At 67.2% G+C, this 171,377-nt stretch carries 158 protein-coding genes and 5 pseudogenes (1 of these 163 running past the window's edge); 91 read left to right on the top strand and 72 right to left on the bottom strand.

The genetic code is table 11. The features are described 5' to 3' along the window. From BT264_RS23800 to phaR, 3 genes and pseudogenes are all read left to right on the top strand, one after another. Nucleotides 1-294: pseudogene (locus BT264_RS23800) on the top strand (acetyl-CoA C-acetyltransferase); the annotation flags it as partial. Nucleotides 295-414: 120 nt separating this feature from the next. Further along, nucleotides 415-1,155 carry a 3-ketoacyl-ACP reductase gene (locus tag BT264_RS23795; RefSeq protein ID WP_072441360.1) on the top strand — a complete coding sequence of 247 codons (741 nt, stop codon included), beginning with the start codon at nt 415-417 and terminating at the stop codon, nt 1,153-1,155. Nucleotides 1,156-1,274: 119 nt separating this feature from the next. Then, nucleotides 1,275-1,841: a polyhydroxyalkanoate synthesis repressor PhaR gene (gene phaR, locus BT264_RS23790; protein WP_034181302.1), complete on the top strand. Its 567-nt coding sequence runs from the start codon at nt 1,275-1,277 to the stop codon at nt 1,839-1,841. A 289-nt stretch (nt 1,842-2,130) separates the two neighbouring features. Here the strand turns inward: phaR and BT264_RS23785 are convergent, their stop codons facing one another. The 5 genes and pseudogenes from BT264_RS23785 to BT264_RS39630 form a co-directional block, all read right to left on the bottom strand. Then, nucleotides 2,131-2,385: a hypothetical protein gene (locus BT264_RS23785; RefSeq protein ID WP_072441356.1), complete on the bottom strand. Its 255-nt coding sequence runs from the start codon at nt 2,383-2,385 to the stop codon at nt 2,131-2,133. 541 nt (nt 2,386-2,926) lie between these two features. Continuing rightward, on the bottom strand, nt 2,927-3,865 hold the full coding sequence (locus tag BT264_RS38535) for a sialidase family protein (protein WP_072441354.1): 939 nt from the start codon (nt 3,863-3,865) through the stop codon (nt 2,927-2,929). Nucleotides 3,866-4,119: 254 nt separating this feature from the next. Continuing rightward, on the bottom strand, nt 4,120-4,401 hold the full coding sequence (locus BT264_RS23775; RefSeq protein ID WP_072441351.1) for a hypothetical protein: 282 nt from the start codon (nt 4,399-4,401) through the stop codon (nt 4,120-4,122). After that, nucleotides 4,398-4,682, bottom strand: a pseudogene (locus BT264_RS39635) (DUF5131 family protein); the annotation flags it as partial. The pseudogene BT264_RS39635 and the gene BT264_RS23775, both read right to left, overlap by 4 nt. 17 nt (nt 4,683-4,699) lie before the next feature. After that, nucleotides 4,700-4,900: pseudogene (locus BT264_RS39630) on the bottom strand (recombinase family protein); the annotation flags it as partial. 131 nt (nt 4,901-5,031) lie between these two features. On the opposite strand from BT264_RS39630, the gene rimO reads away from it, so the two are divergent. The 5 genes from rimO to BT264_RS23740 all read left to right on the top strand — a co-directional run bounded on the left by rimO (nt 5,032) and on the right by BT264_RS23740 (nt 10,439). Beyond that, nucleotides 5,032-6,393, top strand: a complete 1,362-nt coding sequence (rimO, locus tag BT264_RS23760) for a 30S ribosomal protein S12 methylthiotransferase RimO (RefSeq protein WP_034181306.1) — start codon at nt 5,032-5,034, stop codon at nt 6,391-6,393. Nucleotides 6,394-6,396: 3 nt separating this feature from the next. Next, entirely contained in the window at nt 6,397-7,323 is a 927-nt protein-coding gene (locus BT264_RS23755; protein WP_072441348.1) for a sugar kinase, read from the top strand. A gap of 69 nt (nt 7,324-7,392) precedes the next feature. Beyond that, on the top strand, nt 7,393-8,583 hold the full coding sequence (gene bktB / locus BT264_RS23750; protein WP_072441345.1) for a beta-ketothiolase BktB: 1,191 nt from the start codon (nt 7,393-7,395) through the stop codon (nt 8,581-8,583). Between the two features lie 18 nt (nt 8,584-8,601). Beyond that, nucleotides 8,602-9,144 carry a hypothetical protein gene (locus BT264_RS23745; protein WP_072441342.1) on the top strand — a complete coding sequence of 181 codons (543 nt, stop codon included), beginning with the start codon at nt 8,602-8,604 and terminating at the stop codon, nt 9,142-9,144. Between the two features lie 113 nt (nt 9,145-9,257). Next, nucleotides 9,258-10,439: a cystathionine beta-lyase gene (locus BT264_RS23740; protein ID WP_072441339.1), complete on the top strand. Its 1,182-nt coding sequence runs from the start codon at nt 9,258-9,260 to the stop codon at nt 10,437-10,439. 87 nt (nt 10,440-10,526) lie between these two features. On the opposite strand, the gene serB is transcribed toward BT264_RS23740, so the two are convergent. Both serB and BT264_RS23730 read right to left on the bottom strand, forming a co-directional pair. Continuing rightward, complete coding sequence (gene serB / locus BT264_RS23735) at nt 10,527-11,372, bottom strand: phosphoserine phosphatase SerB (RefSeq protein ID WP_072441336.1); 846 nt, start codon at nt 11,370-11,372, stop codon at nt 10,527-10,529. A gap of 202 nt (nt 11,373-11,574) precedes the next feature. Next, on the bottom strand, nt 11,575-12,516 hold the full coding sequence (locus BT264_RS23730) for a LysR family transcriptional regulator (RefSeq protein ID WP_072441333.1): 942 nt from the start codon (nt 12,514-12,516) through the stop codon (nt 11,575-11,577). Nucleotides 12,517-12,639: 123 nt separating this feature from the next. Here BT264_RS23730 and BT264_RS23725 point away from each other — a divergent pair, with 123 nt between their 5' ends. The 3 genes from BT264_RS23725 (at nt 12,640) to BT264_RS23715 (ending at nt 15,196) form a co-directional block, all read left to right on the top strand. Next, nucleotides 12,640-13,656, top strand: a complete 1,017-nt coding sequence (locus BT264_RS23725; protein WP_072441331.1) for a zinc-binding alcohol dehydrogenase family protein — start codon at nt 12,640-12,642, stop codon at nt 13,654-13,656. Between the two features lie 264 nt (nt 13,657-13,920). Next, complete coding sequence (locus BT264_RS23720; RefSeq protein ID WP_072441420.1) at nt 13,921-14,472, top strand: DUF6013 family protein; 552 nt, start codon at nt 13,921-13,923, stop codon at nt 14,470-14,472. Nucleotides 14,473-14,722: 250 nt separating this feature from the next. Further along, a complete protein-coding gene (locus BT264_RS23715; protein ID WP_072441328.1) occupies nt 14,723-15,196 on the top strand; it encodes a PliI family lysozyme inhibitor of I-type lysozyme in 474 nt (157 codons plus the stop codon). A gap of 48 nt (nt 15,197-15,244) precedes the next feature. On the opposite strand, the gene fetB is transcribed toward BT264_RS23715, so the two are convergent. Beyond that, complete coding sequence (fetB, locus tag BT264_RS23710; RefSeq protein ID WP_034181315.1) at nt 15,245-16,048, bottom strand: ABC transporter permease; 804 nt, start codon at nt 16,046-16,048, stop codon at nt 15,245-15,247. Beyond that, nucleotides 16,045-16,746, bottom strand: a complete 702-nt coding sequence (locus BT264_RS23705; RefSeq protein WP_072441325.1) for an ABC transporter ATP-binding protein — start codon at nt 16,744-16,746, stop codon at nt 16,045-16,047. The genes fetB and BT264_RS23705 overlap by 4 nt, the downstream gene beginning before the upstream one ends. Nucleotides 16,747-16,898: 152 nt before the next feature. On the opposite strand from BT264_RS23705, the gene BT264_RS23700 reads away from it, so the two are divergent. The 7 genes from BT264_RS23700 to BT264_RS23670 all read left to right on the top strand — a co-directional run bounded on the left by BT264_RS23700 (nt 16,899) and on the right by BT264_RS23670 (nt 26,082). Then, complete coding sequence (locus BT264_RS23700) at nt 16,899-19,178, top strand: AsmA family protein (protein ID WP_072441322.1); 2,280 nt, start codon at nt 16,899-16,901, stop codon at nt 19,176-19,178. A 140-nt stretch (nt 19,179-19,318) separates the two neighbouring features. Continuing rightward, complete coding sequence (locus BT264_RS23695) at nt 19,319-20,911, top strand: ABC-F family ATPase (RefSeq protein WP_072441319.1); 1,593 nt, start codon at nt 19,319-19,321, stop codon at nt 20,909-20,911. A 268-nt stretch (nt 20,912-21,179) separates the two neighbouring features. Beyond that, complete coding sequence (locus BT264_RS23690; RefSeq protein WP_072441316.1) at nt 21,180-21,929, top strand: FkbM family methyltransferase; 750 nt, start codon at nt 21,180-21,182, stop codon at nt 21,927-21,929. Then, on the top strand, nt 21,930-22,925 hold the full coding sequence (locus tag BT264_RS23685) for a phosphotransferase enzyme family protein (RefSeq protein WP_072441313.1): 996 nt from the start codon (nt 21,930-21,932) through the stop codon (nt 22,923-22,925). Between the two features lies 1 nt (nt 22,926). Beyond that, nucleotides 22,927-23,805 (top strand): GTP 3',8-cyclase MoaA family protein, encoded by an 879-nt coding sequence (locus tag BT264_RS23680; RefSeq protein WP_072441310.1) that lies wholly within the window; start codon nt 22,927-22,929, stop codon nt 23,803-23,805. Then, nucleotides 23,802-24,869, top strand: coding sequence for an asparagine synthase-related protein (locus BT264_RS23675; RefSeq protein ID WP_072441307.1), 1,068 nt, complete (start codon nt 23,802-23,804; stop codon nt 24,867-24,869). Before BT264_RS23680 ends, BT264_RS23675 begins: the two co-directional genes overlap by 4 nt. A 7-nt stretch (nt 24,870-24,876) precedes the next feature. Then, nucleotides 24,877-26,082 carry a glycosyltransferase gene (locus tag BT264_RS23670; protein ID WP_072441304.1) on the top strand — a complete coding sequence of 402 codons (1,206 nt, stop codon included), beginning with the start codon at nt 24,877-24,879 and terminating at the stop codon, nt 26,080-26,082. Here BT264_RS23670 and BT264_RS23665 read toward each other — a convergent pair. Continuing rightward, nucleotides 26,039-26,728 (bottom strand): cephalosporin hydroxylase family protein, encoded by a 690-nt coding sequence (locus tag BT264_RS23665; protein ID WP_072441301.1) that lies wholly within the window; start codon nt 26,726-26,728, stop codon nt 26,039-26,041. The two genes, BT264_RS23670 and BT264_RS23665, sit on opposite strands and share 44 nt — an antisense overlap. Nucleotides 26,729-26,753: 25 nt before the next feature. On the opposite strand from BT264_RS23665, the gene BT264_RS23660 reads away from it, so the two are divergent. Then, nucleotides 26,754-27,713 carry a phosphotransferase gene (locus tag BT264_RS23660; RefSeq protein ID WP_072441298.1) on the top strand — a complete coding sequence of 320 codons (960 nt, stop codon included), beginning with the start codon at nt 26,754-26,756 and terminating at the stop codon, nt 27,711-27,713. A gap of 14 nt (nt 27,714-27,727) precedes the next feature. On the opposite strand, the gene BT264_RS23655 is transcribed toward BT264_RS23660, so the two are convergent. Together BT264_RS23655 and BT264_RS23650 are read right to left on the bottom strand one after the other, a co-directional pair. Beyond that, nucleotides 27,728-28,303 carry a polysaccharide deacetylase family protein gene (locus BT264_RS23655; RefSeq protein ID WP_072441295.1) on the bottom strand — a complete coding sequence of 192 codons (576 nt, stop codon included), beginning with the start codon at nt 28,301-28,303 and terminating at the stop codon, nt 27,728-27,730. A 203-nt stretch (nt 28,304-28,506) separates the two neighbouring features. After that, the gene (locus tag BT264_RS23650; protein WP_034181339.1) at nt 28,507-28,872 is read right to left on the bottom strand and encodes a hypothetical protein; all 366 of its coding nucleotides are present in this window, start codon (nt 28,870-28,872) and stop codon (nt 28,507-28,509) included. A 335-nt stretch (nt 28,873-29,207) separates the two neighbouring features. Here BT264_RS23650 and BT264_RS23645 point away from each other — a divergent pair, with 335 nt between their 5' ends. The 3 genes from BT264_RS23645 (at nt 29,208) to BT264_RS23635 (ending at nt 32,664) form a co-directional block, all read left to right on the top strand. Continuing rightward, nucleotides 29,208-30,644: an aldehyde dehydrogenase family protein gene (locus tag BT264_RS23645; protein WP_072441292.1), complete on the top strand. Its 1,437-nt coding sequence runs from the start codon at nt 29,208-29,210 to the stop codon at nt 30,642-30,644. Between the two features lie 122 nt (nt 30,645-30,766). Then, nucleotides 30,767-31,957, top strand: coding sequence for an NAD(P)H-dependent flavin oxidoreductase (locus BT264_RS23640; protein ID WP_072441289.1), 1,191 nt, complete (start codon nt 30,767-30,769; stop codon nt 31,955-31,957). 65 nt (nt 31,958-32,022) lie between these two features. Then, nucleotides 32,023-32,664, top strand: a complete 642-nt coding sequence (locus tag BT264_RS23635) for an OmpW/AlkL family protein (RefSeq protein ID WP_072441287.1) — start codon at nt 32,023-32,025, stop codon at nt 32,662-32,664. A 75-nt stretch (nt 32,665-32,739) separates the two neighbouring features. Here BT264_RS23635 and BT264_RS23630 read toward each other — a convergent pair whose 3' ends face one another. Further along, on the bottom strand, nt 32,740-32,943 hold the full coding sequence (locus tag BT264_RS23630) for a DUF1289 domain-containing protein (protein WP_006493160.1): 204 nt from the start codon (nt 32,941-32,943) through the stop codon (nt 32,740-32,742). Nucleotides 32,944-33,462: 519 nt separating this feature from the next. On the opposite strand from BT264_RS23630, the gene BT264_RS23625 reads away from it, so the two are divergent. From BT264_RS23625 to BT264_RS23610, 4 genes are all read left to right on the top strand, one after another. Beyond that, entirely contained in the window at nt 33,463-34,557 is a 1,095-nt protein-coding gene (locus BT264_RS23625; RefSeq protein ID WP_072441284.1) for a polyamine ABC transporter substrate-binding protein, read from the top strand. A gap of 87 nt (nt 34,558-34,644) precedes the next feature. Then, a complete protein-coding gene (locus tag BT264_RS23620) occupies nt 34,645-35,805 on the top strand; it encodes an ABC transporter ATP-binding protein (RefSeq protein WP_072441282.1) in 1,161 nt (386 codons plus the stop codon). Continuing rightward, nucleotides 35,802-36,728 (top strand): ABC transporter permease subunit, encoded by a 927-nt coding sequence (locus tag BT264_RS23615; RefSeq protein WP_072441279.1) that lies wholly within the window; start codon nt 35,802-35,804, stop codon nt 36,726-36,728. The genes BT264_RS23620 and BT264_RS23615 overlap by 4 nt, the downstream gene beginning before the upstream one ends. Continuing rightward, entirely contained in the window at nt 36,725-37,546 is an 822-nt protein-coding gene (locus BT264_RS23610; RefSeq protein WP_072441276.1) for an ABC transporter permease subunit, read from the top strand. The genes BT264_RS23615 and BT264_RS23610 overlap by 4 nt, the downstream gene beginning before the upstream one ends. A 96-nt stretch (nt 37,547-37,642) precedes the next feature. Here the strand turns inward: BT264_RS23610 and BT264_RS23605 are convergent, their stop codons facing one another. The 3 genes from BT264_RS23605 to BT264_RS23595 are packed head-to-tail and all read right to left on the bottom strand — an operon-like array spanning nt 37,643 to nt 41,056. Further along, nucleotides 37,643-38,449, bottom strand: a complete 807-nt coding sequence (locus BT264_RS23605) for a sulfite exporter TauE/SafE family protein (protein ID WP_072441273.1) — start codon at nt 38,447-38,449, stop codon at nt 37,643-37,645. 18 nt (nt 38,450-38,467) lie between these two features. Continuing rightward, nucleotides 38,468-40,138, bottom strand: a complete 1,671-nt coding sequence (locus tag BT264_RS23600; RefSeq protein ID WP_072441270.1) for a bifunctional protein tyrosine phosphatase family protein/NAD(P)/FAD-dependent oxidoreductase — start codon at nt 40,136-40,138, stop codon at nt 38,468-38,470. A 33-nt stretch (nt 40,139-40,171) separates the two neighbouring features. Then, complete coding sequence (locus tag BT264_RS23595) at nt 40,172-41,056, bottom strand: MBL fold metallo-hydrolase (RefSeq protein ID WP_072441266.1); 885 nt, start codon at nt 41,054-41,056, stop codon at nt 40,172-40,174. A gap of 249 nt (nt 41,057-41,305) precedes the next feature. Here BT264_RS23595 and BT264_RS23590 point away from each other — a divergent pair, with 249 nt between their 5' ends. Then, entirely contained in the window at nt 41,306-42,703 is a 1,398-nt protein-coding gene (locus BT264_RS23590; RefSeq protein WP_072441263.1) for a sigma-54 interaction domain-containing protein, read from the top strand. Between the two features lie 31 nt (nt 42,704-42,734). After that, a pseudogene (locus BT264_RS23585) lies at nt 42,735-42,859 on the top strand (helix-turn-helix domain-containing protein); the annotation flags it as partial. Between the two features lie 102 nt (nt 42,860-42,961). On the opposite strand, the gene BT264_RS23580 reads toward BT264_RS23585, so the two are convergent. From BT264_RS23580 to BT264_RS23565, 4 genes are all read right to left on the bottom strand, one after another. Continuing rightward, entirely contained in the window at nt 42,962-43,990 is a 1,029-nt protein-coding gene (locus tag BT264_RS23580; protein ID WP_072441262.1) for a MerR family transcriptional regulator, read from the bottom strand. A 121-nt stretch (nt 43,991-44,111) separates the two neighbouring features. Then, nucleotides 44,112-45,677: an efflux transporter outer membrane subunit gene (locus tag BT264_RS23575; RefSeq protein WP_072441259.1), complete on the bottom strand. Its 1,566-nt coding sequence runs from the start codon at nt 45,675-45,677 to the stop codon at nt 44,112-44,114. 2 nt (nt 45,678-45,679) lie between these two features. Beyond that, the gene (locus BT264_RS23570; protein WP_072441256.1) at nt 45,680-48,829 is read right to left on the bottom strand and encodes an efflux RND transporter permease subunit; all 3,150 of its coding nucleotides are present in this window, start codon (nt 48,827-48,829) and stop codon (nt 45,680-45,682) included. Beyond that, on the bottom strand, nt 48,826-49,935 hold the full coding sequence (locus tag BT264_RS23565; RefSeq protein WP_072441253.1) for an efflux RND transporter periplasmic adaptor subunit: 1,110 nt from the start codon (nt 49,933-49,935) through the stop codon (nt 48,826-48,828). Before BT264_RS23565 ends, BT264_RS23570 begins: the two co-directional genes overlap by 4 nt. Nucleotides 49,936-50,113: 178 nt before the next feature. Between BT264_RS23565 and BT264_RS23560 the strand changes: the two genes are divergently transcribed. Then, entirely contained in the window at nt 50,114-50,734 is a 621-nt protein-coding gene (locus BT264_RS23560) for a TetR/AcrR family transcriptional regulator (RefSeq protein WP_034181360.1), read from the top strand. A 91-nt stretch (nt 50,735-50,825) separates the two neighbouring features. Here the strand turns inward: BT264_RS23560 and BT264_RS23555 are convergent, their stop codons facing one another. Then, complete coding sequence (locus tag BT264_RS23555) at nt 50,826-52,559, bottom strand: ClcB-like voltage-gated chloride channel protein (protein ID WP_204426370.1); 1,734 nt, start codon at nt 52,557-52,559, stop codon at nt 50,826-50,828. A gap of 103 nt (nt 52,560-52,662) precedes the next feature. After that, nucleotides 52,663-53,730 (bottom strand): YeiH family protein, encoded by a 1,068-nt coding sequence (locus BT264_RS23545; protein ID WP_051983720.1) that lies wholly within the window; start codon nt 53,728-53,730, stop codon nt 52,663-52,665. A 111-nt stretch (nt 53,731-53,841) separates the two neighbouring features. Here BT264_RS23545 and BT264_RS23540 point away from each other — a divergent pair, with 111 nt between their 5' ends. From BT264_RS23540 to BT264_RS23505, 8 genes are all read left to right on the top strand, one after another. Then, a complete protein-coding gene (locus tag BT264_RS23540) occupies nt 53,842-54,735 on the top strand; it encodes a LysR family transcriptional regulator (RefSeq protein ID WP_072441244.1) in 894 nt (297 codons plus the stop codon). A 159-nt stretch (nt 54,736-54,894) separates the two neighbouring features. Further along, the gene (locus tag BT264_RS23535; RefSeq protein WP_072441241.1) at nt 54,895-55,659 is read left to right on the top strand and encodes a xylose isomerase; all 765 of its coding nucleotides are present in this window, start codon (nt 54,895-54,897) and stop codon (nt 55,657-55,659) included. Between the two features lie 28 nt (nt 55,660-55,687). Next, a complete protein-coding gene (locus tag BT264_RS23530; RefSeq protein WP_072441238.1) occupies nt 55,688-56,680 on the top strand; it encodes a sugar kinase in 993 nt (330 codons plus the stop codon). Between the two features lie 158 nt (nt 56,681-56,838). Next, nucleotides 56,839-58,119 carry an MFS transporter gene (locus tag BT264_RS23525; RefSeq protein ID WP_072441234.1) on the top strand — a complete coding sequence of 427 codons (1,281 nt, stop codon included), beginning with the start codon at nt 56,839-56,841 and terminating at the stop codon, nt 58,117-58,119. Between the two features lie 5 nt (nt 58,120-58,124). After that, nucleotides 58,125-59,090, top strand: a complete 966-nt coding sequence (locus tag BT264_RS23520) for an NAD(P)-dependent oxidoreductase (RefSeq protein WP_072441417.1) — start codon at nt 58,125-58,127, stop codon at nt 59,088-59,090. A 464-nt stretch (nt 59,091-59,554) separates the two neighbouring features. After that, nucleotides 59,555-60,598, top strand: coding sequence for a LacI family DNA-binding transcriptional regulator (locus tag BT264_RS23515; protein ID WP_072441232.1), 1,044 nt, complete (start codon nt 59,555-59,557; stop codon nt 60,596-60,598). Nucleotides 60,599-60,652: 54 nt separating this feature from the next. Beyond that, nucleotides 60,653-61,441, top strand: coding sequence for a YhfC family intramembrane metalloprotease (locus tag BT264_RS23510; protein WP_072441229.1), 789 nt, complete (start codon nt 60,653-60,655; stop codon nt 61,439-61,441). Between the two features lie 13 nt (nt 61,442-61,454). Continuing rightward, entirely contained in the window at nt 61,455-61,817 is a 363-nt protein-coding gene (locus tag BT264_RS23505; RefSeq protein ID WP_034181369.1) for a DUF3022 domain-containing protein, read from the top strand. 32 nt (nt 61,818-61,849) lie between these two features. Here BT264_RS23505 and BT264_RS23500 read toward each other — a convergent pair whose 3' ends face one another. Further along, entirely contained in the window at nt 61,850-62,281 is a 432-nt protein-coding gene (locus tag BT264_RS23500) for a PGDYG domain-containing protein (RefSeq protein ID WP_072441226.1), read from the bottom strand. Between the two features lie 131 nt (nt 62,282-62,412). After that, entirely contained in the window at nt 62,413-62,964 is a 552-nt protein-coding gene (locus tag BT264_RS23495) for a Spy/CpxP family protein refolding chaperone (protein ID WP_072441223.1), read from the bottom strand. A 370-nt stretch (nt 62,965-63,334) separates the two neighbouring features. Between BT264_RS23495 and BT264_RS23490 the strand changes: the two genes are divergently transcribed. Both BT264_RS23490 and BT264_RS23485 read left to right on the top strand, forming a co-directional pair. Continuing rightward, complete coding sequence (locus BT264_RS23490) at nt 63,335-63,799, top strand: Lrp/AsnC family transcriptional regulator (protein WP_006481526.1); 465 nt, start codon at nt 63,335-63,337, stop codon at nt 63,797-63,799. A 458-nt stretch (nt 63,800-64,257) separates the two neighbouring features. Continuing rightward, entirely contained in the window at nt 64,258-65,358 is a 1,101-nt protein-coding gene (locus BT264_RS23485; RefSeq protein ID WP_034181371.1) for a saccharopine dehydrogenase family protein, read from the top strand. A gap of 97 nt (nt 65,359-65,455) precedes the next feature. On the opposite strand, the gene BT264_RS23480 is transcribed toward BT264_RS23485, so the two are convergent. Together BT264_RS23480 and cydX are read right to left on the bottom strand one after the other, a co-directional pair. Then, nucleotides 65,456-66,073 carry a P-loop nucleotide/nucleoside kinase family protein gene (locus BT264_RS23480; RefSeq protein ID WP_034181372.1) on the bottom strand — a complete coding sequence of 206 codons (618 nt, stop codon included), beginning with the start codon at nt 66,071-66,073 and terminating at the stop codon, nt 65,456-65,458. After that, the gene (gene cydX, locus BT264_RS23475) at nt 66,070-66,204 is read right to left on the bottom strand and encodes a cytochrome bd-I oxidase subunit CydX (protein WP_072441221.1); all 135 of its coding nucleotides are present in this window, start codon (nt 66,202-66,204) and stop codon (nt 66,070-66,072) included. Before cydX ends, BT264_RS23480 begins: the two co-directional genes overlap by 4 nt. Before the next feature lie 179 nt (nt 66,205-66,383). Here cydX and corA point away from each other — a divergent pair, with 179 nt between their 5' ends. Continuing rightward, the gene (gene corA, locus BT264_RS23470) at nt 66,384-67,361 is read left to right on the top strand and encodes a magnesium/cobalt transporter CorA (RefSeq protein ID WP_072441218.1); all 978 of its coding nucleotides are present in this window, start codon (nt 66,384-66,386) and stop codon (nt 67,359-67,361) included. 10 nt (nt 67,362-67,371) lie between these two features. On the opposite strand, the gene BT264_RS23465 is transcribed toward corA, so the two are convergent. Beyond that, complete coding sequence (locus BT264_RS23465; RefSeq protein WP_072441215.1) at nt 67,372-67,659, bottom strand: YciI-like protein; 288 nt, start codon at nt 67,657-67,659, stop codon at nt 67,372-67,374. Between the two features lie 323 nt (nt 67,660-67,982). Next, the gene (locus tag BT264_RS23460) at nt 67,983-68,471 is read right to left on the bottom strand and encodes an adenosine-specific kinase (RefSeq protein WP_110281371.1); all 489 of its coding nucleotides are present in this window, start codon (nt 68,469-68,471) and stop codon (nt 67,983-67,985) included. A gap of 141 nt (nt 68,472-68,612) precedes the next feature. Between BT264_RS23460 and BT264_RS23455 the strand changes: the two genes are divergently transcribed. The 16 genes from BT264_RS23455 to BT264_RS23380 all read left to right on the top strand — a co-directional run bounded on the left by BT264_RS23455 (nt 68,613) and on the right by BT264_RS23380 (nt 91,189). Continuing rightward, the gene (locus tag BT264_RS23455; RefSeq protein WP_072441212.1) at nt 68,613-69,599 is read left to right on the top strand and encodes a cysteine synthase A; all 987 of its coding nucleotides are present in this window, start codon (nt 68,613-68,615) and stop codon (nt 69,597-69,599) included. A gap of 101 nt (nt 69,600-69,700) precedes the next feature. Then, complete coding sequence (locus tag BT264_RS23450; protein ID WP_072441209.1) at nt 69,701-70,186, top strand: aminoacyl-tRNA deacylase; 486 nt, start codon at nt 69,701-69,703, stop codon at nt 70,184-70,186. A gap of 854 nt (nt 70,187-71,040) precedes the next feature. Continuing rightward, entirely contained in the window at nt 71,041-71,742 is a 702-nt protein-coding gene (locus tag BT264_RS23445; protein WP_072441411.1) for an energy transducer TonB, read from the top strand. 86 nt (nt 71,743-71,828) lie between these two features. Continuing rightward, the gene (locus BT264_RS23440) at nt 71,829-72,743 is read left to right on the top strand and encodes a MotA/TolQ/ExbB proton channel family protein (protein ID WP_072441206.1); all 915 of its coding nucleotides are present in this window, start codon (nt 71,829-71,831) and stop codon (nt 72,741-72,743) included. 20 nt (nt 72,744-72,763) lie between these two features. Further along, on the top strand, nt 72,764-73,186 hold the full coding sequence (locus tag BT264_RS23435; RefSeq protein ID WP_072441203.1) for an ExbD/TolR family protein: 423 nt from the start codon (nt 72,764-72,766) through the stop codon (nt 73,184-73,186). Nucleotides 73,187-73,360: 174 nt separating this feature from the next. Beyond that, entirely contained in the window at nt 73,361-73,792 is a 432-nt protein-coding gene (locus tag BT264_RS23430; RefSeq protein WP_072441201.1) for an ExbD/TolR family protein, read from the top strand. 16 nt (nt 73,793-73,808) lie between these two features. After that, the gene (locus BT264_RS23425; protein ID WP_072441198.1) at nt 73,809-74,999 is read left to right on the top strand and encodes a tetratricopeptide repeat protein; all 1,191 of its coding nucleotides are present in this window, start codon (nt 73,809-73,811) and stop codon (nt 74,997-74,999) included. 310 nt (nt 75,000-75,309) lie between these two features. After that, nucleotides 75,310-75,885: a helix-turn-helix domain-containing protein gene (locus tag BT264_RS23420; RefSeq protein WP_072441194.1), complete on the top strand. Its 576-nt coding sequence runs from the start codon at nt 75,310-75,312 to the stop codon at nt 75,883-75,885. A 352-nt stretch (nt 75,886-76,237) separates the two neighbouring features. Next, on the top strand, nt 76,238-79,018 hold the full coding sequence (locus BT264_RS23415; RefSeq protein ID WP_072441193.1) for a TonB-dependent receptor: 2,781 nt from the start codon (nt 76,238-76,240) through the stop codon (nt 79,016-79,018). Between the two features lie 241 nt (nt 79,019-79,259). Next, a complete protein-coding gene (locus BT264_RS23410; RefSeq protein ID WP_072441192.1) occupies nt 79,260-81,164 on the top strand; it encodes an extracellular solute-binding protein in 1,905 nt (634 codons plus the stop codon). 12 nt (nt 81,165-81,176) lie between these two features. Next, a complete protein-coding gene (locus tag BT264_RS23405; protein WP_072441191.1) occupies nt 81,177-82,229 on the top strand; it encodes a microcin C ABC transporter permease YejB in 1,053 nt (350 codons plus the stop codon). Then, complete coding sequence (locus BT264_RS23400) at nt 82,183-83,286, top strand: ABC transporter permease (RefSeq protein ID WP_072441189.1); 1,104 nt, start codon at nt 82,183-82,185, stop codon at nt 83,284-83,286. Before BT264_RS23405 ends, BT264_RS23400 begins: the two co-directional genes overlap by 47 nt. Next, complete coding sequence (locus BT264_RS23395; protein WP_072441187.1) at nt 83,286-84,920, top strand: ABC transporter ATP-binding protein; 1,635 nt, start codon at nt 83,286-83,288, stop codon at nt 84,918-84,920. The genes BT264_RS23400 and BT264_RS23395 overlap by 1 nt, the downstream gene beginning before the upstream one ends. Nucleotides 84,921-85,032: 112 nt before the next feature. Next, nucleotides 85,033-88,206 carry a multidrug efflux RND transporter permease subunit gene (locus BT264_RS23390; RefSeq protein ID WP_072441408.1) on the top strand — a complete coding sequence of 1,058 codons (3,174 nt, stop codon included), beginning with the start codon at nt 85,033-85,035 and terminating at the stop codon, nt 88,204-88,206. Nucleotides 88,207-88,680: 474 nt separating this feature from the next. Next, nucleotides 88,681-90,426, top strand: a complete 1,746-nt coding sequence (locus tag BT264_RS23385; protein WP_072467050.1) for a bifunctional aminoglycoside phosphotransferase/ATP-binding protein — start codon at nt 88,681-88,683, stop codon at nt 90,424-90,426. A gap of 388 nt (nt 90,427-90,814) precedes the next feature. Next, on the top strand, nt 90,815-91,189 hold the full coding sequence (locus BT264_RS23380; RefSeq protein ID WP_072441183.1) for a DUF3564 family protein: 375 nt from the start codon (nt 90,815-90,817) through the stop codon (nt 91,187-91,189). A 140-nt stretch (nt 91,190-91,329) separates the two neighbouring features. On the opposite strand, the gene BT264_RS23375 is transcribed toward BT264_RS23380, so the two are convergent. From BT264_RS23375 to BT264_RS23355, 5 genes are all read right to left on the bottom strand, one after another. Next, nucleotides 91,330-91,641, bottom strand: coding sequence for a hypothetical protein (locus BT264_RS23375; protein ID WP_072441405.1), 312 nt, complete (start codon nt 91,639-91,641; stop codon nt 91,330-91,332). A 626-nt stretch (nt 91,642-92,267) separates the two neighbouring features. Then, entirely contained in the window at nt 92,268-93,200 is a 933-nt protein-coding gene (locus BT264_RS23370; protein ID WP_072441182.1) for a carbamate kinase, read from the bottom strand. 14 nt (nt 93,201-93,214) lie between these two features. Beyond that, nucleotides 93,215-94,216, bottom strand: a complete 1,002-nt coding sequence (locus BT264_RS23365; RefSeq protein WP_072441181.1) for an ornithine carbamoyltransferase — start codon at nt 94,214-94,216, stop codon at nt 93,215-93,217. A 38-nt stretch (nt 94,217-94,254) separates the two neighbouring features. Then, the gene (locus tag BT264_RS23360) at nt 94,255-95,478 is read right to left on the bottom strand and encodes an arginine deiminase (protein WP_072441402.1); all 1,224 of its coding nucleotides are present in this window, start codon (nt 95,476-95,478) and stop codon (nt 94,255-94,257) included. A 137-nt stretch (nt 95,479-95,615) separates the two neighbouring features. Further along, nucleotides 95,616-97,109, bottom strand: coding sequence for a basic amino acid/polyamine antiporter (locus BT264_RS23355; RefSeq protein ID WP_083534176.1), 1,494 nt, complete (start codon nt 97,107-97,109; stop codon nt 95,616-95,618). Between the two features lie 616 nt (nt 97,110-97,725). On the opposite strand from BT264_RS23355, the gene BT264_RS23350 reads away from it, so the two are divergent. Genes BT264_RS23350 through BT264_RS23335 form a run of 4 tightly spaced genes read left to right on the top strand, consistent with a single transcriptional unit; the run spans nt 97,726 to nt 104,223 of the window. Further along, entirely contained in the window at nt 97,726-99,225 is a 1,500-nt protein-coding gene (locus BT264_RS23350) for an efflux transporter outer membrane subunit (protein WP_072441180.1), read from the top strand. After that, nucleotides 99,222-100,295, top strand: coding sequence for an HlyD family secretion protein (locus BT264_RS23345; protein ID WP_072441179.1), 1,074 nt, complete (start codon nt 99,222-99,224; stop codon nt 100,293-100,295). The genes BT264_RS23350 and BT264_RS23345 overlap by 4 nt, the downstream gene beginning before the upstream one ends. Continuing rightward, entirely contained in the window at nt 100,292-103,096 is a 2,805-nt protein-coding gene (rbbA, locus tag BT264_RS23340; protein WP_072441178.1) for a ribosome-associated ATPase/putative transporter RbbA, read from the top strand. The genes BT264_RS23345 and rbbA overlap by 4 nt, the downstream gene beginning before the upstream one ends. Nucleotides 103,097-103,098: 2 nt before the next feature. After that, nucleotides 103,099-104,223 (top strand): ABC transporter permease, encoded by a 1,125-nt coding sequence (locus BT264_RS23335; protein ID WP_072441174.1) that lies wholly within the window; start codon nt 103,099-103,101, stop codon nt 104,221-104,223. Between the two features lie 40 nt (nt 104,224-104,263). On the opposite strand, the gene BT264_RS23330 is transcribed toward BT264_RS23335, so the two are convergent. Continuing rightward, a complete protein-coding gene (locus tag BT264_RS23330; protein WP_256260698.1) occupies nt 104,264-104,785 on the bottom strand; it encodes a hypothetical protein in 522 nt (173 codons plus the stop codon). Nucleotides 104,786-105,070: 285 nt separating this feature from the next. On the opposite strand from BT264_RS23330, the gene BT264_RS23325 reads away from it, so the two are divergent. Further along, a complete protein-coding gene (locus tag BT264_RS23325; protein WP_072441171.1) occupies nt 105,071-106,474 on the top strand; it encodes an MBL fold metallo-hydrolase RNA specificity domain-containing protein in 1,404 nt (467 codons plus the stop codon). Nucleotides 106,475-106,555: 81 nt separating this feature from the next. Here the strand turns inward: BT264_RS23325 and BT264_RS23320 are convergent, their stop codons facing one another. Genes BT264_RS23320 through BT264_RS23305 form a run of 5 tightly spaced genes read right to left on the bottom strand, consistent with a single transcriptional unit; the run spans nt 106,556 to nt 110,798 of the window. Beyond that, a complete protein-coding gene (locus BT264_RS23320; RefSeq protein WP_072441170.1) occupies nt 106,556-107,596 on the bottom strand; it encodes a zinc-dependent alcohol dehydrogenase family protein in 1,041 nt (346 codons plus the stop codon). After that, entirely contained in the window at nt 107,593-107,757 is a 165-nt protein-coding gene (locus tag BT264_RS39305; protein ID WP_177318398.1) for a hypothetical protein, read from the bottom strand. Before BT264_RS39305 ends, BT264_RS23320 begins: the two co-directional genes overlap by 4 nt. After that, nucleotides 107,754-109,568: a PHA/PHB synthase family protein gene (locus BT264_RS23315; protein WP_072441169.1), complete on the bottom strand. Its 1,815-nt coding sequence runs from the start codon at nt 109,566-109,568 to the stop codon at nt 107,754-107,756. Before BT264_RS23315 ends, BT264_RS39305 begins: the two co-directional genes overlap by 4 nt. Continuing rightward, complete coding sequence (gene phbB, locus BT264_RS23310; protein WP_072441168.1) at nt 109,565-110,311, bottom strand: acetoacetyl-CoA reductase; 747 nt, start codon at nt 110,309-110,311, stop codon at nt 109,565-109,567. The genes BT264_RS23315 and phbB overlap by 4 nt, the downstream gene beginning before the upstream one ends. Further along, complete coding sequence (locus BT264_RS23305; protein ID WP_072441166.1) at nt 110,301-110,798, bottom strand: hypothetical protein; 498 nt, start codon at nt 110,796-110,798, stop codon at nt 110,301-110,303. The genes phbB and BT264_RS23305 overlap by 11 nt, the downstream gene beginning before the upstream one ends. A gap of 211 nt (nt 110,799-111,009) precedes the next feature. On the opposite strand from BT264_RS23305, the gene BT264_RS23300 reads away from it, so the two are divergent. The 3 genes from BT264_RS23300 (at nt 111,010) to BT264_RS23290 (ending at nt 113,363) form a co-directional block, all read left to right on the top strand. Continuing rightward, a complete protein-coding gene (locus BT264_RS23300) occupies nt 111,010-111,849 on the top strand; it encodes a universal stress protein (RefSeq protein ID WP_072441163.1) in 840 nt (279 codons plus the stop codon). 180 nt (nt 111,850-112,029) lie between these two features. Continuing rightward, nucleotides 112,030-112,533 carry a universal stress protein gene (locus tag BT264_RS23295; RefSeq protein WP_072441161.1) on the top strand — a complete coding sequence of 168 codons (504 nt, stop codon included), beginning with the start codon at nt 112,030-112,032 and terminating at the stop codon, nt 112,531-112,533. Further along, entirely contained in the window at nt 112,530-113,363 is an 834-nt protein-coding gene (locus tag BT264_RS23290) for a universal stress protein (protein WP_072441152.1), read from the top strand. Before BT264_RS23295 ends, BT264_RS23290 begins: the two co-directional genes overlap by 4 nt. Nucleotides 113,364-113,415: 52 nt before the next feature. Here the strand turns inward: BT264_RS23290 and BT264_RS23285 are convergent, their stop codons facing one another. After that, nucleotides 113,416-113,874, bottom strand: coding sequence for a universal stress protein (locus BT264_RS23285; RefSeq protein ID WP_072441150.1), 459 nt, complete (start codon nt 113,872-113,874; stop codon nt 113,416-113,418). A gap of 141 nt (nt 113,875-114,015) precedes the next feature. On the opposite strand from BT264_RS23285, the pseudogene BT264_RS38520 reads away from it, so the two are divergent. Both BT264_RS38520 and fnr read left to right on the top strand, forming a co-directional pair. Then, nucleotides 114,016-114,120, top strand: a pseudogene (locus tag BT264_RS38520) (DNA-binding response regulator); the annotation flags it as partial. A gap of 302 nt (nt 114,121-114,422) precedes the next feature. Then, nucleotides 114,423-115,196, top strand: coding sequence for a fumarate/nitrate reduction transcriptional regulator Fnr (fnr, locus tag BT264_RS23280; RefSeq protein WP_072441148.1), 774 nt, complete (start codon nt 114,423-114,425; stop codon nt 115,194-115,196). Between the two features lie 34 nt (nt 115,197-115,230). Here the strand turns inward: fnr and BT264_RS23275 are convergent, their stop codons facing one another. Beyond that, nucleotides 115,231-116,220, bottom strand: coding sequence for a zinc-dependent alcohol dehydrogenase family protein (locus tag BT264_RS23275; RefSeq protein WP_072441146.1), 990 nt, complete (start codon nt 116,218-116,220; stop codon nt 115,231-115,233). Between the two features lie 176 nt (nt 116,221-116,396). On the opposite strand from BT264_RS23275, the gene BT264_RS23270 reads away from it, so the two are divergent. The 5 genes from BT264_RS23270 (at nt 116,397) to BT264_RS23250 (ending at nt 121,051) form a co-directional block, all read left to right on the top strand. Further along, on the top strand, nt 116,397-117,398 hold the full coding sequence (locus tag BT264_RS23270) for an Acg family FMN-binding oxidoreductase (RefSeq protein WP_072441144.1): 1,002 nt from the start codon (nt 116,397-116,399) through the stop codon (nt 117,396-117,398). 41 nt (nt 117,399-117,439) lie between these two features. Further along, nucleotides 117,440-117,775 (top strand): c-type cytochrome, encoded by a 336-nt coding sequence (locus BT264_RS23265; RefSeq protein WP_072441142.1) that lies wholly within the window; start codon nt 117,440-117,442, stop codon nt 117,773-117,775. 27 nt (nt 117,776-117,802) lie between these two features. Beyond that, a complete protein-coding gene (locus BT264_RS23260) occupies nt 117,803-118,720 on the top strand; it encodes an LOG family protein (protein ID WP_072441140.1) in 918 nt (305 codons plus the stop codon). A gap of 144 nt (nt 118,721-118,864) precedes the next feature. Further along, nucleotides 118,865-119,116 carry a hypothetical protein gene (locus tag BT264_RS23255; protein WP_072441138.1) on the top strand — a complete coding sequence of 84 codons (252 nt, stop codon included), beginning with the start codon at nt 118,865-118,867 and terminating at the stop codon, nt 119,114-119,116. 186 nt (nt 119,117-119,302) lie between these two features. Further along, nucleotides 119,303-121,051: a SulP family inorganic anion transporter gene (locus BT264_RS23250; protein ID WP_072441136.1), complete on the top strand. Its 1,749-nt coding sequence runs from the start codon at nt 119,303-119,305 to the stop codon at nt 121,049-121,051. An 86-nt stretch (nt 121,052-121,137) separates the two neighbouring features. Here the strand turns inward: BT264_RS23250 and BT264_RS23245 are convergent, their stop codons facing one another. The 12 genes from BT264_RS23245 to BT264_RS23190 form a co-directional block, all read right to left on the bottom strand. Continuing rightward, on the bottom strand, nt 121,138-121,377 hold the full coding sequence (locus tag BT264_RS23245; protein WP_072441134.1) for a hypothetical protein: 240 nt from the start codon (nt 121,375-121,377) through the stop codon (nt 121,138-121,140). Between the two features lie 55 nt (nt 121,378-121,432). Beyond that, nucleotides 121,433-122,083 (bottom strand): BON domain-containing protein, encoded by a 651-nt coding sequence (locus BT264_RS23240; RefSeq protein WP_072441396.1) that lies wholly within the window; start codon nt 122,081-122,083, stop codon nt 121,433-121,435. 111 nt (nt 122,084-122,194) lie between these two features. Continuing rightward, nucleotides 122,195-122,629 carry an Hsp20/alpha crystallin family protein gene (locus BT264_RS23235; RefSeq protein ID WP_072441132.1) on the bottom strand — a complete coding sequence of 145 codons (435 nt, stop codon included), beginning with the start codon at nt 122,627-122,629 and terminating at the stop codon, nt 122,195-122,197. Nucleotides 122,630-122,811: 182 nt separating this feature from the next. Next, on the bottom strand, nt 122,812-123,087 hold the full coding sequence (locus tag BT264_RS23230) for a DUF1488 family protein (RefSeq protein ID WP_072441130.1): 276 nt from the start codon (nt 123,085-123,087) through the stop codon (nt 122,812-122,814). Nucleotides 123,088-123,136: 49 nt separating this feature from the next. Continuing rightward, a complete protein-coding gene (locus tag BT264_RS23225) occupies nt 123,137-123,610 on the bottom strand; it encodes a universal stress protein (RefSeq protein WP_072441128.1) in 474 nt (157 codons plus the stop codon). Nucleotides 123,611-124,577: 967 nt separating this feature from the next. Further along, on the bottom strand, nt 124,578-125,396 hold the full coding sequence (hutG, locus tag BT264_RS23220; protein WP_072441126.1) for an N-formylglutamate deformylase: 819 nt from the start codon (nt 125,394-125,396) through the stop codon (nt 124,578-124,580). Between the two features lie 28 nt (nt 125,397-125,424). Beyond that, nucleotides 125,425-126,825 carry a formimidoylglutamate deiminase gene (locus tag BT264_RS23215; protein WP_072441124.1) on the bottom strand — a complete coding sequence of 467 codons (1,401 nt, stop codon included), beginning with the start codon at nt 126,823-126,825 and terminating at the stop codon, nt 125,425-125,427. Then, on the bottom strand, nt 126,822-127,367 hold the full coding sequence (locus BT264_RS23210) for a HutD/Ves family protein (protein ID WP_072441121.1): 546 nt from the start codon (nt 127,365-127,367) through the stop codon (nt 126,822-126,824). Before BT264_RS23210 ends, BT264_RS23215 begins: the two co-directional genes overlap by 4 nt. Beyond that, nucleotides 127,364-128,128, bottom strand: coding sequence for an amino acid ABC transporter ATP-binding protein (locus BT264_RS23205; RefSeq protein WP_006752176.1), 765 nt, complete (start codon nt 128,126-128,128; stop codon nt 127,364-127,366). Before BT264_RS23205 ends, BT264_RS23210 begins: the two co-directional genes overlap by 4 nt. Further along, nucleotides 128,125-128,793 carry an amino acid ABC transporter permease gene (locus tag BT264_RS23200; protein WP_006752177.1) on the bottom strand — a complete coding sequence of 223 codons (669 nt, stop codon included), beginning with the start codon at nt 128,791-128,793 and terminating at the stop codon, nt 128,125-128,127. The genes BT264_RS23205 and BT264_RS23200 overlap by 4 nt, the downstream gene beginning before the upstream one ends. A gap of 17 nt (nt 128,794-128,810) precedes the next feature. After that, nucleotides 128,811-129,584 (bottom strand): transporter substrate-binding domain-containing protein, encoded by a 774-nt coding sequence (locus BT264_RS23195; protein ID WP_006752178.1) that lies wholly within the window; start codon nt 129,582-129,584, stop codon nt 128,811-128,813. Between the two features lie 40 nt (nt 129,585-129,624). Next, nucleotides 129,625-130,374, bottom strand: coding sequence for an IclR family transcriptional regulator (locus tag BT264_RS23190; protein ID WP_043173670.1), 750 nt, complete (start codon nt 130,372-130,374; stop codon nt 129,625-129,627). A gap of 1,260 nt (nt 130,375-131,634) precedes the next feature. Between BT264_RS23190 and BT264_RS23185 the strand changes: the two genes are divergently transcribed. From BT264_RS23185 to BT264_RS23155, 7 genes are all read left to right on the top strand, one after another. Further along, entirely contained in the window at nt 131,635-132,510 is an 876-nt protein-coding gene (locus BT264_RS23185) for a lipid A biosynthesis lauroyl acyltransferase (protein ID WP_072441393.1), read from the top strand. A 417-nt stretch (nt 132,511-132,927) separates the two neighbouring features. Continuing rightward, the gene (locus BT264_RS23180; protein ID WP_072441119.1) at nt 132,928-134,070 is read left to right on the top strand and encodes an acyl-CoA dehydrogenase family protein; all 1,143 of its coding nucleotides are present in this window, start codon (nt 132,928-132,930) and stop codon (nt 134,068-134,070) included. A gap of 49 nt (nt 134,071-134,119) precedes the next feature. Further along, nucleotides 134,120-135,022: an HpcH/HpaI aldolase/citrate lyase family protein gene (locus BT264_RS23175; protein WP_072441117.1), complete on the top strand. Its 903-nt coding sequence runs from the start codon at nt 134,120-134,122 to the stop codon at nt 135,020-135,022. Between the two features lie 8 nt (nt 135,023-135,030). Next, nucleotides 135,031-135,684, top strand: coding sequence for a pyridoxine/pyridoxamine 5'-phosphate oxidase (locus BT264_RS23170; RefSeq protein ID WP_083534174.1), 654 nt, complete (start codon nt 135,031-135,033; stop codon nt 135,682-135,684). A gap of 38 nt (nt 135,685-135,722) precedes the next feature. Beyond that, a complete protein-coding gene (gene metC, locus BT264_RS23165; RefSeq protein ID WP_072441390.1) occupies nt 135,723-136,916 on the top strand; it encodes a cystathionine beta-lyase in 1,194 nt (397 codons plus the stop codon). Continuing rightward, on the top strand, nt 136,910-137,554 hold the full coding sequence (locus tag BT264_RS23160) for a glutathione S-transferase family protein (protein ID WP_072441112.1): 645 nt from the start codon (nt 136,910-136,912) through the stop codon (nt 137,552-137,554). Before metC ends, BT264_RS23160 begins: the two co-directional genes overlap by 7 nt. Nucleotides 137,555-137,575: 21 nt before the next feature. Next, nucleotides 137,576-138,358, top strand: coding sequence for a glutamine amidotransferase (locus BT264_RS23155; protein WP_072441110.1), 783 nt, complete (start codon nt 137,576-137,578; stop codon nt 138,356-138,358). Here the strand turns inward: BT264_RS23155 and BT264_RS23150 are convergent. The 5 genes from BT264_RS23150 to BT264_RS23130 all read right to left on the bottom strand — a co-directional run bounded on the left by BT264_RS23150 (nt 138,281) and on the right by BT264_RS23130 (nt 144,001). Then, nucleotides 138,281-139,015 (bottom strand): helix-turn-helix transcriptional regulator, encoded by a 735-nt coding sequence (locus tag BT264_RS23150; RefSeq protein ID WP_083534171.1) that lies wholly within the window; start codon nt 139,013-139,015, stop codon nt 138,281-138,283. The genes BT264_RS23155 and BT264_RS23150 overlap by 78 nt on opposite strands. Before the next feature lie 86 nt (nt 139,016-139,101). Beyond that, nucleotides 139,102-139,530: a hypothetical protein gene (locus BT264_RS23145; protein ID WP_072441384.1), complete on the bottom strand. Its 429-nt coding sequence runs from the start codon at nt 139,528-139,530 to the stop codon at nt 139,102-139,104. A gap of 59 nt (nt 139,531-139,589) precedes the next feature. After that, nucleotides 139,590-141,128, bottom strand: a complete 1,539-nt coding sequence (locus BT264_RS23140; RefSeq protein ID WP_072441108.1) for a DHA2 family efflux MFS transporter permease subunit — start codon at nt 141,126-141,128, stop codon at nt 139,590-139,592. Then, nucleotides 141,125-142,492 carry an HlyD/EmrA/EmrK family protein gene (locus BT264_RS23135; protein WP_072441106.1) on the bottom strand — a complete coding sequence of 456 codons (1,368 nt, stop codon included), beginning with the start codon at nt 142,490-142,492 and terminating at the stop codon, nt 141,125-141,127. The genes BT264_RS23140 and BT264_RS23135 overlap by 4 nt, the downstream gene beginning before the upstream one ends. Nucleotides 142,493-142,501: 9 nt before the next feature. Further along, nucleotides 142,502-144,001, bottom strand: a complete 1,500-nt coding sequence (locus tag BT264_RS23130) for an efflux transporter outer membrane subunit (RefSeq protein WP_072441104.1) — start codon at nt 143,999-144,001, stop codon at nt 142,502-142,504. Nucleotides 144,002-144,104: 103 nt separating this feature from the next. On the opposite strand from BT264_RS23130, the gene BT264_RS23125 reads away from it, so the two are divergent. Both BT264_RS23125 and BT264_RS23120 read left to right on the top strand, forming a co-directional pair. After that, entirely contained in the window at nt 144,105-144,941 is an 837-nt protein-coding gene (locus tag BT264_RS23125) for an AraC family transcriptional regulator (RefSeq protein WP_072441102.1), read from the top strand. Nucleotides 144,942-145,061: 120 nt separating this feature from the next. Then, a complete protein-coding gene (locus BT264_RS23120) occupies nt 145,062-146,432 on the top strand; it encodes a glutamate--cysteine ligase (RefSeq protein WP_072441100.1) in 1,371 nt (456 codons plus the stop codon). 16 nt (nt 146,433-146,448) lie between these two features. On the opposite strand, the gene BT264_RS23115 is transcribed toward BT264_RS23120, so the two are convergent. Beyond that, entirely contained in the window at nt 146,449-147,561 is a 1,113-nt protein-coding gene (locus BT264_RS23115) for a 3-deoxy-7-phosphoheptulonate synthase (RefSeq protein ID WP_072441098.1), read from the bottom strand. Nucleotides 147,562-147,943: 382 nt separating this feature from the next. Between BT264_RS23115 and BT264_RS23110 the strand changes: the two genes are divergently transcribed. The 4 genes from BT264_RS23110 to BT264_RS23095 all read left to right on the top strand — a co-directional run bounded on the left by BT264_RS23110 (nt 147,944) and on the right by BT264_RS23095 (nt 150,819). Continuing rightward, entirely contained in the window at nt 147,944-148,354 is a 411-nt protein-coding gene (locus tag BT264_RS23110) for an acyl-CoA thioesterase (RefSeq protein ID WP_034184218.1), read from the top strand. A 28-nt stretch (nt 148,355-148,382) separates the two neighbouring features. Continuing rightward, nucleotides 148,383-149,030: a hypothetical protein gene (locus tag BT264_RS23105; RefSeq protein WP_072441096.1), complete on the top strand. Its 648-nt coding sequence runs from the start codon at nt 148,383-148,385 to the stop codon at nt 149,028-149,030. Next, a complete protein-coding gene (locus tag BT264_RS23100) occupies nt 149,027-149,590 on the top strand; it encodes a shikimate kinase (protein ID WP_072441095.1) in 564 nt (187 codons plus the stop codon). The genes BT264_RS23105 and BT264_RS23100 overlap by 4 nt, the downstream gene beginning before the upstream one ends. A 521-nt stretch (nt 149,591-150,111) precedes the next feature. Beyond that, entirely contained in the window at nt 150,112-150,819 is a 708-nt protein-coding gene (locus tag BT264_RS23095; protein ID WP_072441381.1) for an SDR family NAD(P)-dependent oxidoreductase, read from the top strand. A 31-nt stretch (nt 150,820-150,850) separates the two neighbouring features. On the opposite strand, the gene BT264_RS23090 is transcribed toward BT264_RS23095, so the two are convergent. Beyond that, nucleotides 150,851-151,816, bottom strand: coding sequence for a LysR family transcriptional regulator (locus BT264_RS23090; protein WP_072441093.1), 966 nt, complete (start codon nt 151,814-151,816; stop codon nt 150,851-150,853). Nucleotides 151,817-152,029: 213 nt separating this feature from the next. Here BT264_RS23090 and BT264_RS23085 point away from each other — a divergent pair, with 213 nt between their 5' ends. The 5 genes from BT264_RS23085 (at nt 152,030) to BT264_RS23065 (ending at nt 154,930) form a co-directional block, all read left to right on the top strand. Further along, nucleotides 152,030-152,494 (top strand): RidA family protein, encoded by a 465-nt coding sequence (locus BT264_RS23085; protein ID WP_072441091.1) that lies wholly within the window; start codon nt 152,030-152,032, stop codon nt 152,492-152,494. Nucleotides 152,495-152,769: 275 nt separating this feature from the next. After that, entirely contained in the window at nt 152,770-153,189 is a 420-nt protein-coding gene (locus BT264_RS23080) for an organic hydroperoxide resistance protein (protein ID WP_072441379.1), read from the top strand. Nucleotides 153,190-153,255: 66 nt separating this feature from the next. After that, nucleotides 153,256-153,582 (top strand): DUF4148 domain-containing protein, encoded by a 327-nt coding sequence (locus BT264_RS23075; protein ID WP_083534187.1) that lies wholly within the window; start codon nt 153,256-153,258, stop codon nt 153,580-153,582. A gap of 55 nt (nt 153,583-153,637) precedes the next feature. Next, nucleotides 153,638-153,967, top strand: coding sequence for a DUF4148 domain-containing protein (locus BT264_RS23070; RefSeq protein ID WP_072441087.1), 330 nt, complete (start codon nt 153,638-153,640; stop codon nt 153,965-153,967). 246 nt (nt 153,968-154,213) lie between these two features. After that, nucleotides 154,214-154,930 carry a GNAT family N-acetyltransferase gene (locus BT264_RS23065; protein ID WP_072441086.1) on the top strand — a complete coding sequence of 239 codons (717 nt, stop codon included), beginning with the start codon at nt 154,214-154,216 and terminating at the stop codon, nt 154,928-154,930. 48 nt (nt 154,931-154,978) lie between these two features. On the opposite strand, the gene BT264_RS23060 is transcribed toward BT264_RS23065, so the two are convergent. The 4 genes from BT264_RS23060 to BT264_RS23050 all read right to left on the bottom strand — a co-directional run bounded on the left by BT264_RS23060 (nt 154,979) and on the right by BT264_RS23050 (nt 157,345). Next, nucleotides 154,979-155,434: a MarR family winged helix-turn-helix transcriptional regulator gene (locus tag BT264_RS23060; RefSeq protein ID WP_072441084.1), complete on the bottom strand. Its 456-nt coding sequence runs from the start codon at nt 155,432-155,434 to the stop codon at nt 154,979-154,981. Nucleotides 155,435-155,562: 128 nt separating this feature from the next. Beyond that, entirely contained in the window at nt 155,563-155,691 is a 129-nt protein-coding gene (locus BT264_RS40105) for a hypothetical protein (protein ID WP_256260697.1), read from the bottom strand. Further along, complete coding sequence (locus BT264_RS23055) at nt 155,688-156,059, bottom strand: GFA family protein (RefSeq protein WP_072441082.1); 372 nt, start codon at nt 156,057-156,059, stop codon at nt 155,688-155,690. Before BT264_RS23055 ends, BT264_RS40105 begins: the two co-directional genes overlap by 4 nt. 185 nt (nt 156,060-156,244) lie before the next feature. Beyond that, a complete protein-coding gene (locus BT264_RS23050) occupies nt 156,245-157,345 on the bottom strand; it encodes an NAD(P)H-dependent flavin oxidoreductase (protein WP_072441080.1) in 1,101 nt (366 codons plus the stop codon). Nucleotides 157,346-157,789: 444 nt separating this feature from the next. Here BT264_RS23050 and BT264_RS23045 point away from each other — a divergent pair, with 444 nt between their 5' ends. Continuing rightward, the gene (locus tag BT264_RS23045; protein ID WP_072441079.1) at nt 157,790-159,253 is read left to right on the top strand and encodes an MFS transporter; all 1,464 of its coding nucleotides are present in this window, start codon (nt 157,790-157,792) and stop codon (nt 159,251-159,253) included. Nucleotides 159,254-159,325: 72 nt separating this feature from the next. On the opposite strand, the gene BT264_RS23040 is transcribed toward BT264_RS23045, so the two are convergent. The 5 genes from BT264_RS23040 to BT264_RS23020 form a co-directional block, all read right to left on the bottom strand. After that, complete coding sequence (locus tag BT264_RS23040; protein ID WP_072441077.1) at nt 159,326-160,219, bottom strand: LysR family transcriptional regulator; 894 nt, start codon at nt 160,217-160,219, stop codon at nt 159,326-159,328. A 95-nt stretch (nt 160,220-160,314) separates the two neighbouring features. Then, a complete protein-coding gene (locus BT264_RS23035; protein WP_072441075.1) occupies nt 160,315-161,142 on the bottom strand; it encodes an alpha/beta hydrolase in 828 nt (275 codons plus the stop codon). A 255-nt stretch (nt 161,143-161,397) separates the two neighbouring features. After that, on the bottom strand, nt 161,398-161,781 hold the full coding sequence (locus BT264_RS23030; protein ID WP_034184203.1) for a VOC family protein: 384 nt from the start codon (nt 161,779-161,781) through the stop codon (nt 161,398-161,400). A 23-nt stretch (nt 161,782-161,804) separates the two neighbouring features. Then, nucleotides 161,805-162,767 (bottom strand): hydroxymethylglutaryl-CoA lyase, encoded by a 963-nt coding sequence (locus tag BT264_RS23025; protein WP_072441073.1) that lies wholly within the window; start codon nt 162,765-162,767, stop codon nt 161,805-161,807. A gap of 29 nt (nt 162,768-162,796) precedes the next feature. Next, nucleotides 162,797-163,987: a CaiB/BaiF CoA transferase family protein gene (locus BT264_RS23020; RefSeq protein ID WP_072441377.1), complete on the bottom strand. Its 1,191-nt coding sequence runs from the start codon at nt 163,985-163,987 to the stop codon at nt 162,797-162,799. Nucleotides 163,988-164,256: 269 nt separating this feature from the next. On the opposite strand from BT264_RS23020, the gene BT264_RS23015 reads away from it, so the two are divergent. Next, nucleotides 164,257-165,231: a D-2-hydroxyacid dehydrogenase gene (locus tag BT264_RS23015; protein ID WP_072441071.1), complete on the top strand. Its 975-nt coding sequence runs from the start codon at nt 164,257-164,259 to the stop codon at nt 165,229-165,231. Nucleotides 165,232-165,468: 237 nt separating this feature from the next. On the opposite strand, the gene BT264_RS23010 is transcribed toward BT264_RS23015, so the two are convergent. From BT264_RS23010 to BT264_RS23000, 3 genes are all read right to left on the bottom strand, one after another. Further along, nucleotides 165,469-165,681 carry a hypothetical protein gene (locus tag BT264_RS23010; protein WP_006497261.1) on the bottom strand — a complete coding sequence of 71 codons (213 nt, stop codon included), beginning with the start codon at nt 165,679-165,681 and terminating at the stop codon, nt 165,469-165,471. Between the two features lie 167 nt (nt 165,682-165,848). Next, nucleotides 165,849-168,431, bottom strand: coding sequence for an EAL domain-containing protein (locus BT264_RS23005; RefSeq protein WP_072441069.1), 2,583 nt, complete (start codon nt 168,429-168,431; stop codon nt 165,849-165,851). A gap of 58 nt (nt 168,432-168,489) precedes the next feature. Beyond that, nucleotides 168,490-171,377, bottom strand: the 3' portion of a protein-coding gene (locus BT264_RS23000) for a response regulator (protein WP_072441067.1). 805 nt of this gene lie beyond the right edge of the window; the window shows 2,888 of its 3,693 coding nt (coding positions 806-3,693); the start codon falls outside the window, past its right edge — the gene reads right to left on this strand; the stop codon is at nt 168,490-168,492.

Genomic DNA, 171,377 nt, shown 5'->3' with positions numbered 1-171,377 from the left:
TCGCGCCGGTGCCTGGAGCGCGCGGGCTGGACGCCGGGCGACCTGGACCTGATGGAGATCAACGAGGCGTTCGCGGCGCAGGCGCTGGCGGTGCACAAGCAGATGGGCTGGGACACGTCGAAGGTGAACGTGAACGGCGGGGCGATCGCGATCGGCCACCCGATCGGCGCGTCGGGCTGCCGGATCCTGGTGACGCTGCTGCACGAGATGGCCAAGCGCGATGCGAAGCGCGGGCTGGCGTCGCTGTGCATCGGCGGCGGGATGGGCGTCGCGCTCGCGGTCGAGCGTCCGTAACCGGTCGTCCATTACCGGCGAACCGAATCCGGGCGCCGGCCGATTGCGGCTTCGGCCGGCGCCACGTGAAGTCAGAGGGGGCCTTGGCAGCTCTCGAAACCAAAAAATGGAGTGAGATTTATGTCTCAGCGAATTGCGTACGTAACGGGCGGGATGGGCGGCATCGGCACCAGCATTTGCCAGCGTCTGTTGAAGGACGGCTTCAAGGTCGTCGCGGGCTGCGGCCCGAACTCGCCGCGCCGTGTGAAATGGCTCGAGGACCAGAAGGCGCTCGGGTACGATTTCATCGCGTCGGAAGGCAATGTCGGCGACTGGGACTCGACCAAGGAAGCGTTCGACAAGGTCAAGGCCGAAGTCGGCGAGATCGACGTGCTGGTCAACAACGCGGGCATCACGCGCGACGTCGTGTTCCGCAAGATGACGCACGAAGACTGGACCGCCGTGATCGACACCAACCTGACGAGCCTGTTCAACGTGACGAAGCAGGTGATCGACGGGATGGTCGAGCGCGGCTGGGGCCGGATCATCAACATTTCGTCGGTGAACGGCCAGAAGGGGCAATTCGGCCAGACCAACTATTCGACCGCGAAGGCCGGCATCCACGGCTTCACGATGTCGCTCGCGCAGGAAGTCGCGACGAAGGGCGTGACGGTCAACACCGTGTCGCCGGGCTACATCGGCACCGACATGGTGAAGGCGATCCGCCCCGACGTGCTGGAGAAGATCGTCGCGACGATCCCGGTGCGGCGTCTCGGTGCGCCGGAGGAAATCGGCTCGATCGTCGCGTGGCTTGCGTCGAACGATTCCGGCTTCGCGACGGGCGCCGACTTCTCGCTGAACGGCGGCCTGCACATGGGCTGAACGCCCGGGCTGCGCGGGCCGGGTGGCCGCGCAGCCGGGTGTGTTCCGAAGGCCCCCGCCTCCCGGGTTCGGGCGGCGGGGATTCGTCACTTGCGCTACGCTGCACTGAAAGGCGTTACATGACTACTACAAAGAAGACGGCCGAACGGCTCATCAAGAAGTACCCGAACCGCCGGCTCTACGATACCGAGACAAGCACGTACATTACGCTCACCGACGTGAAGCAGCTCGTACTGGAGCAGGAGGACTTCAAGGTCGTCGATGCGAAATCCAACGAAGACCTGACGCGCAGCATCCTGCTGCAGATCATCCTCGAAGAGGAAAGCGGCGGCGTGCCGATGTTCTCGTCGTCGATGCTGTCGCAGATCATCCGTTTCTACGGTCACGCGATGCAGGGCATGATGGGCACGTACCTGGAAAAGAACATCCAGGCGTTCATCGACATCCAGAACAAGCTCGCGGATCAGTCGAAGAACATGTACGACACCAATGCGATGAATCCGGAAGTCTGGTCGCAGTTCATGAACATGCAGGCGCCGATGATGCAAGGGATGATGACGAGCTACATCGAGCAGTCGAAGAACATGTTCGTGCAGATGCAGGAACAGATGCAGAACCAGGCGAAGTCGATGTTCAGCACGTTTCCTTTCAAGCAGCCGGGTTCCACGGAGCCGGAGAAGAAGTAGCGATTTTGCGGCAGGCCGGCCGCGGCGGCGCGAGCCGTCGAATGGCCGACGCCGTGAAGCGTGGTGCGCTGCGGCCGATCGTGTGCTCGGGCACGACGGACTGGCTGCCGCCTGCCGGAAGGGCGCCGCCGACGGTCGTTCATGATCGTCGGCACCGCATGCCCGTGCCCGGGATGCCGGGTCTGGCGTTGGGTGAGGCCGTTTCCGGAAATGCTGGCTGAGTACAGGCCGAAGGCTCCGTCAGGACTGCCGGACAGACACCCGGCCCGGTGTGTTCGCCCGCCTTCGCTCACAGCTCCGAACTGAAATCCTGGTGATCGTCCGACGGAGGAAGGTCGAGAACGAGCTTGACCGCGCTGTAGTTGGCCTTCAGCGAAAACACGCGACCGATCACGAGAAACGTCTGCCGCGAATTCTCGATCTCGACGAAGTCGCCGGGTTGCGGCACGTGGGCACCCTGGTCGTAGGAAAAGCTGGTGCTGGTTTGCTCGCCGATGGTTTCGGCAGCGTGCTCGGTGAATTCGATAGTGATGTGGGTGGTCATGCGAGTCCCGTTGGGTAATTGAAGAAAGCGGACGCTGCGATTTTCGCATAGTGGCGGGGCGATTCCGGCGCGGCGGCGTTTGCCGATCGCGCCCGTCATCTTGTCGCATCGCCCTGAAAGGGATGTGTCGGTTTCCCAAGTCGAGCGCCCGCGCGAGGCGCACATTGAGGTTGTGGTCCGTTGCGTCGCAACCGCCGGCTTTGGCTCGCTGACCGAAAAATAGCTTAACCCCACGCTTTTGCTGCCACGCTCCCACATGCCAGATGTTCCAATCCCCCAAAGTAGGGTACGTATCCCTCGGGTGCCCGAAAGTTTGCAAATATAACCTTGGTCCTGTGTGGCGGTTTAGATTGCGCAGAGACTTGCTCGTGGCCGCGTGGGCGGGCAGATGGCCGGCAACTGCCTGCGCTGGTCGCGTCGGCCGATAGCCAAGCTGCAGCTATCGGCCGTATGCATGCCTGACTACCTGTGCGAACTCGCAAGGAGGCAGGCAGATAGGAGAAGATTTTTCTAATCACCACGCATACCTTGATTAGCGCAATTACTCAGTCGTTGACGCATTGGGGACTGTTTGTTCCGTTCCCCAAGACGCTCCGTCGAATAACTTGTAATGAATGCTGGAATTTTTTGCATCTTTATATGCCAAATACAGATTCTTATTGAATACCACTAATGTGACCGGTTCAGAGGTTATTGAACCCGAAACTCCTCTGTCGATCCCCCAACTTGTTCCATCGTACGAGTTGTAATAAATTTGATTGTCGGGGCCGCCACCTTTGTGTGCCATATATAACTTCCCATTGAATGGCGATAATGCAACCGCCTGACTGGTCCAGTCCCGATCGTTGATTTTTTTCGGTTGATCCCAGCTATTTCCGGTGAGATTGTACGAGGTGTAGTAAATGCTGTTATCGTCGACACCCTTGAATGCTAGGTACATCCTGTCATTGAACGTCGTCAATGCAACCGGCTGGGTGGTTTCGGCACCTTGGACGCCGACATAGCCTCCCGATTTCCAGTTCACCCCATCGAAACTATGGAAGTAAATGTGTGTGTCGTTTGGGCCCTTGTGTGCCATGTATAATCTTCCATTATAGGACGCCATGGCGACGGGTTGGCAAGTACTGTCTTGCGGCACGGTATGTTCCTTGGGATCCCAGTTCGTCCCATCGAACGATGCGCAATAAACACCGTTGTTGTTGAGGCCGCCTTTGTGTGCCATATACAGCTTCCCGCTGAATGCCGCTAGTGCAACTGCCTGGGTTGTCCAGAATGCACCGTTTTTGACTGCCGTCGGTTTATCCCACTCTTTTCCATCGAAAGATGTGAGATAAATGTTATTGTTACTGTCGGCGCCTTTGTATGCCAAGTATAGCTTCCCATTGAAGACCGCCAGTGAAGGATAATTTAGTGCCTGAGCGGGGTCTGAGGAGGTGTCTTGGTTGCTTTCTTCGTCAACAAGCCGATTTTCGTCATTCATGATGCGCCTCTCTCGATTGTTAAGAGCTTTTGGATCGCCGACGTCTTTAAGTCAGTGATGTTTGGTCCAGCAGCGTGGTATTTCAAAGCTCACGCGCAATAAACGTAGTCTCTCTCATGCGGTAGATCCATTACACTCGATTACGCGCCTACGCCATCTGGACGTAGCGCGATTCGATGGAACTGTTGACGCTCGATCATTTCGACACGCTAAGCGGAAGGCATAACGAAAACGGCGCCGAAGCGCCGTTGTTCTCATGCAGAAGCCGGCTTCGACAACACGCGAAGGTGCCCGCTTCCGATCAGGAAGTTTCGATACGACCTGATCGCGACCTCCCACACTGCACGCATCACGTTCGGGCCCGAGTCGATGATTCTGCCTTGCATATCGATCACCGCGAGCGTTGCCGGCTCGCCGTCAGGCGTCGTGATGCTCAATCCCTGAAAGCGGACCGCGTTGATCGTGCTGATGATCGGCGTGACGACCTGCACGTCGTCCACCCAGGCGACGCCGGTCGGTTGCTTTTTCTTCGTCATGCTTCGCCTCCCGGAAATTCGTTATGTATGCGGCTGTCGAGCAGTCGGCCGGCGGCGCGCTTGCCGACGCGTTGCATCCATGCACCGTCGTCGAATTGATGGAAGAGGTTGCCGGAAGCCTCGATGACGTTCGGCGTCGGCGCAAATTCTCCCCATTGCTTGAACAGGAAGGGCACGCCGACGGCTTCACACTGGTCGCGAAGGTCGCGCAACCAATCGGGATGCATTGGCCGCGCGTCGGCGCCGCTTTCGCCGCCGACGATCACCCAATCCAACTCTTCAAGCGCATTGGTGCCGTCTGCGCGAGCTGCGCCTGAGCCTGCAGCAGTTCGGCGCGGCTCAATCGATCCAGACCCTCTACGATCAATACGGAACCGGCCGGCACCTGGCTGTCCTCGACTGCGCGCAGGAACACGCCGAGCGCACCTTGCCGGACGTGGCGCTGGTGGTAGGCCGACAGCCCCTCGTCTCGGAGTGATAGGGACGCATCAAGCTCCATTTCGTGGTCGGCCGCCCGTCGTGCGGCGTATTCGAACTGGCGGTCTATGTTGCCGCCAGCCGTTCATTTTGGCTCGCCGCCCCTAAATCGCTGTAAACTCACGCTTTTGCCGCCACGCCCCCACATTCCAGATGTCTCAGTCCCCCAAAGTAGGCTTCGTATCGCTCGGGTGCCCGAAAGCCCTCGTCGACTCCGAACAAATCATCACGCAGCTGCGTGCCGAAGGTTATGAAATCTCCGGCACCTACGACGGCGCCGACCTCGTCGTCGTGAACACCTGCGGTTTCATCGACGAAGCGGTGCAGGAAAGCCTCGATGCGATCGGCGAGGCGCTGACCGAGAACGGCAAGGTGATCGTCACCGGCTGCCTCGGCGCGAAGTCGAGCGCGAGCGGCTCGAACCTGATCGAGGAAGTCCATCCGAAGGTGCTCGCCGTCACCGGCCCGCACGCCGTGGGCGAAGTGATGCAGGCCGTGCATTCGCACCTGCCGAAGCCGCACGACCCGTTCGTCGACCTCGTGCCCGCGGCCGGCATCAAGCTCACGCCGCGCCACTACGCATACCTGAAGATTTCCGAAGGCTGCAACCACCGCTGCACGTTCTGCATCATCCCGTCGATGCGCGGCGATCTCGTGTCGCGTCCGGTCGCCGAAGTGATGCTCGAGGCCGAGAACCTGTTCAAGTCGGGCGTGAAGGAACTGCTCGTGATCTCGCAGGACACGAGCGCTTACGGCGTCGACGTGAAGTACCGCACGGGCTTCTGGAACGGCAAGCCGATCAAGACGCGCATGACCGACCTGGTCGCCGCGCTCGGCGAACTCGCCGCGCAGTACGGCGCATGGGTGCGCCTGCACTACGTATATCCGTATCCGAGCGTCGACGAAGTGATTCCGCTGATGGCCGAAGGCCCGTTCAAGGGCCACGTGCTGCCGTATCTCGACGTGCCGTTCCAGCACGCGCACCCAGAAGTGCTGAAGCGCATGAAGCGTCCGGCGAACGCCGAGAAGGTGCTCGAGCGCGTGCAGAAGTGGCGCGAGATCTGCCCGGACCTGACGATCCGCAGCACGTTCATCGCGGGCTTCCCCGGCGAGACGGAAGAGCAGTTCGAAACGCTGCTCGACTTCATCCGCGAGGCGGAGCTCGATCGCGTCGGCTGCTTCGCGTACTCGCCGGTCGAAGGTGCGACCGCGAACGAACTCGACGGCGCGCTGCCGGACGATGTCCGTGAAGAACGCCGCGCGCGCTTCATGGAAGTCGCCGAGGAAGTGTCGGCGAACCGCATTCAGCGCAAGGTCGGCAAGACCCTCAAGGTGCTGATCGACGAAGTCGGCGAAGAAGGCGGGATCGGCCGCACGGCAGCCGATGCGCCGGAGATCGACGGCGTTGTTTATGTCGAGCCGGCGACGAAGGCGTCGAAGCGCTACAAGGTCGGCGATTTCGTGTCCGTGAAGATCACGGGCGCCGACGGCCACGATCTGTGGGGCGAGGTGTAAGCGATGACCGCCGCATTTCCGGAGATCCTCGCGCTCGGCGAGGCGATGATCGAATTCAACCAGTCGCAGCCGGGCCGTCCGGAATTCCTGCAGGGCTTCGGCGGCGACACGTCGAACTTCTGCATCGCGGCGGCGCGCCAGGGCGCGTCGACGGGCTTCGTGTCGGCGATCGGCGACGATCCGTTCGGCCGCCTGCTGACCGACATGTGGCGCGCCGAGCACGTCGACACGACGTACGTGCGGATCGATCGCACGGCGCCGACCGGCGTGTATTTCGTCACGCACGGCGCCGACGGCCACCAGTTCGACTATCTGCGCGCGGGCTCCGCGGCGAGCCGCTATGCGACGGGCGACCTGCCGCTCGACGCGCTGGCCGCGGCGAAGGCCGTGCACCTGTCGGGCATCAGCCTCGCGATCAGCACCGCAGCGTGCGACGCCGCGTTCGCAGGGATCGACCATGCGCGCCGCAACGGCGCGAAGGTCAGCTTCGACACGAACCTGCGTCTGAAGCTCTGGCCGCTGCCGCGCGCCCGCGCGGTGATACGCGAGGCGCTTCGCCAGACGGACATCTGCCTGCCGAGCTGGGACGACGTCACCGCGCTTACGGGCGCGAACGATCGCGACGCGATCGTCGATGCGATGCTCGAACACGGGCCGCAGGTGGTCGCGTTGAAGCTCGGCAAGGACGGCGCGTATGTCGCGACGCCGAACGAGCGGCGCGTCGTGCCGGGCTTCGCGGTCGAAGCCGTGGACGCGACGGGCGCGGGCGACTGCTTCGGCGGCGCCTTCGTCGCGCGGATCGTCGCGGGCGACGATCCGTTCGCGGCGGCGCGCTATGCGAACGCGGCGGCGGCGTTGTCGACGACGGGCTACGGCGCGGTCGCGCCGATTCCGCACCGCGATGCGGTGGAGCGCCTGATGCAAGGCTGACGCGGCACGCGCACGCCGGCCACGGCCCCGCACGATCGATTCATTCGAACAGAAGGATGAGGAGGCAACATGCAACGTGAAGTGGTGGTGGTGAGCGGCGTGCGTACCGCGATCGGCGATTTCGGCGGCAGCCTGAAAGACATCGCGCCGACCGAGCTCGGCGCACAAGTCGTGCGCGAAGTGTTGCAGCGTGCGCAGGTGTCGGGCGACGAGGTCGGCCACGTGGTGTTCGGCAACGTGGTGCACACGGAGCCGAAAGATATGTACCTCGCACGCGTTGCCGCGATCAACGGCGGCGTCGCGCAGCATGCGCCGGCGCTCACGGTCAACCGGCTGTGCGGTTCCGGGCTGCAGGCGATCGTGTCGGCCGCGCAGGGCGTGCTGCTCGGTGATGCGGACATCGCGATCGCGGGCGGCGCGGAGAACATGAGCCGCGCGCCGTATTCGATCCCGGCCGCGCGCTTCGGGCAGCGCATGGGCGACATGCGCGCGGTCGACATGATGATCGGCGCGCTGAACGATCCGTTCCAGACGATCCACATGGGCGTGACGGCCGAGAACGTCGCCGCGAAGTACGGCATTTCACGCGACGCGCAGGACGCGCTCGCGCTCGAATCACACCGCCGCGCGTCGCACGCGGCGAGGGCCGGCTACTTCAAGGACCAGATCCTGCCGGTCGAGCTGATCGGCTCGAAGAAGGGCACGCCGGTCGTGTTCGATCGCGACGAGCACGTGCGCCACGACGCGAGCCTGGACGACTTCTCGAAGCTGCGGCCCGCGTTCGTGAAGGAGAACGGCACGGTGACGGCCGGCAACGCGTCGGGCATCAACGACGCGGCCGCCGCGGTGCTGCTGATGGAGCGCAGCGTTGCCGAGAAGCGCGGCGCAAAGCCGCTCGCGCGCCTCGTCGCGTATGCGCATGCGGGCGTCGATCCGGCCTACATGGGGATCGGTCCCGTGCCGGCCACGCAAAAGGTGCTCGAGCGCGCGGGGCTGACGGTCGCCGATCTCGACGTGATCGAGGCGAACGAGGCATTTGCCGCGCAGGCATGCGCGGTGACGAAGGAGCTGGGTCTCGACCCGGCAAAGGTGAATCCGAACGGGTCCGGCATTTCGCTCGGCCACCCGATCGGCGCGACGGGTGCGCTGATCACCGTCAAGGCGCTGTACGAGTTGCAGCGCATCGGCGGCCGATACGCGCTCGTGACGATGTGCATCGGCGGCGGGCAGGGCATCGCCGCGATTTTCGAGCGAATCTGAAGCAAGGAGCAACGCAAGGTGGGTCGATATTCGGAATGGCAACGGGCGCTTGTCGTCGCATGTGCGCTGGCGGCGGGCATCGCGCTGCCGGGCGCGGTCGCGGCGCAGGCCGTCGCGCCGGGCGCGCAACAGGATGAGGCGGCACCCGCGCGGCCGCTGCGGCCGAATCCCGAATTCGCCCGGCTGCCTCGCTACGAAGGCACGCTCGGCGACCGGCCGATCGTCGTGCATCTCGGCCCGAAGACGGACGAGGAAGGCGTGCACGGCGAATACCAGTTCGCCGATACGGGCGAGGTGGTCCTGCTCGCGGGCGATCGCGATGGCGATACGCTCGAGATCGAGGAATCGAACGACGGCACGAACATCTCCGGCGTATGGATCGGCCGCTTCGACGCGACGGGCGACCTGAAGGCCGACCGGATGAACTCGGACGAATCGGACCCGCAGCCCGTCGTGCTGCGCCTGGCGCCGGGCAAGCGCGCGGCGCTGCAGGTGCGCGACGGCCACGTGCAGGAAATCGAGACGGTGGGCTCGGTCGTCGATCTGCGCACCGACGACTGAGCCCGCGCTGGCTCGGCGTGCGCGGCGCGCATTGTACCGGGCCAAATGCGCCGATTTTGGCTAATCTAGCGACATATTCCGCAACCGAACGGCCTTGTGCCCGGCTTCCTGTCATGACTGCATCCACTCCCAAGCGCGCGCTGCAAACCCGCATCGTTCAACCCGACGACGTCATTCCGGAAGGCTTCCGTTCGTTCGTGCCGCCGGTCGCGCGCGCATCGACGGTCGTGTTCCCCGATCTCGCGACGATGCGCGCGCTCGTCTGGCACAACGACAACCAGTGGCGCTACGGGCTGCATGCGACGCCGACGTCGCTCGCGCTCGCGCAGCGGCTCGCCGAGATCGAGGGCGGCACGCACGCGCTGCTGCAGCCGTCTGGCCTCGCGGCGATCATGAACGTCTATTTCGGGATCGTGAAAGCCGGCGACGACGTGCTGATTCCACACAACGTGTATGGGCCGAACGCCGATTTCGGCAACTGGCTCGCGAAGGATTTCGGCATAGCCGTGCGCTTCTACGATCCGCTCGTCGGCGCGGGCATCGCCGAGCTGATCCAGCCGAACACGCGGCTGATCTGGATCGAGGCGCCCGGCTCGGTGACGATGGAAGTGCCCGACGTGCAGGCGATCGCGGCGGCCGCGAAGGCGCGCGGCATCGTCACCGCGATCGACAACACCTATTCGGCCGGGCTCGCATTCAAGCCGTTCGAGCACGGCGTCGACATCTCGGTGCAGGCGCTGACCAAGTATCAGTCGGGCGGCAGCGATGTGCTGATGGGCGCGACGATCACCGCGGACGCCGAACTGCACGCGAAGCTGAAGCTCGCGCGGATGCGCTGCGGGATCGGCGTATCGGTCGACGATTGCTCGCTCGTGCTGCGCAGCCTGCCGAGCATGCAGGTGCGTTTCGACGCGCACAGCAAGAGCGCGCTCGCGCTCGCGCAATGGCTGAAGACGCGGCCGGAGATCGCGTCGGTGCTGCACCCGCAAATTGCGGACTGCCCGGGGCACGCGTCGTTCGTGCGCGACTTCACGGGCGCGGGCGGGCTGTTCTCGGTGGTGTTCGACGAGCGCTACAGCGCCGAGCAGGTCGACCGCTTCGTCGAGTCGCTCGAACTGTTCGCGATCGGCTGGAGCTGGGGCGGCGCGTGCAGCCTCGCGATGCCTTACGACGTCGCGTCGATGCGCCCGGACTGGCCGCACCGCGGCACGCTGGTGCGTTTCTATGTCGGTCTCGAGGACGAAGCCGACCTGCGCGCGGATATCGAGCGCGCGATGCAGGCCGCACTCGGCTGATCGCAGGCCGAGTACGTCCCGCGGAAAAACGAAACGCCGGCGCGATGCAAGATCGCGCCGGCGTTTTTCATTCGAGGTCGCGCGGGATCAGAACAGCCGCAGCAGCCCGTCGAGGCCGACGTGATCGAACGCGACCGTCGCCGCGTCGCGCACGACGGGCTTCGCGTGGAACGCGACCGACAGGCCGGCTTCGGCCATCATCTTCAGGTCGTTCGACCCGTCGCCCATCGCGATCGCGCGGCTTGGCTCGAGGCCGAGCGACGCGCACGTGTCGCGCAGCAGGCGCGCCTTCACGTCGGCGTTGACGATCTCGCCGAGGACCTTGCCGGTCAGCTTGCCGTCGACGATCTCGAGCGTGTTCGCATGCGCGTAGTCGAGGCCGAGGCGTGCCTTCAGCCGCTCGGTGAAGAACGTGAAGCCGCCCGACACGAGCAGGGTCTTCATGCCGGCGGCCTTCACGCCGGCAAGCATCGTCTCGGCGCCCGGCGACAGTTGCAGCCGTTCCTCGTACACGCGCTCGAGCGCCTGCGCATCGAGCCCGGCCAGCAGCGCGACGCGGCGCGTGAGGCTTTCGTTGAAGTCGCGGATCTCGCCGCGCATCGACGCTTCGGTGATCTCGGCGACCTGCGTCTTGAGCCCGCAGAAATCGGCGATTTCGTCGATGCATTCGATCGTGATCAGCGTCGAATCCATGTCCATCACGACGAGCCCGAAATCGCCGAGCGTGCGGCCTGCCTCGACGAACGCGAAGTCGAGCGCGTGCGTGCCGCAGTACGCGTCGATGTCGAGGCGCTGCGCCGGGTTCACGTTTTCGATGCGCAGCGCGTGATCGTCGGTCTGCACGATGCGGGTGCCGCGCGACAGCGCGAGCAGCGGTTTGTGATGGGCGTCCGACAGCGGCGCAAGACTCTGGATGACGAGGTTGTGGGTCATGGCGGGATGGTTGCGAGGCGAATGAAATGCATGCGCGGCCAACGGACGGCCGCCTGCGGACGCGGGCCCCGTTCGGCTGCGGGCCATGGCGTCGCGAACGCGCCATTGTAGCCGGTTGGCCGGGCCGGGCGATCGCGGCAGGTACGAATCCTGAGGCCGGACTCGCAACGGCACGCCCGCCGCGCGGGCCGAACGTCAACGCTTATTGCCCGTCCACGCGATCCCAGTACGGCGGATCGCCGAAATGTTCGGCCAGAAAGGAGATGAGCGCGAGCGTCTTCAGCGGCACGTGTGCGCGGCTCGGATAGACGGCCCAGATCGCGACGTCGTCGGCGAACGGATAGTCGTCGAGCACCGTGACGAGCGCGCCGCTCGCGAGCAGCGGGCCGACGTCCCAGGTCGACTTGATCGCGATCCCGAAGCCGTCGACGAGCGCTTCGCGGATCGCCTCGCCGTTGCTGGCGACGAGCCGGCCGGCGACCCGCACGGTCAGCGGGCCTTGCGGCGTCGCGAACGACCAGTCGCGCTGGTTGCCGAGGATCACGCACTCGTGCTGCGCGAGGTCGGCCGGATGGCGCGGCGTGCCGCGTTCGGCGAGATACGCGGGCGAGCAGCACAGCACGCGGCGGTTCACCGCGAGCTTGCGCGCGACGAGCGTCGAATCCTTCAGCGCGCCGAGGCGGATCGCGACGTCGTAGCCGTCGTCGACGAGATCGACGATCTCGTCGGACAGCCGCAGGTCGAGCGACACCGACGGATAGCGGCGCAGGAACGCGGGAATCACCGGCGCGACATGCTGGCGGCCGAACGACGACGACATCGATACCTTCAGCCGCCCGTACGGCTCGCTGCGGCCGCGGCCGACCGACGCGCGCGCGGCGTCGGCGGCCGACAGCAGCGCGTCGGCGCGCGCCATGAAGACCTCACCGTCCTGCGTGAGGCTGATGCGGCGCGTGGTGCGGTGCAGCAGCCGCGCGCCGAGCTGGCGCTCGAGCTGCGCGATGCGCGCGCTCGCGACCGCGGCCGACACGCCGAATTCGCGCCCGGCCGCGGTGACGTTCGCGAGCAGCGCCGCGCGCACGAACAGCGCGACGTCGAGCAGGTCGAGCGGCTTGTCGGGTGCGGGAATCGGATCGGACGCCATTATTCTGAAATTCCTGAAAATGTTTCAGGAAATATAGCGGTTTTCTCGAATGATCGGGTTGCCTACGATGACGTTCATGGGGCTGCGCCGCGGCCCGCCCGTTTCCCTGAAAGGAGTTTCGTGATGAAAGCCGTTGGACTGACCCGCTATCTGCCGATCGACGACCCGCAGGCCTTGCTCGACGTGGAGCTGCCGCAGCCCGTGCCGGGCCCGCGCGACCTGCTCGTGAAGGTCGAGTCGATTTCCGTGAACCCGGTGGACACCAAGGTGCGCGCGCCGAAGTCGCAGGTCGAGGACACGCCGCGCGTGCTCGGCTGGGATGCCGCCGGTACGGTCGTCGCGGTCGGCGCGGACGTCACGCTGTTCCGGCCCGGCGACGAAGTGTTCTACGCGGGCAGCATCACGCGACCCGGCGCGAACAGCGAATTCCATGCGGTCGACGAACGGATCGCCGCGTTGAAGCCGCGCACGCTCGACTTCGCCGCGGCCGCGGCACTGCCGCTCACTGCGCTGACCGCGTGGGAAGCGCTGTTCGACCGGCTGCGCGTGTCGCCGCAGGGCGCGGACGCCGGCAAGTCGGTGCTGATCATCGGCGGCGCGGGCGGCGTGGGCTCGATCGCGATCCAGCTCGCGAAGGTGCTCGGCAAGCTGCACGTGATCGCGACCGCGTCGCGGCCGGCGTCGGCCGAATGGGTGCGCTCGCTCGGCGCGGATGCGGTGGTCGACCATTTCGGCGACCTGCCTGCACAGTTGCGCGAAGCCGGGCATCCGAATGTCGACTACGTGCTGATCTTCAACGACACGGACCGCCATTTCCCCGCCGCGGCGGAAGTAATCCGGCCGCAGGGCGGCATTTGCACGATCGTCGAGAACGGGAAGCCGGTGCCGGTCGAACTGCTGAAGGCGAAGAGCGCCGCGTTTCACTGGGAGTTCATGTTCACGCGCGCGATGTTCGAGACGCCGGACATGATCGAGCAGCACCGGATCCTCGGCGAAGTCGCGCGGCTCGTCGACGGCGGCGCGCTGCGCACGACGCTCGGCGAACAGCTCGGCGCGATCAATGCGGCGAACGTGCGGCGCGCGCACCAGTTGCTCGAAGCCGGGCGCACGATCGGCAAGCTCGTGCTGAGCGGCTTCTGAGTGCCTGCAAACCCGTCGCGTCGTGCGAGGTCCTTCGAGGAGGCATCCCCCACTGTGACTTCCTTCGGGGCGGAAAGCCTGCGGTGGCCCGGCGTTTTCTCGAGAGCCGGCATCGCGCGTAAGGTTGCAACGCCGCGAACGCAAGCGGGGTAACACCCGATGCGTTTGCGGCGCATTGCATGCCGCTTGGCGGTAGACTGGCAACGCATCATGCATCGAAAACCGCGCGGCACGCGCGTGCCGCCGCATTACAAGGAGGTCAGCATGAGCCAACGCAGCTTGTCAGTCGCCGCATCGTGGTCGGCCGTGTTCGCGGCGGCGTGCGTCAGCGCGAGCGTATTCGCGGCGCCGCCGGTCAAGGGCAGCCTGAAGGGCGGCGGTACGGGACAGCTCGAATACACCGTCAAGGTCGACTCGAAGACCTTCGGCAATACGCAGGAGACCCGCAAGATCCGCTCGGGCGAAACGGACGACTTCAACTGGAAGTCGGTGCCGCCGAGCGGCGCGGTCGCGTTGCCGGACGGCTGCCCGAATGCGGACAACCTGCCGCGCGACGAGAACGGCGCGATGGTGCGCCAGACCCAGGTGCGGCTCGCGCCGTCGGTCGACGCGAAGGGGACTGCGAACGTGCAGATGAGTTTCCAGGCGGCCGCCCCGAAGGGCACGCGCAACGTGACGGCGGGCGGCAAGTCGCTGCAGTGCCCGGACGTCGTGTCGGTGAGCCAGGTGAAGTGGGTGTCGATTCCGACCAACGGCGGATCGAAGTCCGTGACGATGAGCGACGGCACGAAGGTGACGGTGTCGATCAAACGTTGAGCGGCGCGCGCGAGCCGGCGTTTCGTCCGGTGCGCGCGCAACGGATTCGACTGGCGGGACGAGCAGGGCGGCACGTGAACGTTTCGTGTCGCCGTCACGATGCTTTCCCGCGACCTGCTTCGCGCTATGTTGCCGCGGCAACGGCATTGCACTGTTTGCGCGCGTCCGCTCAGCGTGCCAACCTGCGTGACGTCATGCGGATGTCACGTTATGCTCCGCCACATCATCACCTTCCTGTAACGATATCCCGATGAAATTCCGAATGTGCATGCTGCTGTCGGCCGCAGCGTTCGTCTCCGCGCACGCGCAGGCGGCCGACGATTGCAGTTTCGTGAAGAAGGTCGAGCTGCCGGCGCGGCAGCAGGTGGCGGTCGTGTCGAGCGGCGCACTCGAACCGTGCTCGACCGGCAGCTATGCGGTGCGCGTGTATTCGACCGCGCATGCCGCACCCGGCTTCGATACGGACGATTACGTGACGGGGGCGCTGCATGCGCGCGATGGCACGGTCACCGATGCGTTCACGGCCGACCTCGGCGCACGCGCGCCGCAGGCGCTCGTCGTGACGACGCGCTCGGCCGGCAGCGGCGGTTATGTCGGCGCGCAGGCCTATGTGACGACACCGCGTGCGGTGCGGCTCGTCGCGTCGGTCGACGGGCTCGCGCCCGACGCGGACATCGCGGCCGCGTTGCGGCAGGCGATCGGCAAGCGCCGCGCCGCGCGCTGACGCGCTGGTCGCGCAGCGCGCGTACGCATCGCGCGGCGCCGCCGCGTGTCAGTGCGCACGCTCTTCGAGCCGCGCTGCGAGAAAGCGGTGATCGGCCGAGAACAGCCGGCGATAGGTCATCAGCACTGCGCCGACGGTGCCGAGCGCGGACGCCGCGGCGATCAGGAACATGATCACGATCTGGTAGCGCACGGCCTGCAGCGGCGACTGGCCGGCCAGCACCTGGCCCGTCATCATCCCCGGCAGGCTCACGACGCCGACGACGGCCATCTGGTTCAGCGTCGGCAGCATGCCCGCGCGCACGGCCTGGCGCGCGGCGTCCTGCGCGGCTTCCCAGCGCGTCGCGCCGAGCGCGAGCGCGGTCTCGACGCGGTCGCGGCGTGCGGTGAGCTCTTCCATCATCCGCTCGACGCCGAGCGACACGCCCGTCAGCGTATTGCCGAGAATCATCCCGAGGATCGGAATCGCGTATTGCGGCGCGTACCACGGATGGATGCGGATCACGACGAACAGGCCGACCGCCGCGACGAACCAGCTGCTGAACCAGATCGACGCGATGCTGTCGATGCGCTGGCCGCGGTACGTGCGCTTGCCGCGCCCCGCGCCGGCGAAACCGGCGATCAGTGTCATCAGCGCGGTGAGCGGCAGCACGACATACCAGTGCGGATGGCCGAACACCCAGCCGAGCACATAACCGATCGCGAGCAACTGCACGACGGTGCGCACGGCCGCGAGCGCGAGCTTGCGGCCGAGGCCGAGCGACAGCGCCGCCGAGATCGCGCCGTTGATTGCGACGAGCGCGGCGGCGATGCCGACGTCGACGAGGCTCAGGTCCTGCAGTGCCGGGCTCATCGCGCAGCCTCCATCTGGTTTGCAGCGTGCAGCACGCCGGCCTGCATCACGAGCCGCGTCGTGCCGATCCGTGCGGCCTGGGCCGGATCGTGCGAGATCCACATATACGCGCGAGCGTCGGGCGCCGCGTCGAACCACGCACCGACGAGCGCTTCGATCGCGCGCGCCGATTCGGGATCGAGCGCGGAGGTCGGCTCGTCGAGCAGCAGCACGTCGGGGTCGAGCTGCAGTACGCGCAGCAGCGCGGCGATCTGCGCTTCGCCGCCCGACAGGTCGCTCGCGCGCTTGTCGAGAAAGTCGGGGCCGCGGCCGGCACGTGCGGCGAGCGCTTCGGCGCGCGCGCGATCGAACGCGACGTCGCGATAGATCGCCAGCGAATACGGATAGCGCAATTGCGATTCGACGGTGCCGTCCATCTGCGCGGGGCGCTGGCGCACATATGCGACGCTGCGCCGGTAGCGCGGGATCGCGCTGCGCCGGATCCGGCGGCCGCGCCACAGGATGTGGCCGTCGTCGAGCGGATCGAGCAGCGCGAGCGCGCGCAGCAGCACGCTCTTGCCCGACCCGGACGGTCCCGTGATAGCAATGCGCGATCCCGCTGCGAGGCTGAAATCGGTCGAGGCGAGCAGGGTCTTGCCGCTGCTGGCGTCGCGCCGCGTGATGCGCTGTGCCTCGATGAGGCCGGTGGGGGCTGTCATGTCACAAATGAAAAAAAGCGTTAATGGCACCGAAAGGTCGCCGTGCCGTGCGTCATAATACCGATTGAAAAGCCGCGCGTGTCGTGCGCCGTTCGTCCACGCAAGCGGCCCGGCATGGTGCGGCAACATGTCAGAACAACAACGGAACCGCCATGACGCTAACCCGAGCCATCGGCAAATCGGCTGCATGGATCGTCGGTATCGTCGCGGTGCTCATCGCGGCGGCCGGCGTCTTTCTCTTCACATTCGACTGGAACCGCGCGAAACCGTGGGTCAACGAGCAGGTGAGTGCCGCGCTCGGCCGCCCGTTCGCGATCAACGGCGACCTGAAGGTCGGCTGGCGTCGCCCCGACGGCGAGACCGGCTGGCGCGCCTGGGTGCCCTGGCCGAGCTTTTCGGCCACGCAGCTCGAGATCGGCAACCCAGACTGGGCGAAGGCGCCCAAATTCGTCACGCTCGATGCCGCGCACTTCGATCTCGCGATCCTGCCGTTGCTCGCGCATGAAATCGTCATTCCGTCGATCGACGTCGTGAATCCCGCCGTCGACCTCGAGCGGCTCGCCGACGGCCGCAACACGTGGACTTTCCAGTTCAAGCAATCGGCGCAGCCGTCGCCGTGGAAGGTACGGCTCGACAGCTTTGGCTTCGCGAAGGGCACCGTCACGTATCGCGACGCGATCACGAAGGCCGACCTGAGCGTCGCGATCGATACGCTCGGGCAGCCGATTCCGCTCGGCGACGTGCTGAAGGAACAGGAGCAGACGTCGCGCGCGGCGTCCGCGCAGCGTGTCGGCAAGCACGGCGCCGCGCAACTGAGCGCGAAGGCGAACGCGGAAGCCGCGTCGAGCGCGTCGGCGGCGCAGGCTGCGGGGGCGTCGTCGTCCATGGCGGTTGCGGCAGCGTCTGCGGTTGCGCCTGCGTCGGCGGCAGCTCCCGCGTCCGGTGCGTCCGCCGCATCCGGCGCAAGCGGCACCGCGGCACCCGCGAAGCCGTCCGGCCCGACCTATGCGTTCGGGCTGAAGGTCGGCGGCCGCTACAAGAACGTGCCGATCAGCGGCACCGGCAAGCTCGGCGGCGTGCTCGCGGTCGAGGACACGTCGCGGCCGTTCCCGCTGCAGGCCGACGTGAAGGCCGGCGACACGCGGCTCGCAATCGTCGGCACGCTGACCGACCCGCGGAATCTCGCGGCGCTCGACCTGCGCCTGTGGCTGCAGGGTCCGTCGATGTCGCACCTCTATCAGCTCACCGGCATCACGCTGCCCGACACGCCGCCTTATGCGACCGAGGGGCGGCTGATCGGCAACTTCAAGCGGCGCGCGAGCACGTTCCGCTACGAGAACTTCAACGGCCGCGTCGGCGGCAGCGATCTCGGCGGCACGCTGTTGTACGAGCAGCGCGAGCCGCGACCGAAGCTGTCGGGCGAACTCGTGTCGAACCTCCTGCAGTTCTCCGATCTCGCGCCGGTGATCGGCGCGGACACGGCCGCGAGCAAGGCCAAGCGCGGCGACACGACACGCCAGCCGCCGGGCCGCGTGCTGCCGGTCGAGACGTTCCGTACCGACCGCTGGCGCGCGCTTGACGCGGACGTGAAGTTCACCGGCCGCAAGCTGATCAAGAGCGCGAACCTGCCGATCACCAACCTGTACACGCACATCGTGATGCAGGACGGCGTGCTGTCGCTCGAACCGCTGCAGTTCGGCGTCGCGGGCGGCACGCTCGCGACGACCGCGCATCTCGACGGCAGCGGCGCGCCGCTGAAGGGCCGCTTCACGGTGGCCGCGCGGCACCTGAAGCTCAAGCAGTTGTTCCCGACGCAGAAGGTGATGCAGTCGGCGCTCGGCGAGATCAACGGTGACGCGTCGCTGTCGGCGACCGGCAACTCGCCGGCCGCACTGGCTGCGACGTCGACCGGCGAAGTGAAGGCGCTCATCACCGACGGCCGTATCAGCCGCCTGCTGATGGAAGCCGCGGGGCTGAACGTCGCGAACGTCGTCTACGAGAAGCTGTTCGGCAATCGCGACGTGAACATCAATTGTGCGGCGATCGACTTCGTCGCGACCAACGGGATCCTCGACCCGAAGGTGTTCGCGCTCGATACCGACGACGCGCTGATCAACGTCGACGGCCCGATCAGCCTGCGCGACGAAACGCTCGACCTGAAGATCCATCCGCACACGAAGGGTTTCCGGATCTTCTCGCTGCGCTCGCCGCTGTACGCGAAGGGCACGTTCAAGAACCCGGACGTCGGCGTCGATGCGGGTGCGCTCGCGCTGCGTGCCGGCGCGATGATCGGGCTCGGTCTGATCAACCCGTTCGCGGCGCTGATTCCGTTGATCGCGCCGAGCAACAACAAGGACGTGCCGTGCTCGCAGCTGTTCGGGCAGATGAAGGAGAAGGCAGCGCAGAAGGAGGCGGCGAAGGCCGGCAAGTGACATTGGCCTGATGCGGACGCGGGCGCCGGCGCCGCACGTGGCGGCCCGGCTGGCGGGGCCGGAACAGTGCGGTCGGCAGTTTCTCCGACACCTGCTAAAATACACGGTTTTCCGTCGATTTCTCTCTTACGGGACCTGCCGTGCTTTCTACTGCCAACATCACGATGCAATTCGGGCCGAAGCCCTTGTTCGAGAATATCTCGGTCAAATTCGGCGAGGGCAACCGCTATGGTCTGATCGGCGCGAACGGCTGTGGCAAGTCGACCTTCATGAAGATCCTCGGCAGCGACCTCGAGCCGAGCGCCGGCAACGTCGCGCTGGAGCCGAACGTGCGTCTCGGCAAGCTGCGCCAGGACCAGTTCGCGTACGAAGACGTGCGCGTGCTCGACGTCGTGATGATGGGCCACACCGAGATGTGGGCCGCGATGACCGAGCGTGACGCGATCTACGCGAACCCGGAAGCCACCGACGACGACTACATGCACGCGGCCGAGCTCGAGGGCAAGTTCGCCGAATACGGCGGCTACGACGCCGAGGCGCGCGCGGGCGCGCTGCTGCTCGGCATCGGCATCGAGGAGAAGTTCCACAACGGCACGATGAGCGACGTCGCGCCGGGCTGGAAGCTGCGCGTGCTGCTCGCGCAGGCGCTGTTCTCGAAGCCCGACGTGCTGCTGCTCGACGAACCGACCAACAACCTCGACATCAACTCGATCCGTTGGCTCGAGCACACGCTCAACGAGTACAACTCGACGATGATCATCATCTCGCACGATCGTCACTTCCTGAACTCGGTGTGCACGCACATGGCCGACATGGACTACGGCACGCTGAAGGTCTGGCCGGGCAACTACGACGACTACATGCTCGCATCGGCACAGGCGCGCGAGCGTCAGGCCGCGGCGAACGCGCGCGCGAAGGAGCGCGTGGCCGAACTGCAGGACTTCGTGCGCCGCTTCTCGGCGAACAAGTCGAAGGCCCGCCAGGCAACGAGCCGCGCGAAGCAGATCGACAAGATCAAGATCGAGGAATTCAAGCCGTCGTCGCGCCAGAACCCGTTCATCCGCTTCGAGTTCGAGAAGAAGCTGCACAACGTCGCGGTGGTCGCCGAAGACATCACGAAGAAGTACGAGCGCACGATCTTCCAGAACTTCAACCTGTCGGTGCAGCCGGGCGAGCGGATCGCGATCATCGGCGAGAACGGCGCGGGCAAGACGACGCTGCTGCGTTCGCTGCTCGGCGCGCTCGAGCTCGATCACGGTACGGTGAAATGGTCCGAGAACGCGAATGTCGGCTACATGCCGCAGGACACGTACGAGGAGTTCCCGAACGACATCACGCTGATGGACTGGATCGACCAGTACCGCAAGGACGGCGACGACGAAACGATGGTGCGTGGCACGCTCGGCCGCCTGCTGTTCTCGTCGGACGACATCAAGAAGTCGGTGAAGGTGCTGTCGGGCGGTGAGAAGGGCCGCATGATCTGGGGCAAGCTGATGCTCGGCCGCCACAACGTGCTGCTGATGGACGAGCCGACCAACCACATGGACATGGAATCGATCGAGTCGCTGCAGATCGCGCTCGAGCAGTTCGAAGGCACGCTGATCTTCGTGTCGCACGACCGCGAATTCGTGAGCGGACTGGCGAACCGGATCATCGAAGTGCGCACGGACGGCACGCTGTTCGACTTCGGCGGCAATTACGAGGAGTTTCTGACGAGTCAGGGGCAGGAGTAATTGTCCTTTGCGCGTTGCGCAACGGCGGACGCTTCCGTTCATGTGCCGTGGTTAGACAGCAGGAAGCGCGGCGCATGGAGGGAAACCGCCAAAAACGCATCAGGCCCGCATCGACAGCATTGTCGATGCGGGCTTTTTCATTTCCGCCGCCGGCAAAGCCGGACAGCATCGTGCATTCCAGTTTCCTCCGATCAATCGACTTCGGGTAAATTACACTCCGAACGCCAATCCCCATTCCCCCCCACCCCCGACCCGGAGCCGCCCCTCGATGCAGGACCATCCTCTGCCGCTCGACCTGTCCGGCCTTGCGCCAAGCCTGTACGCGCAGGGCACCGAGGAAAGCATCCTGGCGCGGCTGATGGAGCGGATCGCGCCGACGAATCGCTTCTGCGTCGATATCGGCGCGAGCGACGGCCTGCGCAACAGCAACACCGCGCGGCTGCTGCGCGAACAGGACTGGGCTGGCGTGCTGGTGGAAGGCAGCGCGTACCGGTTCGGCAAGCTTGCCGCCCAATACGCGGGCGCGGAGCGCGTGCGTTTGCACCACGACCGCGTCCAGCCCGACACGGTCGACCTGTTGCTCGCCGATGCGAACGTGCCCGCCGACTTCGACCTGCTGTCGATCGATATCGACGGCAACGACTACTGGGTATGGCGCGGCCTGCAAGCGTTTCAGCCGCGCATCGTGGTGATCGAATACAACCCGTACTACACGCCGCCCGAACGCTGGGTCATGTGCTTCAATCCGGACCACGAATGGGACGGGTCGACCTATTACGGCGCGAGCCTCGAATCACTCGTTCATCTCGGCAGGCAGAAGGGCTATGAGCTCGTCTGCTGCGACGACATGGGCAACAACGCATTCTTCGTGCGGCAGGACCTGTACCCGCTGCTCGGCATCGCGAACAACGCTCCTTCGGTACTGTTCCGCCCGGCGATGTACAAGCTGCGCTACGTCGGGCACAACACGTTCCTGAGCGGGCATCCGTATCGGCACGGGCCGGCCGAGCACATCTGAATGGATCAGCCCGCCGTCATCTTCGACGAAATCCGCGACGCCTACGCGCTCGGCCAAAGCGGGCCGCCGCGGCAGGTCGGCGAACGCGTATGGCACCTGCCGACCGACGGCGGCGGCGTGGCGGTCAAGCTCTATGCGCCGGAGCATCATGCGCGCGCGGCCAAGGAAGCCGCCGTCCTCGCGCATTTCGAGACGCATGGCGATGTCCGCTTCCGTGTCCAGACGCTGAACCGCACGACGGCCGGCGAACCGCTGTGGACGGGCACCGGCGCGCGCGCGATGCTGACGCACTGGGTAGCGGGGCAGTTCAGAACCTACGATACGTTTTCGCCTGCCGAATGGGATGCGCTCGGCGCGAGTCTGGCGGCGTTGCATTTGAGCCTCGAACGGCTTCATCTGCCGTCGCTCGACACGATCCGCGCGCGGCTGGCCGCGATCGACGCGGACGCGGTGCGCCGCAGCCTGCTGGACGCGCTGGATCGCGCGCGCTCGAACGACGGCGCCGCGAACCTGCACCGCTATGTCGAACTCGCGCTGCGCATGATCGACCGCTACTATCCGGGCAGCGTCGAAGCGTTTCCCGCCGACGATCCGCAGCACCCGATCCACAACGATTACAACCAGTTCAACTACCTGTTCACGGACGCGGGCACGCCGCCGCTCATCCTAGACTGGGAAGCGTCGATCGGCGCGCCGCGCGAATACGAGCTGGTGCGTTGCCTGAATCATCTGCCGCTGGAGGCGCCGCACCTGGCGGAAGCCTTCGTGCGCGCGTACCGGCGGGTCCGGCCAGTGGATCCCGCGCGCATCGCATGGGCCGTCGATGCCGCGTGTCTGCAGCACGCGCTCAAGCTGTGGGTCGTGCAAGGCTGGCTCGACGATCCCGTGCGCTTCGCCGCGCACCTGAACGGGGCGGTGACGATGGCGTCCGCGATGGTGGACGCGCGCGGCCGTCTCGTCGATTTCTTTTCCCGTTGCATGGAAGCAGGAAGCTGAAGTGAATGCGAATCCGAACCGGGCCACGAACCCGCTGCCGTCCGGCGAACGGCAACATGTCTTCCCGCCGCCGCTGGATCGCGATTACCGCGTCGAAGACGGGCGCGTCCGGACGCGCTCGCTGGAAGCGCATATCGTCGATCACTGCAACCTGACCTGCGCGGAATGCTGCTCGCTGTCGCCGCTCCTGCCCGAGTGGCATGCGAACCCCGATTCGCTCGAGGTCGATCTGCGCATGGCCGCGAAGGTCTTGAGCCCGCGCATGTTCAAGCTGGTCGGCGGCGAACCGCTGCTGCATCCGGCACTCGTCGAGCTGATCGAACGCGTGCGCGCCACGGGCATCGCGCCCGTGATCTCGGTCACGACGAACGGCCTGAAGCTCGGCGAGATGCCGGACGCGTTCTGGCAGTCGGTGGATGCGCTGACGATCTCGCGCTACCCGAAGCCGTCGCTGTCGCCCGACCTGATTGCGTATGTCGAGCATCAGGCCGCACGCTTCGACGTACGTCTGAACTGGAAGGTGCAGGACGTGTTCACGACGATGAATCGCGCACAGCCCGGCACGGATCGCGACGACGCGCAGCGCCTCTATCGCGATTGCTGGATTCGCGAGCGGTGCCATATGATTCGCGACGGCATGTTCTACACGTGCACGCGTCCCGCGCATTTCCATACGCTGTACAAGGGCGAGAAGGATTTTCAATCCGACGGCCTGCCGTTGCGCGACGATGCAGGCATGCTCGACGCGATGCTCGCCTATCTGCAACGCGAGGCGCCGCTCGAAGCGTGCCTGCATTGCCAGGGCGGCAGCGCGCCGGTGGCGCCGCATCGCATCCTCAAACGTATTGAAGTGGACACCCTGAAGGCTCGTTATCCATGATCGTCGGCACGCGCGACCTGTTCGGTTTCGATCGTCTGCACTACCATCCGCGCAGCGGCGTATCGGCGTCCGGCATCCGGGCCGTCCTGCATGCTTCGGGGCAACCGGCCGGCGCGCCGGACACGGCCGCCATCGCGGGCTACCTGAGCGGCGAGCGTCCCATCAGTCGCACCGTGCTGCGCGACGTGCTGGCGGTGCCGCCCGGCCATGCGCTGATCCGTTCGCCGCAAGGGCTGGCGGTGCAGCCGTCGCCCGAGCGGCTGCAGCGCGGCGATCTGGAAACCGTGCTGCGCGCATCGCTGCAACGCGCGCTCGACAGCGGCAAGCGCGTCGCGCTGGCGCTGAGCGGCGGGCTCGATTCGGCGCTGCTGCTCGCGTTGCTGCGCGAACTCGGCGCGCAGCGGCACGTGACGTCCTACATCCTCGCGACCGACATGCCGGACTATTGCGAACGGGATGCCGCACTCGAACTGGCCGCGCAGATGCAGGCGACGGTGAAGATCGTGCGCGCGAACGAGGCCGATTTCGTGGCCGCGCTGCCGAGAACGACCCATGCGGTCGAGGAGCCGATGTTCAACCTGCATCCGGTCGCGAAGCTGCTGCTGGCCGAGGCGATGGCCGCGGACGGCATCGAGGTGGCCATCACCGGCGACGGTGCGGACCAGGTGCTGCGCCGCGACCGGTCGGCCAACTATCTGCCGCTGTGTCATGCGTTGTTCGATGCGGCGTCGGTCGACCTGCATCCGCCGTTTGTCGACGCCGCCGTCGTCGCGCATCTGACGAGCATCGCGCCCGATCCGGACAAGCAGTGCCTGCGCGATCTCGGTGCGCGCCTGAACCTGCCGGACCGGCTCGCGCACGGCCCCAAGCGCGGGCGGCTCGCACCGGCGATGGACCTCACGAAATTGCTCGATCGCGACCGCACGCGCGCGCTCGCCGATACGCTCGGTCTTACCGCGCCCACATTGCAGGCGGATACCGAACGCGTACTGTGGACGACGCTGACGCTGATCCTCGATCATCTCGACCACTTCCACTTCGATGCCGCGCATCGCCCAACCTGAGCCGCTCATGAAACGCATCCTGTTCTGCGTGGTGCCCGAAAAAGGGCACGTCAATCCGTGCATCGGCCCGGCCCAGCATCTGCGCGCCGCCGGCTGCGACGTCGCGTTCTACGCGCCGGCCGACATCAGCGCGCAGCTCGACGGCGCAGGCGACTTCACGTTCGTCGGGCCGCGCGAGACGCCAGAACGCCACGACCTGTCGCGCGGCGCGAGCTTCGCCGCGAACATTCGCGATTCCGACTGGCTGCGGCACTGGATCCGCACGCTGCTGATCGACCTTGCACCCGCGCAGGTGGACGGCATCCGCGCGGTGCTGCGCGAATGGCAACCCGACGTGGTCGTGATCGATCCGCTGCTCTATGCGGCGGCGATCGCCGCGGAGCTGGAAGGGCTGCCGTGGGTCTCGATGTCCAATTCGCTGAATCCAGTGCTGCCGGACGATCTCGATTCGGAACTGTTGCGCACGGTGCGCTGGCTCGCGCCGGAGCGCACGCGCCTGTTCGCGCGCTACGGTCTCGACGCGCGCTTTCGCGGTTGCGACATCCTGTCGCCGCATCTGACGCTCGCGTTCACGACCGACGCACTGGTCGGCGCGCCGCCGCCGGGTGTCGATCTGGTCGGGCCCGCGCTGCCGTCCGGCCCGCGCGGCGACGAGACGCCGTTCCCGTGGGAACGCCTCGACGCGGATCGCCCGCTCGTCTACATGTCGCTCGGCAGCCAGCTTTATTACCACCCGGACGTGTTCGCGAAGGTCATCGAAGCGACGCGCGCGACGTCGGCGCAGCTGGTGCTGTCGGTGGGCGAACTGGTCGATTCGGATCTGCTGCCGGCCGGCGACGAGCGCGTCGTCGCGGTGCGTTATGTGCCGCAACTGGCGCTGCTGCGGTGCACGCACGCGTTCGTCAGCCACGGCGGCGCGAATTCGGTGATGGAGTCGCTCGCGTGCGGCGTGCCGATGCTGCTGTCGCCGTTCTGCAACGACCAGTTCCATTCGGCGCACTTCGTCGAGCGGGCCGGCGCTGGGTGCGTGCTGGATCTGCAGCAGGCCGGTGTCGCGGACATTACCGATGCGCTCGAACGCCTGTTGCGTCCCGGCCCGCTGCGCGAGCACGCGGCGCGCATCCGTGCGAGCTACGCGCGCGACGGCTCGGCGCAGGCCGCCCGCCTGATCAACGCACTCGCTTCAGGAAGCCGCCTGGCGACAGCGTCATGAGCACGCGGTCCTCGATGTCCTCGTCGACTTCGAACCGGTCGTCGCGGGCGAGAAATTCACGTACGGCCGTCGCCGGGTTGTTGCCCTTGCCGTACGGCTTGCCGTCGAACATCGATGCCGGCAGATACTCCATGATGGTGTCCATCACGATCGCGTAGCTGCCGGGCGTTACGAGGGATGCATAGCATTCGAGTTCGCGCAGCACGTGCGCGTGCGTATGCGTGAGATCGAGGATTGCCATCACGCGCGCGCCGTCGCCGATCTGCGCGCGCACCGACGCGAGCGTGTCGGCCGCGCACGATTCGCCTTCGATCAGCACCATGCGATGGGCGAGCCGGTGCGATTGCAGGCGCTGCCTGACCTCGTCGCGCAGGCGCGGTTCGATCGCGACGACGCGGCCGCGATCGCCCGTCAGTTCCAGCATCGATGCGGAGAACACGACGCCGCCGCCCGCCGCGATGCCGGTCTGCACGATGCAGTCGGGGCGCTCGCGCCAGATCAGTTCCTGGAGCGCGAGCATGTCGCCGGGCAGATGGAAGAAGCGCTCGCCGAGCCAGCGCGTCTGGAACAGATGGTCGAATTCGGCAGCGCGCGTCAGCCATTCGATGTTGATGTCCCGCATGCGGGCCGAAGGACGCTCTGACATGGTCAATGCAACGAGTAGGAGTGACGTGAAAACGCTGGAACCCTGGCTTCACCGGCACTGGAACCTCGGGCCGGCGCGCCTGCAGGCGCTGTCGTCGGGCCATACTAACAAAACGTACCTCGTCGAGTGCGATTCGGAGCGCGTGGTGCTGCGCGTGTCGTGGTCCGGCAAGCCGGTCGAGCAGGTGCATCGCGAGGCGTCGATACTCGGCGATCTCGGCCGTTCGCGCACGGCGCCGATGCTGCCCGCGCTGCCGCGACTGCGGCCGACCGTGGACGCGCAGTCCGGAGTGCAGGCTCCCGATGGAAGCTGGCTGCATGTGTTCGAGCATATCGACGGCAGCCCCGGCCTGCCTGACGATGCGCAAGCGGGCGCGATCGATGCGATGCGCGCGCTCGCGCATCTGCATGCGGCGCTGGCATCGATACCCGCGAGCGCATCGGCGCCGCTGGCGTGGCTGTCGGCGCGCCATGCGCGCGTATCGGCACGTGCGATGCCGTCCTTGTCGGCCGACTTGAGCCGCCACTACGAGACGATGATCCGGCGCATCGGCGCGCATCTCGAAGTCGCTGCACGCTGGCTGACGGGGCCGGTGCATTGGCTGCACGGCGACTATCATGCGGGCAACCTGTTGTATGTGGGGCATACGGTGAATGGCGTGCTCGATTTCGACGACGTCGGGCAGGGCGCACAGTGGCTCGAGGCGGCCTTTGCGCTGTTCGCGCTGTCGCGCGATGCGGGCAGGGACGATCGCTTCGTGTTCGATGCGCAGCGATGGGAGGCCGGCCTGCAAGCCTATACGGCGATGCGGCCCGATGCTGCGCCGGACTGGATGCGCGCGAACCGCGAGGCGTTGATATCCCTGTTCTGCGTGGACCAGACGCTGATTCATCTGGAAGCCGCGCAGCGCGGCCTGTGGATGCCGGGGCCCGGCATCGGGTTTCTCGGCGGCTGGCGGCAGTTGCTGGACGGCGCGGCGCCCTGAAGCCGGCCGCCGCGTCAGGTTTGTCGATTCAGGAACAGGCGCACGGCTTCGACCGTGTTGGGCCGCGCTTCGCCATGCCGCGATCCGTCGTGCATGCAGAACAGCACGTCGCGATGCCGTGCCGCGCTGTCGGCGACATGCGCGCGCATTGCGTCGAACAGCGCCTCGGGCGACGGCGCCGGGCGCTGCCAATCGTCGAGGATTGCGGTCCAGCCTGTGTGTTCGCGTTGAAGGCGTGCAAGTACGCCGGCGCGATTGTCCTGCGGTACCAGCCCATAAGGCAGGCGCAGCGGGATCGTATCCGGCGCGGGCATACCGGCCCGGCGATACGCGTCGCGAATCAGCGAGTCGGTCGCATCGATTTCGGCGATCAGCACGTCGTCCGCCAGCGCGCCCGGCTTCGCGTGGGAATGGGTGTGGTTGCCGAGCCGATGGCCTTCACGCGCCATTCTCGCCGCGATGTCGAGCGCGCCTGCGAGGTTCTTGCCGAGCAGGAAGAAGGTCGCGTTGCACGACACGGCGCGCAGGACGTCGAGCAAGGGCGGTGTCGACGGGCCTGGGCCGTCGTCGAAACTGAGGTGAATGGACATCGCGGATGGACGCGCCGTTTGAGGTGGACAGGACAGAAGAAACGATAGCGCAAGTTCCGCGGGCTGGCGGCGGCCAGCCAATCGATTCGACGCGAGATCGGCCGGATGGCCGGAACGGCCGGCGACGACCCGTGACGCTACGCGTGTGCCCGTGATACGGATCGGCGTTCGCGCGGTCTGCCGGGTATCGCCCGCCGCGCGACTCAATCGGCCAGCCGCTTGTCCGCGAGCGCCTTGCAGCAGTCGTCGTACACCCATTGCACGAGTTTCGCCCGATAGTCGAGATCGTCGGTATCGACGATTTCCTCGACCGCGTCGCGCGCCCACGGCGCGTCGACGAACCCGGCGTGCCGCTTCGCGATGTCCTGCGCGAGCGCCGCGAGCTTGGCGATCGCGAGCCAGTCGGCCTGACGGTGATGGCGGTCGAGCCAGCGGTGCGCGGCCTGGACCTGGAACGTGGCGTCCGGCCACGATTCGTTGAGGTAAAACGCGCCGAGATTGCCGCAGGTGAGCCAGCAAAGCAGCTCCAGGCGGTCTTGCGAGCCGAGGGTATGGGATGCGTCGGACATGGCAGCGCTCACGAAATGCGTCGATTCCGGGCGGCGCCGGTCGCAATGGGCCGGTGCCGATAATAAAAACATAGCACGATGCGGGCCCGGCCGCGTACCCGGGCGGATGCTGGCACGACGGCGGCATGGCGGACGCCGGGCCGGCGTTCACGCCGACGGCGCAGCGAGGGTGCGGCAGAGGCCGGAGTCCTTTCGAATGGCTGTCAATCGTCACACCAGTCGACCGCAACGCTCGCTAGAATGTCGGCTTCCCCGCGAAGCATGGGGCTGGAGTACCTGCTCCCGCCGCCATAAGCGCTAAAGCGCCAACTCTGCCCGACAGGAGACGGAACACGATGAAAATCTACGACCAGTTCTATATCGACGGCGCATGGCGCAAACCGGCCGGAACCGGCACGATCGACGTGATCGACTCGGGCACCGAAGCCGTGATCGGCCGGATTCCGGAGGGCATCGCCTCCGACGCGCAGGACGCGATCCGCGCGGCGCGCGCGGCCTTCGACGCGTGGGCGGCGACGCCGGCCGCGACGCGCGCGGGCTATCTGCGCAAGATCGTCGAGCGTCTGCAGGCGCGCAGCGAGGAACTCGCGCAGTCGATCACCGGCGAAGTCGGGATGCCGATCAAGCTGTCGCGCGCGATCCAGGTCGGCGGCCCGATCTACAACTGGAAGGCGTATGCGAAGCTCGCCGAGTCGTTCGAATTCGAGGCACGGATCGGCAACTCGCTCGTGGTGCGCGAGCCGGTCGGCGTGGTCGCGGCGATCACGCCGTGGAACTACCCGCTCAACCAGGTCACGCTGAAGGTCGCGCCGGCGCTCGCGGCCGGCTGCACGGTCGTCCTGAAGCCGTCCGAAGTCGCGCCGCTCAACGCATTCATGCTCGCCGAAGCGATTCACGAAGCCGGCCTGCCGGCCGGCGTGTTCAACCTCGTGTGCGGCTACGGTCCGGTCGTCGGCGAAGTGCTGGCTACCGACCCGGACGTCGACATGGTGTCGTTCACGGGCTCGACGCGCGCCGGCAAGCGCGTGGCCGAGCTGGCGGCCGCGGGCGTCAAGCGCGTCGCGCTCGAACTGGGCGGCAAGTCGGCGTCGGTGATCCTCGACGATGCCGATTTCGCGACGGCGGTGAAGGGCACGGTCAACGCGTGCTACCTGAACGCGGGGCAGACCTGCTCGGCGCACACGCGGATGCTGGTGCCGGAAGCGCGCTACGAAGAGGCGCGCGAGATCGCGAAGGCCGCGGCCGAAACGTATGTCGCGGGCGACCCGCGGCAGGACGCGACGCGCCTCGGCGCGCTCGCGTCGGCCGTGCAGCAGCAGCGCGTGCAGGCGTACATCCAGCGCGGGATCGATGAAGGCGCGGAACTCGTGACGGGCGGCACGGGCCTGCCGGAGGGGCTCGCGAAAGGTTTCTTCGTGAAGCCGACCGTGTTCGGCCGCGTCGATCCGAAATCGACGATCGCGCAGGAGGAGATCTTCGGGCCGGTGCTGTCGATCATCACGTATCGCGACGAAGACGAAGCCGTGCGGATCGCGAACGATTCGCCGTACGGGCTCGGCGGCGCGGTATGGGCCGGCAGCGACGAACGTGCGATGGGCATCGCGCGGCGCATCCGCACGGGGCAGGTCGACATCAACGGCGGCGCGTGGAACGGCGCCGCGCCGTTCGGCGGCTACAAGCAGTCGGGGCACGGCCGCGAGAACGGCGTGTATGGGCTCGAAGAGTATCTCGAGTACAAGTCGATGCAGTTGAAGCCAGCGAAGCCGGCCTGAGCGTTTCGCACCGCATGAACCGGAAACGGCACGCTCGCGTGCCGTTTTTTATTGACGGCCGTCAAGGTGCGCTGCAGTGAATCGTCGATCATCGCGGTTCCGATGTTCCGACGAGGTATCCGATGACCGTACGCACTTCCTTTCCGCCGCTGACGATACGCGGCCGCACCTTGCTGCCCGTCGTGCAGGGTGGCATGGGCGTCGGCATCTCCGCGCACCGGCTGGCGGGCAGCGTCGCCCGCGAAGGCGCGGTCGGCACGATCGCGAGCATCGACCTGCGCCACCATCATGCGGACCTGCTCGCGCGTTGTCGTGCGCAGCCCGATCGCGCGACGCTCGAGGCCGCGAACCTCGACGCATTGGCGCGCGAGATCCGTCTCGCGAAGACCTACGGCGAAGGGCGCGGGATGATCGCGGTCAACGTGATGAAGGCGGTGAGCGCGCATGCGGACTACGTGCGAGTCGCGTGCGACGAAGGCGCCGATGCGATCGTGATGGGCGCGGGCCTGCCGCTCGATCTGCCCGATCTCACACAAGGACACGACGTCGCGCTGATCCCGATCCTGTCGGACAGCCGTGGAATCGCGCTCGTGCTGAAGAAGTGGATGAAGAAGGGGCGCCTGCCCGATGCGATCGTGATCGAGCATCCGGCGCACGCGGGCGGCCACCTCGGCGTCACGCAGATCGACGACATGCATGACGCGCGCTTCGATTTCGCGCGTGTGCTTGACGAGACCGCGCAGGTGATGGCGTCGCTGGGCCTCGCGCGCGACACGATCCCGCTGATCGTTGCGGGCGGGATCAACAGTCACGAGATGGTGCGTGCGGCGCTCGCGGCCGGTGCGAACGGCGTGCAGGTCGGGACGCCGTTCGCGGTGACGGAAGAGGGCGACGCGCATCCGGATTTCAAGCGCGTGCTCGCCGATGCGGCACCCGACGACATCGTCGAATTCGTCAGCGTGACGGGGCTGCCCGCGCGCGCGGTGAAGACGCCGTGGCTCGATCGTTACTTGCGCAACGAGACGCGGATCCGCAACAAGCTCGGCGCATTCAAGCAGCGCTGTCCGACCGCGCTCGAATGCCTGAGCGTATGCGGCTTGCGCGACGGCATCGAGAAGTTCGGCCATTTCTGCATCGACACGCGGCTGGCGGCCGCGCTGCGCGGCGACGTCGCGAACGGGCTGTTCTTCCGCGGCCGCGAAGCGCTGCCGTTCGGCCGCGCGATCCGCAGCGTGCGCGATTTGCTCGACCTGCTGCTGACGGGCCGTGCGACCGAGCCTGCGGCAAACCGTCCCACGTTTACGCTGGCTTGACGAATATCAAGATAAGGAAAAGACCCTACGAGGAGAATGGAAACCATTCTTTGGGGGTCCGTACCATGCATAAAACGATTCGAACTTTTGTCACCGCTGCCGCCGTCGCGGCAAGCTTCGTCGCGATGCCGTCGGTGTCGCACGCGGCGTCGCCGGGCGACGGCATCAACCAGGGTGACGTACTGGTCCGGCTGCGCGCGATCAGCATCCAGCCGAACGAGCGCGCGAGCGACACGCTCGGCTCGCTCAACGTCGGCGTGAACAACGCGATCGTGCCCGAGCTCGACTTCACGTACATGATCCGCGACTACCTCGGCGTCGAGCTGATCCTCGGCACGTCGCGGCACCAGGTGACGTCGAGCCTCGGCAACCTTGGCGGCGTGGGCGTGCTGCCGCCGACGCTGCTGCTGCAGTACCACTTCAACCATGCCGGCAAGGTGCGTCCGTACGTCGGCGCCGGGTTGAACTACACGTACTTCTACAACAACGGGCTCAACGTCGGCGGGGAGGGCGTGTCGATCAACAAGAGCAGCTTCGGCCCCGCACTGCAGTTCGGCGTCGACGTGCAGTTGACGAAGAAGGTATTCATGAACGTCGACGTGAAGAAGATCTGGATGAGCACCGATGCGACGCTCGGCGACAAGGGCATCGGCACGCTGCATATCGATCCGTTGATCGTCGGCGTGGGCGTCGGGATGAAGTTCTAGACGCGGCGGGAAAAGAACAGAGTTGGGGTTGGCGGCATGTCAGTCGGCATGCCGCTTTTTTTATGCGCGGCGGATTTACAGCTTGTCGTACTGGAAGCGCATCGCGGTGCCTTCGCGCGTGATGCGCTCCCACACCGCGCGCTTCTCGTCGTCGCTCAGGAAGACCCAGTTCGACACTTCGGCGGCCGTGCGGCCGCAGCCCTTGCAGACTTCGTCGAAGAGGGTCGAGCACACGCCGATGCAGGGGCTGTCGGGCAGGTCGTGGAGATTGGAGGCCATCGGGAGGGTTCGCGCGGTTGAGTCGTCAGCCGCCATTTTAATGCATCGCGGCCGGTCGGCCCGGCGGGAGCGGCCGGCATGCCGTGCCGGCGCATCGTCACGACAGTGCGGCCGGTCGGTCCGGCGCGGAAGCTCGGCAACGGCTGGCCGACAAGGCCGCCCGCCAGGCGCCGGGGCCGCAGCGCGCCGAGATTTTCACCGGTGAAACGGCGGCGCGCACAAGCCGTTGGGCGCGCGACCCGAGCAGCCGGCGAACGCGGTTGCGCCGCTGCCCGTTTTTCCCGGTGGACAGCCGTCGATTACCCGATAGAATTCCCCTCGGAATGCCCGACCGCACGAGCGGCCTGACTGGCCGGCGGCGGTAATCTGTTCCGTTTGCGCGACACCGGCATGATTTTTTTGTGACGGAGCGCGAATGGTGGTAGTTTTCGGGGTTTTCGAGGGGCGGAGCACCAGAATGCGCCGCCGTGACGAGGCAGACGGCAGCCGGACAAACGGTCCGGCCGGAGGGAGAACGGGATGAAAGCAAAGGTAGTGGGCCGGTTCGCAGCGCTCGCGCTGTGCGTGGGTGCATCGGCGGCAGCGGCGAAGGATACGCAGCTCAATGTCTATAACTGGTCGGACTACATTGCGAAGGATACGATCCCGAACTTCGAGAAGCAGGCGGGCGTCAAGGTCCGCTACGACAACTACGACAGCGACGACACGCTGCAGGCGAAGCTGCTGACGGGCAGCTCGGGCTACGACATCGTCGTGCCGACCAGCAACTACGCGGGCAAGCAGATCGCCGCCGGCATCTTCGCACCGCTCGACAAGTCGAAGCTGCCGAACCTCAAGTACCTCGATCCGCAACTGATGGCGCTCGTCGCGGGCGCGGACCCGGGCAACAAGTACTCGGTGCCCTGGGCGTACGGCACGACGGGTCTCGCGTACAACATGACCAAGGCGCAGCAGGCGCTCGGCAAGGCCCCGCTCGACAACTGGGACATCCTGTTCAAGCCGGAAAACATCTCGAAGCTGAAGACCTGCGGCGTGTCGGTGCTCGACGCGCCCGACCAGATGTTCGCGGCAACGCTGCACTACATCGGCAAGGATCCGATGAGCACGAACCCGGCCGACTACAAGGCCGCGATGGAAGTGCTGAAGAAGATCCGCCCGTACATCACGCAATTCAACTCGTCGGGCTACATCAACGATCTGGTCGGCGGCGACATCTGCTTCGCGTTCGGCTGGTCGGGCGACGTCGTGATCGCGAAGCATCGCGCGATCGAGGCGAAGAAGCCGTACAAGGTCGAGTACTACATTCCGAAGGGCGGCGCGCCGGTGTGGTTCGACGTGATGGCGATCCCGAAGGATGCGAAGAACAAGGATGCCGCGCTGCAGTGGATCAACTACATCGAGGATCCGAAGGTGCACGCGGCGATCACGAACGCGGTGTACTACCCGAGCGCCAACGCCGAGGCACGCAAGTACGTGCGGCCCGACGTCGCGAACGATCCGGCCGTCTACCCGCCGGCCGACGTCGTGAAGACGCTGTTCCTGCTCAAGCCGCTGCCGCCTGAAATCCAGCGCCTGCAGACGCGTCTGTGGACCGAGCTGAAGTCGGGCCGCTGACGCGAGCCGGCGTTCCCCCAGCAGTCATGAAGCCCCTGGTGCCCCCGGGGGCTTTGTTCGTTAAACGCAGGAGAGAAGCAGCACATCATGAATAGCCAGTCGGGTGCGCCGGTCGCGGGCGCACCGTCCTCCGTTTCCTCCTCCGGCGCCGATGCGCGCGCCGAGAACTTTGTCCAGATCGTCGACGTCGTGAAGAAATTCGGCGACACCGAGGCCGTACGCAGCGTCAACCTGACCGTGCGCCGGGGCGAGCTGTTCGCGCTGCTCGGCAGCTCGGGCTGCGGCAAGTCGACGTTGTTGCGGATGCTCGCGGGCCTCGAGACGGTCACGTCGGGCAAGATCCTGATCGACGGCGAGGACCTCGCGCAGATGCCGCCGTACAAGCGGCCCGTGAACATGATGTTCCAGTCGTATGCGCTGTTCCCGCACATGTCGGTCGAGTCGAACGTCGCGTTCGGCCTGAAGCAGGAAGGCGTGCCGAAGGCCGAGCTGAAGGAGCGCGTGCATGCGGCGCTCGAACTCGTGCAGATGAGCAAGTACGCGAAGCGCAAGCCGCATCAGCTCTCCGGCGGCCAGCAGCAGCGCGTCGCGCTCGCGCGTTCGCTGGTCAAGCGCCCGAAGCTGCTGCTGCTCGACGAGCCGATGTCCGCGCTCGACAAGCAGATCCGCCAGCGCACGCAGATCGAGCTCGTCAACATCCTGAACAAGGTCGGCGTCACCTGCATCATGGTCACGCACGACCAGGAAGAAGCGATGACGATGGCGAACCGCCTCGCGGTGATGAGCGAAGGGCAGATCGTGCAGATCGGTTCGCCGAACGAGGTCTACGAATATCCGAACAGCCGCTTCTCGGCCGAGTTCATCGGCTCGACGAACCTGTTCGACGGCATGACCGTCGAGGACGAACCCGATCACGTGTACATCGAATCGCCGGAGCTGCCGAGCCGGCTGTACGTGAGCCACGGGATCTCGGGCCCGCTCGGGATGCCGGTCACGGTGTCGGTGCGCCCCGAGCGGATCGCGCTCACGCGCAAGCCGCCCGAAGGCGCGTTCAACTGGGCGCGCGGCAGGATCGGCAATGTCGCGTACATGGGCGGTTATTCGCTGTATCACGTTAAGCTCGACGCGGGCAAGACGGTGATCGCGAACGTATCGAGCCTCGCGATTTCGGAGCTCGACACGCCGTCGCTCGGCGACGAGATCTACGTGCGCTGGAGCGCGACCGCAGGCGTGGTGCTGACGTCATGAGCGCCTTCAAGTCCCTGCTCGAGTGGCCGGTGCGGCGCTTCAACCTGACGGGCGCCACGGCGGTCGTCGCCGGACCGTTCACGTGGCTCGTGCTGTTCTTCCTCGTGCCGTTCGTGCTGGTCGTCAAGATCAGCTTCGCGGAGCTGCAGCTCGGCATCCCGCCGTACACGGAACTCGCGTCGTACGCGGACGGCGTCGTGCACGTCGCGCTGAACCTGTCGCACTACGCGTTCCTGTTCACGGACAGCCTGTATTTCGCGACCTACGTGAACTCGGTGTGGGTGGCCGCGGTCACGACGCTGTTGTGTCTGCTGATCGGCTATCCGATGGCGTACTACATCGCGCGCTCGAACCCGGCGACCCGCAACCTGCTGATGATGGGCGTGATGCTGCCGTTCTGGACGTCGTTCCTGATCCGCGTGTATGCATGGATCGGCATCCTGAAGAACAACGGGCTGCTGAACAACTTCCTGATGTGGATCGGCCTGACCCATACGCCGATCGAGCTGTACCGCACGAACTACGCGGTGTACATCGGGATGGTGTATTCGTACCTGCCGTTCCTCGTGATGCCGCTCTACGCGCACCTCGTGAAGATGGACCTGCGCCTGCTCGAAGCCGCATACGACCTCGGCGCGAAACCGTGGAAGGCGTTCGTGCAGATCACGCTGCCGCTGTCGAAGAACGGGATCATCGCGGGTTGCCTGCTGGTGTTCATCCCGGCGGTCGGCGAGTACGTGATTCCGGAACTGCTCGGCGGCGCGAACACGCTGATGATCGGCCGCGTGATGTGGAATGAGTTCTTCAACAACGCGGACTGGCCGATGGCGTCGGCCGTGACCTGCGCGATGGTGCTGCTGCTGCTCGTGCCGATGGCGATGTTCCAGCACTTCCAGGCGAAGGAGCAGGAGGCCCGTCGATGAAGCCGAATCGTTACCTGCAGTTCGCGGTGCTGTTTGCCGGCTTCGCGTTCCTGTACATCCCGATCCTCAGCCTGATCGTCTATTCGTTCAACGAGTCGAAGCTCGTCACCGTGTGGTCGGGTTTTTCGTTCCGCTGGTACTCGGCGCTCGTCGAGGACGACGAGCTGCTGACGGCCGCGTGGCTGTCGCTGAAGATCGGCGTGCTGACCGCGTTCGCGTCGGTGTTCATCGGCACGTGGGCCGGCTTCGTGCTCGCGCGGATGGGGCGCTTTCGCGGCTTCGCGCTCTTCAGCGGGATGATCAACGCGCCGCTCGTGATTCCCGAGGTGATCCAGGGGATCTCGCTGCTGCTGCTGTTCATCGAGCTCTCGAAGTGGATCGGCTGGCCGGCCGAGCGCGGCATCTTCACGATCTGGCTCGGCCACGTGATGCTGTGCATCTCGTATGTCGCGATCATCGTGCAGTCGCGCGTGCGCGAGCTGAATCCGTCGCTGGAAGAAGCCGCGCTCGATCTCGGCGCGACGCCGCTGAAGGTGTTCTTCACGATCACGCTGCCGCTGATCTCGCAGGCGCTGATCGCGGGCTGGCTGCTGTCGTTCACGCTGTCGATCGACGACCTCGTGCTGTCGGCGTTCCTGTCGGGCCCCGGTTCGACGACGCTACCGCTCGTCGTGTTCTCGCGCGTGCGCCTCGGGCTGAACCCGGAGATGAACGCGCTCGCGACGCTGTTCATCGTCGCGGTGACGGCCGGCGTCGTGATCGCGAACTTCGTGATGCTGCGGCAAGAGCGCAAGCGGATGGCGGGATTCGCGACCTGACGCGCAGGTTGCGGCCGCAACGAAAAACGCCCGGTGCCGACGACGAGTCGGGCCGGGCGTTTTGTTTGGCGGCGCTGACCTGCAGCCGCCGGAGGTTCACGCGCCGAACGCCGCCTTCGCCAGCATTCCGAGCGCGACGCACACGAGCACGGCCGCGAAGCCGGCCTGCACGTGTCGCGCGGCAAGGTGCCGCGACGCACCGCGTCCGGCGGCCATGCCGAGCGCGGTCGCGACGGTGAACCACAGCGTCACGTCGAGCGGCGCGCGCGTGCCCGACACGAGCGTCGCGAACACGCCGCCGGTGCCGACCAGCGCGATCACCATCAGCGACGTCGCGACGATGCCGTGCATCGACACGTTCGTGAACTTGCGCAGCATCGGCACGATCACGAAGCCGCCGCCGACGCCGAGCAGCCCCGTCATCAGGCCGGTTACCGCGCCGGTCGACGCGAGCGCGAAGCCGACCGGCCAGGACCACACGAGACGGCCCGTATCGGGATTCACGCGACCGACGCACAGCGGCGACGCGTCCGTGTCGACGCTCGCGTGTCGCAGCGCCTGCCGCAGCAGGCGGCCGGCGACGATCAGCATCGTCAGCGCGAACAGCGCGAGCAGCAGGCGCTGCGGCAGCACGTGCGCGAGCCGCACGCCGAGCGTGGTCAGCGGCACGCCGGCCACGGCCATCAGCAGCGCAGCACGATAGCGCACGAGCCCGCGGCGGAAGCCTTCGAGCGCGCCGAGCGCGGCACTGCCGGCCACCGCGACAAGCGCGACGGGCGTGGCCTGCTGCATCGGCCAGCTCATGCCGACGACGAGTGCGGGCACCGCGAGAATGCCGCCGCCGGCGCCGGTCAGGCCGAGCACGGCGCCGACGAAGCCGCCCAGTACGAGGGAAATCAGCATGACGTCATCGGGCTCCGCTCAACGTGCGATCGCGGGCTTCGCGAGCCATTCGCGGCCCTTGAGCATCGCCTTCCAGTAGAGCGGCGGCAGCACGCGTTCCTTGAGCAGCCACGCGAGCCGCGACGGGTGGCGGCCGTCGATCAGCCATGCGGGGAAGGTCGGCGCGACCTTGCCGCCGTACAGGAATTCGGCGAGCACGATCTTGCCGCGCTCGACGGTGAGCGGGCACGAGCCATAGCCGTCGTACGCGGCGTCGCCGTGCGCGCGGCCGAGCGATGCGAGCAGGTTGTGCGCGACGACGGGCGCCTGCTTGCGGGCGGCCGCGGCCGTCTTCGCATTGGTCGTGTTGGTGGCGTCGCCGAGCGCGTAGATGTCCGGAAAGTGCTTGTGCCGCAGTGTCGCCGGATCGACGTCGATCCAGCCGGCCGCGTCGGCGAGCGGGCTCGAACGCACGAAGTCGGGCGCCTTCTGCGGCGGCACGACGTGGATCATGTCGAACGAACGCACGACGGTTTCCTTGCCGCCGTCCGGCAGCGCACGCACGAACGTCGCGCGGCGCGCGGGCCCGTCGATCGCGACGAGGTTGTGGCCGAACGACAGCGCGATGTCATAGCTTTTCACGTACTCCATCAGCGCTGGCACGTAGTCGGCGACGCCGAACAGCGCGCCGCCTGCATTCAGGAACTCGACGTTCGCGGCCTCGAGGCGCCCCGCGCGCCGCCAGTGGTCGCACGACAGGTACATCGCCTTCTGCGGCGCGCCCGCGCACTTGATCGGCATCGGCGGCTGCGTGAAGAGTGCGTTGCCGCCGCGGAACGTACGAACGAGCTCCCACGTGTACGGCGCGAGATCGTAGCGGTAGTTCGACGTGACGCCGTTGCGGCCGAGCGTGTCGGCGAGGCCTTCGATCGCGTGCCAGTCCAGCTTGAGGCCCGGGCACACGACGAGCTTGCGGTAGCCGATGCGCCGGCAGCCGTCGAGCACGACGGTGTGCGCGTCGGGCTCGAAGCCGGCGACGGCGGCCTGGATCCGGTGCACGCCGCGCGGCAGCAAGTCGGTCATCCGGCGCGCGGTGGTCTCGGGCCGGAACACACCCGCGCCGACCATCGTCCAGCCCGGCTGGTAGTAATGGACGTCGGCCGGATCGATCACCGCGATGTCGAGCGACGCGTCGCGCGCGAGCAGGCTCGATGCGACGGCGATACCGGCCGCGCCCGCGCCGACGATCACGATGTCGTGCCGCGCATCGACGGCCGGCGCCGCCTGCCTGCCGCCTTGCGCGACGCGCGACGCGAGCGCGCGCAGGTCGTAACCGGCCGCATCGGCCGTCGCGACGATGTCGTTCAGCGGGCGCAGGCCCGCTTGCGACAGCGCCCACAGCGTGGCCGAGCGTGTGCCGCTGCGGCAGTATGCGAGCACCGGGCCATCGAGCGACGCGACGAGCGCGCCGAACTGCGCGGCCTGGTCGTCGGTCACCTTGCCCGTATCGACCGGCAGGTAATGCACGTCGATGCCGAGCGGCGCGGCGGCCGCGCGGATCTCGGTGACGGTCGGCTGGTCGGGGCCTTCGCCGTCGGGCCGGTTGCAGACGATCGCGCGGATGCCCGCCGCATGCAGCGCGGGCAGGTCGGCCGCCGCGATCTGCGGCGAGACCGACAGCGCGTCGGTCAGCTTGCGGATGGTGGTCATGTCGGGGTTCTCGGTTGGAGGGGGCGGCGGCGCTCAGATCGCGTCGAGCGGGATCTTCAGGTAGCGCACGCCATTGTTTTCGGGCTCCGGCAGATGGCCGGCGCGCATGTTGACCTGCACGGACGGCAGCATCAGCACCGGCATGTCGAGCGTCGCATCGCGCGCGGTGCGCATCGCGACGAAATCGTCCTCGGTCACGCCGTCTTTCACGTGCACGTTCGCGCGGCGCTGCTCGGCGACGGTCGTCACGAACTGCACGTCGCGGCCGCCCGGCTGGTAGTCGTGGCACAGGTACAGGCGCGTGTCGGGCGGCAGCGCGAGCACGCGGGAGATCGATCGGTACAGCGTACGCGCGTCGCCGCCGGGGAAGTCGCAGCGGGCCGTGCCGTAGTCGGGCATGAACAGCGTGTCGCCGACGAACGCCGCGCGCTGCGTCGCGTCGTCGACGCAGTAGGTCATGCATGCGGGCGTGTGGCCCGGCGTGTGCAGCGCGCGGATCGTCAGCGTGCCGAGCGCGAGCGTGTCGCCGTCGTCGACGAGCCGGTCGAACTGGCGGCCGTCCTCGGCGAAGCCGGGGCCCGCGTTGAACAGCGTGCCGAAGACGTGCTGCACGCGGCGCACGTGCGAACCGATCGCGATCCGGCCGCCAACCCGTGCCTTCAGGTACGGCGCGGCCGACAGGTGGTCGGCATGCACGTGCGTCTCCAGCAGCCAGTGCACGGTCGCGCCGAGTTCGGCGACGCGGGCGATCAACTGGTCGGCGCTGGCGGTGCGCGTGCGGCCGGATTTCGGGTCGTAGTCGAGCACGCTGTCGATCAGCGCGCACGCGCGGCTCGCCGTATCGAGCAGGAGATAGCTGACGGTGTGGGTCGCCGGGTCGAAAAAGCCTTCGACCGACAGCGTGGTGGCGTTGCTCACGGGGTGTCCTCGATCGGGTTCTGCATTTGCAATCGGGATCTCTAACTCAAGAACCGTGCCAACCGGTACCGCGGCGCCGGTCGATGGGCCAGTGACTTGATTCGGCTCGGGTTTTCGGCGCGGCCATGGCGCTGCGCGGGCGTGGGCGCCAGCCGGTCGAACATGTTGGCTGCCATATCTGGCAGTGTCGTGGCAGAATCGGCAGTCAGCCTGGCAGTCCGTCCGGCAGAACCGTCACCGAGCGTCCGCATGAATCCGCACGACACCATCCCGATCGTTCCCGCGCCGCGCCGCGATGTCACGCCCGACGTCCGCGCGCTCGTCGCCTATCTGGAGCAGGACCCGCAGCCGATGATCGTCGTCGATCCCGACTACCGCATCCTCGCGGCGAACGATGCGTACCGGCGCCAGTTCGGCGTGGCGGGCGTCGAGCACGTGGGCCGCCACTGCTTCCAGGTCTCGCATCACTACGACGTGCCGTGCGACCAGGCCGGCGAGCATTGCCCGATGAAGCAGGCGCTCGAATCGCGCGGGCTGAACCGCGTGCTGCACATCCACCACACGCCGCGCGGCCCCGAGCATGTCGACGTCGAGCTGCGGCCGATCTTCGATGCGGACGGCAACGTGATCGCGTATGTCGAGCGGCTGACGACGGTACGCAGCGCGTCCGCGCAGCCGAGCGCGGAAGGGCTCGTCGGCGGCGCCGACGCGTTCAACGCGGCGCTCGGTGCGCTGCAACGCGTCGCGCCGTCGCTGTTGCCGGTGCTGTTGCTCGGCGAGTCGGGCACCGGCAAGGAGCTGTTCGCCCGCGCGCTGCACGAGGCGAGCGATCGCGCGATGGGGCCGTTCGTCGTCGTCGATTGCTCGGGGATCGCCGAGACGCTGTTCGAGAGCGAACTGTTCGGCTATGAGAAGGGCGCGTTCACGGGCGCGAACCAGCGCAAGCCGGGCCTCGTCGAGACCGCGCAGGGCGGCACGCTGTTTCTCGACGAGATCGGCGACGTGCCGCTGCCGATGCAGGTGAAGCTGCTGCGGCTGATCGAGTCGGGCACGTTCCGGCGCGTCGGCGGCGTCGAGGCGCTGCGCGCGGATTTCCGGCTCGTCGCAGCCACGCACAAGCCGCTGCGCGAGATGATCGACGACGGCCGGTTCCGGCAGGACCTCTACTACCGGATCAGCGCGTTTCCGATTCCGCTGCCGGCACTGCGCGAACGGCAGGGCGACGTCGCGCTGCTCGCCGAATCGATCCTGCGGCGGATCGCAAACGCGCGCGCGAACGCGGGCGATGCGGGCGCGCGGCCGTTCGCGGCCCGGCCCTTCGTGCTGACCGAGCGCGCGCGTGCGTGCCTCGACGCGTATGCGTGGCCGGGCAACATCCGCGAACTGCGCAACGTGCTCGAACGCGCATGCCTGTTCGCGGACGACGGGACGATCCGGGTCGAGCATCTGCCGGCCGAGCTCGTGGCGGCATCGGCGGCGCAGCAGGATGGCGCGGGCGCGGCGGGTGCGCTGACGGATGCCGAACTGGTGCGGATCGCCGGCGAATTCACTGGCACGCGCAAGGCGCTCGCCGAGCGCACGGGGATGAGCGAGCGCACGTTGTACCGGCGGTTGAAGGCGCTCGGGCTGGGCACGCGCGGCGGGTGAGCGGGTGTTCCTACGTATCGATGACGAACATGCGCTGCTCAAGCAGGGGAAGGTCAAGGGCATCCGCGTTGCGTCGAGGCGATCTGCCGCTATCTCGATTGCCAGCCCGGCGACCTGCCCGCGTTCAGCGATGACGGGATGGGTGTACCGGAGTGACGTGTCGCGACGGCGGCTCGGCGTCTTGCGGGAAGGAGGCGCCTGCGCGGTCCGTGGCGGGCGGCATGCTGCCCGCACACGGACCGCCCGCGTCCGATTCGATCAGCGCGCCGGCACCAACTGCGCCATCGCCTCGCGGATGAAGCCGAGCAGCGTGTCGTCGACCCACGAGTCCTTCGTCAGCGCCGGCTCGTTCATCATCGCGTGACGGAATTTCGCGTGCGTGGCCGGATCGTGGCCCGCATAGCTGCAGAACAGGTCGAACCAGCGCTGCGCGAGCGCGCGGCCTTCCGGCGAATCGGGCGTCGCGCCCGCGTCGATCGCGTCGCGCACGTCGGCCATCAGTTGCGGCCATTCCATCGCGCGTTCGCCGTAGTGCGCCCGCATGAAGCGGATCTCGTCCGGCGCGAGATACTTCTCGAAGATCCGCATCTTCGTTTCGGCTGTCGCGCGCAGCACATAGTCGCGCAGCGTGGTCGAAATGCCGATCTTCGACTGCATCGCCGGTTCGCGCTCGTGCATCAGGTTCAACTTCGCCAGCAGCCGAGGGTCGTTGTTCGTGTCGCGCACGAGCAGCGCCATCCAGCGGCCGGCGAGCGCACGGGCGTGCTCGTCCTCGGGCGGCACGCCCGCGTCGTGCAGCGCGCGGACCTCGCCGACGAGCGCGATCCATTCCGCGTCGCCCGCCTGGCTCTTTCGGTACATCGGCATGCGCGCGAGTTCTTCCTCGGAAAAATATTTGTCGTACACGGTCATCAACTCCAGTGTGGTGAGCCAATCGGCCAGCTCCGGCTCCGTGCCGGCGGCGAGCTGCGCGTGCAGGCTCACGAGCCGCTCGCGCAGCTGCGCGGTTTGCGCAAGCTGACGGTCGAGCAGCGCGATCTGCTTCGCGACGAGATCGACGAGCGGGGTGCCGGGCTGGTTCAGGTAGTCGCCGATTTCGGTGAGCGACAGTCCGAAGCGACGCAGCGCCTGGATCTGGTGGAGTCGGGCGATGTCGTGGCGGTCGTACAGCCGGTAGCCGTTGTCGGCACGTGCCGAAGGCGTCAGCAGGCCGATCGCGTGATAGTGATGAAGCGTGCGGACGGTCAGCCCGCTGCGTTTCGCCAGTTCTCCCACTTTCAGCTGCATTCGTTCCTCCGTTCGGTACGCACACTGGAGTCTCGAACGTTACGCTACGTGAGGGTCAAGCGGAAGATCGGAAATCGGGCGTGCGACGGGTTGACCGCGCGCGCCCGATCGAAGGGCCGGCTTATTGCGGCGAAGGCGCGGTGTCGGGCTCGGCGGCGCGCGCTTCCTTGCCGGTTGTGTCGTCGCCGGCCGCCTTGCCGGATTTGCCGGACTGATCGGCCTTGTCGGCCGGCGGCGTGCCCATCGCCTGATAGAGTCGCGCGGTATCCGCGAACCGCGCGCCGGTCGCGCGGATCTCGTCGAGCCGCGCGTTGCGGTACTGTAGCTCGCTGGCGCGCGCGGCCGACGGCGGCAGCGCGCCGAGCCGCACGCGGGCGGCCGCGTCGTCGTACGCGCCGCGCGCGGACAGCGCGGCGCGCGACGACGCGTCGAGCGCCTCCGCATCGTGCTCGAGCGCCGCGAGCGAATCGGCGACGTTCTGGAACGCGCCGAGCACGGCCTGCTTGTACTGGTCGACCGCGGCCTCGTAGGTGGCCTTCGCCGCGCGGCGCTGCGCGAGCAGCGCGCCGCCGTGGAAGATCGGCTGGCTCAGCGACGCGCCGACGTTCCAGATCGCGCCGGCGCCCGACAGCATGGCCGGCCAGCTGAAGCCGCCTTTGCCCATCGCCGCCGACAGCGAAAGTTGCGGGAACAACTGTGCGGTCGCGACGCCCACTTCGGCAGCGGCCGCCTTCAGCCCCGCGTCGGCCGCCTGGATGTCCGGGCGGCTTTGCAGCAGGTCCGACGGCACGACGACGGGCACCTGTTCGGGCAGGTGCAGATCGGCGAGCGTGAGATCGGCCGGCGGCCGGTCGGGCGTGCGGCCGACCAGCACCGCGAGCGCATGGCGCGCCGAGTCGCGCTGCTGGCGCAGCGCGGGAAGGCTTGCCGCGAACGTATCGGCGCTTTGCCGCGCGTTCAGCGCGTCGCTGCGCGACGCCGAGCCGAGCGCGTAGCGGCGTTCGGCGTCGTGCGCCTGGTCGTTCGCGAGCGCGACGAGCCGCTCGGTCGTGTCGATCTGCGCGTTGAGCACCGATACCGTGATCGACGCGGTGACGATGTTCGCGGCCAGCGCGCGCCGCGCGGATTCGAGCTGGAACGCACTGACGTCGACGCGTTTCGCGAGCGCGCGGTTCGCGAAGCGCGAGACACCGAACAGGTCGACCGTGTAGCTCGCCTGAAGTTGCCCGACGAATGTGTCGTACAGCAGCGTCGGTGCGCCGAGCGCCGGAATCGGCACGCCGAGCGCACGCTGGCGCGTGGCTTGGCCGACCGCGTCGATCGACGGCAGCATCGAGCTGCCGATCTGCCCGCGCAACTGCTCGCGCGCGGCATCCAGCGAGTGCGACGCCGCACTGAGCGTCGGGCTGTTGCGCAGCCCTTCGTCGACGAGCGCGTTCAGCGCATCGGAACGGTACTGCTTCCACCAGTCGGGCACCGGCTGTGCGCCGACTTCGAACTGCTGCGCGACGCCTTGCGCGGACACGGTCTGCTCGACTTGCGGCGCGGCGCCGTAATGCGCGGGCGACGGCATCGCGGGCGGCTCGCCGCTCGGCGCGAACCACGCGCAGCCGGCCAGGGGCCCGACGAGGCTCGCGGCCGCGAGTGCGCGCACGGCTTGGGTTTTCAGGTTCATCGACACATCCATGGTCAGGCTCCCGACGGCGCGGACGGCGTGCTGCCGTCATGCGGCGGGCCGTCCTGCGGGTCGCGTTCGTCGCGCTTCACGCGGAACCACGTCGCGTACAGCGCAGGCAGGTAGAACAGCGTCAGCACGGTTGCGCTCGTGATGCCGCCCATCAGCGCGGTCGCCATCGGCCCGAAGAAGTTCGAGCGCAGCAGCGGGATCAGCGCGAGCACGGCGGCCGCGGCCGTCAGCGTGATCGGGCGGAAGCGCCGCACCGTCGCGCCGATGATCGCGTCGACGCGGCCGTGGCCGATCGCGATGTCCTGTTCGATCTGGTCGACGAGGATCACCGAGTTGCGCATGATGATCCCGAACATCGCGATCACGCCGAGCATCGCGACGAAGCCGAACGGCTGCCCGAACAGCAGCAGCGTGGCGACCACGCCGATCAGCCCGAGCGGCGCGGTCAGCACGACCATCAGCACGCGCGAGAAGCTCTGCAACTGGATCATCAGCAGCGTGAACACGGCGATCGCCATCAGCGGCATCTGCGCGTTGATCGAGTTCTGCGCCTTCGCGCTTTCCTCGACCGAGCCGCCGATGTTGATCTGATAGCCGACCGGCAACTGCGCGCGCAGCGCGTTCAGCTTCGCGTCGACCGCGTGCGTGACGTCGATGCCCTGTGCGCCGGCGCGCACGTCCGACTGCACGGTGATGGTCGGCTGGCGGTCGCGTTCCCACACGACGCCGTATTCGAGCGTCGGCTCGAAGCGGCCGAGCGAGCCGAGCGGCACCGGGCCGTTCGGCGTCGGCAGCCCGAGGCCCGCGAGCTTGGCCGGATCGACGCGGTCGGCCTGCGGTGCGCGCAGGTCGACCGCGATCAGCTTGTCGCGCTCGCGGTACTGCGTGACGGTTGTGCCGGACAGCGTCATCGCGAGGAAGCTCGACACGTCCTGCGACGTCACGTTCAGCTCGCGCGCCTTCTTCTGGTCGATCTCGAAGCGCACCGAGCGCTCGGCCGGCTCGTCCCAGTCGAACTGCACGTTGACCGTGCGCGCATCGCCGCGCATCGTCGCCGCGACCTTCTCGGCGATCGAGCGGACCGTCGCGATGCTGTCGCCGCTCACACGGAACTGCACCGGATAGCCGACCGGCGGCCCGTTCTCGAGCCGCGACAGACGCCAGCGCACGGCCGGGAACCGGTCGCGCAACGTGGTTTCGAGCCAGGTCGCGAGCTTCTCGCGATCCTCGACCGATTTCGCGGTGATCACGAACTGCGCGAAGTTCGGCAGTTGCAGCTGCTGGTCGAGCGGCAGGTAGAAGCGCGGCGCGCCGCTGCCGACGAAGTTCACCGAATGATCGATCTCGGGGCGCTTGTCGATCGCCTTCTCGAGGCGTTCGGTTTCGCGCAGCGTCGCCGCGAACGACGCGCCCTCGGGCAGCCGCAGGTCGACCAGCAGCTCGGGCCGGTCGGAACTCGGGAAGAACTGCTGCGGCACCAGCGAGAAACCCATCAGCGACACGACGAAGAGGGCGCCCGTGATCAGCAGCACGACGAAGCGCCGCTCGATGCACCAGTCGACCCAGCCGCGCAGCCGCCGATAGAAGCGCGTGTCGTAGATGTCGTGCTCGTGGTCGTCGGGCAGGTGCGCCTCGTGCGCCTGCCGCTTGCGCTCGGGCAGCATGTGGTAGCCGAGCAGCGGGATCAGCACGACGGCCGCGAACCACGACGCGATCAGCGCGATCGCCGACACCTCGAAGATCGAGCGCGTGTATTCGCCGGTGCTCGATTTCGCGAGCGCGATCGGCAGGAAGCCCGACACCGTGACGAGCGTGCCCGTCAGCATCGGGAACGCGGTGCTGGTGTACGCGAACGCGGCGGCGCGCGCGCGGCTGTAGCCCTGTTCGAGCTTCACGGCCATCATCTCGACCGCGATGATCGCGTCGTCGACGAGCAGCCCGAGCGCGAGCACGAGCGTGCCGAGCGACACCTTGTGCAGCCCGATGTCGAACAGGTACATGAACAGGGCCGTGACCGCGAGCACGACCGGAATCGAGATCACGACGACCATCCCGGTGCGCAGGCCGAGCGACACGAGGCTCACGACCAGCACGATCGCGACGGCTTCGGCGACCGCCTCGAGGAAGTCGTCGACCGAATGCGCGACCGCATGCGGCATGCTCGACACCTCGACCAGCTTGAGGCCGGCCGGCAAGCGCGCCTGCAGGCCCTTCGATTCGGCGTCGAGCGCCTTGCCTAGCCGGATCACGTCGCCGCCCGGCTGCATCGTCACGCCGATGCCGAGCACGGCTTTTCCGCCCGCGCGCATCTGGGTGACGACCGGATCGTCGTAGCCGCGCTTGACCGTCGCGAGATCGCCGAGCCGGAACGTGCGGCCGTTGATGCGGATCAGCGTATCGGCGATCGCGTCGACGTTGTCGAACTGGCCGCTCGGCCGCACGAACACGCGATCGTCGGCGGTCGTCAGCACGCCGGCCGACGAGATGTCGTTCTGCGCGTTGATCGCCTGCCCGAGCTGCTGCGGCGAGATGCCGAGGCGCGTGAGCTGCGCGTTGTTCACCTCGATGAAGATCCGCTGGTCGGGGTCGCCGAAATAGTCGACCTTGCCGACGCCCGGCACGCGCAGCAGCACGGTGCGCAGCTGGTCCGCGTAGTCGTGCAGCTGCGCGGGAGAGAAGCCGTCGCCTTCGAGCGTCCAGATGTTGGTGTAGACGTCGCCGAATTCGTCGTTGAAGAACGGGCCCTGCACGCCGGGCGGCAGCGTATAGCCGATGTCGCCGACTTTCTTGCGGATCTGGTACCAGGTCTCGGGCACGTCCTTCACGGGCGCCGAATCCTTCATCGTGAAGAAGATCAGCGATTCGCCGGGGCGCGAATAGCTGCGCAGGAAATCGATGGCCGGCGTTTCCTGCAGCTTGCGGCCGATCCGGTCGGTCACCTGTTCCTGCACCTGCCGCGCGCTCGCGCCGGGCCAGAACGTGCGGACCACCATCACGCGGAACGTGAACGGCGGGTCTTCGGACTGCGCGAGCCGCGTGTACGCGAGGATGCCCGCGAGCGTCGCGAGCGCGATCAGGTAGACGACGAGCGCCTGATGGCGCAGTGCCCACGCCGACAGGTTGAACCGGCCTTCTTCGCGGGGGGCGCTCACGATGCGAAGTCCTCCGGATGCAGCGGCGCGATCGGGCGCACCTTCTCGCCCGCGCTGACCGTATGCACGCCCTGCAGCACGACGCGCTCGCCCGGCTGCAGCCCGTGCGACACGGTGACGGTGCGCTCGTTGAAGCGCGCGACGTCGACGCGGCGCAATTCGAGCGTGTCGTCCTTCGTGCGCACGACCCACACGGCCGGCTGCGCGCCGTCGTGGAACAGCGCGGTCGCGGGCAGCGTGATCGGCTGCGCGTCGCCGGCGGCCGGCGCGCCGGCGAATGCGACGTTCGCGGTCATCCCGAGGCGGATCGCCGGATCGGGCGCGGCGAGCGTGAGCTTCACGCGATACGTGCGGCTTTGCGGATCGGCGGCCGGCGCGACTTCGCGCACCTTCGCCGCGAACTGGCGGCCCGGCAGCGACGGCAGCATGACGGTCGCCGCATGGCCGGGTGCGAGCGACGCGAGCGCGGCTTCGGGCACGTCGCTGACGACGTCCACGTCGCCGGACCACGCGAGCTGGTAGACGGCCTGGCCGGCCGACACGTTCTGGCCGGTGTCGGCCTGTTCGGCGGTGATGTAGCCGGCATGATCGGCGACGAGCGTCGCGTAGCGGAGCTGGTTCTTCGCGAGCGCGAGCTGCTGCTGTGCCTGGTCGCGCTGCGCGAGCGCCGACGTGTAGCTGTTCTGGGTCTGCTCGAGCTGCGCGGTCGCGATCAGGTTTTCGTGCGCCTGCGCGCGGTCGCGGTCGAGCTGCTGCTTCGCGAACGCGAGGGTGTGCGTCGCGGCATCGAGCTGCGCCTGCGCGCTTGCGGCGTTTTTCTCGACGTCGGACGGATCGAGCAGCGCGACGACCTGGCCGACCTTGACCGTATCGCCGAGCCGCACCTTGCGCTCGACGATCTTGCCGGCGATGCGGAACGACAGCGGCGTCGCGTAGCGCGGCTGGATTTCGCCGGGCAGCGTGCGCGCGACCGCGGCGGCATCGGCATGCGCGGGCAGCGCGACGGCGGGGCGCGGCGCGGGCGGCGCGGATTCTTTCGGATGACAGGCGGCGACGAAGAGCGCGACGCCGATCAGCAGCGCGGCGCGGGAACCGGAGCGATTCACGAAACCCCCAGGGGAGATGGAGCGGAACGAAGCCGGCAAGCGCGACGGGCGCTTGCCCCAAGCGGCGCCGGCAGCGGCGCGCGGACAACAATTTCAGAAACTGTGGCGGATTCTAATACACACCTGTATCTGAGTGCAAAGATGAATCCGAAAGGGGAATGGTGCTAGACTGCGCGCCATGAAACCACAGCGCTTAACTCGCGAGCAGAGCAGGGACCAGACGCGCGAACGTCTGCTGAAAGCCGCGCATCGCATTTTTCTGAAGAAAGGCTATGTGGCTGCGAGCGTCGAGGACATCGCGGCCGCGGCCGGCTATACGCGCGGCGCGTTCTACTCGAATTTCCGCAGCAAGTCGGACCTGCTGCTGGAGTTGCTGGAGCGCAACCATGAGGCGGTGCGGGCCGATTTCGAGGCGATCTTCGACGAGGGCGGGACGCGCGAACAGATGGAGTCGATGACGCTCGCGCATTACCGGACGCTGTTCCGCGACGACGAATTCTCGCTGCTGTGGGGCGAGGCGAAGCTGCAGGCCGCGCGCGACGCGAAATTCCGGGTGCGCTTCAACCAGTTCCTGCATGGCAAGCGGCTGCAGATGGCCGAATTCATCCAGCGCTTCGCCGAGCGCTCGGGCACGCCGCTGCTGCTGCCGGCCGAGACGCTCGCGTTCGGGCTGATGTGCCTGTGCGACGGCGTGCAGTCGTACTACACGGCCGATCCGCAGCACGTGCCGGCCGACGTGGCCGAATCGGTGCTCGCGGGGTTCTTCGCGCGGGTCGTGCTGGGGCGCGCGCCGGACTGAGCGGGGAAGCGGGTTCGCGGGCGCCGTGTTCGTCCGCGGCAGGCCGGATGTGATGAAGCGGTGCGGTGCGACGCGAGCCGCGTCGTGCGCGTCAGCGCTCGCCGGTCATCCGCCGGTACGCGTCGAGCAGCGACGTCTTGTAGACGACGCCCGCGAGCGTCGGCTCGGCTTCGCTTTCGATCACCGGCAGCCGTTCGCCCTGGAACGCCATGAAGCGTTCGAGCGCCGTCGCGAGCGGCATGTCGGGCGTGAGGAGCGGAAACGGCGTATGCGCGTAATGCGCGGCCGTCTTGTCGGACGTGTCGCGCTTGTCGAGCAGGTCGGACGTGATGTCCTTCAGCGCGACCGCGCCGCGGAAGCGCCCGGCGTCGTCGGTCACGTACAGATACTTCACCGGATATTCGAGAAACACGCGCGTCATGTCGGCGACGCTCGCGGTGAGCGGCACGACCGTCTGCGCGGGCTGGATCAGCTCGCGCATCTGCGTGGTGCGCAGCCGCAGCCGTTCCTGCGCGTCCTGGTAGTGGTGCAGCGTGATCTCGTACATCGACGTCGTGCCCGTCGCGCGTGCGACGAAATACGCGAACACGCACGACACCAGCAGCGGCAGCACGACCTGATAGCTCAACGTCATCTCGAAGATCATCAGGATCGCCATCAGCGGCGCCTGCGTGGCGCCCGCCATGAACGCGCCCATCCCGACGATCGCATACGCGAAATACGCCGACGTATGGCCGGGCCACAGCGCTTGCATCGCGAGCCCGAACAGCGAGCCGAACACCGCGCCGACGAACAGCGTCGGCGTGAAGACGCCGCCGATCGCGCCCGAGCCGGCGGTCGCGGCGGTCGCGATCACCTTGAACACGAGTACCGCGACGAGCGCCTGCCAGGTCCACGGCGAATGAAGGATGTGGTTCACGACGCTGTAGCCGTTGCCCCATACGTCCGGAATCCACACCGAGATCACGCCGACGACGAGGCCGCCGAGCGCGAGCCGCAGGGGCAGCGGCACGGGCAGCCGCTTGAACTGGTTCTTCGACGCGTCGAGCAGGTGCAGGAACTGCGGCGCGAGCACGCCGCACAGCGCGCCGAGCACGACGAACAGCAGCACCTCGGCGCCCGTGACGGCCGGAAACACCGGCATTTCGTACGGCGGCCGGTAGCCGGCGAATTCGCGCATCACGATGTTCGCGACGACCGACGCGACGACCATCGGCCCGAAGCTCTCCATCGCGATCGTGCCGAGCACGATCTCCGACACGAAGAACGCGCCTGCGATCGGCGCGTTGTACGCGGACGTGATGCCGGCCGCTGCCCCGCACGCGACCAGCAGGCGCAGGCGCGGCGGGTCGAAGTGCACGAAGCGGCCGACGAGCGACGCGGCAAGCGCCGCGAGCTGCACCATCGGGCCTTCGCGGCCGATCGAGCCGCCGCTGCCGATCGTCAACAGCGACGACACGCTGCGCCACAGGCTCTGCCGCACGGGCACGATGCCGTTGCCGAGCGCGACGGATTCCATATAGTCGGTCTTGCCGGACGGCTTGTCGCCGCGCGTCGCGAGCAGCAGCACGCAGCCGGCCAGGAAGCCGCCCGCGGCCGGCATCCAGAACCGCACGTACCACGGCAGGCTCTTCGCCATCTGGACGAAGCTGCCGCTGTGCCCGGAGATCAGGCGCTGCATCAGGTCGATGCCTTCGCGGAACGCCATGGTGGCGAAGGCGCCGCCGACGCCGACGATGGCCGACCAGATCAGCATCGTATGGGCGTCCGACAGGCGGAACAGCGTTTCGGCGCGAGTGCGCAGCTTCAGCAGGAACGAGAGCACGGCTGAAAGGGGGCGATGGAAAACGACGCGAAGCATAGCACCGCGCCGCGCCCGCGGGACCATCCCGTCGGGCGCGGCGCGCGAAGTGTTGCGGACGGGCGGCTCAGCCAAGCCAGTGCTGCACGGCCCAGGTGATCCCGTAGCCGCCGGCGATCAGCCACACGTACAGGATCAGGCCGGTTACCAGTGCACGGGGGCCGGCTGCGCGGATCTGCGATACGCGCGTCTCGATGCCGAGCGCAGTCATCGCCATCGTCAGCGCGAAGGTGTCGAGCACGTTCAGCGTATGCGTGACGTCGGTGGGCAGCACGTTCAGCGAATTGACGATCACGAAGCCGAGGAAGCCGAGCGCGAACCAGGGCACGGCCACCTTGCGCTTGCCTTGCGCACCGCCGGCCGTCGCGCGGGCCGAGCGGGCGAGCCACCAGCCGAGCACGAGCAGCACCGGGACCAGCAGCATCACGCGCGTCATCTTGACGATCGTCGCGATGTGCGCGACCTGCGGGCTGATGTCGCTGGCTGCGCCGACCACCTGCGCGACCTCGTGGATCGTGCCGCCGAAGAACAGGCCGAGGCCGGCCGGATCGAGGTTCAGCAGCCCGGCGTGATACGCGATCGGGTACAGGAACATCGACAGCGTGCCGAACAGCACGACGCTGCCCACGGCCATCGCGCTCTGGTGCGGCTTCGACTGCAGCGTCGACTCGAACGCGAGCACGGCGGCCGCGCCGCAGATCGCGCTGCCGGCGGCGGTCAGCAGCGCCGCGTCGCGGTCGAGCTTCATCAGCTTCATGCCGGCCCAGGTGCCGATCACGAGCGTGCTGACGACGACCAGCACCGAGACCGTCAGGCCCGGCAGGCCGACCTGCGCGATTTCCTGCAGGCTCACGCGCAACCCGAAGAACGCGACCGCGATGCGCAGCAGCTTGCGCGCGGAGAAATTGACGCCGGCTGCCCAGCTGGCCGGCATGCCGTCGCGCAGCGCATTGCCGTACAGCGCGCCGGCGACGATGCCGACGATCAGCGGCGACAGGCCGAGCCCCGCGATCGCGGGGAGCTCGGACAGGCTCGTGACGGCGGCGGCGAACAGCGCGACGAACAGCACGCCGTTCAACTGGCCGCGCATCGACGGCGCGGCGTGGCTGAGATGGGGAGTCGGGGCAGTGGACATGGAGCACCGTAATTGAGCGTGTTGCGATGCTGTAATCCTAATTTTGTTATATCGATATGAAAAATTGTGATTTGTGACGTAAACTATCCGGAAAGCCGATAATTCATCCCCATGACCCCGGATCAACTGATAACGTTCGCGGCCGTCGCCGAGCACCTGAACATCAGCCGTGCCGCCGTGGCGCTGCATCTGTCGCAGCCGGCCGTGTCGGGCCAGTTGCGGCTGCTGCAGGACGAATTCGGCGAGCCGCTGTACCAGCGCGACGGCCGCGGCATCCGGCTGACGCCGGTCGGCGAACAGCTCGCGCAATACGCGAAGGCGCAGCGCGACACGTTCGCGCAGGCGCGCGCGTTTCGCGACGCGGTGCGCGGCCTCGAGGCCGGCACGCTGCGGATCGGCGCGAGCACGACGCCGGCGAGCTATCTGCTGCCGTACCTGATCGCGGCGTTCCAGTCGCGTGCGCCGCGCGTGACGATCCAGACGATGAGCGGCAATACGGCCGACGTGGTCGCCGCGCTGCCGTCGCTCGACATCGCGATGATCGAAGGGCCGCCCGGCGAGGCGCTGCCGCCCGGCACGGCCGTGCATGCGTGGCACGAGGACGAGATCGTCGCGATCGTGCCGGCCGGCCATCCGCTGGCCGAGCCCGGCTACGATGCGGGCGTGACGCTTGACGCGCTCGCCGCGCATCCGCTCGTGCTGCGCGAGGAGGGCTCCGGCGTGCGGCAGCTCGTCGAGCGTGCGTTCGCGCATGGCGGCGCGCCGATGCGCGTGGCGTTCGAGATCGCGGGCGTCGAGGCGGTGAAGGAGGCCGTGCGTGCCGGGATGGGCGTCGGGTTCGTGTCCGCGATGTCGCTGCGTCACCAGGATGCGGCGCTCGTGTTGCGCTCGCTCGCGCCCGCGCCGCTCACGCGTCATTTCTCGATTCTCGTGCCGCATGGCGGCGCGCCGTCGCGGGTCGCCGCGCAGTTCCTCGAAATGAGTCTCGCGCAGGATCTCGCATAGGCGGCCGAAGCCGATCCGGGGCCACACGCTGCACGCCGTCGGGCGCGCGTTAACGTGACATCCGGTCTTAGGGATTTCCTCTATGGCGTGTGTCCGAAGCGAAGCGCACCATCCGTCTCAAGCAAATGGAACCGGTTCCATTCCGGTAAAAAGGGCAAAATGGCAGACATCGTGATCGTGGCGAGCGCATTCGGGATGGACCGTGTGCGCCAGGAGGGCCACGGCGCATTCGTCGCGACTGCGGCGGCATCCGGTGCGACGGGCTTCGAGGTGAGGCGCGAGCTGTTCGCGTCGGACGACGACGCGACGCCCGGCGCGCTGGCCGCGCTCGGCGCGCAACTGGCCGGCCACGGGCTGTGGTCGGTCTATTCGACGCCGGCCACGCTGTACACGGAAACGGGCGCGCTCGACGCCGACGCATTGCGCGACGCGCTCGCGGAAGCCGACGCGCTCGGCGCGCGTTTCGTGAAATTCCAGCTCGGCGGCTTCGCCGGCGATGCGCATGCGGCCGACATCGTCGCGCTGTCGCGCGGCGCGCGTGCCCGTGTGGTGGTCGAGAACGGCCAGCTTCCGGTCGGCGGCGCGCTCGCGCAGTTCCGCGGGCTGTTCGATGCGCTGGCCGCGGCGGGCATGCCCGATGCGCTCGGGATGACGTTCGACATCGGCAACTGGCAGTGGCCGGGCGAAGCGCCGCTCGACTGCGCGCAGATGCTCGCGCCGCATGTGGAATACATTCATTGCAAGGCGGTCGCCGGCGAGGGCGCGCGCCGTTTCGCGGCCGCGCCGGCGCCGAACGACCCGCTCGTGACCGGCGTGCTCGCGGCGCTGCCGCTGCATGCGCCGCGCGGCATCGAGTTTCCGTTCGACGCGGCCGACCTGGCGGGCGATGCACGCCGGCGCGTCGCGTGGCTTGCAACGGCGTGACGGCAGAAGAATCCTGAGGAGTTCACTCATGAAAGCAGCACTCGATGTCGTGACCTACGGTGAGGCGATGGCGATGTTCGTCGCGACCGAGCCCGGCCATCTCGCGCATGCGGCGCAATTCACGAAGCGGATCGCGGGCGCCGACCTGAACGTCGCGATCGGCCTGTCGCGGCTCGGCTTCCGGGTCGGCTGGATGAGCCGCATCGGCCGCGATTCGTTCGGCGGCTACGTGCTCGACACACTCGCACGCGAAGGCATCGACGCATCATGCGTGACCGTCGATCCGCGTTACCCGACCGGTTTCCAGCTGAAGTCGCGCAACGACGACGGCAGCGACCCGACCGTCGAATATTTCCGCAAGGGCTCGGCCGCAAGCCACCTGTCGTGCGACGACTACGTGGCCGACTATGTGCTCGGTGCGCGCCACCTGCATCTGACGGGTGTCGCGCCGGCGATCTCCGCGACGTCGTGCGAGCTCGCGTTCCGGCTCGCGCGCGAGATGCGCGCGGCCGGCAAGACGATCTCGTTCGACCCGAACCTGCGCCCGACGCTGTGGCCGTCCGCGGACGTGATGGCGAAGACGCTGAATGCGCTCGCGACGCTCGCCGACTGGGTGCTGCCGGGCCTCGCCGAAGGGCGGCAGCTCACCGGGCACGACACGCCGGCCGACATCGCGGGCTTCTATCTCGCGCAGGGCGCGCGCGGTGTCGTGATCAAGCTCGGCGAGCAAGGCGCGTACTTCCGGACGGCCGACGGCCGCGAAGGCACGGTCGCGGGCGAGCGCGTCGAACGCGTCGTCGACACGGTAGGCGCCGGCGACGGCTTCGCGGTCGGTGTGGTCAGCGCGCTGCTGGAAGGCCGCAGCGTCGAACAGGCCGTCGCGCGCGGCAACCGGATCGGCGCGCTCGCGATCCAGGTGATTGGCGATTCGGAAGGCTTGCCGACGCGCGAAGCACTCGACCGGCTCGAAAATGTCAGCAATCGCGCCGATCGCTTAGAGGAAACCGTCACCGCGCAATGAGAGGCCGGACACGGCACAATCCGCGGATCCATTTCGTGCGTCAAGCACCGCTTTGCGTGAGACCGGACGGCAAAGCAGGCGACCGGAGCGGTGCGGAAGCACCGGCTTCGGCCGCGAAGCGCTGAAGCGTCAGCCCGGTCAACAAAGGAGACATTCTGATGGCAACCAATCTCGCAGCCCGACGCTGGTGGACGATCATGCCGATCGTGTTCATCACGTACAGCCTCGCCTACCTCGACCGCGCGAACTACGGGTTCGCGGCGGCGGCCGGCATCAACCAGGATCTCGCGATCGGCAAGGGCCTGTCGTCGCTGATCGGCGCGCTGTTCTTCCTCGGCTATTTCTTCTTCCAGATCCCCGGTGCGATCTATGCGGAGCGCCGCAGCGTGAAGAAGCTCGTGTTCGTCAGCCTCGTGCTGTGGGGCGGCTGCGCGGCGCTCACCGGCGTGGTCAGCAACATCCCGTCGCTGATGGCGATCCGCTTCGTGCTCGGCGTCGTCGAGGCGGCCGTGATGCCGGCGATGCTGATCTACATCAGCAACTGGTTCACGAAGAACGAACGCTCGCGCGCGAACACGTTCCTGATCCTCGGCAATCCGGTCACCGTGCTGTGGATGTCGATCGTGTCGGGCTATCTCGTGCACGAATTCGGCTGGCGCCACATGTTCATCGCCGAAGGCGTGCCGGCCGTCCTCTGGGCCGTGTGCTGGTGGTTCCTCGTGCAGGACAAGCCGGCCGATTCGCCGTGGCTCACCGCGCAGGAAAAGCGCGACCTCGACGCAGCGCTCGCAGCCGAGCAGGCGGCGATCAAACCCGTGCGCAACTATGGCGAGGCGTTCCGCTCGCCGGCCGTGATCAAGCTGTGCGCACAGTATTTCTGCTGGAGCATCGGCGTGTACGGCTTCGTGCTGTGGCTGCCGTCGATCGTCAAGAACGGCTCCGAGCTCGGGATGGTCGCGACCGGCTGGCTGTCCGCGCTGCCGTATCTCGCGGCGACGATCGCGATGCTTGCCGCATCGTGGGCGTCCGACAAGGTCGGCTCGCGCCGCGGCTTCGTATGGCCGTTCCTGCTGATCGGCGCGGCCGCGTTCGCCGCGTCGTACGCGCTCGGCTCGTCGCATTTCTGGATCTCGTATGCGCTGCTGGTCGTCGCGGGCGCCGCAATGTACGCGCCGTACGGCCCGTTCTTCGCGATCGTGCCGGAGCTGCTGCCGAAGAACGTGGCCGGCGGCGCGATGGCGCTGATCAACAGCATGGGCGCGCTCGGTTCGTTCGTCGGTTCGTACTTCGTCGGCTACCTGAACGGCGCGACCGGCTCGCCCGTCGCGTCGTACGCGTTCATGAGCGCCGCGCTCGTCGCCGCGGTGATCCTCACGCTGTCCGTCAAACCCCAGGCGCGCGATGCGCATCCGCTCGCGGCGCCGCTGCAAGGAAAATGAAACCGATGAAGCCTCGTATCGTCGCCTACAAGCCGCTGCCCGATGACGTTCTCGCGTACCTGCGCGAGCATGCGGACGTCGTGCAGGCCGACGGCGCCGACGCGCTCGCCGATGCGCTCGGCAGCGCGGACGGCGCGATCGGCGCGAGCCTGAAGGTCACGCCGCAGATGCTCGATCGCGCACCGCGGCTGAAGGCCTGGTCGACGATCTCGGTCGGCTACGACAACTTCGACGTCGCGGATCTCACGCGGCGCGGGATCGTGCTCGCACATACGCCGGACGTGCTGACCGAGTCGACCGCCGATACGGTGTTTTCGCTGATCCTGGCGTCCGCGCGGCGCGTGGTCGAGCTGGCCGAGTGGGTGAAGGCCGGCCACTGGCATCGCAGCATCGGCCCGGACCTGTACGGCACCGACGTGCAGGGCAAGACGCTCGGCGTCGTCGGGCTCGGACGGATCGGCGGCGCGGTCGCGCGCCGCGCGGCGCTCGGCTTCCGGATGCAGGTGCTGTACGCGAACCGGTCCGCGCATGCCGAAGCCGAGACGCAGTACGGCGCGCGGCGCGTGACGCTCGACGAACTGCTCGCGCAGTCGGATTTCGTGTGCGTGCAGGTGCCGCTGTCGCCGGAAACGCACCACCTGATCGGCGCGGCCGAATTCGCGAAGATGAAACGCAGCGCGATCCTGATCAATGCGTCACGCGGGCCCGTCGTCGACGAAGCCGCGCTGGTCGACGCGCTGCGCGCGGGCACGATCCATGGCGCGGGGCTCGACGTATTCGAGAAGGAGCCGCTGCCGGCGGATTCGCCGCTGTTGCAGATGAAGAATGTCGTCGCGCTGCCGCATATCGGCTCGGCGACGCACGAGACGCGCCACGCAATGGCGCGCTGCGCCGCGGAAAACCTGGTCGGCGCGCTGGCCGGCACGCTGCGCGCGAATCTCGTCAATCCGGACGCGCTCGCGCGAGCCTGAGCCGCGCCGGGTAACGGGAAGACAGCCGGCCGGCGGGGCGCCGGCGCCGTTAGAGTCGACGGTCTTGGTGCCGGAGGGCTGGCTGCGTTATGATCGCCCGCTTGTCGCATCGACGGCCCGGCAACGCTGCCGGCGGCGTTCGGCGACGGGCATCCGCGCCAGGTCCGGTGCGGCCGACTGCTTTTGCACGTGACTGGAGCGGGCGCCGATGCGCCGGCGCCGATCGACCGCGACGCATGGGATCAACGTAAGCGCTGAAGGGCTGACGCTGGTCGACCGCGAAGCATGGGACGAGCGTAAGCGCTGAAGGGCTGACGCTGGTCGACCGCGAAGCATGGGACCAGCGTAAGCGCTAAAGCGCTAACGCTGGTCGACAGAGGAGTCCGCCGGGTGGCTTACGTTTCCAACAACAAAGGTCCGTCTGCCCACGAAGCGGCGCGGATCATACGTCGTGAGGCACGACAGTGACCGATTCGCAACCTTCCACGCCGCGTCCGGCGACGATCAGCGATGTCGCACGCGAGGCCGGCACGGGCAAGACCAGCGTTTCGCGCTACCTGAACGGCGAGACGCACGTGCTGTCCGTCGATCTGCGTCAGCGGATCGAGGCCGCGATCGCGCGCCTCAACTACCGGCCGAACCAGATGGCGCGCGGGCTCAAGCGCGGCCGCAACCGGCTGCTCGGCATGCTCGCGGCCGACCTGACCAATCCTTATACCGTCGAAGTGCTGCAGGGCGTCGAGGCTGCGTGCCATGCGCTCGGCTACATGCCGCTCATCTGTCACGCGGCGAACGAGGTCGAGATGGAGCGCCGCTTCCTGCAGCTGCTCACGACCTACCGTGTCGAAGGGCTGATCGTCAACGCACTCGGCGCCGAAGAGGACGTGCTGCGCCCGCTGCGCGGCGCCGGCATCCCGGCCGTGCTCGTCGACCGGACCGTCGAGGGTTTCGAGGCCGACCTGATCGGCCTCGACAACGCCGATGCGATCGAGACGGCGGTCGCGCACCTGATCGAGCACGGCTTCGACGCGATCCATTTCGTCGTGCAGCCGTTCGAGCACGTCAGCTCGCGGCGCCTGCGCGAGGCAGCGTTCCGCGCGGCGCTGGGCGCGCGCGGGCTGCCGGTGCCGTCGACGGTCGTGCTCGACCTGAACGAGCCCGACGCGGCCGCGGCGGCACTCGCCGACCTCGATACGCGCATCGACGACGCAACGCGGCGCGGCGTGCGCGCGGCGCTGTTCGCCGCGAACGCGCCGGTCGCGCTCGCGATCGCGCGCCACCTGCGCGCGCGTTTCGGCGCCGCGTGGCAGCAGAAGGCCGCGCTGCTGTCGATCGACGATCCGGAATGGGCCGAGCTGATCGGCATCACGACGATCCGTCAGCCGACCTACGAAATCGGCTACAAGGCCGTCGAATTCGTGCACGAGCGGATCGACGGCGCAGCGGGCGACGTGCGCGTCGCGATGCTGCCGGGCGAGCTGATTGCGCGCGCGTCGACCGCAAGCTGAGTATCATGCGGGGCACGCAGCGCGTCAGGTGCGCTGCCCCGAACAAGGAAATACATGACTGTCGCTCCCGTCACGCTGGCGGTGCTGATCGCCGCCACGCTGATCATCGCGCTGCTGCCGCTCGTCCTCTTCCGTATCCTGCGCAAGCCGCTTGCGCTCAACCGCCGCGACACGATCGTCGGCGTCGCCGTCTTCACGCTGTTCGCGATGATCGTCGAACGCGCGTTCCACGGGCTCGTGCTGAGCCAGACGCCGGCGGATGGCTGGCTGACGCAGCCGCTCGCGTTCGTCGCGTACAGCGCGCTCGCGACCGCCGTATTCGAGGAAGTCGGCCGTTATCTCGGGATGCGTTTCCTGAACCGGCGCTACGGCACGTCGACCGGCGACGGTCGCGCGATCGGCTACGGGATCGGCCACGGCGGCGCCGAAGCGTGGTTCGTCGGCGTGCTCGTATGGGGCCAGTGGTCGTATCTCGCGTGGCTGGCAAGCCGCGGCCAGCTCGAGACGCAGCTTTCCGACCTGCCGGGCGATACCGTCGTGCGGCTGCACGTGATGCTCGCGACGCTGTCGGTGCAGTCGATCCTGCTGTTGCTGCTCGAACGCTGCGCGGCGTTCGTGCTGCAGCTTGCGCTGTCGGTGCTGGTCTGGCGCGGCGTGCGCGCCGGCCGTGCGGGCGTGTTGCCGCTCGCGATCGTGCTGCATGCGCTCGCCGCGGCGCCGGCGCTGCTGTACCAGGTGCGCGTGCTGCCGGCCGCATGGGTCGAGGCCGCGTATTTCGTGCTGGCGGCGATCCTGGTCGTCGTGATGGTGAAGACGTGCCGGCCGCCGCGTACGGCTGCCTGACGGGAGAGACGGGATGGACGACTATCTGATCGAATGCCGGAGCGCCGAATTCGACGCGCTCGCGCGCGTGATCTGCGATCTCTTTCCGGAGCAGACGCGCTTCGCCGAAAGCAGCGACGAGCGCGGGCGGTTCCTGTCCGTGCACTGGCTCGCGATGCGTTTCGGCGCGACGCCGAAGCGGATGACGCTCGATATCCGCATCGTGCCGGCCGCGCTCGCGCGTTATCTCGCGCTCAAGCCGATGCAGCGCGCGCGCAGCCATGCGGTGCTGCATGCCTATACGGAAGCGATGCTCGGGTCGCTCGAGGAGCGCCACGCGGCCGGCGAGGCCGTCGAGCGCAGCGCGGAACTCGAACTCGACGAAGACTTTGCGTGAGCGTGCAGCCGGCTTCATGCCGGCGCGGCGGATTACGCGTCGCGGTAGACCTGCGCGAAGCGCTGCGCCTGCACGACGCCGTAATCGCCGGGTGCATACTGCATGACCCAGTCGCCGGCGACGCCGCGCAGCGTGTCGCCGTTTTCCGAGCGGGCGATCGTAAACGGCTCGTCCATCCTGCGTGCGAGCACGACGGCCGGCCGGTTCCGGTAGGCGCCCGGCGCGCCGTGCGCGAGTGCCGGATCGGCGGGCAGGTATTTGGCGTCGAAGCGCGCGCGCGATACGACCCAGCGGTCGCCGGTCGAGCCCGTGATCAGCGCGTCGCCCGCGACATAGCGGTTCGGGCCTTCGAGGCTCATCAGTTCGCCGTCGGCGTGTGCGAATGAAACGGCGACGGTTTCGTCCTTGACGACGCGACGGGCCTGCGGGTCGGTACGCAGATCGATGTGCTTGAGTTCGAGCATGGCGAGGAAGTGCGGGAAAAGCCGGGAGCTTATCCCGAATTTGGCGCGCCGTGTGGCGCGCGCCGATCGCCGGCAGGACGCGCGGCGCCGTTCGGCCCGTAACGGGCAGCGCGGCGCCGGCAGGGAGGACGTCAGGGTTGCGCGGGTGCGCTTGCGGCCGGCGCGGCTGCCGCCTTGCCTTCCTTGCCCTTCGTCTTGCCCTTGCCGCGGTGCTCGCCGCCGTGGTTCAGCCAGCTGCGGAACGTCGTGTCGGCCAGCGCCTTCTGCTCGGCCGGGAAGCTCGCGTAGAGCGGCGCGAATGCGTCGGAGAGCTTCTTCGCGCCGTCGGCGTTCGCCTGCGACAATTCCGCATACTGCTTCATGTCGTCGAGCGCGGAGACGTCGTGCTTGGCCATCCGGTCGCGATAGAGGCGGCCCATCGTTTCGCCGTTGTCACGCATCGTGTCGGCGAACGTCTTCCATTGCGGTTCCTGCGCCGACGTGATCTTCAACTGGTCGTGCAGATACTTGATGCGCTGCTCGACGCGCGCTTCGTGGCGTGCCGCGCGCTGCTCGGCGCTCGGGGCCGATGCTGCGGCCGCAGCCGTCGTGGCCGGAGCGGGCGCTTGAGGCTGCGCCGGGGTTTGCGCGAACGCGCTGGCTGCAACGGCGAGCGTAGCGAGGGTGAGCGAGATCTTCTTCATGGTTGGCTCTCCGGGGTGGTGTCTTGCGAGCGGGCGCGGCGGCAATTGCCGCAAGCACGCATCTCGCGTCGCACATTATTAGTAGCACGTTGTGTGCAGCGCGGCAGCGAAAGCGACACTTGCTTACATCCGATACGAATCGAAATTGAAAGGGACATAGCGGGTCGGTGCGGGGCTGGCGATGGTCCGGCACGTACCGGCGACGGGCTCGGCAAGTGAGCGGCAAGCGCGATCCGGATGCGGTCGTTGTGCACGAACAAGGCAGCGAGACCGCATGACGGCGCGCGATGCCGTTTGGGCGCACCGGCGTTCGGCGCTATCATCGCGTCACCTTCCACTTAGCCGGCGCGTCGCACGCCGGCCCGGCCTCATGCGTCCACCCCGTCTCGACCAACTCGACGATCTCGACCGGCAGCTCGTCGCGCTGCTGCAAGCCGATGCGCGCGCAAGTGTCGCGGATCTCGCGCGCCAGCTCGACGTCGCGCGCACGACGGTCGTCGCACGCATCGCACGGCTCGAACGCACCAACGTGATCGCCGGCTATAGCGTCCGGCTCGGGCAGGACGTGCTCGACGCGAGCATTTACGCGTATGTCGGCATCATCCTCACGCCGAAGTTCGGCAAGGATGTGTTGCGCAAGCTCGACCGGATGCCCGAAGTGCAGTTGCTGTGCGCGGTGAGCGGCGAGTACGACTACGTCGCGTGGCTGCGCGCCGATTCGCCCGAACGCCTCAACGACCTGCTCGACCAGATCGGCACGCTCGAAGGCGTCGAACGCACGACGACGTCGATCATTCTTTCGCGCAAGATCGATCGCGGGACGATCGGCGGCTGATGCACACCTCGCGACATCGCATTTGATGTCGCAGTCGAGTATTCCGCACGGATATCTGCCTGATCCGCGAGCGCATTCGTGCGCGCCGAGGGCACGAGCCTCCACATAGTTGAACCGCCGTGCCCGATGTTCCGCAGGGGCACGGACGGCCGTTTCCACGCGTCGTTCGACGCATCCATGCCGCATTCTCTTGCGCACTTCCGCACATGACGAGCGCGCGCGTCGTTCCTCCTTCTTTTCCGCCTTCGAGAACGCAGGCCGTAACGGTCCGCTTGCGGCACGAGCTATACGCGATTTTTAGATGATTTGGTCGTTTAGACGAAATGACTCGTTATTTCGTCGAAATAATCGGTCGTTTCGCATCATTCTTCGTCTTGGAACTGATTTTGCGCGTCCCTAAACTGTGTTCATGGCTCAACGCCGTCCACAACACCAACCCATCATCAGGAGATAAGCGCATGAAAATCGCCATCGTCGGCGCAGGTCTGATCGGCCACACCATTGCTCACATGCTGCGTGAAACGGGCGACTACGAAGTCGTCGCGTTCGACCGCGATGCGGATGCGCTCGCAAAGCTGTCGCGCGAAGGCATCGCGACGCAACGGGTCGATTCAGCCGACGCGAACGCGATTCGCGAAGCAGTGAAGGGCTTCGATGCGCTCGTCAACGCGCTGCCTTATTACCTCGCGGTCAACGTCGCCGCCGCCGCGAAGGCTGCCGGCGTCCATTACTTCGACCTGACCGAAGACGTGCGCGCGACCCACGCGATCCGCGAACTGGCCGACGGTTCGGACCGTGCGTTCATGCCGCAATGCGGCCTCGCGCCGGGCTTCATCGGCATCGCCGCGCATGAACTCGTGAACGGCTTCAGCGAAGTGCGCGACGTGAAGATGCGCGTCGGCGCGCTGCCCGAGTATCCGACCAACGCGCTGAAGTACAACCTGACGTGGAGCGTCGACGGCCTGATCAACGAGTACTGCCAGCCGTGCGAAGCGATCCGCGACGGCCGCAAGCAGTGGGTGCAGCCGCTCGAAGGCCTCGAGCACTTCTCGCTCGACGGCACCGAATACGAAGCGTTCAACACGTCGGGCGGCCTGGGCACGCTGTGCGAGACGCTGTCGGGCAAGGTCGAGACGCTCGACTACAAGTCGGTGCGCTACCCGGGCCACCGCGAGCTCGTCCAGTTCCTGCTCGAGGACCTGCGCCTGTCGACCGACCGCGACACGCTGAAGTCGATCATGCGCCGCGCGGTGCCGTCGACGAAGCAGGACGTCGTGCTCGTGTTCGTCACGGTGACGGGCGTGAAGGACGGCCAGCTCGTGCAGGACGTGTTCACGCGCAAGATCTTCGCAAAGGACGTGTGCGGGATGCACATGAGCGCGATCCAGATCACGACGGCCGGCGCGATGTGCGCGGTGCTGGATCTGTTCCGCGAGAAGAAGCTGCCGCAGAGCGGTTTCATCCCGCAGGAAAAGGTGTCGCTGAAGGCGTTCCTGTCGAACCGCTTCGGCAAGCTGTACGAAGGCGGCACGATGGAGCGCGTGCACGCGGTGGCCTGACCACCCGCCAGTTTCAGGCACGAGGGCCGTACGACGCCGGGAGCGCAGCAGCGCTTCCGGCGTTGTTTTTTGGGGGAGAGAAGGGCGTAGGTGCCGGTCAGGCCGGCAGCGGCGGGACGATCGTCGCGGCGGGCGCGGGCGGCACGATGCGGTACAGCAATGCGTCGACGTCTGCGTCGGACGGTGCGGTGTTGTCGAACATCACGATGCCGTCGCATTCGTGGCCGGTCGGTACGAAGCGGCGCTGCCGGTATTCGTCCCAGTGCGCGAGCTTGTACGCGTCGTTCGGGTTGCCGCGCGCAACGATCCGCGCGTGCGCGACGTCTTCCGACGTGTGGACCCAGACGACCGTCAGCGTGACGTCGGGCGCGATGCCGAGCCATGCGCGGTCGAGGATGCGCCGGTCGCGCACTTCGCGCGACAGCGGGCCGACGACGATCGCGCTGATGCCGAGCGCAAGATTTTCACGGGCCGTGTCGAGCAGGCCGTGGTATTCGGGATCGCGCAGATGTTTCAGGTAGAGCGGGCTGTCGCGGTCGTTCGGATCGTCGGTGAGCGCGCCCATCGCGGCCGAGCTGTAGCGGCCGTACAGCGTGTCCTTGTCGAGCAGGCAGAAAGCTTCGCCGGTCGCGCGCATCAGCGGCCCGATGAGCCGCTTCGCGAGCGTGGTCTTGCCGGTGCCGGCGTGACCGCAGAAGAACACCAGGTGCGTCACGAATATTTGCTCCCCGCCCCCTGGCTCGACGTGTCGCTGCGCGAGAACACTTCCGCTTCCAGCCACATCGCGTTGATGATGCCGAAGCCGAGTGCCACGCCGATGCCGAGTATCCACGAGAAATACCACATGGGTCTGTCTCCTTGACGGTTGGGCCGCACGGCCGTGCGGCGTACGTGCCGAAGTGCGTTGGTGCGCGTGCTGCGGTGCACGCAGCACGATCATGACCAATATCGGTGTGCCGCGCAAGCCGGGCCGACCGTGCAGCAAACCGGTAAACTGATGTGCAAACCGCAACATCACGGACAACATGCTGATCAACTGTGCTGCATACCAGGACGGCCGCAAGCTGGCCGACATCGATATCGACGCCATCAGCGACTACGTGTCGAAGCCCGAATGCTTCGTGTGGGTCGCGCTGAAGGATCCGACGCCCGACGAAATCGACCTGATGGGCGAGGAGTTCGGGCTGCACGAGCTCGCGCTCGAGGATGCCCGCAAGGGGCATCAGCGGCCGAAGATCGAGGAGTACGGCGATTCGCTGTTCGCGGTGCTGCATATGGTCGAGCTCGACGGCGACGGCGAACTCAAGGTCGGCGAGCTGAACGTGTTCGTCGGCCCGAACTATGTGCTGTCGATCCGCAACCACACCGAGCAGGACTTCCGCGACGTGCGCAAGCGCTGCGAGCGCGAGCCGCATCTGCTGCAGGAAGGCTCGGCGTTCGTGTTCTACGCGCTGATGGACCAGGTCGTCGACCGCTATTTTCCGATCCTCGAAACGCTCGGCGCCGAGCTCGAGGAACTCGAAGACCGCATCTTCACGAAGGCCACGCCCGCGTCGTCGCGCGCGATCATCGAGGATCTCTATTCGCTGAAGCGTCGCCTCGTGATGCTGCACCAGCACACGGCGCCGCTGATCGAGCCGCTCGCGAAGCTCACGGGCGGACGCATTCCGCAGATATGCAGCGGGATGGAGCACTACTTCCGCGACGTGTACGACCATCTGCAGCGGATCGTGAAGACGATCGAAGGGCGGCGCGAGATGGTCGTGACGGCGATCCAGGTCAACCTCGGAATGATCTCGCTCGCCGAGAACGAGGTGACCAAGCGGCTCGGCTCGTTCGCCGCGCTGTTCGCGATTCCGACGATGATCGCCGGCATCTACGGGATGAACTTCGCGAACATGCCGGAGCTGCACCTGAAATACGGCTTCTACGGCTGCATTGCGGTGATGGTCGTGGCCGATCTCGCGCTGTGGTGGCGCTTCAAGCGGGCAGGGTGGCTGTAGCCCCGCGCGTCTAGCGCGGCGCGTGCTTGCCGACCACGACGCGCCACGGGCGCACGCGCCAGGATTTCACGAGGCCGTTCTGCACGTACGGATCGGCGCGCGCGAACGACTCGGCCGCTTCCGGCGAATCGCCTTCGAACACGAGCACGGCCTGGTCGGCCGGGTCCGACAGTGCGCCGGCGAGCACGAGTTCGCCGCGCTCGGTCGCGGCCTGCGCGAGCGCGAGATGCTCGGCGCGGAACGGTTCGCGACGGGACAGGTAATCGTCGACGAGTTCGTAGATCAGCTGGTAATGCATGCGTTGCTCCGGGAAGGGGCGGCGGCTGTGGCCGGTGTGTCGGCGCGGCCGTCGGTCGGTCTGCTGCGGCCAGTATAGGACAGCCGGGCGGCGGCGGCGCGACGCAAGCGGAAGCGTATTCTCGCTCTCTAGAATGCAACTAACGGTCTGGCTGTCCTACGCCCTGAGATTGCCGCCGCGAACGCGCCGCTGATGCATGGGCTTTTGCATCTCGTTCCACAAAGCCGAGACACGAAGGTCCGTCCAATGATGCTGCAGCGTCTGCAGGGCAGGCCCCGGCAGAGGCGACGCGATCATGAACTGTCCGCGTCGGCGGCCCGCGTCTACGCCTTGTATCCGATCGTGCGCAGCAGATCCTTGCGCCAGCGCACGTCGTCGTCGTTCTCGATGCCGAGCGGCGGAAAGCCGTCGACGACGCCGACGATCCCGCGTCCTTGCGCGGTTTCCGCGACGATCACGTCGGTCGGGTTCGCGGTCGCGCAGTAGATCCGGCAGACCTCCGGCACGGCCTTGATCGCATTGAGCACGTTGACCGGATAGAAACCGTCGCCGAGGAACACGATGAAAGCGTGCCCGGCGCCGATTGCGCTCGCGTTGCGGCACGCGAGTTCGACGAGATCCGCATCGGTGCCGGAACGGCGCACGAGCCGCTTGCCCGATGCCTCGCAGAACGCGAGCCCGAAACGGATGCCGGGCACGGTGCCGACCAGCGTCTCGTGGATGTCCTCGACGGACTTGATGAAATGCGACTGGCCGAGGATGAAATTCATGGCCTCGGGCTTGTCGACGGCGACGGTTTGCAATTGCAGCATGGCGGACCTCGTCTGGCGATGCGGCGCGCGCCGCAATGGGCTCTCCAAGCTTAGTACGCGGCGGCCGGCGCCGAAAGCGGCGGGCGCGTCCTATCCTTCGTTGTGTATGGTGCCGCGAGCGCGAATGCAAAGGAGGGGGACATGGACGTGCGACAGGGCTTCGTCGACTGTGTGGGTCGCACACCGTTGATCCGGCTGGCGAAGCTCAGCGCGGAAACGGGCTGCGAGATCCTCGGCAAGGCGGAATTCATGAATCCGGGCGGCTCGGTGAAGGATCGCGCGGCGCTCTACATCATCCGCGACGCCGAGCAGCGTGGCGCGCTGAAGCCGGGCGGCACCGTCGTCGAGGGCACGGCGGGCAACACGGGCATCGGTCTTGCGCATATCTGCGCGGCGCGCGGTTATCGCTGCGTGATCGTGATTCCCGACACGCAATCGCCGGACAAGATGGCGATCCTGCGCACGCTCGGCGCCGACGTGCGCCCGGTGCCGGCGGCGCCGTACCGCGACCCGAACAACTATCAGAAGATTGCCGGGCGGCTCGCGGACGAACTCGACAACGCGGTATGGGCCAACCAGTTCGACAACGTGGTCAACCGGCAGGCGCACTACGAGACGACCGGGCCGGAAATCTGGCGCGACACGGCGGGCACGGTCGATGCATTCGTCTGCGCGACCGGCACGGGCGGCACGCTGGCGGGTGTGAGCCGCTACCTGAAGGAGCAGAATCCGGAGGTCCGGATCGTGCTGGCCGATCCCCACGGCAGCGGGCTCTATGGTTACGTAAAAACGGGCGATCTCGGCGCCGAAGGCAACTCGATCACCGAAGGCATCGGCTCGACGCGTGTCACCGCGAATCTCGCCGGCGCGCCGATCGATGACGCGGTGCGGATCGACGATACGCAGTGCGTGAAGATGGTCTACCGGCTGCTGCGCGAGGAAGGGCTGTACGTTGGCGGATCGAGCGGCATCAACGTCGCGGCGGCGGTCTGGCTAGCGCGCCGGATGGGCCCGGGACACACGATCGTGACCTTGCTGTGCGATCGCGGCGACATCTATCGCGCGCGGCTTTTCAACCGCGAATGGCTGCGCGAAAAGGGGTTGGAACCGGAGGGGGAGCCTGAATGAAGAAGGGGCGAAGCGGCGATTTCCATCGGCCCAAATGCGACCTATGCTGAACAAATCCGGAGCGAACTCCGTTCGCCCGATTCGCCCAGACGAGGTGTGCCATGCCTGTATCTGCCACCCTGCAGGATTGCCTGCGCCAGAAGTCATCGCGGTACGAAGTCGTGTACCACCCCTATAGCCATACGAGCATGGAGACGGCCGCCGCCGCGCATATTCCCGGCGATCGCCTCGCGAAAACCGTGCTCCTCGAGGACGACGAGGGCTACGTCGCCGCCGTGTTACCGACGACGCACGCCGTGCGCCTGTCGGATCTCTGGGTGAAGACGGGCCGCCATCTCGTGCTCGCCCGGGAGGTCGAACTGCGCGAACTGTTCAAGGATTGCGACATGGGCGCGCTGCCGCCGGTCTGCATGGCGTACGGGATGAAAACGTTCCTCGAGGAACGCCTCGCGCAGCAGCCGGATGTTTATTTCGAGGCCGGCGACCACGAAGCGCTGATCCACATGACCCAGGACGAGTTCCTGGCGCTGATGGAGACGGCCGAGCGCGCGCATTTTTCGCACAAGATGCAGGGTATGCAGTCGTGATTGCGCGGCGCGTGCGGTGACGCGCGGGGCTGGCGCGCACGTATGCGTGCCGAAGTGTGGGCGACATGTTCGTGCGCCGGGACTTCGCGTGTCATCCTCCACGGTTAATTCGATATACGAAATGGTTTGGAGGGCTTTCACGTTGTGAAGGTCCTTCTTATGTTTGTATCGGATTGCAGATCAATTGTGACGCGGGCCATTCGTGCTCTCGATGTGTCCCGGGAGCGGTGTCGGCGACTAGAGGCGGGGGAGCGCAGGCACTGGACGACCGATGTCGGCATTGGCGACATGAAGGGATAAGCCTTGCACGTCGCTTCAGGGGTGAACCATTTTGGTGCGGCGTGGGAAATATGCGGATATTTATGTCGAAATGATTCAACATTCGATTTCGAATATACCCATACAAATCAATTACCATTTCAATAATAAAAGATGGATTTATGCTTACCAAAATATTACTTGAATAAATCCTCCAAACTTTGTATTCGGGCATCAAATAAAGTTTGACGGCAAAATTTTTTCCTTGCTATCTTCTGCACCCAAGTGAACGGCGCCACTGACATCACCGCGTAACGAACGGTGAATCGTCATACGAAACACGAAGTCGCGCCAGCACAGCTGACAATTGCCTGACCGTGCAGGCGCGTGGATTTCCGGCGTGACACCGGGCCGCGCCGGCCGGAACGATTCCTTGAAAAAGAATGAATTTGAATTCGAATGTGATTCTTTCAATTCGGATTGCTAATTGAATTTGAAATGAAATGTTCGGGTTGATGCGGTGGCGATGCCGACCTGGCTCCGTCTCCGGCAGCAACCCGAAACTGGGCGAATCGCTTGGGGGATGCATGGTGGGCATGAAAGTCGAAGAAGGTTTGACTACTTCGAACAGCGGACTGGCTACGCTGGGGCGTCCGCGAGAGTTCGGCAAGAAACAGCAGAATCCGGTGCGCCGGTTCGGCGGCATCGGAATCGTCCTGGTACTGCATGCAGTGCTGATCTACGCATTGCTCAACGGCCTCGCGACGAAAGTCGTGCAGGTGATCCAGCATCCGATCGAAACCCGCATCATCGAGCCGGTCAAGCCGCCGCCGCCGCCGCCGATGCCCGTCGTCAAGCTCCCGCCGCCGAAATTCGCGCCGCCGCCACCGCCGTTCGTCCCGCCGCCGGAAGTGCCGGTGCAGGCGCCGCCGCAGGCGACGATCACGCACCAGTCGGCCCCGGTTCCTTCCGCGCCGGCCGTGCAGGCGCCGGTCGTGGCGCCCGCTCCGGCGCCGGCCAAGCCGGTCAGCCATGACGTAGGCGTCGTCTGCCCGAATTCCGACACGCTGCGCGCGGCGATCCAGTACCCGAAGGAAGCGCAGGAAAACAACATCACGGGCGACGTGACGATCGAATTCGTCGTGGATGCGGAAGGGAACATCACGAACGAGCGCGTGGCGCAGTCCGCCGATCCGATCCTCGATCGCGCCGCCTACAACACCGTGAAACGGTTCAAGTGCGTCGCGCAGGGCCAGCCGGTACGGGTCCAGGTGCCGTTCTCGTTCAATCTGAATTGATGCAGTGGGCGGCCCGGCACGCGCCGGGTCGAGGAAAACCATATCGAACTTAAGTATTAAGTTCACCGAAAGAACTGGAGTGGGGTATGACGAAGCGTTCACTGGCCGCGCTGGCGGCAAGCATGTTGATGTCCGTCGCGGCAGTCGACGGGTTCGTTGCACCGCAGCTCGCTCATGCGCAGGCAAGCGGGGCGGCCGGCACGTCGGCGCAGGCCGCGGCACCGTCGGCCACGCCGGCACCGGCACCGGCACCGGCCGCCGCCGAGCCGGCGCCGCCGCCCGCGCCGGCCACGACGGAAGCGGTCGAGAATCCGTACGGCCTCGGCGCGCTATGGAAGAACGGCGACTTCGTCGCGCGTTTCGTGCTGATCCTGCTGGTGATCATGTCGATGGGAAGCTGGTACATCATGATCACCAAGTTCCTGGAACAGTTGCGCGCGAATCGTCGCGCGAAGCTGGCGGACGCCCAGCTCTGGACCGCGCCGTCGCTGGCGGAGGGCGCCAGGCTGCTCGACGAGGCGTCGCCGTTCCGCTTCATCGCCGAAACGGCGATCGAGGCCGGCGAGCATCACGAAGACGCACTGCTGGAAGCGGTGGACCGCAACACGTGGATCGACGTATCGGTCGAGCGCTCGATCACGAACGTGTCGAACCGGATGCAGGACGGGCTCGCTTTTCTGGCCACGGTAGGCTCGACGGCCCCGTTCGTGGGGCTGTTCGGCACGGTCTGGGGGATTTATCACGCGCTGACGGCGATCGGCATCGCGGGCCAGGCGTCGATCGACAAGGTCGCGGGCCCGGTGGGCGAGGCGCTCATCATGACCGCAATCGGCCTTGCCGTCGCGGTGCCGGCGGTGCTCGGCTACAACTTCCTGGTCCGGCGCAACAAGTCCGTGATGGAACGCGTCCGCAACTTCGGCGCGCAACTGCACACGGTGCTGCTGGCCGGCAACCGGCGCCCGGTGCGCGCGTCGGCGCCGGCGGCATCGCTCGCGAACTGATCGGCTGACGGAGACGCGCGATGGCCATGAACGTCGGGCAGGACGATAGCGACGAGGTGATCGCCAACATCAACACGACGCCGCTCGTCGACGTGATGCTGGTGTTGCTGATCATCTTTCTGATCACGATTCCGGTCGTGACGCACACGATCCAGCTTCAGCTTCCGAAAGAGACGGTGCAGCCGCTGCAGACGACGCCGAAAAGCATCGAGATCGCGGTGAACCGCGATGGCGATTTCTTCTGGGGCGAGCAACTGGTGGATGCGTCGACGCTGCTCGCGAAGCTGAAGGGCGTGTCGCAGCAGCAGCCGCAGCCGAGCGTCCACGTGCGGGGCGACCAGAACACGCGCTACGAGTTCATCGGCCGGGTGGTCACGATGTGCGAGCGTGCGGGGATCGCGAAGCTGTCATTCATTACGGAGCCGCCGGCGCGCGGTGGCTAGCGTCGCACGGGAATTGCTGCGAAGCATGGGGCCGGAGTAAGTGCCGAAGCACCCACTCCAGCCGACATAACCGCTAAAGCGCTAACGCTGATCGACCGCGAAGCATGGGATCAGATGCGAAGCATGGGGCAGAGTAAGTGCTGAAGCACTTACTCGGATCGACAGGAGTCGACGATGGGAATGAACGTGCCTTCGGGCGGAGGCAATGCGGAACCGGACGTGATGGTCGACATCAACACCACGCCGCTGATCGACGTGATGCTGGTGTTGCTGATCATGCTGATCATCACGATCCCGATTCAGATGCATTCGGTGAAGATGGATTTGCCGGTGGGCAATCCGCCGCCGCCGGCGACACCGCCGGAAATCGTGCAGATCGACATCGACTTCGACGGCACGACGACGTGGAACGGCGCGCCGGTGCCGGACCGCGCGGCGCTCGAGGCGAAGCTGACCCAGGTGGCGGCGGAACCCGTGCAGGCGGAGATCCATCTGCGGCCCAACAAGCTGGTGCCATACAAGGACGTGGCGGCCGTGCTGGCATCCGCGCAGCGCGTGGGTGCGACCAAGATCGGCCTGATCGGCAACGAGCAGTTCATGCAATGACGAAACGGACGAGCCGATGAACCAGCGACGATGGAAACGGATGATGGCGGTGACCGCGCTCGGCGCGGCATGCATGCTCGGCCGGCCGGCGCTGCCGGCGGACGCGCTGCGGCCGGACGTGGCGAAACCGTTGGCGGCGGCGCAGGAGCTGTACCGGGCGCACAAGTATCGCGAGGCGCTCGGCAGGATCGCACAGGCCGCCGCCGTGCCCAGCCGGACGCCGTACGAAACGTACATGGTGGAAGAGATGCGCGGTGCGGCGGCGATGGCGGCCGGCGAGTCCGGCACGGCCGCGCAGGCGTATGAGACCGTGCTGAACTCGGGGCGGCTGTCGGGCGAGGACGAGCAGCGGACGACGGCGGCGCTCGCCGGCATCTACTTCCAGCAGAAGAACTACCCGCTGGCGATCCGGACCGCGCAGCGCTACCTGAAGGTGGGCGGGACGGATCCGGAAATGCGCACGCTGCTCACGCAGTCGTATTACCTGTCGAACGATTGCGCGCCGGTCGTGAGCCAGTTGAAGGCGAGCACGGACGCGCAGGCGAATGGCGGACACGCACCGGATGAAGGGCAGTTGCAGATGCTCGCGACGTGCGCGCAGAAAATGAAGGACGGCAGCGCATACCGCGGTGCGCTCGGGCTGCTGGTGGCCTACCACCCAAGCCCCGCGTACTGGGACGAAATGGTCACGGCCATTCGCGGCAACCCCGGGTATCTGTCGTCGCTCGACCTCGACATCTACCGGTTGCGCCGGGCGACGGGGTCGCTCGCGACGGCCGACGCGTATATGGAGATGACGCAGCTCGCGCTGGTTGCGGGGTCTCCCGCCGAAGGCAAGCAAGTGATCGACCAGGGGTTCGCGTCCGGCGTACTCGGCAAGGACGCGCAGGCGGACCGCGAGAAGCGGCTGCAGGCGCTCGCCGCCAAGCGCGCGCAACCGGGCGGGGACGCCGCCGCGCCGGCGGCGCCGATCGACGCGGGCATGAACCTCGTGTTTGCGGGCCACCCGCAGCAGGGCTTGCCGATGATGGAGCAGGCGATCGCGAAGGGCGGGCTCGAGCATCCCGACGCGGCTCGGCTGCGGCTCGGCGAGGCGTACTACGTGGCCGGTCAGAAGGCGCGCGCGGTCCAGGTGCTGCGCACGGTCAAGGGAGCCGACGGTTCCGGCGACCTGGCAAAACTCTGGACGGCGGTGGCGTCCCGGTAACGCAACGGAAGGGCGCGACGGCGCGCAACACGGGCGCGGTCGAAAAGCGGCGGGCCGCCGCGGCAGTATGGCAGCACGAGTGCCTGACGGTCAGGTTAAACGAAGAAAAGGGGCAGCCTTGTTAGTTAGTAAACCGAATGAAATATCCGAAGGCTGCGCGACCGTGCGGCGACGGTGCCGTGCTGCGCCGTGCGCCGCCTGCACGCAACGGCAGCGCGCAGCCGGGTATCGCACCGGGCCGATCGCGTCATCGCATCGGTCAAGGATCGCCGACATCAAATCGATTTCGACTGCGAGGCTCCGACTTTCCATGGTTTTGCCCCCTGATGAGTCGGTGCTCGTCGCCGTGTCGCTCGGCAACAAGATCCGGGCGCTGCGCCAGCGCCTGAAACTCACGCTCGACGAAACGTCCACGATCGCCGGCATTTCGAAGCCGTTCCTGTCGCAGGTCGAGCGCGGGCGGGCAACGCCGTCGATCACGTCGCTGGTCCGGATCGCGAAGGCGCTGGGCGTGACGATGCAGTATTTCATCGACACGCCGACGGAGGCGCGCTCGGTGTGCCGCAGGGACGCGCTGCAGTATTTCCAGTTCGCGAACTCGGCCAGCCAGTTCGCCAGGCTGACGAATCTGGTGGATGGCCGCAAGCTCGAAGCGATTCTCGTCCGGATGCCGGCAGGGCAGTCGCCGTCCGAGATGACGACGCATGCGGGTGAGGAGTTCGTCTATGTGATGCGCGGGCAGGTCGCGCTGACCCTCGAGGATTGCACGCTCACGCTGAACGAGGGCGATACCGCGCATTACGAATCGACGATGCCGCATGCGTGGCGCAACACGGCCGATGAAGAGGCGGTAATCGTCTGGGTCGGCACGCCGAGGTTGTTCTAGCCGGGGGCGGCCGGCGCTGCGCGCCGCGATGAAGGAGAAGTACCCGATCGACAGTGGATGGCATGCGGTACGGCGCGCGAGTCATGCTCGTCGCCAGCAGGATTCGCCGTCCATCGAATCGGGAGGTAGCAGGGAAGTGCGCTCAATGTAGGTAATAAGTATGACGAATCAAAATCATAAAAGACGGTGGTGCTGACTGGCACGGGTGCCCCGAGGCCGATCCGTTGGAGTCATGGCAGTCGGAAGAGTGGCAATCGCGGGTTCCGATACACCGGCGCCCAGGACGCGCAAGGAATTCACAAGGTTCCGGCGCACTGCAGGTGGGGTCTTACTACGAGCGAGAGGGAACAAGATGAAGCAGAGAGTTTTGGCGTTGGCCATCAAGAGGATAGTCTGGGCGGAACTGGCGCTGACGGCCGCACTGGTGCCGCCGGCGTTCGCCCAGAGCCAGCCGGCGCCGGGCGCCGTCGCGATCGCGGATGCGGTCGCGAACGGCGCGCCCGTGACCGTCGCACAGGAGGCGGGCAGCACGCCGGATGCCGCCGCTGCAACGGGTGCCGCGGCGTCCGGTGCGGCAACCGAGGCGATGCCTGCCACACCCGGCGCGAACGGGCAGGGCAAGGTCGCGCAGATCAAGCGTTTCGAGGTGACGGGCTCGCTGATCCGGCAATCCGACAAGACCGGTTTTCAGCAGGTGCAGACGATCACGCCGAAGGAGATTCAGGCCAGCGGCGCGGTGACGGTGACCGACTTCCTGCGCAATGCGACGGCCAACTCGGCGAACAGCTGGAATGAAGGGCAGTCGGGCAACTTCGCGGCCGGCGCGGCCGGCATCGCGCTGCGCGGCCTGTCCGAGAAATACACGCTCGTGTTGATCGACGGCCAGCGCGTGGCACCGTATGCGTTCTTCTCGAACAGCGTCGATTCGTTCTTCGACCTCAACACGCTGCCGCTCAACGACATCGAGCGCATCGAAATCGTGAAGACGGGTGCGGTGTCGCAATACGGGTCGGACGCGATCGGCGGCGTCGTCAACATCATCACGAAACACAATTTCCGCGGGCTGCAGCTCGACGGCAGCATCGGCAGCGCGATCAACGCCGGCAACGGCGACGGCACGACGAAGTTCGGCGTGCTCGGCGGCTTCGGCGACCTGAACGCCGACCGCTTCAACGTGACGGCGGCGCTCAGCTACTACAAGTCGAACGGTTTTACCCTTGCTGATCGCGATTCGACCCGCAACCAGGACTTCACGGGCAAGCCGGGCGGCTTTTCGCTGCTCGCGCCGTCCTACTGGAACATGCCCGACGGCAGTGCGCAGGCGCTGAGCGGCTGCCCGTTCGGCGGGGCGGTCCGACCGGCCGCGCCGAACTCGCTGTCGGCCGGCCTGCCGGGCACGATCTGCTCGTACAACACGGCCGAAAGCACGTCGATCCTGCCGATGACCGAACGTCTGAATGCGAAGCTGCATGGCGACTTCAAGATCAACGACACGACGACGGCCTTCGCGGACTTCCTCGAGAGCTACAACACCACCACGACCAACAACGGTCTGTGGAACAACGTGATCGGCAACCCGCAGAACCCGGCGCTGGTGTGGAATCCGCAGACGCAGTTGCTGTCGCCGTTCAACACGGTCGTACCGGTGACCAACCCGTACAACACGACGGGCGCGGCGACGCCGTTGACCTACGCGTTCCCGAACACGGTCGCGCAGAAGACCTGGGCCAACTACTGGCGCGCGTCGGCCGGTATCAAGGGTTCGTTTACGCTGCCGTACGGCGACTGGGACTGGGCGACCTCGGTCAGCCATTCGCAGAGCACCGTATCGAACGTGTTCACGAACCAGCTGAACGTGAACGCGTTGAACAACATCTACCAGAACGGCACGCTGAATTTCGCGAATCCGGCGGCGACACCGAACGCGTTCAACGGCCTGTACCAGGAAGCGAACAATCTCGGCATCTCGAAGCTCGACACGATCGACGCGACGCTGTCGACGCCGAACCTGTTCCACCTGCCGACCGGTGACGTCGGCATCGGCTTCGGCGCGCAGTTCACGCACCAGAGCGAAACGCTGACACCGGGCTCCGAATACCTGAGCGGCGCGGTGATCTCGCCCGATCTGCAGACAGTGAACGGCGCGCGCAACGTCGCGGCCGTCTATTACCAGATCAACGTGCCGATCCTGGAGAACCTGACGTTCAGCCAGGCAGGCCGCTACGACCACTACACGGACGTGGGCGGTGCGTTCTCGCCGCGCTTCGCGCTGCGCTACCAGCCGATCAAGGCGCTCACGCTGTATACGTCGTACAACCGCGGGTTCCGTGCGCCGACCTTCGTCGAGGACAGCAAGTCGCAGACGCTCGGCATCCAGGTCGACCCGGCCACCGGCCAGAACTACACGTCGATCACGGTCGGCAACCCGAATCTCGCGCCGGAGCGCACGCGCAACTTCAACATCGGCTTCCAGGTCTCGCCGGCCCGCTACACGGATATCGGCTTCGACTGGTACAAGATCCGCATCGACAACGTGATCGGCCAGGGCAAGCCGTCGCAGGTCGTGACCGACCCGACGACCGGCCAGCTGCTGTACAAGGTGATTCCGTACCAGAACCTCGGCTACCTCGACACGAACGGCTTCGAAGGCACGTTCCGCCAGGGGCTGCCGCTCAAGGGCTGGGGCATGCTCACGCTGTCGGGCGACTGGGCGTACATCAACAGCTACAAGATCGGCTTCCCGGGCGGCACACCGGTGAACGGCGCGGGCAACAACTTCACGATCACGCAGCCGTTCGGCGGCAGCTTCCCGCGCTGGCGCGGCAACACGACGCTGGACTGGAACTATCGCAAGTTCGATGCGGCGCTGACGTGGCAGTTCACGGGCCCATACGCGCAGAACCTGCTGCCGGAGCCGCCGAAGGTCGGTTCGTACAGCCAGTTCAACCTGATGCTGACGTACACGGGCTTCAAGAACTGGACGATCTACGGTGGCATCGACAACATCTTCAACCGCACGCCGCCGTACGATCCGATCTTCGCGAACGGCACGCTGAGCCAGAGCGGGTACGACACGTCGGTGTATTCGTACATCGGCCGCTTCGCGCAGATCGGCGCGACGTACAAGTTCTGACGGCGATCGCGATGCACTGACAGGCTTTAGACCGGCCGCTCCACGTCCACACCCCCCCTTTCTCTGGAGCGGCCTTTTTTCGCCTGGCGCCACGACGGTCTGCGAACGGGACCGCGACGGCGCAGCTTGTCGGATCGTTTGCAGCACGAATTACCAGCAGGACGCGGGCGGCATGCCGTGTCCGGCACAGGCATCGACCGCGCGCAGGCATTGCGCCCGCACGCTTCCGGACAGACTGACCATGACACTGTTGAAATGGCGAGGGGCACATGTGCCGCGCCATGCATACCTGATGGGCAACGGCACGCGCGCCGTGCTGCTCGCATGCGCGGTGCTGCTCGCGTCGGCCGGCGCCATGCCGCGGGCCGCGTTCGCGGTGTCGGCGATTTCGCAATACGACCAGCCGAAATATCCGCCGGACTTCACACATTTCGATTACGCGGATGCGGATGCGCCGGACACCGGCACGCTGAATTTCGAAAACTACGACGAAGCGCAAAGCTACGATTCGCTGAATCCGTTCCTCGTGCGTGGCTCGCCCGCGCCGGACATCAAGAACCTGATGTTCGACACGCTGATGCAGCGCAGCTGGGACGAACTCGCGTCCGAATACGCGCTGATCGCCGACGATGTCGAGGTCGCACCGGATCGGCTGTCGGCGACGTTCCACATCAACCCGGCCGCGCGTTTCTCGAACGGCGACGCGATCACCGCGGCAGACGTCAAGTATTCGTTCGACACGCTGACGAGCCCGCAGGCGTCGCCGATCTACAACGCGCAGTTCTCGATCATCAAGCGCGCGGTGGTGGTCGACAGCCATGCGATCCGCTTCGAATTCAAGCACGCGGAGCGCGACGCGGCGCTGATCGCGGGCGACTTGCCGGTGTTCTCGCCGAAATGGGGGCAACGCGTGGACGGCACGCGGCCGCCGTTCGACCAGCTCGCGACCGTGCCGCCCATCGCGAGCGGCGCGTACCTGATCGAGCAGCGCAAGAACGACAAGCAGATCCGATACGTGCGCAACCCGCACTACTGGGCCGCGAACCTGCCGTCGCGGCGCGGGATGTTTCGTTTCGCCCACGTGTCGTTCAAGCTGTACCTGGACCAGTACACGGCGCTCGAGGCGTTCAAGGCCGGCGATGTCGACGCGCGCATGGAGTACAGCTCGACGCAATGGGCCCGCAAGTACGTCGGCAAGAATTTCCGCAACGGCATGCTGAAGAAGGGGGAATTCCCGGACGGCCCCGCGCAGATGCAGGGTTTCCTGATGAACATGCGCAAGCCGATGTTCCAGGACGTGCGTGTACGGCATGCGCTCGCGCTGGCGTTCGACTTCGACTGGATGAGCCGGATGATGTTCTACGGGCAGTATCGCCGCACCAGCAGCTTCTGGGAGGCGAGCCCGTTCGCGGCGTCCGGCGTGCCGAGCGCCAGGGAGCTCGCGCTGCTCGAACCCTTCCGGTCGACGCTGCCGCCGGCGGTGTTCGGGCCGATGGTCGGCCAGCCGTCGACGCTGCCGCCGGGCTCGCTGCGCGCGAACCTGAAGGAAGCGCGCGACCTGCTCGCGCAGGCCGGCTGGCACTACCGCGACGGCGCGCTGCGCGACGCGAACGGCACGCCGATGACGATCGAGATCATCGACGACCAGCCCGGCATGGACCGCCTGATCCTGCCGTACACGCAGGCGCTCGCGACGCTCGGCATCCATGCGTACCTGCACGAGATCGACAGCGCGCTCTACCAGAAGCGGCTCGACAATTTCGAGTACGACATGACGACGTACATCTACTTGCCCGTGACGATCCCGGGCGCGGAGCTGACGCGCCGTTTCGGCAGCGCGGCCGCGTCGCAGCCGGGCTCGGAGAACTATCCGGGCGTGAAGTCGAAGGCCGTCGATGCGCTGATTCGGGCGGCGCTCGCGGCCGACACGCTCGACGATCTCGAAACGGCCACGCACGCGCTCGACCGCGTGCTGATCAACCTGTACGCGCTGATCCCGCAGTACTACCTGCCGAACGCGCGGATCGCGTACAAGGCGACGCTCGGCCACCCGGCGATCGTGCCGGACTCCTATCAGTACGAGGACTGGATCATCGACTACTGGTACGTGAAGAAGCCGGCGGCACGACCCGCTCCGGCGGCCTGACGGGGAGCAACGATGCTGGCATACATATTCAGGCGGCTGCTGCTGATGATCCCGACGCTGATCGGGGTGGTGACGATCACGTTCGCGGTCACGCAGTTCGTGCCGGGCGGCCCGGTGGAGCAGGTGCTCGCGCAGCTGCGCCACGGCAGCGCGCACGGGGGCGAGGCGGGCGGAGGCGGGGGCGGCTACCACGGCAGCCAGGGCGTCGATCCGCAGCAGATCGAGCAGATCCGCAAACAGTTCGGCTTCGACAAGCCGCCGCTCGAGCGCTATCTGCTGATGCTGAAAAGCTATGCGACGTTCGACCTCGGCCAGTCGTACTTCGCGCACCGCAGCGTGTGGGCGGTGATCCGGTCGAAGCTGCCGGTGTCGATCACGCTCGGGCTGTGGACGGTGATCCTCACCTATCTCGTGTCGGTACCGCTCGGCATCGCGAAGGCGGTGCGCAACGGCTCGCGGTTCGACACCGTGACGAGCGTGCTGGTGCTGACCGGCTACGCGGTGCCGGGTTTCGTGCTCGGCGTGCTGCTGCTGATGCTGTTCGGCGGCGGCACGTTCTGGCAGGTGTTTCCGATGCGCGGGCTCACGTCGGACAACTTCGACGACCTGACGCTGATCGGCAGGACGCTCGACTATCTGTGGCACATCGCGATGCCGGTGACCGCGGCGGTGATCGGCAATTTCGCGATCGTCACGATCCTGACGAAGAACACGTTCCTCGAGGAAATCGGCCGGCAGTACGTGCTGACCGCGCGCGCGAAGGGAGCGCCGGAGCGCGACGTGCTGTGGAAGCACGTGCTGCGCAATGCGGCAATCCCGCTGCTCACCGGGCTGCCGGCGGCATTCGTCGGCGCGTTCCTGAACGGCAACCTGCTGATCGAGACGCTGTTCTCGCTCGACGGGATGGGGCAACTGTCGTACGACTCGGTGATCCGCCGCGACTATCCCGTCGTGCTCGGCTCGCTGTTCCTGTTCACCCTGATCGGTCTGCTGACCAAGCTCATCGCGGATATCTGCTATGTCGTCGTCGACCCCCGTATCCAGTTCAGCCGCCTGGACCACTGATCCCGCGTGCGCGCCGTCGCCGTCGCCGTGGCGGCGCACGTGGCAGCGCTTTCGCGCGCAGCCGCTCGGCTATGCAAGCCTCGTGATCTTCGCGGCGCTGTTCGTGCTCAGCCTGTGTGCCGACGGCCTGTCGAACGACCGGCCGCTGCTCGTGCGCTACGACGGGCACTATTACTTTCCGATCGTGAGGGACTATCCGGAGACCGCGTTCGGCGGCGACTTTCCCGCGAAGACGAACTATCTCGATCCCTACATGCGCGCGAAGCTCGAGTCGCACGGCAATTTCGCGGTCTATCCGCCGAACCGCTACCGCTACGACACGATCGACTACTTCGCATCGCAGCCGTATCCGGCGCCGCCGTCGGCGAGCAACTGGCTCGGCACCGACCAGTTCGGGCGCGACGTGCTCGCGCGGCTGCTGTACGGGTTCCGGCTGTCGGTGCTGATGGCGTTCGCGCTGACCGTGTCGGGGGGGCTGGTCGGCGTGCTGACGGGCGCGCTGCAGGGCTTCTACGGCGGCCGCGCCGACCTGGTCGGGCAGCGCCTGATCGAGATCTGGAGCGCGTTGCCGGACCTGTACCTGCTGATCATCTTCGCGTCGATCTTCACGCCGTCGCTGTGGCTGCTGTTCATCCTGCTGTCGATGTTCGGCTGGCTCGTGCTGTCCGATTACGTGCGCGCGGAGTTCCTGCGCAACCGCGCGCTCGACTACGTGAAGGCCGCGCGCACGATGGGGCTATCGAACTGGCAGATCATGTGGCGGCACGTGCTGCCGAACAGCCTGACGCCGGTGATCACGTTCCTGCCGTTCCGGATGAGCGCGGCGATCCTGTCGCTGACGAGCCTCGACTTCCTCGGCCTCGGCGTGCAGCCGCCGACGCCGAGCCTCGGCGAGCTGCTGCAGGAAGGCAAGAACTACCTCGACGCGTGGTGGATCTCGATCTCCGCGTTCGCGGCGCTGGTCGTCACGCTGCTGCTGCTCACGTTCATGGGCGACGCACTGCGCAACGCGCTCGATACGCGCTCGCGCGGCTCGGCGTTCGGCGGGGGGCGATGATGGCGAACGCGTTGCTGCAGATCGACGGGTTTTCGGCACGTTTCGGCGCGAAGGCGGCCGTGCAGGACCTGAGCCTGTCGATCGGGCGCGGCGAGCGCGTGGCGCTCGTCGGCGAATCGGGGTCGGGCAAGAGCGTGACGGCGCTGTCGATACTGCGCCTCGCGCAGCACGCGACACTGTCGGGACGGATGCTGTTCGACGGCGAGGACTTGCTCGCGAAGTCCGAACAGCAGATGCGCGGGATTCGCGGCGCCGACATCGCGATGGTGTTCCAGGAACCGATGACCGCGCTGAATCCGCTGTATACGATCGGCAAGCAGATCGCCGAGAGCCTGAGGCTGCACGAGGGGCTGCGGCCGGGCGACGCGCGCGAGCGGGGGATCGCGCTGCTGCGGCGCACCGGTATCCCGGAGCCGGAGCGGCGTATCGACAGCTTTCCGCATCAGTTGTCGGGCGGGCAGCGGCAGCGCGCGATGATCGCGATGGCGCTGGCGTGCCGCCCGCGGCTGTTGCTGGCGGACGAGCCGACGACGGCGCTCGACGTGACGGTGCGCCAGCAGATCGTCGATCTGCTGATCGAACTGCAGGAGCAGGAGGCGGCCGCGCGCGGGATGGCCGTGCTGCTGATCACGCACGACCTGAATCTCGTGCGGCGCTTTGCACAGCGCGTGGCCGTGATGGAGCAGGGCGTGGTCGTGGAGACGAACACGACCGACGCGCTGTTCGCCGCGCCGCAGCACGCCTATACGCGCCGGCTGCTCGACAGCGCGCCGCAGCGGGACGTCGAGCCGGTCGCGGCCGGCGCACCGACGATCCTCGACGTGCAGGACCTCGCCGTCGATTACCGCATCGCGGCGAAGGGCTGGCGCGCGGTGCTCGGCAAGACGACGTTCCGGGCCGTGCACGACGTGAAGCTGAACCTGAGGCGCGGCGAAACGCTCGGGATCGTCGGCGAGTCGGGGTCGGGGAAATCGACGCTTGCGGCGACGGTGCTCGGCCTGCAGCGACCGGCGGCCGGCTCGATCGAGATCGACGGCATGCCGCTGGAAGCGCTGCGGACGACGGGTGGCAGGCGTGCGCTGTACGGCAGGATGCAGGTCGTGTTCCAGGACCCGTTCGGCTCGCTGTCGCCGCGGATGACGGTCGAGCAGATCGTCGGCGAGGGGCTCGCCGTGCACCGGCCGCAGGTGGCCGGGGACGCGCGCCGCGCGCGAATCGCCGTGCTGCTTCAGGAGGTCGGCCTGGCGGCCGAGTCGATGCTGCGTTATCCGCACGAATTCTCCGGCGGCCAGCGGCAGCGGATCGCGATCGCACGTGCGCTGGCGGTGGAGCCCGAATTGCTGGTGCTGGACGAACCGACGAGCGCGCTCGATGTGTCGATCCAGAAGCAGGTGCTGAATCTGCTGACGAATCTGCAAAAGAAGTACAAATTGAGCTACCTGTTCATCACGCACGATCTCGCGGTGATGCGTGCGATGGCCCACCGGGTCGTCGTGATGAAGGCGGGGCGCGTGGTCGAGGAGGGCGATACGCTCGACGTGCTGCATGCGCCGTCCCATCCGTATACACGCGCGCTGCTTGCGTCGTCGATGCTGGCTCCGGTGCGCGGCCCGCAAGAGGGAACCGATGATTGACATGAACCGGGCGAAGCGCGCCCAGGCCACCCACGCGCCGTGCGGCGGTGCCGACGGTGATACGGTCCCGCGGTCCCGCGCCGGAACGCCGGCGGTTCGCTGACGCATGCCGATGCCGTCGTTCTTCATCGATCGTCCCGTCTTTGCGTGGATCGTTGCGCTCGCAATCGTCGTCGCGGGCGTGCTCGCGATTCCGCAGCTTCCGATCGCGCAATATCCGCGCCTTGCGCCGCCGCGGGTCGTGATCACGGCCGCGTATCCGGGCGCGTCGACCGAGACGGTCGACGGCGACGTCGGCAGCATCATCGAGGAAAGCCTCGACGGCGCCGACGGGCTTCTGTACTACGAGACGAGCAGCGACGGTCACGGCAACCTCGAGATCGACGTGACGTTTTCGCCCGGCACCGATCCGGACATCGCGCTCGTCGACGTGAACAACCGGCTGAAGCAGGTCGAGTCACGGTTGCCGCAGCAGGTCGTCCAGCAAGGGATCGGCGTATTCAAGGCGGCGAACACGTTCCTGATGCTCGTCACACTGACGTCGACCGACGGCACGCGCGATTCCGCGCAACTCGGCGATTACCTGAACCGCTACGTGCTGCGCGAACTGAAGCGTGCGCCGGGCGTCGGCGCGGCCGAACTGTGGGACGCCGACGAGGCGCTGCGCGTCTGGCTCGATCCGCACAAGCTGCGCGAATACGGTGTCGGCGCCGACGACGTGATCGCGGCGATCGGCACGCAGAACGCGACGGTGACGGCCGGCGCGATCGGCGATGCGCCGTTCCCGGGCGGCCAGCAACTCACCGCGTCGATCGTCGTCAAGGGGCAGCTCGCGTCGCCGGACGAGTTCGGCCGGATCGTGCTGAAGTCGAAGGCGGACGGTTCGGCGGTGCGCGTCGCCGACGTCGCGCGTGTCGAAATCGGCCGCGACGACTACTCGTTCTATTCGCGGCTGAACGGCCGGCCGGCGGCCACGGTCGGCATCCAGCTCGGCCCGCGCGGCAACGCGCTCGAAACGTCGAACGCGATCCGTGCGCGGCTCGCCGAGTTGTCGAGGGTGTTGCCGCCGGGCGTGGCGATCGAGATTCCGTTCGACGGTGCGCATTTCGTGACGATCGCGATCCGGGAGGTCGTGCTGACGCTCGTCGAGGCGGTCGTGCTGGTGTTCTGCGTGATGTGGCTGTTCCTGCGCGACCTGCGCTACACGCTGGTGCCGACCGTCGTGATTCCCGTCACGCTGATGGGCGCGTTCGTCGCGATGTGGGCGTTCGGACTGTCGATCAACGTGTTCACGATGTTCGGTCTCGTGCTGGCGATCGGCATCCTCGTCGACGATGCGATCGTCGTCGTCGAGAGCGTGCACCGGGTGATGGAGGAGGGCGTGTCGCCGCGCGACGCCACGCGCCGTGCAATGAAGCGGATCGGCGGTGCGATCGTCGGCGTGACCGCGGTGCTGACCGCCGTATTCGTGCCGATGGCGTTTTTTCCGGGCACCGTCGGCGGCATCTACCGGCAGTTCGCGGTGGCGATGATCGCATCGATGCTGGTGTCGTCGTTCATGGCGCTGTCGCTCACGCCCGCGCTGTGCGCGAACCTGCTGAAGCCGGTCGCGCGACACGAGGGCGGAACCGGCCGCGCGCGGCGACGCGGCATCGGCGCGCGTCTGGCCGACCGGTTTGGTGCGGCGTTCACACGCGTCGAAACGGGCTATCGCCGCATCGCCGTGTTCGCCGTGCGCCGCACCGGCATGGTCGTGGCAGTGTACGCGGCGCTCGTGATCGCATGCGGGCTGCTGTACTGGATGATGCCGGGCGGCTTCCTGCCGACCGAGGACCAGGGGCAACTGCAGGTGATGATCCAGTTGCCGGCGGGGGCCACGCAGGCGCGCACGCTTGCGGTCGTCGAGCGTGTCGAGGCGATCCTGCGCGCGGAGCCGGCGATCGCGAACGTGACGAGCGTGATCGGCTGGAGTTTCGCGGGCAGCGGACAGAACGTCGGGATGGCGTTCGTGGAGCTGAAGGACTGGGCGCAGCGCGACGTCGACGCGATCGCGTTGCGCGACCGGCTCAACGGGCGTTTCGGCACGATCCTCGACGGCGACGTCGAGGCGTCGCTGCCGCCGTCGGTGCGCGGCATCGGGCATTCCGACGGATTCACGTTCCGGCTCGAGGATCGGGGCGGCGTCGGGCTCGACGCGTTGAAGGCGGCTCGCGAGCAGCTGTCCGAACGCGCGAAGGCGGATCCGTTGCTGGCCACCGTGCATTTCGAAGACCTGCCGGACGCGCCGCGTGTCGAACTCGATGTCGATCGCGCGAAGGCGTATGCGCTCGGCGTACCGTTCGAGCGGATCGCGGGCCTCCTGGGCGGCACGTTCGGCTCGAACTACATCAACGATTTTCCGGCGTCGGGGCGGATGCGGCGGGTGATCGTCGAGGCCGACCCGGTCGCACGCGCGACCGATGCGCAACTGATGGCGCTGACGGTGCCGAACCGCACCGGGGACATGGTTCCGCTATCGGCCATCGCCGCGCCGCACTGGACGATCGGGCCGGCGATGCTGAATCGTTACAACGGCTATCCGTCGCTCGACATCAGCGGCCGGGCGGCGACCGGCACGAGTTCGGGCGCGGCGATGGCGGAGATGGAGCGGCTCGCCGGCGCGCTGCCGGCCGGGATCGGCTTCGACTGGGTCGATGCGGCGCGCGAGGAGCAGGTAGCCGCGCGGCAAACGCCGTTGCTCGTCGGACTGTCCGTGCTGGCGGTTTTCATGGCGCTTGCCGCGTTGTACGAGAGCTGGTCGATTCCGCTGTCCGTGCTGACGATCGTGCCGCTCGGCATGATCGGCGCGATCGCGGCGGCGCTCGCGCGCGGCATGCCGAACGACGTGTACTTCAAGGTCGGGATGATCACCGTGGTCGGGCTGGCGGCGAAGAACGCGATCCTGATCGTGCAGTACGCGCGCGATCTCGCCGGGCGCGGCGTGCCGCTGCGGCAGGCGGTGATCGATGCGGCCGCCGCGCGATTCCGGCCGATCGTGATGACGTCGATGGCGTTTTTGCTCGGGGTCGTGCCGCTCGTGCTGGCGACGGGCGCCGGCGCGGAAAGCCGGCGTTCGATCGGCACGGGCGCGTTCGGGGGCGTGCTCGCGGCGACGATGTTCGGGCTCGTGTTCGCGCCGGTGGCGTTTCGCGTGGTGGTGTCCGTCGGCCGGCGTGGACGGCACGCTGCGATGACGAGGCGCGACGCGCGGCGGGCGGAAACGGTTGGGGATCTGGAGGTGGATTGAGGGCCGCGGGCGGGTTGTTGGCGGTGGGATCAGGGGTTTTCGGATGTGAGTATCTCATTTGACATAATCATAATTAGCACACGAAAATTTTGTGGCAGCCGTATCCTAATGTCGTGTTCTGGCTATTTACAGATGTCGTGTTTTTGACTGCTGGCATGCTGGACGGCTCGTTGAGCATGCGCGGAGCCGACCATGCAACCAGCCGGATCGGTTGACGCATCTCAATCGCCGTGTCCGGAACGCGGATATCGTGGTGCGGGCGCTCGCGAATTGCGGCAGCGCGATTCGGCGCGTCCGTGGACGTCGACAGCGGTTTCATTCAATCTGAACAGGGGCTTTTCCATGCAACGCCGCACACGGGATTCGGATCGAGCCGCTCGTCGACGCGCGGCGGGCATCGCATCGGTGGCGCCAGCCGCATCTGGCGGCCGGACGCCCGCCATGCGCGATTCATTGTCGAATCCCAGGGAAATCATGTCGCTTGCCGTGATCCCCCGGCGTTTGGGCCCGGCGCGAAAGCAGAACCAGTTGCGGGCCGCCCGCCGTCACGCGCGGCGGCTCGACACGGCGCTGCGGCGCGCGTCCTCCTACCCGCACCCTGCCGGCCGGATCGAACGAATCGAGACGCATCTCTCGGTGATCTACCTGGCCGGGCGTTTCGCGTACAAGCGGCTCAAGCCGCTCGACCTGGGCTTTGCCGACTTCAGACCCCTCGCCGCCCGGCGCCGCAGCTGCGCCGCCGAGCTGGTCCTGAACCGGCCGCTGGCGCGCGAGCTCTATCTGGCCGTCATGCCGCTCGAACGCACGCGACGCGGTTGCCGGCTTGCCGGCTGCGATACGCGTGCGGTGGCGGCCATCGACTATCTGGTGAAGATGCGCCGTTTCGACCAGGCAGCGCTGTTTTCCCGCCTGCTTGCGGCGGGAGCGCTCACGAACGCGGATATCGACCGCGTCGCGGCCCGGCTCGCGAGCTTTCATGCGCGCGCCAGCAAGGACGTACCGTCCGCCGCGTTCGGCAGCGCGGCCTTGCTGCACGCGCAACTCGATGCCGTGCTCGCCTCGCTCGCGGTCGGGCCCATGGCCCTGCCGGCCACGCTGCGGGACTGCTACCGACGCAACTGCGCGGCACTGTCCCGTCATCTCGACGCGCGCCGGGCGGGCGGCTTCGTGCGCGCCTGCCATGGCGACCTGCACCTCGGCAATCTGGTCCGCCGGGGCACCGACGTGTTGATGTTCGACTGCATCGAATTCAGCGACGCACTTCGCTGGATCGACGTCGTCAACGACCTGGCATTCCTGGCGATGGATCTGTATGCGCACGGCCGCGCCGACCTTGCCTATCGCCTGCTCAATCGCTGGCTGGAGGCGACCGGCGATTTCGCCGGCCTCGCGGCGCTGCCGCTGTACGTCGGCTATCGCGCGCTGGTGCGCGCGCAGGTGGCCGTGCTGCGCGCCGGCTCGGGCGGCCCGCGACTCACATCGGCGCAAAGCGACGACCTGCGCGCGGCCGGACGTTACATTGCGCTCGCCGCGCGCGTCGCACACAGGCCGCCGCCGTATCTGTTGCTATGCCACGGCGCGTCCGGCTCCGGCAAATCCGTCGCAAGCCGCGCGCTCGCCGATCTGATCGGCGCGGTTCGCGTGTCGAGCGACAGCGAGCGCAAACGCACGCATCCGCTCGCCCCCGTCGGGCGCGGCGCATTGTCCGACAGCGCCTATGCGGCGCACGCGATCGATGCCCAATACGATCGGCTGCGCGAGATCGCGGAGACCACGCTGCGGGCTGGCTACCCGACGATTGTCGACGCCACCTTCCTGGCCCATGCCCGCCGTACGCGCTTCGTCGCGCTGGCCGGGGCGCTTGGCGTACCCGTGTTCATCCTCGATTTCCGCGCCGGCCGGACCTGCATGGCCGAACGCGTCAAGCGGCGCTGGCTGGCCGGAAACGACGTGTCCGATGCCGGGCCCGCGGTGCTGGACGCGCAGTGGCGCGACGCCGAGCCGTTGACGCCGGACGAAGCGGCGATCTCGCTTCCCTTCGACACCGAGGTGCCGATCGAACGGTTCCGGTCGGCGGGATACTGGCGGCCGCTGCTGGCCGCGTTGCGCGCGGAACGGGGGCGCGCCGCCGCAGACGCGACGAAGCATCCGCGCGTCGGTTCGTTTCCAGGGACGGCGCCGGCGAGACGATTGCCGAGATCGCTCAGGCCCTATGCGTGAGCACAAAGACCGTTGGCATACCCCTACGGCCGTTCTCCAAACCCCGGCTGACTTTCGATCCCTGCCGATTCCGGTCCGGCCGCGGGCCGGCTCGACAGGAACCGGTCGGCGAGCGCGTTCCGGCGTTTGACCTGCATCAATCGCCGGCTCGGGGCCGCGCATAAACTGAGTCGGACTACTTGCCGGACACCGCGCGATGACTACCGCTCCAATGACACGCCGAGACCGGGCGGTCGCGCGCACCGGGGCGATACCGCGATGCCGCTGTCCGCCGAGCACGGCGGCCCGCTGTGCTCCGAGCATGCGCTGATTCGCCGGGTCATGAGCCAGTAAATGCCGCGACCGCCGGTGACGGCGGCCGCCCTCCTTCGTCGATTCGGAGCCCATCGTGCGAATCACCCTGCATCTCGATACTTTCGCCTGCGACACCCCTTCGGCCTATGCCATTCTCTGGATCGACACGGCCATGCGTCGCTGGTCGCGCGAAGGTCATGCAGGGATGGACCTGCCCGTGTGGGGGACGCTCGTCCGCGAAGACGGCGCCACCGTGATGACGGGCCCCGGCAACGCGGGCGCCCTGTGCTGGCTCGACGATTTCGATCTCGACGCACCGTCCGGGCCGTTCGAAGGCCAGGCCGGCATCGCGCGCTGGTTGCGCGATGCCCGGCAGGCGCCAGTGCCTGGCGCATGGCGGGTGCAGTGTGTCGACGATACGGCGGAGATGCCGGAACACGAGGTCTTCACGGGCGACGAAGAAAGCTAGCCGGACCAGGACTGCCGACCGCACCGTCTCCCTTGCTGCGGCGGACCGGCACACGCGTCGCGAACCGCCGGGAACTGCAGTGAACCGCGGCGGGCCGGCGCAGCGGGCCATGGCGAATCCCGCTCGATGGGCAGGACGTGTCAGCGCGGGTTCTCATGGGTTCCAGTGGCCGCGGTCGTGGCGAGTTGCCGCTCGGCAAGGTCGAATGCCCGCTCCAGCGCGTCCATGGGGTCCACGCCCGTCATATGCGGAACCGGACGGAATTCCCCGTTGCGCATGATCAGATCGAGTCGCACGTCATACTTCGGCTGGCGAGTCGACGCACCCATGGCCTCGATCGCGAGATGGCAGCCGGCCAGTTGCGCACCGAACGGCTCGAGACGCATCAGCTGGATGCTCGCTTCCGCCTCCAGCTGAGTCGACCCGGCGAAGCCGAAGTAGGCGATTTGCATCCAGATTCCCATGTTCCGCTCCTGTTGATTGCGCCGATTGATGGCCAGAGCCGGTTCATCAGTGTGGTGCGCTCGCAATACTTGATTTCGTACTCGTACGTCCATCTTCCCCGGCGGCGGCACAGCCTCGTTGATGTGCGTCAACCGACGGACATCGCCGACGCCGCCCGACAACCGGCGCCGGTCGCGTGACGAACCGGCGGTTCGCGTCGACCGTGGTCAAGCAGCGGATCGCACGCTTTCACCGTGAAACCGGGCAGGCCGGAGTGCCGCGGGAGCCGCGACGAAGCAACCCTCACCGACCGCTGCGTCGCAACCGCTCCGCTCCGGCGGCACCAGGCGGGCCGGGGCGCTCAAGCGCAGGCCGGCCCGCTCGGTGCGCGTGAGACGGGCAACTGGATCTTCGGCGACACGCAGGAATGGATCCGCACGAACGTCAGGGCGTCACGATGAAGCACGGACGAACTTCACCTGATGCAGGCATTTGTCCGTGCGATCGAATGAACGCGCGTACCGGTGTTCGGATGCTTCACGATACGCGCCCGACGGAATCGGCGAGCCGGTTCTTCACTCCGTCGTCAGCAATGCTCGGAGCCGCACCTTGGCAACCCGCGTCGCGCGAGGCCTCATCGCTCCACGAACATGCTTGCCTGACTGACCAGAACCGATGTGCCCGCCGTATCGTCGACGAGCCGCGCGATATCCGGGAGCGCGCCGATTGCCGCGCGTCGCCCGGTTGTCCGCGCAAAGTCGCAGGCTGCCTCGACCTTCGGCCCCATGGATCCGGCCGCGAACTGCAGCGCCGCGAGCGCTTCCGGCGACGTGCGCCGGACCAGGCGTGCGTCGGGCGTGCCCCAGTCGAGGTAGACGCCAGCCACGTCGGTTGCGATCACGAACAGGTCCGCGTCGAGTTCGCGAGCGAGGAGCGCCGCACTGCGGTCCTTGTCGATCACCGCCTCGATTCCCCGGTGCCGACCGTCGTCCGCTTTCACGACGGGAATGCCGCCTCCCCCCGCGCAGATCACGATAGCCTGGGTCGCGAGCAGCGCGCGCACCGGTTCGATCTCCAGAAAGCTCAGCGGTCGAGGGCTCGGCACGGCACGACGATAACCGCTGCCGTCGGCGACGATCGTCCACCCGTTCGAACGCGCCGCTTCGGTCGCAGCCGTCTGCGTCAGCACCGGGCCGACCGGCTTGTCGGGCCGGTCGAACGCGGCATCGGACGCGCTGACCTCGACCATCGTCAGCAGCGTCGCGCACGGGCGCGATGCAGACAGCCGGTTGCGCAACTCGAGTTCGATCAGGTAGCCGATCATGCCTTCGGTCTCGGCGTCGAGCACGTCGAGCGGGAAACGTTCGGCAACCGGCACCTGCCCGGACAATGCAGCGAGCATGCCGACCTGCGGGCCGTTGCCGTGCACGATCACGAGTTCGTTGCCATGCGCGATGCCCGCGAGCTGGGCGGCGGCCAGTCTCACGTTTTCCTGTTGTGCGGCGGCGGTCATCGCCTCGCCGCGCCGCAGCAGCGCGTTGCCACCCAGAGCGACCACGATACGCATCGGTTGACCCTCCCCTAGCTCGCCAGCGTCGCGACCAGCACGGCCTTGATCGTATGCAGCCGGTTCTCGGCCTGCTCGAAGACGATGGACGCGTCCGACTCGAATACCTCGTCGGTGACCTCCACGCCGTCGGTCAATCCGAAGCGATCCGCGAGCTGCTTGCCCACTACCGTATGAGCGTCATGAAAAGCCGGCAGGCAATGCATGAACTTCGCGCGCGGGTTGCCGGTTGCCGCCAGGAGCGCGGCGTTCACCTGGTAGGGCAGCAGCGTGCGGATGCGTTCGACCCAGGCCTCCTCGGGCTCGCCCATCGACACCCACACGTCCGTATAAATGAAGTCCGCGCCCTTCACGGCCTCCGCGGGCTGCTCGGTCAGCGTGAGTCGGGCGCCGGTTTTCGCGGCGATCTCGCGGCATTGCGCGATCAGCTCGTCGTGCGGCCACAGATGCCGCGGCGCGCACAGACGCACGTCCATGCCGAGCTTCGCGCCGACGATCATCAGCGAATTGCCGGTATTGTTGTGCGCGTCGCCGATGTAGCAATACGCGATCTCGTGCAGCGGCTTGTCGCTGTGCTCGTGCATGGTCAGCACGTCGGCCAGCATCTGGGTCGGATGGAATTCGTCGGTCAGCCCGTTGTAGACCGGCACGCCCGCATACTGCGCGAGTTCCTCGACGATTGCCTGGCCGAAGCCCCGATACTCGATCGCATCGTACATGCGGCCCAGCACGCGCGCCGTGTCCTTCATCGATTCCTTGTGGCCGATCTGCGAGCCGGTCGGGTCGATATAGGTGACGTGCGCGCCCTGGTCGTGCGCGGCGACCTCGAACGCGCAGCGCGTGCGCGTGGAGGTCTTCTCGAAGATCAGCGCGATGTTCTTGCCGGTCAGGCGCGGCTGCTCGGTGCCCGCATATTTCGCCCGCTTCAGGTCGCGGGACAGGTCGAGGAGATAGCGGATCTGGCGCGGCGTGTAGTCGATCAGCGTCAGGTAGCTGCGGTTGTGTACGTTGAACATGGTGAGATTCCGTCTGTCGATATCGGTCGAATGCGCGGTCAGAGCGCGATCGGATCGCGCGCCACCGGGCAGCTGAGGCAATGGCTGCCGCCGCGCCCGCGGCCGAGTTCGCCGCCCGGCAGCTCGATGACTTCGACGCCGGCCTGGCGCATCTTGCGATTCGTGTAGGTGTTGCGGTCGTAGGCGAGCACGACGCGGCGATCCAGCGCGAGCACGTTATTGCCGTCGTCCCATTGCTCGCGTTCGCTCTCGTAGCGGTCTCCCCCCGTCGTCAGCACGCGCAGCGAGCCGACGCCGAGCGCATTGGCCACGACTTCCAGGAACCGGCCGTCGTGGCGCTCGTAGCGCACCTGCCCGAGCGCGTCGCCCGGGTACAGGCTCGTGCAGCGGATCTCGTCGGCCACGTCCGGATAAATGCTGACGAAGTCCGCGTCGAGGAAGGAGAACACCGTGTCCAGATGCATCGACGCGCGCGACTTCGGCAACTGGCAGGCGATCACGCGCTTCGCGCCGTGGCCGGCGAACAGCGCGCGCGCCACCTGCGTCACGGCTTGCGGGCTCGAACGCTCGCCCATGCCGATCAGCACCACGCCGTTACCGATCGCCATCACGTCGCCGCCTTCGAGCGTCTGTGCGCCGTGGTCGACGTCGGGATTGCCCCACCAGGTGCGAACCTGGCCTGCAAAACGCGGATGGAATGCATAGACCGCCGCGAGCAGCAGCGTTTCCTTGCGTCGCGCCGGCCAGAACATCGGATGCAACGTCACGCCGCCGTAGATCCAGGCGCTCGGATCGCGCTGAAAGATCAGGTTCACGAGCGGCGGAATCACGAAGTCGGACCGCTCCAGATAGCCGCCGAACAGGCCGTGCGCGTCGAACGGCAGCTCCGATTTCGCGACGCCGCCGATCAGTGCGTCGGCAAGCCGCTGCGCCGGCATCGATTCGAGCCACAACCGCAGCTCGCGCAACATGCCGGTGCCGACCTCCTCCTCGGTGATGCGGCGATCGAGGATCCAGTCTCGCGCGTTGGTATCGAGGCAGACTTCGGCCAGCAGGTGCTGGAATTCCAGCACTTCCACGTCCCGTTCGCGCAGCACGCGCACGAAGGTCTGGTGATCCTCGATCGCCTTGTCGACCCACAGCACGTCGTCGAACAGCAAGGCGCCGCAGTTGGCCGGCGTGAGCCGCCGATGAGCAAGGCCCGGCGCGCACACCATCACGGTGCGCAGCTTGCCGGCTTCGGAGTGAACGCCCAATGTCATGGTTTGATTGTCCTTGATCCTGAAGTAGTGGTTCGATCGCGACGGCGGTCGGGAGTCGCCTGCGGCCGTCGCGTCCATGCCCGCCGTCGAGGTTCCGGATCACGCTGTCGAAACCCGGAAGCCGGCGGGCGCGCGCGTCAGCCGACCGACACGATGCCCTTCGCGAACAGCACGACCGCGCTCGCCGCGACCGCAAGCAGCACGGCGGCCGCGACGCGTTCGCGAGCGGTAAAGACGTTCGACTGCGGGTCCTTCTCGCGCTGCGCATACCAGAACACCGGGATGCCGACCACGAAGAAAATGGTGGACATCAGCAGATAGGTCGGGCCGGCCGCATAGAGCAGCCAGGCCGCATAGACGGTTCCCAGCACGCCGGTCCAGATCGACGCGCGCTTGCCCTCGCCCGCCCGCTCGTGAAAGCTCTTTTGCGTGGCGCACTTCCACAGAAAGCCGGTGCTCGCGAGATACGGCGGCAGGATCATGACCCCGGCCACGCTGATGAGCCATATCCACGCGTCATGCGCGAACAGCACGACGAACATCATGACCTGCATCACCGCGCTCGACAGCCATAACGACGGCGCGGCCGCGTGATGCCGGTTCTCGCGGGACAGAAAGCGCGGGAAAATGTTGTCCTTGGCAGCCGCATAAGGCAGTTCGGCGACGAGCACCGTCCACGCGAGCCAGCAGCTCAGTACCGAAAACAGCAACGCGACGACGATGAAGATCGCGCCCCAGTGCCCGACGAGCTGCTCCAGCACATACGCGGAGGACGGATTCTGCAGGCCGGCCAACTGGTGCTGGGACATGACGCCGAACGGCAGCGCCGAAAGCAGGAAGTAGAGCGTCGTGCAGACCGCGAGCCCGATGAACGTCGCGGTACCCACCTCGTGCTGGTTGCGCGCGCGATCGGACACGACCACGGCGCCCTCGATGCCGATGAACACCCACAGCGTGACCAGCATCGTGCTCTTGATCTGCGCGAGCGTGCCGCCCAGGTGTTGCTGCTGCCCCCAGACGTCGAACGTGAAGTGCCCTTTCTGGAAGAACAGCGCGATCACGACGATCGCGATCGACAGCGTGACGATGTTGACGACGCTCGCCATCGTGTTGAGGATCGCCACCCGCTTCACGCCGGAGAGCACCATGAAGTGCAATGCCCAGATCAACAGCGAACCGCCCACGATCGACTGCCAGTTCTTGCCGTCGAGCACCGGAAAGAAATATCCCAGCGTCTGCATGATCAGCACCGCGAACGCGACGTTGCCGAATGCGGAACTGAGCCAATACCCCCACGCCATCTCGAAACCGGCGAACTTGCCGAAACCTTCTCGTGCATAGGAATAGATACCGGCGGTCAGGTCGGGACGCTGGTCCGCCAGCGTGCGGAACGCGTTGGCCATGAAGAACATGCCGACGAGCGTGATGGCCCATGCGATCGCAATGGCGCCCAGGCCGGCGCCCGCTGCCATGTTCTGTGGAAGGTTGAAAGCACCGCCGCCGATCATCGAGCCGACGACGATGCCGCTCAGCAGCAGCAGGCCGAGCTTGCGCGTTTCCGGGCCGCCTGCCGCCGGCTTCGACGGCTGCTTGCCGTCGACCGGCGGTTTTTCGACTACAGGTTGGCTCATACCAGTTCTCCGAATGCGTTGACTTGGCCTGGCCACGGCATGCGACTGGATCGCTGCGACGTCGCACCGTGACGGGCACTCTTCCCGGCTGCCGGCAGCGCAACCGGCCGATGCGTTTTTCGTCAATGCGAACGGGAAACGCGTCGGTAACAAACCGTGGTCCAATCGGGAAAAATTGGAGTCCTGCTTATATCGATCGATGTGGTTCGGATCGAAGAAAACCGGATATCGCGCGATCGGATCGTGGCGCCCGTCGATTCCAATGACGATAGTAGGTACCGAATCGCCGGTATCGGTTGACTCATGTCAAGCGGAAACCAGGGGGCTGCAACGGACAAGAGCGGGGAGCCTGCAAGCGGTCGGCGGTGGATGGGCGCAGGCGTCGACGCTTTGCACTTCTCCCCCCGGCGGCTTGCTCAAGCCCGGCGTACGACGCAACCCGTGGGTTTGATACATGCTTGGCGCAGATGTCAAGCGAAGCACCGCTCGAAACGCATCTCCGCCGAAGTGACACAGATCAAGGGGGGGAACCGCACTCGTCGGATATAAGTGAACCCGAAGCGGCGACGCCATGAGGCGGCGCCATCCCATGTTCCCGTATTTACCGAGGCATTCCATGCGCGCCATCGCGCTTCCCGCTGACTTCCACATCGCCGTTGCGCGGTGCGTGCGTTTCGTTGCGATGACAACGGGCGCGGGACTGCTTTCGGGATGCCTGTCGCTTGCGCCGCCCGACGAGCGTCCCGCCGCGCCGATCCCTGCCGCATTTCCGGATCCATCCGTCAACGCCAACGCCCCGGCGGCGGCTCAGGTGCCGGCGTGGCAGCAGTACTTCGTCGATGCGCGGCTTCGCGCGTTGATCGCGCGGGCGCTCACCGACAATCGCGATCTGCGCGCGGCCGTCGCGCGCGTCGAGCAGGCACGCGCCGTTTATGGCATCCGCCGCTCGGACCAGTGGCCGTCGATCGATGCGGGCGCGGCCTACGCACGGTTTCGTACACCGGGCGGCTTCCTGTCCCCGACGCCCATGATCGGCCAGGTCTACGAGGTTCGGCTGGCCGAGACGCAATGGGAGATCGATTTCTGGGGCCGTGTGCGCAACCTGAAAGACGCGGCGCTCCAGCGCTACCTGGCGAGCGATGCGGCCCGGCGGGCCGCGACGCTGAGCGTGATCACCGCGGTCGCGGACGCGTACCTGACCCTGTGCGAACTCGACGAACGCATCGCGCTGACCCGCGCGACGATCGACACGCGGCGCGAATCGCTGCGGATTTTCAGGCTTCGCCATGCGGCCGGCGCGATCTCGCGACTCGACCTGACGCAATCGGAGATCCTGCTGCAGCAGGCGGAATCCCTAGGGGTTCAGTTGCAGCAGGCACGCGCGTCGGCTGCCGATGCGCTGGCGTTGCTCGTCGGTGGGGCACCGGATCTGCCCGACGCGCCGCTCGCGCTCGACGACGGCGCCGTGACGCCGTCGCTCGCACCCGGCCTGCCCTCCTCGCTGCTCGCCAATCGTCCTGACGTGATTGCGGCCGAGCACGAGTTGCAGGCGACGCGCGCGAACATCGGCGCGGCGCGCGCCGCATTCTTTCCCCGCATCGCATTGACGAGCTCGATCGGCTCGGGCAGCAGCGCGCTGCATGATCTGCTGTCGTCCGGCGCCGGCGTATGGTCGATCGCTCCCACCGTGACGCTGCCGCTTTTCGACGGCGGCCGAAATCGCTCGAATCTCGACCTTGCGCATGCGCAGCGCGACGAGGCGCTCGCGAAGTACGAAAAGACGCTGCAAGGCGCCTTCCGCGACGTGTCCGACGCGCTCGCGTCCCGCTACTGGCTGGCCGACCAGGTACGCATCGAGCGCGCCACGCTGGCCTCCCAAACCGAACGGGCGCGCCTGGCGAAGCTGCGCTACGACAGCGGTGCCACACGGTTTCTCGAAGTGCTCGATGCGCAACGGGACCTGATGAACGCCGAGCAGCAATGGGTAATGGCGCGCCGTGCGCTGCTGTCGAGCCGCGTCGCGCTGTACGGCGCGCTCGGCGGCGCAACGCACGAGGACGACGAGGCCGCCGCGTCGCCGATCAACACTTCGACCGATCCGGATTCCAGACGATGAAAACCATCAAGCGCCCTCTTCTGATCGGTGCAGGCGCCGCCGTGCTCGCGATCGGCCTGATCTACTACGGGTGGACACGCTGGCGTGACGGACACGCGGATGCCGGCCTGGTGAGCGGCAACGGCCGGATCGAGGCGACCGAGATCGACGTCGCGACCAAGCTGCCGGGGCGCGTCGCCGCGATGCTCGTCGACGAAGGCGACTTCGTGAAGGCCGGGCAGCCGCTCGCGCACATGGACGTCGTCGTCCTGCAGGCGCAGCTCGACGAAGCGCGCGCCAGGGAGCAGCAGGCGGTGAACACCGCGGCGAGCATCGACGCGCAGGTCGCGCAGCGTCGCAGCGACAAGGCAGCGGCGACGGCTGTCGTCGTGCAGCGGGAAAGCGAACTCGATGCGGCGACGCGGCGGCTCGCGCGTTCCGAGACGCTGTCGCGCGACGGGGCGTCGTCGCTGCAGGAGCTCGACGACGATCGCGCGCGCGCGGGCAGCCTGCGGGCAACCGTGAGCGCCGCGCGCGCGCAGGCGGAAGCCGCCCAGGCCGCGATCGACGCCACGAAGGCCCAGCTGGTTGCGGCGCGCTCCGCCGTGACGGCCGCGCAGGCGACCGTCGCGCGCGTGCAGGCCGACATCTCGGACAGCGATCTGACGTCGCCGCGCGACGGGCGCGTCCAGTATCGCGTGGCCGAATCGGGCGAGGTGCTGCCGGCAGGCGGCAAGGTGCTCAATGTCGTCGACCTGTCGGACGTCTACATGACGTTCTTCCTGCCCGAAACGGTCGTCGGTCGAGTGCCGCTCGGCGCCGACGTGCGGATCGTGCTCGACGCGGCGCCGGAATACGTGATTCCGGCACGCGTGTCGTACGTGTCGAGCACCGCGCAGTTCACGCCGAAGACGGTCGAGACGGCCACCGAGCGGCAGAAGCTGATGTTTCGCGTGAAGGCGCGCATCGACCGCGATCTGCTGCAGCGCCATCTGAAGCTCGTCAAGACCGGGCTGCCGGGTGTCGCGTGGCTGAAGGTCGATCCGAGCATGGCGTGGCCCGAGCGCCTCGCGATCAGGGTGCCGCAATGAAATCGATGTCGCCGGCCGGCGCCGACGCCGGATCGACCGAAGGCCCGCCTGTTGCGGGTGCACCCGGCACGGTCGTCCGGCTGTCGGGCGTCTCGTTGCGATACGGCGGCAAGTACGCGCTCGACGATGTGACGCTCGAGATTCCGGCCGGCCGCATGGTCGGGCTGATCGGGCCGGACGGGGTCGGCAAGTCGAGCCTGCTCGCGCTCGCTTCCGGCGCGCGCGAGGTCCAGCAGGGTCAGGTCTGGACCCTCGACGGGGATCTGTCGTCACGGCGCCACCGCGAACGCGTCTGCCGGCGGATCGCGTACATGCCGCAAGGCCTGGGCCGGAACCTGTATGCGACGCTGTCGGTCGAGGAAAACCTGCAGTTCTTCGCGAGACTGTTCGGCCACGATGCGGCGGAGCGCCGCCGCCGGATCGACACGCTTACGCGCAGCACCGGCCTCCACCCGTTCCTCGACCGTCCCGCCGGCAAACTGTCCGGCGGCATGAAGCAGAAGCTCGGCCTGTGCTGCGCGTTGATCCACGATCCCGACCTGCTGATCCTCGACGAGCCGACGACCGGCGTGGATCCGCTCTCGCGCGCGCAGTTCTGGGATCTGATCGGACGCATTCGCGCCGCTCGCCCGGCGATGAGCGTACTGGTCGCCACCGCGTACATGGACGAGGCCCGGCGTTTCGACTGGCTGATCGCGATGGACGCCGGCCGCGTGCTGGCGACGGGCAGCCCCGGCGAACTGCTCGCCCATACCGGTTGCGACACGCTGGAAGCCGCGTTCGTCGCGTTGCTCCCGGACGCACGCCGGCGCGGGCACCAGCCGATCCGGATCGAGCCTTTTCAGCCCGATGCTTCCGCCGGTTATGCGATCGAGGCCGATGCGCTGACGATGCGGTTCGGCGATTTCGTCGCGGTCGATCACGTGAGCCTGCAGATCCGCCGGGGCGAAATCTTCGGTTTTCTCGGCTCCAACGGCTGCGGCAAATCGACGACCATGAAGATGCTCACGGGGCTGCTCCCCGCATCCGAAGGCACCGCGACGCTGTTCGGTCGACCGGTCGCCGCGGACGACATCGACACCCGCCGGCGAGTCGGCTACATGTCGCAAGGTTTTTCGCTGTACGGCGAACTGACCGTCCGGCAGAACCTCGTGCTGCATGCGCGCCTGTTCGGCGTACCGGAGCCGGAGGTATCCGGACGGGTTGCCGAAATGGTCGAGCGCTTCGGGCTCGCCGACGCGCTCGACGCGCTGCCCGAGCGCCTGCCGCTCGGCATGCGGCAGCGGCTGTCCCTCGCGGTGGCGATGGTGCACAAGCCCGAACTGCTGATCCTCGACGAGCCGACGTCGGGCGTGGATCCCGTCGCCCGGGACGATTTCTGGCGACTGATGATCGAGCTCGCGCGGCACGATCGCGTGACGATCTTCATTTCGACGCACTTCATGAACGAGGCCGAGCGCTGCGATCGCATCTCGCTGATGCACGCGGGCCGCGTGCTCGCGAGCGCCGCGCCCGCGGAACTGGTTCGCATGCGCGGCGCCGGCACGCTCGAGGAGGCGTTCATCGGATACCTGACCGATGCGCAGCAAGCGGACGGCGCGTTGACGGAGACACCGTCCGACGCCGGCTGGCTTGCCGCGCCGCCTGAGGCGGCCGGCACGAGCCACGGGGCCGCGTGGTTCAGCCCGGCGCGCGCCGGCAGTTATCTGTGGCGCGAGGTGCTTGAACTGCGACGCGACCCGCTGCGCGCGACGCTGGCGCTGTTCGGTTCGCTCGTGTTGATGTGCGTGATCAGTATCGGCATCAGTCTCGACGTCGACAACCTGACGTTCGCGGTGCTCGACCGCGACCAGTCGATCCTGAGCCAGGACTATGCGCAGAACCTCGCCGGCTCGCGCTACTTCGTGCCGCGCGCGCCGCTCGTGGACGATCGCGACATCGATCGCCGCATGCGCAACGGCCACCTGTCGCTCGCGATCGAGATCCCGCCCGGGTTCGCACGCGATGTCGCGCGCGGCCGGCGCGTCGAGATCGGCGCATGGGTCGACGGTGCGATGCCGATGCGCGCGGAGACGATCCGCGGCTATGTCGCCGGCATGCACGAGAACTGGCTGCGCGATCAGGCGAAGCGCCGGCTCGGCGCGTCGCTCACCCCCGCGGTCGACGTCGCCGTCCGCTATCGCTACAACCCGGACGTCAAGAGCCTGCCGGCGATGATTCCGGCGATCATGCCGATGCTGCTGCTGATGCTGCCCGCGATGCTCACGGCGCTCGCCGTGGTGCGGGAGCGGGAGCTCGGGTCGATCGTCAACCTGTACGTGACGCCGGTCACGCGGGCGGAATTCCTGCTCGGCAAGCAGGCGCCCTACGTGATGCTGGCGATGCTGAATTTCCTGCTGATGGTCGTGCTGGCCGACGTCGTGTTCGGCGTGCGGATCAAGGGAAGTTTCGCGACGCTGACGGCCGCGGTGCTGATATTCAACGTCGTGGCCACGGGCATCGGGCTGTTCGCGTCGACGTTCACCCGCAGCCAGATCGCCGCGATCTTCATGACGATCATCGGCACGCTGATCCCCGTCGTGCAGTTCTCGGGCCTGCTCACGCCGCTGTCGTCGCTCGAAGGCAGCGGCAAGTGGGTCGGGACGGTCTACCCGGCCACCTACATGCTCGCGATCAGCCGCGGCGTCTACAACAAGGCGCTCGGGCTGGCCGACCTGTCGTCACAGTTCTGGCCGCTGCTCGCGGCGGTACCGGTCATCCTGATCATGACCGGTCTCCTGCTGCGCAAACAGGAGCGCTGACCATGTCGCGCCTGCTCGCCATTTACCGGCTCGGGGTCAAGGAACTCTGGAGCCTCGCCCGCGACCCGATCCTGCTCGCGCTCATCGTCTACACGTTCAGCGCGTCGATCTACGTCGCCGCCACCGCTCGCCCGGAAACGCTGCACAAAGTGCCGATCGCGATCGTCGACGAGGACGCGTCGCCGCTGTCGGCGCGCATCGTCGCGGCGTTCTTCCCGCCGCAGTTCGCGGCGCCGCCGATAATCGACGCCGTCGCGGCCGATCGCGGTCTCGACAACGGCGACTACACGTTCTCGCTCGATATTCCGCCGGACTTCCAGCGCGACGTGCTGGCCGGCCGCCATGCGACGATTCAGCTCAACGTCGATGCGACGCGCATGACCCAGGCATTCACCGGCAGCGGTTACGTCCAGCAGATCGTGTCCGGCGAGATCGACGCGTTCGTGCGGCGCTATCGCGGCACGCCGCGGCCGCCCGTCGATCTCGCGATGCGGATGCGCTTCAACCCGAATCTCGACGAGGTATGGTTCGGCGCGCTGATGGAGCTGATCAACAACGTGACGATGCTGTCGATGATCCTGACCGGGGCGGCACTGATCCGCGAGCGCGAGCACGGCACGATCGAGCATCTGCTGGTCATGCCGGTGACCGCGGCGGAAATCATGCTCGCGAAGGTCTGGTCGATGGGGCTCGTCGTCACGGTGGCGGCCGTCGCATCGCTGACGTTCGTGGTGGGCGGCGCATTGCACGTGCCGATTCCGGGCTCCGTGCCGCTGTTCGTCGCCGGGATGGCGTTGCACCTGTTCGCGACGACGTCGATGGGGATCTTTCTCGCGACGCTCGTGCGCAGCATGCCGCAGTTCGGGATGCTGCTCGTGCTCGTGTTGCTGCCGCTGCAGTTGCTCTCAGGCGGGCTGACGCCGCGAGAAAGCATGCCGCTGGCCGTGCAGGACGTCATGCTGGCCGCGCCGACCACCCATTTCGTCGAGCTGGCGCAGCGCATCCTGTATCGCGGCGCCGGCTTCGATGCGGTATGGCTACAGTTCGCGGTGCTGTTCGCGATCGGATGCGCGCTGTTCCTGCTGTCGCTGATGCGGTTCCGCAAGACGATCGGCCAGATGACGTGACCGACCCGGCGAGCGGCACTGCGCCGCGCGCGCTGTCGCACTATCTTGGAGGCGTTCCCTGTGCAGACGACGGATCCTGGAGCGAGCGGAAGCCTTCCTGTATCTCGAGGATCTGCGTCGCGCAACCGTCGTATTGCCAGCCCGGGCCGCCATTGCTGTCGTACATGCCTTTGCACATCGCCTTGAGCCGGATCGTCGAGCTCCCGTCTGCCGATGCCGTACGGGACGCCCAGAGATAGACGTTTCCGGCCAGACTCGGCTGCGCGGTTTCGATCAGGTCCGGGCCGAATCGCGTGATCCGGGTCGACGAATGTCTTTCGATGAAGTCCCGAGTGCGATTCCACGCACGGTCGCATTCGGATTGCGTCGCACACCGCAGCAATGCCGTCTGGCGCGTCTCGAGCAGTTGCGTTTCCTTCTTCCTGAATGCGGCGGTATGCTCCTCTCCCGCGCAAGCGCTCAACGCGAGCAGCACGCTAATCGCCAACCATCGTCGTTTCATCGCCAACGCCTCGCACCGCCGTGAGTTCCATACGCAAACGCGCGGCATCGGCTGGGTCATCCGGCTTCCGAACGTGCCGCGCTGGTCGGCTCCGCGCACCACGTGCGCAAGCCTTGGTGTCGACTGTATGTGGGTGCCGACGGGCGCGGTTGACGCACATCAAGCCCGCGAAACGGAGCGCCCCGCATGCCGGACGGCCGCTCGCCGCCATTCTCCTGTCGAATCGCCACGGTCGCGCGCTCCCTCGCACGCGGACACGGCAATCCCTGACTTCCGTCAAAGCGATTGCACGCACACGCGATGTAATCGGAACACCGAACTCCTCAACTCCCGGCGGGGCAAGCCATGAAACTGACTTTTCTCGGTGCGACCGAAACCGTGACCGGATCGAAGTATCTGGTCGAGCATCGCGACCGGCTCATCCTGGTCGACTGCGGCCTGTTCCAGGGCACGAAGAACCTGCGGCTGCGCAACTGGAACCCGCTGCCGATCGCGCCCGACACGCTGGATGCGGTGGTCCTCACGCATGCGCATCTCGACCACACCGGCTACCTGCCGGTGCTCGCGCGCGACGGGTTTCGCGGCCCGGTGTACTGCACGCAGGCCACGGCCGAACTCTGCGACATCATGCTGCGCGACAGCGCGCGGCTGCAGGAGGAAGAAGCCGATTTCGCGAACCGGCACGGTTATTCGAAGCACCACCCGGCCCGGCCGCTCTACACGACCGACGATGCGCAGCGCGCGCTGCACCTGATGAAACCCGCCGCATTCGACGAATGCGTCGCACTGGGCGGCAGCCTGTCGTTCCGGCTGCTGCCCGCCGGTCATATCCTCGGCGCGGCCAGCGTCGTCATGCACTGGGATCACAAGGTACTGGCGTTCTCCGGCGATCTCGGCCGCTATCACGACCCGATCATGCAGCCGCCGACGCCGCCGGCGCATGCGGATTACCTGGTCGTCGAATCGACGTACGGCGACCGGCTGCATCCGGCATCGGACCCCGAGACCGAGCTGGCGGCACTGTTCGAAAACACCTTCTCGCGCGGCGGCGTGGTCGTGATCCCCTGCTTTACCGTCGGCCGCGCGCAGGAGATCCTGCACTACATCGCGCGCCTGAAAGCGGCCGGCCGCATGGCGCGCGTGCCGGTGTTTCTCGACAGCCCGATGGCGACGGACGTGACGGAGATCTATCGCCACCACGTCCTCGAGCACCGGCTGACCTTGTCGGAAGCGAACGCGCTCGGCCACGCGGCGACGATGATCCGCACGGTCGACCAGTCGAAGGCGATCGCCGACCACCAGGGGCCGATGGTCATCATTGCGGGAAGCGGCATGGCGACGGGCGGGCGCGTGCTGCATCACCTGAGCCGCTATGCGCCCGATCCGCGCAACACGATCGCGCTGGTGGGCTACCAGGCCGCGGGCACGCGCGGCGCGGCGCTGGCGGCTCATGAGCCGACGCTGAAGATTCACGGGGAGTACGTGCGCGTGCGTGCGCGGGTCGAGTCGATCGCGTCGTTGTCCGCGCATGCCGACTACGAGGAAATCCTGCGATGGCTCGGCACGATGCAGCGCGCGCCGTTCCGGACCTTCGTCACGCACGGCGAGCCGGCGGCGGCCGATGCGCTGCGGCGGCGCATCGCCGAGACGCTGCATTGGCCGTGCGAGGTGCCGACCTACGGGCAGACCGTCGATCTCGACGAAGCCGAGCGCGACGATACGCGCGAACCGGCAACGCCGTCATCCTGACGACGTGCGGCACACGAATGCCGCACGTGTCCCGTCATCCTGCGCGACGGGCGCCCGCTCCCGCCGCGCCGCGCGCCGCCATCACGCCACTTCGATGATGACCTTCAGTGCATGCGTTTCCGCGGCGCGGCCGAACGTGTCGTACGCGCGCTCGACGTCGTCGAGCGAAAAACGGTGCGTGATCAAACGCTTCGGATCGAGCCGCCCCGCGCGCACGGTCTTCAGCAGCATCGGCGTGCTGACCGTATCGACGAGCCGGGTCGTGATCGCGATGTTGCGATCCCACAGCTTCTCGAGATGCAGGTCGGCCTTCACGCCATGCACGCCGACGTTCGCGACGACGCCGCCCGGCGCGACGAGCGACGTGCACATCTCGAACGTCGCCGGAATCCCGACCGCCTCGATCGCGCAATCGACGCCTACGCCGTCGGTCAGCTTCATCACGTCCGCGACAGGGTCGCCATTGGCGCCGTCGAAGCAGTCGGTCGCGCCGAAGCGCCGCGCGACGTCGAGCCGGTTGCGGTCCGGGTCGATCATGATGATCTGCGCGGGCGAGTAAAACTGCGCGGTCAGCAGCGCCGCCAGCCCGATCGGCCCCGCGCCGACGATCGCGACCGAACAGCCCGGCTGCACCTTGCCGTTCAGCACGCCGCATTCGAATCCGGTGGGCAGGATGTCGGACAGCATCACGAGCGCATCCTCGTCCGCGCCGGGCGGAAGCCGGTACAGGCTGGTCTGCGCGTGCGGAATGCGCACGTACTCGGCCTGCGTGCCGTCGATCCGGTTGCCGAGGATCCAGCCGCCCGTCGTGCAATGCGAGTACAGGCCGCGCCGGCAGTATTCGCACCGGCCGCACGATGTGATGCACGAGATCAGCACGTGATCGCCCGGCTGCAGCGAGTCGACCGCCGCGCCGACCTGCTCGACGATCCCGACGCCCTCGTGGCCGAGGACGCGGCCGGGTTCGCACGACGGCACGTCGCCCTTCAGGATGTGCAGGTCGGTGCCGCAGATCGTCGTGCGCGTCACGCGGACGATCGCGTCGGTCGGCGCCTGCAACTCCGGCATCGGCCGCCGTTCGAGCGCCTTGCGCCGCGGCCCCTGGTATACGAGTGCTTTCATTGCGTCATCTCCGTCGAAAGGGAGGTTCGTTCGTTGATCGGGCCCGGCGTGCGCGTTGCGGGCCGGCGTCGCATGCGCCGGCAGCGCTGCCGATGCGCAGGCCCGATGCCGCCGCGACGACGAGCGGCGCGATCGAAAACGCCGCCGGTCAGGTTCTTCATGTTTCCAGCACGTAAGCGCCGGGCGCCGCCCCCAGGCCGGCGTCCGGCGTGCGTGCCGGCACGTCGCCCGACCCGTGCGCGCGCAGCCAGTCGCGCCAGCACGTCCACCACGACCCGTCGACGGCGCGCGTTTCGTTCACGAAGTCGTGCTGGCTGCGGTAAGGCGCGCCCGGTTCGCGGGTGGCGTGGCGATAGTGGCGGCCCGGATGGCCGGGTTCCGACACGATGCCTGCGTTATGGCCGCCCGAGGTCAGCACGAAAGTCAGCGCGTTGTGCGTGAGCAGGTGGAGCTTGTAGACGGAGTGCCACGGCGACACGTGATCGCGCTCGGTTCCGACCACGAACATCGGCACGTCGATATCCGACAGCGCGACCGGCCGGCCGTCGACGCAATAGCGGCCTGCCGCGAGGTCGTTGTCGAGGAACAGCCGCTTCAGGTATTCCGTGTGCATCCGGTACGGCATGCGCGTGACGTCCGCATTCCACGACATCAGGTCGTTCGGCTTCGTGCGCTTGCCGAGCAGATACTCGCTCATCATGCGCGACCAGATCAGGTCGCGCGCATTCAGCAGCTCGAACGTGGCGGACATCTGCGAGCCGTCCAGGTAGCCTTGCCGCCACATCAGCGCGTCGAGCGCGGACAGCTCGCTCGCGTCGACGAACAGGCCGAGTTCGCCGGGTTCGCTGAAATCGGTCTGGGCCGCGAGCAGCGTGACGGAACGCAACGCGTCGTGCTGCCGCCCGTCGCGCGCGAGCGCCGCCGCGCCGATGGCCAGCAGCGTGCCGCCGAGGCAGTAGCCGACCGCGTGGACGGCTTCTCCGCACCGCTCGCGAACGGCGTCGAGCGCGGCGAGGCAGCCGTCGCGCAGGTAATCGTCGAGCCCGAGATCGCGCGACTCCGCGCCCGGATTGCGCCACGAGATCGCGAACACGGTGTAGCCCGCGTCGACCAGGAAGCGGATCAGCGAATTGTGCGGCTGCAGGTCGAGGATGTAGTACTTCATGATCCACGACGGCACGATCAGGATCGGCTCGCGTGCGACGCCGGCCGTCGTCGGTTCGTACTGCAGCAATTCGCACAGTGCGTTGCGCCACACGACCCGGCCCGGCGTGATCGCGACGTCGCGCCCGGGCAGATAGGCCCGGCCATCGCGCGGACGGGCGCCGCCGGCGCGATCGACCTGCGCGCCGAGATCGTCCAGCCAGTGCCGCGCACCGGCCGCGAAATTGGCGCCGCCGCTGCGTATCGTCGCGTCGAGCACGACCGGATTGGTCGCGATGAAATTACCCGGCGAGCATGCGTCGAGCCATTGCCGCGCGGCGAACCCGACGAGTGCCTCGTGATGCCGCTCGACGCCCCGCACGCCGCGCGTCGCATCGTGCCACCAGTGCTGGATCGACAGGAAGCCGTCGCGATACGTGCAAAACGGCCAGTTCGACCATGCCGGTGCGGCGAAACGCGGATCGGCCTGCCCGGCATGCACCGTCAGCCCGGCCTCGTCCGGGTCGTCGGACGCGCCGTTCGCCGCCGGCAACGGACCGGCCGCGCGCCATGCCTGCCACGCCAGTTCGAAGCACTTTCCGGGCGACACGGCGAGATGCGCGCCCCAGTCGATCACGGCCAGCGCCAGCGACACCGGCGACAAGCCGAGTGTCATCGCGGCCAGGCTCGCCCGCGCCGCGCGATCCCATTGTTCGGACGGCGACACGTCGGGCCGCTCGCCCGCGCACGGACGCGGGGCCTGCGCGAGCTCACCGGCGTCGGCAGCCGGACGGCGCGTGACCTGCACGCGGATGACGGAATCGTTCATCGCATGTGCATGCCGCCGTTGACGTCGAATTCCGCGCCGGTCGCGAATGCGCCCGTGTCCGAGCACAGCCACGCGACGAGCGCCGCGATTTCGTCGGGGTTGCCGAGGCGCCCCAGCGGAATCTGCGGCAGGATTTTCGTGTCGAGCACGTCCTTCGGCACCGACTCGACCATCGCGGTCGCGAGGTAGCCCGGCGACACCGTGTTGACCGTCACGCCGTGTCGCGCGAGTTCGAGCGCGAGCGCCTTCGTGAAACCGTGAATGCCCGCCTTGGCGGCCGCATAGTTGGCCTGCCCGTACGCGCCTCTCGAGCCGTTCACCGAGCCGACGTTGACGATGCGGCCGAAGCCGGCTTCGATCATGCCGGGCACGAACGGCTTCGTCATGTTGAACATGCTGTCGAGATTGGTGCGCAGCACCGCGTCCCACATGCTCTTGGTCATCTTCACGAAGCTGGCGTCGCGCGTGATGCCGGCGTTGTTGACGAGCACGTCGACATGTCCGAATTGCGCGAGCACGCGCGCCGCGCAGTGCTGGCACGAGTCGTAGTCGGCGACGTCGACCTCGAACGCATGGAAGGTGCGCCCTGCTTCGCGTTCTTGTACCAGCCAGGTCGCGATATGGTCGTTGTGCTCCGTGTGCGACACGGCGACGGTCATGCCAGCGGCGTGCAGACGACGGCTGATCGCGGCGCCCAGGCCGCCCGTGCCGCCCGTCACGAATGCGACACGGTCAGCGCACATGATCGTGCTCCTGCGTCGCATTCGCGCCGGCCATGTCCGTCATGCCGCGTCCGAACGCCGCCATCCATTCGTGCCACGGCATGCTCGCTTCGTTGACCACGGCCAGCCGGCTCACGTCGGGCAGCCAGTCGGTCTGGTAGCGCGACAGCATGTCCGCGCCATACTCGCGCAGCCAGGTGCGCCAGACCCCCGCCTCCTCGTATTGCGTGCGCATGCCCCATTCGACGGCGTCCTGCCAGATCGCGGCACTCGCGATCGCATAATCGCGCATCACGCGCTGTGCCGCCGCGCCGAACTCGGTCCATTCCCGCGTTTGCGCGAGCGCCTGCTGCAACTGCCGCGCCGCGTCGCGATCCCGCTCGATGCGCCGTCCCGTCAGCGCATGCCATTCGTGCTGCCAGTCGCGATTCAGCGCGAACAGGCGCAGCGCGATGTCGCAGGCTGCCCGGCACGCGCCGTTCGGTGTCGTCAAAGCGTCGGTGGTCATCGTCTTCCCTCTGTCGATTCGGTCGAAGGGTCGGCCCCCCCGGCTGCACCCCGGGCGGCACCCGTCTTGCGCCGCCTGCCCGGTACCGGCCGCGACCGCCTCACTGTGCGGCTGTGCGGCACGGCGGCCGTTGATCTGCGTCAAGCGCGCGGGAAGCCCGCTTCGTAGACTGAATTGCAATGGCGGATACACCGTCGATGGAGCGATCCCGATGAGCTACAAGAGCATGGTCGTGCATCTCGATACGAGCGTTCGCGCGCATTCGCGCCTCGAGCTCGCGTTGCGTCTCGCGCGGCGCTTCAAGGCGCACCTGACCGGGGTGTTCGCGATCTACACACCGGAGCCGACTTCGTTTTACGTGATGGCCGGTTCCGCCGATTACTTTCGCGAACAGCGCGACCAGCGCGACGAGCGTCTCGCCGCGCTCGAACGCCTGTTTCATGCCGAAACGGCACGGGCCGGCGTATCGTCGGCCTGGATTCGCGCCGACGAGCGCGCCAACGTCGCGGTGCCGCGTCTCGCGCGTCTCGCGGATCTCGTGATCGCGGGCCAGAGCGACCCGAACGATCCCGAAACCCATATCGACGACCAGTTTCCGGAAACGCTCGTGCTGTCGGCGGGGCGTCCGGTGCTGTTCGTGCCGTATGCCGGGGAATTCCCGTCGCTCGGCGAACGCGCGCTGGTGGCGTGGGACGGCAGCCGCGAGGCCACGCGCGCCGCGCACGACGCGCTGCCCTTTCTCGAGCACGCGAAACGCACGACGGTCGTCGCGGTGGTCGACGGCGATTCCGAAGCGGCGACCACCCGCATTCCGGCCGCGGATGCCGCGCTGATGCTTGCGCGCCACGCGCCGGACGTCAACGTGCTCGACATCGATAGCGGCGCCGGCACGTCCGTCGGCGACACGCTGCTGTCGCGCGCGTACGAAACGGGCAGCGATCTGCTCGTGATGGGCGCGTACGGCCATCCGCGCTGGCGCGAACTGCTGATGGGCGGCGCCACGCGCACGGTGCTGGCGTCGATGACGCTGCCGGTACTGATGTCTCACTGAGGATGGTCGCACTGAGCGCGCCGATGCGTACGCTCGCGCTGCTCGTCGTCGAGCCGACCGACGCAGCGTGGATTGCGGTGCGGCGGCTGCGACGCGACGGCGCCGCTTGATCCAGATCAGCGCGATCGGCGCGCGTGCGCCGATGATGAAATCGTTGACACGCGTTCAGAGGGAACCTCCATGTACTCGAACATTCTGGTCGCGCTCGACGGCAGCGAACCGTCGTCCCGCGCGCTCGACGCCGCACTGACGCTTGCGTCGGAATCGGGCGCGCGGCTCACGCCGGTCTACGTCGTCGATTTCCTGGTGCCGGCCTACGACATGTACGGCTACGATCCGTCGATCCTGATCGACGCGTTCCGCGAGGAAGGGCTGCGCGTCACCGACGACGCGGCGAAGCGCATGGCTGCGCGCGGCGTAACCGGCACGCCGCGGATCGCCAATGTCGATCCGGGCGGCGAAGACGTCGCGCAGCGGCTCCTGATCGTCGCGAAGGAAGCCGGCGCCGACCTGATCGTGATGGGCACCCACGGCCGGCGCGGCTTCAGCCGCCTCGTCCTGGGCAGCGTCGCCGAGCGCTTGTTGCGGCGCGCCGCGTGCCCCGTGCTGATGATTCCGGCGAGTTGCGCGCCGGTACCCGCTGCGGCGCCCGCCGCCGCATCGACCGAAAAGGAGCCGTCATGAGCTACAAGACCCTGCTCGTCCATCTCGACGATAGCGATCGTTGCGCGACGCGCGTCGAACTGGCGCTCGAACTCGCAGGACGCTGGAACGCGCACCTGATCGGCCTGTACGTGGTCTGCCAGGATCTCTTCGAACCGTTGCGGCGGCCCGACGAGCCGCTCAAGCTCGCGGAGTACGAGCGCCTGTGCGAACAGCGGCGCAAGGACGCGGAGGAGAAATTCCTCGAAGCCGCCGAGCGCGCGGGGCGCAGCGTCGAATGGCAGGCGCCCGCCGGCGCCGCGACCGACGCCGCGATCCTGCATGCGCGCCATGCCGACCTGCTCGTGCTCGGCCAGGAGGATCCGGACGACCGCCTGACGCACGTCGCGCACCATTTCATCGAGGACGTCGTGATGGGCAGCGGCCGTCCGGCGCTCGTCGTGCCGTACGCGGGCGACGTGCGCAAGATCGGCGAGAACGTGCTGATCGGCTGGGACGGCGGACGCGAAGCCGCGCGCGCAATGGCCGACGCGCTGCCGCTGCTCGCGCGTGCGCGCTTCGTCAACGTCGAGACGGTCAGCCACGGGCAACCCGATCCGGACAAGACGCCGGCAGGTGTGGACGTCGCCGCATACCTGGAGCGCCACGGCATCCGCGCATCGTTCTCGACGACGACACGCCCAGGCACGGTCGGCGTCGGCGCGACGCTGCTGAACCGGGCCACCGACCTCCACGCGGACCTGATCGTGATGGGCCTGTACAGCCATACCCGGATGCACGAGCGCGTACTCGGCGGCGCGACGCGCACGATCCTCGAAACCATGACGGTGCCGGTGCTGCTGTCGCACTGAGCATGAACGCGAACGGGGCGGCCTCCGTCGGCCGCCCCGTCGTCCTGGCGGATCACGACGCGCCCGAATCGTCGCGGACCAGCAGCACGGGCCGGTCCGCGGTGCGCAGCAGCGACTCGGCGACGCTGCCGAGCAACGCCCTGCGAACACCCCGCCGGCCGTGCGTCCCCATCACGATCAGGTCGGCATCGCAGTCGGCGGCCGCGCGCGCCAGCACCGACGCCACGTTCTCGCCGCACGCGTCGATCGTTTGCGCGGTGCCGCGCACCCCGCACAGCCGGAACGCGGTCTCGGCATCGGCGACCGCCGTCGCCGCGCGGTCTGCCCCTACTCCGCCCGGGTCGATCCGATCGACATAGCCGCTATCGACATTCGTCGGCTGCGGCGTATCCGACACGACGCACACGGCGACGACGAGGCCGCCCGACGCGCGGGCGAGCGTTATCGCCTCGTCGAGCGCGAGCCGCGCGCCGCGACTGTCGTCGAGCGCGGCGAAGATCCGTTCATACATGGCGCCTCCCGGTTTATCCATCCCGTTCCGGCCGGATCGGGATCTTCAGTCTGGGCCCGCCGCAGTCCGGCCCGTTGACACCGATCAAGCGGGCCTCGCGGCGGACATGGCTGCCCCGTGCATGCGCGCCGATTGGCGAACACCTGCAAGACGCGCATCCTCGAGAAAATGCAGATGCCGAACGATGCGGCGCTCGTGCGTTACGCCGTACGCCACAAGCTGTTCGACGACACGGACGAACCCTGAGCGCGACAAGACGCCGCACGCTTGTAGGAATTGCCCTACAGCCCTTCTTCAACGCCTACTTAATCTTCCATTTCCGCTGATTACATTCGCGCGTCCGGCTGTCCATACTTCCCGTCAAGAAAAACAAACACGCGTGCCTCCCGGAGCGGCGCGGCGGCGCAGTCCTGCCTCGACTGCATCGTCGTCCCGACGCCCCGGTGCGGCGCGTCCTTGATGAAGGCGGCGAAGATTCACGCCGCCCGTAGCGGCCAGCGCGACCGTGCCCACGCGATTCGCCGCCGCCCAACAAACCGGAGCAGATCATGCAGAGCCATGCCGAAGTGTCGATGCCGCCGCAGTCGCGCCCCTTTATTCCGCTGCACGCCGTCGAGCGGTCGGACCAGCCGAAGCGCGCGTCGTCCCGCTGTTCTTCGTGCGCGCTGCGCGCCGTTTGCCTGCCCCAGGAACTGACACCCGACGATTTCGTGCGGGTCGACGCGATGATCTGCACGACGCGTCATGTCAAGCGCGGCGACACCCTGTATCGGGCCGGCGATACATTCAACAGCATCTACGCGGTGAGAACCGGATCGTTCAAGACCGTCGTCATGCATCGCGACGGCGACGAGCAGGTGACCGGCTTCCAGATCGTCGGCGAATCGCTCGGACTGGAGGGGGTGCACACCGGCCATCACAACGGCGATGCGATCGCGCTTGAGGACAGCACCGTCTGCATCATTCCGTTCGGCCAGCTCGAACAGATCTGCCGAGAAGTACGGACGATGCAGCACCACGTCTACCAGATGATGAGCGGCGAGATCGTCCGCGAGTCGGCGTTGATGCTGCTGCTCGGTACGATGAGCGCGGAACAGCGCGTGGCCGCGTTCCTGCTGAATCTCTCCACGCGTTTCAAGGCGCGCGGCTACTCGGCCGCGGAGTTCGTGCTGCGGATGACCCGCGACGAGATCGGCGAGTATCTCGGCATGAAACTCGAGACGGTCAGCCGCATGCTGTCGAAGTTCCAGCAGAAAGGGCTCGTCGCGACGCAGGGCAAGCAGATCCGCATCGTCGATTCGGAAGGGCTCGCGCGCATCTGACCGCGCGGATTTTCCGGCTCGCACGTCGCGCGGTTCAGCCGCGCATGTCGAGTACGGCGGCGCCCGATAGATGCCCCATGCGCAGGTCCGAGAGCGCGCGGTTCGCGTCGGTCAGCGCATAGCGCGTTGCTTCGACCCGCAGCGGCGTCGCGTCGGCGATCCGCATGAACGCGACGGCATCCGCGCGCGTCAGGTTGGCCACCGATGCGATGCGGCGCTCGCCCCACAGCCACGCGTACGGAAAAGCCGGGATGTCACTCATGTGAATGCCGCCGCACACGACGATCCCGCCCTTGTCGACCGCCCGCAGCGCCGCCGGCACCAGTGCGCCGACCGGCGCGAAAATCAGCGCGGCGTCGAGCGTCTCGGGCGGCGCTTCGTCGCTGCCGCCCGCCCATGCCGCCCCCAGCGACAGCGCAAGCTGCTGCGCAGCGGTATCGCCGGGTTTCGTCAGCGCGAACACCCGGCGTCCTTCGTGGTGTGCGATCTGCGCGACGAGATGCGCTGCCGCGCCGAACCCGTAGATCCCGATTCGCCGTGCGTCGCCGGCCATGCGCAACGTACGGTAGCCGATCAGGCCGGCGCAAAGCAGCGGTGCGGCCTCCCGGTCGGCGTAGCGCTGCGGCAGATGCACGCAATAACGGTGGTCCGCAACGGTGCGCTCGGCATAACCGCCGTCGATCGTATAGCCGGTGAATCCGGGGCTGTCGCACAGATTCTCCCGTCCGGCGGTGCAATACGCGCAATGCCCGCAGGTCCGGCCGAGCCATGGCACGCCAACCCGGTCGCCGACCGCGAAACCCGTCACGCCTGCGCCCAGCGAGCGCACCGTCCCGACGATTTCATGCCCCGGAATCAGCGGCAGCTTCGGATGCGCGAGATCGCCGTCGACGACGTGGAGATCGGTACGGCACACGCCGCATGCGTGCACGTCGATCAGCAGCTGGCCCGCCGCGGGCCGTGGGTCCGGCACGTGTGCCTCGCGCAAATCCGGTGTCGTACCGTCGAACATCATCGCAAGCATATGAGCCTCCCCCGCGCGATCGGCGTCGCGCGCTTCGCTTGTTCCAAGCGTAGGCGCCTGGAACCGTGTCCGTACGACTCGCTGACGCGGGCTTGACGTGGGTCAACGGCCGCCGGCCGGTTGCTGACAGGATGAAATGGCGTTCCGCCGCTGGCCGGCTCCCTGGAGATTGCCGAATGACATCCGTTACCCCCGTTGCTGCAAGCCCCCGTCTCGACGATCGACTGCGGTCGCTGCTGGGCTACGCGGTGCTGGCGCCGTCGAGCCACAATTCCCAGCCGTGGCGGTTCATCGTCGACGGCACGACGATTGCTGTCTGCGCGGACCGGGTTCGCGCGCTGCCCGTGGTCGATCCGTACGATCGCGAACTGATCATCAGTTGCGGGGCGGCGTTGCTCAACCTCCGCGTCGCGCTCAATCATGCCGGGATCGCGCATACGATCAGCGCGTTCCCGTCCGACGTCGATCCCGACGTCCTGGCACTCGTGCGCGTGTGTGACGACGGCTACACCGACGCGGAGCTGGGTACGCTGTTCGCCGCGATCCCCGAGCGCGTCACGACGCGCGCCCCGTTCGAATCCGAACCCGTTCCGGACGCGCTCCAGCACGAGCTGATCGCGGCGGGCGCCGCGGAAGGCGCGGACGTGGCCTGTGCCGACTCGATCGCGCGGCGCGCGCGGGTGGCCGAGGTGATCGCCGACGCGGATCGCCAGCAGTTCGCCGACCCGCGGTTCCGGCGCGAACTGGCGAGCTGGATCGATCCGCGCCGGCACGTCGACGGCATGCCCGCGTTCGCGGCCGGCGTGCCGGCACTGCTGGATTTCGCGGCGCCGCTCGTGACGACCGCGGTGCGCACGTTCGATCTCGGCAACGGCCTGGCCGCGCTGCATCACCAGCTCGTCGGTGCGTCGCCGCTGATCGTCTGCATCGCGACGGCTCGCGACGATCGCGATGCCTGGCTCGCCGCCGGGCAAGCGCTCGAGCGCATGCTGCTCGTCGCGACGCGTGCGGGCTACACGGCGTCGTACCTGAACCAGCCGATCGAGACGGCCGGACTGCGCGCGCAGCTGTGCGACATGCTCGCGCTTCGCGGGCATCCGCAACTGCTGCTGCGCATCGGGCGCGGCCCGCATGTGCCGCATTCGCCGCGCCGACCGCTCGACGAAGTGATTTCCTGATCGCGCGCCGCGCCCGCTTTCGTCCTGACGAGGAAAAAAACATGAACGTCACGCGCCTACTCGCCGCCTGCATGCTCGCCGCGACGGCCGGCATCGCGGCCGCCCAGACGGCGGTGCCCGAACCGACCGCGCTCGTCGATGCCCAGCACTGCATGTTTTGTCATACATCCGACATGCCGTTTCTCGCGCCATCGTTCCACCAGATCGCGGAACGTTACCGGGGCGTACCGCACGCCCGGGAGCAACTCGAAATCAAGCTGCGCCTCGGCGGCCGCGCGCATTGGGGCGATACGCCGATGCCGTCCGCCGCCGAGCGCGGCGGGCCGCTCACGCGTGACGACGCCCGTCAACTGGTGCAATGGGTCCTGAGTCAGTAACCGGCCTTGTCAGCCCCCCCTTCCACCATGAGCGCCGTCAAACCGACCGCTGTCAGGGCCCGGCAACGTCGCGCGCGACCCTCGCGCCCGCTGTCGCCGCGGATGCGGCGCCGGGCCGAGACCGCGAACTGCATACAGGCCGATGAAGACACGACGCTCCTGAAGCGCCCCGGCATGCGGGGCATCCGGCTGCAACTCGACTACTGGAAAGCCGAGGAGCGTCTGCAGCAGGAACGCATCGGCCACACGATCGTGATTTACGGCAGCACGCGCATCGTCGCGCCCGCCGAAGCCAATGCGCGGCTGCGCGAAGCGAGCCGTGCGCTGGCGGAGCGGCCGCACGATGCTCGCCGGCGTCGCGCCGTCGCGGTCGCGAGTCGTCTGGTCAAATACAGTGCCTACTATCGCGTCGCGCGCGAATTCGGGCGCATCGTCGGCCGTGCCGACCGGCGTACCCGCACGGCAAGGCTCGCCGTGATCACCGGCGGCGGCCCGGGCATCATGGAGGCCGCCAATCGAGGCGCCTACGAAAACGGTGCACCGAGCATCGGCTTGAACATCGAACTTCCGCGCGAACAGGCGCCCAATCCCTATCTCACGCCGGCCCTGTGCTTTCGCTTTCACTATTTCGCGATCCGCAAGCTGCATCTGCTCGAACGCGCGAAAGCCGCCGTGTTCTTCCCGGGCGGGTACGGCACCTGCGACGAGTTGTTCGAGGTGCTGACGCTCCTGCAAACCCGGAAGATCGCGCCGCTTCCGGTCATACTCGTCGGCGAAGCATACTGGCGCCGCGTCGTCGATTTCGCCTTTCTCGCGGATGACGGGATGATCGATCGCAGCGATCTCGACTTGTTCGTCTATTGCGAATCCGCGCAGGACATCTGGCACGCAATCGGCTGCTGGTATGCGCAGCGGCGATCACGGCCGCCGCGGCGCGCGATGTAGGAATCGGCCGATTTCATCTGCCCGTTTCCTACACGCGGTTCGGGGCTGCCTGATTGAATCCCGCGGGAGCGGAAACGATACTGGATGCACGACGACCGGTCGTACCGCACATCGATTCCCGGCCGTTCGCCCAGGAGAGCCGTCATGCCACATGCGATGTCTTGTTTCGAACCGGGAAGCCGGGCAGCCGGCCGCACCGGCACCTCCAGGTCCGCTGCGCAAGGATGCACGGTACCCGATACGCAGACGCTCCTCGCACTTGCGCGCGAAGCCGGCATGATGGTCATGCTCGATGCCCAGATCGGGCGCGAACGCTACGAAAGCGTGACGGGATCGCTTGCCTCGCTGGCCCGTTTTGCCCGGGCGCTGCAGCTTTCGGCGCTCCAGGCTGCGTGATGTCGAGTGCCGTCGTGTCGCGCCGCCGGTATCCGGTCAGGCGGCCGCGCTCCCGTCATCCGGCGCAATGGCGCTTCCCGCTCTTGCGTTTCGCGCGCCTGTTACGGTCCGACGGCATCCCGTCGAATGCACGCTTGCCGGAGCAAGCCATGTCCGTCGCCCCGGCTTTTCCGTGACGAAACCGCGATGAACCGGCCTCTTTCCGGACGCATCGCACGCATGCTCCCGGGAATCGCGCTGCTCGCGAACTACCGGCGTGCGTGGCTCTCGCGCGACCTGTATGCGGGCTTGGCGCTCTCCGCGGTGCTGGTTCCGGTCGGCATGAGCTACGCGCAGGCGGCCGGCCTGCCCGCCGTCACCGGGCTCTACGCATCGATCGCCGCGTTGCTCGCCTATGCGGTGCTCGGACCGAGCCGGATCCTCGTCCTGGGCCCGGATTCCGCGCTGGCCGCGTTGATCGCAGCGGCCATCGCGCCGCTCGCCGACCATGATCCGCAGCGGGCCGTCGCGCTGTCCGGCGCGCTGGCACTATCGGCCGGAACGATCTGCATCCTGCTCGGTACGCTCCGCCTCGGGTTCGTCACCGATCTGCTGTCGCGCCCGATCCAGTACGGTTACCTGAACGGCATCGCCATCGCCCTTGCAGTCGGCAGGCTGCCGGAGCTGTTCGGCATGTCCGTGCCGGGTAACGACGTGTTCTCCAGCCTGTCGCATATCGTGCGGGCGCTCGTCGAGCACCGGTTTTCCATCGATGCGTGCGTGCTGGGCGTGGGCGTTCTGGCGGCGATTGCGGCCATGAAACGCGTGACGCCGCGTTGGCCCGGCGTATTGATCGCCGTGCTGGCGGCGACCCTGGCCGCACGCGTATTGCCGTTGCACGGGGTCGCGACGGTCGGCGCGTTGCCCGCCGGCGCGCCCATGCCCCATCTTCCGGCCGTGTCGCTCGCCGACGTGACCGCGCTCGCGTCCGGCGCGGTCGCCGTGGCACTGGTGTCGTTCGCCGACATCAGCATGTTGTCGCGCGCCCTTTCCGCTCGTGCAGGCGACACGCCGGACCGCAACCAGGAACTGGTCGCATTGGGGGCGGCCAATCTGCTGGCTGGCGTGATGCAGGGCTGCGCGGTCAGCAGCAGCGCGTCCCGCACGCCCGTCGCGATTGCCGCGGGCGCGCAAAGCCAGGTCACGAATCTCGTCGCGGCGGCCTGCATCGTGTTGCTGCTCATTGTCGCGCCGGCGCTGCTGACGCTCGTCCCGCGTGCGGCGCTGGCTGCCGTGGTGATTTACGCCGCGTTCGGCATCGCCGACGTCCGCGGCGTGGTGCGACTGTATCGAATGCGCCGCGGCGAATGCCTGATTTCGGTGCTGTGCCTTGCGGGCGTCGTCGGCATGGGTGTCGTACCGGGTGTCCTGCTTGCGAGCGCGCTGTCGCTGCTGTCGTTCGTCTGGCGGGCCTGGCATCCGTACGATGCGGTGCTTGGCCGGCTGGCGGGCGTTCGCGGTTATCACGACATTGCGCGACATCCGGACGCCGTGCAAACACCCGGGCTCGTGCTGTTCCGCTGGGATGCCCCGCTCTTCTATGCCAATGTCGAGATTTTCTGCGAGCATCTGCACGCTGCGCTCACGCAAGCGACGGGCCCGGTCGATCGAGTCGTCGTCGCGGCAGAACCCGTCACCGATATCGATGTCAGCGCGGCGGACCGGCTCGTGGCGCTTCGCGAGGAACTCGGCGAGCAAGGCATCGCGCTGAATTTCGCGGAAATGAAGGGCCCGGTGAAGGATCGCCTGCGCGCTTACGGCTTGTTCGACGTGTTCGGATCGGCCAGCTTCTTTCCGACCGTGACCGACGCGGTCGCGCATCATGTCCGGCGGCAAGGCGAACACGTCGCGCGTCCGTCGTCACCGGGTTCCGCACGAGATCCAGCGGACGAGTAGTCACACGAATGCGTGCGATGGCGCGTGTCGCCTTGCGTGCCCCGGGAAATCATCGTCGATGCGACACGTCCGCGACGGCCGGCGATTCAGACCGTGAACGTGTTCGATTTCCTCATCTCGACCCACGTCATCCCGGCTCGCAGCCCTTCGACCGCGGCCTCGCGCTCGGTGGCATGGGCCCTGTTATGCGCGAACGTGTGTTCGCATGCGCCATCCGGCGACGTGAGCGTCACATGGATCCTGCAATGATAGCCGCCCGTTTCGGCGGCGATCGTCTCGATCGCCACCGACCAGTCCGCATCATGTACTTCGCCTGACACTGTCATCTGACTTCCCTCCATCATCCACGCGGACGGCGCATCCGGCCGCCGCTGGCCGGGTTCACTCGACGACCAGGTCGTCGACGACGGCACGCACGCCTCGTGCGGACCACGCGGCACCGCGCACGGCCTTGCGCTCGGAGAACGAGCCGACCTTGCCGGAGAGCCGCACGGTGCCGTCGCGCACCTCGATCGCGATGTGTTTCGCCTCGCGCTCCGCGTGACGCATGATCGCGCGCTTGATGTTGCTGCCGATGTCGGCCGATCCGATCGCCCCCTGCACGCTGATGTGGTTGGTCACGCCGGTCACGCTGCGCATCTGCGAGATCGCGCGCACGGCCGCATGGCTCTGGTATGCCCAGTCGACCGTGCCGGACAGCGTGATCCAGCCGTGCTCGACCTGCACCTTGACCGCATCGTCGTTCAGACCGACCGTCCAGTGCAGGACCGACCGCACGGCGTTGGCGATGTCCTCGTCGGTGCGGACGTCGTCGTCAGGCAGATGCACGGTCATGTCGACGACGAGTGCCTTGACGCCGGCCACGCGGTTCGCCGCGCGCTCGATCGCCAGTTTCTCCGCGTAGCTTGGCGGGTGACCCGAAATCGTCACGATCCGGTCGGCCACCTCGACACCGATGCGGGTCGCGTCGATCGCCGGGTCCGACTCCAGTTCATCCTGAACGTCCTGCTTCAATTGCTTGTCGGTTTTCATCGCGTGCACTCCTGTGAGCCGCGGCGCGCCTGTCCGCCGCATGCAGCCAGATTTGCACACGCGCGGCGCCGGATCGCTGATGCAGGTCAACGGATATCTCGTGCCGCCGGATCACCCGATCGTCAGCTTCTTCTGTCCGGCCGGCGTCTTCTTCGGCAGCGTCAGCGACAGCACGCCGTCCTGATACGCTGCCGTCGCGTTCGCGTCGTCGATCTCGCCGGGCAGCGAGAACGAGCGGCTGATCGTGCCGCTGTAGCGCTCGCGCCGGATCACGCGCTCGCCTTCCTTCTGCTCGTTGTTGCGTTCGATCTTTGCGTTGATCGATACGGTCCGGCCCGTCACCTGGACGTCGATGTCGTCCTTCGCGACGCCGGGCAATTCCGCGTTGACCTTGTAGGCATTATCGCTTTCCGTGACGTCGATCTTCATCGACGCGAGATCGGGTTCGTCCGTCAGCGTCATGCCTCGCAACGGCCTGAACAGTCCCTGAAACAGGTCGGAGACGGGATCGATCGAAAACGGATCGTAGCGAGTCAGGTTGCTCATGATATGTACTCCTCGAACGGTTGAATCGACCCGGCGCGTTCGTCCTGACGGTGCCGGACCGGAATGCGGGACGCGTCGCTGCGACATACGCCTGTCGCGCGGGGAACGAACCGTCCTGTCAGGAATCCAGCGTAGACGGGCGGGCCGGCTGCGGCTTGATACGCGTCAACGGCGCGAGCCGGTTACGTACAGAACCGGAAAAATCCGCTGTGGAGCAGGATCGGCCGGCCGCCGAGTTCCTCGAGCATGCGGCGTGCCGCGCTTTCGATGGCGGGACGATTGCACGAGAACGCGGCCACGAGATCCGGCTCCCGAGGCGACGCGGCGAGGAAATGATCTTCCAGTGCCGCGGCCGTGATCGCGCATTGCACGCGCCGGCCTTCTACCAGTGCCGGAAAGGCCAGCGCAGGCTCCTGCCCGGAATATGACGGCGATTCGACGGGAAACGAGATTTCCATGACGCTCTCCTGACGGGATGGCGCACCGACCGGCGCTTGCGCAGTTGCGCTATGCGGCCGCAACGGCTGCACGCGTCGCGTCGTCGCCGCGCACGAGCAGTACCGGGCAAATCGACGTGCGCAGGAAGCGTTCCGCGACACTGCCGAGCATCGCGCGCCGGATGCCGCGCCGGCCATGCGTGCCGAGTACGGCCAGATCGATCGCATGTTCGGCGACATAGTGCTGCAGGCGTTCCGCAACATCCTGACCGAGCTCCGTTTCGACGATTTCCGTATCGCCGTTCACTCCGGCGTGCGCGATCGTCCGCTCGGCGTCCCGCAGCACCGCTACGCCGTCGTGTCTGACCTCCTCGATCAATGCATTCGGATCGAGTCGTCCGGCGTAGCTGAGCAGAATGGATTTGTCGACGACGAAAACGGCAAACAGACGGGCCCGATGCAGGCGGGCCATCTTCAGGCCTTCGTCGAGGGCTTGTCTGGACGAAGCACTACCGTCTACGGCGACCATGATATTCGTGTACATACGGACCTCGCGGGATGGACTGGCGTACATGCGACGTTTGGACTTGCCTCCATCATCGGCGCGCGACGGGATCGGACGTTGACCGAAATCAATGGTGCGAAAACCGACAAAATGGATCGAGGTTCGCGAAACGATGCAGGGCTACCAAACGAGATGCGGCACCCTGCGGGGATCGGCCTTGATGAAGGCAGATTGGCGATAGCCGGCGAGGAAGGCCGTGAGTTTCAGGAGGAACCGGCCCGCTTTCGCGAACGCCCTTCGGCATCGGTTTCCCGCGTTGCGGATCATGCGGATGGATGCGGCCCGACCCGGCATGCGTAGAGCAAAATACGTCACTCCAGAATCCTCGTGGATCAAGGCTTCCGGCCCGCGAGTTGACGACTTTATTGATGGTCCTCTCAAAACAATGTCGTCAACTCGCCTACGTCCGCATTAAATTTGCCAACTCGCGTAGTAGGCCTCGACTTCCCACGGTAAGTTCCTGATTTCTTGATCGATTCCTGGCGCACAGATGCAGTTTGTCACGACGCAGTGTTCAGGTTGGATGCCCCTTGTTTCAAGCTAGGTTCGCCGATGGTGGCAGGGCAGTGTTGTGGGGGTTGGACTAGATCAAACAGGCAGCGTCAAATCGGCTGACTTAGTCCGGCCAAATAGGGACCTTGATTCGATTGAGGCGCTAGACATTCAGGGGACTCGTCAATCCAGCAAGCGATCTTTCAGCAGAGAGGGCCGACCTGAGCTATCGACCTTACCCGACGTAGTCACGGGGTCGCAGCATTCTGCAATGAGCTTCACTCTCTTCGACGCTGCTGGGCTTCCACTTGCCGCATGCGGAATACGCGCGCCTGCTCCGAGCGCTAGCGAACTTCTAGAAGCGCGTATTGGACAGAGCGTCCCTGCTCGGTCGGATTGGCACAAGTGGTCTTCAGAATGTGCTCCAAGAGGTCGCGACAAGGAAGTATCGAACTCATTCCGCCTGCGAGGCGTCCCGAGTCAGCTTGACGATTGCGTCGAGCGCACCATTCACCATGCCGCGTACCACTGGCTCTACTTTCTTCGCGACCTCGGGCAGATAGTCGAACGGCGCGTTTTCGCTCATGTAGGTGGACTGGCACATCTCCAGCTGCACCGCGTGCACGCCGTCCTGCGGCGCACCGGCGTGCCGCGTGATGAAGCCGCCCTTGAAGCGGCCGTTCGTAATCCACGTGAACGGACTCGCCGCGGCGACGCGCTGCACCGCTTTCTGCACTGAAGGCGCGGCGGTGCGACCATCCTGCGTGCCGATGTTCAAGTCCGGCAGCTTGCCTTCGAAAAGGCGCGGCAGCACGCTCGCGATCGAGTGCGCTTCCCACAGCAGCACGTTGCGATGCTGGCGGCGCAGGCGCGTCAGTTCTTCATGCAGGGCGTCGTGATACGGCTGCCAGTAAGTGGCCACGCGGCGATTGCGCTCGGCCGCGTCCGGGGCGCAGCCCTCGCGATACAGCGGCTCACCGCGAAAGGTTTCGGTCGGGCACAGCGACGTGGTGGTCTGCCCGGGATACAGGCTTTCGTCGTTCGATGGCCGGTTCAGGTCGATCACGTAACGCGACACGCGCGCACCGAGAATCGTTGCGCCGAGCGCGCGGGCGAATCCGTAGAGGCGGTCCAGATGCCAGTCGGTGTCAGCAACCGTCAGCGCGATATCTGTGTACCGGTCACGCAGCGCATCCGGAATCTGCGTGCCCAGATGGGGAATGGAAATCATTAGCGGCGCATCGCCGCGTTCGAGTGAGATGAGATCGTTCATGGTGCCTGGGATCGGTTGACGGTTACGCTCAGGCGTCGGCGAGAAGCTGCACCAGCGCCCGGCGATAGTCCGCGTAAAGCCTGGCTTCGTCGCGATGACGGCGCTCGTGGATCACGCGCTCGCCGCCGACGAAGACGTCGCGCACCGGCGTGTCGCCGTGCTCGCAAAAGACTGCGGACGACAGCCACGTCGCGCTGGTCTGCTCGGCGAGATCGGGATGGTCAGGGTCGAGCACGATCCAGTCCGCCCGCGCGCCCTGCTTGAGGGCACCGGCCGCGCGGCCGGTCGCACGTGCGCCGCCCGCAAGCGCGCCATGGAACAGGCGGTCCGCGACATGCGATGCCTGCGGCGAGGCCAGCACGTTGCGCTGACGCCGCGCGAGCCGCTGGCCATATTCGAGCAAGCGCAGTTCCGCGCGCCAGTCCACGCTGATATGGCTATCCGAGCCGACGCCGAACGCGCCTCCTGCATCGAGATAGTCGCTTGCGGGGAACAGGCCGTCGCCGAGATTCGCTTCGGTCGTAAGGCACAGGCCCGCAATCGCACCGCTCTCAGCGAGTGCGAGCGTTTCGCTTTCGTCGACGTGCGTCGCATGCACGAGGCACCAGCGCGCGTCGACGTCGAAACGCTCGAGCAGCCATTGTATGGGCCGCGCGCCAAGCGTCGCGACACAGGCGTCGACTTCCGCTGTCTGCTCCGCAATGTGGATATGCACTGGTGCGCCAGGCGACATCGCGTCGAGTCCTTCAAGCGCGGCGCGCAATGAATCTTCCGATACAGCGCGCAGCGAGTGTGGCGCGATTCCGTAACACAGCGCGCCGTGTTCCGGACGCGCGGAGCGCAGCGTGCCGAGAAGCTTCAGAAAGGCGTCCGTCGCGTTGATGAAGCGGCGCTGATCGGCGCGCGGCGGTTGAGCGCCGAAGCCGCTGTACTGGTAGAGCACCGGCAGCATCGTCATGCCGATGCCGGTCTCGCTCGCGGCATCCACGACGCGCTGCGCGAGTTCGGCCGGATGCGCGTGACGGCCGCCGTCCTGCGCGTGGTGCACATAGTGGAACTCACAGACGGACGTATAGCCGGCCTTGAGCATCTCGACATACAGCCAGCGCGCTATCGCGCCCAGCGTCTCGGGCGTGATGCGTGCGGCGAATCGGTACATCAGGTCGCGCCAGCTCCAGAAGCTGTCCGTGGGATTGGCACGGTACTCCGTGAGGCCGGCCATGGCGCGCTGAAACGCGTGCGAATGCAGGTTCGGCATGCCCGGAATGACCGGCCCCGCTGCACGCGCGGCATCCGCCGGCGCGGTGGTCGTGTCGGGCGTAACGGCGACGAGCGTACCGGCGTCGTTCCACTCGATCAGCACGTTGGTACACCAGCCGTCCGGCAGCAGCGCATGCGCTGCGAAGAGCGATTTCGGGGATGAATTCAAGAGTCGGCTTCCGTATCCAGCGACGTGCACACCAGCACGCCGTCTCCTTCTATGGTGATCTCGACGGGATTCGTCCGGTCGATGCGCAGCGTGTCGAGTGGCGTCAGCGCGATGCACGCCGGCCCGGCCTGCACCTCGACAGATCCCTGCGCGCAAAGCAGCAAAGCCGTGTCCGCGGCGAGGGTCCGGCGCCCCGGTGCGCGCACGATGTCGACCGAGGCGCGCGCCGCGCCACGGTATGTCATCAGGTTGAACACCCGCACCGGGCCGTTTGCGAGGTGTGCCGTCACCGGCGCCTCGCCGGGGAAGCGCGCGACGTCAAACTCACCCAGGACGCCTGCGCCGAGCGTCATCCCTGCCCCGTCGAGAACTATCAACAGGCGGTCGATGCCGTCGAAACGCGAGAACGGTCCGTCGCGATCGATATCGGCAATGCTCACGCGCCACTCGTACGCACAGGACGCGACTTCGCGCGTGATGCCGCCGCCGTTCTTCCACGGCGACGCCACGAGTGCGGCGCCGCGTATCAAGGTCGGGCTCACGCGCGCGACAGCACTGCCTGGAGGAATGAGCGCGTACGGGGTTGCGTGGGCGTCGAGAAAATCTGCGCGGGAGGGCCCGCTTCGACGATCTCGCCGCCGTCCATTACAACCACGACGTCCGCCACTTCTTTCGCGAAGCCCATCTCGTGCGTGACCACGAGCATGGTCATGCCTTCGGAGGCGAGCAGCTTCATCACCTGCAGCACTTCGCCCACGAGTTCGGGGTCGAGCGCCGAAGTCGGTTCGTCGAAGAGCATGACACGCGGCTGCATCGCCAGAGCCCGCGCGATGGCGACGCGCTGCTTCTGGCCGCCAGAAAGGCTGGCGGGCATCGCATGCGCCTTGTGCTCGAGGCCCACCTTTTTGAGCAGGGCAAGCGCAGCGGCTTCGGCGTCGGCTTTCGAGGCGCCGCGCAGCATGCGGGGACCCACCGTGATGTTGTGCAGCACCGAGAGATGTGGAAACAGGTTGAACGACTGGAACACCATGCCCACTTCGGTGCGCAGCGCGTTGAGCGAGCGGTCCTTGAGCATCGTGCCGTGATCGACGAGCCGGTGGCCGCAGATATCGATCGTGCCGCGCTCGGGCTGCTCCAGCCCGTTGCAGCAGCGCAGGAACGTGCTCTTGCCCGAACCGCTCGGCCCGATCACGACCACGACCTGGCTCGGCTGTATGTCGAAGTCGATGCCGTTCAATACGCGATGTGTGCCGAACGACTTTGTGAGTTCGCGAATGCTGACGATAGGTTGAGCGCTGCTCATTGCACCATACCTCCTGCGCGCAGCCGACGCTCGACGCGATGAAGAATGAAGTTGGTCGTTTGCGTGAGCACGAGATACACGAGCGCGATCACGATATACACCTCGAGCGACCGGTAGGACACGCTGATGATCTTCTGGCCTTCATGCATGAGGTCGTGAATCGTCAGCAGCGACACCAGGGCCGAGTTCTTGATTAGCGCGATGAACTCGTTGCCGAGCGGGGGAATCATGCGCACGATGGCCTGCGGCAGAATGATCGCGCGCATGGCCTGTCCCGACGACATGCCGATGGAGCGCGCCGCTTCCATCTGTCCGCGATCCACCGACTGGATCGCACCGCGCACGATCTCCGACACGTAGGCCGCCGAATACAGCCCGAGCCCGAGCATGCCGCACACGAACGCGGGCAAGAGGATGTCGAATTGCGGCAAGCCGAAGAACAGCAGAAACAGCTGCACGAGCAGCGGCGTGCCGCGGAAGAAGATCAGATAGCCGGTGCAGAAGCCATAAACGAGCCGCCGCTGCGGATAGAGCCGGCCGATGCCGATCAGGAGGCCGAGCAGGCACGAGAGCACGAGCGCGGCGGCGGTCACTTCCACCGTGACCAGCGCGCCGTGCGCGATGTCGGCCCAACCGGCGAATGCCGGCGTGAAGTCGAGTTGCATGATTCGGGTCCGCCGAATTACTTCGCGTTCGCCGTGGTGCTGGCACTCGCGCCGAACCACTTCTTCACGATAGCGTTGTAGGTGCCGTCCGCCTTGATCTTCGCGAGCGCGGCATTCATCTGGTCGCGCAGTTGCGATTCGTCCTTGCGCACCGCGATGCCGTACGCTTCGGTCGTCAGCTCCTTATCGAGCACGCGGAAACCGGGGCGCGTGCGCACGAACTGGTACGCTGCGGGCTTGCCAGTGACGGCGGCGTCGGCACGGCCGATACCGACGAGATCGAACATTTCCTGGTTCTTTTCCACCTCCACGCGCTGCACCTGGGGATAGTTGTCGCGCAGGAAATTGACGGACTTGGTGCCGACCTGCACGCTTACTTTCTTGCCGTTGAGATCGGCGAGGGTCTTGATCGGCGAGTCCGCCTTGACGAGCGCGGAGAGGCCGCCCGCGAAGTACGACTGAGTGAAATCGACCACCTGCGCGCGCTCCGGCGTGATGTAGATGCCCGAGATCGCCGCGTCGAACCGCCGCGCCACGAGACCCGGAATCAGCCCCTTGAAGTCGATGTCCGTCCACTGGACCTGCTTGCCCATCGCCTTGGCCAGTGCGTTCATGATATCGATGTCGAAGCCGGTGCGCTGGCCCTTGTCGACGAATTCCATCGGCGGGAAGGTCGCGTCGGTTGCAACGTTGAGCACGTTCGAATCCTGCGCGAATGCCGTGCCGGGCGCGATCGCCGTCAGCAGCGCCATGCCGAGGCTTGCAGCGGAGAGAAGGGTTTTCAATTTCATGGTGCGGGCTCCAGAGTGTATGATCGTCGTTGAGTGAGGCTCAGGCAGATTGCAGTCGGGTGGAGATGCCGTTGGCCGTTCGCACGGTCCAGTCGGCGAGTTGTTGTTCGCGACCCGCCGCGCGCGAGGACGGGGCCATCAGCGTGATTGATGCGCATGCGCCCGCGCTGCGCGACATTCGCCGGAACACCGGTGCACTCACGCCCCAGACGCCGGGATCGACTTCGCTGTCGCTTACGGCATAACCGCGCGCGCGAATTCGCTCAAGCTCCGTTTCAAGGGCGGCCCGCGCCGTGTCGTCACCGGCGAACTGACGCTCCAGCGCCTCGTTGCGCGTTTTCTCCGCCATGAAGGCGAGCAGCGACTTGGCGGACGCGCCCGCGCGCAACGGCACCGCGCGGCCCTTTTCGAACGAGCAACGCAGCGAGTGCGTGCTCTCGACCATTTCGAGGCAGATCACCTGGTCGTTCACGGCGATGATGAGCCCGACGCTCTCCTGCGTCGCGCGCGAGAGCTCCGCCATGCCGTCGCGGCTCGCTTCGACCAGCATCGAATTGATGTCGAAGCCGAGTGCGAGCTGCAAGCTCACGGGACCGGGGGCATAGCAGCCCGCGTCCTCCGTCACGAAGCCCCAGCGCTTAAGCAGCGTGATTTGGCGATAGAGCGTGCTTTGCGCGAGGCCGGTCACGCCGAGCATGTCCTTCACGGACATGGCTTTACCGTGACTCGCGAGCGCAGTAAGTACGAGCAGCAGGCGCTCGGCGCCGATGACGCTGGATTCCTGTTTCACGTTGAGTCTTGCCCGAAGAGTTGCGATTCCGATGACGCAGAATGCCACGTCGCTCCCGCTGGACAAAAATGCGATTCCCATTCAGTGGGAATGATGAGTTGGGGTTTACACCGCTGCTTACCTAATGCCATGCTCAGTCGCAGCAGTACGGCAATGCGAACGTCGCAGTCAATACGCGGGCGGGCTGACGCAACAGCGCCATCGTGTATTAGACAGCGTGGGCAACGTCGCCTCGATCGCACGGCGCTAGGCACTGAAGTTAGCTCTTTTGAGTTTAGACCTGCCCGCTTGAGCCACTCGCGGGGCTAGTCGACTGGTCTGACGAAAACCGCGATGGTTTTTTCCGACGCATTGCCTCGTTTGAAGCGTCGTTTGATCATGGTGCGGCCACCATGGCATCGAGTCCGGTCTTTTTGAGATTACGGCCCTGTAGTCGAATGACCGGTGTATTTCGTTACCCGACGCCAAAACTTTGATCCAGCGAACGGCAATTCTGGGTCGTTCAGCATCGTTCGCGTCGCCCCAGAACAGCCATTCTTTGTCGCGTGCCGATCCTGACGTCGGGATGAACGCGCCAGCGAGTACCTTCTTATCACGATGGCCTGATTACGGCCCGAAACTGGCGATCAGGGCAACGCGTGACCAGGAGGTGCCGGCGCCGCAGGGGGGTTGACACTGGTCTTCGCAAGGCCGCGGCCAGTGACAACTTTATTTCGCAACGCACAACCTCATGAATTTCCGAGAGTTTCGAATCTTCCAGTCGACATCGACCGGCGAAGTGACAACTTTCCTTCGCAAACGGTGACGACTTTATTTTGGTCTACGGCATGACGGGCGACTTCTTCGGCGGGGAGCACGCACGTGTTATCGTGAGCGGAGTGCCACATCGTCGCGATGCCGGTCGAACCGGCCGCCGCGATCGTTCCCTGCGCCTTCGCGCGCCACCTGGCTGCCGGTGGCGCGTTCCATCGATTCACGTATGTGCCGCGCTGCCCGAACCCGGCGCGCTATCTGGAGGCCATGCGCATCCGCGCCGTCCGGCTCGGCATCGCGTGGATGAACTTTCCGCCCGCCATCATGTATCGCTTCGAACGTCGGATCGAAGCGGTCGGCCATCATCGGCGCTGGCGCGCGGCCGCCGTCGGAGGCGGTCGCGCAAGCAACTGCCCTGCACGGTCTCGACACAACCCGATTTCCCCGTACCCCATCACTCGACTCGAGCGGCGCCGGGCAGTCATCAGACGGAAGTCCATCATCATCATGAACGCTCTCGGGTATTGGCTGCTGTTCGGCCTCCTACGGTTCCTGTCCATTCTTCCGTACTCGCTGGTCGCGAGAACCGGCAGCGGCATCGGCGCTGCGCTCTACCGGATACCGAGCCGACGCAAGCACGTGGTGCATGTCAACCTGCAACTCTGCTTTCCGCTGAAGACCGACGAGGAGCGCGACGTGCTCGCGCGTGCCCATTTCGAACATGTCGTCCGGAGCTACCTGGAGCGCGGATTCCAGTGGTTCGGCAACGCTCGGTCGCTCAATCGCCTGGTCGAGATGGACAGCCGCATCGATCTCCACGATCCGGATGCGCCGCCGACGATCTTCATGGGTTTTCACTTCGTCGGCATCGAGGTGGGCTGCATGCTCTATTCGTCGTCGCTGCCCGTGGCGGCACTCTACACGCGCATGTCGAACCGTCGCGTGTGCGACCTCGCCAAACGTCAGCGCGGGCGCTTCGGCGCCGAGATGATCGAACGCAGTGCGAGCGCGAAACACCTCGTCAGACTACTTCGCGCGGGCACCCCGGTGATGCTCGCCGCGGACATGGATCACGGCACGACGGGTTCGGTGTTTGCGCCGCTGTTCGGCGTGCAGGCCTGCACGTTGACGTCGGTATCGCGGCTGGCGAAGCTGAGCGGCGCGCGGGTCGTACCGTTCGTGACCGAAGTGCTGCCGGAATTCCGCGGCTACAAGCTGACCATCTTCGAGCCGCTCGACAGCTATCCGACCGGCAGCGAGTCGTTCGATGCGCGCACGATGAATTCCTTTCTCGAGGAGCAGATCCTTCGATTTCCCGAGCAGTACTACTGGGTGCACCGACGGTTCAAGCATCGCCCGGCAGGCGAGCCAGGCGTCTATTGACGGCTGCATGAGCGGCAGATGCCAATTTGAATGATATTTGTCGTGCCATGACGAGCCGACTTCTCTCTGCCCTACGATCGGGGCGGTAAATCAGGCGGCAGCGGCTGCCATGCCCCGCTGTTCTTGCCGACCAGCGCCGAGGCCTGCCGATCGATGCAGCGCTGTTGATCGCCTGAGGCACGACCACCGTGGCGATCCGAAACGCGATGCCTCCATGACGTCGGCTTGCGAAATGCGCGCGCGAGGAAACCACGGGGCCGCATCCGCGACACCGCGGTCGATCTTCGACGGCGTGCCGAGCACGCACCCGGCAACTACCACTACTGCCAGTACCCCTGCTGTCCGTGCCCCCGTAATCTTGTCGACATCGCTGGCGCGCCGTCGAAGGCCGCGCCGCTTCGACCGGAGACACGACAGATGCCATTTGACTGGACGCAGGAACAGCATGCGACGCTCGCGCGTTTTCGCGGGATCGGCGCGGAGATCGCGGCTGCCGCGGAGCACGACGGCAGCGCGCCCGTCGGCTTCGACGCAGCCGGCTGGGCACGGCTCGGGCAGGAGGGACTGTGGGACATGATCGTGCCGGAGACGTACGGCGGCGACGGTCACGGCTGGTGGCACTTTTCCGCGGCACTCGAGGGGCTCGCGTCGGCGATCCGCCGCCCGGCGCTGCTGCTGTCGGTGATCGCGCAGGCCGGCATGGTGCGCGCGCTCGAACGATACGGCACGGCGCCGCAGCGGGACCGCTATTTCGGCGCGATCCTGCGCGGCGAGCTGAGCGCGACCGCGATTGCCGAACCGGGCACCGGCACCGACGTGCGCAGCATTGCGACGAAGCTGGTCGAGCACGGCGACGGCTATCGGCTGACCGGCAGCAAATTCAATATCGCGCATGCGCCGCTCGCGCGCTTCATCCTCGTCGTCACGCGCATCGATACGCCCGGCCGGCGCAATACCGCGCTCGTGATCGTCGATCGCGACCAGCCGGGCATGACCGTCGCCGCGCCCGACCGCAAGCTCGGCCTCGACGACCTGCCCACCGGCGCGCTGCATTTCGACGACTGCCCGATCGCGCGCAGCCAGTTGCTGGGCGAGCCCGGTGCAGGGCTCGGCAACCTGATCGACATCATTTCGCTCGGCCGCCTCTACTACGGTCTCGTTGCCGCGCAGGTGACCACGCCGTATCTGCGCGACGCGATCGGCTATTGCCGCGACCGGCGCAGCTTCGACAGCACGATCGACGCGCATCAGTACGTGCAGGGCCGTCTCGTGGACCTGCAGATCGGCATCGAGCGCGGCACGTGGCTCGCGCGCGGCGCGCTCGCGCAGCTGCTGACGGATCACCCGCACGCGTTGATGACCTGCTCGATCGCGAAGCTGGTCGGCGCGCAGGATCTCGTCGACGGCGCGCTCGGCCTCGTGCGGCTGTACGGCAGCCTCGGCTACCAGGCCGGGCCGGTGGCCGCGTTCGCATCGGATGCGCTCGGCTTCATGAGCGTCGGCGGGACCGAGGAAATGCATCGCAAGAACATCTTCAACCAGATGATGCGCGCCGGCTGAACGCCCGCGCCATCGATACGCGTAACACGCGCCCTACAGGAAACCACGCATGACACCGACGAACCGACGCCCTTCCCGCCTGCGCCGCTCCTGGCTGTTTCTCGCCGGCGCCGATCACGATGCGCTCGTTGACGGCGCCGCGAGCGGCGCTGACGTCCTGATCCAGGAACTCGAAACCTTTACGCCGCCCGACCGGCGTCCGGCCGCGCGCGAGCTCAGCGAGCGCGTGCTCGCGGGCTGGCGCGACGCCGGCATACTGGCATCCGTGCGCGTGAACCCGCTCGACGCGGGCGGGATCGACGACCTGCGCGCCGCGATGCGCGGCCGCCCGGACATCGTGATGATGTCGTATGTCGCGACGCCCGAGCAGGTCGTCGCGCTCGACGAAGCCGTGACGCGTTTCGAGCGCGAATACGATATCGCGCCCGGTTCGACGGAACTGGTGCCGAACGTCGAGACAACGCTCGGCCTCGTGAACACGATGGCGATCGCGCGTTCGAGCCCGCGCGTGACGGCCGTGCTCGTCGCGACCGAGGACATGGTGGCCGACATGGGCGCCGAGCGCACGCGCGCGGGCCGCGAGCTCGACTATGTGCGCTCGCGTTTTCGCGTCGAATGCGCGGCGGTCGGCGTCACGGCGATCGACTGCCCGTACAGCTATGCCGACAACGAAGGCGCGGAGCTCGACATGCGCGTGTCGCGCGGCCTGGGTTATCAGGCGAAAGCGATCGTCAACTCGCAGTTCGTGCCGGTCGTCAATCGCGTGCTCACGCCGACGGCCGACGAAGTCGCCCTCGCCCGCCGCGTGATCGACGCGTTCGACACCGCGCGGCGCGAATCCGGCGGCCGCCGCGTCGCCGCGGCCGTCGTCGACGGTTTCCTCGCGGAAGTCCCCGACTATCTCGCCGCGCATCGGCTGATCGGCCGCGCGACCCGCTTCGGCATCGCATGAGCCACGCCATGGATACGATCGCAACGCGCCTGAAGGCGCTGAAAACACTCGCGCACGCGGCGCCGCACGTGCCCGCCCAGGATTGGCCCGACACGCCGCACGCGCAGTTCGAGCGCTGGCTCGACGAGGCCGTCGCCGCCGGGGCACTCGAACCGCAGGTGATGACGCTGTCGACGGTCCGCCCGGACGGACGGCCCGACGCGCGCTCCGTCGTGCTGCTGAACGTCGACGCGCGCGGCTGGCATTTCGCGGCGAGCACGCGCAGCCCCAAGGGGCGCCAGCTCGAAAATCGGCCGTACGCCGCACTGACGTTCTATTGGCCGGCGATCGCGAGCCAGGTCCGGCTGAGCGGCCCGGTCGAACGGCTGCCGGCCGCCGAAGGCCGCGCCGATTTCGCGGGCCGCCCCGAGCGGTCGCGCGCGAGCATCCTGGCCGGACGGCAAAGCGAACGGCTCGACGATCCCGCCGACCTGACGCGCGCGATCGACGCGCAGCTCGCGCGGCTGGCCGCCGACCCGACCCTCGTGTCTGACGACTGGCACCTGTACGCGCTGGCGCCGGACGAAGCCGAATTCTGGCGCGCGGACAGCGCGCGGCGCTTCGCGCGGCAGGCCTACCGTCGCGCCGGTCAACGCTGGGAACGGTGCGCGCTATGGCCGTGAAGTCCGCCGACGAGCATGCATCGCAGCCGCGCGACGGCATGCATGACCGACTGCACGAAGACACGCGGCTCGCGCACGCGGGCCGCGACAGCGCCGCGTGGCACGGTTTCGTCAATCCGCCCGTCTACCATGCGTCGACCGTGCTCAGCCCGACGGTGTCGGATCTGCTGAACCGTACGCAGCCGTATATCTACGGCCGCCGCGGCACACCGACGACGGACGCGCTCGAGCGCGCGGTGACGAGCCTCGAGGGCGGCGCCGGCGCGGTGCTGTGTCCGTCGGGGTTGTCCGCGTGCACGCTTGCGCTGCTGTCCTGCCTGAAACCCGGCGATCACCTGCTGATGACCGCATCGGTCTACGGCCCGGTGCGTCATGCGTGCGAAGGCGTGCTCGCGCGGCTCGGCGTCGAGACGACCTGGTACGACGCCGGCACGCCCGTTGCAGCCGCATTCCGCGCGAACACGCGGGCACTGTACGTCGAAGTTCCGGGGTCCTATACGTTCGACATGCACGATATCCCCGCGCTTGTCCGGCTCGCGCATGCGCACGGCGCGCTGGTGATCGCGGACAACAGCTGGGCCACGCCGCTCTTCTTCCGGCCGCATGCGTTCGGCATCGACCTGTCGATCCAGGCCGGCACCAAGTACCTGGTCGGGCATTCGGATGCGATGCTCGGCACGGTATCGGCCAACGAGCGCGCATGGCCCGCGCTGAAGCAACTGTACGGCGATCTCGGTCTGTGCGCGGGCCCCGACGACGTCTACCTCGCGCTGCGCGGGTTGCGCACGCTCGGCGTGCGGCTGCGGCAGCACCAGCGCAACGCGCTCGCGGTCGCGAGCTGGCTCGCGTCGCGCGCCGAGGTGCAGCGCGTGCTGTATCCGGCGCTGCCCGGCGACGACGGCCACACGCTGTGGCGCCGCGATTTCGGCGGCGCATCGGGGCTGTTCTCGGTCGTGCTGCGGCCTGCGCCGCAGCATGCGATCGAAGCGTTTCTCGACCACCTGACGCTGTTCGGGCTCGGTTACTCGTGGGGCGGCTACGAGAGCCTCGCGCTGCCGTTCGAACTGGGCGCGCACGGCCTCGCGGAGCGCTGGCCGCCCGGCAGCCGCGGCGTGCGCCTGCACATCGGGCTCGAGGATGCCGACGACCTGATCGCCGATCTCGCCGCCGGTCTCGACCGCTATGCGGCGTGCGCGGATGCCGGTGCCTGCGGGGATGCCGCGCGATGCTGACCGTCTGGGGCCGCCGCACGTCGTTCAACGTGCAGAAGGTGTTGTGGCTCATCGGCGAGCTGGGATTGCCGTACCGGCACATCCCGGCCGGCGGCGAGCACGGCTCGCTGCAGACCCCCGCGTTCGCGGCGCTGAACCCGACCTGCCGGATCCCGGTGATCGACTGGGACGGCGACGTCGTCTGGGAGTCGCACACGATCCTGCGTTATCTCGCCGCGCGCGTGCCGAACAATCCGTTCTGGTGCCGCGACACGTTCGCACGTTCGCGCGCGGAGCGCTGGATGGACTGGTCGCAGACTTCGCTCGAGCCCGACGTGATGACCGGATTGTTCTGGGCGCTGGTGCGAACGCCGCGGGAGCGGCGCGACGACGCGATCGTGCGCGACAAGGCCGAGCGCAGCGCCACGCACTACCGGCTGCTCGACCGGCTGTTGTCGACGCAGCCTTTTCTGGGCGGCGCAACGCCGGGCCTGGCCGACATTCCGGCCGGCGCGACGCTGTTCCGCTATTTCTCGCTCGACGTCGAGCGGCCGCCGTTGCCGCACGTCGAGGCCTGGTACGCCCGCCTGTGCCGACGGCCCGCCTACCGCGAACAGGTAATGGTGTCGTTCGACGCGCTGCGCGGCCAGCCGGGCTGACTTCCTACTCAATCACACGACATGACGCACTTTGCACTTCGTCCGATCCTGATCGTCCTGCATCGCGAACAGTCGAGCCCCGGCCGGATCGGGCGGCTGCTCGCGGCCCGCGGCCATCCGCTCGACATTCGGCGCCCGCCGCTCGGCGATCCGTTGCCGGCGACGCTCGCCGATCATGCGGGCGCCGTGGTGTTCGGCGGCCCGATGAGCGCGAATGACGGCGATCGCTGGATGCGCGACGAGATCGACTGGATCGGGGTGCCGCTGCGCGAGGCCGCGCCCTTTCTCGGCGTCTGCCTCGGCGCGCAGATGATGATCCGCCATCTGGGAGGCCGTGTGAGCGCGCATCGGGACGGGCGTGCGGAAATCGGCTATTGGCCGATCGCCGCGACGCCCGCCGGCCGACGGCTCGGTTCATGGCCGTCGCATGTCTACCAGTGGCATCGCGAGGGCTTCGAGCGCGTCGCCGGGCTCGAGATCCTCGCGACCGGCGAGCATTTCGAGAACCAGGCCGTTCGTTACGGGCCGCGCGCGTACGGCGTCCAGTTTCATCCGGAAGTGAGCTATCCGATGATGCGGCGCTGGAGCACGGCCGCCGCGCACAAGCTGTCGGCGCCCGGCGCGCAGGATCTCGCGACGCAGGCAAATGAGGGCCTGCGGCACGACCGCGCGACGGCGGCATGGCTCAGCGCGTTTCTCGATCGCTGGCTCGCGGGCGCACCCGCATCAGGTGGGCACCGTCACGTCGGAGATGCTGATCAGCCCCCACTCGACCGCGCGCAGCACGGCTTCGTGCCGACGTGACACGTTGAACTTGCGGCGGATATTCATGAAGTGGAAATTGATGCACGACTCGGTCACGTTCAGGATATGGCCGATTTCCCACGACGTCTTGCCGGCCGCGTGCCAGCGCAGGCATTCGACTTCCCGCCGGCTGAGCCGCGGCACGCTGTCGGGCGGTGCATGGCAATGCGTGCCGGCGATCGCTTCGCACGCGATGTCGCGCAGCAGCGTCAGCGCCGCGAGATGGCGGTCGCAGCGCTCGCGCGTACGGCCGAGGTCGTCTGCGCTTGCGCACGACAGCATGCCGACCTCCCCTTTCGCGCCGCGCACCGGCAGCACGACGCCGCTGCACATGCCATACGCGGACGCCGCTTCGTAGCACGGCCGCTGCTCGGGCAGCGCGAACAGCGCGTCGTCCCAGACGAGCGGCAGCGCCGAGCGGAAGCAATGCCGCAGCATCGGGTCGACGCGGTCGAACTGGCGCTGCCGGTACAGCGCCGTCCATCCAGGCACGCCGCTGCTCCACTTGCGCGCGAGATCGAACGACGCGCCGGTAAACGGCAACACGATCAGCACGACCTTGTCGAACCCCATCCCGGCGGCCGCGTCGGTCATCCGCTGCCATGACGCGTCCGTGTCGCCGGGTACCAACCATTTCAGACAATCCAGTCCATTCATACAAGCCACCCCGTTTATCTAGTTGGAATCTGCATTCAGGCGGACTTGCGCAACCGGTTCGAGGCGTTGCGCGCGAACGGACCGCGCTAGAGCGCCTCGGTCAGGCGTCGCCGGCCCGCCTGCTTCGCGTCTTCGAGCGAAGCCGTCACGTCGAGCGGAATCCCGAACGCCTTTTCGATGCCGGCCGCGTTCGCGATGGCCGCGGCGCGTTCCTTCGGGTCCGGTTCGATCGTGACGAGCGCGCGGCAGACCTCGGCGAGCGCGGCGCGGTTCTGCTTGAGCCACATGCCGCGCTCCTTGCGGTCGTCGTGCGGTTCGTCCGGGCGGGCCGGCGGAAAGATCATGACAAACGGCTCGCCGTGCCGCATCAGCGTGTGCATGTCGTCGAGCCAGCGCTGCGCGTAGCCGGCCGCGATCGCATCGTTGCGCACGACGACGAGCGGAAATTCCGTGACGTCGAACACCGCAAGCGTCGCCAGGTCGGACGGCGTTTCTCCAGCGTGGTGGGTATGCATCGGGTCAACCTCCATCGAATTGAACAGCATGGGTCGGAACGGGCCGCGCAGCGCCCGCTTCATCGTTTCGCGGCGGCGCCGGGGCCGAACGGCGGGCGGGCGAGCCACACCACCGCGATCACGGCGAGATACACGCAGCCGAGCGCGAACGAAACGTCGTTGAACGAAATCTGGTAGGCCTGTGCATCGACCAGGTTGCTCAGCAGCGTCGCCGCGCGCTGCGGATCGCCGCCGCCAAGCCGCGCGACTTCGGCCCGCACGGCCGGATCGAACGCGCTCACGTGCTCGCTGAGCTGCGCGTGATGCAGGATCGCGCGCCGGTCCCACAGGAACGACGTGATCGACACGGCGAAGCTCGCGCCGAGCGTGCGCAGGAACGTCGACAGGCCGGAGCCGGCGGCGATTTCGTCCGGCTTCAGGTCGGACAGCAGGATGCTGTTGATCGGCATGATGAACAGCGCGAGGCCGAGACCCTGCAGCAGCTGGATCAGCGCGATGTGCGTGAAGTCGATGTCCGGCACGAAGCCCGCGCGCAGGAACGACGACGTGCCGAGGATCGCGAACGCGCAGCACACGAGCACGCGCATGTTGAAGCGCGGCGCGTACTTGCCCATGAACGGTGTCATCAGCACGGGGATCACGCCCATCGGCGCGACCGCGAGCCCGGCCCAGAACGCGGTGTAGCCGAGCGTGCGCTGCAGCCACTGCGGCACGATCACGTTGACCGCGAAGAACGCCGAATACGCGAGCACGAGCGTCAGCGTGCCGGCCGCGAAGTTGCGATGTGCGAACAGCCGCAGGTTCACGATCGGGTTCGGTTCGTTGAGCTCCCAGATCAGGAACAGCGCGATGCCGAACGCGGCGACCACCGACATCACGACGATGAACGTCGAGTTGAACCAGTCGGCTTCGTTGCCCTTGTCGAGCACGATCTGCAGCGCGCCGACGCCGACCACGAGCGCGGCGAGGCCGACGTAGTCGACGCGCGCGGCGACGGTCGTCTCGACGCGCGCACGCATCTGCGCGAATACACACATCGCGGCGAACACGCCGATCGGCAAATTGATCAGGAACGCCCAACGCCACGAGTAATGCTCGGTGACCCAGCCGCCGAACACGGGGCCCGCGATCGGCGCGACGACGGTGACCATCGCGATCATCGACAGCGCGAAGCCGCGCCGTTGCGGCGGGTAGATCGACAGCATCAGCGCCTGCGTGGTCGGGATCATCGGCCCGGCCACCAGGCCCTGCAGCGCGCGGAACGCGACGAGTTGCGGCAGGTTTTGCGCGAGGCCGCACAGCAGCGACGCAAACGTGAACGCGAGCGTCGCCCACACGAACAGCCTGACCTGCCCGATGCGCTTGACGAGAAACCCGGTCAGCGGCAGCGCGATCGCATTGCTGACCGAGAACGTCGTGACGACCCATGCGCTTTGCGTCGTGCTCACGCCGAAGTTGCCGGCGATCGTCGGCAGCGACACGTTCGCGACGGTGCCGTCGAGCACCTGCATGAAGACCGCGAGCGCGAGGCCGAAGGTCGTCAGCGCGACGCTCGACGGACGAAAGCCGGCATCGGCGGCCGCCATCGGGCCGCTCATCGCACACGCTCCGTGCGCACCGCCGCGGGCTGGTTCGCATGCACGACGTCGGCGATCAGGCTGTCGGCGCGCGCGAGCTCGTCGCGGTACACGTCGGTGCGGAACACGGGCGCGCGTTGCTCGCGATGCGACAGCATCGCACCGCTGCGGTCGTGCTGGTCGACGCGTGCGTGCATCGACAGGCCGATCCGCAGCGGATGCGCGTCGAGCTGGGCCGGGTCCGTCAGTTCGATGCGCACCGGCAGCCGTTGCACGATCTTGATCCAGTTGCCGGTCGCGTTCTGCGCGGGCAGCAGCGAGAACGCGCTGCCGGTGCCGACGCCGAGGCTCTGCACGCGGCCGCTGTAACGCACCGCGTCGCCGTACAGGTCGGCGGTCAGTTCGACCGGTTGCCCGATGCGCATGTGCTCGAGCTGCTTCTCGGTGAAGTTCGCGTCGACCCACAGCTCGCGCAGCGGCACGACCGCGAGCAGCGGCACGCCGGGCGACACGCGCTGCCCGACCTGCACCGTGCGCTTCGCGACATAACCGGTCACGGGCGCGACGATGTCGGTGCGCGCGCGCGCGAGGTATGCGGCGCGCAGCCGTGCGGCCGCGGCCTGCACGTCGGGATGCGACGCGACCGCGGTGTCGTCGACGAGCGCCTTGCTCGTCTGATGCTGCTCGCTCAACGTCGCGAGCGCGCTTTGCGCGGCCGCGTACGCGCTTTGCGCGGACGTCAGCGTATCGCGCGCATGCGCGAGCTCCTCGCGCGAGATCGCACCGGAGCGGCCGAGATCCTCGCGGCGGCTGTAGTCGGCCTTCGCCTTGTCGAGCGCGATGCGTCGCGCGTCGAGTTCGGCGCGCGCGCCGTCGATGCTGTTCGCGAGCCCGCGCTCGTTGCTGTACAGGCCGCGCACCTTGCGTACCGTTGCCGCGAGGTCGGCCTGCGCGGCTGCGAGCGCGATCTGCGCGTCGCTCGCGTCGAGACGGACGAGCGGCGTGCCGGCGCGCACGAGATTGCCGTCGTCCGCGTCGATCGACACGACGGTGCCCGTCACCTGCGGCGACAGCTCGACGACGTTGCCTTGCGCGTATGCGTTGTCGGTGGCTTCGTACCAGCGGCCGACGAGCACGTACCAGATGCCCCAGCCGACGATGCCGAGCGCGAACACGGCGACGAGCGCGCGCACGAGGTGCTTGCGTCGCGCGGGCGGCGGCGGTGTCGCGGGTGCGCCGCCGCCCGGTGCCGGTTGCGTGCGCGCGTCCGGGCCGCCCGGCGCGCGCGGCGCACCGGTGTGATCGGCCGCCGGGTTCTGGCGGGCGCTGGCGGGATCGGCGGCTGCGGGCCGCGCGGGAGTCTGCAGGGTGTTGTCGCTGCTCATGGTTCGATGTCAAGGACGGTGGGAAGGAGTGGCGGCGAGCGCGGCGTCGTCCGGCTCGGCGCGGAAGCCGCCGCCGAGCGCGGCGACGAGCTGCAGCGACTGGTCCGCGCGCTGCGCGCGCAGCGCGGCGACCTCGCGGCTCGCGATCAGCAGTTGCTGGCGCACGACGAGCGCGTCGAGGTAGCTGCCGACGCCGGCCCGGTAGCGCGCGTCCGCGAGCCGCCACGCATCGGTGGCGGAGTCGAACGCAAGCTGCTGCGCGTCGGCCTGCACGGCGAGCGAGCGCAGGCGGTGCAGATCGTCGGCCACCTCGCCGATCGCACCGATCAGCGTCTTGTTGTAGCCGGCGACCGCGAGGTCGTATTGCGCATCGCGCCTGCGCAGCACGCCGCGCCGCTCGCCGCCGTCGAAGATCGGCAGGCTCACGGCCGGACTGACGTTGTAGGTGCGCGACGCGGCCTGGAACAGCGATGCGCCGCCGCGTGTCGCGAGCCCGATCAGCGCGGTGAGACTCACGTTCGGCAGGAACTCCGCGCGGGCGGCTGCGACGTTGCGGCTCGCCGCCTCGACCCGCCAGCGCGCGGCGACGAGGTCGGCGCGCCGGCCGAGCAGCGCGGCCGGCAGATCGGCCGGCACCGCCAGCGCGGCGGCCGGCAGCGGCGCGGGGCGCACGAGTTCGAGCCCGCGATCGGGGCCCGCACCGAGCAGGATCGCGAGCGCGATGCGCGCACTGTCGATCGTCTGCGCCGCGCGCGCCTGCTCGCGCGTCGCGGCCGCAACCTCGCTTTCCGCCTGGCGCTGTTGCGCGACGTTGTCGATGCCTTTCGATACGCGCTGGCGCGTCAGCGTGAGCGCCTCGTCGGCGCGCTCGTATTCGGCGCGCGCGACGTCCTGCTGATCGAACGCGTACGCGAGGTTCACATACGCGCGAGCGACGTTGACGGACAGCAAAACGCGCGCGGCCCGCGCATCGATCCGCGCGGCACGCGCTTCGCCGAGCGCGGCTTCCCATGCGGCGCGGCGGCCGCCCCACAGATCGAGATCCCAACTGAAGCCGAGATTCATCTCGCGCGTGTGGCTGAAGAAGCCGCCGCCTTCGCCCGCCGAGAACTGGGTGCCGGACAGCCGTTCGCCCTTCGCGCTCGCGCGGCCGACGACGTGCGGCGCGCGCGCGGCCTGCGCCTCGATCACCAGCGCCTGCGCTTCGCGTGCGCGCGCATCGGCGGTTGCGAGATCGGGATTGCCGGCGAGCGCTTCGTCGATCAGCGCATTCAGTTGCGCATCGTTCAGCGCGCGCCACCAGTCGGCGGCCGGCCAGTCGGCGGCCGGTGCATGCGCGAGGCTGCGCGACGCGGCAAGCGTATCGGCGCCGCGCAGCGTGCCGGCGGGCGCGAGCCCGTCGCGGCTCGCGCACGCGCCGAGCACGGCGAGCGCCGCGGCGACGGCCATCCGCGACACGACGCGCAGCGCGCCGGCATCGCGTGTCCAGGGAGCAAGTGCTGCATGCATCGCATTCCTCTGCTTCGTATCGGTTTGAACACGACATGCATTGTTGGACGCACCCTGACAAAGCTGATAATGTTGTTTAGACAAAAAATAATGAATTCCGGCCATGCCTATCCGTGATGCTTCTCCGCCGCGCGCCGTACCGCGCGCCGACATCGATCCGAGCGAACGTGCGGACGGCCCGTCGCTGATCGCCGTCTGGGGCGAAGACGACGGCAGCAACGCATATCGGCTCGGCACCCGTGAGGTCGACTGGCACAGTCATCTGCGCGGCCAGGTGTTCTGCGTGGAAAGCGGCTTCGCGCACGTGCGCACGCCGCACGGTTCGTGGCTGCTGCCGCCGCATCGCGCGGGCTGGATTCCGCCGGGCGAGCAGCACAAGGTCAGCATCAGCGGTGCGTTGAGCGGCTGGAGCGTCGTGATCGCCCCGGCCGCGAGCCGGCGGATGCCGGGCCAGCCCTGCGTGATCGCGATTACCGACCTGATGCGCGCGCTCGTGCGGCGCGCGGTGTCGTGGGCCGACCAGGACCGGCTCGACATCGAGCAGGCGCGCATCAGCGTCGTGCTGCTCGACGAGATGCGCCGCGCGCCGCACGAACCGCTGCACTTGCCGATGCCGCACGACCGGCGGCTGCTGCGGATCGCCAACGCGATCCTCGGGCAGCCGCACGACGGCCGCACGCTCGAAGCGTGGGCCGAATGGGCCGGCTTGTCCGCGCGCACATTGAGCCGGCTGTTCGTCGCGGAGACCGGCACGAGCTTCGCGCAATGGCGGCAGCAGGCGCGTCTCACGCACGCGCTCGAGCGTCTCGCGAACGGCGACAGCGTCGCCAACATCGCGGACGCGCTCGGCTACGCGACGCCGAGCAATTTCATCGCGATGTTTCGCCGCGCGTTCGGCGATTCGCCCGCGCATTACTTCGCGAAGCGCAAACAGCCGTAGCGCGACGCGACTGCGCACCGCCCCCTATCACCCCTGCCAGTACTGCGCCTGCATCGACGCCGCTATAGTCGCCGTGCGACCGGCCAGTCGGTTGCTCAATCCGCCATGTGGAGGGTGTCGATGTCGAATGCCGTCGGATCGGACAACACGCCGATCGTCTCAGAGCAGCAACTCGCCGATCATCTGGCCGCCGGCTGCAAGCCGGCCGCGCAGTTCCGGATCGGCACCGAGCACGAGAAGTTCGTCGTCGCTCGCGCGACGCACGCGGCCGCGCCGTACGACGGGCCGTCCGGCATCGCCGCGGTGCTCGAGCGGCTGCGCGGCGACGGGACGCCGATCGTCGATGCCGGGCGGATCGTCGGCGTGATCCAGCGCGATGGCGCGGCGATCTCGCTCGAACCGGCCGGCCAGCTCGAACTGTCGGGCGCGCCGCTCGATACGCTGCACGACACGCATGCCGAATTGCATGCGCACCTCGCCGCGGCCCGTGACGCGTGCGATCCGCTCGGCCTGCGCTGTGCGCCGCTCGGCTTTCACCCTCACCTGTCGCGCGCCGCGCTGCCGTGGATGCCGAAGCAGCGCTACGGGATCATGCGACGCTATATGCCGCGCGTCGGCACGCGCGGGCTCGACATGATGCAGCGCACCTGCACCGTGCAGGTCAACCTCGATTTCTCGTCGGAAAACGACATGGCGCGCAAGATGCGCGTGTCGCTCGCGTTGCAGTCGGTCGCGACCGCGCTGTTCGCGAATTCGCCGTTCTGCGAAGGCCGCCCGTCCGGCCTGCTGTCGACGCGCGCACATACGTGGCTCGATACCGACGAGGATCGCTGCGGCGCGCCGGCATTGTTCCTGTCGCGCAGCTTCGGCTTCGAACGCTACGTGAGCTGGCTGCTCGACAACGTGCCGATGTATTTCGTGCGGCGCGGCGACCGCTACGCGGATGCGACCGGGCGGACGTTCCGCGATTTCATGCGACGGCGCATTCCGCATCTCGAAGGCGACACGCCGACGCTCGGCGATTTCGCGGACCATCTGACGACGGTATTCACCGAGGTGAGGCTGAAGCGTTATCTCGAGATGCGCGGCGCCGATGCCGGCTCGCCCGACATGATGATCGCGCTGTCCGCATTCTGGACCGGCCTGCTGTACGATCCGGCCGCGCTGTCGGAGGCCGAGACGCTGGCCGCCGCGATCGATCGCGGCGCGCTGCTGGCATTGCGTCGCGACGTGCCGCGTCTCGGGCTCGATACACCGGTCGACGGCCGCCCGTTGCGTGCGCTCGCGGCCGATGCGCTCGCCATCGCGCATCGCGGCCTGCGCGCGCGGGCGCGCCTGGATGCGGCCGGCCGCGACGAGTCCGTGTATCTCGCGCCGCTCGACGAGATCGTCGCCGGCGCGCCGACCCAGGCCGAACACTGGCTCGCGCGCTATCGCGACGCGTGGGCCGGCGACGCGACGCGGATCTACGACGAAGCCGAAATCCGATGACGTCGCGCCGGGCCGCTCATGCGCAGCATGCGAGTAGCGGCTCGTGCGCGAACTCGATGCCGGGCATCGGCGCATGGCCCCGCCGCCGTGCCCGAACCGCGTGCGCGAGCGTCTCGAAGAGCCCGGTGGTGTCGGCGAACGACAGGCACGCGTCGGTGATGCTCTGCCCGTAGCGCAGCGGAACGCCAGGCACCAGGTCCTGCCGTCCTTCGATCAGGTTCGACTCGATCAGCACGCCGACGATGCGCGTATCGCCGGCCGCGACCTGCGCGGCGACGTCCGCGCCGACGCCCAACTGGTTCCGGAACTGGCGGCGGCTGTTGCCGTGACTGACGTCGATCATCACGCGCGGCGCGAATTGCGCGGCCGCCATGCGCTCGCATGCGGCATTCACGGCGGCCGCGTCGAAATTCGGTTCGCGTCCGCCGCGCAGCACGACATGCGTATGGGGATTGCCGGACGACGCCGTCGCGCACAGCCGGCCGCAGGCATCGACCGACAGGAAACGGTGCGCGCGCGCGGCCGCACACATCGCATCGACGGCCACCTGGACGTTGCCGTCGGTCCCGTTCTTGAAGCCGATCGGGATCGGCAGCGACGACGCCAGTTCGCGATGCACCTGCGATTCCACCGTGCGCGCGCCGATCGCGCCCCATGCGACCAGATCGGCCAGGTAGCGCGGCGACAGCGGATCGAGGAATTCGGTCGCCGCCGGCATCTCCGCGCCGTTGATGTCGCACAGCAGCGCGCGGGCGGCATGCAGCCCGGCGTCGATCCGCTCGCTGCCGTCCAGCAGCGGATCGTTGATGAGCCCTTTCCAGCCGACCGTCGTGCGCGGCTTCTCGAAGTACACGCGCATCACGATTTCCAGCTCGTCCGCAAACCGCGCGCGTTGCAGCGCGAGCCGCGCCGCATAGTCGCGCGCGGCGGCCGGGTCGTGCACCGAGCACGGGCCGGCGATGACCACGAGACGGTCGTCCGCACCGTTCAGCACGTCGGCGATCGCGCGGCGGGTCGTATGAACGGTGCGCGCCGCGCGCAACGCCGGCTGCAGCGTGCCTGCCAGATCCGCGGGGGTCGGCAAGCGCAGCACGGCGTCACGGTCGGTCGTCCAGGCGTTTGCATGCATGGGGACTGCCCTCCTGTCGATAATTCGGTGGATTTTTTACTACAACGCGACTTTATTGAATGGTTCTTTTCGCGCGCAACTAACATATTTATCAGTTTCCAATTCATAACCTTATGAATGACGGAAATAAGGGCGTTATTCGATATTTTGCGACATGAGTCTCGGCTGTTTTCGTAATGCGGGTCGGGTTGGGAAATCGGTTTGCCTCGAAATAAGGGAGCGCTTTGGCGGAAGCGGATAGCCGTATCGAATGGCCTTCGGCGGCGGGTCGCTATCCGTTCTGATAGTGGCGGCCAGATAGGCGTTCGATTAATTTTCTGGTGCCTGACAGGCCAGTCAGGTTCGAATATATAAATCAACCAAGTTATTCCGGAGAGTCACCATGTCGAAGCGTCATTACGAAACGCCCATTCACGTCAAGTATCGCGATACGGATTCGATGGGGCATGTGAGCAGTCCCGTCTATTACGACTATCTGCAGCATTCGTATCTCTGCTACATGTTCGATCTCCTCGGCTTGCCGCGGAGCGAGAAGCTGCCGCACATCATGGTGAAGACGCAGTGCGAGTACCTGGCACCGGCGCAGTTCGGCGACAACCTGACGATCCGGTCGAGCATCGTGCGCTTCGGCAGCAAGAGCTTCGATCTCGAGCACCTGATGGAGCGCGACGACCAGACGATCGTCGCGCGCGGCATGTCGACGCACGTGATGTTCGATTACGCGAACAACACGACGCTGGCCGTGCCCGACGAATTCAAGACGCGCGTGCTCGAATTCCAGGGTTCGCTGTGATGCGCGCGCGCCATGTCGGGAGCGACACGTGAGCTGCGCGGTGGCGCGCGCGCGGCGCCGGATTGGCGCGATCGTCGAGCGGCGCGACGATCGCGCGATCGTCATCGTCCGGCATGCCGCGCATGCATTGCTCGAACCGGCCACGCTCGACCGGCACCGTGCGCTCGCAAGCCGCCATGAGGACGAGCTGGAAGTGTTGCTGCAGCCGTGCGGTGGCGCGCACGACGGCGTGCGGCCGCTGCTCGGCCGGTTGCGGGACGCCGGCGTGACCGTCGCGCTCGACGCGGCGACGCTTGCGCACGAGGCGTCGCTGCTCGAGTTCGCGAGCTGGATCACGCGATGCGCGGCGCCCGGCGACACGGCCGAGCCGCGCGCCGACGCAGCCGTGCCGAGCGGCATGCTGTTCTGCGGCCTCGTCGTGCGCTGGCTCGATCAGCGCAACGGGGGGCGGCGGCCCGAGCGCGACGGACTGCCTGAGCGTACGCCGCGGGGCATCGCGGCGGATGCGGCCGAGCACATCGCGACCGGAGATCCGGACGGGCAGGTGCTCGGCGCGCTGCTCGATGCCGACGACACGTCGACCGGCGCGGCGCTCGACACGCTGTCGGACGCGGTGCGCGCGCGGCGGATCTGCCTGGCGACGCGGGCCTGCTGGCCGCTCGGCCGGCGGCTATGAGCGCCGTCGTCGCGGCGGCCGAGGCGCGCGCGCTGCCCGCGCGCGCCTTTCTGGTCGGCATGATGGGCGCGGGCAAATCGACGCTCGGCCGCGCGCTCGCCGCATCGCTCGGCTGGACGTTCGCCGACAGCGACGACGAGATCGAGCGGCGTACCGGCCGTTCGGTCGCCGTGCTGTTCGACATGGTCGGCGAAGGCGGCTTCCGGCTGCTCGAAACGCATATCGTCGACGAGCTGACGCAGCGCCCGAACGTCATCGTGGCGACCGGCGGGGGCGCGGTGCTGGATCCGCGCACCCGCGCGCGATTGAGCGAGCGCGGCTGCGTGATCTATCTGCATGCGGATCCGGACACGCTGTGGCGCCGTACGCGCGACGACGCGCGGCGGCCGCTGCTGCGGGTGGCCGAGCCGCGGCAAACGCTTGCTGCGCTGTACCGCATGCGCGACCCGCTGTATCGCGAATGCGCGCATGCGTTCGTCGATACGACCGCGCAGGGTGTCGCGCGTGCGACGGCCGAAATGTCGTCGGTGTTGCAGGCGCGGATGCGCGCACCGGGTTGAATGCGTGCATTCGTTTCAAGACCGTCGCCGGCCGGGGCGGCCGCGCCTTGGCGACCGCTTCCCTGCCCTCGAATCGATGGCGAGTCACATCGGAATGGTCTGGATGGTGACGTCAGGCACGTTTCTGAAACGGCGAGTTTTGATTCATAACAATGCTATTGTGATAAGAAAAGTTATCAGGATGGATGCATCGATTTATCCAACTGCGTGTGCCGTGACGGACAAATCGGCTCGTCAAGCGGCGGGAAAGCCGGTTTCCCGGTGAGGTTGCGCCACGCTTCAAGCGCATCGACGCGCTTGCACGCGACGTCGGGTGCCGCTGCGCGTCGCCTGCATTCGCATGTCGACCGGCCGCTCTGACCCGAGAAAACCGGCCCTCCCCGCATTTGTTCCCGCGACGCAAGACTATTGCTCCACGGTGGGTGTTCGAAATCGCGATCGGCGCGCCTACAGTTCGCCCATCGGATTCATCGATCCGGTCGGCGCTGAAGCCGAACACCATTCACCTGTCGAGGTATGTCATGAGCACATCCAAAGTCATCATCGTCACCGGCGCATCGCAAGGCATCGGCGCGGAAACGGTCAACGCGTTCCGCGCACGCGGCCATCGCGTCGTCGCGACTTCCCGTTCGATCGGGCCGTCGAACGATCGCGATCTCGTCACCGTCGCGGGCGACATCGGCGATCCGGCCGTCGCGCGCCGCGTGGTCGATGCCGCGATCGAACGCTTCGGCCGCGTCGACACGCTCGTCAACAACGCCGGCGTGTTCATCGCGAAGCCGTTCACGCAGTACACCGCGGACGACTACGCGCAGGTCACGAGCGTCAACCTGAACGGTTTCTTTTACGTTACGCAGCGCGCGATCGCCGCGATGCAGCAGCACGGCAGCGGGCACGTGGTCAGCATCACGACGAGCCTCGTCGATCACGCGAACAGCAACGTGCCGTCGGTGCTCGCGTCGTTGACGAAAGGCGGATTGAACGCGGCGACGAAATCGCTCGCGATCGAGTACGCGAAGGCCGGCATCCGCGTCAATGCCGTGTCGCCGGGCATCATCAAGTCGCCGATGCATGCACCCGAAACGCATGCGACGCTCGCGTCGCTGCATCCGGTCGGCCGCATGGGCGAGATGAGCGACATCGTCGACGCGATCCTGTATCTCGACTCGGCACCGTTCGTCACCGGCGAGATCCTGCATGTCGACGGCGGCCAGAGCGCCGGGCACTGAGCATCGGCATCGAAAGAACGAGCCGGCGTGCCTATCGCGATGCGGCGGCTCGTTTGGTACGCGTACCGCGCGCCTGCCCGGCGGGCGCGCGCTCCAGATGCTCGACGAGAAAGTCGACGAACACGCGCACGCGCGACGACAGAAAACGCGCATGCGGATACAGCAGCATGAACGGCCGCGACCGGCCGCCAAGGCCGGTCAGCACCTCCACGAGCGTACCGGCGAGCAGATCCTGTTCAACGATGAAGCGGTAGGTCTGGAACAGGCCCGCACCGCTGCGCGCGAGCGTCACGCCGGCGAGCACGTCGCCCGACGTACTGTAGTTGCCGGTCGTCGCGATATCGATCTCGTCCGATCCGTCGTCGAACAGCCAGGGAATCGGCCGCCCGCTGCTCGGCAGCTCGAACTGGATGCATTCGTGCGCATGCAGATCGTCGATGGCGGTCGGCGTGCCCGCGTGCTTCAGGTAGCCGGGCGTCGCGACGATCACGAGTTCGGCGTCCTCCAGCTTGCGCGCGACCAGGTTCGAATCGGCGGGCGCGCGGCCGCGGATCGCCAGATCGAAGCCCTCTTCGGCGAAGTCGATGTTGCGGTTGCTCAGGTGGGTTTCGACGCGTACGTCCGGATAGCGCTCGCGAAATGCAGGCAGCAGCGGCAGCACGCGATAGTGTCCGTACGGCGTCGGCATGCTGATCCGGAGCACGCCGGCGGGCGTTGCCTGCTGGCCGGTCGCTTCGCGTTCCGCGTCGACGAGCTGCGACAGCGCATCGCGGCATTGCTCGAAATAGCGCCGGCCGGAATCGGTCAGGCGGATCTGTCGTGTCGTGCGCACGAACAGCCGCACGCCGAGACGCTCCTCGAGCCGCGCCACCGACCGGCTGACCGCGGCCGGCGTGACGCTCGCCGCGGTTGCCGCCAGCGTGAAGCTGCCGAGTTCGGCGGCGAGACAGAACAGCTCGATGCTGCCCAGCAGCAAGTCGTCGAATTTGCGTTGCATGGTGCCGTTCCTGCCGTCTCCGGTGTGGGGCGCGATGAAGCAACGAGTGTGCATGAATATCGCGCGGGAAACCAGCGAGCGCGCGTGGCGCGATTCGTTACATCGTGTCCCGAATCAATTGCGCCGCTGACATTTACCGGCTTCGGCCGCATGACTAGAGTGACTGACAGGCAACACCGATCGCCCGATCCATTTTCCCGCAAGGAGAACGACATGACCGTCGAACAGAAGCTGGCCGAACTCGGCCTTGCATTACCCGAACCGCCGAACCCGCTCGGCAGCTATACGGCTGTCAGCGAAGCCGGCAACCTGCTGTTCGTATCGGGACAACTGCCGCTCGTCGACGGCAGGATCGCCTATACCGGCCGCGTCGGCGAGCAATTGAGCGTCGACGAAGGCCGCCATGCCGCGCGGCTTGCGGCGCTGAACGTGCTCGCGCAGATCCGCAGGCATTTGGGCGGGTTCGACCGCCTGCGCAAGATCGTGCGCGTCGAGGGGCATGTGAGCTCGGCCGACGGTTTTTACGGACAGCCGGCCGTGATCGACGGCGCGTCCGACCTGTTCGCCGCCGCGCTGGGCGGCAAGGCGGGACACGCGCGTTCGGCGTTCTCCCAGCGCCAGTTGCCGGCCGACGCGGCCGTCATCCTCGTCGTGATCGCCGAGATCGACCCGGCCTGACGTATCGGCTGCGCCGCGGGGCGGCCATCCACTCCGCGAGCGTTTCCGCCCACCCTGCCCGGCATTCGTCGCCTGCCCCGTTACCGTGCATATCAGGGCTCGATCGGCCGAAAGCCTTGTCCGGCAAAGCCCGACACGTTTCAGATACATTGGAATACAAAATATCGCATCCGATTTAATCGAATGCGCTTGACACGGGTGGCCGCCTCGACGAAACTCAATCGCATGCGATCGAATCGCATCTGAGAAAAACCTGCCAACTGACGGAGCAAATGATGAGCAAGATCGAAAAAGTGCTGTACACGGGCAAGACGCATACGACTTCGGGCGGCCGCGACGGCTCGGCACGCAGTTCCGACGGCCGCCTCGACATCCAGTTGTCGTCGCCGGGCAGCGCCGGCACCGGCACCAACCCGGAACAACTGTTCGCGGCCGGCTGGTCGGCCTGCTTCATCGGTGCGATGCAGCTTGCGGCGCGCGCCGCGAAGGTGACGCTGCCGGCCGATCTCGCCGTCGACGCCGAAGTGGATCTCGGCACGGCCGGCAACGCGTACTTCCTGCAGGCCCGGCTGAACGTGAGCGTGCCGGGGCTCGATCGCGACGTCGCGCAGCGCATCGTCGATGCCGCGCACCAGACCTGCCCGTATTCGAAGGCGACGCGCGGCAACATCGACGTCGAAATCCGTATCGCTTGAACGTTGCATCGGGCTGCCGAGCGCCGCCCTCCCGAATTCCCGACTCTTTTCATATCGAGGCAAATGATGAATACCCGATTGATCTCCGCCGTTCTCGTCGCCGTTTCGGCTGCCGTTGCCGCCCCGGCGTTTGCAAATGAAACCGCCGTGACGCGTGCGCAGGTGCGTGCCGAACTCGTGCAGCTTCAAACGGCCGGTTATCCGCTGAATCGCGCCACCGACGCGACCTATCCGAGCGATCTGCAGGCCGCGCTGACGCAGATCCATGCGGCCGATGCCGTCGCGGCCAACGAGCAGGCATCCGGCTACGGCAGCAACGGCGAGGCCGTGACGCAATCTGGCCGCCTGCATGCCGTCAGCGTGGCCGAACGCTCGGTGTATTTCGGTCATTGAACGCCGTGCGCTGATACGTGACCCCTGAATTCTTTTTATTCCTGTTCCGAGGTGAATGATGAAAACCCAACTGATTGCCGCCCTCCTCGTGGCCGTGTCGGCCGCCGTCGTCGCGCCGGCGAACGCGAGCGAAAGTACCGTGACGCGCGCGCAGGTGCGTGCGGAACTGGCCGCGTTGCAGCAGGCCGGCTACCTGCCGAACCGCCCCAACGACCCGAACTACCCGGACAATCTCCAGGCGGCGCTGAGCCGGATTCGCGACAACGGCGTAGCCGCGGCCGATACGATGGCGTCCGGTTACGGCAATGACGCCGACGGCGTGACGCAGTCCGGCAGCCGCAGCGCGGTTCGCACGGCCGAGCGCTCGATCTATTTCGGTCATTGAGCATTGCACGACGGAATCAGCCGTCCCCGTCCGTCACATAAAGCGCATGCGATGTAATCGCGTGCGCTTTTATATTTGGGGCGTCCGGATTTGCATCGACGTCTTCCGGAGATGGATCACCGAGAACGAAGAAGGCCAGCGCACGCGTGTCAGGCCAATGACGCGATCCATGTCGTTGCGGGGCTACCTGCCCGGCCGATCCGGTCTATTCTGTGCGGCACGAAATCTTCAATCGAGGAGCGGCCGATGCCGGAAGCCACGACCGGAAACACGACGGGCGATGCACACCCGCTCGACCATGTCGTCTGGAACGCGCTCGCGGGCAAACAGCGCCGCTTTGCGCTCGGCAGCGACCGCGCGCTGCGGTTTCCGGCGGCCATTGCGCCGTTCGCCGCGATCGCCGACACGAGCCAGGCATCGTTCGATGCGTTGCGCGAACTGATCGCCGCGCACGGGCCGGCCGCGCTGGTCACGCCGGACGAGATGCCGCCGCCGGCGGGATTGCCGGTGATCCGGCGCGCGGCGTTGCTTCAAATGATCTGGCAAGGGACGCCCGCTCCGGCGCATGCATCGGAGCATGTCACGCTCGCCGAAGCCGACGTGCCGGACATGCTCGCGCTGACCACGGCCGCGCAGCCCGGCCCGTTCGGCCCGCGCACGATCGAGCTTGGCGACTATATCGGCGTACGCAGCGAAGGCCGGCTGGCGGCGATGGCCGGCGAGCGGATGCAGGTCGACGGATATACCGAGATCAGCGCCGTCTGCGTGGATGCCGCGTTTCGGCGGCAAGGGCTTGCGGCGCGGCTGATCCGGTCGTTGGTCGAGGCGATCGGTGCACGCGCGGAAACACCGTTCCTGCACGTCCTCACGTCGAACCAGGTCGCGATCGAACGCTATCTCGCGCTTGGTTTTGTCGTCCGTCGCGAAATGAACCTGCTGGTGCTGGGCGACGAACACGCATGACAACGCGGCCGACGCGATACGCGCATCGGCCGCTTGTTGCCTGCGTGTTTAGTCTTCGGTCGACCGGATCAGGTTGCCGCGCAGCGTGACGATTGCCTTCTGCACCTTCGCGAATTCGTCCGGCTTCAACCCGGTGGCTTCGACCAGGTTCATGTCGAGCCCCTTCTCGCGCACGCGCCGGCCGCTCTTCGTCAGGCTGACGAGCACCTGGCGCTCGTCCGACGGATCGCGGTGCCGCTCCAGGTAACCCATCGCCTCGAGCTTCTTCAGGATCGGCGTCAACGTATTGGATTCGAGGAACAGCTTCTCGCCAAGCTGGCCGACCGTCTGGTTGTCCTGCTCCCACAGCGCAATGATCGTGATGTATTGCGTATAGGTGAGGCCGAGCTCTTCGAGGATCGGCTTGTACGCCTTGCCGAACGCGAGGTTCGCCGAGTAGATCGCAAAACACAGGAAATCGGACAGCTTCGGCGCGGCGGGCGATGGTGCTTCGGTCGGTTTCATGAACTTCCTCCGGCGACGCGGATGGCCGCAGATAGACACATTATATATCGCGTGCGATCTTATCGGAAGCATGATAAATCGGTGTCGATGAACCGACGGAGTGATGCAACGCGGCCGGATCGCCGCCGTCAGTCCTGCCTGCGGCGCTTGCCGGATTGCAACCGGCTTTCCGACAGCAGCGAGCATTGCACCGGATGCGCGATTTCGGTCGCGAGCCCGCCTGCGGCAAACAGCAGGATCATCAGCCAGCGTTTCATGCGACCTCCACGACCGACAGGCTCGCGCCGTTTGCGACGGTTGCGTCGAGCGCGTAAGGATCGACGCCGTCGAGGCAGCCGAGATTGACGCGCCAGCATGCGGGGTCCATGCGTGTTTGATGGAACGGATAGATGCCGCAATGGCGACAGAAATAGTGGCGGGCCGTGTGTGTGTTGAAGCGGTAGCACGTCAGTGCGCCCTCGCCTTCGACGATCTTCAGGTGGTCAGCGGGAAACATCGGGCTCATCAGCGCGCCGCGCCGGCGGCACAGGCTGCAGTTGCAGCGAACCGCCGGCTCGATAGCGGCTTTCACTTCGAATTTGACGGCCCCGCAATGGCAGGATCCTTTGAACCAGGTTGCAGACATGATGTGCTCTCGCAGAAGTCATGCCTGCTTTATAGCGGACGCCCGAACTTGCGTTGTATCGCACTGTATCCGCGGTCCGCGCAGATACAGAGCATTGCAAATCGACGGTGGGCGGTGCACGTTCGGCGCGGCGATCTGAAGCACGGATCGCCGGCACGTGCGCGCGGTTTGCCGGCCGAGCGCGATCAGTCCAGCGCGTGCTGCAGGCGCTCGATCGCGGCCCGCGTTTCACGCTCGAGCGTCGCGAACAGCTCGGCGGCTGGCAACGAGCGGACGAGCGTCGCCGCCTGCCCGGCCCACTGCGCGCCGTAGCCGAATTCGCCCTGCGCCTTCGCGGCCGCATGCAGCGCCTTGCCCGCGTCGTACGCGATCGGATACGCGGGCGTGGCCGGCGCGTGCGGGTCGTCGCCGAGCGCGGTCAGCCGGTTCGCGATGCCGCGCGCGATCCGGCCCGAAATCGCGGAGGTCAACGTCGTGCGGCGCGCCGCGTCGCCGAGGATCGCGCGGCGATAACCGTCGTCGATCGACGTCTCCCGGCATGCGACGAACGCGGTGCCGAGCTGCGCGGCCTGCGCGCCGAGCGCCAGCGCGGCGGCGATGCCTTCGCCGTCCATGATGCCGCCGGCAGCGATCACGGGCAGCGCACATTCGCGCACGATCAGGCGCGTCAGCGCGAACGTGCCGAGGCGGTCGTCGTGGGCGGTCGAATCGAACACGCCGCGGTGCCCGCCGGCTTCGATGCCCTGCGCGACGATCGCGTCGATGCCGGCGGCGGCGATCTGCCGCGCTTCGTCGGGATTCGTCGCGGTTGCGAACAGCGTGATGCCCGAGCGCTTCAGCGCGGCGATCGCGTCCGCGGACGGCAGCCCGAAATGGAAGCTGACGACGGCCGGCTTTTCTTCGGCGAGCATCGCCTGCATCGCTTCGTCCGCGACGAAGCTCGTATAGATCTCCGACAGCGATGCGGGCGGCGTCGCACCATATGCGCGGAACGCCGGCGCGAGCCAGTCGAGCCACGCGCGTTCGACGGCTGCGTCGGCGCGGGCCGGACGATGGCAGAACACGTTGACGTTGAACGGCCGGTCGGTGAGCTCGCGCGTGTCGCGGATCATCTTGCGCGCGCCGTCGGCGTTCGTCGCGCCGACGCCGAGCGAGCCGAGCCCGCCCGCGTTCGACACGGCGGCAGCCAGCGCCGGCGTGCTGACGCCGGCCATCGGCGCCTGGACGATCGGTGTGCGAATGCCGAGCGCGCGCAACAGCGTCCGGTTATCGGTCGGGTGATTCATGTCGGTTACCTCCTGGTGGCGGTCGAATCGCGAACATGCCGCGTCGGCAGAGCACGATAACCCCGTGCATGTGTTTCATGGGGCGGCGTTCGTGCCGGTGCCCGCGCAACGCGCCTCATGGTTTTCCCGGCCCGCCCGGTTGCACGGGAGCGCACCGGATCCGGTGCGCAACCGCGCGCCGCGCAGGCCGCACCGGCCTTCCCCCGCGAATGACGCCCGCCGCGCGTTCGTACCCTTTCTGAGCGGGAAAGGACGCTTGAAACATCCGCAATTATCGCGTGCCGCCGATTCGCCCACCATGTGTCGGACGATCGGCGCAGCCCGCGCAGCCGGCCCTTTCACGGGCGTTGCGGTGCGTGCCGCCATATCGTGCGGCCGGACGCATCATGCCGGACGCGAACGGCCGGGCCGTGCGCCACGGCATATCGATAATCAGGAGACACGATGAACAGCCAATCCCTCGATCTGGGCGGCAACGCGGGCGGCCCCGCGTCCGCACGGCCGCCGGCCGCTTCCGCCGGCGTCGGCGCCGATGCAGCGGCCTTCCCCGCCCGCCGCGTCACGCTCGGCGATTTCATGGACGACCTGCCGGTCGGTGCGTTGCACCGGTTCGTCGTGTGGGTGATCGGCATCGGGCTGTTCTTCGACATGTACGAGATCTTCCTCGTCAGCACGATCGGCTCCGCGTTGCAGAACGAATACGGGTTGAGCCGGCAGAGCACCGATTTCAAGCTGCTGCTGGCATCGGCATTCATCGGGATGTTCGTCGGCGCGATGTGCCTCGGCAGCCTCGCCGACCGCATCGGCCGGCGCAAGGCGTTCCTGCTGACGCTCGTGTGGTACAGCGCGTTCTCGCTGGTCGGCGCGTTCTCGGTGAATGCCGACATGCTCGTCGCGTGCCGCTTCCTGACCGGCATCGGCGTCGGCGCGATCTATCCGGTCGCCGACAGCTTCCTGTCCGAAATCCTGCCGAAGGAAAAGCGCGGACGGCTCGCCGCGTGGGCCTATACGACTTCCTATGTCGCGGTGCCGCTCGTCGGCTTCCTCGCGCTGTGGCTGAACCCGCTGCATGTGGCCGGCGTGGCCGGCTGGCGCATCATCCTCGCGATCGGCAGCCTCGGCGCCGTGTACGTGCTGCTCGTCCAGCACCGCCTGCCGGAGAGCCCGCGCTGGCTGCTCGCGCAAGGCCGCACCGCCGACGCGCACGCGGCGCTGCGGCGCTTCGCGGAAGGCACCGACGTGCGGGTGCCCGAGCACTTCGCGGAATCGGCCGAACCGCAACGGCCGCTCGGGCTCGGCGAGCGCATCGCGCTGCTGCGTCGCGAGCCCTACGGCGCGCGCTACCTGATGCTCGCGATCTTTCACCTGTTCCAGGGCTTCGGCTATTACGGCTTCGGCACGCTGGCCGGCACGGTCGTGAAGAGCCGCGGCTTCGACGTGACGGACAGCACGCTGTTCATCGCGCTGTCGTTCGTCGGCTATCCGATCGGCTCGCTGCTGTCGATCCCGCTGCTCAACTGGATCGAACGCCGCACGCTCGTGATCGCGTCGATCCTGTCGATCGCCGTATTCGGGCTGTGCTTCGCGTACTCGGGCAATACCGCGCTGATCGTCGGCTTCGGATTGCTGACGACCTGCGCGTCGAACGTGTTCAGCAACGCGTATCACGTGTACCAGGCCGAGATTTTCCCGGCGCGCGTGCGCTCGACGGCGATCGGCAGTACGTATTCGCTGTCGCGCATCGTCAGCGGCGGGCTGCCGTTCGTGCTGCTGCCGGTGCTCGGCAGCTACGGCGCGGGCGCGATGTTCGGCGTGATCTCGGTCGCGCTCGGCATCGTCGCCGTCACGCTGCGCGTGCTCGGGCCGCTGACCACGCGGCGCAGCCAGGACGAAATCAATCCGGTGTAATCCAGTGGTGCAATGCGGCGACCGGCACAGGACGCACGCAGGCGTGCTCCGTGCGTCGCCGTTTCGGCGCAGTCAGCGCGCCGACATGAAATCGAACAGCTTCGCGATGTCGGTCGTCAGCACGGTGCCGGCCTTGACGCCGACCCACAGCGTGCGCGTCGCCCACGCGTCGTCGAGCTTCACGACCCCGAGCCGCGCGGCGCGCTCGCCGGTCACCGCATCGCGCGGCAGCACGCCGATGCCGAGCCCGGCCTCGATCATCCGGCTCACGCCGTCGAAATTCGATACCTGGATCCGCACTTTCAGCGAGCGCTCGGCCGCGAACGCGGCGTCGGTCATGCGCGCGAGCAGCGAACTGCCGTCGCTCAAGCCGACGTAATCCTCGTCGAGCGTATCCGCGAAGCGGATGCTGTCGCGTGCGGCGAAGCGATGCGCGCGCGGCACGAGCAGCACGAGCTCGTCGCGCCGGTACAGCCGCCGTTCGATGCCGGGCGCCGGCACGTTGTCGGCGAACACGCCGAGATCGGCCTTGCCGGACCCGAGCGCATCGACGATCTCGTGGCTCAGCCGCTCCTCGAGGCTTACCTTGATGCCCGGGTTGTCGGTGAGGAACGCGGCGAGATCGGCGGGCAGGAACTGGACGATCGCGGACGTATTGGTCCACACGTGGATATGGCCGCGCACGCCGGCGACGTAGTCGCTCATCTCGTGCGCCATCCGGTTGACCTGCTCGATCACCTTTGCCGCATGGTCGAGCAGCGCGCGGCCCGCGGGTGTCAGTTCGACGCCGCGCGCATGCCGGACGAACAGTGCGCTGCCGGTCACGCTTTCGAGTTCGGCGATGCGCTTGCTGACCGCGGACAGCGTGAGCTGGCCGTGTTCGGCCGCCTTCGTCAGGCTGCCGTGTTCGGCGACGAGCGCGAACACGCGCAGCGACTGCAGATCGAAATGAAGCGGGCTCACCATGTCGTGGATCCTGGGAAGGCCGTACGGCGCGCGCCATCGTCGCGGCGGCCTGACGCCGATCATACGCCCGGCCGTGCGCGCGCGATATCGCGCGGCTAGCGCGGCGCGATCGCCTGCAACGCGGCGAGCATCGCACCGTCCGGCTTCGCGAGATCGTCGAGCACCGCGAAGTGCTGCATGCCGGGCAGCCAGGTGCGCGCGATCCGTTCACCGGCCGCTTCGCACGCCGATGCGTATTCATGTGCTTGCCGGATGAGTTCGGGCAGTTCGGCGTCGCCGACCGCGACGACCGTCGGCGCGCCGGGCCCGATGTGACGTAGTGGGCTGTACGCTTCGACCTCCTGCGCGGTGAGCTGCAGCTTGTCGTTCAGGCAGCACAGCGAGATCGGTTCGAGATCGACGAGCGGGCTGATCGCGAGCGCTGAAACGACGGCCGGATGCGCGCGATGCACGGCAGTCAGGTGGCCGCCCGCCGAATGGCCGCTCAGGTGGATCGGCCGCCGCGCGGTGCCGAGGCCGTCGGGATCGCTGGCGAGATGGTCGAGCAGCGCGCCGATCTCGCCGACGATGTCGGTCATCGTCGCGACCGGCGCAAGTGTGTATTCGGCAAGCACGACGTCGAAGCCGCGCGCGAGCGGCCCGCTCGCCGCGTACGCGAAATCCTCTTTCGTGCAGTGTTGCCAGTAGCCGCCATGAATGAACACGAACAGCGGTGCGTCGGGCTGCCCGCACGGCAGCCAGTCGAAGCGCTGCGCCGGTTGCGCGCCGTAACGCAGGTCGCGGCGGCCGGGTGTCGCGTCGTAAAGCGCTGCGCTACGCGCCTGGCACGACGCGAGCAATGCCGGGAAATCGGGAACAGCCTTCGTGTTCAGGTAGGCGGCGTCGAGCGCCGCGCGGTCCATGCCGCGATAGAGGATCGTCATTCGGGGAGTGTCCGGGGCGGGTTGCGGAGGTGCGGGGCAGGTTCGTCATGCCCGCTGCGAAGGCGTCGGCCGAACCGACGCCTTCGCACCATTATCCGCAGCGCGGCCGGGTCCGGCTATCCGGATTCGGCGGGTGCGGCGCGGGCCTGTCCGCTTTCGGCGAAAGACTGCGACGCCGCGCGCGCATCGTGCCGGTGCCCGCGCGCCCGGACGGATCGATGCGCCGAAACCGCGCGGCAGGCCGGCCGCCGCCGGTCAGATCAACTCGGAGATCTCGATCAGGTTCAGGTCGGGGTCGCGCACGTAGACCGAACGGATCTTCTGCGTCGCACCCGTGCGTTCGACGGGCCCTTCGACGATCGGCCATTCGACGCGCTTCAGGTGCGCGATCACGTCGTCGAGCGGCACCGACGCGATGAAGCACAGGTCGAGCGCGCCGGGCACCGGCACATGCGCTTTCGGTTCGAACTCCGCGCCGCGCACGTGCAGGTTGATCTTCTGGTTGCCGAAGCGGAACGCAAGCCGTCCGGCGCCGAAGGTTTCGAGCTGCATCTGCAGCACCTCGGTGTAGAAATGCTTCGTCCGGTCGGGATCGACGCAGGTCAGCACGAGATGGTCCAGGTGATCGATCAGCGCCATGGGAATCGCTCCTGTGTTCCTGTTCATGAGAATGCGCGCTGCGCAGGCATGTCGCCGGCGTCGGCGCGCGGTGGCGGATGAAGATCCGAGCGGCGCCCGGCCTTCAGGATCTGGCTCGGCACGTCATGCCCGATCAACGCGGGCAGCCGTGCCGACGCGGCCAGCACGCACGCGAGGTCGATGCCCGTATCGTAGCCGTCCAGTTCGAGCATGTGCACGAGTTCCTCGGTGCACGCGTTGCCGGTCGCGCCCGGCGCATACGGGCAGCCGCCGAGCCCGCCGAGCGACGCGTCGAAGCGGTCGATGCCCGCGTCGAGCGCCGCGAGCGTATTCGCGAGCGCCATCCCGCGCGTGTTGTGAAAATGCAGCGTGAGCTGCAGCGCGCCGAAGCGCTCGCGGGCGCGCCCGGAAAGATCGCGCACCTGCGACGGAAACGCCATGCCCGTCGTGTCGCACAGCGTGAAGCCGTGCACGCCGAGATCCGCGAAGCGCTGCATCCACGCGAGCACGGCTTCGGCCGGCACGTCGCCTTCCATCGGGCAGCCCATCGCGGTCGACAGCGACACGTTGATCGCGACACCCGAACCGCGCACCGCGTCGATCACGTCGCGCAGCTGCGCGAACGACTGCTCGCGCGTCATCCGCAGGTTCGCGCGGTTGTGGCTCTCGCTCATCGACATCACGAGATTCACTTCGTCGACGCCGCACGACAGCGCGCGCTCGGCGCCGCGCACGTTCGGCACGAGCACCGTATAGACGACGCCGGGCGCGCGCACGATGCCGTGCATCACGGCCTCCGCGTCGCGCAATGCGGGGATCGCCTTCGGCGACGTGAACGACGTGACTTCGATCTTCGCGTAGCCGCATGCGCTCAATGCATCGACGAGCGCGATCTTGTCGTCGGTATCGACGAACGCCGCTTCGTTCTGGAAACCGTCGCGCGTCGCGACTTCGTGGATGTAGAGCCGTTTGTGTCGAGTGCTCATGATGTCGCCTCTTGTCTCCCGTTGCCGGTTCAGATCACGCCGCGCGTGCGCCAGTCGCGGCGCGTCGCGGCATCGATGCCGATCGATTCGAGTACCGCATCGGTATCCGCGCCGAGCGCGGGCGCCGCGCGTTCGATACGCCCGGGCGTCGCGCCGAGTTTCGGCACGATGCCCGGCACCTGCACGGGCGTGCCGTCGGGCAGTGCGGCGTCGACGATCATGTCGCGCGCGCGGTAATGAGGATCGGCCGCGATGTCGGCCACGTCGTAGATGCGCCCGGACGGGATGCGCGCGTCGTTCAGCGCGGCCAGCACGTCGTCGAGGTCGTGGCGCGCGCTCCACGCGCCGATCGCCGCGTCGATGCTCTCGACCTGCGCGACGCGGCCGTCGTTGTGCGCGAGCGCGGGATCGCTGCCGAGATCGGGCCGCCCGATCAGCTCCATCAGGCGCCGGAAGATGCTGTCGCCGTTGCCTGCGATCAGCGCGTACCTGCCGTCGCGGCAGCGGTACGCGTTGGTCGGCGCGATGCCGGGCAGGCTGCTGCCGGCCGCCTCGCGCACCGCGCCGAACGCCGAGTATTCGGGCAGCAGGCTTTCCATCATGTTGAACACCGATTCGTACAGCGCGACGTCGACGACCTGCCCGTTGCCGCCCTGCTGCTCGCGATGCCGCAGCGCGAGCAGCACGCCGATCACGCCATGCAATGCCGACAGCGAATCGCCGAGCGAGATGCCGACGCGCACCGGCGTGCGGCCGGGCTCGCCGGTCAGGTGCCGCAGGCCGCCCATCGCCTCGGCGATCACACCGAAGCCGGGACGGTCGCGGTACGGGCCCGTTTGCCCGAAGCCCGACACGCGCAGCATCACGAGCCCCGGATTGATCGCGGACAGCGCGTCCCAGCCGAGCCCCCAGCCTTCGAGCGTGCCGGGCCGGAAGTTCTCGATCAGCACGTCGGTCCCGGCGACGAGCCGGCGCACGACGTCCTGCCCTTCGGGCGTGCGCAGGTCGAGCGTGAGCGAGGTCTTGTTGCGCGACTGCGCGGCCCACCAGACCGACGTGCCGTCGTGCAGCAGCCGCCATTTGCGCAGCGGGTCGCCGAGGCCGGGCGGCTCGATCTTGATCACGTCCGCGCCGAATTCGGCGAGCATCCGGCCCGCGAACGGCCCGGCGATCAGTTGGCCGAGTTCCAGCACGCGGATGCCGTCCAGGGGGCGCGTCATGGCTGTCTCCGATGAAATCGCGTTGTCGATGACGGCGATCATGACGGCGTTCGCGCATCACGAAAATCGATCGATGCTCAACCAGCCTTTCCGAAACGGAAAGGCGCATGCCGGTGCGATGGCCGCGTGCGACCTCATGCGCGGTGCGTCAGCCTTTCCGTATAGGAAAGCGCGCTCGCGCAACGGTCAAGCGGCGCCGTGCGCGCCGCCGGCAGAATCGATCCCGTTCCGCGCCCGCAGGGCGCTTGTCACTGCCAGCGAGACCCGCCATGTTTTCCGTTTCCTCTCCCGCGAAGATCGTGTTTCTCGACCGCGCGACGCTGTCGCCGCAAACCGTGCTGAAGCCGTTCCCGTTTCCGCACGAATTGCATGCGTTCGAACGGACGAGCGCGCACGAAGTCGCGTCGCGCATTGCCGACGCCGATATCGTCGTGACCAACAAGGTGCGGCTCGACGCGGCGACACTCGCCGGTGCGCGGCGCGTGCGAATGATCGCGATCGCCGCGACCGGTACCGACATCGTCGATCTCGGCGCGTGCGCGTCGCGCGGGATCGTCGTGAGCAACATACGCGGGTATGCGGTCCGCACGGTGCCCGAGCATACGTTCGCGCTGATCTTCGCGCTGCGCCGCAGTCTCGTGGCTTACCGCGACGCGGTGCGCGCGGGACGCTGGCTCGGCAGCGGGCAGTTCTGCTTCTTCGATCATCCGATCCGCGATCTGGCCGGCTCGACGCTCGGGATCGTCGGCGACGGCGTGCTCGGGCGCGCGGTGGCCGGCATCGCGCGCGCGCTCGACATGCGCGTGCTGTTCGCGGCGCACGGCGGTGCCGCCGGTGACGACTACGCGCCGCTCGACACGCTGCTGCGCGACAGCGACGTGATCACGCTGCACTGCCCGCTCACGCCCGCGACGCGGCACCTGATCGATGCCGCCGCATTCGCGCGGATGGCGCGCCGGCCGCTGCTGATCAATACCGCACGCGGCGGGCTCGTGGACGAAAGCGCGCTCGTCGACGCATTGCAGTCGGGGCAGATCTCGGGCGCCGGGTTCGATGTGGTCACGCAGGAACCGCTGCCGGCCGCGCATCCGTTCCACGCGATCCTGTCGCATCCGGCGTTCATCCTGACGCCGCACGTCGCATGGGCGAGCGACGAGGCGATGCAGGCGCTCGCCGATCAACTCGTCGACAACGTCGCCGCGTTTGCGGGCGGCGAGCCGCGGCATGTCGTGCGACTCGTGTGAGGCTTGCCGGTGCGTGCGAACGTTGCAACCGCGCAAACAGAACGGCCCCGCTCGATTGCTCGAAGCGGGGCCGACTCAATCCGGGGGCTGCTTACGCCAGCGACTCGGCACGTGACGGGTTCGTGCATCCGCCCTGTCCTGCGGCCGGTTTCTGAACGCCCGATGGGCATTACTTCAAGGAATTCGAGCCCCCAACGCTCCAGCGCACCGCTCGGCGCGCCGAGCCCGCCGCTAATTTCAGTAGGCGGACATCTCGACGCAAGGATCGACCTTGGACGGCGAGCAGATGACCGAATACTTGGCGCTCTCGCGCATCAGCGCTTCGCCTTCGTGCAGCGCGATCTTGATCTCGGGGTGACGCTCGTACGCGAGGAATGCCGAGCACACGACCGCGGACATCACGACGAGGGAAAACACAAACTTTTCAAGGGTTTGGAAACGTTCTGGCATGGTTCGACCTTTCTCTCAGCCAGCGATTATACCCCGAGATAAGGGTTTTCCCTATATCGCCTGACGCATGCCGGGGATTGCCGTGATCGCCCCCCTTTTTCGTCGTCGTTTCGCCCGCCCGTTCGCGCCCGGGCACCGGGCGGGACGCGCGAGCGTCGCAGCGTCGCTCAAGCGCGATCGCGGGAGTCGGCCGCTTCGACGGGCCTGACGGAGGACGGGCGCATGCCGATGCGGGCGGCGTCGGGACCTATCCGGTTGTGCAACGTGCTGCGCTCGAATCGCTTGAACGACTCGGCAATGTGCGTGCGCAACAGCTCGACATCCCACGGTTTGATCAGGAGCTTCTGGACCGATCCGTCGCCGGGCGCGGCGGCAATCGACTGCCCTTCGCCATAGCCGGACAGCAGGATGCGCACGATGTCCGGATAGAGTGCCTTGACGCGCTGCAACAGGTCGATCCCGGACAGGCTGGGCATGCGGAAGTCCGACACGATCACGCCGACGCGATGTTGCGCGAGCAGGTCGAGCGCGTCGGCGGGATCGGTCGTGCCGAGAATCTCGTAGCCGTCGCGGCCCAGCGCCTGCCTGAGCGTCTGCAGGACGGCCGGGTCGTGGTCGACCAGCAGCAGCGTCCGGTGCAGCAGCTCGCGCTGCCGGCAATGCTCGGGAAGCTCCGAGCCGGCGGAGAGCATGTCGGCGATTTCCGCCCCGGTGACCGGATGGCTGAAGTAATAGCCCTGCATCGCATGGCAGCGGTGCCGGTTCAGGAACGAAAGCTGCGCTTCCGTCTCCACGCCCTCGGCCACCGTCTCCATGTGCAGCGACTCCGCCATCGCGATGATCGAGCGCGTCAGCGACGCGCCTTCCGCGCTCGTGGTGACGTCGCTGAGGAACGACTTGTCGATCTTGACGACATCGATGGGCAGGTCCTTCAAGTACGACAGGCTGGAATAGCCGGTGCCGAAGTCGTCCAGCGACAGCACGACGCCGAGCGCCTTCAGTTCGCGCAGCGTGTGCGCGATCGCGTTGCGGTCCTGCATCAGCACGCTTTCGGTCAACTCGAGTTCGAGCCAGGCCGGCTCGAGGCCGGTATCCCGCAGCGTCCGGCGCACCACGTCGGCCATGTTCTGCTGCCGGAACTGGCGTGCCGACAGGTTGACGGCGATCCGTAGCGGCGCATGCCCGTCCTGACGCCACGCGACGGCCTGCGCGCAGGCCGTGCGCAACACCCATTCGCCGATCGGCAGAATCAGCCCGGTTTCCTCGGCGATCGGGATGAAGCGGTCGGGCGGAATCACGCCGATGCCGGGGCGGCGCCAGCGAATCAGCGCCTCGACGCCGCTGATCCGGCCGGTCTTGAGATCGACCTTCGGCTGGTAGTACAGCTCCAGTTCGCCGTTCGCGGCGGCCTCGTGCAGCGCGTTTTCGAGTTCGGCCTGTTCTTCCACGCGGGCGCCCAGCTCGCGCGTGTAGACGCTGTAGCCGTTTCGCCCGCGTTCCTTCGCGCAATACAGCGCGGCGTCGGCCGTCTTCAGCAGCGTCTCCGCGTCGGCGCCGTCGGTCGGACAAACGCTGACGCCGATGCTCGTCGTCACGTGCAGGTCGTGTCCGTCGAGCATGAACGGCGCGCCGAAGGTGTTCAGGACCTTGCGGGCGACCGCGTCCGCATCCGTCGCGGTCGACAGGTTGACCAGCATCACGACGAACTCGTCGCCGCCGAGCCGCGCGACCGTGTCGCCGTCGCGCACGGCTGCCTTGAGCCGGGCCGAGACGGCTCGCAGCAGGCCGTCGCCGACCGAATGGCCGAAGGTGTCGTTGATGTGCTTGAAGCGGTCCAGGTCGAGCACCATCACCGCGATCAGGTGTCCCGTGCGCCGCGCGTGCGACATCGCCTGCTCCATGCGGTCGCTCAGCAGGTTGCGATTGGGCAGGCCGGTCAGCGCATCGTGGTTGGCGAGGTATTCGATGCGCCCCTGCTGCATCTTGCGCTCGGTGATGTCCTGCACGATGCCGCGCAGGATGATCGCGTGGTTCAGGTCGCGCCCCGCCTCCGCGTGGTGCAGCACGTGGCGCTCGGTGCCGTCCGGGTGAAGCAGCCGATGCTCGAGCGAGAACGGGGTGCCCTCGGTGCGCAGGCTCGTGAACGACTGGATCAAAAGCGGCTGCTCGTCGACCGGAACGGCTTGCAGCAGCCGATCGAAGGTCGGCGGCGTGCGCTCGGGGTCGAGGCCGAGGATCCGGAACAGCTCCGGCGACCAGCTGCCGTCGGTCCGGCCGGCCTGATACTCCCAGTTGCCCAGATGCGCGAGCGCCTGCGCGTGCGTCAGGCTGATCTCGGCGCTCGCGAGCTTCTCGAGCGTCGCGGCCGCGCGCAGCAGGTAGCGGAGCCGGTAGCCGAGCAGCTTCCAGCGCATCGGCTTGGAGACGAAATCGGTCGCACCGGCGTCGAAGGCACTGGCGATCGACGCGTCGTCGTCGTTGCCCGTGAGCATGACGATCGGCACACGGCGACCTTCCGGCAGCGCGCGCAGCCGGCGGCAGCAGGCGAAGCCGTCGCCGCCGGGCATCTCGACGTCGAGCAGCACCACGGCAGGACGATGACGCAGGAACGCGTCGATGCCCTCCTGCGGCCCGGTCGCTTCCTCGACGCGAAAACCCTCCGGCTCGAGGGTTTCCACGACCAGCAGGCGCGTCATCGCATCGTCGTCGACGATCAGAATCACCGGTGCATCGACATTTTCCTCGTTCACGACCGTTCTCCTGTTTTCGACCCGCCGCGATCGCCACCGCGATCGTCCGGCGGCCCGCTCAATCCTCCACCATGCGTTCCGCTGTCAATGCGGCCTGCGCGTGCCCGAATTCGGCGTCCGTGCCGGCGACGAGGTCGGCTGCCGCGGCGATGTCGGCAGCGCGCGCCCGTTGCTCGATCTCCTTGCAGCGGGCCGACAGCACGTGCGCGCCGACGTTCGCACTGCTCGACTTCAGCGTATGGGCGGCCAGCCTCAGCGCATCGGCATCGCCCGCTTCGACGGCCGCGCGCATGTCGCGGATCAGCCGCGGCGCATCGAGCGTGAACTGATCGATGATGCGGGTCAGGATATCGGGGCGGCCCGGCCGCTGGAGCGCGCGCAATGCGTCGAGCGCCTTGCGGTCGATCACGTCGGCATCACCGTCCCGATCGGCGGTGGCCGCCCCGCCGGCTTCGGTGCCCGCTTCGATGCCGGCTTGGGTTCCCGCGTCGCCGCTCGCGACGGCCGGCCCGGACGCCGCGCCGCGGGCATGGCGCGCGAGCATCTGCAGCAGCGCATCGCGACGGAACGGTTTTCCCAGGTAGTCGTCCATGCCGGCGGCCAGGCAGCGCTCCCGGTCGCCGCCGAGCGCGTTGGCCGTCAACGCGATGACCGGCAGACGCGGCGCGCCGGCTGCCGCTTCGTGCCGACGCAGCAGCCGCGTCGCCTCGAAGCCGTCCAGCAGCGGCATCTGGCAATCCATCAGGACCACGTCGAACACTTCGTCCGCCAGCATCTTCAGCGCCTGCCGGCCGTCTTCGGCCACGGCCACCCGATAGCCGGTGTCCTCCAGCATCGCCAGCGCGATCTGCTGATTGACCACGTTGTCCTCGACCAGCAGCACGCGCGCCGATCCGGCGTCGGGCGGCAGCGCCGCGTCCGCCCCGGCTTCGTCGGACACCGGCGCGGCCGAAGGCAGCGGCGGCGGCCTCATATGCATCGCCGATGCGATGGCCGTATAAAGCTCCGCGCCATGGAGCGGCTTCGTCAGCCGGGCGTCGATGTCGAGTTCGCGCGCGACCTGGATGCTGTCCATCATCTCGAACGCGGTCAGCGTGACGATCCTGAGCGCACGCAGCGACGGGTCGTGGCGGATGTGCTGCACGAGCGAGATACCGTCCATGCCCGGCATCCGCACGTCGACGATGGCCAGATCGAACGGCGCCCCGTCGGCGACGGCCGCCCGCAACTGCGACAGCGCATCGTCGCCGCCGATGGCCGTCGCGACGCACAGCTGCCATTCGATCGCATGTTCGACGAGCACGCTGCGATCGGTCTCGCTGTCGTCCACGATCAGCACCTTCAATCCCGCCAGCGACGACCTTGCGCCCGCCGCGACGTCGACCACGCCGGACGCCGGCTCGAGCCGCGCGGTCACGGTGAACACCGAGCCCTTGCCGGGCGTCGATTCGAGCGTGAGCTTGCCGCCCATCATCTCGGCCAGCTGGCGGGAAATCACGAGCCCCAGCCCGGTTCCGCCGTATTTGCGCGCGGTCGAGCTGTCGGCCTGCTGGAACGGCCGGAACAACTGCGCGGCCACGTCCGGCGCGATGCCGATGCCGCTGTCGGCGACCGCGAACACGACGCGGCCGTCGTCCGTATACGACACGGCCAGCTCGACCTGCCCGCGCTCGGTGAACTTGATTGCATTGCCGATCAGGTTCGTCAGGATCTGGCGCAGCCGGACCGGGTCGCCTCGCATCCATTGCGGCACGGTATCCGCCTTGCGGAACAGCAGCGCAAGCTCCTTGCGCTGCGCATTGGGTTCCAGCAGCGCGACGACATCGTCGAGCAATTGGTGCAGGTTGAAATCGATGTGCTCCAGCGTCAGCTTGCCGGCCTCGATCTTCGAAAAATCGAGTATGTCGTCGATGATGATGAGCAGCGTCTGACCGGATCGATACACGGTGTCGACGAACTTGCGCTGCTTCGACGTCAGGCGCGTGCGTTGCAGCAACTCGGTCATGCCCAGCACGCCGTTCATCGGCGTGCGGATCTCGTGACTCATCCTCGCGAGAAATTCCGATTTCGCCGAATTCGCGGTTTCGGCCGCGGCGATTGCCGCCTGCAGGTCGATGTCGCGACGTTCGATTTCGTCGAGCATCGTGTTGAAGCCGGCGATCAGGGTCGCCACTTCGTCGCGGCCCTTGTGGGACATGCGCAGGGACAGGTCGCTGCCGTTGCGGATGCGGGCCATGGTGCGTGTCAGATTCCCCAGCGGGCGGGAGATCGACGTGCCGAGGCGATGACTGATCACGAGGCTGCCGATCGCGAGCAAATACGACACGGCGACGATCATCGCGATGGCGCTCGTCACCGCGCGATTGACCTGCGACACGATGCTGCGCTGCTGCAGATCGACGCGCACGGCCTCCTGCTCCGTATAGGCCGCGAGGCGATTCGCGGTCGTCTCCACGTCCGCGATGATGCGCTGCATGCTCGCGTCGTTGGACAACATGTTCGACCGCACCGCGAGGATGCGGCGTGCGGATCCGGCCAGTTCAGCGGCCAGCGGAACCACATCCTGCGCGCGGCTCGACTCGCGCTGCCCGCTCGCGACCAGCGCATCGCGCAGCGCGCTCGCGGCGGCGGCGAGCTTGCCGAGATTCTCCCGTGCGTCGGCGTCGGCACGCTGGAGATGTTCCGTGCTTTTGCTTTGCGCGACCATGCGAAGGTCGGCCGCCAGTTCCTTGATGCCGCCGTTGACGACGGTCGACAGGTACCTGATCCGGGCCGCCTGCCGCTGGAGCGCGATCGTTTCGTCGAGACGCTGTCGCGCCTTGACGATCCGCAGCGCGAACGGGTCGGCGATTTCAGCCAGCTTCGTGTCCAGCGCATCGAGGGACTGCAGGACCTTGTCCTCCCTCGCGTGGTAGCGCGTCGCGACGGACGGCTCCACGAACATCC

Source organism: Burkholderia sp. NFPP32, from assembly GCF_900119325.1.
GTDB lineage: Bacteria > Pseudomonadota > Gammaproteobacteria > Burkholderiales > Burkholderiaceae > Burkholderia > Burkholderia pyrrocinia_C.
The sequence above is the reverse complement of the archived record's forward strand: the minus strand, read 5'-3'. Positions and strand labels throughout refer to the sequence as shown.

Coding starts and splice junctions, on each gene's coding strand:
- BT264_RS23795 (WP_072441360.1), top strand. CDS start 415: ATGTCTCAGCGAATTGCGTACGTAACGGGCGGGATGGGCGGCATCGGC.
- phaR (WP_034181302.1), top strand. CDS start 1,275: ATGACTACTACAAAGAAGACGGCCGAACGGCTCATCAAGAAGTACCCG.
- BT264_RS23785 (WP_072441356.1), bottom strand. CDS start 2,385: ATGACCACCCACATCACTATCGAATTCACCGAGCACGCTGCCGAAACC.
- BT264_RS38535 (WP_072441354.1), bottom strand. CDS start 3,865: ATGAATGACGAAAATCGGCTTGTTGACGAAGAAAGCAACCAAGACACC.
- BT264_RS23775 (WP_072441351.1), bottom strand. CDS start 4,401: ATGACGAAGAAAAAGCAACCGACCGGCGTCGCCTGGGTGGACGACGTG.
- rimO (WP_034181306.1), top strand. CDS start 5,032: ATGTCTCAGTCCCCCAAAGTAGGCTTCGTATCGCTCGGGTGCCCGAAA.
- BT264_RS23755 (WP_072441348.1), top strand. CDS start 6,397: ATGACCGCCGCATTTCCGGAGATCCTCGCGCTCGGCGAGGCGATGATC.
- bktB (WP_072441345.1), top strand. CDS start 7,393: ATGCAACGTGAAGTGGTGGTGGTGAGCGGCGTGCGTACCGCGATCGGC.
- BT264_RS23740 (WP_072441339.1), top strand. CDS start 9,258: ATGACTGCATCCACTCCCAAGCGCGCGCTGCAAACCCGCATCGTTCAA.
- serB (WP_072441336.1), bottom strand. CDS start 11,372: ATGACCCACAACCTCGTCATCCAGAGTCTTGCGCCGCTGTCGGACGCC.
- BT264_RS23730 (WP_072441333.1), bottom strand. CDS start 12,516: ATGGCGTCCGATCCGATTCCCGCACCCGACAAGCCGCTCGACCTGCTC.
- BT264_RS23725 (WP_072441331.1), top strand. CDS start 12,640: ATGAAAGCCGTTGGACTGACCCGCTATCTGCCGATCGACGACCCGCAG.
- BT264_RS23720 (WP_072441420.1), top strand. CDS start 13,921: ATGAGCCAACGCAGCTTGTCAGTCGCCGCATCGTGGTCGGCCGTGTTC.
- BT264_RS23715 (WP_072441328.1), top strand. CDS start 14,723: ATGAAATTCCGAATGTGCATGCTGCTGTCGGCCGCAGCGTTCGTCTCC.
- fetB (WP_034181315.1), bottom strand. CDS start 16,048: ATGAGCCCGGCACTGCAGGACCTGAGCCTCGTCGACGTCGGCATCGCC.
- BT264_RS23705 (WP_072441325.1), bottom strand. CDS start 16,746: ATGACAGCCCCCACCGGCCTCATCGAGGCACAGCGCATCACGCGGCGC.
- BT264_RS23700 (WP_072441322.1), top strand. CDS start 16,899: ATGACGCTAACCCGAGCCATCGGCAAATCGGCTGCATGGATCGTCGGT.
- BT264_RS23690 (WP_072441316.1), top strand. CDS start 21,180: ATGCAGGACCATCCTCTGCCGCTCGACCTGTCCGGCCTTGCGCCAAGC.
- BT264_RS23685 (WP_072441313.1), top strand. CDS start 21,930: ATGGATCAGCCCGCCGTCATCTTCGACGAAATCCGCGACGCCTACGCG.
- BT264_RS23675 (WP_072441307.1), top strand. CDS start 23,802: ATGATCGTCGGCACGCGCGACCTGTTCGGTTTCGATCGTCTGCACTAC.
- BT264_RS23670 (WP_072441304.1), top strand. CDS start 24,877: ATGAAACGCATCCTGTTCTGCGTGGTGCCCGAAAAAGGGCACGTCAAT.
- BT264_RS23665 (WP_072441301.1), bottom strand. CDS start 26,728: ATGTCAGAGCGTCCTTCGGCCCGCATGCGGGACATCAACATCGAATGG.
- BT264_RS23655 (WP_072441295.1), bottom strand. CDS start 28,303: ATGTCCATTCACCTCAGTTTCGACGACGGCCCAGGCCCGTCGACACCG.
- BT264_RS23650 (WP_034181339.1), bottom strand. CDS start 28,872: ATGTCCGACGCATCCCATACCCTCGGCTCGCAAGACCGCCTGGAGCTG.
- BT264_RS23645 (WP_072441292.1), top strand. CDS start 29,208: ATGAAAATCTACGACCAGTTCTATATCGACGGCGCATGGCGCAAACCG.
- BT264_RS23640 (WP_072441289.1), top strand. CDS start 30,767: ATGACCGTACGCACTTCCTTTCCGCCGCTGACGATACGCGGCCGCACC.
- BT264_RS23635 (WP_072441287.1), top strand. CDS start 32,023: ATGCATAAAACGATTCGAACTTTTGTCACCGCTGCCGCCGTCGCGGCA.
- BT264_RS23630 (WP_006493160.1), bottom strand. CDS start 32,943: ATGGCCTCCAATCTCCACGACCTGCCCGACAGCCCCTGCATCGGCGTG.
- BT264_RS23625 (WP_072441284.1), top strand. CDS start 33,463: ATGAAAGCAAAGGTAGTGGGCCGGTTCGCAGCGCTCGCGCTGTGCGTG.
- BT264_RS23620 (WP_072441282.1), top strand. CDS start 34,645: ATGAATAGCCAGTCGGGTGCGCCGGTCGCGGGCGCACCGTCCTCCGTT.
- BT264_RS23615 (WP_072441279.1), top strand. CDS start 35,802: ATGAGCGCCTTCAAGTCCCTGCTCGAGTGGCCGGTGCGGCGCTTCAAC.
- BT264_RS23610 (WP_072441276.1), top strand. CDS start 36,725: ATGAAGCCGAATCGTTACCTGCAGTTCGCGGTGCTGTTTGCCGGCTTC.
- BT264_RS23605 (WP_072441273.1), bottom strand. CDS start 38,449: ATGCTGATTTCCCTCGTACTGGGCGGCTTCGTCGGCGCCGTGCTCGGC.
- BT264_RS23600 (WP_072441270.1), bottom strand. CDS start 40,138: ATGACCACCATCCGCAAGCTGACCGACGCGCTGTCGGTCTCGCCGCAG.
- BT264_RS23590 (WP_072441263.1), top strand. CDS start 41,306: ATGAATCCGCACGACACCATCCCGATCGTTCCCGCGCCGCGCCGCGAT.
- BT264_RS23580 (WP_072441262.1), bottom strand. CDS start 43,990: ATGCAGCTGAAAGTGGGAGAACTGGCGAAACGCAGCGGGCTGACCGTC.
- BT264_RS23575 (WP_072441259.1), bottom strand. CDS start 45,677: ATGGATGTGTCGATGAACCTGAAAACCCAAGCCGTGCGCGCACTCGCG.
- BT264_RS23560 (WP_034181360.1), top strand. CDS start 50,114: ATGAAACCACAGCGCTTAACTCGCGAGCAGAGCAGGGACCAGACGCGC.
- BT264_RS23545 (WP_051983720.1), bottom strand. CDS start 53,730: ATGTCCACTGCCCCGACTCCCCATCTCAGCCACGCCGCGCCGTCGATG.
- BT264_RS23540 (WP_072441244.1), top strand. CDS start 53,842: ATGACCCCGGATCAACTGATAACGTTCGCGGCCGTCGCCGAGCACCTG.
- BT264_RS23535 (WP_072441241.1), top strand. CDS start 54,895: ATGGCAGACATCGTGATCGTGGCGAGCGCATTCGGGATGGACCGTGTG.
- BT264_RS23530 (WP_072441238.1), top strand. CDS start 55,688: ATGAAAGCAGCACTCGATGTCGTGACCTACGGTGAGGCGATGGCGATG.
- BT264_RS23525 (WP_072441234.1), top strand. CDS start 56,839: ATGGCAACCAATCTCGCAGCCCGACGCTGGTGGACGATCATGCCGATC.
- BT264_RS23520 (WP_072441417.1), top strand. CDS start 58,125: ATGAAGCCTCGTATCGTCGCCTACAAGCCGCTGCCCGATGACGTTCTC.
- BT264_RS23510 (WP_072441229.1), top strand. CDS start 60,653: ATGACTGTCGCTCCCGTCACGCTGGCGGTGCTGATCGCCGCCACGCTG.
- BT264_RS23505 (WP_034181369.1), top strand. CDS start 61,455: ATGGACGACTATCTGATCGAATGCCGGAGCGCCGAATTCGACGCGCTC.
- BT264_RS23500 (WP_072441226.1), bottom strand. CDS start 62,281: ATGCTCGAACTCAAGCACATCGATCTGCGTACCGACCCGCAGGCCCGT.
- BT264_RS23495 (WP_072441223.1), bottom strand. CDS start 62,964: ATGAAGAAGATCTCGCTCACCCTCGCTACGCTCGCCGTTGCAGCCAGC.
- BT264_RS23490 (WP_006481526.1), top strand. CDS start 63,335: ATGCGTCCACCCCGTCTCGACCAACTCGACGATCTCGACCGGCAGCTC.
- BT264_RS23485 (WP_034181371.1), top strand. CDS start 64,258: ATGAAAATCGCCATCGTCGGCGCAGGTCTGATCGGCCACACCATTGCT.
- cydX (WP_072441221.1), bottom strand. CDS start 66,204: ATGTGGTATTTCTCGTGGATACTCGGCATCGGCGTGGCACTCGGCTTC.
- corA (WP_072441218.1), top strand. CDS start 66,384: ATGCTGATCAACTGTGCTGCATACCAGGACGGCCGCAAGCTGGCCGAC.
- BT264_RS23465 (WP_072441215.1), bottom strand. CDS start 67,659: ATGCATTACCAGCTGATCTACGAACTCGTCGACGATTACCTGTCCCGT.
- BT264_RS23460 (WP_110281371.1), bottom strand. CDS start 68,471: ATGCTGCAATTGCAAACCGTCGCCGTCGACAAGCCCGAGGCCATGAAT.
- BT264_RS23455 (WP_072441212.1), top strand. CDS start 68,613: ATGGACGTGCGACAGGGCTTCGTCGACTGTGTGGGTCGCACACCGTTG.
- BT264_RS23450 (WP_072441209.1), top strand. CDS start 69,701: ATGCCTGTATCTGCCACCCTGCAGGATTGCCTGCGCCAGAAGTCATCG.
- BT264_RS23445 (WP_072441411.1), top strand. CDS start 71,041: ATGAAAGTCGAAGAAGGTTTGACTACTTCGAACAGCGGACTGGCTACG.
- BT264_RS23440 (WP_072441206.1), top strand. CDS start 71,829: ATGACGAAGCGTTCACTGGCCGCGCTGGCGGCAAGCATGTTGATGTCC.
- BT264_RS23435 (WP_072441203.1), top strand. CDS start 72,764: ATGGCCATGAACGTCGGGCAGGACGATAGCGACGAGGTGATCGCCAAC.
- BT264_RS23430 (WP_072441201.1), top strand. CDS start 73,361: ATGGGAATGAACGTGCCTTCGGGCGGAGGCAATGCGGAACCGGACGTG.
- BT264_RS23425 (WP_072441198.1), top strand. CDS start 73,809: ATGAACCAGCGACGATGGAAACGGATGATGGCGGTGACCGCGCTCGGC.
- BT264_RS23420 (WP_072441194.1), top strand. CDS start 75,310: ATGGTTTTGCCCCCTGATGAGTCGGTGCTCGTCGCCGTGTCGCTCGGC.
- BT264_RS23415 (WP_072441193.1), top strand. CDS start 76,238: ATGAAGCAGAGAGTTTTGGCGTTGGCCATCAAGAGGATAGTCTGGGCG.
- BT264_RS23410 (WP_072441192.1), top strand. CDS start 79,260: ATGACACTGTTGAAATGGCGAGGGGCACATGTGCCGCGCCATGCATAC.
- BT264_RS23405 (WP_072441191.1), top strand. CDS start 81,177: ATGCTGGCATACATATTCAGGCGGCTGCTGCTGATGATCCCGACGCTG.
- BT264_RS23400 (WP_072441189.1), top strand. CDS start 82,183: ATGTCGTCGTCGACCCCCGTATCCAGTTCAGCCGCCTGGACCACTGAT.
- BT264_RS23395 (WP_072441187.1), top strand. CDS start 83,286: ATGGCGAACGCGTTGCTGCAGATCGACGGGTTTTCGGCACGTTTCGGC.
- BT264_RS23390 (WP_072441408.1), top strand. CDS start 85,033: ATGCCGTCGTTCTTCATCGATCGTCCCGTCTTTGCGTGGATCGTTGCG.
- BT264_RS23385 (WP_072467050.1), top strand. CDS start 88,681: ATGTCGCTTGCCGTGATCCCCCGGCGTTTGGGCCCGGCGCGAAAGCAG.
- BT264_RS23375 (WP_072441405.1), bottom strand. CDS start 91,641: ATGCAAATCGCCTACTTCGGCTTCGCCGGGTCGACTCAGCTGGAGGCG.
- BT264_RS23370 (WP_072441182.1), bottom strand. CDS start 93,200: ATGCGTATCGTGGTCGCTCTGGGTGGCAACGCGCTGCTGCGGCGCGGC.
- BT264_RS23365 (WP_072441181.1), bottom strand. CDS start 94,216: ATGTTCAACGTACACAACCGCAGCTACCTGACGCTGATCGACTACACG.
- BT264_RS23360 (WP_072441402.1), bottom strand. CDS start 95,478: ATGACATTGGGCGTTCACTCCGAAGCCGGCAAGCTGCGCACCGTGATG.
- BT264_RS23355 (WP_083534176.1), bottom strand. CDS start 97,109: ATGAGCCAACCTGTAGTCGAAAAACCGCCGGTCGACGGCAAGCAGCCG.
- BT264_RS23350 (WP_072441180.1), top strand. CDS start 97,726: ATGCGCGCCATCGCGCTTCCCGCTGACTTCCACATCGCCGTTGCGCGG.
- BT264_RS23345 (WP_072441179.1), top strand. CDS start 99,222: ATGAAAACCATCAAGCGCCCTCTTCTGATCGGTGCAGGCGCCGCCGTG.
- rbbA (WP_072441178.1), top strand. CDS start 100,292: ATGAAATCGATGTCGCCGGCCGGCGCCGACGCCGGATCGACCGAAGGC.
- BT264_RS23335 (WP_072441174.1), top strand. CDS start 103,099: ATGTCGCGCCTGCTCGCCATTTACCGGCTCGGGGTCAAGGAACTCTGG.
- BT264_RS23330 (WP_256260698.1), bottom strand. CDS start 104,785: ATGACCCAGCCGATGCCGCGCGTTTGCGTATGGAACTCACGGCGGTGC.
- BT264_RS23325 (WP_072441171.1), top strand. CDS start 105,071: ATGAAACTGACTTTTCTCGGTGCGACCGAAACCGTGACCGGATCGAAG.
- BT264_RS23320 (WP_072441170.1), bottom strand. CDS start 107,596: ATGAAAGCACTCGTATACCAGGGGCCGCGGCGCAAGGCGCTCGAACGG.
- BT264_RS39305 (WP_177318398.1), bottom strand. CDS start 107,757: ATGAAGAACCTGACCGGCGGCGTTTTCGATCGCGCCGCTCGTCGTCGC.
- BT264_RS23315 (WP_072441169.1), bottom strand. CDS start 109,568: ATGAACGATTCCGTCATCCGCGTGCAGGTCACGCGCCGTCCGGCTGCC.
- phbB (WP_072441168.1), bottom strand. CDS start 110,311: ATGTGCGCTGACCGTGTCGCATTCGTGACGGGCGGCACGGGCGGCCTG.
- BT264_RS23305 (WP_072441166.1), bottom strand. CDS start 110,798: ATGACCACCGACGCTTTGACGACACCGAACGGCGCGTGCCGGGCAGCC.
- BT264_RS23300 (WP_072441163.1), top strand. CDS start 111,010: ATGAGCTACAAGAGCATGGTCGTGCATCTCGATACGAGCGTTCGCGCG.
- BT264_RS23295 (WP_072441161.1), top strand. CDS start 112,030: ATGTACTCGAACATTCTGGTCGCGCTCGACGGCAGCGAACCGTCGTCC.
- BT264_RS23290 (WP_072441152.1), top strand. CDS start 112,530: ATGAGCTACAAGACCCTGCTCGTCCATCTCGACGATAGCGATCGTTGC.
- BT264_RS23285 (WP_072441150.1), bottom strand. CDS start 113,874: ATGTATGAACGGATCTTCGCCGCGCTCGACGACAGTCGCGGCGCGCGG.
- fnr (WP_072441148.1), top strand. CDS start 114,423: ATGCAGAGCCATGCCGAAGTGTCGATGCCGCCGCAGTCGCGCCCCTTT.
- BT264_RS23275 (WP_072441146.1), bottom strand. CDS start 116,220: ATGCTTGCGATGATGTTCGACGGTACGACACCGGATTTGCGCGAGGCA.
- BT264_RS23270 (WP_072441144.1), top strand. CDS start 116,397: ATGACATCCGTTACCCCCGTTGCTGCAAGCCCCCGTCTCGACGATCGA.
- BT264_RS23265 (WP_072441142.1), top strand. CDS start 117,440: ATGAACGTCACGCGCCTACTCGCCGCCTGCATGCTCGCCGCGACGGCC.
- BT264_RS23260 (WP_072441140.1), top strand. CDS start 117,803: ATGAGCGCCGTCAAACCGACCGCTGTCAGGGCCCGGCAACGTCGCGCG.
- BT264_RS23255 (WP_072441138.1), top strand. CDS start 118,865: ATGCCACATGCGATGTCTTGTTTCGAACCGGGAAGCCGGGCAGCCGGC.
- BT264_RS23250 (WP_072441136.1), top strand. CDS start 119,303: ATGAACCGGCCTCTTTCCGGACGCATCGCACGCATGCTCCCGGGAATC.
- BT264_RS23245 (WP_072441134.1), bottom strand. CDS start 121,377: ATGACAGTGTCAGGCGAAGTACATGATGCGGACTGGTCGGTGGCGATC.
- BT264_RS23240 (WP_072441396.1), bottom strand. CDS start 122,083: ATGAAAACCGACAAGCAATTGAAGCAGGACGTTCAGGATGAACTGGAG.
- BT264_RS23235 (WP_072441132.1), bottom strand. CDS start 122,629: ATGAGCAACCTGACTCGCTACGATCCGTTTTCGATCGATCCCGTCTCC.
- BT264_RS23230 (WP_072441130.1), bottom strand. CDS start 123,087: ATGGAAATCTCGTTTCCCGTCGAATCGCCGTCATATTCCGGGCAGGAG.
- BT264_RS23225 (WP_072441128.1), bottom strand. CDS start 123,610: ATGTACACGAATATCATGGTCGCCGTAGACGGTAGTGCTTCGTCCAGA.
- hutG (WP_072441126.1), bottom strand. CDS start 125,396: ATGAACGATCTCATCTCACTCGAACGCGGCGATGCGCCGCTAATGATT.
- BT264_RS23205 (WP_006752176.1), bottom strand. CDS start 128,128: ATGAGCAGCGCTCAACCTATCGTCAGCATTCGCGAACTCACAAAGTCG.
- BT264_RS23200 (WP_006752177.1), bottom strand. CDS start 128,793: ATGCAACTCGACTTCACGCCGGCATTCGCCGGTTGGGCCGACATCGCG.
- BT264_RS23195 (WP_006752178.1), bottom strand. CDS start 129,584: ATGAAATTGAAAACCCTTCTCTCCGCTGCAAGCCTCGGCATGGCGCTG.
- BT264_RS23185 (WP_072441393.1), top strand. CDS start 131,635: ATGAACGCTCTCGGGTATTGGCTGCTGTTCGGCCTCCTACGGTTCCTG.
- BT264_RS23180 (WP_072441119.1), top strand. CDS start 132,928: ATGCCATTTGACTGGACGCAGGAACAGCATGCGACGCTCGCGCGTTTT.
- BT264_RS23175 (WP_072441117.1), top strand. CDS start 134,120: ATGACACCGACGAACCGACGCCCTTCCCGCCTGCGCCGCTCCTGGCTG.
- BT264_RS23170 (WP_083534174.1), top strand. CDS start 135,031: ATGGATACGATCGCAACGCGCCTGAAGGCGCTGAAAACACTCGCGCAC.
- metC (WP_072441390.1), top strand. CDS start 135,723: ATGCATGACCGACTGCACGAAGACACGCGGCTCGCGCACGCGGGCCGC.
- BT264_RS23160 (WP_072441112.1), top strand. CDS start 136,910: ATGCTGACCGTCTGGGGCCGCCGCACGTCGTTCAACGTGCAGAAGGTG.
- BT264_RS23155 (WP_072441110.1), top strand. CDS start 137,576: ATGACGCACTTTGCACTTCGTCCGATCCTGATCGTCCTGCATCGCGAA.
- BT264_RS23150 (WP_083534171.1), bottom strand. CDS start 139,015: ATGAATGGACTGGATTGTCTGAAATGGTTGGTACCCGGCGACACGGAC.
- BT264_RS23145 (WP_072441384.1), bottom strand. CDS start 139,530: ATGCATACCCACCACGCTGGAGAAACGCCGTCCGACCTGGCGACGCTT.
- BT264_RS23140 (WP_072441108.1), bottom strand. CDS start 141,128: ATGAGCGGCCCGATGGCGGCCGCCGATGCCGGCTTTCGTCCGTCGAGC.
- BT264_RS23135 (WP_072441106.1), bottom strand. CDS start 142,492: ATGAGCAGCGACAACACCCTGCAGACTCCCGCGCGGCCCGCAGCCGCC.
- BT264_RS23130 (WP_072441104.1), bottom strand. CDS start 144,001: ATGCATGCAGCACTTGCTCCCTGGACACGCGATGCCGGCGCGCTGCGC.
- BT264_RS23125 (WP_072441102.1), top strand. CDS start 144,105: ATGCCTATCCGTGATGCTTCTCCGCCGCGCGCCGTACCGCGCGCCGAC.
- BT264_RS23120 (WP_072441100.1), top strand. CDS start 145,062: ATGTCGAATGCCGTCGGATCGGACAACACGCCGATCGTCTCAGAGCAG.
- BT264_RS23115 (WP_072441098.1), bottom strand. CDS start 147,561: ATGCATGCAAACGCCTGGACGACCGACCGTGACGCCGTGCTGCGCTTG.
- BT264_RS23110 (WP_034184218.1), top strand. CDS start 147,944: ATGTCGAAGCGTCATTACGAAACGCCCATTCACGTCAAGTATCGCGAT.
- BT264_RS23100 (WP_072441095.1), top strand. CDS start 149,027: ATGAGCGCCGTCGTCGCGGCGGCCGAGGCGCGCGCGCTGCCCGCGCGC.
- BT264_RS23095 (WP_072441381.1), top strand. CDS start 150,112: ATGAGCACATCCAAAGTCATCATCGTCACCGGCGCATCGCAAGGCATC.
- BT264_RS23090 (WP_072441093.1), bottom strand. CDS start 151,816: ATGCAACGCAAATTCGACGACTTGCTGCTGGGCAGCATCGAGCTGTTC.
- BT264_RS23085 (WP_072441091.1), top strand. CDS start 152,030: ATGACCGTCGAACAGAAGCTGGCCGAACTCGGCCTTGCATTACCCGAA.
- BT264_RS23080 (WP_072441379.1), top strand. CDS start 152,770: ATGAGCAAGATCGAAAAAGTGCTGTACACGGGCAAGACGCATACGACT.
- BT264_RS23075 (WP_083534187.1), top strand. CDS start 153,256: ATGAATACCCGATTGATCTCCGCCGTTCTCGTCGCCGTTTCGGCTGCC.
- BT264_RS23070 (WP_072441087.1), top strand. CDS start 153,638: ATGATGAAAACCCAACTGATTGCCGCCCTCCTCGTGGCCGTGTCGGCC.
- BT264_RS23065 (WP_072441086.1), top strand. CDS start 154,214: ATGCCGGAAGCCACGACCGGAAACACGACGGGCGATGCACACCCGCTC.
- BT264_RS23060 (WP_072441084.1), bottom strand. CDS start 155,434: ATGAAACCGACCGAAGCACCATCGCCCGCCGCGCCGAAGCTGTCCGAT.
- BT264_RS40105 (WP_256260697.1), bottom strand. CDS start 155,691: ATGAAACGCTGGCTGATGATCCTGCTGTTTGCCGCAGGCGGGCTCGCG.
- BT264_RS23055 (WP_072441082.1), bottom strand. CDS start 156,059: ATGTCTGCAACCTGGTTCAAAGGATCCTGCCATTGCGGGGCCGTCAAA.
- BT264_RS23050 (WP_072441080.1), bottom strand. CDS start 157,345: ATGAATCACCCGACCGATAACCGGACGCTGTTGCGCGCGCTCGGCATT.
- BT264_RS23045 (WP_072441079.1), top strand. CDS start 157,790: ATGAACAGCCAATCCCTCGATCTGGGCGGCAACGCGGGCGGCCCCGCG.
- BT264_RS23040 (WP_072441077.1), bottom strand. CDS start 160,219: ATGGTGAGCCCGCTTCATTTCGATCTGCAGTCGCTGCGCGTGTTCGCG.
- BT264_RS23035 (WP_072441075.1), bottom strand. CDS start 161,142: ATGACGATCCTCTATCGCGGCATGGACCGCGCGGCGCTCGACGCCGCC.
- BT264_RS23030 (WP_034184203.1), bottom strand. CDS start 161,781: ATGGCGCTGATCGATCACCTGGACCATCTCGTGCTGACCTGCGTCGAT.
- BT264_RS23025 (WP_072441073.1), bottom strand. CDS start 162,767: ATGAGCACTCGACACAAACGGCTCTACATCCACGAAGTCGCGACGCGC.
- BT264_RS23020 (WP_072441377.1), bottom strand. CDS start 163,987: ATGACGCGCCCCCTGGACGGCATCCGCGTGCTGGAACTCGGCCAACTG.
- BT264_RS23015 (WP_072441071.1), top strand. CDS start 164,257: ATGTTTTCCGTTTCCTCTCCCGCGAAGATCGTGTTTCTCGACCGCGCG.
- BT264_RS23010 (WP_006497261.1), bottom strand. CDS start 165,681: ATGCCAGAACGTTTCCAAACCCTTGAAAAGTTTGTGTTTTCCCTCGTC.